At 42.8% G+C, this 230686-nt stretch carries 180 protein-coding genes, 7 tRNA genes, 6 rRNA genes and 7 pseudogenes (2 of these 200 running past the window's edge); 156 read left to right on the top strand and 44 right to left on the bottom strand.

The genetic code is table 11. From position 1 onward, the window contains the following. The 5 genes from BF9343_RS18950 to rodA form a co-directional block, all read left to right on the top strand. Window positions 1–655 carry the 3' portion of a rod shape-determining protein gene (locus tag BF9343_RS18950; RefSeq protein ID WP_005792050.1) on the top strand. The gene continues 368 nt to the left of window position 1, outside the view, so only the last 655 of its 1023 coding nucleotides appear in the window; its start codon lies off the left edge, out of view; it ends in the stop codon at window positions 653–655. 101 nt (window positions 656–756) lie between these two features. After that, window positions 757–1602, top strand: a complete 846-nt coding sequence (gene mreC, locus BF9343_RS18945; RefSeq protein ID WP_005792052.1) for a rod shape-determining protein MreC — start codon at window positions 757–759, stop codon at window positions 1600–1602. Next, window positions 1599–2096 (top strand): rod shape-determining protein MreD, encoded by a 498-nt coding sequence (gene mreD / locus BF9343_RS18940; RefSeq protein ID WP_005804255.1) that lies wholly within the window; start codon window positions 1599–1601, stop codon window positions 2094–2096. The genes mreC and mreD overlap by 4 nt, the downstream gene beginning before the upstream one ends. Before the next feature lie 2 nt (window positions 2097–2098). Continuing rightward, a complete protein-coding gene (gene mrdA / locus BF9343_RS18935) occupies window positions 2099–3955 on the top strand; it encodes a penicillin-binding protein 2 (protein WP_005792058.1) in 1857 nt (618 codons plus the stop codon). Further along, a complete protein-coding gene (gene rodA, locus BF9343_RS18930) occupies window positions 3936–5393 on the top strand; it encodes a rod shape-determining protein RodA (RefSeq protein ID WP_005792061.1) in 1458 nt (485 codons plus the stop codon). Before mrdA ends, rodA begins: the two co-directional genes overlap by 20 nt. Here rodA and BF9343_RS18925 read toward each other — a convergent pair. From BF9343_RS18925 to metF, 4 genes are read right to left on the bottom strand one after another with little or no spacing between them, the layout of a single operon-like run. Next, window positions 5388–5858 (bottom strand): gliding motility lipoprotein GldH, encoded by a 471-nt coding sequence (locus tag BF9343_RS18925; protein WP_005799202.1) that lies wholly within the window; start codon window positions 5856–5858, stop codon window positions 5388–5390. The genes rodA and BF9343_RS18925 overlap by 6 nt on opposite strands. Continuing rightward, window positions 5836–7290: a PSP1 domain-containing protein gene (locus BF9343_RS18920; protein ID WP_005799204.1), complete on the bottom strand. Its 1455-nt coding sequence runs from the start codon at window positions 7288–7290 to the stop codon at window positions 5836–5838. The genes BF9343_RS18925 and BF9343_RS18920 overlap by 23 nt, the downstream gene beginning before the upstream one ends. Window positions 7291–7306: 16 nt before the next feature. After that, window positions 7307–8416, bottom strand: a complete 1110-nt coding sequence (locus BF9343_RS18915; RefSeq protein WP_005799206.1) for a DNA polymerase III subunit — start codon at window positions 8414–8416, stop codon at window positions 7307–7309. A gap of 3 nt (window positions 8417–8419) precedes the next feature. Next, the gene (gene metF, locus BF9343_RS18910) at window positions 8420–9373 is read right to left on the bottom strand and encodes a methylenetetrahydrofolate reductase [NAD(P)H] (protein ID WP_005792069.1); all 954 of its coding nucleotides are present in this window, start codon (window positions 9371–9373) and stop codon (window positions 8420–8422) included. A gap of 2231 nt (window positions 9374–11604) precedes the next feature. Here metF and BF9343_RS18900 point away from each other — a divergent pair. From BF9343_RS18900 to BF9343_RS18855, 11 genes are all read left to right on the top strand, one after another. Continuing rightward, a 16S ribosomal RNA gene (locus tag BF9343_RS18900) occupies window positions 11605–13133 on the top strand. A gap of 154 nt (window positions 13134–13287) precedes the next feature. Beyond that, a tRNA-Ile gene (locus tag BF9343_RS18895) sits at window positions 13288–13364 on the top strand. A 28-nt stretch (window positions 13365–13392) separates the two neighbouring features. Further along, window positions 13393–13466, top strand: a tRNA-Ala gene (locus tag BF9343_RS18890). Window positions 13467–13616: 150 nt separating this feature from the next. Then, a 23S ribosomal RNA gene (locus BF9343_RS18885) occupies window positions 13617–16503 on the top strand. Between the two features lie 90 nt (window positions 16504–16593). After that, window positions 16594–16704 (top strand): 5S ribosomal RNA (gene rrf / locus BF9343_RS18880). Together the 16S, 23S and 5S rRNA genes with 2 tRNA genes alongside form the textbook arrangement of a ribosomal RNA operon. Before the next feature lie 311 nt (window positions 16705–17015). Beyond that, window positions 17016–17591 carry a YceD family protein gene (locus tag BF9343_RS18875; RefSeq protein WP_005791880.1) on the top strand — a complete coding sequence of 192 codons (576 nt, stop codon included), beginning with the start codon at window positions 17016–17018 and terminating at the stop codon, window positions 17589–17591. 13 nt (window positions 17592–17604) lie between these two features. Continuing rightward, window positions 17605–17790 carry a 50S ribosomal protein L32 gene (gene rpmF / locus BF9343_RS23250; protein ID WP_002562387.1) on the top strand — a complete coding sequence of 62 codons (186 nt, stop codon included), beginning with the start codon at window positions 17605–17607 and terminating at the stop codon, window positions 17788–17790. A gap of 97 nt (window positions 17791–17887) precedes the next feature. Continuing rightward, complete coding sequence (locus BF9343_RS18870; RefSeq protein WP_005791878.1) at window positions 17888–18892, top strand: beta-ketoacyl-ACP synthase III; 1005 nt, start codon at window positions 17888–17890, stop codon at window positions 18890–18892. Window positions 18893–18979: 87 nt separating this feature from the next. Then, window positions 18980–19861: a GTPase Era gene (era, locus tag BF9343_RS18865; protein ID WP_005791876.1), complete on the top strand. Its 882-nt coding sequence runs from the start codon at window positions 18980–18982 to the stop codon at window positions 19859–19861. Between the two features lie 52 nt (window positions 19862–19913). Further along, window positions 19914–21227 (top strand): ribosome biogenesis GTPase Der, encoded by a 1314-nt coding sequence (der, locus tag BF9343_RS18860; protein ID WP_005782289.1) that lies wholly within the window; start codon window positions 19914–19916, stop codon window positions 21225–21227. Between the two features lie 176 nt (window positions 21228–21403). Beyond that, a complete protein-coding gene (locus BF9343_RS18855; RefSeq protein ID WP_005791874.1) occupies window positions 21404–22051 on the top strand; it encodes a response regulator in 648 nt (215 codons plus the stop codon). Window positions 22052–22282: 231 nt separating this feature from the next. Here BF9343_RS18855 and BF9343_RS18850 read toward each other — a convergent pair whose 3' ends face one another. Further along, window positions 22283–23053, bottom strand: coding sequence for an ABC transporter ATP-binding protein (locus BF9343_RS18850; protein WP_005791872.1), 771 nt, complete (start codon window positions 23051–23053; stop codon window positions 22283–22285). Then, window positions 23050–23793, bottom strand: a complete 744-nt coding sequence (locus BF9343_RS18845; RefSeq protein ID WP_005791870.1) for an MlaE family ABC transporter permease — start codon at window positions 23791–23793, stop codon at window positions 23050–23052. Before BF9343_RS18845 ends, BF9343_RS18850 begins: the two co-directional genes overlap by 4 nt. Window positions 23794–23868: 75 nt before the next feature. On the opposite strand from BF9343_RS18845, the gene lptB reads away from it, so the two are divergent. Beyond that, the gene (gene lptB, locus BF9343_RS18840) at window positions 23869–24630 is read left to right on the top strand and encodes an LPS export ABC transporter ATP-binding protein (RefSeq protein ID WP_005782293.1); all 762 of its coding nucleotides are present in this window, start codon (window positions 23869–23871) and stop codon (window positions 24628–24630) included. 118 nt (window positions 24631–24748) lie between these two features. Here the strand turns inward: lptB and BF9343_RS18835 are convergent, their stop codons facing one another. After that, window positions 24749–24994 carry an RNA recognition motif domain-containing protein gene (locus BF9343_RS18835; RefSeq protein WP_005791868.1) on the bottom strand — a complete coding sequence of 82 codons (246 nt, stop codon included), beginning with the start codon at window positions 24992–24994 and terminating at the stop codon, window positions 24749–24751. Window positions 24995–26233: 1239 nt separating this feature from the next. Between BF9343_RS18835 and tig the strand changes: the two genes are divergently transcribed. The 11 genes from tig to mutL all read left to right on the top strand — a co-directional run bounded on the left by tig (window position 26234) and on the right by mutL (window position 41458). Beyond that, entirely contained in the window at window positions 26234–27589 is a 1356-nt protein-coding gene (tig, locus tag BF9343_RS18830) for a trigger factor (protein ID WP_005791866.1), read from the top strand. Between the two features lie 137 nt (window positions 27590–27726). After that, window positions 27727–28389 (top strand): ATP-dependent Clp endopeptidase proteolytic subunit ClpP, encoded by a 663-nt coding sequence (clpP, locus tag BF9343_RS18825; protein ID WP_005782306.1) that lies wholly within the window; start codon window positions 27727–27729, stop codon window positions 28387–28389. A gap of 2 nt (window positions 28390–28391) precedes the next feature. Then, window positions 28392–29639 carry an ATP-dependent Clp protease ATP-binding subunit ClpX gene (gene clpX / locus BF9343_RS18820; protein WP_005791864.1) on the top strand — a complete coding sequence of 416 codons (1248 nt, stop codon included), beginning with the start codon at window positions 28392–28394 and terminating at the stop codon, window positions 29637–29639. 170 nt (window positions 29640–29809) lie between these two features. Beyond that, on the top strand, window positions 29810–31990 hold the full coding sequence (gene recQ / locus BF9343_RS18815) for a DNA helicase RecQ (RefSeq protein ID WP_005791861.1): 2181 nt from the start codon (window positions 29810–29812) through the stop codon (window positions 31988–31990). An 86-nt stretch (window positions 31991–32076) separates the two neighbouring features. Further along, the gene (gene guaB, locus BF9343_RS18810; protein ID WP_005791859.1) at window positions 32077–33552 is read left to right on the top strand and encodes an IMP dehydrogenase; all 1476 of its coding nucleotides are present in this window, start codon (window positions 32077–32079) and stop codon (window positions 33550–33552) included. A gap of 144 nt (window positions 33553–33696) precedes the next feature. After that, the gene (locus BF9343_RS18805; protein ID WP_010993643.1) at window positions 33697–35250 is read left to right on the top strand and encodes a peptidylprolyl isomerase; all 1554 of its coding nucleotides are present in this window, start codon (window positions 33697–33699) and stop codon (window positions 35248–35250) included. A 56-nt stretch (window positions 35251–35306) separates the two neighbouring features. Next, window positions 35307–36149 (top strand): peptidylprolyl isomerase, encoded by an 843-nt coding sequence (locus tag BF9343_RS18800; protein WP_005814398.1) that lies wholly within the window; start codon window positions 35307–35309, stop codon window positions 36147–36149. A 9-nt stretch (window positions 36150–36158) separates the two neighbouring features. After that, window positions 36159–37529: a peptidylprolyl isomerase gene (locus BF9343_RS18795; protein ID WP_005799064.1), complete on the top strand. Its 1371-nt coding sequence runs from the start codon at window positions 36159–36161 to the stop codon at window positions 37527–37529. A 12-nt stretch (window positions 37530–37541) separates the two neighbouring features. Further along, window positions 37542–39245, top strand: coding sequence for an OstA-like protein (locus tag BF9343_RS18790; RefSeq protein ID WP_010993642.1), 1704 nt, complete (start codon window positions 37542–37544; stop codon window positions 39243–39245). A 2-nt stretch (window positions 39246–39247) separates the two neighbouring features. Further along, entirely contained in the window at window positions 39248–39544 is a 297-nt protein-coding gene (locus BF9343_RS18785; RefSeq protein ID WP_005791850.1) for a hypothetical protein, read from the top strand. Window positions 39545–39580: 36 nt separating this feature from the next. Then, on the top strand, window positions 39581–41458 hold the full coding sequence (mutL, locus tag BF9343_RS18780) for a DNA mismatch repair endonuclease MutL (RefSeq protein WP_010993641.1): 1878 nt from the start codon (window positions 39581–39583) through the stop codon (window positions 41456–41458). A 1477-nt stretch (window positions 41459–42935) separates the two neighbouring features. Here mutL and BF9343_RS18770 read toward each other — a convergent pair. Beyond that, complete coding sequence (locus tag BF9343_RS18770; protein ID WP_224223201.1) at window positions 42936–43247, bottom strand: ubiquitin-like protein; 312 nt, start codon at window positions 43245–43247, stop codon at window positions 42936–42938. A 187-nt stretch (window positions 43248–43434) separates the two neighbouring features. Here BF9343_RS18770 and BF9343_RS18765 point away from each other — a divergent pair, with 187 nt between their 5' ends. The 6 genes and pseudogenes from BF9343_RS18765 to BF9343_RS18740 all read left to right on the top strand — a co-directional run. Continuing rightward, window positions 43435–43716 (top strand): hypothetical protein, encoded by a 282-nt coding sequence (locus tag BF9343_RS18765; RefSeq protein ID WP_010993638.1) that lies wholly within the window; start codon window positions 43435–43437, stop codon window positions 43714–43716. Window positions 43717–43749: 33 nt separating this feature from the next. Continuing rightward, window positions 43750–44061, top strand: a complete 312-nt coding sequence (locus BF9343_RS18760; RefSeq protein WP_077687954.1) for a S41 family peptidase — start codon at window positions 43750–43752, stop codon at window positions 44059–44061. Between the two features lie 437 nt (window positions 44062–44498). After that, window positions 44499–45445 (top strand): annotated as a pseudogene (locus BF9343_RS18755) (IS30 family transposase). Between the two features lie 153 nt (window positions 45446–45598). Beyond that, a complete protein-coding gene (locus tag BF9343_RS18750; RefSeq protein ID WP_010993634.1) occupies window positions 45599–46822 on the top strand; it encodes a 6-bladed beta-propeller in 1224 nt (407 codons plus the stop codon). A gap of 273 nt (window positions 46823–47095) precedes the next feature. Beyond that, on the top strand, window positions 47096–48319 hold the full coding sequence (locus BF9343_RS18745) for a 6-bladed beta-propeller (RefSeq protein ID WP_041926342.1): 1224 nt from the start codon (window positions 47096–47098) through the stop codon (window positions 48317–48319). Between the two features lie 24 nt (window positions 48320–48343). Further along, window positions 48344–49246 (top strand): annotated as a pseudogene (locus BF9343_RS18740) (6-bladed beta-propeller); the annotation flags it as partial. Between the two features lie 840 nt (window positions 49247–50086). Here the strand turns inward: BF9343_RS18740 and BF9343_RS24225 are convergent. Further along, a pseudogene (locus BF9343_RS24225) lies at window positions 50087–50438 on the bottom strand (DUF3945 domain-containing protein); the annotation flags it as partial. A 284-nt stretch (window positions 50439–50722) separates the two neighbouring features. Between BF9343_RS24225 and BF9343_RS18730 the strand changes: the two are divergent. The 3 genes from BF9343_RS18730 (at window position 50723) to BF9343_RS18720 (ending at window position 52202) form a co-directional block, all read left to right on the top strand. Next, window positions 50723–51358, top strand: coding sequence for a hypothetical protein (locus tag BF9343_RS18730; protein WP_041926272.1), 636 nt, complete (start codon window positions 50723–50725; stop codon window positions 51356–51358). After that, a complete protein-coding gene (locus BF9343_RS18725) occupies window positions 51333–51701 on the top strand; it encodes a hypothetical protein (RefSeq protein ID WP_010993630.1) in 369 nt (122 codons plus the stop codon). Before BF9343_RS18730 ends, BF9343_RS18725 begins: the two co-directional genes overlap by 26 nt. Before the next feature lie 84 nt (window positions 51702–51785). Then, window positions 51786–52202: a hypothetical protein gene (locus tag BF9343_RS18720; protein ID WP_121955736.1), complete on the top strand. Its 417-nt coding sequence runs from the start codon at window positions 51786–51788 to the stop codon at window positions 52200–52202. A gap of 295 nt (window positions 52203–52497) precedes the next feature. Here BF9343_RS18720 and BF9343_RS23230 read toward each other — a convergent pair whose 3' ends face one another. From BF9343_RS23230 to BF9343_RS18685, 7 genes and pseudogenes are all read right to left on the bottom strand, one after another. After that, a complete protein-coding gene (locus tag BF9343_RS23230; protein WP_274540572.1) occupies window positions 52498–52659 on the bottom strand; it encodes a hypothetical protein in 162 nt (53 codons plus the stop codon). A gap of 38 nt (window positions 52660–52697) precedes the next feature. Then, window positions 52698–53120, bottom strand: a pseudogene (gene mobA / locus BF9343_RS24035) (conjugal transfer protein MobA). Window positions 53121–53947: 827 nt separating this feature from the next. After that, complete coding sequence (locus BF9343_RS18705; RefSeq protein WP_010993628.1) at window positions 53948–54187, bottom strand: hypothetical protein; 240 nt, start codon at window positions 54185–54187, stop codon at window positions 53948–53950. Between the two features lie 114 nt (window positions 54188–54301). Further along, window positions 54302–54526, bottom strand: coding sequence for a hypothetical protein (locus tag BF9343_RS18700; protein WP_032594842.1), 225 nt, complete (start codon window positions 54524–54526; stop codon window positions 54302–54304). A 71-nt stretch (window positions 54527–54597) separates the two neighbouring features. Further along, window positions 54598–56502 carry a ParB/RepB/Spo0J family partition protein gene (locus BF9343_RS18695; protein WP_010993627.1) on the bottom strand — a complete coding sequence of 635 codons (1905 nt, stop codon included), beginning with the start codon at window positions 56500–56502 and terminating at the stop codon, window positions 54598–54600. 82 nt (window positions 56503–56584) lie between these two features. Continuing rightward, entirely contained in the window at window positions 56585–57598 is a 1014-nt protein-coding gene (locus tag BF9343_RS18690; RefSeq protein WP_010993626.1) for a hypothetical protein, read from the bottom strand. Between the two features lie 31 nt (window positions 57599–57629). Further along, window positions 57630–57911, bottom strand: coding sequence for a hypothetical protein (locus BF9343_RS18685; RefSeq protein WP_041926270.1), 282 nt, complete (start codon window positions 57909–57911; stop codon window positions 57630–57632). 615 nt (window positions 57912–58526) lie between these two features. Here BF9343_RS18685 and BF9343_RS18680 point away from each other — a divergent pair. From BF9343_RS18680 to BF9343_RS18575, 22 genes and pseudogenes are all read left to right on the top strand, one after another. Then, window positions 58527–61037, top strand: coding sequence for a heavy metal translocating P-type ATPase (locus BF9343_RS18680; RefSeq protein WP_010993624.1), 2511 nt, complete (start codon window positions 58527–58529; stop codon window positions 61035–61037). Between the two features lie 17 nt (window positions 61038–61054). Then, a complete protein-coding gene (dapA, locus tag BF9343_RS18675) occupies window positions 61055–61951 on the top strand; it encodes a 4-hydroxy-tetrahydrodipicolinate synthase (RefSeq protein ID WP_010993623.1) in 897 nt (298 codons plus the stop codon). 5 nt (window positions 61952–61956) lie between these two features. Further along, window positions 61957–62829 carry a pyridoxamine kinase gene (locus tag BF9343_RS18670; protein WP_010993622.1) on the top strand — a complete coding sequence of 291 codons (873 nt, stop codon included), beginning with the start codon at window positions 61957–61959 and terminating at the stop codon, window positions 62827–62829. A gap of 95 nt (window positions 62830–62924) precedes the next feature. Then, window positions 62925–63584: an HAD-IA family hydrolase gene (locus BF9343_RS18665; RefSeq protein ID WP_010993621.1), complete on the top strand. Its 660-nt coding sequence runs from the start codon at window positions 62925–62927 to the stop codon at window positions 63582–63584. Window positions 63585–63614: 30 nt separating this feature from the next. Continuing rightward, the gene (locus tag BF9343_RS18660; protein ID WP_010993620.1) at window positions 63615–64808 is read left to right on the top strand and encodes a pyridoxal phosphate-dependent aminotransferase; all 1194 of its coding nucleotides are present in this window, start codon (window positions 63615–63617) and stop codon (window positions 64806–64808) included. 23 nt (window positions 64809–64831) lie between these two features. Then, a complete protein-coding gene (locus tag BF9343_RS18655; RefSeq protein ID WP_041926269.1) occupies window positions 64832–65965 on the top strand; it encodes an aspartate aminotransferase family protein in 1134 nt (377 codons plus the stop codon). A 12-nt stretch (window positions 65966–65977) separates the two neighbouring features. After that, a complete protein-coding gene (locus tag BF9343_RS18650) occupies window positions 65978–66850 on the top strand; it encodes an alpha/beta hydrolase (protein ID WP_010993618.1) in 873 nt (290 codons plus the stop codon). Window positions 66851–66895: 45 nt separating this feature from the next. Then, window positions 66896–69364 carry a ferrous iron transport protein B gene (feoB, locus tag BF9343_RS18645; RefSeq protein WP_010993617.1) on the top strand — a complete coding sequence of 823 codons (2469 nt, stop codon included), beginning with the start codon at window positions 66896–66898 and terminating at the stop codon, window positions 69362–69364. 29 nt (window positions 69365–69393) lie between these two features. Beyond that, the gene (locus BF9343_RS18640; RefSeq protein WP_010993616.1) at window positions 69394–69957 is read left to right on the top strand and encodes a helix-turn-helix domain-containing protein; all 564 of its coding nucleotides are present in this window, start codon (window positions 69394–69396) and stop codon (window positions 69955–69957) included. Window positions 69958–70238: 281 nt separating this feature from the next. Continuing rightward, window positions 70239–70652, top strand: coding sequence for a TolC family protein (locus BF9343_RS18635; RefSeq protein ID WP_158236941.1), 414 nt, complete (start codon window positions 70239–70241; stop codon window positions 70650–70652). A 54-nt stretch (window positions 70653–70706) separates the two neighbouring features. Continuing rightward, a complete protein-coding gene (locus BF9343_RS18630) occupies window positions 70707–71612 on the top strand; it encodes a TolC family protein (protein ID WP_061430015.1) in 906 nt (301 codons plus the stop codon). A 10-nt stretch (window positions 71613–71622) separates the two neighbouring features. Continuing rightward, on the top strand, window positions 71623–74766 hold the full coding sequence (locus BF9343_RS18625) for an efflux RND transporter permease subunit (protein ID WP_010993613.1): 3144 nt from the start codon (window positions 71623–71625) through the stop codon (window positions 74764–74766). Window positions 74767–74773: 7 nt separating this feature from the next. Next, window positions 74774–75865: an efflux RND transporter periplasmic adaptor subunit gene (locus BF9343_RS18620; RefSeq protein ID WP_010993612.1), complete on the top strand. Its 1092-nt coding sequence runs from the start codon at window positions 74774–74776 to the stop codon at window positions 75863–75865. Between the two features lie 37 nt (window positions 75866–75902). Next, window positions 75903–77189 (top strand): sigma-54-dependent transcriptional regulator, encoded by a 1287-nt coding sequence (locus BF9343_RS18615; RefSeq protein ID WP_010993611.1) that lies wholly within the window; start codon window positions 75903–75905, stop codon window positions 77187–77189. A gap of 191 nt (window positions 77190–77380) precedes the next feature. Continuing rightward, window positions 77381–78013 (top strand): RteC domain-containing protein, encoded by a 633-nt coding sequence (locus BF9343_RS18610; protein ID WP_010993610.1) that lies wholly within the window; start codon window positions 77381–77383, stop codon window positions 78011–78013. Between the two features lie 111 nt (window positions 78014–78124). Next, window positions 78125–79030 (top strand): DUF6047 family protein, encoded by a 906-nt coding sequence (locus tag BF9343_RS18605; RefSeq protein WP_010993609.1) that lies wholly within the window; start codon window positions 78125–78127, stop codon window positions 79028–79030. 7 nt (window positions 79031–79037) lie between these two features. Next, window positions 79038–79217, top strand: a complete 180-nt coding sequence (locus BF9343_RS18600) for a hypothetical protein (RefSeq protein WP_041926338.1) — start codon at window positions 79038–79040, stop codon at window positions 79215–79217. Beyond that, a pseudogene (locus tag BF9343_RS18595) lies at window positions 79218–79934 on the top strand (DUF6047 family protein). A 9-nt stretch (window positions 79935–79943) separates the two neighbouring features. Then, entirely contained in the window at window positions 79944–80264 is a 321-nt protein-coding gene (locus BF9343_RS18590; protein ID WP_010993606.1) for a hypothetical protein, read from the top strand. A gap of 57 nt (window positions 80265–80321) precedes the next feature. Beyond that, window positions 80322–81059: a DUF6047 family protein gene (locus tag BF9343_RS18585; RefSeq protein WP_077687893.1), complete on the top strand. Its 738-nt coding sequence runs from the start codon at window positions 80322–80324 to the stop codon at window positions 81057–81059. Between the two features lie 315 nt (window positions 81060–81374). Continuing rightward, window positions 81375–81539: a helix-turn-helix domain-containing protein gene (locus tag BF9343_RS18580; protein WP_010993603.1), complete on the top strand. Its 165-nt coding sequence runs from the start codon at window positions 81375–81377 to the stop codon at window positions 81537–81539. Window positions 81540–81542: 3 nt separating this feature from the next. After that, on the top strand, window positions 81543–81845 hold the full coding sequence (locus BF9343_RS18575) for a helix-turn-helix domain-containing protein (RefSeq protein ID WP_010993602.1): 303 nt from the start codon (window positions 81543–81545) through the stop codon (window positions 81843–81845). A gap of 64 nt (window positions 81846–81909) precedes the next feature. On the opposite strand, the gene BF9343_RS18570 is transcribed toward BF9343_RS18575, so the two are convergent. After that, complete coding sequence (locus BF9343_RS18570; protein WP_010993601.1) at window positions 81910–83139, bottom strand: site-specific integrase; 1230 nt, start codon at window positions 83137–83139, stop codon at window positions 81910–81912. Window positions 83140–83409: 270 nt separating this feature from the next. On the opposite strand from BF9343_RS18570, the pseudogene BF9343_RS18565 reads away from it, so the two are divergent. The 5 genes and pseudogenes from BF9343_RS18565 to BF9343_RS18540 form a co-directional block, all read left to right on the top strand. Beyond that, a pseudogene (locus BF9343_RS18565) lies at window positions 83410–83754 on the top strand (6-bladed beta-propeller); the annotation flags it as partial. Window positions 83755–84131: 377 nt separating this feature from the next. After that, complete coding sequence (locus BF9343_RS18560; protein ID WP_229729451.1) at window positions 84132–85175, top strand: 6-bladed beta-propeller; 1044 nt, start codon at window positions 84132–84134, stop codon at window positions 85173–85175. A gap of 102 nt (window positions 85176–85277) precedes the next feature. Then, window positions 85278–86486: a 6-bladed beta-propeller gene (locus tag BF9343_RS18555; RefSeq protein WP_010993598.1), complete on the top strand. Its 1209-nt coding sequence runs from the start codon at window positions 85278–85280 to the stop codon at window positions 86484–86486. A gap of 764 nt (window positions 86487–87250) precedes the next feature. Further along, a complete protein-coding gene (locus BF9343_RS18545) occupies window positions 87251–88471 on the top strand; it encodes a 6-bladed beta-propeller (RefSeq protein ID WP_010993597.1) in 1221 nt (406 codons plus the stop codon). 76 nt (window positions 88472–88547) lie between these two features. Further along, window positions 88548–88793: a PDZ domain-containing protein gene (locus tag BF9343_RS18540; protein WP_025814822.1), complete on the top strand. Its 246-nt coding sequence runs from the start codon at window positions 88548–88550 to the stop codon at window positions 88791–88793. Between the two features lie 125 nt (window positions 88794–88918). Here BF9343_RS18540 and BF9343_RS24030 read toward each other — a convergent pair. Further along, window positions 88919–89035, bottom strand: a pseudogene (locus BF9343_RS24030) (IS982 family transposase); the annotation flags it as partial. Window positions 89036–89190: 155 nt separating this feature from the next. Between BF9343_RS24030 and BF9343_RS18535 the strand changes: the two are divergent. The 22 genes from BF9343_RS18535 (at window position 89191) to BF9343_RS18430 (ending at window position 113754) form a co-directional block, all read left to right on the top strand. After that, window positions 89191–90975 carry a coiled-coil domain-containing protein gene (locus BF9343_RS18535; protein ID WP_010993594.1) on the top strand — a complete coding sequence of 595 codons (1785 nt, stop codon included), beginning with the start codon at window positions 89191–89193 and terminating at the stop codon, window positions 90973–90975. A 91-nt stretch (window positions 90976–91066) separates the two neighbouring features. Next, window positions 91067–91543 carry a DUF3244 domain-containing protein gene (locus tag BF9343_RS18530; RefSeq protein WP_005791826.1) on the top strand — a complete coding sequence of 159 codons (477 nt, stop codon included), beginning with the start codon at window positions 91067–91069 and terminating at the stop codon, window positions 91541–91543. Window positions 91544–91557: 14 nt separating this feature from the next. Next, complete coding sequence (locus tag BF9343_RS18525) at window positions 91558–92163, top strand: glycoside hydrolase family protein (protein WP_010993593.1); 606 nt, start codon at window positions 91558–91560, stop codon at window positions 92161–92163. Then, window positions 92160–92927: a galactosyltransferase-related protein gene (locus BF9343_RS18520; RefSeq protein WP_010993592.1), complete on the top strand. Its 768-nt coding sequence runs from the start codon at window positions 92160–92162 to the stop codon at window positions 92925–92927. The genes BF9343_RS18525 and BF9343_RS18520 overlap by 4 nt, the downstream gene beginning before the upstream one ends. A 13-nt stretch (window positions 92928–92940) precedes the next feature. Further along, window positions 92941–93591, top strand: coding sequence for a glycoside hydrolase family protein (locus tag BF9343_RS18515; protein ID WP_010993591.1), 651 nt, complete (start codon window positions 92941–92943; stop codon window positions 93589–93591). Beyond that, window positions 93588–94817: a TIGR04157 family glycosyltransferase gene (locus BF9343_RS18510; RefSeq protein ID WP_010993590.1), complete on the top strand. Its 1230-nt coding sequence runs from the start codon at window positions 93588–93590 to the stop codon at window positions 94815–94817. The genes BF9343_RS18515 and BF9343_RS18510 overlap by 4 nt, the downstream gene beginning before the upstream one ends. A 278-nt stretch (window positions 94818–95095) precedes the next feature. Then, the gene (locus BF9343_RS18505; RefSeq protein WP_010993589.1) at window positions 95096–95389 is read left to right on the top strand and encodes a TIGR04149 family rSAM-modified RiPP; all 294 of its coding nucleotides are present in this window, start codon (window positions 95096–95098) and stop codon (window positions 95387–95389) included. Window positions 95390–95461: 72 nt separating this feature from the next. Then, on the top strand, window positions 95462–96691 hold the full coding sequence (locus BF9343_RS18500; RefSeq protein ID WP_032557545.1) for a tight junction protein ZO-3: 1230 nt from the start codon (window positions 95462–95464) through the stop codon (window positions 96689–96691). Window positions 96692–96834: 143 nt separating this feature from the next. Then, window positions 96835–97146, top strand: a complete 312-nt coding sequence (locus tag BF9343_RS18495; RefSeq protein ID WP_010993587.1) for a TIGR04149 family rSAM-modified RiPP — start codon at window positions 96835–96837, stop codon at window positions 97144–97146. Between the two features lie 122 nt (window positions 97147–97268). Next, a complete protein-coding gene (locus BF9343_RS24025) occupies window positions 97269–98525 on the top strand; it encodes a PDZ domain-containing protein (RefSeq protein ID WP_032557533.1) in 1257 nt (418 codons plus the stop codon). A gap of 30 nt (window positions 98526–98555) precedes the next feature. Next, complete coding sequence (locus BF9343_RS18485) at window positions 98556–99875, top strand: radical SAM/SPASM domain-containing protein (protein ID WP_010993585.1); 1320 nt, start codon at window positions 98556–98558, stop codon at window positions 99873–99875. A 3-nt stretch (window positions 99876–99878) separates the two neighbouring features. Continuing rightward, on the top strand, window positions 99879–101126 hold the full coding sequence (locus tag BF9343_RS18480; RefSeq protein ID WP_010993584.1) for a radical SAM peptide maturase: 1248 nt from the start codon (window positions 99879–99881) through the stop codon (window positions 101124–101126). Between the two features lie 13 nt (window positions 101127–101139). Further along, the gene (locus BF9343_RS18475; protein WP_011203565.1) at window positions 101140–102381 is read left to right on the top strand and encodes a TIGR04150 pseudo-rSAM protein; all 1242 of its coding nucleotides are present in this window, start codon (window positions 101140–101142) and stop codon (window positions 102379–102381) included. A gap of 13 nt (window positions 102382–102394) precedes the next feature. Next, complete coding sequence (locus tag BF9343_RS18470; protein WP_005799099.1) at window positions 102395–103066, top strand: acylneuraminate cytidylyltransferase family protein; 672 nt, start codon at window positions 102395–102397, stop codon at window positions 103064–103066. A gap of 11 nt (window positions 103067–103077) precedes the next feature. Beyond that, window positions 103078–105552 (top strand): glycosyltransferase family protein, encoded by a 2475-nt coding sequence (locus BF9343_RS18465; protein WP_010993582.1) that lies wholly within the window; start codon window positions 103078–103080, stop codon window positions 105550–105552. A gap of 49 nt (window positions 105553–105601) precedes the next feature. After that, the gene (locus BF9343_RS18460; protein WP_010993581.1) at window positions 105602–106492 is read left to right on the top strand and encodes a glycosyltransferase family 10 domain-containing protein; all 891 of its coding nucleotides are present in this window, start codon (window positions 105602–105604) and stop codon (window positions 106490–106492) included. Then, complete coding sequence (locus tag BF9343_RS18455; RefSeq protein WP_005804212.1) at window positions 106489–107484, top strand: glycosyltransferase; 996 nt, start codon at window positions 106489–106491, stop codon at window positions 107482–107484. The genes BF9343_RS18460 and BF9343_RS18455 overlap by 4 nt, the downstream gene beginning before the upstream one ends. Window positions 107485–107551: 67 nt before the next feature. Beyond that, window positions 107552–108217 (top strand): sulfotransferase family 2 domain-containing protein, encoded by a 666-nt coding sequence (locus BF9343_RS18450; protein WP_010993580.1) that lies wholly within the window; start codon window positions 107552–107554, stop codon window positions 108215–108217. Between the two features lie 12 nt (window positions 108218–108229). Then, entirely contained in the window at window positions 108230–108829 is a 600-nt protein-coding gene (locus tag BF9343_RS18445; RefSeq protein WP_010993579.1) for a hypothetical protein, read from the top strand. Between the two features lie 35 nt (window positions 108830–108864). Beyond that, on the top strand, window positions 108865–111075 hold the full coding sequence (locus BF9343_RS18440; RefSeq protein ID WP_005791796.1) for a peptidase domain-containing ABC transporter: 2211 nt from the start codon (window positions 108865–108867) through the stop codon (window positions 111073–111075). Window positions 111076–111077: 2 nt separating this feature from the next. Next, window positions 111078–112397: an HlyD family secretion protein gene (locus BF9343_RS18435; RefSeq protein ID WP_010993578.1), complete on the top strand. Its 1320-nt coding sequence runs from the start codon at window positions 111078–111080 to the stop codon at window positions 112395–112397. A 169-nt stretch (window positions 112398–112566) separates the two neighbouring features. Continuing rightward, entirely contained in the window at window positions 112567–113754 is a 1188-nt protein-coding gene (locus BF9343_RS18430; protein WP_005791792.1) for an OmpA family protein, read from the top strand. A 106-nt stretch (window positions 113755–113860) separates the two neighbouring features. On the opposite strand, the gene trpS is transcribed toward BF9343_RS18430, so the two are convergent. Then, on the bottom strand, window positions 113861–114952 hold the full coding sequence (gene trpS / locus BF9343_RS18425) for a tryptophan--tRNA ligase (protein WP_005791788.1): 1092 nt from the start codon (window positions 114950–114952) through the stop codon (window positions 113861–113863). Between the two features lie 323 nt (window positions 114953–115275). Here trpS and carB point away from each other — a divergent pair, with 323 nt between their 5' ends. From carB to BF9343_RS18370, 11 genes are all read left to right on the top strand, one after another. Further along, complete coding sequence (gene carB / locus BF9343_RS18420) at window positions 115276–118497, top strand: carbamoyl-phosphate synthase (glutamine-hydrolyzing) large subunit (RefSeq protein WP_005799108.1); 3222 nt, start codon at window positions 115276–115278, stop codon at window positions 118495–118497. Between the two features lie 199 nt (window positions 118498–118696). After that, window positions 118697–119125 (top strand): bactofilin family protein, encoded by a 429-nt coding sequence (locus BF9343_RS18415; RefSeq protein WP_005791781.1) that lies wholly within the window; start codon window positions 118697–118699, stop codon window positions 119123–119125. Between the two features lie 215 nt (window positions 119126–119340). Then, complete coding sequence (locus BF9343_RS18410; RefSeq protein ID WP_005799110.1) at window positions 119341–120285, top strand: Tsr15 family tyrosine-type DNA invertase; 945 nt, start codon at window positions 119341–119343, stop codon at window positions 120283–120285. 393 nt (window positions 120286–120678) lie between these two features. Beyond that, window positions 120679–121932: a FimB/Mfa2 family fimbrial subunit gene (locus tag BF9343_RS18405; RefSeq protein ID WP_010993576.1), complete on the top strand. Its 1254-nt coding sequence runs from the start codon at window positions 120679–120681 to the stop codon at window positions 121930–121932. A gap of 109 nt (window positions 121933–122041) precedes the next feature. Continuing rightward, complete coding sequence (locus BF9343_RS18400) at window positions 122042–122953, top strand: FimB/Mfa2 family fimbrial subunit (RefSeq protein WP_005782402.1); 912 nt, start codon at window positions 122042–122044, stop codon at window positions 122951–122953. A gap of 29 nt (window positions 122954–122982) precedes the next feature. Further along, window positions 122983–123579, top strand: a complete 597-nt coding sequence (locus BF9343_RS18395; protein ID WP_005799113.1) for a DUF3575 domain-containing protein — start codon at window positions 122983–122985, stop codon at window positions 123577–123579. A gap of 24 nt (window positions 123580–123603) precedes the next feature. Continuing rightward, window positions 123604–125454: an OmpA family protein gene (locus tag BF9343_RS18390; protein WP_010993575.1), complete on the top strand. Its 1851-nt coding sequence runs from the start codon at window positions 123604–123606 to the stop codon at window positions 125452–125454. Window positions 125455–125477: 23 nt separating this feature from the next. Next, entirely contained in the window at window positions 125478–127940 is a 2463-nt protein-coding gene (locus tag BF9343_RS18385; protein WP_008661733.1) for a Calx-beta domain-containing protein, read from the top strand. After that, window positions 127879–130515 carry a BACON domain-containing protein gene (locus BF9343_RS18380; RefSeq protein WP_041926265.1) on the top strand — a complete coding sequence of 879 codons (2637 nt, stop codon included), beginning with the start codon at window positions 127879–127881 and terminating at the stop codon, window positions 130513–130515. The genes BF9343_RS18385 and BF9343_RS18380 overlap by 62 nt, the downstream gene beginning before the upstream one ends. A 33-nt stretch (window positions 130516–130548) precedes the next feature. Further along, window positions 130549–132207 carry a FimB/Mfa2 family fimbrial subunit gene (locus tag BF9343_RS18375; protein WP_010993573.1) on the top strand — a complete coding sequence of 553 codons (1659 nt, stop codon included), beginning with the start codon at window positions 130549–130551 and terminating at the stop codon, window positions 132205–132207. 14 nt (window positions 132208–132221) lie between these two features. Beyond that, window positions 132222–132605 (top strand): hypothetical protein, encoded by a 384-nt coding sequence (locus BF9343_RS18370; RefSeq protein WP_005791766.1) that lies wholly within the window; start codon window positions 132222–132224, stop codon window positions 132603–132605. Between the two features lie 198 nt (window positions 132606–132803). Here BF9343_RS18370 and BF9343_RS18365 read toward each other — a convergent pair whose 3' ends face one another. Further along, complete coding sequence (locus BF9343_RS18365) at window positions 132804–135023, bottom strand: beta-N-acetylglucosaminidase (protein WP_010993572.1); 2220 nt, start codon at window positions 135021–135023, stop codon at window positions 132804–132806. 121 nt (window positions 135024–135144) lie between these two features. Here BF9343_RS18365 and yaaA point away from each other — a divergent pair, with 121 nt between their 5' ends. From yaaA to BF9343_RS18315, 10 genes are all read left to right on the top strand, one after another. Continuing rightward, window positions 135145–135918 (top strand): peroxide stress protein YaaA, encoded by a 774-nt coding sequence (yaaA, locus tag BF9343_RS18360; RefSeq protein WP_005804200.1) that lies wholly within the window; start codon window positions 135145–135147, stop codon window positions 135916–135918. 6 nt (window positions 135919–135924) lie between these two features. After that, window positions 135925–136476 carry a sugar O-acetyltransferase gene (locus tag BF9343_RS18355; RefSeq protein WP_005791762.1) on the top strand — a complete coding sequence of 184 codons (552 nt, stop codon included), beginning with the start codon at window positions 135925–135927 and terminating at the stop codon, window positions 136474–136476. A 189-nt stretch (window positions 136477–136665) separates the two neighbouring features. Further along, window positions 136666–136740, top strand: a tRNA-Val gene (locus BF9343_RS18350). 29 nt (window positions 136741–136769) lie between these two features. Further along, a tRNA-Val gene (locus tag BF9343_RS18345) sits at window positions 136770–136844 on the top strand. Window positions 136845–136895: 51 nt separating this feature from the next. Next, window positions 136896–136970 (top strand) — tRNA-Val (locus BF9343_RS18340). Window positions 136971–137143: 173 nt separating this feature from the next. Continuing rightward, a complete protein-coding gene (locus BF9343_RS18335; RefSeq protein WP_010993570.1) occupies window positions 137144–139030 on the top strand; it encodes a glycoside hydrolase family 35 protein in 1887 nt (628 codons plus the stop codon). A gap of 221 nt (window positions 139031–139251) precedes the next feature. Then, window positions 139252–140598, top strand: a complete 1347-nt coding sequence (gene purB, locus BF9343_RS18330) for an adenylosuccinate lyase (RefSeq protein WP_005791759.1) — start codon at window positions 139252–139254, stop codon at window positions 140596–140598. 81 nt (window positions 140599–140679) lie between these two features. Continuing rightward, a complete protein-coding gene (locus BF9343_RS18325) occupies window positions 140680–142080 on the top strand; it encodes a pseudouridine synthase (protein WP_010993569.1) in 1401 nt (466 codons plus the stop codon). A gap of 106 nt (window positions 142081–142186) precedes the next feature. Then, window positions 142187–143590 (top strand): asparagine--tRNA ligase, encoded by a 1404-nt coding sequence (gene asnS / locus BF9343_RS18320; protein ID WP_005799125.1) that lies wholly within the window; start codon window positions 142187–142189, stop codon window positions 143588–143590. A gap of 157 nt (window positions 143591–143747) precedes the next feature. After that, on the top strand, window positions 143748–144236 hold the full coding sequence (locus tag BF9343_RS18315) for a DUF4488 domain-containing protein (RefSeq protein WP_005791753.1): 489 nt from the start codon (window positions 143748–143750) through the stop codon (window positions 144234–144236). A 6-nt stretch (window positions 144237–144242) separates the two neighbouring features. On the opposite strand, the gene BF9343_RS23200 is transcribed toward BF9343_RS18315, so the two are convergent. Then, window positions 144243–144551, bottom strand: coding sequence for a hypothetical protein (locus BF9343_RS23200; RefSeq protein ID WP_005791751.1), 309 nt, complete (start codon window positions 144549–144551; stop codon window positions 144243–144245). Window positions 144552–144569: 18 nt separating this feature from the next. Here BF9343_RS23200 and rplM point away from each other — a divergent pair, with 18 nt between their 5' ends. The 4 genes from rplM to tsf all read left to right on the top strand — a co-directional run bounded on the left by rplM (window position 144570) and on the right by tsf (window position 147497). Continuing rightward, entirely contained in the window at window positions 144570–145031 is a 462-nt protein-coding gene (gene rplM, locus BF9343_RS18310; RefSeq protein ID WP_005782434.1) for a 50S ribosomal protein L13, read from the top strand. A gap of 6 nt (window positions 145032–145037) precedes the next feature. Beyond that, a complete protein-coding gene (rpsI, locus tag BF9343_RS18305) occupies window positions 145038–145424 on the top strand; it encodes a 30S ribosomal protein S9 (RefSeq protein WP_005791749.1) in 387 nt (128 codons plus the stop codon). 120 nt (window positions 145425–145544) lie between these two features. Next, window positions 145545–146381, top strand: a complete 837-nt coding sequence (rpsB, locus tag BF9343_RS18300; RefSeq protein WP_005791748.1) for a 30S ribosomal protein S2 — start codon at window positions 145545–145547, stop codon at window positions 146379–146381. Window positions 146382–146504: 123 nt separating this feature from the next. After that, entirely contained in the window at window positions 146505–147497 is a 993-nt protein-coding gene (gene tsf / locus BF9343_RS18295; RefSeq protein WP_005791746.1) for a translation elongation factor Ts, read from the top strand. A 189-nt stretch (window positions 147498–147686) separates the two neighbouring features. On the opposite strand, the gene BF9343_RS18290 is transcribed toward tsf, so the two are convergent. Further along, window positions 147687–148037, bottom strand: a complete 351-nt coding sequence (locus BF9343_RS18290; RefSeq protein WP_010993568.1) for a translation initiation factor — start codon at window positions 148035–148037, stop codon at window positions 147687–147689. A 176-nt stretch (window positions 148038–148213) separates the two neighbouring features. Between BF9343_RS18290 and BF9343_RS18285 the strand changes: the two genes are divergently transcribed. The 4 genes from BF9343_RS18285 to BF9343_RS18270 all read left to right on the top strand — a co-directional run bounded on the left by BF9343_RS18285 (window position 148214) and on the right by BF9343_RS18270 (window position 151051). Beyond that, window positions 148214–148876, top strand: coding sequence for a redox-sensing transcriptional repressor Rex (locus BF9343_RS18285; RefSeq protein ID WP_005791743.1), 663 nt, complete (start codon window positions 148214–148216; stop codon window positions 148874–148876). A 3-nt stretch (window positions 148877–148879) separates the two neighbouring features. Continuing rightward, window positions 148880–149494 (top strand): fumarylacetoacetate hydrolase family protein, encoded by a 615-nt coding sequence (locus BF9343_RS18280; protein ID WP_009293268.1) that lies wholly within the window; start codon window positions 148880–148882, stop codon window positions 149492–149494. 38 nt (window positions 149495–149532) lie between these two features. Continuing rightward, window positions 149533–150012: a 2-C-methyl-D-erythritol 2,4-cyclodiphosphate synthase gene (ispF, locus tag BF9343_RS18275; RefSeq protein ID WP_005782445.1), complete on the top strand. Its 480-nt coding sequence runs from the start codon at window positions 149533–149535 to the stop codon at window positions 150010–150012. Between the two features lie 73 nt (window positions 150013–150085). Then, window positions 150086–151051: a metallophosphoesterase family protein gene (locus BF9343_RS18270; RefSeq protein WP_224223214.1), complete on the top strand. Its 966-nt coding sequence runs from the start codon at window positions 150086–150088 to the stop codon at window positions 151049–151051. On the opposite strand, the gene BF9343_RS18265 is transcribed toward BF9343_RS18270, so the two are convergent. Continuing rightward, entirely contained in the window at window positions 151048–151908 is an 861-nt protein-coding gene (locus BF9343_RS18265) for an exodeoxyribonuclease X C-terminal domain-containing protein (RefSeq protein ID WP_008661716.1), read from the bottom strand. The two genes, BF9343_RS18270 and BF9343_RS18265, sit on opposite strands and share 4 nt — an antisense overlap. 947 nt (window positions 151909–152855) lie before the next feature. Here BF9343_RS18265 and mnmA point away from each other — a divergent pair. The 8 genes from mnmA to BF9343_RS18220 all read left to right on the top strand — a co-directional run bounded on the left by mnmA (window position 152856) and on the right by BF9343_RS18220 (window position 160637). Next, window positions 152856–153944 (top strand): tRNA 2-thiouridine(34) synthase MnmA, encoded by a 1089-nt coding sequence (gene mnmA / locus BF9343_RS18255; protein ID WP_010993565.1) that lies wholly within the window; start codon window positions 152856–152858, stop codon window positions 153942–153944. Window positions 153945–153971: 27 nt separating this feature from the next. Next, window positions 153972–155327 carry a S8 family peptidase gene (locus tag BF9343_RS18250; RefSeq protein WP_010993564.1) on the top strand — a complete coding sequence of 452 codons (1356 nt, stop codon included), beginning with the start codon at window positions 153972–153974 and terminating at the stop codon, window positions 155325–155327. A 3-nt stretch (window positions 155328–155330) separates the two neighbouring features. Next, on the top strand, window positions 155331–156563 hold the full coding sequence (xseA, locus tag BF9343_RS18245) for an exodeoxyribonuclease VII large subunit (RefSeq protein WP_010993563.1): 1233 nt from the start codon (window positions 155331–155333) through the stop codon (window positions 156561–156563). 95 nt (window positions 156564–156658) lie between these two features. After that, a complete protein-coding gene (xseB, locus tag BF9343_RS18240; RefSeq protein ID WP_005791731.1) occupies window positions 156659–156871 on the top strand; it encodes an exodeoxyribonuclease VII small subunit in 213 nt (70 codons plus the stop codon). Between the two features lie 45 nt (window positions 156872–156916). Beyond that, window positions 156917–157936: a branched-chain amino acid aminotransferase gene (locus BF9343_RS18235; protein ID WP_005791729.1), complete on the top strand. Its 1020-nt coding sequence runs from the start codon at window positions 156917–156919 to the stop codon at window positions 157934–157936. A gap of 11 nt (window positions 157937–157947) precedes the next feature. After that, complete coding sequence (locus BF9343_RS18230; protein ID WP_005791727.1) at window positions 157948–158754, top strand: MBL fold metallo-hydrolase; 807 nt, start codon at window positions 157948–157950, stop codon at window positions 158752–158754. Between the two features lie 9 nt (window positions 158755–158763). Next, complete coding sequence (gene trmB / locus BF9343_RS18225) at window positions 158764–159522, top strand: tRNA (guanosine(46)-N7)-methyltransferase TrmB (protein WP_041926264.1); 759 nt, start codon at window positions 158764–158766, stop codon at window positions 159520–159522. Between the two features lie 8 nt (window positions 159523–159530). Then, a complete protein-coding gene (locus BF9343_RS18220) occupies window positions 159531–160637 on the top strand; it encodes an Mrp/NBP35 family ATP-binding protein (protein ID WP_005791723.1) in 1107 nt (368 codons plus the stop codon). 90 nt (window positions 160638–160727) lie between these two features. Here the strand turns inward: BF9343_RS18220 and BF9343_RS18215 are convergent, their stop codons facing one another. The 10 genes from BF9343_RS18215 to BF9343_RS18170 all read right to left on the bottom strand — a co-directional run bounded on the left by BF9343_RS18215 (window position 160728) and on the right by BF9343_RS18170 (window position 173669). Next, window positions 160728–162629 carry a TlpA family protein disulfide reductase gene (locus BF9343_RS18215; protein ID WP_010993561.1) on the bottom strand — a complete coding sequence of 634 codons (1902 nt, stop codon included), beginning with the start codon at window positions 162627–162629 and terminating at the stop codon, window positions 160728–160730. A gap of 42 nt (window positions 162630–162671) precedes the next feature. Further along, entirely contained in the window at window positions 162672–164405 is a 1734-nt protein-coding gene (locus BF9343_RS18210) for a M56 family metallopeptidase (RefSeq protein WP_010993560.1), read from the bottom strand. A 20-nt stretch (window positions 164406–164425) separates the two neighbouring features. Continuing rightward, the gene (locus BF9343_RS18205) at window positions 164426–164791 is read right to left on the bottom strand and encodes a BlaI/MecI/CopY family transcriptional regulator (RefSeq protein ID WP_005791717.1); all 366 of its coding nucleotides are present in this window, start codon (window positions 164789–164791) and stop codon (window positions 164426–164428) included. Window positions 164792–164991: 200 nt separating this feature from the next. After that, window positions 164992–165741 (bottom strand): SGNH/GDSL hydrolase family protein, encoded by a 750-nt coding sequence (locus tag BF9343_RS18200; protein ID WP_010993559.1) that lies wholly within the window; start codon window positions 165739–165741, stop codon window positions 164992–164994. Between the two features lie 20 nt (window positions 165742–165761). Next, on the bottom strand, window positions 165762–166442 hold the full coding sequence (locus tag BF9343_RS18195) for an SGNH/GDSL hydrolase family protein (RefSeq protein WP_032571373.1): 681 nt from the start codon (window positions 166440–166442) through the stop codon (window positions 165762–165764). A gap of 148 nt (window positions 166443–166590) precedes the next feature. After that, window positions 166591–168540 carry a glycoside hydrolase family 97 protein gene (locus BF9343_RS18190; protein WP_005804175.1) on the bottom strand — a complete coding sequence of 650 codons (1950 nt, stop codon included), beginning with the start codon at window positions 168538–168540 and terminating at the stop codon, window positions 166591–166593. A gap of 176 nt (window positions 168541–168716) precedes the next feature. After that, entirely contained in the window at window positions 168717–169967 is a 1251-nt protein-coding gene (locus BF9343_RS18185) for an ABC transporter permease (protein WP_010993557.1), read from the bottom strand. After that, window positions 169967–171148, bottom strand: coding sequence for an ABC transporter permease (locus BF9343_RS18180; RefSeq protein WP_005791708.1), 1182 nt, complete (start codon window positions 171146–171148; stop codon window positions 169967–169969). Before BF9343_RS18180 ends, BF9343_RS18185 begins: the two co-directional genes overlap by 1 nt. Further along, window positions 171145–172137, bottom strand: coding sequence for an HlyD family secretion protein (locus BF9343_RS18175; protein WP_005799152.1), 993 nt, complete (start codon window positions 172135–172137; stop codon window positions 171145–171147). Before BF9343_RS18175 ends, BF9343_RS18180 begins: the two co-directional genes overlap by 4 nt. A gap of 77 nt (window positions 172138–172214) precedes the next feature. Next, complete coding sequence (locus BF9343_RS18170; protein WP_005791704.1) at window positions 172215–173669, bottom strand: TolC family protein; 1455 nt, start codon at window positions 173667–173669, stop codon at window positions 172215–172217. Between the two features lie 581 nt (window positions 173670–174250). Between BF9343_RS18170 and BF9343_RS18165 the strand changes: the two genes are divergently transcribed. The 3 genes from BF9343_RS18165 to BF9343_RS18155 are packed head-to-tail and all read left to right on the top strand — an operon-like array spanning window position 174251 to window position 178334. Further along, window positions 174251–176818, top strand: coding sequence for a TonB-dependent receptor family protein (locus BF9343_RS18165; protein WP_010993556.1), 2568 nt, complete (start codon window positions 174251–174253; stop codon window positions 176816–176818). A 39-nt stretch (window positions 176819–176857) separates the two neighbouring features. Further along, on the top strand, window positions 176858–177412 hold the full coding sequence (locus BF9343_RS18160; RefSeq protein WP_005791699.1) for an RNA polymerase sigma-70 factor: 555 nt from the start codon (window positions 176858–176860) through the stop codon (window positions 177410–177412). Beyond that, on the top strand, window positions 177393–178334 hold the full coding sequence (locus tag BF9343_RS18155; protein WP_008770240.1) for a FecR family protein: 942 nt from the start codon (window positions 177393–177395) through the stop codon (window positions 178332–178334). The genes BF9343_RS18160 and BF9343_RS18155 overlap by 20 nt, the downstream gene beginning before the upstream one ends. A 122-nt stretch (window positions 178335–178456) precedes the next feature. Here BF9343_RS18155 and BF9343_RS18150 read toward each other — a convergent pair whose 3' ends face one another. Further along, on the bottom strand, window positions 178457–179329 hold the full coding sequence (locus tag BF9343_RS18150) for a hypothetical protein (protein WP_005791694.1): 873 nt from the start codon (window positions 179327–179329) through the stop codon (window positions 178457–178459). 186 nt (window positions 179330–179515) lie between these two features. Here BF9343_RS18150 and mdh point away from each other — a divergent pair, with 186 nt between their 5' ends. The 4 genes from mdh (at window position 179516) to BF9343_RS18130 (ending at window position 186636) form a co-directional block, all read left to right on the top strand. Further along, the gene (mdh, locus tag BF9343_RS18145) at window positions 179516–180457 is read left to right on the top strand and encodes a malate dehydrogenase (protein ID WP_005791692.1); all 942 of its coding nucleotides are present in this window, start codon (window positions 179516–179518) and stop codon (window positions 180455–180457) included. Window positions 180458–180563: 106 nt separating this feature from the next. Further along, on the top strand, window positions 180564–183851 hold the full coding sequence (locus tag BF9343_RS18140) for a S41 family peptidase (RefSeq protein ID WP_010993555.1): 3288 nt from the start codon (window positions 180564–180566) through the stop codon (window positions 183849–183851). Window positions 183852–184065: 214 nt separating this feature from the next. Then, window positions 184066–184440: a BlaI/MecI/CopY family transcriptional regulator gene (locus BF9343_RS18135; RefSeq protein ID WP_005791690.1), complete on the top strand. Its 375-nt coding sequence runs from the start codon at window positions 184066–184068 to the stop codon at window positions 184438–184440. Window positions 184441–184443: 3 nt separating this feature from the next. Then, a complete protein-coding gene (locus BF9343_RS18130) occupies window positions 184444–186636 on the top strand; it encodes a M56 family metallopeptidase (protein ID WP_010993554.1) in 2193 nt (730 codons plus the stop codon). A gap of 95 nt (window positions 186637–186731) precedes the next feature. On the opposite strand, the gene BF9343_RS18125 is transcribed toward BF9343_RS18130, so the two are convergent. From BF9343_RS18125 to BF9343_RS18100, 6 genes are all read right to left on the bottom strand, one after another. Next, window positions 186732–188768 (bottom strand): BNR-repeat neuraminidase N-terminal domain-containing protein, encoded by a 2037-nt coding sequence (locus BF9343_RS18125; protein ID WP_005791685.1) that lies wholly within the window; start codon window positions 188766–188768, stop codon window positions 186732–186734. Between the two features lie 7 nt (window positions 188769–188775). Continuing rightward, window positions 188776–189150 carry a DUF5018 domain-containing protein gene (locus BF9343_RS18120; protein WP_005791682.1) on the bottom strand — a complete coding sequence of 125 codons (375 nt, stop codon included), beginning with the start codon at window positions 189148–189150 and terminating at the stop codon, window positions 188776–188778. 37 nt (window positions 189151–189187) lie between these two features. Further along, complete coding sequence (locus tag BF9343_RS18115) at window positions 189188–190807, bottom strand: RagB/SusD family nutrient uptake outer membrane protein (protein ID WP_041926263.1); 1620 nt, start codon at window positions 190805–190807, stop codon at window positions 189188–189190. Between the two features lie 22 nt (window positions 190808–190829). Beyond that, complete coding sequence (locus BF9343_RS18110) at window positions 190830–194270, bottom strand: TonB-dependent receptor (protein ID WP_005791675.1); 3441 nt, start codon at window positions 194268–194270, stop codon at window positions 190830–190832. Window positions 194271–194455: 185 nt separating this feature from the next. Then, window positions 194456–195424, bottom strand: coding sequence for a FecR family protein (locus BF9343_RS18105; protein WP_005791673.1), 969 nt, complete (start codon window positions 195422–195424; stop codon window positions 194456–194458). Between the two features lie 73 nt (window positions 195425–195497). Further along, window positions 195498–196064: an RNA polymerase sigma-70 factor gene (locus BF9343_RS18100; RefSeq protein WP_005799168.1), complete on the bottom strand. Its 567-nt coding sequence runs from the start codon at window positions 196062–196064 to the stop codon at window positions 195498–195500. A 307-nt stretch (window positions 196065–196371) separates the two neighbouring features. Between BF9343_RS18100 and BF9343_RS18095 the strand changes: the two genes are divergently transcribed. The 6 genes from BF9343_RS18095 (at window position 196372) to rrf (BF9343_RS18065) (ending at window position 203180) form a co-directional block, all read left to right on the top strand. Then, a complete protein-coding gene (locus BF9343_RS18095) occupies window positions 196372–196854 on the top strand; it encodes a PH domain-containing protein (RefSeq protein WP_005800054.1) in 483 nt (160 codons plus the stop codon). Window positions 196855–198080: 1226 nt separating this feature from the next. After that, window positions 198081–199609 (top strand): 16S ribosomal RNA (locus BF9343_RS18085). Between the two features lie 154 nt (window positions 199610–199763). Next, window positions 199764–199840: transfer RNA gene (locus tag BF9343_RS18080), tRNA-Ile, on the top strand. Window positions 199841–199868: 28 nt separating this feature from the next. Next, window positions 199869–199942 (top strand) — tRNA-Ala (locus BF9343_RS18075). A gap of 150 nt (window positions 199943–200092) precedes the next feature. Beyond that, window positions 200093–202979: ribosomal RNA gene (locus BF9343_RS18070) — 23S ribosomal RNA — on the top strand. 90 nt (window positions 202980–203069) lie between these two features. Continuing rightward, a 5S ribosomal RNA gene (rrf, locus tag BF9343_RS18065) occupies window positions 203070–203180 on the top strand. 306 nt (window positions 203181–203486) lie between these two features. On the opposite strand, the gene BF9343_RS18060 is transcribed toward rrf (BF9343_RS18065), so the two are convergent. Continuing rightward, a complete protein-coding gene (locus BF9343_RS18060; RefSeq protein WP_005791134.1) occupies window positions 203487–204359 on the bottom strand; it encodes an NAD kinase in 873 nt (290 codons plus the stop codon). 132 nt (window positions 204360–204491) lie between these two features. Here BF9343_RS18060 and BF9343_RS18055 point away from each other — a divergent pair, with 132 nt between their 5' ends. The 20 genes from BF9343_RS18055 to BF9343_RS17960 all read left to right on the top strand — a co-directional run bounded on the left by BF9343_RS18055 (window position 204492) and on the right by BF9343_RS17960 (window position 226176). Continuing rightward, window positions 204492–205205, top strand: a complete 714-nt coding sequence (locus BF9343_RS18055) for a pyridoxine 5'-phosphate synthase (RefSeq protein ID WP_005791132.1) — start codon at window positions 204492–204494, stop codon at window positions 205203–205205. Beyond that, entirely contained in the window at window positions 205205–205927 is a 723-nt protein-coding gene (locus tag BF9343_RS18050) for a MotA/TolQ/ExbB proton channel family protein (protein WP_005791129.1), read from the top strand. The genes BF9343_RS18055 and BF9343_RS18050 overlap by 1 nt, the downstream gene beginning before the upstream one ends. 70 nt (window positions 205928–205997) lie before the next feature. Continuing rightward, entirely contained in the window at window positions 205998–206420 is a 423-nt protein-coding gene (locus tag BF9343_RS18045) for an ExbD/TolR family protein (RefSeq protein ID WP_005791127.1), read from the top strand. After that, entirely contained in the window at window positions 206417–207259 is an 843-nt protein-coding gene (locus BF9343_RS18040; protein ID WP_005791126.1) for a TonB family protein, read from the top strand. Before BF9343_RS18045 ends, BF9343_RS18040 begins: the two co-directional genes overlap by 4 nt. Before the next feature lie 71 nt (window positions 207260–207330). Further along, window positions 207331–207882 (top strand): DJ-1 family glyoxalase III, encoded by a 552-nt coding sequence (locus BF9343_RS18035; RefSeq protein ID WP_005791124.1) that lies wholly within the window; start codon window positions 207331–207333, stop codon window positions 207880–207882. Window positions 207883–207886: 4 nt separating this feature from the next. Further along, a complete protein-coding gene (locus BF9343_RS18030) occupies window positions 207887–208546 on the top strand; it encodes a 2-C-methyl-D-erythritol 4-phosphate cytidylyltransferase (protein ID WP_010993549.1) in 660 nt (219 codons plus the stop codon). After that, a complete protein-coding gene (gene recG / locus BF9343_RS18025) occupies window positions 208546–210642 on the top strand; it encodes an ATP-dependent DNA helicase RecG (RefSeq protein WP_010993548.1) in 2097 nt (698 codons plus the stop codon). The genes BF9343_RS18030 and recG overlap by 1 nt, the downstream gene beginning before the upstream one ends. A 218-nt stretch (window positions 210643–210860) precedes the next feature. Then, window positions 210861–211325 carry a nucleoside-diphosphate kinase gene (ndk, locus tag BF9343_RS18020; RefSeq protein WP_008770040.1) on the top strand — a complete coding sequence of 155 codons (465 nt, stop codon included), beginning with the start codon at window positions 210861–210863 and terminating at the stop codon, window positions 211323–211325. Window positions 211326–211347: 22 nt separating this feature from the next. Beyond that, window positions 211348–212229, top strand: coding sequence for a M23 family metallopeptidase (locus BF9343_RS18015; RefSeq protein WP_008770039.1), 882 nt, complete (start codon window positions 211348–211350; stop codon window positions 212227–212229). A 104-nt stretch (window positions 212230–212333) separates the two neighbouring features. Then, window positions 212334–212876, top strand: coding sequence for a DUF1599 domain-containing protein (locus BF9343_RS18010; RefSeq protein WP_005791117.1), 543 nt, complete (start codon window positions 212334–212336; stop codon window positions 212874–212876). Beyond that, window positions 212866–214197 carry a BT_3928 family protein gene (locus BF9343_RS24020; protein WP_041161418.1) on the top strand — a complete coding sequence of 444 codons (1332 nt, stop codon included), beginning with the start codon at window positions 212866–212868 and terminating at the stop codon, window positions 214195–214197. Before BF9343_RS18010 ends, BF9343_RS24020 begins: the two co-directional genes overlap by 11 nt. A 48-nt stretch (window positions 214198–214245) precedes the next feature. Then, a complete protein-coding gene (gene tpiA, locus BF9343_RS24015; protein WP_005791115.1) occupies window positions 214246–215001 on the top strand; it encodes a triose-phosphate isomerase in 756 nt (251 codons plus the stop codon). Between the two features lie 76 nt (window positions 215002–215077). After that, on the top strand, window positions 215078–215527 hold the full coding sequence (locus tag BF9343_RS17995) for an SPOR domain-containing protein (RefSeq protein ID WP_005791114.1): 450 nt from the start codon (window positions 215078–215080) through the stop codon (window positions 215525–215527). Window positions 215528–215529: 2 nt separating this feature from the next. Continuing rightward, window positions 215530–216114 carry a GTP cyclohydrolase I FolE gene (gene folE, locus BF9343_RS17990; protein WP_005791113.1) on the top strand — a complete coding sequence of 195 codons (585 nt, stop codon included), beginning with the start codon at window positions 215530–215532 and terminating at the stop codon, window positions 216112–216114. Between the two features lie 127 nt (window positions 216115–216241). Then, the gene (locus tag BF9343_RS17985; RefSeq protein WP_005791112.1) at window positions 216242–216820 is read left to right on the top strand and encodes an RNA polymerase sigma-70 factor; all 579 of its coding nucleotides are present in this window, start codon (window positions 216242–216244) and stop codon (window positions 216818–216820) included. Window positions 216821–216895: 75 nt separating this feature from the next. After that, window positions 216896–217828, top strand: coding sequence for a FecR family protein (locus BF9343_RS17980; RefSeq protein ID WP_005798453.1), 933 nt, complete (start codon window positions 216896–216898; stop codon window positions 217826–217828). 165 nt (window positions 217829–217993) lie between these two features. Further along, a complete protein-coding gene (locus BF9343_RS17975) occupies window positions 217994–221371 on the top strand; it encodes a SusC/RagA family TonB-linked outer membrane protein (RefSeq protein WP_041926261.1) in 3378 nt (1125 codons plus the stop codon). Window positions 221372–221384: 13 nt separating this feature from the next. Continuing rightward, window positions 221385–222992 (top strand): RagB/SusD family nutrient uptake outer membrane protein, encoded by a 1608-nt coding sequence (locus BF9343_RS17970; RefSeq protein ID WP_010993545.1) that lies wholly within the window; start codon window positions 221385–221387, stop codon window positions 222990–222992. A gap of 83 nt (window positions 222993–223075) precedes the next feature. Beyond that, window positions 223076–224557: a sulfatase gene (locus BF9343_RS17965; RefSeq protein WP_005802117.1), complete on the top strand. Its 1482-nt coding sequence runs from the start codon at window positions 223076–223078 to the stop codon at window positions 224555–224557. Window positions 224558–224583: 26 nt separating this feature from the next. Beyond that, a complete protein-coding gene (locus tag BF9343_RS17960) occupies window positions 224584–226176 on the top strand; it encodes a sulfatase (protein WP_010993544.1) in 1593 nt (530 codons plus the stop codon). Window positions 226177–226210: 34 nt separating this feature from the next. Here BF9343_RS17960 and dnaG read toward each other — a convergent pair whose 3' ends face one another. The 3 genes from dnaG to BF9343_RS17940 all read right to left on the bottom strand — a co-directional run. Further along, a complete protein-coding gene (gene dnaG, locus BF9343_RS17955; RefSeq protein WP_005802118.1) occupies window positions 226211–228214 on the bottom strand; it encodes a DNA primase in 2004 nt (667 codons plus the stop codon). A 746-nt stretch (window positions 228215–228960) separates the two neighbouring features. Then, a complete protein-coding gene (locus BF9343_RS17945) occupies window positions 228961–229734 on the bottom strand; it encodes a prephenate dehydrogenase (protein WP_005791104.1) in 774 nt (257 codons plus the stop codon). Between the two features lie 15 nt (window positions 229735–229749). After that, window positions 229750–230686, bottom strand: partial view of a bifunctional 3-deoxy-7-phosphoheptulonate synthase/chorismate mutase type II gene (locus BF9343_RS17940; protein ID WP_005791103.1) — the 3' portion only. It continues 125 nt past the right edge of the window; 937 of the gene's 1062 nt are visible here — the last part of the coding sequence; its start codon lies beyond the right edge, outside the window; it ends in the stop codon at window positions 229750–229752.

Raw genomic sequence — 230686 nt, 5'->3', positions numbered from 1 at the left:
CGAACATGCCGGCGGACGTGATGTCTATCTGGTATTTGAACCTATGGCTGCGGCTATCGGTATCGGTATTGATGTAGAAGCACCGGAAGGAAACATGATTGTTGATATAGGTGGTGGTTCTACCGAGATTGCTGTAATTTCATTGGGAGGTATTGTTTCGAACAACTCTATTCGTATAGCGGGAGATGATCTGACTGCCGATATTCAGGAATACATGAGCCGTCAGCATAACGTGAAAGTCAGTGAGCGTATGGCCGAACGTATTAAGATAAATGTGGGTGCTGCTTTGACCGAACTGGGTGAGGATGCTCCTGAAGATTATATCGTTCACGGACCGAACCGTATCACTGCACTTCCGATGGAAGTGCCGGTATGCTACCAGGAAGTGGCACACTGTCTTGAGAAATCAATCTCGAAGATAGAAACAGCTATTCTGAGTGCGTTAGAGAATACACCTCCTGAACTGTATGCCGATATTGTGCATAATGGAATCTATTTGGCCGGTGGTGGAGCGCTGCTTCGTGGCTTGGACAAACGTCTGACTGATAAGATAAATATTCCTTTCCACATTGCAGAAGACCCGTTGCATGCAGTAGCTAAAGGTACAGGGGTTGCATTGAAGAATGTAGACCGTTTCTCATTCTTGATGAGATAAATAATTGACTACGGTTTACGAGCTATAAGTGAGAGGCAGTTGCGTAAGTTGCTGCACGAACTTGTGGCTCGTAGATCGTAGTTTGTAACTTATATGTCTTTATGCGGAATTTACTGAACTTTCTTTTGAAATATAATCACTGGTTCCTCTTCATTCTGTTGGAGGTGATCAGTTTTGTTTTGTTATTTCGCTTTAACCACTACCAACACAGTGTTTATTTCAGTTCGGCCAATGTAGTTGCCGGCAAAGTATATGAAGTATCCGGTGGAATAACTTCTTATTTCCATCTGAAGTCGGTCAATGAGGATTTATTGGATCGCATCATGGAGTTGGAGCAGCAGAACCGCAATCTGGAGAATGCATTAGTAAAACATCTCTCTGACTCAACCGAGCTGAATAGTATCCGAAACTTGTCGGATACAGACTATGAAATCTTCAAAGCCCGGGTTATCAATAACAGTCTCAATCTGGTAGATAACTACATCACTCTGAATCGGGGATCGAAGGATGGCATCCGTCCTGAGATGGGCGTGGTCGACGGTAATGGGGTGGTCGGCATCGTATATGAAACTTCTTCTCACTATTCCCGGGTGATTTCGGTGTTGAACAGCAAATCCAGCATTAGTTGTAAAATTGTGGGTAGTGAGTATTTCGGTTACCTGAAGTGGGAATATGGAGATGCCCGGTATGCTTATTTGAAAGATTTGCCTCGTCATGCCGAATTCAATTTGGGAGATACAGTTGTGACCAGTGGTTATTCCACGGTTTTTCCTGAAGGTATTATGATTGGTACGGTAGATGATATGGCCGATTCGAATGATGGCCTTTCCTATCTGTTGAAGGTAAAACTGGCAACGGATTTTGGTAAGGTGAGTGAGGTGCGTGTGATTGCAAGAACTGGTCAGAGAGAGCAAAAAGAGTTGGAACAAAAGAGTTTGGCGCAATGATTATCAACTATATACATAGAGTAGGATGGTTTGTCGGTCTGATATTACTTCAGGTGCTGATCTTGAATAATGTGCACATAGCCGGTGTGGCTACTCCTTTTCTATACGTTTATTTTATATTAAAATTTAACTCCGGTACTTCCCGAAACGAATTGATGGTATGGGGTTTCTGTATGGGGCTTGCCATCGATATCTTTTCTAATACCCCGGGTATGAATGCGGCGGCGACAGTACTACTGGCTTTTCTACGTCCGTTGTTTCTTCGCTTGTTTACGCCTCGAGATACTTTGGATAGTATCGTACCTTCGCTGAAAAGTATGGGAATTGCTTCTTTCCTTAAATATTTGGTGGTAAGTGTCTTTGTTCACCATTTTATGTTACTGACTCTTGAGTTCTTCTCATTTACCAGCATACCGTTGTTGCTGTTAAGGGTGGTGTCGAGCACCATTTTGACTATAACCTGTATTATGGCTGTTGAAGGAGTGAGGAGATAGGTATGGCAAAAGATTATGTTTTAGAGAAACGGAAATATGTGATCGGCGGAGTAGCATTGGCTATTGTCCTGATTTATCTGCTGCGTCTGTTTTCTCTCCAGATAGCTACTGATGACTATAAAAAAAATGCCGACAGTAATGCTTTCCTGAATAAGATTCAGTACCCGTCACGTGGGGCAATGTACGACCGGAATGATAAACTGTTAGTGTTTAATCAGCCTGCGTATGATATAACAATGGTGCCGAAGGAAGTTGAGAACCTCGATACACTCGACTTGTGCCAGACGCTGAATATCACTCGTGCACAGTTTCTGAAGATAATGAGCGATATGAAAGATCGTCGCAGGAATCCCGGTTATTCACGCTATACCAATCAGGTATTCATGTCTCAACTTTCGGCAGAAGAATGTGGCGTATTTCAGGAGAAGCTATTTAAGTTTCACGGATTCTATATCCAGCGACGTACCATTCGTCAATATAGCTATAACTCCGCTGCCCATGTGCTTGGTGATATTGGTGAAGTATCAATGAAAGACATCGAAAATGATGATTACTACATCCGGGGAGACTATATCGGGAAACAGGGTATTGAAAAATCATATGAATCTTATTTACGGGGTGAAAAGGGCGTTGAGGTATTGTTGAGGGATGCGCATGGACGTATACAGGGACATTATATGGATGGAAAGTATGATAAGCGTCCGATACCCGGAAAGAACCTGAAGCTCGGAATCGATATCGATCTCCAGATGTTGGGAGAACGCTTGTTGAAAAATAAAATCGGGAGTATTGTTGCTATCGAACCGGAGACGGGAGAAATACTTTGCATGGTTTCTTCACCCGATTTTGATCCGAGACTGATGATTGGCCGTCAGCGCGGAAAGAACCATTTGATGCTCCAGAGAGATCCGATGAAACCTTTGTTAAACCGTTCGATTATGGGAGTATATCCTCCGGGATCGACGTTTAAAACGGCACAAGCGCTGACTTTCTTACAAGAAGGGATTATTCAGACCAATACGCCGGCTTTCCCTTGTGCTCATGGGTTCAATTACGGGAGTTTGCATGTGGGATGTCATGCCCATGGTTCGCCGTTGCCGCTAATACCGGCCATTGCGACTTCATGTAACTCTTATTTTTGTTGGGGCTTGTTCCGGATGTTTGGCGATCGCAAGTATGGCTCCTCACAAAATGCCATTACTGTATGGAAAGACCACATGGTGTCTCAGGGTTTTGGCTATAAACTCGGGGTGGATTTACCGGGTGAAAAGCGGGGATTGATTCCTAATGCTCAGTTTTATGACAAGGCCTATCGTGGACGTTGGAATGGGTTGACGGTGATCAGTATCGCAATTGGCCAGGGAGAGATTCTGGCAACTCCTTTGCAGATAGCCAATTTGGGTGCGACAATAGCCAATCGGGGACATTTTATTACTCCACATATTGTGAAGGAAATTCAAGATGAACAACTCGACAGCCTCTATCGAGTTCCCAGAAAAACCTCTATCGACCGGAAACACTATGAAGATGTGGTTACAGGCATGCGTGCTGCGGTCACAGGAGGTACTTGCCGGGTAGCAGGAGCCATTTTACCGGACGTTGAAGTATGTGGCAAAACCGGTACGGCGCAGAACCGAGGACATGACCACTCCGTTTTTATGGGATTTGCTCCCATGAATAACCCAAAGATAGCCATCGCCGTATATGTTGAGAATGGTGGTTTTGGCGCAGTCTACGGAGTACCGATCGGAGCATTGATGATGGAACAATATTTAAAAGGGAAACTCTCTCCGGAGAATGAGATACGTGCAGAAGAATATAGTAATAGAGTGATTATGTATGGAAACGAGGAGCGTTAGTTTATGGAAAACATTGGATTGGGTAACGATCGTCATTTACCTGCTCCTTATAATCGGTGGATGGTTTAGTGTGTGCGGTGCCAGTTATGATTATGGTGATCGTGACTTTCTGGACTTTTCAACACGTGCCGGTAGGCAGTTTGTGTGGATTATCTGTTCCTTTGGGCTTGGTTTTATACTCCTGATGCTTGAAGAACGAATGTACGATATGTTTGCATACCTGATATATATAGGTATGATTCTTCTGTTAATCGTAACCATTTTTATTGCACCCGATACGAAAGGTTCCCGTTCGTGGTTAATATTAGGTCCGGTCAGTCTGCAGCCGGCGGAGTTTGCAAAATTTGCCACAGCTTTGGCTCTGGCAAAGTTTATGAATGCCTATTCATTTAATATCAAGAAGTGGAAGTGCTTTTTACCCTTGGTAGCTTTTATTTTACTTCCGATGTTGCTGATTATTTTGCAGAAAGAAACCGGTTCGGCATTGGTCTATCTTGCCTTCTTCTTGGTGTTATATCGCGAGGGTATGCCTGGAGTAGTTTTGTTTTCGGGAGTATGTGCCGTAGTCTATTTTGTGGTCGGTATTCGTTTCGATCAGGTATTTATAGCCGATACGCCTACGCCTATCGGAGAGTTTGCCGTGTTGTTGATGATACTTTTATTTGCCGGTTCCATGGTTTGGGTGTATAGGAAAAAGTGGGAACCTGTACGGAATATGATAGGCGGTAGTTTGCTTGTGCTGCTGATCGCTTATCTCGTTTCTGAGTATCTCTCTCCATTCAATTTGGTTTGGGTGGAGTGGGGGCTTTGTGTGGTGACCATAGGTTATCTACTTTACTTATCTTTGAGCGAACGGCAACGTGCCTATCTTTTGATCGGATTGTTTGCTTTGGGTTCTATCGGTTTTCTTTATTCAAGTGATTATGTGTTCGACAACATTCTTGAACCTCATCAGCAGATTCGTATAAAAGTGGTGTTGGGGATGGAAGAGGACTTGGCCGGAGCCGGTTACAACGTTAACCAGTCGAAGATTGCGATTGGTTCCGGAGGGTTGACGGGTAAAGGTTTTCTGAATGGTACACAAACCAAGTTGAAATATGTGCCCGAACAAGATACCGATTTCATTTTCTGTACTGTGGGTGAAGAACAGGGGTTTGTTGGTTCGGCAGCCGTTCTTTTGCTTTTCTTGGCATTGATACTCCGTCTTATAGCGACGTCAGAGCGGCAGACTTCTACTTTCGGGCGGGTTTATGGCTATTCGGTTGTGAGCATTTTCCTGTTCCATTTGTTTATTAACATCGGAATGGTACTTGGTCTGACTCCTGTAATCGGTATTCCGTTGCCTTTCTTTAGTTATGGCGGGTCATCTTTATGGGGATTTACGATTCTGCTTTTTATCTTTCTGCGTATCGATGCGGGGCGTAGCAGACGGCTATAAATGTTCTATTTTCAATCCCACATCACTGATCCCGGTTAGTTGTTCATTCTTCATTTCGTGTACTATTTTGAAAGTATAGTTGCCGGGATGTTTAACAAAGCAGTCCTTCAAAGGGAGTGCCGATTGGTAGAGACTTCCCCAGCCGGTTCCTGTCCATTTACCTTCCCGGTCAGTCAGTATAAACTTCAGGGTATCTGTCTTCCATACAGTTGAATCTTCCAGATTATAATGGATGAGGATATTCAGGTTCTGATAAGGGTAGTTACTGCTGTTGCGTACACCAACGGACAGTCGCAGGTTGGCTAGGGAATCTTTTAGAGGCACGTTGAAAAAGAGTGTATCACTCTTCTTCCATCCATCCGGGGGAGTGGATTGGTAAGAGTGATACACAGTATTTTCGTCACATGCAGTCAGAACCCATGTGGTAAGGAGCATGCAAATGCTATTCTTGAGCAGGCTTTTCATTTTCCTGAGCTTTCTCGATACGTTTAGGTTGTTCATTGTTGCGCGGTCCGCGTGGTTCGCGAGGAGGGCGCTGTTCACGGGGTTCGTTTTTACGCGTTTCCCGGTTCTCGTTGCTACGCGGTTCACGAGACTCATTATTTTTACGTGGTTGGTTGTTGTTGCGATTATTGTTTTTCGGACGTTCACCACGTGTACGCTGTTGGTTTTGTACAGGCTGAGAACCGTTGTTCTCCTGTGCATTAATCGGAGTGGGCTGTGAACTCTGTGTTTCGCCATTGGTAGCTTGTTGCGGGCGGTTATTATTCTTCTTTTTCTTTTTCCGGTTTCCGTTTCCGCCTTCGTCCTTTCCATTTCCGTCTTTGGCGTTACGGCGGCGGTCACGGTCGAAACGCGTCAAGCTTTCCTGCTCCAGCAAATCAACAGGCTTTTTAGGTTCCGGTTTGCGTTCGGCTTCCAACAGACTGTCCGGTTTAATACCTCTTTTGTTCAGCCCTATCACTTCGAATGCACGTTTTCCGCTAATGGTCACTAAGTTTGCTGCAAAGTTTTTGTCGGTTGAATACGAAATCTGATTACTGAGGATATCTGCTTTGAAGAAGTAATAGGTTCCGTCTTTGGTTTCCAGTTCGATTTCTCTTGAGGGCAGACGTTTTTGTGCTTCTACATAGCAGTCCACTTCATAGTTCAGGCAACATTTTAACTTGGCACACTGTCCGGCCAACTTTTGAGGATTCAGTGAAATATCCTGATACCTTGCCGCACTGGTTGATACGGATACAAAACTGGTCATCCAGGTGGCACAGCATAACTCACGTCCGCAAGGGCCGATACCTCCGATGCGTCCGGCTTCCTGCCGTGCACCGATTTGCTTCATTTCGATACGTACTCTAAAAGCTTCGGCCAGTACTTTAATCAATTGGCGGAAGTCTACGCGTTCGTCGGCGATATAATAAAAGATAGCTTTATTGCCGTCTCCTTGATATTCTACATCACCAATTTTCATATCCAGATTCAGACTGGCTGCTATCTGCCGTGCACGAATCATTGTGGTATGTTCTTTGGCTTTTGCTTCTTCATATTTCTCCATATCTACAGCTTTTGCTTTGCGGTAGATACGCTTGATTTCGGCATCCTGTTTAAAGTTTGCCTTTTTCATCTGGAGGGGGACTAATCGTCCTGTCAGGGTGACAGTACCAATATCGTGTCCCGGAGTAGCTTCTACAGCTACGATATCGCCTTTCTCCAATTTGATTTTGTTACTGTTACGGTAGTAGCCTTTACGGGTGTTCTTAAATTGAACTTCTACCATATCACTCTCCTCTGCATTGCCTGGTATGTCGGCCAGCCAATCATAGGTATTTAGTTTTTTATCTTGTCGGGAACAGCTTTTACAACAAAGACCTCCGCTCCCATTATGCAGTTTAAATTCCATATACTTTATTTTAGAGTTATTGCTTTAACAGTACGATCATCTTCAGCGAGAAGTCGAAAAATACCATTTTAGCATTTACGTTCTGTTCAATATGTTTTTGAGCTTCACTCAGTTCATCCATGATGCCCATTACATTTCGTTCGTTGACAAAAGGGGCAAACCGTGTAGCGAAGTTCTGTTCTTCTAATGTCATATAAGTCAACTCTTTCCGGTGTAGGTTGTAGATAAAATTCTCCCGGATCATTCGTTGGCAGTATTCCAGAAAATTTTTCTGGCGTTCGCGTCCCATGCCTGCCACTTGTTCACTCCATAATTTCATTTCCCGGATTTTCCGTTGGTAAGAGAGTCGCATCAAACTGACAAACAGTTCGAAAAACAACTGATTCTCTTCATTCAGGTGAATCGTCTCGAGGGCTTTGATAAAGTTTCCGTTGGCTAGGTGGGCGATCGAAATACTGGTTGCCTGCTGGACCCCGTATTTGCTTTGTAAAGCCTCGGCCATACACTCTTCCTCAATTTTACGTAGATTGAAGCGTTGTGTGCGGCTCAATATCGTTTGGAGAATTAAATCGGGAGCCTCCGAAACCAAAAGGAAGATTGTCTTTTCGGGTGGTTCTTCCAGCAGTTTCAATAACTTGTTGGCACAAGCCTGTTGCATCTTTTCCGGCAGCCAGAGGAGTGTAATCTTAAATCCGCCCTCGCTGGATTTAAGGCTGAGCTTTTTCATGATCTCATCACTCTCTTTGGTGTAGATTACGGCCTGTGCATTTTCTGCATTTATTTCGTTCAGCCAATGATTGATGGTAAAATAGGGATTGTTTAACACCAATTTTCTCCATTCTACAATGTAGTCATCGCTTCTCCCGTTTTTTACTACCGGAAAGACGAAATGAACATCCGGGTGAACCAGCTTATTGAATTTCACACATGACGGACAGACTCCGCAAGCATCAGTGTCACTACGATTGGTGCAACTCAGATAGCGTGCATAGGCCAGTGCCAGCGGAAACTTGCCTACCCCTTCGGGCCCACAAAAAAGCTGGGCATGGGGGATGCGTCCTTCGCTGACTTCTTGTATCAGTCGATACTTGGCCTCTTCTTGTCCGATGACGTCTCTGAAAAACATGGCTTAGTAAATTGCTTTGGCTACTTCTTTGATACTGTCCACTGCTCCGATGGAGTAGAAATGGATACTGGGCACACCGGCTGCCATCAACTCTTTGCATTGGCTGATGCACCATTCGATGCCTACCTGACGGGCTTCCTCATCGGTTTGGCACTTCAGTGCTTCCTTGGTCAACTCTTCCGGAAGGTCTACCTTGAACGTTTTAGGCACCATATTCAGTTGTGATATCTTTTTAAAGGGCTTAATACCCGGGATGATAGGGATGTCGATACCTGCCTGATGTACCTTTTCTACGAATTCAAAGTACTTTTTGTTATCGTAAAACAGTTGGGTAACGGCATATTCTGCACCGGCTTCCACTTTCTTCTTCAACCAATAGATATCCATATCGATATTAGGAGCTTCTTCATGCTTTTCCGGATAGCAAGCCACACCGTATGAGAAAGGAGTATTAGTCACTTTCATCTCCGATCCGTCTACAAAAATACCTTTGTTGAAGTTATTGATTTGTTGCTGTAGATCCAAAGCATGATGATGTCCGTCTCCCTCAGGAGTAAACACGGTTTCATGTTTGGCTTTATCGCCACGAAGCACTAATAGATCTGTAATACCCAGGAACTGAAGGTCGAGCAGTACATATTCTGTCTCTTCCTGTGTAAACCCGCTACACAAAATGTGGGGTACTACTGTGATGTTGTATTTATTCTGGATGGCAGCAGCTACAGCTACGGTTCCCGGACGTCTTCTCAGGCGGTTGCGCTGAAAAAGTCCGTTGCCTAAATCCCGATATACATACTCACTGCGATGAGTGGTGATGTTGATATACTTTGGGTCGAACTCACGTAAGGTATCTATGGTTTGGTACAACTTCTCGATGCCCGTACCCTTTAAAGGAGGGAGTATTTCGAAAGAGAAAGCTGTTTTTTCGTTGCTATGTATTAAATCAATTACTCTCATTATTTTTTTATTCGTCTTTGCTATCCTTGCAGAAGCATGCATATTGGGACAAAAATACGAAAAAAAGATGAAACGAAATCGTTGTAGAACCTGAAAAGATTGCCTTTGGTCCCAGTTATGATTCTTTTTCTGTTGTTAACCTGAACTTTTAATGAATAGGAGGCAAAACTTTTATAGAAAGATATTTATTGTAACTTGTTTGGAGATATTTAGCTGGTTTGTATAATGCTTACATACAAGCGGTGGCTATTTCAGCTTGAGTTGTAATGGACGGAATGGAGAAATAAGTTTCTACTTCAAGATGATTCAAACATCATTATCTGTATCGGGCTAAACATTATTTCAGTGGAGGGAACTTTTCTATGTTGTTAATGCTATAATGGGGATGATTGATGCAAAACGATTAGGCATAGGGACAAGGAGTGGGTGAGTGTGGTTTATAGAGTAGGCTAAGGTTGATTCATATAGTCTGGCACTGTCCAGAATTTTGTGTAAATAGAAAACTTCAGGATTCAGGTTTTATACTTGAATCCTGTATAGTCTCTTCTCAAATCTATACATCTCCTTATTCTCTTTCTTTCTTTCTTTCTTTCTTTCTTTGAGCAGCTCTCTATTTCCCTAAAAATACCCCTATAACCTCTTTACACAGCCATCCTTTTATCTTTAAAACCAAGACTCCTTACCTTTTAAGCCAACAACACCCCTTGGCTTTAAACCAACATGCCTTTGGTTTGAAAGGTAGGCTTCTCCTGTTTTTACCCTAAATTTTGCTTATGAAAATACTTTATAATGAAACCTTCCTGATCGCAAATGTTCTTCCGGATTGCACCGGCACTTGCTTTAATTGCACCTATACCTGCTCTGATTGCATCCATACCTGCTCTGATCACAACTATACTTACTTCATTTTACACTACCCAATGTCCTGTGGGTTTTAATAGTAAGCTCCTCCCGCTTCCATTCCCAACCTTGCTTTTAAAATCCCCTGCCCCCATACTTGTCCTAATCGCAACTATCCCTTTCGGTCCGGCACTTATCCCTTTTCCCAGTAAACACTCCCTTGTCTCTCTATTGTATTCATCTTCAATTCTTTTCTTCCTTTCTTTTCTTCTCTTCCTATTACTTGATTTAACACCCTGTTAAATCAAGTCTTTTGTCTCCAAATAACAAGGCTTTTAGAAGCAGAAGCCTTGTTATTTCCGTCCTGGAAATAAATGTTTCCCCAACTGCATTAACAATGTTAACGCAGGATTCCGTTCAATTCCCGTTTGATTCTTGTTTGATCCTTGTCTGATTTCTGTTTGACTTCTGCTCAATTTCCATTCACTCCCCGTCTGATTTTCGTTTAATTTCCGTTCACTCTCCATTTGATTCCGGTCCAATCCTCGCCTGATTCCTACCGACTTTTCAGTTTAACCCTGTTTGACTACCATCTGACTCTTATCTGACTTCCGTTTGATTCCCGTTCAATCCTTGTCACAATCCCGTCGTATTTTCTGTTTACCTCCCGTTAAATTCGCTATTTTCTCCTCAATTTCCTCCCGCAAACACTTCTCCTTCTCCCTTTCTCGGCAAATACCCTTTTCCCTCTCTCCGATAAATTTCCCCTATATAATATAATAATGTGTCCCTTTTCTTCTCTTCCTTCCCTTCCCCCATCATCCTGTATTAAAATCCTCCTCTCCCTCAGCCCTTTACGTTTTTATTCAAAATATTTTCAAAAAAATCCCCTTTTATATTTGTCTCTTATCTCCTAATGCCTTACTTTTGCATCCGCTTTCCAAGAGACGGACAGCATTTAATTTTGACATGTTGCAACGGCGTAGGACCTGCCTTACAGAATAACAAAAATAATTTCCTTTTTATTTGGATCATTATTATAAAAGTCGTTATCTTTGCAGTCCGATTCGCAGAGCGAGGGCCTTTGGCTGTCTTTTCTTTCCCTTTCGCACAGAGAGGCTTGGAAATAAAAGACGGGCATTGAGAAAAAAAACTTCCCAAAACATTTGGCAGTTTAAAATAAACCCCTTACCTTTGCACCCGCTTTTGAAACGAAGCAGAATTTAAAAAGAAGAGTTCTTTGAAACATTGATAAACAATACAAGTAGTACAAGTCAAATTTAGAACCGTCAATACTTATTATATAGGTATGTAAAAATGACCGTCAATAAATTTTCGACATCCTGAACAGAGCTAATATCATCCCTTATGGGATATATAACAATACTTTTACAATGAAGAGTTTGATCCTGGCTCAGGATGAACGCTAGCTACAGGCTTAACACATGCAAGTCGAGGGGCATCAGGAAGAAAGCTTGCTTTCTTTGCTGGCGACCGGCGCACGGGTGAGTAACACGTATCCAACCTGCCCTTTACTCGGGGATAGCCTTTCGAAAGAAAGATTAATACCCGATAGCATAATGATTCCGCATGGTTTCATTATTAAAGGATTCCGGTAAAGGATGGGGATGCGTTCCATTAGGTTGTTGGTGAGGTAACGGCTCACCAAGCCTTCGATGGATAGGGGTTCTGAGAGGAAGGTCCCCCACATTGGAACTGAGACACGGTCCAAACTCCTACGGGAGGCAGCAGTGAGGAATATTGGTCAATGGGCGCTAGCCTGAACCAGCCAAGTAGCGTGAAGGATGAAGGCTCTATGGGTCGTAAACTTCTTTTATATAAGAATAAAGTGCAGTATGTATACTGTTTTGTATGTATTATATGAATAAGGATCGGCTAACTCCGTGCCAGCAGCCGCGGTAATACGGAGGATCCGAGCGTTATCCGGATTTATTGGGTTTAAAGGGAGCGTAGGTGGACTGGTAAGTCAGTTGTGAAAGTTTGCGGCTCAACCGTAAAATTGCAGTTGATACTGTCAGTCTTGAGTACAGTAGAGGTGGGCGGAATTCGTGGTGTAGCGGTGAAATGCTTAGATATCACGAAGAACTCCGATTGCGAAGGCAGCTCACTGGACTGCAACTGACACTGATGCTCGAAAGTGTGGGTATCAAACAGGATTAGATACCCTGGTAGTCCACACAGTAAACGATGAATACTCGCTGTTTGCGATATACAGTAAGCGGCCAAGCGAAAGCATTAAGTATTCCACCTGGGGAGTACGCCGGCAACGGTGAAACTCAAAGGAATTGACGGGGGCCCGCACAAGCGGAGGAACATGTGGTTTAATTCGATGATACGCGAGGAACCTTACCCGGGCTTAAATTGCAGTGGAATGATGTGGAAACATGTCAGTGAGCAATCACCGCTGTGAAGGTGCTGCATGGTTGTCGTCAGCTCGTGCCGTGAGGTGTCGGCTTAAGTGCCATAACGAGCGCAACCCTTATCTTTAGTTACTAACAGGTTATGCTGAGGACTCTAGAGAGACTGCCGTCGTAAGATGTGAGGAAGGTGGGGATGACGTCAAATCAGCACGGCCCTTACGTCCGGGGCTACACACGTGTTACAATGGGGGGTACAGAAGGCAGCTAGCGGGTGACCGTATGCTAATCCCAAAATCCTCTCTCAGTTCGGATCGAAGTCTGCAACCCGACTTCGTGAAGCTGGATTCGCTAGTAATCGCGCATCAGCCACGGCGCGGTGAATACGTTCCCGGGCCTTGTACACACCGCCCGTCAAGCCATGGGAGCCGGGGGTACCTGAAGTACGTAACCGCAAGGATCGTCCTAGGGTAAAACTGGTGACTGGGGCTAAGTCGTAACAAGGTAGCCGTACCGGAAGGTGCGGCTGGAACACCTCCTTTCTGGAGCGATGTTGAAAACGACGTTCATTGGTTCTAAATTGTACTACTGGTACTTGTTTATTTATAGAATATAGATCAACCATCTATAGCAATATAGATAGAGATAAACAAGAGAAAAACAGAAGCCGAGTCTAAAACAGGACACGGTTGAACTAGTCCTATAGCTCAGTTGGTTAGAGCGCTACACTGATAATGTAGAGGTCGGCAGTTCAACTCTGCCTGGGACTACCAACAGATAGATATTTTATCTTGTATGATTGGGGGATTAGCTCAGCTGGCTAGAGCATCTGCCTTGCACGCAGAGGGTCAACGGTTCGAATCCGTTATTCTCCACTCCGATACCGCGACCTAACAGGCTTGCGTGTAATCAAACGATCTTTGACATGATGTACAGAAAAAAGTAAATTTAGTAAGAGCTAAAAGTATATATCGAACCATTTGGTTCAGATCCTTTTTAAGAAAAGGAGATGAATCTGGCGATAAAAGAAAGTAAATAAGGGCGCATGGCGGATGCCTTGGCTCTCGGAGGCGATGAAGGACGTGATAAGCTGCGATAAGCTTCGGGTAGGTGCAAATGACCTTTGATCCGAAGATTTCCGAATGGGACAACCCGGCATTCTGAAGGAATGTCATCCAACTTGGTTGGAGGCTAACGCAGGGAACTGAAACATCTTAGTACCTGCAGGAAAAGAAAATAAATAATGATTCCCCTAGTAGTGGCGAGCGAACGGGGATTAGCCCAAACCACCCATGTTACGGCATGTGTGGGGTTGTAGGACCACGCTCTCGCAAGACAGTTATTGAGAAGAAACGACTGGAAAGTCGTGCCATAGACGGTGATAGCCCGGTATTCTAAGGTAACCGAAGCGTAGTGGTATCCTGAGTAGCGCGGAGCACGAGGAATTCTGCGTGAACCAGCCGGGACCATCCGGTAAGGCTAAATACTCCCGAGAGACCGATAGCGAACCAGTACTGTGAAGGAAAGGTGAAAAGCACTTCGAATAGAAGAGTGAAATAGTCCCTGAAACCATGCGCCTACAAGCGGTCGGAGCAGCTTAAGCTGTGACGGCGTGCCTTTTGCATAATGAACCTACGAGTTACTTTTTCCGGCAAGGTTAAGCATCTTGAGATGTGGATCCGAAGCGAAAGCGAGTCTGAACAGGGCGGATAGTCGGAAGGAGTAGACGCGAAACCAAGTGATCTACCCTTGGGCAGGTTGAAGGTTAGGTAACACTAACTGGAGGACCGAACCGATAAGCGTTGAAAAGCTTCCGGATGACCTGAGGGTGGGGGTGAAAGGCTAATCAAACTTGGAGATAGCTCGTACTCCCCGAAATGCATTTAGGTGCAGCCTTGAGAGTTACTAATGTGAGGTAGAGCGACTGATAAGATGCGAGGGCTTCACCGCCTATCAAGTCTTGATAAACTCCGAATGCGCATTAGTTCTATCTCAGGAGTGAGGGCATGGGTGCTAAGGTCCATGTCCTAAAGGAGAAGAATCCAGACCATCAGCTAAGGTCCCCAAATAAACACTAAGTTGAACTAACGAAGTCAGATTGCTAAGACAGCTAGGATGTTGGCTTGGAAGCAGCCATTCATTTAAAGAGTGCGTAACAGCTCACTAGTCGAGGAGTTTGGCGTGGATAATAATCGGGCATAAGTGTTTTACCGAAGCTATGGGATACGTAAGTATCGGTAGGGGAGCATTCCACTCAGCGTTGAAGGCGAAGCGTGAGCTTTACTGGAGCGTGTGGAAAAGCAAATGTAGGTATAAGTAACGATAAAGGGGGTGAGAAACCCCCTCGCCGCAAGACTAAGGTTTCCTGATCAACGCTAATCGGATCAGGGTTAGTCGGGTCCTAAGGCTCAGCCGAACGGTGAGGCCGATGGCAGAACAGGTTAATATTCCTGTACTACCTATAAGAGTGATGTGGAGACGGAGGAGTGACAACGCCGCGGACTGACGGAATAGTCCGTTAAAGGGTGTAGATGTTGATTATCCCAGGCAAATCCGGGATAAGAGTCGAACCTGACAGTATACCAATTTCCCCGGAAAACGGTAATAGTGCGTGTAAACATACTCCCAAGAAAATCCGCTAAACTTAATCTTATAGGTACCCGTACCGTAAACGGACACACGTAGTCGGGTTGAATATACTCAGGCGCTTGAGTGAATCACGGTTAAGGAACTAGGCAAATTGACCCTGTAACTTCGGGATAAAGGGTCCCTACCCGGTGACGGGAGGGCGCAGAGAATAGGTCCAGGCAACTGTTTAACAAAAACACAGGGCTGTGCAAAATTGAAAGATCACGTATACAGCCTGACACCTGCCCGGTGCTGGAAGGTTAAGAGGAGATGTCATCGCAAGAGAAGCATTGAATTGAAGCCCCAGTAAACGGCGGCCGTAACTATAACGGTCCTAAGGTAGCGAAATTCCTTGTCGGGTAAGTTCCGACCTGCACGAATGGTGTAATGATCTGGACACTGTCTCAACCGTGAGCTCAGTGAAATTGTAGTATCGGTGAAGATGCCGATTACCCGCGATGGGACGAAAAGACCCCGTGAACCTTTACTATAGCTTAACATTGAATTTGGGTAATTGATGTGTAGGATAGGCCGGAGACTTTGAAGCAGGCACGCCAGTGTTTGTGGAGTCGCTGTTGAAATACGGCCCTTTGGTTATTTGAGTTCTAACTCGCTGATGCGAGGACACTGTTTGGTGGGTAGTTTGACTGGGGTGGTCGCCTCCAAAAGCGTAACGGAGGCTTCTAAAGGTGCCCTCACGCCGATTGGTAACCGGCGGTAGAGTGTAATGGCATAAGGGCGCTTGACTGGGAGACTTACAAGTCGATCAGGTAGGAAACTAGAGCATAGTGATCCGGTGTTTCCGTATGGAAGGGACATCGCTCAAAGGATAAAAGGTACTCCGGGGATAACAGGCTGATCCCTCCCAAGAGCTCATATCGACGGAGGGGTTTGGCACCTCGATGTCGGCTCGTCACATCCTGGGGCTGGAGAAGGTCCCAAGGGTTGGGCTGTTCGCCCATTAAAGTGGCACGCGAGCTGGGTTCAGAACGTCGTGAGACAGTTCGGTCTCTATCTATCGTGGGCGTATGAAATTTGCGTGGCTCTGACACTAGTACGAGAGGACCGTGTTGGACTGACCTCTGGTTTACCGGTTGTGCCGCCAGGTGCATTGCCGGGTATCTAAGTCGGGATTGGATAAGTGCTGAAAGCATCTAAGTACGAAGCCAGCCACAAGATTAGATTTCTTTCAGGGTCGTTGTAGACTACAACGTTGATAGGACGCAGGTGTACAGGTGGTAACATCACAGCCGAGCGTTACTAATTGCCCGATGACTTTCTTTTATCCGCCTTCAATGGTTTATATATCCGTTTAGCTTCACTATTTATATAATAGACCGCTGAATTTACTTTTGTACATTATGTCTGCCTTATTCAGGTGACTATAGCATCAGGGTTCCACCTCTTCCCATTCCGAACAGAGAAGTTAAGCCTGATCACGCCGATGGTACTGCGTAACAGTGGGAGAGTAGGTAGTCGCCATTTTTTTCAGATGGTTCATCCCCTTCGGTCGAAAGACCGGAGGGGATGACTTGTTTTATACAGGGGGGAAGGAAAGGGAGCGCCAGGCTGCCCTGTTTCTACTCTGACCCTGGGAGTAGGGAAAGCGGGTTATAAATAAAATACTATTTAAAATACGAATATTTACTGATAATTTGTATGTTATGAGGATTATTATTCGTATCTTTGTCGCCCGAATTATGTCTACTAACTTAAGATTCAGATGAAAATTAGTTAAGTAGTACATAACGTTTGGGCTTTTTTTGTACCTTTGCAACGATTAAAAAAGAGAAGCTTTGGGAAAGTTTGATAAATACAAAATTGATTTGAAAGGAATGCAAGCAGACTCATGCAAATATGAGTTTCTACTTGACAATCTTTTTTTCGCTCATATTGATGGCCCTGAAGTTCAGAAAGGTAAAGTCAATGTAGAGTTGACCGTTAAAAAGACCTCTCGTGCTTTTGAGTTGAGTTTCCGGACTGAAGGTATCGTATGGGTACCATGTGACCGTTGTCTGGATGAAATGGAACAACCGGTTACTTCTTCTGATAAGTTGATGGTAAAATTTGGCCATGAATATGCTGAGGAGGGAGATAACCTGATTGTGATCCCTGAAGAAGAAGGGGAGATCAATGTAGCTTGGTTTATGTATGAGTTTATAGCTTTGGCTATTCCGATGAAGCATGTACATGCCCCGGGCAAGTGTAATAAAGCTGTGACCAGTAAGCTGAATAAACACCTGAGAACAAGTGGTGATGACGATGCTGAAGAATCTTTTGGCGCTGGTGAGGATATCGTTGTGGAAGATGAAGCGGAGGAACAGATTGATCCGCGCTGGAATGAATTAAAAAAAATATTAGATAATAATTAAAGTTTAAAAGAAAATGGCACATCCTAAGAGAAGACAATCAAAAACAAGAACTGCAAAGAGAAGAACTCATGATAAAGCAGTAGCTCCTACATTGGCTATTTGCCCGAACTGCGGTGAATGGCATGTTTACCATACAGTATGCGGCGCTTGCGGATACTATAGAGGTAAGCTGGCAATTGAAAAAGAAGCTGCTGTATAATGCAGTCTGAATAAGCTTATACTTATCAAACAGCCAGAGGGCATTGCTCTCCGGCTGCTTTAAGTATTAGATGTATTGCTAAATTAAAACAGAATTGATGGAAAAAATAAATGCAGTAATCACAGGAGTCGGAGGATATGTACCTGATTATGTCTTGACAAATGACGAGATATCTAAGATGGTGGATACCAATGACGAGTGGATTATGACTCGTATTGGAGTAAAAGAAAGACGAATACTGAACGAAGAAGGATTAGGTACTTCGTACATGGCCCGTAAGGCAGCTAAACAGTTGATGAAAAAAACGGGTTCGAATCCTGATGATATTGATTTGGTTATCGTTGCAACTACTACTCCTGACTATCATTTCCCCTCAACAGCTTCTATTCTTTGTGATAAACTCGGACTAAAAAATGCTTTTGCTTTCGATCTGCAAGCCGCTTGTAGCGGATTCTTGTTTTTGATGGAAACAGCAGCCAATTTTATCCGTTCGGGACGATATAAAAAGATAATCATTGTTGGTGCAGATAAGATGTCATCAATGGTAGATTACACAGAGCGTGCAACATGTCCCATCTTTGGCGATGGAGCGGCAGCCTTTATGGTTGAACCGACTACAGAAGATCTGGGAATTATGGATGCTATCTTGAGAACTGATGGTAAGGGATTGCCTTTCCTCCACATGAAAGCGGGCGGTTCGGTTTGTCCTCCTTCCTATTTCACTGTTGACAATAAGATGCATTACATTCACCAAGAAGGTAGAACAGTATTTAAATATGCTGTTTCAAACATGTCTGATGTGAGTGCAGCTATAGCAGAAAAGAATGGTCTGACGAAAGATAACATCGACTGGATTGTTCCCCATCAAGCCAATATGCGCATCATCGAAGCGGTAGCTCATCGCATGGAAGTTCCGATGGAGAAGGTTCTGGTAGATATTCAGCATTACGGTAACACGAGTGCAGGTACTCTGCCTTTGTGTATCTGGGATTTTGAAGAGAAACTTAAGAAAGGCGATAACATCATTTTCACTGCGTTTGGTGCAGGGTTTACCTGGGGAGCCGTGTATGTGAAATGGGGTTACGACGGGAAAAAAGAATAGTGACGACAGTTGCTAATATAAATCACATAAAACGCATCCTATTTCGATTCGATGCGTTTTTTTGTCTCAATCAATAAATGGAAGACGATGCATAAAGCTGGTTTTGTAAATATAGTAGGAAATCCCAATGTGGGTAAATCGACACTGATGAATGTGTTGGTAGGCGAACGTATCTCGATTGCTACGTTTAAGGCGCAGACTACTCGTCACCGGATTATGGGTATCTATAATACGGATGATATGCAGATTGTTTTTTCGGATACTCCGGGGGTATTGAAACCTAATTATAAGTTACAGGAATCTATGCTGAACTTCTCTACTTCAGCATTGGCTGATGCAGATGTCTTGCTTTATGTGACGGACGTGATTGAAACTCCTGATAAGAATAACGAATTTATTCAGAAAGTACGTCAGCAGTCGGCACCTATTTTATTGTTGATTAATAAAATAGACCTGACTGATCAGGAAAAGCTTGTGAAACTGGTAGAAGAGTGGAAAGAGTTGCTTCCGCAAGCTGAAATTATTCCGATTTCGGCAGCTACGAAGTTTAATGTAGACTATGTGATGAAGCGGATCAAAGACCTCTTGCCTGATTCCCCCCCTTATTTTGATAAGGATCAATGGACTGATAAGCCAGCCCGTTTTTTTGTCAACGAGATAATCCGTGAAAAGATCTTGTTGTATTATGATAAGGAGATTCCCTATTCGGTAGAAGTAGTAGTGGAGGAATTTAAGGAAGATGCAAAGAAGATACATATTCATGCTGTGATTTATGTAGAACGTGATTCTCAGAAAGGCATTATTATTGGAAAACAGGGTAAGGCCCTGAAGAAGGTGGCTACTGAGGCGCGACGCGATCTGGAACGTTTTTTCGGAAAAACTGTTTTCCTGGAAACGTATGTGAAAGTAGACAAAGATTGGCGCAGTTCAGATAAGGAGTTGCGGAATTTTGGCTATCAGTTAGATTAAAAAAAGAAAATTCATACGACTGTGATAGTCGCAAAAATAAAGTGTGTAAACTATGGGAAATTTAGTTGCAATCGTAGGACGACCCAATGTGGGCAAGTCTACCTTATTTAATCGTTTGACGAAGACCCGTCAGGCAATTGTGAACGATGAAGCGGGTACTACCCGTGATAGGCAGTATGGTAAATCCGAATGGTTAGGACGGGAGTTTTCTGTTGTTGATACCGGTGGATGGGTGGTGAACTCTGACGATATATTCGAAGAGGAAATACGCAAGCAGGTATTGATGGCAGTGGACGAGGCGGACGTAATTCTGTTTGTAGTGGATGTGACAAACGGAGTGACAGATTTGGATATGCAGGTAGCCGCTATATTGCGCCGGGCCAAGAGTCCGGTTATTATGGTAGCCAATAAGACTGATAACCATGAGCTACGATACAATGCTCCTGAGTTTTATCGGTTAGGACTGGGCGATCCGTATTGTATTTCTGCGATTAGTGGTAGTGGTACGGGTGATCTGATGGATTTGATTGTTAGTAAATTCAAGAAAGAATCTGATGAGATTCTGGATGAAGATATCCCACGTTTTGCAGTGGTAGGACGTCCCAATGCCGGAAAGTCATCTATCGTGAATGCTTTTATCGGTGAAGAACGTAACATTGTTACGGAAATAGCCGGAACAACCCGTGACTCAATTTATACTCGTTACAATAAGTTCGGTTTCGATTTCTACTTGGTAGATACAGCCGGTATTCGTAAAAAGAATAAAGTGAACGAGGATCTGGAGTATTATTCTGTAGTTCGTTCTATTCGTGCTATCGAGGGAGCTGATGTATGTATTTTGATGGTGGATGCGACCCGTGGTATAGAAAGTCAAGACTTAAATATCTTTTCGTTGATTCAGAAAAACTCGAAAGGGTTGGTGGTAGTTGTCAACAAATGGGATCTTGTAGAAAACAAGACTGATAAAGTCATGAAGACTTTCGAAGAAGCCATTCGTTCACGTTTTGCTCCTTTTGTTGATTTTCCTATAGTATTTGCGTCGGCATTGACAAAGCAGAGAATCCTCAAAGTGCTTGAAGAAGCACGCAAGGTTTATGAGAATCGCATGATTAAAATCCCTACAGCCCGCTTGAATGAAGAGATGCTTCCGTTGATCGAGGCTTATCCGCCTCCTGCAACTAAGGGAAAATACATCAAAATTAAATATGTCACTCAGTTGCCTAATACGCAAGTACCTTCGTTTGTCTTTTTCGCCAATCTGCCGCAGTATGTGAAAGAGCCTTATAGAAGGTTCCTGGAAAACAAGATGCGTGAAAAGTGGGATTTGAGTGGAACTCCCATTAATATTTATATCAGACAGAAGTAAATTTTGTGTCGAATTTAATTGATATATGAATATAAGAGCCGGATGATGAAGAATCCGGCTTTCTTTTTGCCCGTAATAATTGAAATAATTGATTCTTTTTGTTTCTTATGTAATGCTTTTTATTTATATTTGTACAGAGCAAAAAGAAGCAAACCATAAATACAGACAAAGGCTACATGGAAGCGAAGGCAGAAATACTATTAGTTGACGATCATGCACTGGTTCTTGAAGGAATGCGGCGTATGCTGGAGTCGGTCCCTGATGTCAGAGTTGCCGATGCGGTGACTTCGGGGGCAAAAGCTGCCGAGCTGATTGGAGAGCGGGATTATGACATCTATGTGTTGGATGTGAATCTTCCTGATATATCAGGATTCGATCTGGTTGATATGATTCGTGAGATTAACGAGAGTGCGCGTATTATTATTAGTACTATGCATGAGGAAATCTGGATTATCAATCGTTTGATTCGCCAGAAAGTGAATGCTGTGATCCTTAAATCATCCGAAGCGGTAGAGTTTGAAAATGCCGTGAAAAGCGTGCTTGAAGGAAATCCCTATACTTGTCCGCGGTTTCAATCTATTCGTCAAAAGCTAAGTCTCAGTCCTGTACAAATTCACTCGAAAGATATCCCTACAAAGCGAGAGCTCGATGTACTGAAAGCTGTCGCGAGGGGATGTAATACGCACGAAGTGGCTGCCGAATTAAAAATCTCGGAGAATACTGTTGAGACATTTCGTAAGAGGCTGATTCAAAAGTTCTGTGCAAAGAATGCTATTGATATGGTAGTGAAAGCAATGTCAAAAGGATGGATAGAACTCGAATGATTCTATTTATTTTGATTTGTCACGGTTTTCGGTGATGTTTTGCTGCATTTTTTTTGCTATCTTTGAAGTGTAATTGGAATTATTCTCTTTTTAAGTTTTATTGAGAACTTTAGGACAGTCAATATGTCGTGATGATATATGTCGATTCTATTAACTGGTTTTTTTATAACAAAAAGTGGGCTCGTGAATTGTGATGATTCATGAGCCCTTCTATTTCAGTCTGATAGTGGATTATCCTTCGAGGTTTTGTATTTCTACATCCTTAACTTTACGTAGCAGGTCGGAGGCGAAAATGAAGTTATTCAACTGTTCGTTGGTGGATGTGAAAATGTCATCTTTTGTGCCCTCCCATTCTTTGGTTCCCTGATAAATGTAGATAATCTTTTCACCGATTCCCATTACCGAGTTCATGTCGTGGGTGTTGATGATAGTAGTCATGTTGTATTCCCGTGTGATGTCATGAATCAGGTCGTCTATCACTAAAGAAGTTTTAGGGTCGAGTCCGGAGTTCGGTTCATCGCAAAAGAGATACTGCGGGTTCAGTGCAATGGCCCGTGCAATGGCTACACGCTTCTGCATACCTCCACTGATTTCGCCGGGAAATTTATCTTTAGCTTCCGTGAGGTTGACACGGTCGAGGCAGAACATAGCCCGTTTGGTTTGTTCGCGCAAAGTGTCGGTGCCGAACATGTTGAGCGGAAACATAACATTATCCAAAACAGACATGGAGTCGAACAACGCCGCGCTTTGAAAAATCATTCCCATCTCGCGTCGCAGGTGTTTCTTTTCTTTTTTCCCCATGGCCAGGAAGTTGCGTCCGTCATAGAGCACTTCTCCTTTTTCCGGTGTCAGCAATCCGACGATACATTTCATCAGTACAGTCTTTCCCGAACCGCTCTGTCCGATAATCAGGCTGGTTTTTCCATTTTCGAAAGTGGCGTCGATATTATGCAATACCGTTTTGCCTTCGAATGATTTATAGAGTCCTTTTACTTCGATCATCCCATTAAAAGTTTAGTTAATACCAGGTCGGCAAACAAAATCAGTACGCTGCTGGAAACCACCGAATCGGTAGATGCCTTTCCCACTTCTATCGAACCGCCTTCTACGGTATAGCCGAAGAAAGAGGAGACGCTGGCAATGATAAAGGCAAAAAACAGGGATTTGATGATGCCGCACCACACAAACCACTCTACAAACATGTATTGAAGTCCGTACTCAAGGTCGGTAGCCGTCATGATGCCACCGAACCAGCAGGTTGCAAACGCTCCGATGATACCTGCGAAGATACTGAAAGTCACTAAAATAGGAATCATGGTGACCATTGCCGTAATTTTGGGTAATATCAGATAGTTGGCGGAGTTGACTCCCATGATTTCAAGTGCGTCAATCTGTTGCGTCACGCGCATGGTGCCCAGCTCGGAAGCTATGTTCGACCCTACTTTACCGGCCAGGATCAGACACATGATGGAGGAGGAGAATTCAAGCAGAAGAATCTCTCGGGTGACGTATCCCACCGTCCAGCGGGGCATCCATGGGCTTTCGATGTTTAATTTTATCTGGATGGTGATCACCGCTCCGATGAAGAATGAAATCAACAGCACGATGCCGATAGAGTTTACTCCCAGTTGCTCTATCTCTTTGATATATTGCCGGAAGAACATACGCATACGCTCGGGACGTGAAAAAGTCCGCCCCATAAGCATGATGTATCTGCCGACGGTTCTTAATGCTTTAATCATAACTCGTATATTTGTTTGCAAATGTACGTTTTTTCGGCTTATTTTTGCTACATTTGCCGCAAAATAACAAAGGATATGGAAGAAAGCAAGATGGTGCTTCGTACTGAAGACTTGGTGAAAAAGTACGGTAAGCGTACGGTGGTGAGCCATGTTTCCATCAATGTGAAGCAGGGCGAGATTGTTGGTTTGCTCGGGCCGAACGGTGCCGGGAAAACTACTTCGTTCTATATGACCGTAGGATTGATTACTCCGAATGAAGGCCGTATTTTCCTGGATGATCTTGAAATAACAAAATATCCTGTTTACAAACGTGCCCAAACCGGTATCGGATATTTGGCCCAGGAAGCTTCGGTTTTCCGGCAGATGACGGTGGAGGACAACATTGCCTCCGTGCTTGAAATGACTAATAAGCCTCTCGATTATCAGAAAGATAAGCTTGAGAGTCTGATAGCCGAGTTCCGTTTACAGAAAGTGCGTAAGAACAAGGGTACCCAGTTGTCCGGTGGTGAACGTCGCCGTACGGAGATAGCACGTTGCCTGGCCATCGACCCTAAATTTATCATGCTCGATGAACCGTTTGCCGGTGTAGACCCGATTGCCGTAGAAGATATTCAGCAGATTGTCTGGAAATTGAAGGATAAGAATATAGGTATCCTGATAACGGACCATAATGTGCAGGAAACGTTGAGTATTACCGATCGCGCCTATCTGCTGTTCGAAGGAAAGATTCTGTTCCAAGGCACTCCCGAGGAGTTGGCAGAAAATAAAATTGTGCGTGAGAAATACCTGAGTAACAGTTTTGTGTTGCGTCGCAAGGACTTCCAGCTGAAAGATTAGCCAAGCGTTTCCGCTTTCCGTTCTGCCGGAGAATAGTCACCGGACATAGAATACATAAAAAAAACCTTTTACCGGCTCTTTGGGTAAAAGGTTTCTTTTTAATTTCGTTTTTCTGTCGTTACTCTCTTGGTCTGGCTTCTTTAACCACCATGGTACGACCTTCGTATTCAGCTCCGTTCAATTCGGCGATAGCCTTTGCACCGGCTGCATCGTCAGCGATTTCTACGAAACCGAAACCTTTTGATTTGCCTGTTTCGCGATCCATGATTACTTTGCAAGAAGTTACTGTTCCGTAGTCTTCCATAACTTGTTGCAGATCTGCTTCCTTAACACGGTAGCTAAGGTTTCCAACATAAATGTTCATAGTGAAAATGATAAAAAATGAAATAAATGAAATAAAACTCTCCGGAAGATGATTTAATAATAAAAGGATTAAAGAAACAGAGAGTTTACAAAAGCGTCTTTGCGCCGGAAGTAAAAACCTTGTAATTGAAATCGAGAAACTAATCGATCATCTTTCCGCAGCAAAGAAACGCATAAAAACCGGAATTGCAATAACTTTTTCTCTTTTTTTGTATACGAAACCTATGAATTTTAGCGATTTGGAACGTTTTCGGGGTGAAAATAGAAAATATGGATTGTAAAGAAGATACGAACTTCCCGGCTTTATAGATAAGGTATCGGTGTTTGGATGGCATTTTGTCAAAATGATAATTGTTTCTTCTCATATTTGTTTATTTCGGAGGAGTATTTGCCGGGGCCGGAAAAAACACATTCCAGGCGATTCCGGTATTATCTCTTTTCTTTCAGACAGATTGATTTCGAAGCATTCTGATAAGATGAATCCGCTCCATTGATTCATTTTGTGCTTTTTTACGGTAGATGTCTGTTCTTAGGATATTCCGATGGTAAGGTTCTCCGGAAGGCAACCAGAGTGGAAAAGTTTTCCGAAGGCTTCGTTTTCCACAACAATAAGTGCGACCGGACAAAACATTCGGAGAAATTAGAAAAAGACGTAAGCGTTTTCCGAAAATGCTTACGTCTTTCGGGCAGAATGTACCCGTCTTTTTCCTGGGAAGGAGCTTGTCTTTACCCGGAACGCGGGCTTTGTTCCATCAGAAACCTCTCTTTGGGGAGTCAAAGACAGCTTTTTCCTGATCCTTTTCTTCCCGTTGGTTCCAAATCAAGGAAAGGAGAGTCGGTGAAAACGGCGATTTGTCATCTTTTTGTCAGCATAAACCCCGATTATCGTTATCATTGCTTATTTGCGAATCTCTACGGGGCGATCCATTCATATCCCGGCATCTCTCTAATGTACAGATGGATTGAGTTTCATCCGTTTGCCGATCTTTGCTCGGGAGGCTTCTGTGGAATTTTCAATATTCGCATTCTCCTTTTTTGGTTAATAAAAAGTAAAACCGGCTCCTTCGGAAACAGACCAATGGCTTTTCAGGCGTGTGTCTGGCTACTTCCGGCCGAAAATGGCGCTTCTCTGCAAATGAAATAATTCTGCAATGTTTTTTGAAATTTGAAAGATTAGCACTAATTTTGCACCCTCGTTTGAGTATAGAATAAAGTATAAATCAAATAAATAATTGTCAGAATGAACGTTTCATTACAAAACATTGACAAAGTAAGCGCATTGCTTACCGTGAAGCTTGAAAAAGCTGACTACCAGCCTCAGGTAGACAAATCGTTGAAGAACATCCGTCAGAAAGCTCAGGTTCCGGGATTCCGTCCGGGTATGGTTCCCATGAGCTTGGTGAAGAAGATGTATGGTAAGTCAGTTATTGCCGACGAGGTGAATAAATTGCTTTCTGAGAAAGTATACGCATACATCAAGGATAACAACATCAACATCCTTGGCGAACCGATGCCTAACGAAGAAAAGCAGCCGGATATCGATTTCGATACAATGGAAGAATTCGAATTCGTGTTCGATATCGCTTTGGCTCCGGAATTCAAAGCTGAGGTTAGCGACCAGGACAAGGTAGACTACTATACAATCGAGGTAACTGACGAGATGGTGGAAAACCAGATTAAGGCTTATACTCAACGTAACGGTAAATACGAAAAGGTAGATGCTTACGAAGAGAACGATATGCTGAAAGGTCTGTTGGCCGAACTCGATGAAGAAGGTAACACCAAGGAAGGCGGTATTCAGGTAGAAGGTGCTGTAATGATGCCTTCATACATGAAGAACGACGAGCAGAAGGCTATCTTTGCAAATGCAAAGGTAAATGACGTATTGGTGTTCAACCCGAACACTGCATACGAAGGCAATGCCGTTGAAATGGCATCACTGCTGAAAATCGATAAAGAAGCTGCTGCCGAAGTAAAAGGCAACTTCAGCTTCCAGGTGGAAGAGGTTACCCGTTTCGTAAACGGCGAACTGAACCAGGAGATTTTCGACCAGGTATTCGGCAAAGATGTTGTGAAGACTGAAGAAGAATTCCGTGCTAAAGTAAAAGAAAGCATCGCAGCTCAGTTTGTTGCCGACAGCGACTATAAATTCCTGATCGACGTTCGCAAGGTATTGACCGATAAAGTAGGCAAACTGGAATTCCCCGATGCACTGCTGAAGCGTGTCATGTTGGTGAACAACAAAGATAAAGGCGAAGAATTCGTAAACGAAAACTACGATAAGAGCATCGAAGAGCTGACATGGCACCTGATCAAGGAACAGTTGGTGAAAGAAAACGATATCAAGGTAGAGCAAGACGACGTGATCAACATGGCGAAAGAAGCTACAAAAGCTCAGTTTGCCCAATACGGTATGCTGACTATACCCGATGATATCCTCGAGAACTATGCAAAAGAGATGCTGAAAAAGAAAGAAAGCATCGACGGTCTGGTAAACCGCGTAGTAGAAACCAAATTGGCCGCTGCACTGAAAGGCAAGGTTACATTGGAGAACAAAACCGTTTCAATGGAAGAATTCAATAAGATGTTTGAATAAACTCTTCTTTTGAACAGGACATAAAGTCACAGAAACACAGAGTTTTTATAAAATTATAACTCTGTGTTTTTTTGTGTCTCTGTGTTCTTTTTTGTTTCTTTGCAGTTACATTATTAATAATAGAAAGGAACGTAACAATGGATGATTTTAGAAAATACGCAACCAAGCATTTAGGTATGAATGCAATGGTGCTGGACGATGTGATTAAATCGCAAGCCGGGTATTTGAATCCCTATATTTTGGAAGAAAGACAACTGAATGTCACTCAGCTCGACGTGTTCTCACGCCTGATGATGGACCGCATTATCTTCCTCGGTACACAGATTGACGATTATACAGCCAATACGCTGCAGGCACAGTTGCTATATCTTGACTCGGTAGATCCGGGTAAAGATATCTCTATCTATATCAATTCGCCGGGCGGATCGGTATATGCCGGACTGGGTATTTATGATACGATGCAGTTTATTTCGAGCGATGTGGCAACAATTTGTACCGGTATGGCGGCTTCTATGGCTTCTGTGCTGTTGGTGGCCGGTGCCAAAGGCAAACGCTCGGCGCTGCCTCACTCACGTGTGATGATTCATCAGCCGATGGGCGGTGCACAGGGTCAGGCTTCGGATATTGAGATCACGGCTCGCGAGATACAGAAATTAAAGAAAGAACTTTATACCATTATTGCCGATCATTCGGGTACCTCTTTTGATAAGGTTTGGGCCGATTCGGACCGTGACTACTGGATGACTGCCCAGGAAGCAAAAGAATATGGTATGATTGACGAAGTGTTGATTAAGAAATAAACATGGCTGAATCAAAGAATAATAAAAAAAGGTGTAGCTTTTGCGGTCGTTCGGAGAATGAAGTCGGATTCCTGATTACGGGAATGAACGGCTACATCTGCGACAGCTGTGCAACCCAGGCTTATGAGATCACTCAGGAAGCCATGGGAGCCGGCAAACAGAGCGCGGGGGCTACCCGACTCAACTTAAAGGAACTACCCAAACCGGTAGAAATAAAGAATTTCCTCGACCAATATGTGATTGGCCAGGACGATGCCAAACGCTTTCTTGCCGTATCGGTGTATAACCACTATAAACGCCTGTTGCAGAAAGACAGTGGCGATGATGTGGAAATCGAGAAGTCGAACATTATCATGGTGGGCAGCACCGGAACCGGTAAAACACTTTTGGCACGTACCATCGCCAAGCTGCTGCATGTTCCATTTACAATAGTGGATGCAACCGTGCTGACAGAGGCAGGATATGTAGGCGAAGATATCGAAAGCATTCTGACCCGTCTGCTTCAAGTGGCCGATTACAATGTCCCCGAAGCAGAGCAGGGCATTGTCTTTATCGACGAGATAGACAAGATTGCCCGTAAAGGAGACAACCCTTCCATTACCCGCGATGTCAGCGGTGAAGGGGTGCAGCAGGGATTGCTCAAACTGCTTGAAGGTTCTGTGGTCAACGTTCCGCCTCAGGGAGGACGCAAGCACCCCGACCAGAAGATGATTCCCGTAAACACGAAAAACATCCTTTTCATTTGTGGTGGTGCATTCGATGGCATCGAGAAGAAGATCGCCCAGCGTCTCAACACCCATGTCGTAGGATACAATGCTTCCCGCAAGACGGCTACTATCGACAAAAACAACATGATGCAATATATCGCACCGCAAGATTTGAAGTCGTTCGGACTGATTCCGGAGATTATCGGCCGTCTGCCGGTGCTGACTTATCTGAATCCGCTCGACCGGAACGCGCTTCGTGCCATTCTGACCGAACCTAAGAATTCCATTATCAAGCAATATATCAAGTTGTTCGAGATGGACGGCGTCAAGCTGACCTTCCAGCCCGAAGTTTACGAGTATATCGTCGACAAGGCTGTGGAATATAAGCTGGGTGCCCGTGGATTGCGCTCTATTGTAGAGACCATAATGATGGATGTCATGTTCGAGATTCCTTCTGAAGACCAGAAAGAATATGAAGTGACATTGGATTATGCGAAGCATCAACTCGAAAAAGCAAATCTTGCGAGACTGCAAACTGCTTAAAATCAAAAGGTAAGGGCGATGATGGAGGCGGTTACCGTTTTTTCTTGAAAAATATTAGTCTGATTATGCTTGATATTTAAGAAGTTGTTTATAACTTTGTTAGAGCGCTTTCCAAGCAAAGCGAGTGTTTTAAGTTAAACCATGAACTGAATAAAACAACCTAGATTAAGATGGCAGGGAAGATTAATTTGACAGACCAACTGAAAAAGTATTTCGGATTTGATAATTTCAAGGGGAACCAGGAGCCGATCATCCAGAATTTGCTTGATGGTAATGATACCTTTGTGCTGATGCCTACCGGCGGTGGAAAATCTCTGTGCTATCAGTTGCCTTCTTTATTAATGGAAGGTACGGCCATTGTTATTTCTCCGTTGATTGCCCTGATGAAGAATCAGGTCGATGCGATGCGCAACTTCAGTGAAGAAGATGGTGTGGCTCATTTCATTAACTCTTCTTTGAATAAGGGTGCGATTGATCAGGTGCGGTCTGACATTCTTGCCGGAAAAACAAAATTGCTATACGTTGCTCCCGAATCGTTGACGAAGGAAGAAAACGTAGAATTTCTGCGGTCAGTAAAGATCTCGTTCTATGCTGTCGACGAAGCGCATTGTATTTCCGAATGGGGACACGACTTCCGCCCGGAATATCGCAGGATACGTCCGATTATTAATGAAATAGGAAAAGCGCCTCTTATTGCGTTGACCGCAACGGCCACGCCGAAGGTGCAGCACGATATTCAGAAGAACTTGGGAATGGTGGATGCACACGTCTTCAAGTCTTCGTTCAACCGTCCGAATCTGTATTACGAGGTACGTCCTAAAACTCAGAATGTAGATAAGGACATCATAAAGTTCATCAAGAACAATCCGGAAAAGTCGGGCATCATTTATTGCCTGAGCCGGAAGAAGGTAGAAGAGCTTGCTGAGATACTTCAAGCCAACGGGATTAACGCCCGTGCTTACCATGCAGGTATGGATTCGGCAACGCGAACGCAGAATCAGGATGATTTCCTGATGGAAAAGATCGACGTAATTGTAGCTACTATCGCATTTGGAATGGGGATTGATAAACCCGATGTGCGATACGTCATCCACTATGATATACCAAAGAGCCTGGAAGGGTATTACCAGGAAACGGGCCGCGCCGGCAGAGACGGCGGAGAAGGCCAGTGCATTACCTTTTATACAAACAAAGACTTGCAGAAACTCGAGAAGTTTATGCAAGGCAAACCTGTGGCAGAACAAGAAATTGGCAAGCAGCTTCTGTTGGAAACTGCTGCGTATGCTGAATCTTCCGTTTGTCGCCGTAAGACATTACTACATTACTTCGGCGAAGAGTACACGGAAGAAAATTGTGGAAATTGTGACAACTGTTTAAACCCTAAAAAACAAGTGGAGGCTCAAGAATTATTGTGTGCTGTGATCGAAACAATCATAGCGGTAAAAGAAAACTTTAAGGCAGATTATATTATTGATGTCCTGCAGGGACGCGAAACGTCCGAAGTTCAGGCGCACTTACATGAAGATCTGGAAGTGTTCGGGTCAGGAATGGGAGAAGAAGACAAAACCTGGAATGCCGTGATCCGTCAGGCACTGATAGCCGGTTATCTGAGCAAGGATGTCGAAAATTACGGATTACTGAAAGTGACCGATGCCGGAAAGAAATTCCTTAAACATCCTAAGTCGTTCAAGATAACCGAAGACAATGACTTTGAGGAAGTAGAAGAAGAAACACCGGCAAGAGGCGGAGGTTCCTGTGCGGTCGATCCGGTTCTCTATTCCATGCTGAAGGATCTCCGGAAGAAACTATCGAAAAAACTGGAAGTGCCTCCTTATGTGATTTTCCAGGATCCGTCTCTCGAAGCGATGGCTACCATCTATCCGGTGACGCTGGAGGAGCTTCAGAACATTCCCGGTGTAGGCGCCGGAAAAGCCAAACGTTACGGCGAAGAGTTCTGCAAGCTGATAAAGAGGCATTGTGAAGAAAACGAGATTGAACGTCCGGAAGATTTGCGGGTACGCACGGTGGCCAATAAATCGAAGATGAAAGTGGCCATCATTCAAGCCATCGACCGTAAAGTAGCCCTGGATGATATTGCGCTTTCCAAGGGTATTGAGTTCAGCGAATTGCTCGATGAAGTGGAGGCAATCGTTTATTCGGGTACTAAGTTGAATATTGATTACTTCCTGGATGAGATTATGGACGAAGACCACATGCTCGACATCTATGATTATTTCAAGGAGTCGACAACAGATAAGATTGACGATGCGCTCGACGAACTCGGTGACGAATTTACCGAAGAAGAAGTTCGTCTGGTTCGTATCAAGTTTATCTCCGAAATGGCTAATTAAAAAAAGCGAAAAAAATTGCGTGCACTTATGCAGTCTTGAATAAAAACTGTATATTTGCACGCAATAATTTTTAAACGCATAGCCCTATGTCATTTATTGCTGATAAGATTGTAATGGACGGATTGACTTATGATGATGTATTGTTGATCCCCGCTTATTCTGAAGTTTTACCGCGCACTGTCGATCTCTCGACAAAGTTTTCAAGAAACATTGAGTTAAAGATTCCGTTTGTAACTGCTGCCATGGATACGGTTACCGAAGCTAAGATGGCCATTGCCATTGCGCGTGAGGGAGGAATCGGTGTGATTCATAAGAATATGTCCATTAAAGAACAGGCTAAGCAAGTGGCTACCGTGAAACGTGCCGAGAACGGTATGATTTATGATCCTGTCACTATTAAGCAAGGATCTACCGTACGCGATGCCCTCGCATTGATGGCCGAATATAAAATCGGTGGTATTCCGGTAGTGGATGACAATAGATATTTAGTCGGTATTGTAACAAATCGTGACCTTCGTTTCGAGCGTAACATGGATAAGCGTATCGACGAGGTGATGACAAAAGAAAATCTGGTGACTACCAATCAGTCAACCGACCTGGAAGCGGCTTCACAGATTTTGCAGTACCATAAGATTGAGAAATTACCGGTAGTCGACAAAGAAGGAAAGTTGATCGGACTGGTGACTTACAAAGATATTACAAAGGCCAAGGATAAACCCATGGCTTGCAAAGACTCGAAAGGCCGCCTGCGTGTTGCTGCCGGTGTGGGTGTGACGGCTGATACATTCGACCGTATGCAGGCATTGGTAGATGCCGGCGCCGATGCCATCGTGATCGATACGGCCCACGGACATTCAAAGGGAGTGATCGACACGCTGCGCGAAGCTAAAAAACGCTATCCCGACATTGATATCGTAGTTGGTAATATTGCTACGGGGGATGCAGCCAAAGCTTTGGTGGAAGCCGGAGCCGACGGTGTGAAGGTAGGTATCGGTCCGGGTTCCATTTGTACGACACGTGTTGTCGCCGGAGTGGGCGTACCTCAGCTCTCGGCTGTTTATGATGTTGCGAAAGCTTTGAAAGGAACGGGCATTCCTTTGATCGCCGATGGCGGACTCCGTTATTCGGGCGATGTGGTGAAAGCCCTGGCTGCCGGAGGATATAGCGTTATGATTGGTTCATTGGTTGCCGGAACAGAAGAAAGTCCGGGTGAAACGATTATTTTCAATGGCCGTAAGTTTAAGTCATACCGTGGTATGGGCTCGCTCGAAGCAATGGAGAATGGTTCAAAAGACCGTTATTTCCAGAGTGGCGAGATGGACGTAAAGAAACTGGTTCCTGAAGGAATTGCCGCCCGCGTGCCCTATAAAGGAACTTTGTATGAAGTGATTTACCAATTGACCGGTGGTCTGCGTGCCGGTATGGGATATTGTGGTGCTCCCGACATCGAGAAACTGCATGATGCCAAGTTTACCCGCATCACCAATGCCGGGGTTATGGAGAGCCATCCGCACGATGTGACGATTACGAGTGAGTCGCCTAATTACAGCCGTCCGGAGTAATAGATAGTAAAAAGACAAAAGGAATATTGGCAGATATTCTTTGAAAATATCGATTGAGCGGGTTGAACGGATCACCTTTGGAGGTGCTCCGTAACATCCGCTCATTTTTTTTGTTTTGATATGAACATCTGAATGTAGAATGATATGAAGAAGATTCTGGTTGGAACACTGACCTGTTTGTTTGGGGCGATTGCCGGCCATGCCCAGCAAGATCCGGTATTGATGCGGATTAATGGGCAGGATATTACCCGTTCGGAGTTTGAGCGTTTCTGCCACCGGAATAAACCTTCGGGAATAGCCGGGAAGGAGACTCTGAAACGCTGTGCCGATCTTTTTGTCGATATGAAGTTGAAGTTGTCTGCAGCGCAAAAAGCCGGATTGGATACTGTTTCTGATTTTCGTACAGAGATGGAGAATTATCATCGAGCCTTATCCAGGTCCTATCTTACCGATTCTGCTACCGATGAGGCCTACGCAAAGAAACTCTACGATCAGATGAAAACCCGCTCTGCTGCCGGCGAAGTTAAGGTTATGCGTATTTTCCGTTATCTTCCGCAGACTGCCTTACCCCATCATTTGCGGGAGGCACAGATCTTGATGGATTCACTCTATCATGTCTTGGAGACTCATCCCGATATTGACTTTAAGACTCTGGTAAACAAGTACTCGGATGATAAGAAAGAGTTTTGGATGGGTTGGTTGCAGACTTCGCAGGAGTTTGAAGAAGTAGCCTTCTCTTTAAAAGATGGAGAGTATTCAAAGCCGTTTTTTACACCCAAGGGTATACAGATTATCAAGGTGACAGGCAGGCGGGAAATTCCTCCATTCGAACAGATACGCGGAGAATTGATTCATAAACTCTCCCGTCGTCCGGGTACGGATAAAGAAATTGAGTTATGGGTGAACAAGCTGAAGAGTATCTGTCAATATACTCCGGACAAGGCCGGGATGGAAGAGTTGCTTGCCTCGGGCAGGACTTCCCGCACTCTTTTTACGCTGGACGGAAAAAGCTTTACCGGGAAAGACTTTGAACGGTTTGCCGATGCCCATCCCATGGGGATAAAACGACAATTGAATGCCTTTGTAGTGAAATCAATTCTTGATTACGAAAACAATCGCCTTGAACAGAAATATCCTGATTTCCGACTGGCCTTGCAACAGCGCCGTGACGATCTGCTTTTAGCCGCTATAACCCGTCGCGAATCGCGTCAGGTCAGTCTGTCCGATTCTGTTGCGCTGAAAGCCTTTTTTAAGGAACACCGGACCGATTACAATTGGGATTCGCCCCGTTACAGGGGTGCCGTATTGCATGGAACCCATAAAAAGACTCTGAAAAGTGCACGTAAATTCTTGAAGAAACTTCCCGAGGAAGAGTGGAAAGACGCCATCCGCCTGACGTTTAATACTCCTGCTTCGCCAGCCACTATCCGGATAGAACAAGGAACTTTTGCCGAAGGTGACAATGTTTTTGTTGATAAGTTAGTGTTTAAAAAAGGAGATTTCGAACCCTTAAAGTCCTATCCTTTTACTGTTGTTCTAGGTGAGAAAAAGAAAGGGCCGGAGTCCTACCATGAGATCATTCCCCAATTGATCCGGGATTATCAGAATCATCTGGATGCACTTTGGACAGAACGTCTCAGAGCTTCTGCTAAGGTTGAAATTAACCAAGAGGTTTTAAAAACGGTTAATAATCACTGATGCAACGAATTATTGTATTATCTTCGTACCTTAAATTAAGTATAATTCAGTTGACAATGCGAAAAACGGGCCTTCTGCTAATCTCTCTCCTTTTCTGTGCGTCGTGTGCCGACAAGCATGACCACAAAGGACAGACTCCTTTGGTAGAGGTCGATGGAAACTTTTTGTACAAAGAAGACCTTCAGGCCGTGCTCCCTGCCGGTTTGTCAAAAGATGACAGTCTTCTTTTCGCCGAGCACTACGTCCGTAGCTGGGTAGAAGATGTTTTGTTGTTCAATCAGGCGCAAAGCAATATTCCCGATAACGGAGAAATCGATAAGTTGGTCGAGAATTACCGGAAAGCATTGATCATGCATACTTATCAGCAAGAACTAATCAGCCAGAAATTGTCGGGCGAGATCCCCGAACAAGAAATAGCAGACTATTACGAAAAGAACAAAGAACTGTTTAAGCTGGACCGTCCATTGATGAAAGGTCTGTTTATCAAAGTTCCTCTGACCGCTCCCCAACTGGGCAACGTGCGTAAGTGGTACAAGACGGAGACTCAGGATGCCGTTGAGCATTTGGAAAAGTATAGTTTGCAAAACGCAGTGAAGTATGAGTATTTTTATGATAAATGGGTGCGGGTGGCCGATGTGCTGGATATGATCCCGTTGAAAGCGGAATCCCCTGAAGCCTATATGGATAAAAACCGCCATATTGAACTGAAAGATACGGCATTTTACTATTTTCTGAATATCAGTGATTTCCGTGTGGCGGGCGAACAGGAACCTTATGAATTTGCCCAGCCGAAAGTCAAGGATATGCTTGTCAACATCAAGCGGGTTGACTTTATGAAACAAGTGAAAGACGATCTGTACGAGCGTGCAGTAAAAAGAAAGAAGATTATAAATTATTAAATACACAGAATGAAGAAGTTTGTGAACTTTAAGTTTGTTGTTATGTTTGCCCTGGCACTGGTTGCTAACGTGGCATCCTATGCACAGGACAATGTGATTGACGAAGTGGTTTGGGTCATTGGCGACGAAGCTATCCTGAAGTCCGATGTGGAAGAAGCACGACTGGCCGCTTTGTATGAAGGGCGTAAGTTTGATGGTGATCCTTATTGTGTGATTCCCGAAGAGTTGGCCGTACAGAAACTTTATATGCACCAGGCTGTGCTCGACAGTATTGAAGTGCCCGAGGCAGAAGTCATACAGCGTGTCGACTATCAGATCAGTAATTATATTCAGGCTTTGGGTAGCAGAGAAAGAATGGAAGCAGAGTTTAATAAGACCTCTACACAGATTCGTGAAGCCATGCGCGAGAATGCCCGTGACGGATTGATTGTACAAAGGATGCAGCAGAAACTGGTAGGTGATATCAAAGTGACTCCGGCGGAAGTACGCCGTTACTTTAAGGAGCTTCCCCAGGACAGTATTCCTTACGTCCCCACCCAGGTAGAAGTACAGATTATTACGCAGCAGCCTAAAATACCTGTTGCCGAAATTGAAGATGTAAAAAGACGCTTGCGTGAATACACCGACCGTATCAATAAGGGTGAAAGTGATTTCTCTACGCTTGCCCTGCTGTATTCCGAAGATCGCGGCTCTGCTATCAAAGGTGGTGAAACCGGTTTTATGGGTAAAGGGCAGATGGTTCCCGAATACGCCAATGTCGCTTTCAACTTGCAGGATACCAAGAAGATCTCTAAAATCGTAGAGTCTGAGTATGGTTTCCATATCATCCAGTTGATCGAAAAACGTGGCGACCGTATCAACACCCGTCATATCCTGTTGAAGCCCAAAGTGTCGGATAAGGAGTTGGATGAAGCCAATGCGCGTCTCGACTCTATTGCCAACGATATCCGTAGCGATAAGTTTACCTTTGATCAGGCTGCTTCTGCTTTGTCTCAGGACAAAGATACGCGCAACAACCACGGTCTGATGCAGAACCCGCAGAACCAGACCGCTAAATTCGAAATGCAGGATTTGCCGCAGGAGATTGCTAAAGTGGTGGATAAAATGAATATCGGTGAGATTTCCAAAGCTTTCACAATGGTTAATCCTAAAGATGGTAAGGAAGTTTGTGCCATTGTTAAACTGAAGTCACGTATCAACGGGCATAAAGCCACGATCACCGATGACTACCAGAACCTGAAAGAAATCGTGCTCGACAAGCGTCGCGAAGAAGCGTTGCAGAAATGGATCGTTGAAAAACAGAAGCATACATACGTACGTATTAATCCGGCATGGCAGCGTTGCGATTTTAAATATCCGGGGTGGATTAAAAAAGACTGATCCTATTTTGATATGTTTAGATTCAATAAAGAAAATAAATTCCAAGGCAGGCATAGATTTCTCTTAGCGGGTACTCTATGCCTGCTTGCTGTATGTTTTCTGATGGCTCAGGACAAGAAACCTCAGCATGACAAGAAAGCGCAGCCGGAGCAGAAAGTTGAACCGGAAAAGGCACAGGGTAAAAAGAAAACACGTGTCGACTTGCTTCATGCCGATCAGGGACAGGCCGATAAGTTAGCCCGCCCCGATGTTCAGGTGCTGATCGGTTCGGTCAAGTTGCGTCATGACAGCATGTACATGTATTGTGACAGTGCCTTGATTTACGAGAAAACCAATTCTTTCGAAGCATTCAGTAATGTACGTATGGAGCAGGGGGATACCCTTTTCATCTATGGTGATTATCTGTTTTATGACGGCATGACCCAGATAGCGCAGCTTCGTGAGAATGTAAAAATGATCAACCGGAATACTACCCTGTTGACAGATAGTCTGAATTATGACCGTTTGTACAATTTGGGCTATTATTTTGATGGAGGCACCTTGATGGATGAAGAAAACGTGCTGACTTCTGATTGGGGCGAATACAGTCCCGCCACCAAACTATCCGTTTTCAATCACGACGTCAAGCTTGTTAATCCCCGTTTTGTACTGACTTCCGATACCCTGAAGTATAGCACGGATACGAAGATTGCCACCATCCTGGGACCCTCTGATATTGTCAGTGAACAAAATCACATCTACTCCGAACGTGGCATTTACAATACGGTTTCCGGACAAGCCGAGCTGCTGGATCGCTCAGTACTGACCAATGATGGCAAGCGATTGATCGGAGACAGCCTTTTCTATGACCGTAAAGCCGGCTATGGCGAAGCGTTCGATAATGTGCAGATGAATGATACGGTGAATAAGAACATGCTTACCGGCGATTATTGTTATTATGACGAGCTGAAGCAGAATGCCCTCGCCACCAAGCGTGCCGTGGCTGTGGATTATTCGCGTGGCGACAGTCTTTTCATGCATGCCGATACATTACTGATGAATAGCTATAATCTTGACACAGATTCTCTTTTCCGTGAGATGCGTGCTTTCCACAAAGTGCGTATGTACAGCATCGATTTGCAGGGTGTTTGCGATTCTTTGGTTTTCAATACGAAAGATTCCTGCCTTACTATGTATCGCGATCCTATTCTTTGGAACGAAGGGCAACAACTGTTGGGTGAAGAGATTAAGGTCTATATGAATGACAGTACGATTGATTGGGCCCATATCATCAATCAGGCACTTACGGTAGAACAGAAAGACTCCATTCATTTTAATCAGATTTCGGGAAAAGAGATCAAGGCTTACTTTGCCGAAGGTGAAGCTCGCAAGGTAGATGTGATAGGAAATGTCCTGGTAGTTTATTATCCTCAGGAGCAAGATAGTACGATGATTGGCATGAACACATCCGAAACCAGTTTGCTAAATATGTATCTCAAGGATCGGAAAATGGAGAGAATGGTAATGAGTCCAAAGTCGAATGGTACACTTTATCCGATGAATCAGATTCCGCCCGACAAAATGAAACTGCCCACCTTTAGTTGGTTTGATTATGTCCGTCCTTTAAGCAAAGAAGACATTTTCAACTGGAGAGGGAAAAAGGCCGGTGAGGCTTTGCGTAAAACCGAACGTAAAGCTATTAGTGGTCCGAAACGTGAAATAATTAATATGAAATAGCTATGGGAATGTTCAATGTACGAAAGCCGCGTGGATTTAATCATCAATATATCTATGTGGACGAGAGGAAAGAAAAACTGGCAAAAATGGAAGAAGATGCCAAGCGTGATCTGGGAATATTGCCCGAGAAAGAATTTTCTCCCGAAGATATTCGCGGGAAGTTTATCGAAGGTACCACACACCTGAAGCGTCGTAAAGAGAGCGGACGTAAACCCGCCCATTTGGGAGTAATTCTGGCTATCATTGCCCTGCTTATTTTTCTGTGGCATTATTTGCAGACCGGCAGTTGGTCTTTCTAAGTCCTATAAACTAAAACAGTCAAAGCTAAATCTATTATGAGCGATATCATTCATTTATTACCCGATTCGGTTGCCAACCAGATAGCTGCCGGAGAGGTGATACAACGTCCGGCATCTGTCATCAAAGAGTTAGTCGAAAATGCCATCGATGCTGAGGCGCAGAATATTCATGTGTTGGTCACCGATGCAGGTAAAACCTGTATACAGGTGATTGATGACGGTAAGGGAATGTCCGAAACCGATGCACGCCTCTCTTTCGAGCGGCATGCCACTTCAAAGATCCGTGAAGCATCCGATCTGTTTGCCCTTCGCACGATGGGGTTTCGCGGTGAAGCATTGGCTTCCATTGCCGCCGTTGCTCAGGTCGAGCTGAAGACACGTCCCGAATCCGAAGAGCTGGGAACCAAGATTATCATTGCGGGTTCCAAAGTGGAGAGTCAGGAAGCGGTGTCTTGTCCCAAAGGAAGCAATTTTTCTATTAAGAATCTCTTTTTCAATATTCCTGCCCGGCGTAAGTTTCTGAAGGCTAACTCCACCGAGCTCAGTAATATTCTGGCCGAATTTGAACGTATTGCCCTGGTACATCCTGAGGTTGCTTTTTCACTGTATAGCAATGACTCCGAACTGTTCAATCTTCCCGCTTGCCATTTGCGGCAACGTATTCTTTCTGTTTTTGGCAAGAAACTTAACCAACAACTGCTCAGTGTAGAAGTCAACACTACAATGGTGAAAGTTTCGGGTTATGTAGCCAAACCCGAAACAGCCCGTAAGAAAGGCGCCCATCAGTATTTCTTTGTGAACGGGCGCTATATGCGTCATCCTTATTTCCATAAGGCAGTGATGGATGCTTACGAACAGTTGATTCCCGCAGGCGAACAGATTTCTTATTTCATTTACTTTGAAGTCGATCCTGCCAACATCGATGTGAATATCCATCCTACCAAAACAGAGATCAAATTTGAAAACGAGCAGGCTATCTGGCAGATTCTTTCTGCTTCGATCAAGGAGTCATTGGGCAAGTTCAATGCTGTACCTTCTATCGATTTCGATACGGAGGACATGCCCGATATTCCTGCTTTTGAACAGAATCTGCCTCCCGCGCCGCCTAAGGTACATTTCAATTCCGATTTCAACCCGTTCAAGCCCTCCTCTTCTTCCGGTGGAGGCAACTACTCCCGTCCGAAAGTGGACTGGGAAGATTTGTATGGCGGTCTTGAGAAAGCCAGTAAGATGAATCAGCCTTTCTCCGACTCCGATCCTGAATCGGAAGAGTTTGCGGTGATCGAAGAAGAGAGCATTGCTACAGCGGCTCCCGAAACTCTTTATGCCGGTGAGCTGGCCGTGATTGAAAAAGGTACGCAGCATTTGCAGTTCAAAGGGCGCTTCATCCTTACGTCCGTGAAGTCCGGATTGATGTTGATCGATCAGCATCGCGCACATATCCGTGTGCTCTTTGACCGTTATCGTGCCCAGATTCAGCAGAAGCAGGGATTCTCACAAGGTGTTCTTTTCCCGGAAATCCTGCAACTTCCGGCTTCCGAGGCGGCTGTGTTGCAAAGTATCATGGACGATTTATCCGCAGTGGGCTTTGATCTCAGTGATCTTGGTGGCGGCAGCTATGCCATTAACGGAGTACCTTCAGGCATCGACGGGCTGAATCCGGTCGATTTGGTACGTAGCATGCTGCACACCGCTATGGAGAAAGGCAATGATGTCAAAGAAGAAATTCAGGATATCCTTGCGTTGACTCTTGCCCGTGCGGCTGCCATTGTCTATGGGCAGGTGCTGAGCAACGAAGAGATGGTCAGTTTGGTCGATAATCTGTTTGCCTGTCCTTCACCCAACTATACGCCGGACGGACGCGTGGTGCTGACTACCATAAAAGAAGAAGAGATCGATAAGCTTTTCCGGTAATTATCATTCTTCTGTACTTATCAGAATAAGTATTACGTCGACTGCATTCTGTTTCTTTTATATAGATGAGTTTATTCTATTTTTTGTCTTTTTTGTTGTTTTGATGAATTAATAATTCCCGAAAATAAAATGAATTAGGCCAATTAATCTACTATGGATTAGTTGGCTTTTGTATTCCTAATTTATTTCTGCTTAAATAAAAGGGAATGGCAAAACGATGGAAATAGACTTTAAAAGGATAGAGATTAGATATATAGTATATTTTCGGAATAAAGTTAGTTTATACCTTGCTGAGTTCGACTTAATGAGAAAAAATAAAAGATTTTTCAATATGATGAAATTGGGACATTCTCATTTTTTCTTTGCGTTTTTCTCTGTGACGTATAAAATAGATATTATAGTCTCTCTAAGATATTTGGGGTATACATTGGTGTCCCTATTTATCGAATAAGTTATATACGACCATCGTCATTTGCTATAAGATCGTATGTGTTTCTTTGTAGACAATAAATTGCTGTAAGAATTATCAGGAGTAGTTACGTCATTATATTTTGAATAGTGTGGTGCTCTATATCTGCTGTATATTAAACAGATATGACAATGTTGAAGCGTGTCTATCCGGTTTATTGCAAAAAAATTAAGCAGAAGCTTTCATGTATCAATATACTGAAAACAAAATAACTCCAACTATTTTAGAGAAACCTCTTATTTAATGACTTTAAGATAAGTGACCGTATAGCAAGTGTGAACAGGTATTATATCCATTCTATAAAAAAGTAAAAGAGTGAAGTTTTGTGCTAAGGTCAATAAATACAATTTTTTTATTGAATGTTTCCCATTTCAAACTTTTCAATAAAAACACCTCTGAGAGAGAGTGTCTGCCTGTGCAGAAATAGATGGAAAATAAGAACTTTAAAGGTAAATTTTATCAATGCTAACAATGCGGACTGTGAATTTTATACTAGATATGAAATATCTACTTTTTTCTCTGTAAAATGGAGTATTGAAAAACAGAATCTAAGAAAATACCTATGTGTTTACCGAAATAAATATACTTCTAAAGTTCTCTGATTATATTAGGTAAAGGTCAGAATAAAGTATGTTGATAATAAGATTAACTTAGAGTTTTACGAAAAAAACATTTAGCCTATAATATGCCTATTTATCGGTTTGTAAAATGTGAGTTTGTTTCTATAGAAAAGTGATGTAAAAACCGAAAACGAAGTTTTCAGTTAAACACGCTATTGGAAAAATTGTGTCTCATATTAATGATCGACAGAATGTCCTGTTAATACCGTGTCTGTATGATACTATAAATGGGGGTTGTAAAGCAAATAGAAAACCACAAGACGAAATTGTAGTTTTCTATTTATGCGTAATTTAGAACGGTGTCATATATCTTAAAGTTAATTTTTATAGTCTGTAAAAATTAATGTTGTTAATAATGACATGCTTTTTTATATTTTCTTTCTTAGTGTTAACAGTCGACATCTCTTATGCAAATTAATATAGTTGAGTCTTTTTGAACATTATAATCTGCTAAAGTTCGTCCATCTTCCATTTGTTTTCCTCCATATATAAGCCTTATTTTATCAGGTGGAAAACCTTCTTTATCCTGAATTTTTTGTTTTACGTTTTCTACAGTATCAGTAGGTGATACCTCTAATGTTATGGTCCAGCCATATCTGTTTTTTATAAAAACTTGCATTGCATTTACAGTAGATGGCAATGCAAATAACATTATGTTACATAATGTTATAGTCAAAAGTACTTGTTTAATAAATCTCATTTGTTTTTATATTTAAAAATAATATGGGACAAATATAAGTTATCTGTTTTTCTTTATTATTATATATTACAGTAGCCTTGAGATTTATTTAGTAAAATTGTGTTTATTTTACCTTAAGAAGGGTCTGTTGAAAAAGTGTGACAAAACATGTGATGCTAAATATTAATTATGAGATATTTCAATACCAATGACTATCTGTTTGAATGAAAGAGGGACTCCGTTAGCCCAAGGTTTTGAGAATGATATTGATGGGGGACTTCCTTTTTATCCCCAATCTGTGAGTAGTAGCGGAACTTATTGGCTTGCATATGTGAATCCTTCCGATATGAAAGAGATTCTGACAGAAGAATATTTTGCTGCCCACCCTGATATTCAGAACAAAAAAAAGCAAGATAAGCTGAGAGCAATTGTAGCAAATGCTGATGAAGAAGATAATCCCATATTAGTATTACTTAAATTGAGAAAATAATATTGGTGATGAAAAAAACATTTTAAAGGTAGAATCATAGTTTTAGTCAATGAATGGACGCGAAGTTTTTCTGAATATGCAACTATGGTCCTACAGATGAATCCACGAACGGTAACTGTGGGTAATTCCACTTCAGGAGCAGATGGGAATATTTCACTTTTTACATTTCCCGGAGAAGGTAGGACAATCTATTCTGGAATAGGAATCTATTATCTTGATTTTACTCTTACCCAACGAGTAGGGGGGCGTGTAGATTATACCGTGGAACCTAAAATTAATGATATAAAGAAAAAAATAGATACCGCATATGAGGAGGCAATTATCATTACGAAACAAGAAAAGTAGATTTCGTTGTATTGATGACTCGTACATTTATAACGTGGACATATTTATTACTTTTGAGTGATTCTTATGAAAGTGAGAAATAGTTTAGTATTGTGTTTCTATCTTCAATAAATATAGGTGATAGATAGCATCTCTTATATATGGAAATAAAATATTCTTGATAATGCTGATTGGAAAGATTCCTGAATGTAAGCATTATAATTGATTACTAATACTTCTGAAGAACCATTTGCTTTTGTAAGTTCAAGATAGAAGTGCAAAAACGACAGTGTGTCGTAAGCCCTCAACCATGAAAAACACTGCATTGGTTTGCCTCAGCGGCAGGAGACGCAAAGTCTCCTGAGAGCGGAACCGTTAAAGAGAATACAACAAGCAATGTGAACAAACAGAAAGAGGAGACCGAAATCTCCTCATGATTAGTTAACTTTGCATTGCTTATGTACAAACAACTAACCTCAGAACAAAGATACACAATTTCCGTGTTACTTCAAAAGAAGTGTAGGAAAAGCGAGATAGCGAAAGCTATTGGAGTGAGTAATTCCACCATTACACGCGAACTGGAGCGCAATTCCAGTTCACGTGGAGTGTATAAGTGGGACAAGGCGCAGCGTCAGGCAGACAAACGCAGACATAAGGCTCCCGGCAACCGTTCTGTCAAGCCCTATGTCCGTACTATGGCTATAGACTTGCTGAAACATGAACAGTGGTCTCCGGAACAAATATCAGGCTATTTGGCAAGAAACGGTGTCAGAATTTCACATGAGACAATCTACGCCATCATCCGTAAAGACAAGTACATCGAAAGAGGTAGCTTGTATAAGTATTGCCGGCATCAACTGAAGCACCGTCGCAGACCTGTCGGAAAACGTACCATGATACCGGACAGGGCAAGTATACACCAACGGCCTCCTGAGGCTGACGGCAAGCGATTCGGAGACTTTGAGATGGATACCATCGTTGGCGGCAATAATCAAGGAGCCATCCTTACGATAGTGGAACGTAGTACGAACATGCTGTTCATGAAGAAGCTCAAGTTTGGAAAGGATGCTGAAGAACTTGCGAAAGCAGCAATACAACTCTTGTCACCATACAAAGGAAACATCAAGACCGTTACCACGGATAACGGATGTGAGTTTTATGCCCACAAAGCTATTGCCAAAGGGCTTGATTCCACTGTGTATTTTGCTGATCCATACTCTTCATGGCAGAAGGGAGCCATAGAGAATGCCAATGGACTCATAAGACAATATATTCCAAAGTCTTCACCTATAAAAAAATAAATGACACCGATATTGACGCTATTATGAATAAAATCAATAACAGACCAAGAAAAAAATTGGATTTCTCAACACCATTTGAGATGTTTTCCTCTTACTTGTTGTAAATTTGCACTTGCTTGTTGAATTCACGTTTTTGGTAATTTTGTTAATAGTGTTAATAAACATATTCCTAAAAAATGATATTCTACGAATTATTCGTATATTTCGGCATGTTTTTAGGACTGTATGCTTTTGTTTTAAACTAAAATCTATTTCATATGAAGGCAAGACACTTTTTCTACCCGCTTCTCTTTCTTTTTTCGGTTGCAATGTTTGCTTCCTGCTCTTCATATGTACCCAAAGAGGGGGATATAATAGAAGATTCCGCCTTTCGTTCTGTTGATTTGCGTATAATAGAGAAGATAAAAGGGACAGTGATGTCTTTGGGTGATTTAATGGAGACATACGAAATTATTAAGTTGGAGAATAGGGATGAGGCTCTTGTTAAAACTTATCCATTTGGGATCTTTGTGACAGATAATTATATCTTGCTGAATCCAGACGCTATATTTCCTATTAAGTTGTTTACGCGTAAAGGTCAATACGTGGCGGATATTGGTGGTATAGGACAGGGCCCTGGAGAGTACAAAACGATACATTTCTGTATGATAGCTGAAAAACAAAAACGTATTTACTTAGGTCCGGGAAGAGCAAATAAAATACTTACTTATGACCTGAAGGGGAATTATCTGTCAGATGAAGCTATTCATTTCAAGGAAATAGTACATAAGCCTTGTATTTGGATGGACCATGATAAAAAGCATGTAACTGTAGTGGGGTTGCCATTTTCTGAGAATGAGAACTCCAATTTTGAAATTAGTAACAATGTGTGCTGGGTGCAAAATAGGGAGGGTGATATCGTGCATCGGATTTCTGCAAATCATTACGGTTTAATTGGAGATTACAGTAATGGCTTAGTGGCATGTCGGAATGTGGATGCGATTTCTTTTTCTATTTTTGAAGACCCCATGTTGCGTACTCGCCCTGATACTTTGTATCACTATGATGCAGTAAAGAATATAATAACTCCACGCTTTACAATAGATCATGTTGTTTCTGAAAATCAAAGTGCTTGTACTGTTTTATATGAAACTTCAAGGAGTTATTGGGCGCAAGTCACTTTATATCCTAATGATCTTTCCTCAAGTGTTTCTTCTGTTCGTTTACCAGCCTTTAATGTTTGCGTTTCGAAAAAGGATGGCAATGTATGGCGCATTGATCGTTTTACTGATCCTCTTTTAGGTTTATCTTATCTTTTTTTAGCTATGAAGAATGGTTATGTCTGTATCTCTTATGATCCTCTTGAACTGATGGATGCTTTAGATAAAGTTCTTACCCAAACAGATTTGGAGCCTGACGTACGTAAACGGGCCACCGATTTACGAAATAGTCTGCACGAGAATGATAATGACATTCTTATCATTGGGAAATTGAAACAATAACTATAAGTAATCTATAAATTTCGGTTGGATCTCTAAATGCTATCAGGCGAATCACTGAAGGTTCTCAAGTATATGTGATATTGATAGATCGTGCAAAATGTCCACGAGGATGATAATCCAATTATTGCCATTTACAAATTGAAAGACTGAAGAATTTTGAGTGAGATGCTTTTTAACATATCCCTAAAAGAATAACATTCTACGAATAATTCGTATCTTGCGATATGCTTTATGAAAAGTAGTTTTTTACTTTCAGCCAAAATCTATTTTTATATGAAGACAAGATACCTTTTATATCCGCTTCTCTTTCTTTTATCGGTTGCAATGTCTGCTTCCTCATGTTCTTTGTTTATACCCCAAGAGAGGGATATAAAAGAAGGTTCCGCCTTTTACGCTGTCGATTTACTGGAAATAGAGAAATTAAAGGGTGAGGAAATGTTGTTTTCTGATTTGATAGAATCATTGGAAATTATTAAGTTGGATGGTAGAGAAGAGGCATTGGTTGCCACTTATCCTTCTGGTATTGATGTTTCAAGCAATTATATTTTAATAGAGCCGGATGGCGTTTCTGCTTTGAAATTATTTACTCGTAAAGGACGATATGTGGCTGATATAGGTGGAGTTGGTCAAGGCCCCGGAGAGTATAAATATGCTGTGAATAGATTTCTTGATGAAAAGCAGGGACGTGTAGTTATTGCTGAGAATCAAAAAATGTTATTTTTTGATCTTAAAGGCCGATTTTTATCGAAAGAGAGTATTTCATTGCCGGAAACGATAACGAAGAGTTCCATTTGGATAGATTTGGAAAATGAAAAAGCTGTAGTGGTCGTTCTTCCCTTTACTGATATAGGAAATCCAAAAGCACCGATCAGTAAGAATCTATGTTGGGTACAAGATTTTAAGGGGAATATCTTGCAAAAAATATTTGCTGTAAATTATGCAATTGTGCCGGATTATAGCAATGAAGTATTGGCTCCCCGGAATGTTGATGCCTATTCTTTTTCCCTTTGTCAGGTTGTCGGGCGTACACGCCCTGATACTCTATATCACTATAATATTGCTAATAATGTATTGAAACCTTGTTTTACTTTGGATAATGTAATGCAGGAGGATAAATATATTGTAACGTCATTGCATGAGACTCCGGAATATTATTGGAGTAGAGTAACTATTGGACCGGCTAAAATGCCATCAGATGGTTCTCCCGTTCGTATGACTGTATTTAATGTTCGTGTTTCTAAAAAAGATGGTAGTGTGAAGCGTATTGATCGTTTTACAAATGACTTTTTGGGACTTTCTTATCCTTTCTTGACTATGCGCAACGGTTATGTCTGTATCTCTTACGATCCTCTTGAACTGATGGATGCTTTAGATAAAGTTCTTGCCCAAACTGATTTAAAGCCTGAAATACGTAAGCGAGCCACTGGTTTGAGAAATAGTTTGCACGAAAATGATAATGACATTCTTATGATTGGGAAACTTAAATCCAACTATTAGTAATAACCTATAAATTATCGTCCTATGAAGTTAGATTATATCGCATTGTTTTTGGTATTGTTTTTTCTTGCTGCTTGTGGCAGCAAGTCTTCTTCTCCGGATATGGTGGATGATAACGCTTTACCGGTTGAGGAAACCTTTAAAGACATTGATCTTGCTAACAACCTGAAAGATTGCGGCAAGCCTTTACTGCTGAGTGACATCGTGAAAGATGTGGAGTATGTGAAACTGGAAACGCAGGATAATATATTAGTCGGTGATATAAAGCAGCTAAAGCGGACGGAGAAGTTTGTCTTTATTTATTCAAGAAATCAGAGGCATGTCATGATGTTTGATACTTCGGGAAAGTTTATCCGTAAAATCGGTCATGTAGGTCAGGGTCCTGGAGAGATAGCTAATATTCACTGTTTCACAGTCAGTGATAGTTTGGTATTTATTTATCCGTTCAGCCGTAATGGTAGCCTGACAGTCTATGATATGCGGGATAACAGCTTTGTCAAAGAGTTTTCTTTAAAATGGCCTGTCTTTTTTAGTTGGACCATCGATGTAATGGGAGATTGTTTGGTTTATTATCCCGGTACTGTTTATTTGCCTGATAATAGTAAGACATTCATAAGCGCTTGTGTTGCGAATGGAAAAGGGGAGACATTGATGGAGCAAATCCCTTACTTATCTTCTGGTGATAAGGAAATAGTACAATTATCTTCTGATCCTTCTTGGCTCTATCGTGGAAGAAGTAACGTTTATTCGTTTATTAATGATACGATCTACGGCATAACTTGTGATTCTATCTTTCCTCGTTACCATCTTTCTCTTGGAAAATATAAATTGCCTTCCGGAAGATATGATCCTACTCATGATTATGGTTGGGGAGATTTTGTTCTGATGCAAAGTGTTTATGAAACTAAAGAGTTTCTTTTTTTGGAACTTGGTACTTTGTTGTAACTTGTTGTAAATCAAAAGACAACTACATTATTAAAAAATGTAGGTAACGATTTAGTAGCAAAAGTTTTGCTTTCGGTTACACAGCTTTGCATAGTTTCAAATAACTCATATACAAAGGTAGGCAATATTTGGAATATAACAAAATATACAGACATCCATTTTTATACAAATCTGATTATTAACACCTTAAAAAAATAAGGTATAACTTATTTGTTTATTATAGAATAGTCGTGAAGAGTATCTCTGGCTATTTTTGTCTCAATTTGACATTTTCTGTCTTTTTGTGGCGGTTGTTCAACGGTTGAGTAGCCAATGGCTTTATAATATCTCCGTAATGTGCGTCATGAACAATAAAAATAAGGTCATTATACTACATCGGGTGGACGACACCTTCAGGGATTCGAACCCAAACTTCTTTTATAAATCTAATGCTTTGATTTTCAGGACTTAGAGTGTTGGTCTTCTAATGCTTTGCATTAAAAAATCATGATTTATCACATGTTTGATTTACACCATTAATCATGTGCCATCATTGATTTCAGATGTCAAGATACAGTTATATTTTGATTTTACAAATAGAAAACGGATTTTTCACCCCTCCCCTAGATTATGTTTCAGCAGTCATAACGTTAATTTTATACTGTTTTTTTATGTTTTTAATGGTTAGTTTCAGTGTATAAAAATAGCAACAAACATCAGCAAATCAAAAAAATGACATTTAAATTTGCTAAAGCGATATTTTTTATAAAGTCAACATTTACAAGGTGATTTATTAGAATGTATTTATCAGATATTTATTAAGAGAGGCTACAATAAAAAAGTAGAGGTGATTGTATCTTTCAGCAGTTCGCTTATCATATGGTTTTCAAATAGCAGCAGTTTGTCAATGCCAACGGTGTTCAGGTCCTTCTACGATAATTGATATTCGTCGAATTTGTAACGTTGAGCGAGTTTGGCAATGCCCTCTTCATCGTTCAGTTCGCTGTTCTCTACCAATTTTTTACCATCCATGCCGGGATCTTCCACTTTGGGGATTTGCACCACTGCGTTAAGTGTCTTTTCCAACGATACCAACGGTACAAAGAAAAACTGAAACTGTAGGGATTGTCATACTGTTTTTTGAAATTGGAGAAGAAAAGTGCCATTTGTTCGTTCTCTTGTCAAGGACCGCCATTATGTACTCGTCCTTCACCTCTTCTTGTTCTTGCTTCTTTTTTAGCCATACATTGTAGAATAATTGATTTGTACGGGAAAACTTTAGACTGTGGCTGAGAAGATATGGCATAAAAAATGCAGGATATTACGTTTTTATGGCGGTGAGGAATGGTTGGTGGGAGATGGTGGGAAATGGCACAAGTTGGTTTAAGTCATTAATTTAAATTGATATTTTGTTATTTTCTTTTGTGCTTTATTCTTTTTTTATAATTTTGGCTTTGTATCATCATTAAATCAATTTTTATGGCAGAAATAGATAAGAAAGTTAAAATAGTCAATCTTGTAGGGAAAGTAAAACAGGGAAAGAAATCAGAACCTATGAATATAACTAAAGAGTTGTACACTCACATTCTAACAACTCTACCTCAATATTTGTTAGATGTACATAAGTACACGAATGTAGACAAAGAGGAAAAGATTCAATTGATGATTAAAACAAAAGAAAACAATAATAAAATAGAATCATTGTACAAAGGTTCAGAGTTGGATCAATGTATTTGTGGCATTGTAGAAAAAGGCATTACTGGAAAACGCAAAATCATTTTAGATAGCAATGAGAATAAATTAGTAGGTGAAATAAAACCCTCTGAGGCAGTATTGTCCCCAGTATTCTTTTTGCTAATTTTTTCATGGAAATTGAATTCATTATTCATGATTACAGAAAATGATGCATCAGAAAATATTTTTTCTGATATAGTATATGCAATTAGGTCAAGTATTATTGCTCATTTGGGGACCGACAAACTTACAATGAAAAGTGAAATTGTTTTAGGTCATGACAAATTAATTGATTATATAAAAGATGGAGAATATTCTCGAATTAAGATTAAGAGAAAAAGTGTTCCTGCTGACATTGCGGATCAAATATACAAATATTAAGATTGATGAAGATGAAGAATGTACTATTGAGGTAAAAATAACTGCTAAGAAGAAAAATATAGCAGGAGTACTAGTTGATAAAATAAAATCTATAGCTGCAGATGGACATCCATCTTTTAAAACTATAGAAGAATTGGAGCCATTTGGACTAAATGAGGATTCTGAAATTGTAATTGATTCTATTTTAAATGGTAATAAGCGTCCTATTTCTATTTCAAAACTGAAAACGCCCAATATATCCCAATTGATAACAGTTTCAAAAACAGAAGATGGATATGCTGAATTTAATTCTATGAGAGAAGAATCACTTAAACTGTTTAAAGATATTGTAAATTATAAGTAAATGAAATTTATATCAAGTAAGATAAATATTATTAGAATTATAAAAAGTCATATTTCAACTTTGAGAAATTCAAAGAAGTTGAATATGGCTGATTTATGGACTTTCTATATTATCCCTTGTGCTATTTCAGTATTTCTAAGTCTAAAAATTGAAATCACGTCTGGATTAGAAAATTTACTTGGTGTTATTTTATCTATATTTATAGGATTGTTTCTAAATCTACTAATGCTATTGATTTCATATGTTCCGCCAGCAAACATAGATAAAGAAAAGAAAGAACTGCTTCTTGCAACAAAGAAGGAGAGTTTTTATAATGTTTCATACATAATACTTATTTGTATTATAGAATTATTATTACTACTAATCTCTACTTATGCAAAGGAGCTGGGGTGTATTACTAATATTTTATCATCCTTGATTTATTTTCTATCTATCCACATATTCTTTTCTTTGTTAATGATATTGAAAAGAATTTTTGCACTTTATGATAATACAATATAAGATTTGAATAAAAAATCAACTCGGTTATGTGTAAGTTTTCGGATATAACTCTTTTCAAACTACATAAACTATCTTTGTAAGCAATAGAAACAAAGCCAATAAGATAAGAATAGGAGATAACGATTAGGTAACTATATATTGCCTTACAGTGTGAATCCTTGTTAAGTAAGTAGAACGTATTAAAAGATAAGTCCCCTATAAACAATTATAATGTTTATAGGGGACTTTGCTGTAAGGCAGTATATAGTCACCAACGATTAAATATTACCTCCTAAACTAAAGATTAGATATAGAACTACCCTTCTCCTCCAGACAAATGCTTGAACTTCGTATTATTCTCAATCCGAATCAACTTCCTTTTCACCAGTTCAACGATATCCTGCTTGATTTGCCGATAGTTGACCTGTATCTGTTGCTCCGTCATATCGTTACTATCTTCATCGAGGAAGCTACTCATAGAAGGAACTGCCGGAACTGATATTCGGAATCATCAGGTTACTCTTTTTTCGTGAGATAATTCTTTTCGTATCGCTTTGTAAGTTCGATGACCAGCTTGCATACTTCTTCCAGTTTACGGGTTTCTTCGGCAAGCTTGTAGAGAAACGCAAGCGATTTCTTCTCTCCGTAAATGGTGTGGATGGCCTTTACACATTGGTTATAGTTATTTCCTATCCTGCGGAATTGCTGATAGAAAGCGGTAAGCTGGGCGTAATACTCCTGCGCTTCCTTGTCAATCTTCACCACCTTGAACTCTCAACCGAAGATGCGGGCGAAGATAAATTCGGCCTTGTTCTTCATACCCGATTGTTCAAACATCGTGAGGAATTTTTCATTTTCCTCACTGCTCAACCGCACAGAGTGGCGATGCACCCGTGGGTCAGCGAGCACTTTGTGCCCCGCTCCGTTTCTGACAAGCATTCTTTTCTTCATGACATGAATATTTTAAAAGGTTCGACTTGGGAGAACCGCCGTCCCCGAAAGACCTTTCGGGCGAGACTTTGAGGGCCTGAACTTCAAGTGAGGGCCTCAAAGTACACCTCGCTATATGCTGACGCATATAAAAATCCGGCCCGGCCGGATTATAGGTCTAAAGGATTTGTCTTACGTTCTCTTCCGAGAACGGGCTGCGTTCTCCCGGCGACAAAGGTAGATAGTTTTTTCTGTCTGAGCATTATAGCGGTTCCCGCCAACAACCGCCAATAAATGACTTTGGAATTATGAATAGCTCTCTTGAGGTTTATTTGCAGCCGGATAGTCATTCGGCTACTTATTCGGATAGATGAAAAAACAGTTATCCGAATAAATGTCCGGGTAGTTTTCTTTTTGAACAGCTATTCGATTAAGTATGTTTTTAGGCAAGCGTTCATAAGGCTGCCTATCCGCTTATACAGCCATACATATATAATGATGTATAGGCAAACAGATGTTCGGATAGATGAATAGGAGAACGGATTATTAAGCGGATGCTTACATAGGTAACCGGATAGCTAAATAGCTATATAGCTGAATAGACAGATAGCTTTATAGCTAAATAGCTATCAAACAAAACAGATAAGTGGACAGAGACCTGTCTGCCTGATTAAACAGCTAAAGGCTGCTCTTATATGTTATCATTCAACTATTTCTAATCTTATAACTTTCTTGATATTCTATTCAACTACGTAAGAATATTAAAAGTAGGGCAATCCTATAAGGACGGCCCGACTTTTTAATACGGTCACTTGTCAGGTGTGGGGTGTGGCAGGTCAGTCCACCGGTTCTCCGCCATAGCACAGACGGCAGATGTCACTATGGATTTCACGCATGATGTGCTCCTGCATCCGTTTGCTGATGCGGCGGTTCTTGGAACGCATGAACAGTCTGTTTTCTATCAGACTGCAAAACTTCGTGCCTTCCTTGTCCACAATACAGAGTATCTGGTTCTCAAGGAAAAAATCCATGTCTGTGGAGTATTCCACATTCGGGGAGATTCTTATATATTTCATATATTCACGGTTGGGATGATAATTACGGTGGCGGTGTGGGTGGGGTCGTCCGCCCTTTGTTCTTTCAATACGGAAAAAATATGTGCCGGATAATAGTCCCGGCACATAAAATAGTTACTCGCATACGAACAGTTCATCCGCATTCTTTCCCGATAAACGGATAAGCCTGTCTTCGTATTTATCGTATAGCTTGTTAAATTCATCCTGATACTTTGAACGATATGTCCCTCTTTTAGTCATCAGTCGTTCGGGCAATTTCCCGTACTTGTCTATCAGTTCCTTTTCTGCCAAAGAACACGCAAATTGTTTGATGGTATCAATCATTTCTTCTTTCTCCATAATGTTACAATCTTATAAAAATCGGATCGGGTATTGAAAGGTGAAATTTTTCACCTTTCAATACTATACATTCAAGCGGCCTTATCATCATGGGGCAATGCAGGGGAAACTTTTTGTTTTTCATCCTTTTTCGCTGTCGCTTTTTCCGCTTTCTTCATCTCCTTTATCCTCTCTCCCAAACGTTCGTGCCTTTTCTGATATTCTTCCTCGTGGGTGGCTTTGGCAAGTCCGTACTGGTCGGGGAAGTGCATGTTTGCGAAGTCCCTCAAGAGCTTGGATGCGTTATTGTCTCCGTAGCCGCCCTCGCAGAGGGAGTGGATGATGAAATCGCGTTTGATGACCGTCCTTTGTGCGTCCGTCAGTTTGGCTACAATCTTCATCCGCTGTTTCTCGTCCAACGGCATCGGTTGGTCTTTGATGCCGCAAAGCGGATAATGCTTCCTTTGCAGTTTGGTCAGCATGATGAAATAAAGCATTCCGTCCTCGTATTGCGTAAACGGACTTTCGGGATAGTCATTCTCACGGACTATCTTTTTCGTATCGGTAACAATCTTCTCGGTGGAGAGTTGTTTGAAACGCTTGTCCCGCTCCTGCAATGTCTCAATGGTAACGGGGGCGATTTCCTTCCTGTTTATCTCCACATAGCAAAGTTCGGGTTCTGTCTGTCCCACTTTGACGTACGTCTTTATCTTGCCCTCTTCCTTTTTACGGTTGAGTTCTTCCACCTTTCGGGCGTATTCCTCGTTTTTCTGTTCAAAGGTCTGTACCGCTTGTTCATACTCTGTCGGTTCGGAGAACTGCTCCTTTTGCGGTGCTTCGGGTGCTTTGGGAAATTCCCTTGCCGATACGTTGTAATCGAGTTCTTTGATTTCATGCCCTTTCTTGTCCAATTTTTGGAGTGCCGTGTCGTTACGGCTTCCGTAATAAGGTCGGGCGATCACCAGCTTCGGATCGGATTTCAACAGTTTCTCCGTTTCCTTTGCCACATGCGCAGAGTTCTTGGCTTCCAGACATTTGCGGTTGGTACAATGTCCGCACCCGTTATGTTCGGCAAAAAGGTTGTAGTTGGCTGCGTTGTGTGCACACGCCTTGCATTCCGTCTTGTCGAACTTGTATTGCTCAAGGTCGGTTGTGTAATATTTCTCAAAATGTTTCTTGAACAGATTGAGCGTGTAACCGCTCCAATCGTCCCTATTGCCCTGCTTCAGGTGACTCTCGTACACGTCCTTTTGGATATTGGTTTCATAGGTGCTTATTTCCTCGGCCACACTGACGGTGATTGTCCCGTTATCCAGCAGTTCACCGATAGGCGCATACAATTCGTTCAGTTTCAAACGTGTATAGATATACTTCTCGCTCCGTCCGAAGCGGCTGACGAGTGAGTACATGTCGTACCTGCCTTTTTCAAGCAGGCGTTTGAAGGCTCTCGCTTCCTCGGTGGGGCATACCTGCTCACGCTGTAAGTTCTCGCTTAGTGACATGTCCTCCGCTTCATCGTCCGTTATATGGTCGTATATGGTTGCCTTTATCGTCTTTGCTCCTGCAAGCAGTGAGGCACGGTAGCGGCGTTCGCCGTAGATGATTTCGTAACCGCCTGCCGTGCGTGGACGTACGGCAATGGCCTGCAAGACTCCCACTTCCCGAATGCTGTCGGCAAGTTCCTGCAAGGATGTGTCATTGAAGGTCTTGCGGTGGTTGTCCGCACTTGGGTGTACGGCTGTGATGTCAAGGTCTGTCTCAGCCGTTGCCGTTGCAAGCGGTGTCTTGGGCGTGGCTTGCTGCGGTGTTTCTTCCACAATGGTGGGAACGGTTGCCGTTTCGGGTGCTTCCGTCACTCCGGCAGTTGTGGGTATGTCCTGCCCACAGATTAACGTCATTGGCTTGGGGATGATTGCCAAAGCGGTTACCTTTACTGCCGTTTCTTTCTCTGATTTCTGAACTTTGTTGTTCTTCCGTGCATTCTTGTTCGTTTTCATAACTATAAATTTTAATGGGTTGATATTGATTGAATTACTTTCGATAGGTAGGGCGGTTTGTTCCGCCCTGCCTTTTACGTCTCTATACGTTGGCATACGTTGCGAGTGTCTCACGTACTTTCTGTTCCTGCTTCCTGCTGTATATCCATCCTGCACGCCTTTCACCGTTATAGGTAAGGTTCGCACGGAACAGACCGTTCAAGCCTTTCAAAACGTCCTTTATCGGCTTGGTGTCCCCGAATACGGCTATCGCCTTTTCACTGTATTCCACAATTTCAAGATTGAGCGTTGAGAGGTCTGCGGATGTTGTCGGCTGCTGCGCTTCAGTTTCCCCTTGCGGTGCTTTCAGACAAATGTTGGCTTCGTCCCCTGCGGTGTGGGCGTATCGTTCGATGAACTTTTCAAGGTCGTAAATCCGCTCTTTTGAAATCGTCCAACCGCTGTACTTGTTACGCCCCAAATACATGCCGTCCCCCATGCTGTAATTTTCACGGTGTTCGTATTCCTTGTCGTTCTCTGCCAGATAAGCCGTTCCCTCAAAATTGGCGGCATATTTGCGCATTTCGGAAAAGAGGTTTCGTGTATGGGTGGAAAAGCCTAAAATCACGGTTCTTTCTATACGGTAGTCGTAGTAGTCCGTATAGCTGTCACACTCGCTCACCCGTAGTTCACCGATAATGACGGCTTTCGCATCCGATGGGATAAGGGGGCGCAAGCGTTCCGCTCCGATTTTTGCGGTGTGTTTGTTCCTCTGCCGTTCTTCCTCCGCTTTTCTGTCATCCTCCGTTTTCTTCTCCCTCGCTTTGGAAAGCAGGGCGGCTGTTTCCAACGGATCCAAAAACTTGGGGTTCGCATCGTCATAATACATGCCTATCCCGAATTTTTCCGACAAGGGTCGGATAAGGTCGGAAGTATGAAACTCGTGTGTCCGCAAATTGATAAGATGATAGGTTATTCCCCACTGGCTGCGGTTTACTTCATACACTACATAGCTGTCGTAGCTGTAACCTTCCAGCATTACCACTTGATTGACTGAAACGGTCTGTTCGTCTCTGTCATAGCTTCTGTTCGCTCCCAATAAATGTACTTTGTTCATAATGAATTGTTTTAATGATTAATATTTCGGTTCAGAATATCACGCAAAAAAGGATGATGAAAAGGAGAAGAACGGAAAGGAAAAGGATGCGCCATACTGAACGGATGAGGAAAAACACCACCGCCAAAACTACCAACGTGGGCAGAATACCGCCTAACCCCGTCACCACACCACCGACGAAGGCACACACGAAACGCACCGCCACATACACCATGAAACCGACCAGCGACCACTTCACCAAAATTTTTATGCCGGTTGGAGCGGAGCCGAAGCCTCGTTTCAAATCTTGCTGTATTTCTGTTCTCTTTTTCATAACATTGACTTTTTTTTTATGCCTTGTCGGTGGCTTCACCTTGCTCGTTTCAGGGGGCAGATACGGACGGGGAGAAAATGTGCAAGGCTTTTGGTGAAAAATTTTCAATCGCCCGGCTGGACGGATTGAAAAATTTTCGCCAAAACCCGTAGGGCGCGAAGCGGCCTTGCAGATTTTTAGGGGCCCCGGCCGTAGCTTCGCACCCTGAACCATGCAAGGGGAAGTCATGACGGGGTAATAAAAATGAGGAAATTGTTATTTGAGGAAATAAGAGATAAGGAAATATAGCAAGATTCGAGAGGACTGCTTCATAACCAATTATAAATAACAATCATAGTTTATGATAAACTGTTTATGTATTATTTTTCGTGAATAAATACATTTTTTTGTAGATTAAATTGTCACCGACAATTGTATTATTTCCTCCACAGAAAATTCAAAGTAATTATTTCGCCTTACTATAATGTCTATATAAACTTAACTTTGAAGAAATCGGTAATTATACAAAAGCTACAGCATACAATCTTATAAATTTATTCCTAAATTCTGTAACAGCCAAAAGAATAGCCCATCTTATCTTTGTAGCCAAATAAGACATCAAAAATATCACGCTTTATGGAAAATCAGAATTTGACTCAAGAAAACTTTCCTATTATAGGTATGAGTTGTGCTTCTTGTGCCGCACGAATAGATAAGGTACTCAATCGCCAACCGGGTGTCAGCAAAGCTATTGTAAACTATGCGGCCGGTACTGCTACTGTGGTATATACCCCTTCCGTATGTACTCCCAATGCATTGCAACAAGCTGTTCAGGCTGCCGGATATGACCTGTTGATTCAACAGACTCCCAATATGCTTGAAGAGGTCGAAGTAGTGCACGATCAAAAATACCATGCACTCAAATTACGCACGATATGGGCCATCATTCTATCTATACCGATTGTCATTATCGGTATGTTCTTCATGGATATGCCATACGCCAACCTAATTATGTGGATACTTTCTACTCCGGTTGTTTTCTGGTTGGGAAGAGGCTTTTTCACCAATGCATGGAAGCAATTAAAGCATGGCAGTGCCAATATGGATACGTTGGTGGCAAACAGCACTGGAATAGCCTATCTGTTCAGCTTGTTCAACCTGTTTTTTCCAGAGTTCTGGGTGTCAAGGGGTGTTCATCCGCACGTTTACTTCGAGGCAGCAAGTACTATTATTGCCTTCATCCTATTGGGACGACTTCTGGAAGAAAAGGCCAAAGGCAACACTTCATCAGCCATCAAAAAGCTAATGGGATTGCAACCTAAAAACGTAACCATTATCACCTCTACAGGCGAACAAAAGGAAATTCCCATCGAACAAATCCGACCAGGAAATATTCTTTTAGTAAAACCCGGTGAACGTATTGCGGTGGACGGTGTGGTTACAGAGGGTGCATCCTATGTGGATGAGAGTATGCTTAACGGTGAACCGATAGCCATATCCAAGGATAAAGATTCTAAAGTCTTTGCCGGTACCATCAATCAAAAAGGAAGTTTCCGTTTTCGGGCTGAAAAAGTAGGAACCGACACGCTTTTGGCTAAAATCATCCATATGGTACAAGATGCGCAAGGAAGTAAGGCACCCGTGCAACAAATAGTGGATAAGATAGCAGGTATTTTTGTTCCTACTATTATCTCCATTGCCGTATTGTCTTTCGTGGTATGGGTTATGCTGGGGGGAACAAACGGATTCACACACGGCTTACTGGCTTTGGTTACTGTATTAATTATCGCTTGCCCATGCGCCTTGGGCTTGGCGACCCCCACCGCCATTATGGTAGGTATCGGCAAAGGTGCGGAAAGAGGTATTCTGATAAAAGATGCCGAAAGTCTGGAAACAGCCAAGAAAATAGACACCATTGTACTTGATAAGACCGGAACTGTGACTGAAGGTAAGCCAAAGGTCAGCACGGTGGTATGGAATAACTTGTCGGAAAACGCAGAAAGTATCTTTTATAGTTTGGAGAAACTCTCGGAACATCCACTTGCCGAAGCTGTTACCAGCTATTTTAAGGACACTCGCCAAATCGAAATCAAACATTTCGAGAGTATTACCGGAAAGGGTGTGAAAGGAGAATCGGAAGGCAAGACCTATTATGCTGGTAATCGCCAATTACTGGAAGAACATAAGATTGCTATCTCTTCTGTCCTGTTCAACAACTTTACTCATCTGACGGCAGAAGCACAAACCGTTATCTGGTTTGCGGATGACACAAATGCCTTGGCAATCGTTGCTATTACAGACCAAATCAAGAAAACCTCCATACAAGCTGTAACGGAACTGAAAGCTGCCAATATTGAAGTGCATTTATTGACCGGAGATAATGAAACTACCGCCAGGGAGATTGCCCGTAAAGCAGGAATACAGCATTATAAAGCAGGAGTATTGCCGCAAGACAAAGCAGCTTTTGTCCGCCAGTTGCAGAAAAAAGGTAAAAAGGTTGCGATGGTGGGCGATGGCATAAATGATAGCGCAGCTCTTGCACAAGCAGATTTGGGTATCGCCATGGGAAGCGGAAGTGACATAGCCATAGATGTAGCCCAAATGACTGTTATTTCTTCCGACTTGACAAAGATACCAGAAGCTCTTGAATTGTCCAGGCAAACGGTACGAACCATCCGCCAAAACTTGTTTTGGGCATTTATCTACAATCTGCTTGGTGTACCTGTAGCGGCAGGTATCCTTTATCCCATCAACGGCTTTTTATTAAACCCAATGATAGCCGGAGCAGCTATGGCGTTCAGTAGTGTCAGCGTGGTAAGCAACAGCCTACGGCTGAGAAAAAAGAAGATACAAAATGCAGATGTTTCGGTTAATTTATCCGTCACAGAGCAAGATAGAGAACTTGAAGAGAAAGTAGAAACATTATCAGAAAAATTTATGAAAAAAGAATTTAAAGTAGAAGGAATGAGTTGCAATCATTGTCGTATGCGTGTGGAAAAAGCATTGAACAAAATGGAAGGAATACGTGCTACGGTAACTCTTAATCCATCGGTAGCCATCGTTGAATTTACCAATGGCGAGAAAACTTTGGAAGAGCTACAGAACATGGTTACCCAAGAAGCCGGTGATTACGTGTTGAGAGAATAATAAGAATTTTAGAAGATATGACACGAACTCGGTTGACAGGAATGGGAGTAGCATTGATTACCCCATTTAAAGAAGATGGAAGCGTAGATTATGATGCGCTTATCCTTTTGGTAGATTATTTGCTACAGAACGGTACGGACTTTCTGTGTGTATTGGGCACTACGGCCGAAACACTCACATTGACCGAAGAGGAGAAAAAAAGAATAAGACATACGGTTATTGAACGTGTGAACGGACGCATCCCGATTCTTTTAGGCGTAGGTGGAAATAACACGCTTACCGTAGTAGAGACACTGAAAAATGAGGACTTCACCGGTGTAGATGCTATTCTTTCAGTAGTACCTTACTACAACAAGCCCTCCCAAGAAGGAATATACCAACATTTCAAAGCCATTGCCGAATCTACCGAACTGCCTATTGTTTTATACAATGTTCCGGGACGGACAGGTACAAATATGAAAGCGGAAACGACCCTGCGTATTGCACGTGATTTCAAAAATGTGATAGCCGTTAAGGAGTCGTCCGGTGACATTACTCAAGTGGACGATATCATCAAGAACAAGCCTGACGGATTTGATGTGATTTCGGGTGACGACGGCATTACTTTTCCATTGCTTACCTTGGGGGCAACAGGTGTCATTTCTGTAATAGGTAACGCTTTCCCGCGTGAGTTCAGCCGCATGGTACGTTTGGCTCTACATGGCGATTATGCCAATGCCCTTACCATTCACCACCAATTTACCGAACTATTCAAACTATTGTTCGTGGATGGAAATCCGGCAGGTGTCAAAGCTATGCTCAATGCCATGGGGATGATTGAAAACCGGTTACGTCTTCCCTTGGTACCTACACGCATTACGACCATGGAGGCAATGCGTAAAATTTTATCAGAGCTAAACATCAAATCCGTATAAGCCTTATGTATGCAAATAAAGTAAAGAAAGTTGTTGCCGTTCACGACTTGTCCGGATTGGGACGAGTATCCTTAACGGTTGTTATCCCTATTCTTTCCTCAATGGGGTTCCAGGTGTGTCCACTGCCTACGGCGGTGTTGTCCAATCATACCCAGTATCCGGAATTTTCTTTCCTTGATTTGACGGACGAAATGCCTAAAATCATCTCCGAGTGGAAGAAGTTGGAAGTGCAGTTCAATGCCTTCTACACCGGTTATTTGGGTTCTCCGCACCAGATACACATCGTCTCCAATTTCATTGAAGACTTCCGTCAGCCGGACGGTCTGGTCGTTGTAGATCCGGTGTTGGGTGACAATGGGCGACTCTATGCCAACTTTCACGAGTCCATGATTGATGAAATGAAGCATCTCATTACCAAAGCAGATGTCATCACTCCCAATCTGACGGAACTATTTTATCTATTGGGCATCCCTTATCGGGAAACGAACACGGATGAGGAACTGAAATCTTACCTTCGCCAACTGTCCGATTACGGTCCAGAGGTAGTGATTATTACCAGCGTTCCCGTTGCGGGCGACAAGAGCAAAACCTCCGTCTATGCCTACAATCGTAGCGGCAATCGTTACTGGAAAGTGACCTGCCCTTACCTGCCTGCCCATTATCCCGGAACGGGCGATACTTTTACAAGCGTTATCACCGGAGCCTTGCTGCAAGGCGATAGCCTACCCATTGCCTTAGACCGTGCCACTCAATTCATATTGCAAGGTATTCGCGCCACTTTCGGATATGAATATGACAATCGGGAAGGAATACAACTCGAAAAAGTATTGCACAACCTTGATATGCCTATTCAAGTATGTAGTTATGAACTTATTTAGAGGGGAATACAAACAACTGAAATTATACAAATAAATACCCGAATTATGTAACAGGCAAAGAATTAAGAGGTTGTATTTTTGCAAAAAAAATAAAAATGGCACAGAAAAGGTATAAGCACATATTATGGGATTTGGATGGAACGATAATTGATTCTAAGATTGGAGTTTCCGAGTCAATAAGATATTGTTTAAAATATTTCAATATCGAAGTTACTTGTTTGGATGAATTCAAACCAATGATTGGTCCTCCTCTTCAGGATTCTCTTCGGGAAATATACAATTTCTCACCTCAACAGGTTGAAATTGCCTGCAAGCTGTATGACGAATATTATATGAAGAAAGGTATTCATGAATACAAGGTGTTCCAAAATATTGAGAAAGTTTTGTCGCAATTACAAAATGACAACAAGGAATTATATGTGGCAACAACAAAACCGGAATATGCCGCAAAACAACTCTTGGCTGATTGCAAGTTAGATACTTATTTCAAATTTATAGGTGGGGATAACGAAGAATTCACCCGTTCGAACAAGGCAGACGTGATACAATATGTACTATCTGCAAACAACATATCAGCCACTGATAATGTGGTTATGATAGGTGACAGAAAGTATGATATGTTGGCTGCCAAAAAAATAGGTATTGATACTATTGGTGTCCTGTATGGATATGGAGATAGAAACGAGCTATTGACAAATGGCGCCCAATATATAATAGAAGAGCCATACGAGTTGTTGAATTTGCTTAAAGGATAAAACGTAATGTTGAACTAAAAGATAGAACAGATGAATCAAGTTTCCAGTCATGTAACCCGTTTATCCCCTTCAGCTACACTCTTGATGTCCCAAAAGAGTGCAGAGTTGAAGGCTAAAGGAGTAGATGTCATTAATATGAGTGTGGGAGAACCCGACTTTAATACTCCCGGACATATTAAAAAGGCAGCAATCGAAGCCATAGAACAGAACTATTCTTATTATTCGCCCGTAATGGGCTTTTTGTCTTTACGGGAAGCCATTGCGAATAAATTGAATAATGAAAATGGGGTGAACTACTCAGCCTCCCAAATTATATGTTCAAATGGTGCTAAACAATCTGTTTGCAATGCTATATTGGCAGTAGTGAATCCGGGAGATGAGGTGATAATTCCGGCTCCTTATTGGGTAAGCTATCCGGAAATGGTAAAACTGGCTGAAGGTGTACCTGTAGTTGTACCTACTGAAATAGAACAAGATTTTAAAATAACACCTTCACAATTGGAAGCCGTCATTACTTCAAAGACACGTGCAATCATTCTGAGTTCTCCCAACAATCCCACCGGAACTGTTTATTCCCGGCAAGAACTTCAAGAATTAGCAAACGTGTTATCCAAACATGAGCATGTACTCATTTTATCCGATGAAATATACGAACACGTAAATTATGTGGACAAGCATGAAAGTATAGCTCAATTTCCGACTATCAAAGAACGGGTTATCATTATCAATGGAGTATCCAAAGCATATGCTATGACCGGATGGAGAATAGGATTCGTTGCCGGTCCGGAATGGGTTGTAAAAGGATGTTCTAAATTACAAGGACAATATACCAGTGGTCCTTGTTCTATCTCTCAGAAAGCCGCAGAAGCCGCATATAGAGGTTTGCAGAACTGTGTGGAAGAAATGCGTTTAGCATTTGAGCGACGTAGAGATTTGGTAGTGAGACTAGGAAAAGAAATTGCAGGTCTGGAAGTCAATATACCTGAAGGGGCATTCTATTTATTCCCTAAATGCAGCAGTTTTTTTGGTAAGAGATACAAAGACTGGGTAATCAACAATTCCACAGACTTGGTGATGTACTTGCTGGAAGTCGGACACGTGGCAGCTGTCAGTGGAGACGCTTTCGGCGCACCCGGATATTTTCGTATCAGCTATGCGACAAGTGATGAGAACATTGTAGAAGCAATGAAAAGAATCAAGAGTGCTTTGGAACTTCTGGTATAGAATCTGATTTAATGGGACAAACAATGAAACCATTTGATGTATATCCTGTTTTTGACATAAACATTGTCAAAGGAGAAAGATGCTCTGTTTGGGATGACAAAGGAACCAAGTATATGGATCTTTATGGAGGTCATGCCGTTATTTCGGTAGGCCATTCGCATCCTTCCTTTATAGATGCCCTTACCAAACAAGCCGGTAAATTGGCTTTTTATTCAAACTCTGTAAAAAACGAACTACAACAAGAGTTGGCAGAACGCTTGGGGAGAATGTCCCAATACGAGGATTATAAACTTTTTCTGGTAAATTCGGGGGCAGAAGCCAATGAGAACGCATTGAAATTAGCTTCCTTTTATAATAGAAGAACCAGAGTTATAGCTTTTAAAAACGCTTTTCATGGTCGGACTTCATTGACGGTTGAGGCTACCGATAATCCCAAGATTATAGCCCCTATTAATCAGAATGGGCATGTAACCTATCTGCCATTGAATGATACCGAATCATTGGTGCGGGAACTTTCTAAGGGCGATGTGTGTGCCGTCATTATAGAAGGAATACAAGGAATCGGAGGAATCCAATTACCTACATCGCAATTTATGCAGATACTACAACAAGAGTGCAATAAGACCGATACAATCTTAATTCTCGATGAAATACAATCAGGATACGGGCGTAGTGGAAAATTTTTTGCACATCAGTATGATGGTATTCGTCCGGATTTAATCACTGTCGCAAAGGGAATCGCCAATGGCTTCCCTATGGGAGCCGTATTGATTTCTCCCCAATTCACATCCATATATGGTCAATTAGGAACAACCTTCGGAGGGAACCATTTGGCTTGTGCTGCCGCTATTTCCGTATTGGACATTATGGAGAAAGAAGAACTTGTCGTGAATGCCAAACAGGTAGGTGATTTTCTGATTGATGAACTCCGCAAAATGCCATATATAAAAGAAGTACGTGGACGAGGATTGATGATAGGATTGGAATTTGATGTGGCAGTCAGAGAAATTCGTCAAAGACTATTATTTGAGCAGAAAGTTTTTACCGGAGTTGCAGGAAACAATGTAATCCGTATCTTACCGCCTCTTTGCCTAACAATGGACGAAGCTCAGGAGTTTTTATCACGATTGTCTGCAATATTACATATAACCATTTAAAAGATAGAACAAATGAAAAAGATTTTTTTATTTCTTTCTGTTTTGCTTGCAAGTAGCAGGCTATTGTTTGCCCAAAATGAAGGGGTCGTATATGATGAAAGAACATTAAACAGTGAAGTTTTGCGTGGAGAACGGAAATATGGTATTTATTTACCACCTGATTACAATTCGTCAGAAAGAAATTATCCGGTTCTTTATTTACTCCATCCAGCTGGTCCGAAAGGAACTGTTCCCAATCAACAGGGATGGATTAACTATGGCAATTTGAAACATTATATGGACAATGCCATTAAGGAAGGAAAAATTGTTCCTATGATTGTGGTAACACCGGATGCAAATTTCGGGAATAGGCATATTAGTTACTTTAACGACCCTGATAACAATTTCAATTTTGAGGATTTCTTTTTTCAAGAATTCATTCCATATATAGAAAAGACATATCGTTGTCGTACAGAAAAAGGTAGCCGTGCCATTGCCGGTGCATCTATGGGAGGTGGAGCCGCTTTTTTCTATGCTTTGCATCAACCAGAGATGTTTGTTGCCTCTTGTCCGCTAAGTGCTGCCATTAGAGGGTATGAAAAAGATTATATAAAATCCAGATACCCTAATATTACAGAAAAAGAACTGATGGAGTGGTACAAACCGTATAATGTTTACGAGTTATTCAAACAATTGCCAGAAGAAAAAAAGCAAACTGTATCATGGTATATTTCTTGTGGGGATGACGATGCTTTATCACCCAATAATGTGTTACTACATGCAGATTTGAAGAAAATGGAAATTCCTCATGAGTTCAGAATGCAGAATGGAAAACATGATTGGAGATACTGGCGTTCAGTACTGCCTGAAGTTCTCCAGTTTGTATCTACTCATTTTTGTAAATAGATTTAACACGTCCTTTAATAAAACTATCTTGCACTTTTTAAGGATATGCGTTTATCTGAACTAAAAACAGGAGAAAAAGGGATAATAGTCAAAGTTTTGGGACATGGTGGCTTTCGCAAGCGCATCGTGGAAATGGGATTTATCAAAGGAAAGACTATAGCTGTTATTTTAAACGCCCCCTTGAAAGATCCGATAAAATACAGTTTGTTGGGTTATGAAATTTCCCTTCGACGGCAGGAGGCCGAGATGATTGAGGTGGTGAGCGAACAAGAAACGCGCACCACTCAAGATTCTTATTATGGTCCTATAATAGAAGAGACCATGATACCTGAAAACAAGATGGCGACGTTGGCAAAAGGGAAACGGCGTACTATTAATGTGGCATTAATAGGAAACCCTAATTGTGGGAAAACCTCGTTATTTAATTACGCTTCCGGTGCCCATGAACGCATAGGAAATTATAGCGGAGTTACCGTAGATGCCAAAGAAAACGCTTTTGACTTTCAAGGATACCATTTTCGCATAGTGGATCTACCTGGTACTTATTCTTTATCAACTTATACACCGGAAGAAGTATATGTGCGCAAATACATTATCGAAGAAACTCCTGATGTGATTATCAATGTAGTAGATGCATCAAACTTAGAACGCAATTTTTATCTTACGACCCAGCTTATTGATATGAATGTGCGAATGGTTGTCGCCCTAAATATGTTTGATGAACTCAAAGCGAGTGGTAATCAACTAGATTATCTTAAGTTAAGCCGATTGTTAGGCGTACCTATGGTACCTACCGTTTGCCGTACAGGAGAAGGTGTTGATAAATTGTTCCACATTATTATCAGTCTTTACGAAGGTATTGATTTTCTCACGCAGGAAAAGTTGGATGTTCGTACAGAAGTGTTGGAAGATTTAAAAGGATGGCATGAAACATACGTTCCTGACCATGAATTTGGAAGTCATAGCGAGGAAGTACATATTAAATCTCATGCGTATTTCCGTCATATCCATATCAATCATGGACCAGAATTGGAACGTAGCATTGAGGCTGTAAAGAAGTTGATTAGTGACAACAAGCAGATTCGTCACAAATATTCCACTCGTTTCTTAGCCATCAAACTATTGGAGAAAGACAAGGACATAGAATTATTTGTCAAGACGCTGCCTAATGGAAGTGAAATTTTAGCTCTGCGGGATAAAGAAACTCAACGTCTCTATAAGGCAATAAATGAAGATAGCGAACAGGCTATTACTGATGCCAAGTATGGTTTCATTGCCGGAGCATTAAAAGAGACATTTGTAAATAACCAAAAGGAAAAAGAGCAGGTGACTCGCATAATAGATACGATTGTAACCCATCATATTTGGGGGTACCCTATATTCTTCCTTTTCCTCTATATAATGTTTGAGGTTACATTTGTCTTTGGAAATTATCCCATGCAAGGTATCGAATGGTTGGTAGAGCAATTAGGAAATCAAATACGCAACAATATGACCGAAGGACCATTAAAAGCTCTGCTTGTCGATGGCATCATAGGAGGAGTGGGAGGAGTTATCGTGTTTCTACCGAATATTCTGATTTTGTATTTCTTCATATCCATTATGGAAGATTCGGGATATATGGCACGTGCTGCATTTATTATGGATAAGATTATGCACCGTATGGGATTGCATGGTAAATCATTTATTCCTCTTATCATGGGGTTTGGATGCAATGTACCGGCAATCATGTCATCGCGTATCATTGAAGATCGCAAGTGTAGAATTATAACCATGTTAATTAATCCATTGATGTCATGTAGTGCTCGTTTACCCATTTACTTGGTCATGACTCAGGCTTTTTTTCCAAGCCATGCCGGTTTTATATTGCTATGCGTTTACTCCACGGGAATCCTATTAGCTGTTTTCATGGCACGTATTTTTAGTAAATTATTGATGAAAGGCGATGATGCTCCTTTTGTAATGGAACTTCCTCCCTACCGTATGCCCACAGCAAAAAGCATCTTTCGCCATACTTGGGAAAAAGGGAACCACTATTTGCGAAAAATGGGCAGTATTATTATGGTTGCCTCTATTATTATTTGGTTTTTGGGTTATTATCCACATGATAATTACGAAACAGTTGCAGAACAGCAGGAAAATTCCTATATTGGTCAAATCGGAAAAGCTATTGAACCGATGATTGAACCTTTGGGATTCGATTGGAAACTTGGAGTCGGATTGATTTCGGGTATTGGTGCAAAAGAGTTGGTGGTTAGTACCTTAGGAGTTCTTTATACGAATGAAAGTGATATTGAGAACGTGAATCTTTCAAATCGTATTCCTATCACTCCACTCGTCGCTTTGACTTATATGCTGTTTGTGCTGATTTATTTCCCATGTATAGCAACACTGATTGCGATAAAACAAGAATCAGGAAGTTGGAAATGGGCACTGTTTTCCATGGGTTATACTTTAGTTCTGGCATGGGGGCTGGCTTTTACAGTATATCAGTTAGGAAGTTTGATTGTTTAGTATGTAGAAATAGGATAATTGTTAAAAATATGAATAAGATTTATATAAAGAACATGGTGTGTGACCGCTGCATAATGGTGGTAACAAATATTTTATCCCAACTTGAATTGAAGGTTGCCCATATCGCTTTAGGAGAAATAGTTCTTTTATGTCCGCCAACAGAGAAACAAATGCAGGAATTGTTAGATCAATTACAGAAAGTTGGTTTTGAAATTATAGATGACAAACGTTCCCGGATAGTCGAGCAGATAAAGACTTGTATTCGCGAGTTGGTGCATCGCAAAAACGGTATGTTGAAGACTAATTTATCTGATTATTTATGTGAAAACATTCATTTGGATTATTCTTATTTGTCTGGCTTGTTTTCTGAAAATGAAGGTCGGACGATAGAAAAGTATTTCATCTATCAGAAAATAGAAAGAGTCAAAGAGTTGCTTGTCTATGATGATATGCAACTTAGCGAAATAGCTTATATTATGAATTATTCAAGTGTAGCACATTTAAGCAATCAGTTCAAGAAAGTTACAGGATTTACCCCTACTTATTTTAAACAAATGAGTACACAATGTCGTAAACCATTGGATAAACTATAACTATATAAATGAATCTGAAAATGATGTAACAATCAGAGAGTGTTTTTCCTGTTACTTTGCAGTCGAAATATAAAAGGTACTGTTTAATAAGGAAAAAGATTGGATTAGGAACAAGGAATAGTATCTTGTAAAAAGGTGCTATTCCTTTTTTTGTCTGATTATTAAGATTATATATCTATCTCTTGTTATCTATTGCTTGCTTATTTCTTTATCTGCATCCCTAAAATAACCGATAACTTAATATAGTTCATATGATAATAAAAAGAAGGACAATAAAACTAATGGTCTTACTTGTAGGCTTTGTGAATGTAAATAGAATATATGCACAAGAGATAAGCCTTCAACAGGCTTTAAAACAGGGTATGGAGAATTATGAAACAATCCGATCGAAAACCTTACAAGTAGAAGCACAAAAGAAACTGGTTAATCATGCCAAAACAATGCTTTTACCTGATATAAAATTTTCGGCCCAGCAAGTATATGGTACAGCCAACGCATGGCATGGACCACAATATAGCTTTGGTGAGGGGATGACAACCACAAGTATGCCACAAGACAAACAAAATTGGGAGGCTGCTTTCGGTTCACTTTATATGGCAGGTTTTAATTGGACACTTTATTCTTTCGGTCAAACGAAAAACAATATACGGTTCGCTGAGTCCGAATATGAATTACGGCAATCGGAATTGGAATAGGAAAAATTCAAACATCAGATACAGGTGTCAGCTACATATTTCAATCTTCTTGCTATGCAGCAACTTGTAAAAATACAAGAGCGGAACATAGATAGGGCAAAAACGCTTTTCTCCGTTACTCAGGCCCTGACATCTAACAATATCAGACCCAAAGCAGAAGCTGCAATGGCAGAAGCAGAAGTTGCAACTTCGCGTATTACTCTACTGAAGGCGCAGGACAAAGTTTATGAACTGTCAAAAGACTTTGCATTGATAACAGGAATCGAAGATGAGGAATTCTTGCTCGACTCTTCCTATATGTGTATATTTCCAATCGACCGAACATCTGCTGAAGAAGTATCCGATAACCACCCCTCGTTACGCCATGCACAAGATGCAGTTGAAGCAAGTACCTACAAGATGAAAATCTTCCAGTCGGAAGCCCTACCCCGTATTAGCCTTGTCGGAACTATTTCAGGAAGGGGATCTGGGTTCGGATATAATTACACCCAAGTACCGGAGGCTGTCTCTCACTCATACACTCAAGGAGTAGGTATAAACCGAAGCAATTTTCTTATTGGGATAGGACTGAACTGGAACTTTACATCATTGTTCAGGAACCGCTCCAAAGTTGCGTCTCAAAAACAGCTTTCATATTCATTAGAAATAGAACGGAATCTGCTTTCCAGAGAATTGAAAGAACAAACTCATTATGCTGACAAAAAGTTGCAACTTGCATACAGTCAATACAATGAAGCAGTTACCCGAAAAAAGGCAGCACAAATTTCTTACGATCAATATTTAGCCATGTATAGAAATGGTCTGACTTCCATTTCCGATCTTGCCCAAGCCATGTATGCCTTGACTGCGGCGGAGTCCGAGCAGGAAATCATGGCTATCAATATATGGCAGGCTTATCTATTGAAGATTGCAAATAACGGAGATATAGAAGCCTTTATCGCTCAAATCAATAACATATAATAATGTATTTATGAATATAATTCGCGGAGCATTACGCAGACCCATATCGACACTGGTACTGGTATTCGGATTGTTATTCTTCGGAATAAAAGCCGTCCGGGACATTCGTGTAGATATTTTGCCGGATATGAATCTTCCGGTAGTTTATATAGCACACGCCTTCAACGGATATACTCCGGAACAAATGGAAGGCTATTTTACAAAAATGTATACCAACATGATGCTGTTTACCAACGGCATCAAAAATATAGAGACTAAAAATTCGCAAGGTCTTACCTTGATGAAGGTTACATTCTATCCGGATACGGATATGGGACAGGCGATTGCGGAACTGAGTGCCTTATCCAATCGTTCGCAGATATTCCTGCCGCCGGGTACTCCCGATCCTTTTATTATCCGATTCGACGCATCGTCCCAGCCCGTCGGTCAGGTCGTTTTCCGCAGTCCTACGAAAAACAACAATCAATTGCAGGATATTGCGAACTTTACGGCACGTCCTTTTTTGATTTCCGTACCGGGAATAACGACTGCTCCACCGTTCGGGGGAAGTCCCCGTACTATTGAGATTAATGTTGATCCGCAGGCACTTCGTGCTCATAAATTGGCTCCGGAGCAAATTGTGGAAGCTATAAGCCGTAACAATATAACGGCTCCTTCCGGTAATATATTCACGGAAGATAAAAACTATATCACTCCGACCAATAATAATCTGAAAACCGTCCGGGAGTTTGAGGATATTCCACTTGTCAAAGGTAGCGTGGGAACAGTTTTTCTGAGGGATGTGGCAACCATATCCGACGGAGCCGATATTGCAACCGGATATGCGTTGGTCAATGGTAAACGTTCGGTATACATCAATGTTGCCAAATCAGGGAATGCTTCAACTTGGGATGTGGTGAAAAATTTGAAAAAACGCCTACCTGTCATTCAAAACAACCTGCCTGACGATGTTACGGTTTCTTTTGAGTTTGACCAATCCGTTTATGTAATCAATGCCGTTAAAAACCTGCTTACCGAGGGATTTATCGGTGTGATTCTGACAGGACTCATGGTATTGTTGTTTCTACGGGACAGGCGCTCCGCTTTTATAGTCATTCTGACTATCCCTATATCACTGATTTCCGGTGTCCTTTTTCTTCATCTGTTCGGGCAGTCAATCAATATCATGTCATTGTCCGGTTTGGCTTTGGCTGTAGGTATTCTGGTGGATGAAAGTACCGTTACCATCGAAAATATCCATCGCCATCTGGAATTAGGAAAACCCAAAGCTGTTGCCGTATGGGAAGCCTGCCGAGAAATCGCTTTCCCGAAATTCCTTATTTTGCTGTGTGTTTTGGCAGTTTTCGTTCCGGCATTTTTAATGAACGGTATTCCCGGTGCTATGTTTCGTCCTTTGGCAATGGCAATAGGATTTTCAATGATAACTTCATTCATCCTCTCCCAGACATTCGTGCCTGTCATGGCATCGTGGATTATCAGACCAAATCATGCTATATCAACCAACGGACATAATGAAAGCGGGAGTAATAAACTGTTGGAACGACAACTGGAAAGATTGCTGAAACGAAGAAAACAGATTGTATCCACCTATATTGTCGGAGTTGTCGCAATAGTAATATTATTGTTCGGAATAATCGGGACAGATGTATTACCCAAAGGTAATCCCAGTCAGTTCCAAGTAAGGCTCGTTGCTCCACAGGGAACCCGAATTGAGATAACAGAGGACAAAGTCCGGGAGTTCATGGGTGAACTCGAAACATTAATCGGAGAGAAACACATACGCATATCTTCAGCCTTTGTGGGACAACATTCTTCCACATTTGCCGTGAGTCCGGTCTATATATATAATTCCGGACCTCATGAAGCTACCTTGCAAGTTGCCTTGCAAGATTGGCATGGTGATATGGAGCATTTGAAAGAACAACTTCGCTGCCGAATAAATGAGTCTATGCCGGAAATGAGCATTACATTCGAGCCGATGGAATTATCCGAAAAAGTATTGAGTCAAGGAGCCAACACGCCTATTGAAGTGCGATTTTCAGGCATGATGAAAAAACAGAATGAAGCGTATGCACGAAAACTCTTGGGCAAATTGAAGGAGATTGATTACCTGAGAGACCAGAAAATGCCACAGTCGATGAACTATCCTACTTATAATATTGAAGTGGATCGCATACGTGCCTCTCAAATCGGTATGGATATGGCTGATATTTCAGGTTCACTTGTTCCCTCCACTTCATCGTCGCGTTTTACTAATAAGAATTTTTGGATAGGTGGCATGATGAATATGGCATATAACGTGCAGGTACAGATACCGCTTAATAAGATGTCTTCAAAAGAAGAACTGGAGGCATTACCCTTGTCGAGAAAAGCTCCGGGAAAGGTACTCGGTGATGTTGCGAATATAACAGAAGGAACGACTTATGGAGAAACCTACAATGAAGGTTCTATGTCATATACGACTGTTGTTGCCAATATTCACGATGTGGATCTGGGTACAGCATTGAAAGATGTTCGCAATGCCATTGCTTCTTTAGGGGAACTTCCGAAAGGTTTGAATGTCGAAGTGACCGGATTGGCATCTGTTCTGGAAGAAACGCAACGCGGATTGCAGGAAGGATTGCTTATTGCAGTCATTGTCATATTGCTTCTATTGACTGCAAACTTCCAATCTTTTAAAGTGGCATTGGTCGTAATTACCAGTGTCCCTGCCGTTATTATGGGAGCACTTACCTTGTTATGGATAACTGGCTCTACTCTCAACTTACAGTCCTATATGGGTATTATCATGTCTGTCGGAGTCTCCATTTCCAATGCTTTGTTGCTGGTAACGGCGGCTGAAACAATACGCAAAACAAGTGGAAATAGCCTCCAAGCAGCTTTACAAGCAACTTCTTTGCGTTTGCGCCCTATCTTGATGACAAGTATCGCCACTCTTGTCGGTATGCTTCCGATGGCTATCGGTTTTGGGGAAGGTGGAGCACAAACAGCTCCTTTAGGAAGAGCTGTGATAGGAGGTATTCTTGCTTCCACTTTAATCGGATTATTTGTTCTGCCTCTGGCTTTTGCATGGGTACAGGAAAAATCATCGACGCTCTCCGTTTCTCTTGACCCGGAAGATCATAATAGTAAATACTATCAAGAAAAAAAGTAAATTAAATATGAAAAAGAGTAAGTTTTACATTATCTGTGTAGTCTGCCTGTTGATTGCAGGCTTAATAATTTGGATTGGTATGGAAAATCGGAATACAGCTTTTTCCAACACAGTCGTTAAGGTGCAGAAGCCCGAAATACAGAGCTATACATTGAAAAAAAGTAGTCCTGCAATCCCAATCAAATTACCAGGAGAAATTGTCGCAGACAGACAATCCGACATTTATGCCAAAGTGAGTGGTTTTGTTCAATTCTTGAAAGTTGATATAGGTTCTAAAGTAAACAAAGGGGATGTTCTGATCGAATTAGAAGCACCAGAACTCGTTGCCAAAGCATCCGTCCTAAAAGCGCAAATCGCATCGCAAGAATCGGTAGTGTCATTTTCCCGTTCCACATTCAATAGGCTGTTAGCCGCATCGGAAACGCAAGGAGCAATATCGGAGGATGCGATAGACAAGGCACGAACGCAAAAAGAGAGCGATGAATCTCGATTAACGGCTTTGCAGGCCGGTTATAAAGAGGTGCAGAGTTTACTCGATTATTTGGTTATACGTGCCCCATTCTCAGGAGTCATAACCGAACGAAATACAGATATAGGTTCGCTTGCTGTTCCTTCAGGAAAGCCGCTTCTTGTACTGCAAGATAAAAGTAACCTACGAATCAGATTGGCGGTAGCGGAAAAATACACATCTTATATTCATGTAGGAGACACGATTCGTTTTACTTCGCAATCCAAACCGGGTAATACGTTCATAGCGAAAATAGTTCGCCGTTCTAATGCAATAGACAGCCGATTACGTTCGGAAGAGATAGAGGCCGATTTCACCAATGTTCACGAAGCCTTATTGCCGGGAATGGTTGTGGATGCAACGCTTTCTTTGAAAGCGGAATCTGCTTCGTTCTTTGTCCCTGAATCAGCTGTTGTAGATGGAAATACAGGGACATACGTTATGGGAATAATAGATGGTAAAACAAAAAGAATATCTGTTAATAAAGGAAGGAAAAACAAAACATTAGTGGAAATATATGGTAATCTGAGTGAAGGAATAAACATTCTTCAACATATCACTGAAGAAACAAAAGAAGGGATTACCTTTTAGTATTTTATTAATAGCCTATATTGTAGAGATTGCTAAAATGGTATTAATTGTAGAAGATGATCGGACATATGCATATACAACTGCGAATTGGTTGAAAAAACATAGTATAGATGCCCGTTATGTATTGTCTGTAGATAAAGCAAAGTTGTTTTTGTATCATAATGAAGTGGATTTGATACTATCGGATTTTAGACTTAAAGAAAGTAATGGTATAGAATTACTAGAATGGATAAAGGCAGAAGGTTATCAAATTCCATTTCTTATTATGACCGGATATGCAGATATACCGGGAGCCGTAAGTGCTATCAAAAAGGGAGCTGAAGATTATTTGCCAAAGCCGATTCAAACAGAAAAAGCACTTAGTATTATCCAAGAAGTATTAGAGCGGAACAGAAAAGACTCTAAAACAAAACAGGCATTCTATATTGGACAAAGTCCATTGTCTTTAAAACTACAACACTATGTTCGCCTTGTAGCTCCTTCGGATATGACTGTGCTCATAAGAGGTGCATCTGGTACAGGAAAGGAGTGGGTTGCATCGCAAATTCATGCATTAAGCGGACGTGCGAATGCTCCATTCGTTGTTGTGGATTGTGGTACTTTACCAAAGGAACTTGCAGCTTCTGAATTATTTGGTTATGTAAAAGGTGCATTTACGGGAGCGGTGGAAGACAGAGAAGGCATGTTTGCTCGGGCTAATCATGGAACATTGTTTTTGGATGAAATAGGAAATCTGAATATGCACGTACAAATGTTATTATTACGTGCATTACAAGAAAAGCATTTTCGTCCTATAGGTAGTTGGAAAGAGATAGAAGTAGATATACGACTGATAGCTGCTACGAATGAAGATTTGGAGAAAGCCATAATGGAAGGGCGATTCAGAGAAGATTTATTTCATCGCATAAATGAATTTCCACTGCAAGTACCTCTTTTAGCTGAATGTCCGGAAGACATTATCCCATTAGCTGAATTTATGTTGAATATAGCTAATCGTGAATTAAATAAAGAGGTAAAAGGTTTTGACCGAGAAACACAGAAAAAATTCAAATCATATTCATGGCCGGGGAATATACGTGAAATACGGATGGTCGTGAAACGAGCAACTTTATTGGCACAAGACGACTGGATAACGATGGAGGATATAGAACTTCTTCCCAATAAGCACCCCAAAGAATATACATTGAAAGATGAACGAGTAGAGCGGAATAATATTATAAAAGCATTGAATGCTACAGATAATGATCGTACAGCGACAGCACAATTATTGGGAATAAGTCGAAGTACACTTTATCTTAAATTAAAAAAATATCGCCTAATATAAAATTCGTCCGATTTTCGGACGAATTTTATACAATCTACATTCATATTCTGCACAGATGTGTTTTCTTTTTATATATACTTTTAATTATCAATGTTTTATGTTTATCATGATTAATGGTATAGTACTTGCTTATAATATTTTTATGATGATTTGGCTGGGGGTGTGATTTGTAGAACTTAAAATGTGATGCGATGAAAACATTAACGAATGCGCTTCTTTTTACTTTATTCACCTCCTATATGGATGGTATGGTACAGGTGGCAGAAGAATTGCCTGCCGCTTATGATGATTTTGTAACCCTGCTTGCAGGGCTCCCGCAGGATGAGAATCAGATAGTAAAATTGCGACGCTTGAATTATACCAAAATAGAATTGGATTATATGCAAATTGCATCGGAGCAAATGTTGGGAAAAAGGCATGTTTTGTATGATGTATTTATTGGTAAGGCATTATCTCTTCTCAATGCAGAAATAGAAATGGTTAAAGAGCTGCTTAAATATGGAAATATTGTACCGGAACTGAAATCTGAAATAATAAAAGATGAGGAAAATAAATCAGTTGTCATGCTAACTTGGAATGGAACAGACAGTGATTTGATTGAACTGGTGGCTGCGTTGATGGCAGCCGATGCAATAAGTTCGAGAAATGGAGATAAACTAACTGTGATAAGTGTAATTCGAGCTTTTGAGGATATGTTTCATCTAAAAATAAATGCACTATATACCAAACGGGGAAAAGTGTTTGACCGTTGTACGGACACTACTCCTTTTATTGATTCCTTGCGTGTAAGTTATAACCGGATGCTGGAGAAACGGTTAATTTAAAAGTCATGCGCCAACGAACGCCAAAGCCTGACTCGGATTCCCTCTTTATTGTGGGTTGTCCGATGATGTATTTTCTTTGCAAGCATTAAGTTATGCAAAAAGAATCAAGTTATGGGACTATTGAAAGATTGGGCAGACCGTTGGTTACATCACCGGACAGCCGAAACGGGTAACTTGCCCGTTTCGGCAGACAGTGAGAATCAGCGCATGTCTGCTGTGGCAACGGATGAGGGTGTACTTCTCTTCTCGGACAGTGTAAAGGGAATGAAAGCACGTACCACTTACTTACAACATCTGGCAGACAGTTTTTTCAACTTCAGTAAAAAAGTGGAAACACTTAAACTGTATGAAATAGAGATTCCCATGCGGCAGATGGTTGAACTGGCCGATAATTGTATCGACAAACTCTCAAAAGCAGACTTGCGCAGGGATGATATACAATTAAGAAAATCGGTATGCAGCTTCACGCCCGAAAAGATGGCAGGAAAGGAGATGCTGGTAGGTGCCGTCTGCACCGGCAAATATGACTTACGTCCCGACTTCAATAACTTTGACCGTTTGACAAAGGACTTCGGCCTGGGTATCTCACCCCGTAATTATGATGTTGCGGCACTGCTGTATATCTCGGAGAACGGATATGCCGGCCTTATGGAAGCGGACCATTTCCATCCGTTCAGCTATCAGTATGAGTTCAAGGAACTGGCGGAGAAGCTGGGGGACAGTATGAAGGCGAGACGAGAAGCCCCGCTCTCTGCGCACGACTTCGGCTATGCGGCCTTGCAGATGGAAGCCAAAACAATGGCGAGGGACATCCTACAATCGGAGTTCCACATTACAGACGGGGAGTTCAGGCTGGGCGGAAAAGCGAACCGGACATCACAAAGGGCAAAAACTCCGGAAAAGTGTTCGTCTCAACAGTCCAAAGAGCCGGAACCGGAAAAAACGGGGCGTCAGGCTGCGAAGCATGCCTCTTCCGTTGTTCCGCAGAAGAAAGAAAAAAAACAACTGATTATATAATATGCTTATGGAAAAGAGAATGAATACAGACTGTGTGGAAAACGGCAGCCTGTACATGACGCTGGATGCTTTCTATCGTCCCGTATATCTAAGTATGCGGGGACAAGGTGAAGAAGGGTTCGCACGCTATATCAGCAATAATGTAACCTTTCATGCCACTGGCAGGGAGTTTATCCCCGACCATTGAATGTTCCGTTTCGATTTCAGGGACAAGTCCATGATTCCCACTATCCTCGGAACGGACAACAGGGACTATCTGGAACGGCTCACTCCGGTATTGGAACAGGAGAAGATTCATCCTTCGGGGGTGGTGAGACTACGGGATGCGGCATTCTGCGAGGAAAGGGGGGTCAGGCAACTGTCCGTCTCGGCAGCACATACGGCACTGGTAGAGAATGAGGACTACCAACGGCTGGCACACCGTTTCGGAACGGACGGCCATGTGATAAGAAACGGATTGGCTGTATTCCCTACTTGTACGGCAGTGGAATACGGACAAAAGGTATTGCTGTTTGATAAGACAGAAACAGGTGATAAGGAACTGGCCAAATTATTGGACGGAATAACTGAAAAGTTCTTTGAGGGAAAAGGGAAACCGAAGGAACTGGGATTTTATGAAGTAGCACCGTTGGATGCGAGATACCGGGGTACAATGGGTGACTGGCAGGTAGCCTCGCCGGAGATATTAAATTACGGGATTTGTATAAAACGGTTGGATATGGCACCCACATTAAGAAACTTCAACCGGTTGAGAAATCTGCCTTTGGTGAAGGTCCCACTGGCGAAGGAATAGGAACGGATCATGTCACAACTGGTGGCGCGACCTGACAATACCCGTTTCTCCGGTCCGAACATGTCGGTGAAAGTTCCCATGAAAAGGGAAAGGCGTGGAATGAAAATTTAGTTTTGATATATGGAAAAAGAAGAGAACAAGAGTGGCAGTGTGTATGTCACAGTGGACGGACATTTCAATCCGATACACATCAGTATGAAAGGCAAGGGCAAAGAAGGCTTTTTGGATTTCATGCAGGAAGATGTGGAAAAGGCTCTGAGAGGAAAAGAGATACCGACAACAGGCGTTTTATACTATGATGTGCCTGACCTGGCAATGGTCCCTCCTTTGCGGAAGAGAAATAACAGTAACTATTTGAAAACATTGGAAAAAGCAATGGATGGGCAGGGAATCGGATTGCAAAGTTACCTGCGTGTATCGGAAGTGGTGTATTGCCTGTGAAAAGATATAGACCCGTTGTCAAAAGATGAGCATTTTAAACGGATACTGACACCCGGTATGTGGGAGGAAATACAATCCTCACCTAAAATGGTGGAGAAAATGCTGGATAACCTGAAACGCGGGAACCATTATTACTCTGCCGTTGAAACGGATAAGGGTGTACTTCTCTTTGACGACAATACAAATGGAGAATGGCAATTCAACAGTTATATGTATAAATATGTGGAGAACAGTTTCTTTGAACTTGATTTTCCTTTAAAATCTCTGGCTGTTCATGATCTGAGCGGATGGCCTTCCTTAATGGAAGGAAAGGTAAACCTCTGTAAAAATGAGCGGGGAGACTGGGTAGATGAGGAAACAATGAAACGGTGCGCGTATCAGGACAGATCTGTTCTGAAGAATGTAGTGGAAAGTAAGATTTTTGACCTTGCGCCTACATGGGAAAATTACTTCAATCTGACTGAAATAGGGGAAGGATTGGGATTGCCACGAAGTCCGGATAATTATGACCGGATGACCTTGCTTTTCATCCGGGAACAAGGATACCCGGAGGACGGGCTGGTCGATGAATATCCGGATGAGTTCAGCTTTTACGACAAATTTGAAGAGATTGAAAAAAAACTGTTAGGACCGGACAGATTGAATGTACATGACGAAATGCAGGAGAAAGCCAAAAGATTGGCAGGCGATTTGCTGAATGAGCATTTTCCAAATATGCGTCAGAATACGGAAATGAAAGAGGGAAAAATAGAAAATGTTATAGTAGAGCGGAAGAATAAAGGGCTGAGAATATAAGGTAGCAGATGGTAGAGGAAAGGCTTGTCCATAGTGGAAACATAGGGATACAAGCCTTTCTTCATACCGTTTACTTTACCGTTGTGACAATGCACGACAAAATCCGACTTTGATTCCGCACATTTGTTTTTAGCGGAGAGTATGCCTTATTTTGCTGGAGAAAACATTAAAATGTATAAACTAAAAACATCATGTATGGAACTGACTATTATCGAAACGAACGCGTATCTGGAAATGAGGAAACAGTTCAGCCTGCTGGCGGTACAATTGGAAGATTTCCGTAAAAAGGTTGCCCCACCCACACCGGATAAATGATTGGACGCACAAGAGGTATGTCTGGCTCTGAAAATATCGAAGAGATGCCTGCAAAATTACAGGGACAACGGCCTTATTCCTTATTCAAACATAGGCGGGAAATTCTTCTATCGGGAAACGGATATTCAGAAGATATTAAGTGAAGGACTTGTAAAAAGGAAATAGGCTATGGCAGACATTATCACAAAGGATTCGGAAGAGTTCAAGGAATTGACTGGATGGATAAGGAGAGCGGGTAAGGCGGCTGAGGAAGCCATGGCAAGGATACGTCCCACGATTGCGGATGAGCATTACCTGACTGGAGATGACGTATGCGAGAGACTGCACATCTCACGGCGGACACTGCAAACCTTGCGTGATGAGAACATGGTGTCCTATACTACCATCGGTGGAAAGATTCTTTATCCCGAAAGCGGACTGTATGAGGTGTTAAAAAAGAACTACCGGGATTTCCGAAGGTTCAGGAAATAAAGAAAAAGACAAAAGGAATGTCCCTCCGGCCTGCCGGCTGAAGGGGCATTCCTTTTGGTCGGTCTTAGACGGCCAGTTTATAAACATGGCCTATCTTCTCGCAAAGTTTGTCGGTATCTTCGCCCACTTTTGGATTGATAAGCTCGGCATACACCTGCGTGGAAAGGATGGAGTTATGCCCTAATACCTTTTGCAGGGTTTCCAACGGCATCCCTTTGAGAATGGCCAGAACTGCGAATGTATGACGTCCGATATGCGGGGTGACTTCGGTATGGCAATCGCACTTCTTGCCGATGATTCTGAGGCTGAGGAACATCGTGTTGTATTCACCTACGGGGAAAACACAATCGGGGGAATCCTTCTTCTCGTCCACACCTCTGTATTTCTCAATAAGTTCAATAGCTATGGGTAATAACTTCACGACATAGGCCACTCCGGTTTTTATACGGTTGCCCATCAACCATGTGCCTCCGTCGGAATCGGTATGGATGTTATCGTAAGTAATGGCTCTGAGGTCGGCATATGCAAGACCGGTGAAGCACATGAAGAGAAACATGTCCCGCATGGCACGCTGGCGTTTGTATTTCAGATCCACGTGGATGATTCTCTGTAATTCCTCTTCAGTAAGAAAAGATCTTTTCTTGTATTCCGGCTTGCATTCGAAGGATGTGAAAGGATGAACTCTCAACCAACCCTTTTCCTGTGCGATGTACATCAGCCATTTCATGGTATTGACACGGTTGAAAGCGGTGGCATTCGCATTGCCTGCCGTGCCGAGCATCCATGTGTAATAATCCTCAATGAACGACTTTTCAAGCTCGTCAATAGCTATATCCTCAATGTTCTTTTGGGTTTTCATGAAAAGCAAAAGACTTTTGTAGTCGGCAACCAATCCACGGTAGGTGCTTTCCGCCTTTCCTTTGCCTATCTTTTCTTTATACGATTCAATCTGTTCTCTGAAGAGCACCATAAGAGTATGGCATTCCTCTGAGAAACCTGCATAGCGGTTATATACTTTCTTGGCCGTAACAAAACTGTCATGGTCGCAAATGTACTGATAGTGCTTTGTTATCTGCGCCTTGATGTTGTCAAGTTCTTGATTCAGCGTGCGTGCTTCCTCGGACTTGCCTTTCGCACGGTTGGCTTTTACATCCCATAAGGAAAGGGACACTGTTCTTTTACTGCTGAAACCCGCTTGGGTTCCATTGACTGTAATACGGCCCATAATCGGGGCCTTACCATTTTTTACAGACTGGTTCTTTGTGTAGAACAATACTTTGAATGTACTTCGCATAACTCAACTTTTTTTAGTTACAAATTTACTTTCTGTTGAGTTATCTGATATTATGCAAAAACAAGCAATAGACTGAAATACAATATATTACGCTTCTTTTTATAGCAGATTTGGCGGAGTTACGATTTGGTAACCTAACTCCTTTCCAAATCTGCTTTTTTTTGCTTTCCTTTTGCCTCGCTGCTAAAAATATGTTTTATAACCATTTGATTTTTAGCGTAGTTGCATTATCCTTGCACATCTTTTAAAAACACTTGGTTTCAAAGCATAAAATTTTGGTTTGATAAAAAGTTATGGTTCAGCCGATACGATAAAAAAACGGAGAAGATCGACTCTTGGGAGCAAACTCCTTTTAAAGCTCATTATTGGATGATACTCGATGCACCGGGTATAACGAATGATATTGACGGCTCTCAATCGTTCAAAGACTTCGATAATGTAGGCGAAAACTGTTTTCACTTCGCAATCACTCCGGATAATTTGGATCAGGTAAGGCGCAACGTCGCTGAAGCTAAGATTAAGTTCCCTGAGAAGCAGGCCGAACTGCTGAAGCTTCTTGATGAAATGGGAGAGGATGATAATCCGATTATTGCTTTCTATAAATTGAAAGATTGAATTCTCTTTATGGAATCTATAATTTAAAACAAATATCAGTTGAGTAAGTGACTCACCCAATCAACTGTTAAACTAAAAATATTAATTCATTAGAATCTATTTCAGTGTATCTTATATGATCTATATTGAAGGAAACTTTGGCAATGTCTTCTTCTTAAATCTTTATTTAAAATAATGCGTATGAATACAAATATCGTTTTATTATTCTGTGCACTGTTTTTTTAAGCGCGTGCACAAGTAAGCCTTCTTCTTCTGTTACTATAGAAGATGATACCTTACCGGTTGAAGAAACCTTTAAAGACATTGATCTTGCTAACAACCTGAAAGATTGCGGCAAGCCTTTACTGCTGAGTGACATCGTGAAAGGTGTGGAGTATGTGAAGCTGGAAACGCAGGATAGTATATTAGTCGGTGATATAAAGCAGCTAAAGCGGACGGAGAAGTTTGTCTTTATTTATTCAAGAAATCAGAACCATGTCATGATGTTTGATACTTCGGGAAGGTTTATCCGTAAAATCGGTCGTGTAGGTCAGGGCCCCGGAGAGGTAACTAATATTAACTTTTTCACAGTCAGTGACAGTTTGGTATTTATTTATCCGTTCAGCCGTAATGGCAGTCTGACAGTCTATGATATGCGGGATAATATCTTTGTTAAAGAGATTCCTTTAAAATGGCCGAATTTTTATAGTGAGGCCATTGATGTGATGGAGGATTGCTTGATTTATTATCCCGGCACTGTTTCTAATGGAAATGAACGCGTCTTTATAAGTGCTTGTGTTGTGAATGGAAAAGGGGAGACATTGATGGAGCAAATTCCTTACTTGCCTGCTGGAGGTGATAAGTCGGAGATGAATCTTTCCTCTGATGCTTCGTGGATCTATCAAGGGAGGAGTAATGTCTATTCTCAAATCAACGATACGATCTACGGCATTACCTGTGACTCCATTTATCCTCGTTATCATTTATCTCTTGGTAAATATGGTTTGCCTTTGGGAAGATATGACGTTAAGGATCTTGGTCTGAAAGATTTTATAATGATGCAGAGTGTTTGTGAAAATAAAGAGTGTCTGCTCTTTAAATTTTCCTATAATAAAAAGATGTGGTTCAGCCGGTACGATAAAAAGACAGAAAAGATAGATTCCTGGGAACAGACTCCTTTAAAAGGTATCGGTTGGATGGCGATCGAAAGTCCGGGTATAACGAATGATATTGACGGTTCTCAATCGTTCGATGGAATTAGGTATACAGGTGAAAATAGTTTTTATTTTGCAATCACACCGGATAATTTGGATCAGGTAAGGCGCAACGTCGCTGAAGCTAAGGTCAAGTTCCCTGAGAAGCAGGCCGAACTGCTGAAGCTTCTTGATGAAATGGGCGAGGATGATAATCCGATTATTGCTTTCTATAAATTGAAAGATTGAAACGGAATATATTTTAGACGAAAGACCTGGTATAACGGTATGTAACCTGAGATTCTTTGGACGTAATCAGTAAGTATAATAATACTTGTAAAATTTAGGTTTATGGATAAAATCTATTTATGGTTTCTGCTTCTCATTTCATGTAGTTGCTCTCATACTAAAGAAAAGGTTTCTAATGACATGGATTCCTCTTTGTGTATCATAGATGTTACTTGTGAATATCCTGTTGAGAAAGTGAATATACATGATGTTGCCGATGTAGAGTATGTTCCTTTAGAAACGACACGTAATTCACTACTTGCGTCGGATTGTTCCGCTTTTCGGATTTCAGATGATTATATAACTGTCGCAAGTGGTGTTGATAATGGCAATATCTTTTTCTTTAATAGAAAAGGGAGGTACTTGTGGACTTTTAACCGGAGAGGAGGATCTGCTGAAGAGTACAGTTCTATAACCGCATGGGATGCCGATTTTGGCATGCAAGAAATATACATCTATGATTCGTTCCGGAAAAAGATATATATTTATTCTTTTGATGGGCGGTATAAGCGTAGTCATGCTTTGCCTATGAAGGATTGCACATTTATCGATCTGTATAATTATGATAAGGATTATCTGATAGGTTATAATCGGTTTTATGACTTTCGTAAAAAGAAAAAGGTGGATACGCATCCTTACTATCTGATCGATAAACAGAGCGGAGAGATGTCTTCCATCGGGATTGTTGTGGATAAACCTATCAGTGAGAAGGTACATACAGAGATCGTCAAATTTCCCGGAGGGGCTTATAAAGATCAGGTCCTCTTTCTCATAACCGCGCTGATAAAAAATGGCGATGCTTTCTTGATTGCCGACTATGCTTTGGATACTATTTACAGCTATCGTCATCACAAACTGGTTCCTATCGCCGTGCAGACTCCTTCGGTATATGCATCAGATCCACCGGTCATTGTCGCTTGTGAATTATACACCGATTCATATTTGCATTTTAGAATAATTCCGATGTACTATAATCCTTCTGCTCCTATGTCTCCTATGGCGGATGCTCCTGAGCTTGTGTTAAACAGGCATACAGGCAAGATTGCGGAATGGAAAATGTATGATTATAATTATTCCTCCGATATAGAAAGGCCTGTGCCGACTATGATACTTCAGTCTGCTGATAGAGAAAATTATGGTATAAGCATGTTTACAGCGGAAAGGCTTATTGAACAATATCAAGCAGGCGGGTTGAAGGAGGAGCTGAAGGATATTGCATCCCGATTGAGTATAGATGATAATGATATATTAATGATATGTAAATATAAATAAGTAGAATCAATGCAAAGCTAGAGAATATGGTTTGGGCGTTATGATAAAGAAAGGCTAAAATAGGCTTTTGAGAAATAAAGATTTCTCTCTATCGGTGATTGGCATTGATAAAGCCCGTGATTATCCAGTGAAATGTATTGAAATACGTGAAGTAGCTGATGTAGAGTATATACCGCTGGAAGCAGTTAGCTCTTCTTTGTTAATAAATGACATTTGGGGATACTATGTGTTCTACTTGTCAAAATAGTAATTATCTTCCTATATAATATATCAGTGAAACTTCTGGAAAATGAATTGATTTGTTTGATTATTATTCTGTAAGTTAGATGCTTATATCAATTTGCTGTTTACCGGTAAAAGACTTGTTTTAACACACTGTTAAAGCAAGTCTTTTGGTGATAAGGAACAGCTCTTTTAAATGCAAAAGACTTGTTCTTTGCATCCTCCAAAAAAGATATTTTGGAATGACTGTTAACAGTGTTAATTTGAATAAAAGAATTTGATACCTTTTTTGAATTTCACCAACCGGAATTATTCGACTTATTGTTGATTTTTAAAAATATAATTGTATTTTTGAGGATGGGTTCATGGTGTTGATACAATCATAATTTGATATAAATGAAAGTAAGTCATCTATTTGTTGGTATATTTGGGCTTTATGCACAAATCTGTAACAGGTCGGAGTGAAGGTGGAGAAGGAGGAAAAAGCTGTTCATGCAGATTCTATCTGAGAAATATTTTATACATTTTTAAACAGATTTATAATGAAAAACCTATATTTGATTTTAGTGCTTAGTGCGTTGGTGGCCTGTACCGGTAGTTCTCAAAAAGAGAAGCCGGCATGTGTAAATACTCCTGTCGAGCCGTTCACCGGATTGCCTGTTTTTGATTTGCAGGAGCAATACCCCGAGAAAGAAATCATTCTTCAGGATATCGCAGATGTAAGATATGTCGTGTTGGAAACAGGTGACAGCTCATTGGTCGGTATCCGTCCCATCCTTATGACGGACAGCTTTCTTGTTACCGTAAACAAGAAAAGTGATGTTATCTTCTTTGACAAGTCAGGAAAATACCTTCATTCTTTTAACCATACAAGCATGAGCGGGGAAGAATATGGAGATATTGTCAGCGGTTATTGCATCGATGAAAAAGCCCGGGAGATATTCATCTATGACGGGTTACAAAGCAGAATTCAGGTGTATGGTTATGGCGGCGCATACAGGCGCACGCTTAAACTGCCGCAAAACCGCATGTTTGCTTCTTCGATATTTGAGTATGATGAAAATTTCCTGTTTGGCGAAGATTATCGCCTTGTCGACTCTCAGATTGGGAAGTATCCTGTTAATAAAACGCCTTATTACAAGATTTCCAAGAAAGACGGGAAATTAACGTCGATTCCCATCACGGTCAAGGAGAGAATAAGGGATGGACTGTCTTATACAGTAGGAGACGGTGCGTTTGGTTATGTAAGTTTATTAATGTCTCCCGTAGCCCGTTTTGGTTCGGATATTCTGATTGCCGATTATTCATTGGATACGGCGTATGTATATCGTGATGACCATTTGATTCCATTGACTGTCCGCCGGAACCATACAAGCGAAAACAATATTCCGATTTTAGCGACGGTTGATGTGATGACCGGCCGTTATTTGCTTTGGTACACGATAGTAAAGGATATAGATGTGAAGAACAACCGTGTTTCTGATCCGGTATCTTATTTGTATGACAGGTTCACTAATGAATATTGCCGGGTCGATCTGGTAAACAGGGATGTAGTGTCCGCTACCAATATTCCGGCATTCCAAATGCGATTGTCCGCCAATTATCATGTAGTGCCTGAAAACTATGCCATACAATATTATCCGGCCGAGGAGCTCATCGAACTTAACGGGCAAGGAAAGTTGAAAGGAGAGTTGAAAGAGATTGCTTCAAAATTGAATGACGAAGATAATCCGGTGTTGCTTATCGCTAAATTTAAGGAATAATATTTATAGTATAGCCTTTGGTAGAACCACTGAAAAACTAATGCTTTTTCTTAAAAGATTTAATGTTTTCTTTGATATGAAATCACAAAGATTAGGTTTGCAGCCAATAAACAACTACAAACGAGTGGTCAATCCTCGGAAGAAACGATTCCACATGTCATCCCGTATGAATAGCCATGGAAAAATTATTATTACTAAAATTGCCGATTATGAGAGTAATTATATTAAAAAAGCCGGTTTGTTAGAGGGTGATGAAATTGTTGCTATAAATGAAATTCCTATTAAAATGATCACTATAGAAGAGAATACAAAGTTAAATTGACGAGACACATTGGTATACGATATTGTCCGTCAAGGTAAATCTTATAAGATACCGGTGGTTATTGATAAAGAAGAGGTTCAAGGTGATTGAATGAAATAATAATATTAACGTGATTCGATACAATCTTAGAATAATCTAAACTGCCCGTCATTGACAAAGTCCACATCAATGGCGGGTTTCTTATTAAAGAAACAATATGCTGTAATAACCGACAAGGTATTTGCGATAAAATTATTAAATGATCCACCGGATAGATATATACTTTTCCGGAAAAAGAATAGGTCTGTTCTATTCTTTATTTTACTTATTGTTGATATTTAAAAATATAATTGTACTTTTGAGGAATGGGTTCATAGAACTTATTTTATTCTTTATTTTGGATTATATTTGAAGACAGATGAAATCATCTTATATCTGCTGCGTATTGTTATTTGTTTTGTTTTTGGTAAGTTGCACCGATGGGCGTTCTGAGGGGCAAGTAGCCCGTTTGTTACGTCAGGCCGAAATGTGTATGGAGGAATGTCCCGATAGTGCTTTAGTGTATCTTCATCAAATACCGGATCCGGAAAAGTTGACGGGAGAAAACCAAGCTGATTATTGCCTACTGTTGACCCAGGCAATGGATAAGAATGATTTACCGTTGAGTTCGGATTCGTTGATACAAATAGCTGTTGGCTATTATTCAAATAAAGGTGATGCGGAGTGTAAAGCTAAAGCTTTGTTTTATAAGGGTAGGGTGTTTCAGCAACAAGGGAACTTAGAGGGTGCTACACTCCTATATAAAAAAGCGGAATCTATGATTCCGGATTTGACTGATTATTATTTAGTAGGATTGATTTACAGCTATCTGGGACATTTGAATAGGGATGAAGAGCATTATAAGAAGGCATTATTTTATTATGAAAAGGCTTTGCCTTGCTATCGAACCATACAAAATCCAACTTTGACGGCTTCCGGATTACAGGATATGGCTAAGATATCTGTCTATTTAGGAGAGACGCATCGGGCAGACTCTCTTTTTAGTGAGGTTTTGTCTTATGTGCCGGATATTGATGCTGCCTGGCAAGCTAATATTTATCATAATGTGGGTGTCTTTTATATGCTCACCAATCAATTTGGTAGAGCGGAACAAGTAGTGAACACTTCTTTGAAATTACCAAGTACTCCGGAGGACAAACTCCGTTCATATGCTGTATTGGCTACAATCTATACAAAACAAAATCGTGGAGATTTAGTTGATTCTTTATGGCATAAAGCCCTGAATTCAGAGAATATTTATACCCGAAAGGCAGTATATGCCTCCTTGCTGAACGAAGCTGTCAGTAAACAGAATCTTCAAGATATAGAACACTATGTGCCGCTTTATATCCAGTCTGCGGATTCTGTTTATCAACTTTCACAAGCAAAGCGCATCGTAGAGGTTCAGGCTAAATACGATCAGGAGATATTAATTAAGAAAAATAAAATTAGCCGATTGTTATTATATTGCTTTATTCTCTGCTTACTTTTACTTGCGATATCTTTGGCTTACGTTTTTCATGTATACAAACGTTATAAAAGGACGAAGGAGCGCGAACTTATTACTCAGAGAGCAGAGTTGGATGAAGGGAAGCAGATTATAAAAGAGATGAATGATCAGATTGAACGAATCCGTAAAGAGGCATCTACAATGAAAGAGGATTATAATAAAAGTCTGATTGATTTGACTGATGAAAAAAAGAGCATTGAACAGCAATTCGCTCTAATTAAACAAAGAGCTGATGATGTGAGTCAAACTAATAACAAAATGGAACAAGACTTACTTGTTTTACAAGAACAGTTGCGGAAGGTTGATGACGCTCGTTCAGAACTATTGGCAGAATTGGACGTTTACCGTTACTTTGATGCTGAGGGAGTGATTTCGGAGGATTGTTATAAAGCTGTGGTTACTATCTATAAACTTTACAATGCTCCATTAGTTGCTTTCCTGCGTGATCCCCATTTGAAGCTTACCCCTTATGAATCGCTTCTTTGTGTACTCTCTTATGAACATCTTTCCACCCAACAAATGGAACAAAAATTAGGGAAAAGCAAGAATACCCTAAATAAAGCAATTTTCCGAATAAGAGAGAAATTGGACGCAAAAATGGATTTAAAAAAGAATATAAATTCTTTGGGAGATTTTTTGCGGACGAAGTTCTGACTTAAAATATTAATACCTTTTTTTATGTTAATTATACGTCTTCGTGGAAAGATGTATTTCTGCTTTATGGCATATTATATAGGCGATTTATATGTCTTGTCGTGGTCTGGTAACCTCCAAAATAAGTCCTGAACTGTTTGTTTTTATGAAAACAAAAACTTATGTTTGCGATATTAACCAATTTCTAGTGATTATGAAAAGTATGCTATTTACATTATTACTTGTAGTCTTGCCGCTTCAAATGATGGCAAAGACAAACGGAAGCACGAGTCCAGTTGATTTAAAAGGTTTGTTTAATGATAAGCTCCAGAAATCGATCGTTGAAGATATTCCCATTAGAGCTGAAATTTCAGGCTCTGAATACTTGGTTCTTAGTTTTGAAGCTCCTATAATGGATATGACCATTACACTCTATAAAGATGGAGTGATAGTGATACAGAAGTCATTGTCGGTATCTTCTGGAGATACAGAGACTTTTGATCTGACGCTTTGGGGCGTGGGTGAGTATTCCTTAAAGTTTACTACTCCGCGTGGAACTGATGTTTATGGAGATTTCCGGTTGGAATAATAGAGTAGTTCATTATGCACAACTCTTTGGTTAGGGAGTTAGTTCAGGCAGGACGTAGAACGTCCTGCTTAGGACTCACCAACGGAAAAATGGGGATTGTCATTGCTCTTTTTCGCTATGCACGCCTTTCCGGTGAGTTGACATGTGAAGATGTTGGTTGTGAACTCCTTGATGAGATTTATGAACATCTTGATTCGTCTATACCTATTTCTTTTGGTAGTGGTTTATGGGGGATTGGTTGGGGGATTGAATATCTGATTCAAAATAGTTATATGGAAGGTGATGCTGATGAAGTCTTAAAGGATATAGATCAATGTGCTGCACGCTGTATACATGCCTATGGTATGTCGGGACTTTCATTAAATAACGGAATTGTAGGTTTAGGACGATATATTCTAATTAGGATTATTCCAACATTTTTGAAAGGTGATACGGTTTCAAGTGCTTTCCTGAAAGAGTATCTTATTTATTTGATTGATTGGTTGGAGGAAAGATTGGAATATACAAACGAATCTATTGATGATTTACTTGATTTTTTGTTTGACTTATACCCTACAGGTTTTTATCGGACAAAAGTATCAGTTTTAATTGAAAAATGTATGAATAGGTACAATCTATGAGTTATTTGGAGCAAATTACTATTGGAATTCCTGTGAGGATAGACAGTTGGGAGAGGAAGAGAAATCTTTTAGCCTTATTACACTATATATCCTCGTCTGGGATGAGGGTACATGTTTGGGATGCAGGAAGTGAAGAGTGTCAGTTCCCTGATGATATCTGTAGTAAAATTACTTATACTTATGAACGTGATGAAAATTTAGTTTATCACAAAACGAGGTATGTTAACTTATTATTAAGAGAAATTTCTACTCCTATAGTTGCTATTTGGGATGCTGATATTATATTTTCTTTGTCGCAGTTGGAGGCCTCAATACAAGCAATTATAGAACGAAAATATGTGATGAGTATACCATATAATGGAGTGGTAAAAATGCTTTCAAAAAAACAAAGTGAAGCATATATACTTTCTGGACAAAGGTATGATCATTTAGTTTCGCATGATGATATGTATGCTCGTTTGATGTGGCGTCCTTCCTGTGGGGGAGTTTTTGTTGTAGATCGTGAAAAGTATTTGAGATATGGGGGAGATAATGAACGTTTTATCAGTTGGGGACCTGAAGATGCTGAGCGTATTCGAAGGATGGAAATATTGGGAGAATCTGTACATTGGACAAATGGAGGACCATTATACCACTTATGGCATCCTAGGGGAGAGAACTCCAGATATTCTATAGAAAAGTTAGCTTTTATTAATCGAATGGAATTTATAAAAGTTTGTAGCATGGGTCAGAATGAATTACGTGCATATGTTAAATCCTGGTAAAAATATAGTTGAGATGAATGGACAATTATTGAGACAAATAGCTAATTATCAGATACTATATAGTGCCTGTTGTAAGGATTTAGGGCTATTGCGTGGCAAAATAGGCATTTCACTTTTCTTTTTTCATTATGCTCATTTTTGTGGAGATTCGCTTTATAGTGACTATGCAAATGAACTGATTGGGGATGTGTATGATGATATTAGAATAGATACTCCATGGGGGATTCGAAATGGCTTATTAGGAATTGGATGGGGATTAGAGTATTTTATGCAGAAAGGATTTGTTGAATGTGGTTCTAATGATATCTTAACAGAACTTGATAATAAAATAATGGAACGTGACTTACGACGTGTAAAAGACTATTCATTTGATACGGGGATAGAAGGGTTGGCGTGGTATGTGTTAATACGCTTATTGTCATCTGAGAGATATTTGCAGAAACCATTCGATAAGATGTATTTGGATGATTTAAGAGGTGTTTGTGAGAATGTTCCGAATAAAGTCTGCCATCCTGGAATTTCTTTATTGTTAGACTATTTAGTGGGTAAACAAATAGATGATTGGTATCTCGTTGTTCTGGGAAAGATAACGTCACAGAGAACTGGCGGAGAGAAGAAAGAAGCTTTGTTGTGGGTTGAAGGATTAAAATACTTATTGCGATGAGGCATATATATTTGATAAATAGTGATAGTCGTGCGGCACAATATGGTATTGGGACATATATAATTCAAGTTATAAACTGTCTTAGCAGTATTGATTCTTTGCGTTTGACTGTAGTTAGTATGAACTCAGAGGATGGGATACTGACTGAAAAAAAAGATAATAATGTTCGTTATCTAACTTTTCCTAAAGTGTATGATTGGAGGAGTGAGAAAGAAATTCAACGATATTATAGAAGTGTTGCTTTCTTGTTGGCATTGTATGTAGATTCAAGTGAAGATAATGTATTTCATTTTAATTATTTACATCATGAACCATTGGTTGACTTGTTGAAGAAAATATATCCTACCAGCCAATTTGTGTTGACTTTACATTATTTGAACTGGTGCTTCACTTTGAAAGGGAATATAAAGAGGTTACAAACCGTTTTGGATAAAGCTGAGAACGATAGAACTGAGGAAGAAAAATACATATATGACGAATATAAGCAAGAAGTATCTTTTTACAGAAAAGTAGATAGGATAATATGCTTGGCTCAATATACTAAGATGTTGCTGAATGAATTTTATGGAATTGAAGAATGTAAACTAACGTTGATATACAATGGTTTAATTGATCAGGCTATCTTCTTGGATGAAGTGGAGAGAATGCAAAGAAAAAGAGATTTATTTTTTGGAGAAGGAGAGAAATTAATTCTATTTGTAGGGCGTTTGGATGATATAAAAGGGGTTGACTATTTGATAGAAGCTTTCGCAAAGGTGATAAAAAAGAGTTCGAACACTCGTTTGTTAATAGTGGGAGACGGGAATTATAGTAGGTATTTACAGATGTCTGCAGACATTTGGAGTAGGATTACTTTTATAGGGAAAATTAGTAAACAGAAATTATATGAATTTTATCAAATTGCAGATGTTGGAGTGATGCCGTCTTTTCATGAGCAATGCAGTTATGTAGCCATAGAAATGATGATGCATGGATTACCATTAATTATCACTAATACCACAGGATTGAGTGAAATGATTCATCATCAAAATGTAGAGTGCAGATTGATATTAAAGGAAGATCAAAATGAATTAAGGTTATCAGTTGAAGAACTGTCGAAATGTTTATTGAAAATAGTAACGGATGATTGTTGGGCGAGAGAGGTTGGTAAGTTAAATAGGTGTCGATATAAAGATGCTTTTTCATTAGAAAAAATGAGGATGGCATTTGAGTCTTTTTATAGTTAAGAATAAATTGCTGTCTTTGATTTAGTTTTTTGAATACTATTATGTGGTGATCTTGTGACGATTCAAAATAGAAATTAAAAAAGAATGTATATGAGAGAGTTGACTTATGTTTTACGCTTTACTTTTTCCATCACAATCTGGATGTTGGGGAAAAATAATTTGAGTTACTAAGGTATTTGTTTGGCTCTTTTTCTTCGTTCTAACAAATACCTGTAACATTGGAAATCTATGTGATTTTTACGAAGAATATTAAATGTTGATTTTAAAATGATTAAAGTATGAAATTAAGAAAACTAAAACTGAATGAAGCTTCAAAAGCTGAATTGAATGAACGTGAGATGTGTCGTGTTTTGGGAGGTGGTACTCCCGGGTGCTGCCAATGTGGTTGCAATTATGAAGGTAAACCCGGTGGCTCTAGTACTAGTGCTAATGATAGTGCCAATAATGCTCATGGGTATACATCAGATGGTTCTCATCCATGTTGTTCTACTACTGACCCCAAACCGGAATTTCCTGAAATAACACCACCGCCATTTTGGAATCCCCAAGATGCTCTTTGTGGACATTTTTAAATAGGGTAAAATAGAACGGTACTGTTATATGAAATATTTAATAGTACTGTTCTTAATAATTATATGTTTCCAATGAATAAAGGATTGTGTTCTGTATTTTTGTTTTTCATAATTTGTGTGAGTTGTGGTTATCCTCAACAATATACAGAGATTATAAATGGTGGGGGAAAGGTATATTTTTGTATAAATCCAAAAGATAGGCAGATAGTTTTACCTGTACAATTGAATGACAGTATCACGGCTCGCTTAGGATTTGATACTGGAGGACAATTTGTGTTAGACTCGATGTTTTGTGCAACACATTCTAGTATTAAACATCGTTTGTTTTCAGATGCGCAATTACGAAATGGCTCTGGTTGGGCTAACTTTCTTGTCACTTGTTCTATTTATTCTAATGCCCCAATTGTTAGGGTTGGAAAGGTGTCTTTGAAATATGATGTTACTCAAATTATGAATTGGAAATGGTATATGAATAGTTCTTCAGAAGGAATGTTTAATATCCCTCCTAACGATACTATGCATGTGTGGGAGCTGAACTTTGAGCATAATTATATGGAGATTCATTTGGCGCAGAATTATCGAATGCCTGATAATAGTTTGATATTTCCATTAGTTAGAAAAAAAGAATATCCTAATTTACTCTATGTCAGATTACCTATTAAGATGGAATGTGCTAGTAGTGACACATTAATGATAAATCGTATGTTCATGATAGATACGGGAATGGCTTGGGATATCGTCTTAATGCAAGAAGCTAATGAGTTTTCTTTCTTTAATAAACAGGAGGATGTTGTTTGGACTAAATATCTAAATAGATATCATCGCTATTGTCCTGTAGATGCTATTTTAGCTGATACTTTGAGAATGGATTCATTACGAGTTTATACTTTTGATTTTATTAATAGAGCGCCATCTAATTATTTGATTGGGCAGAATTTTCTTAAAAGATTTAATGTTTTCTTTGATATGAAACATCAAAGAATTGGTTTTCAGCCAATACCTAATTTTACTCGTGTTGTTAATCCTTTGCATCAGCGATTTCATATTTTGGTTGAAAAAAATAGATATGGGAGGTGGGTCATTACTAGGGTCGCTGATTCTAAGGACAATTATTATAAAGCTGCTGGGTTAAGAGAAGGCGATGAAATTAAAACTGTGAATGGAAAAAATTATGAAGATTATCTTTATAAAAATCATCGTTTGTTTGAAAAGCAAGATACATTATTATATGAAGTTATTCGTAAAGAGAAGATTCTTAAAATAGTTGTAGCTGTTAATAAAGAAGAAATACAAGGTGATTGAAATATATTGTTGAATATGGCTTGTTTGTTATATATTGGACTATTAAGTTTCTTTCTTTTTTGTTCTAACAAATACCTGTAACATTGGAAATCTATGTGATTTTTACGAAGAACATTAAATATTGATTTTAAAATGATTAAAGTATGAAATTAAGAAAACTGAAACTGAATGAAGCTTCAAAAGCTGAATTGAATGAACGTGAGATGTGTCGTGTTTTGGGAGGTGGTACTATTGGGTGCTGCCAATGTGGTTGCAATTATGAAGGTAAACCCGGTGGTTCTAGTACTAGTGCTAATGATAGTGCCAATAATGCTCATGGGTATACATCAGATGGTTCTCATCCATGTTGTTCTACTACTGACCCCAAACCGGAATTTCCGAAATTTCCGGATTTTCCTGTTATGCCTCAAGATGCTCTTTGTGGGGCGACTCAAGGACACTCGTGTGGTATATGAAAATAATTGATTGGGCGTTTATATTTGTTTGTATGAACAATTGAGCGTAGTCCTTTATTTTGTAATACTGCTGAAATTAACTTTCAGCAGTATTACTCTTGTGGAAAGCTAAATTAAAGAATATGAAGTTAATTATAGGCAATGGGCTGATAAAGTGTATTGTTTTTCTTTTTTTGCAAGCTACTGTTTTAGGTAGTTGTACGAAAATATCCAAAGGGAATAAAAGAGATGCAAGAACTTACTTTACAATTGATTCTTTAGATAGAAAGATAGTGCTTCCCGTGTTATTTAATGATAGCATTGTTTCAAATTTGGCATTTGATAGTGGGGCTTCTTTGGGAGCTTTTATTGTTGACTCTACTTTTTGTTCAGCTCACTCTTCTATCTTATCGAATTTGTCTCCTGACACTATTGCTCCATATGGGTGTGCATGGTCTGTATTACGTATGCCCGCATCTATGTATACAATTGTTCCGACTATAAAAGTAGGGAATTCCAATTTGATATATGATAAAATGTTAGTTTATAATTGGAGAGATTACATGGGAGGTACTCAATCAGATGGTTTGTTTAATATTCCACAAAATGATACTGTTAATATATGGGAGTTTAACTTTGAACATAATTATATGGTTATCCATTCATTTCAAGATTTTATTATGCCTAAGAATTGTATTCTGATTCCTTTTGTAAGAGGAAATGATAAAAGCTCACTTTTTTATGTTAATCTGCCTTTAAATATTAGATGTGCTGATGGAGACACACTGATGCTTACTCATACTTATCTTGTAGATACAGGTATGCCACAAGACATAGCTCTGATGGCTCAAGCTTCTGAATTGTCCTTTTTTTCTAAGAAAAAGAATGCCGTTTGGACGCAGGCACCATCTGGATATTATAGTCATCATAATGTAAATGTTACTTTGTTTAGTGGCATACAACTTGATTCTTTGCGGATTTATATATTTGATCAACCTAATCAAGTACCTTGTGATTATCTTATTGGTCTGAATTTTCTTAAAAGATTTAATGTTTTTTTCGACATGAAATCACAAAGATTAGGTTTGCAGCCAATAAAGAATTACGAACGAGTGGTCAACCCTCGGAAGAAACGATTCCACATGTCATCCCGTATGAATAGCCATGGAAAAATTATTATTACTAAAATTGCCGATTATGAAGGTAATTATGTTAAAGAATCTGGCTTGTTAGAAGGTGATGAAATTATTGCTATAAATGAAATTCCTATTAAAATGATCTCTTTGGAAGAGGATGCGGAGCTAAGCCGGCAAGACACATTGATATACGATATTGTCCGTCAAGGTAAATCTTATAAGATACCGGTGGTTATTGATAAAAAAGAGGTTCAAGGTGATTGAATGAAATAATAATATTAGATAGGTAATGATATGAATGATAAAGCTAGTAGATACAATATTGAAATAGAATACTATAATGGAATCCTGCTCTATAATTCGCTTACTAACAGGATACTACCAATTAGTCTTAAGGATTATTCTATAATTGAGACTTTGATGGAACATTTGCCTACATTTCGACAGAAATTTCCTGAATTGTATTCTGCTTTTCAGAGGTCAGGATTTATTATAAGTCCAGATTTTGATGAGTTGGCGTATTTGAAATTACAAAATAAGCGGTGTATATTTATGAATCGGGATTATCATCTTACAATAAATCCGACTTTAGATTGTAATTTAAAGTGCTGGTATTGTTCTGTTGCATATGCTGGGGCAAAATATGATAGAGAACGAATGAGCGATGAAATAGTTGATAATTTGATTAAGCACATTAATTTATTAGTGACACAAAAAAAAGCAAATTCAATTTTATTGGATTGGTTTGGTGGAGAGCCCCTAATGTATTTTGATGAAGTAATCAAAAAGATATCAGATTCAGTATTCCCAATTTTATTACAGAATAATGTGAAATTTAGGCAACAAATTACTACTAATGCTACTTTATTGAGTGAAGATAGAATTCGATATATGAAGGACATGAACTTTGATTTCTTTCAGATATCTATTGATGGTAATGAGTGCCGCCAGAACCTGATTAAACGTTATTCTGATAAACATGGTACTTATAGAGATGTGGTTGACAATATTAATTTGCTTTCTGAGGTAATTCCAGATGTTTCAATTTGTTTGCGTGTAAATTATGATAAACAAACTTTGAAGAATATAAAAGATATAATAAATGATTTTACGGAAAAAAGTATAAAGTGCATTACTGTAGATTTTCAGAGAGTGTGGCAGATTTCATGTACAGAAGAAATGCGAAAGTTATTAGAGAAGGCAAAAGTTGAATTTGAGAAGGCTGGTTTTCGTTCGCGTTTTTGGGCATATAGGCCATTTAGATATAAGTGTTGTTATGCGGATAGTATCAATCATTATGTTGTCAATTACGATGGTAGAATTTTTAAATGTACAGCACGTGATTATGGGGAAGAACTAACTCTTGGCCATTTGTTAAAATCTGGAGAGATTGATTGGAACGATGGAATATTGAGTAAGATGTTTGTAAAGGCTACATTTGAGAATGAACGTTGTGAAAATTGTCGAGTTTTACCTTTGTGTATGGGACCATGTATACAAAAAAATTACGATGCACTTATAAATTGTAAACAGCTTACTTGTGTATATGATAACGTTGAATACAGTTTGTCTTCTTTTGTGATAGAAATGGCAAAACAAAGAAATTTAATATAATCGATGAAAAAAAAATATATTACAGTTGATGATATTAAGTATCAATTAGCTAACCTGCGTCAGCTGACTTTTGAAGTGACAGATGCTTGTAATCTGTGTTGTAAGTATTGTGCGTATGGTGAATTTTATAATGATTATGATAAGCGTGAAAATAGCACAATTAGTTTGTCCGCTTCTTTGAAATTAATTGATTATTTAGTTGATTTATGGGGTTCAGAATATAATACGTCAGCTAAACGTAACGTATATATCAGTTTCTATGGGGGAGAACCTTTATTAAATATGCCATTTATTGAATCGGTGGTGACGTATATTGAAAAACTGCATTGCCAATATCGCAATTTTACTTTTTCAATGACAACGAATGCTTTGTTGCTTGAACGTCATATGGATTTTTTGGTGGCACATGATTTCAATTTGCTTATCAGTTTGGATGGTGATGAATATGGCACTTCCTATAGAGTGAATAAGGTGGGTGATCCTGCATATCCCAATATTATCAGAAATATAGATGTTTTACGAAATAAATACCCTGAGTTCTTTGAAAGAAAAGTAAATTTTAATGCTGTATTACATAATCGTAATTCGGTTACTTCTATTTATCACTTCTTTAAAACTCGTTACAATAAAGTACCCAGTATTGGAGAGTTGAATAATATGGGGATTCGACCGGATAAGGTAGAACTTTTCCAAAAAACGTATCGTAATTCACAAGAAAGTTTACACCAAGCAGAGAATTATGAAAAAATAGAGCAGGATATGTTTCTAAAATCAGCTACTTATCAGACTCTTACCAATTTTCTCCATCAGTATAGTGGGTTTGTTTTTCGAAGTTATGTTGATTTGCAATATGGTAAACCTAAAAAAACAATTCCTACCGGTACTTGTATCCCTTTTGGTAAAAGAATGTTTGTCACTGTTACTGGTAAGATTTTACCTTGCGAACGCATAGGACAACAATTTGCATTGGGAAAGGTAACGGCAGATAGCGGTGTTGAACTTGATTTAGAAGCAATTGCAGATAAGTATAATACTTATTATGCTAAAATGGAAAATCAATGTAGTAAATGTTACAAAGCAGAATCTTGTATACAATGTATTTTCAATCTTAATAACTTGGATACTTGTCCTGTTTGCTATGGATTTACTAGTAAACAAGCTTTTGAAATCTATAAAGCAAAACAAATAGATTTTCTAAGAAAGCATCCGGAAGAATATTATCGAATTATGGAAAATGTGATGGTTGAATAAAATAGGGTATAATATGTTTCAAGTAGATAAGAATTATTGGCTGGTAATTGCGCCTTATGTATATTGTTGTATAAAGGGTAAGAAGGCTCTATTATATAATACTAAGAATTGGGAGTATTTAGAGGTGGAAAATGAGAATGTAATAGGGCTATTACGACAGTTACATAAAAGAGATAATCTTGGTGCGGTGTTTTGTGAAGGGAAAATGTTGACAGAGCTATGTTACTCAAATTTTATATCTGATTTTGTGTTAAAGGAAATGGGAGGTGTTATAGATGTGGCATCTTTTCCCGATAAACCGATACAAATGATGCCTATTCTTAATTTACAATGTGATGTGGATAAATTACAGCAAATAGAAGATAGGGGTATAGGAGAAGATATTTTGTTTAATTTGTTAGAAATAAATGTTTTTCTTTATAATGTTTGTGATCATCATTGTTTATATTGCAGTAAATATTCACAGCAAAATTTGTGCTGTCGCGTAGCAGAAACAGAGACGTCTCAAGTTCTTGATATCTCTGCTTTGAAGTCTATTATAGCACAAATTCGATATGGAGTGGTAGGTCGGTTGAATTTATTTGGTGGAAATATTTGGAAGTATCCTAATTATAATGATATTCCTTTTTTATTATCAGGTTTTAAAGGTCAAATTCATATTTGGAGTCATTATGCTGATTTTGTGGGTAATAAAATCTTAGATTCAGATTTTTTTTATGATGTGATTGTTCCTTTTCCCATGGAAGAAGAATTACTGCGAAATTGTATCTTTTTATTAGGAGATTTACAAATAAAGATTCATTTTTATGTTACGCAAATAGATGAATATGCTAAGGCGGAGGAGATTGTACATAAATATGCTATTAATGACTATTCAATACATTCGACCTATGTAGGATGTAATTTGGATTATTTTGAAAAATATGTTTATATGGATAAAGGGGATATCCTGCAATCTCAATACTCAATGAGCCAAATTTTTGCTCATCAAAAAATGAATTCACATTTTTTCGGTTCGTTATCAATCTCTGTTAATGGAGACGTATATGCTAATTTGAATAGTTTAGTTTTGGGAAATATCTATAAAGATAGTTTGATTGATATTGTTAACAAAGAAATGCTTGATAATACAGCATGGCGGAAAATACGAAATGATTATCCTTGTTGTGACTGCATTTACCAATGGCTGTGTCCTTCGCCCTCTAATTATGAATTGGCTATTGGAAAACCGAACCTCTGTCATGTGAAACCATAAATGATAATAGCTTATGAATCGTACTTTCTGTTTTGTTCCGGTTCGCAAAGGGAGTAGAGGTATTCCCGGTAAGAACCTGCGTCTGCTGGGGGATAAACCTCTGGTATGTTGGATTATCGATACCATCCTTGCTTCCGGCATAGCGGACGAGGTATGTGTAGCGACCAATTGTGATGAAATGGAGAGTCTGATACGAGGCCGTTACAAAGGAGTTGTACAGATATTCAGGCGCAGTGAGTGGAGTGCAAGGGATGAGGCTTCCAGCCTGGAAGTTGTACAGGAATATCTTAATTATCGTAAGCCGGACCGGAATGATGATTTTATTTTGTTACAGGCTACTTCTCCTTTTACGACTGCACAAGAACTAAGGGGGCTTGTAGAAGAGATGAAAAGGGGGGAGGCGGATTCCTATGTTGCCTGTTGCCGTTTGAAGAAGTTTCGTTGGAGTGATGAGGGGAGACCTTTGGACTATTCATTCGAAACTAAACCTCGCCGACAGGAGTACAAAGGTTTTCTGATAGAGTCGGGAGCTTTCTATGCTTCTACGGTGGGAAGAATACTGGACTCCGGGCAGCTTCTTTCGGGAGTTGTGAAGGTGGTGGAGGTTGGTCCTGCAGGGATGATAGATGTCGATGAAGAAGCGGACTGGAGACTGGCTGAACATTATATTGAAACCGGGCTTTAATAAAAAAAGATATGGATAGACGGGACTATTATGTGGAGTATTATGAGGTGCTGGATAGGGTGCTGTCTGACTACGTGAATCAGTTGCGGGAAAAGAGGGAACATTGGCTGAAAATGGGGGGGCATGATGTGGGCGTGCCTTTGATCAATTTACTATTCTGGCAGTTCACATGGCATAGAGAGGAGTACGACCGGTTACGTAAAGAAGGAAAGAGCTGTGGGGAAGCATTGGGTAGCGTAAAGGAGATACTGGCCGATAAGCAGGTGGAAGAATGGGAGCGACAGGAAGAGGAATACAAAATCTACGACCATGAATGGTATGAGGCACTGGCACCTTATGGCGGGCAGTTGGTGATCTATATTTATAATGCCCGTCAATTGGTTTATCTGACTCCGTTGATTGAACGTCTGGAAGAACCGGTGTTGCTCTTGTCGGAATATGAGATTCCGGATGAAACGGAGTTGCCGGACTTTGTAACGGCCATTACTCTTGAATTTACCAAAACAGTTCCATTGGTTAATCCATTTCTGAAAGAGTGGTTTCCCTTGATTTTTCAATATGCGAATACATTTGATATATTGATGAGGATCTTGCAACCTAAAGGATTGATTTTTCTGGAAGGCTGCCATTACCAGCAGTTATTGCTTGCCACCATAGGGCGTGATTATGGAATACCGACCTTGTGTATCCAGCAGGGATGGCCGTCATTGATGCACACTGCTTTCAGGAGGATGCCTTACCGGTACTATCTGATGTGGGGGGAAGGCTTCCGGACTTTGTGGGAGAAGCATAATCCGTTGCCGGACTTTGTCCCGACGGGTTATATGTATCAGGTGGAACCACGTAATGAAACGAAAAAGGAGTGTGTTACTTTTTTCTTGCAGGGACCTTTTTTTCTGAGTGACAAAAGGTATCTTCAAGAGATGATCCGCCTGATAGGGACGGTTGCCGCGGAATTTCCCGCCCGGCGGTTTCTGGTGCGTGAACATCCTGAGTTCAGGATAGGTGAGGAGGTACGCATGGAATGGGAGCAGATTCCCAATATAGAAATGGTAACGGATGGAAAGCTGGCAGAGGTATTTGCCCGCACACGGGTAGGGGTGGCACACTATTCTTCTTCTTTGATGGAGGGAGTGGCACACGGTGCTGTCCCGTTGGTGTACGATCCGACTGAGGGATCGCGGTATTCTCCGGATGTGGAAGCCGAGGGGTTGGGGATGATAGCGAAAACGAAAGAGGAGTTGACCGGCGGTTTGTCCCGGATATTGGGGAATTATGAAGATTTTAAACAGAGGATAGAGAAGGAACAACCTCTGTGGTTTCAGGCAACAGGAGAAGAAACTCTCCGAAATATGGTAGGGTTTATTAAAGAAAAAATGCCTCCTGTTACGTTGAAGGAGATTTATGTGGTTGATACGGATACGTTGACACGCGAACGGCCCGTCGGGGTATCGGGGTTATTGCGCTGTAAGAATTGTGAGGATTTTTTAGAGATGTGCATTGATTCGTGTATCGATGGATTGGATGAGTTGATAGCTGTCTATCATGATTGTACGGATCGTACGCCGGAGATTCTCAGGCAGAAGGCGGCACAATATCCGGATAAAATCAGGGTCTTTGAGTATCAGCCGTCTGTATATCCGATCGATCTGGATGAGGAGGAGTTGGAGAAGGCAAAGCTGTTGCCGCCGGACTCTATCCATACGCTGGCAGGCTATTGCAACTATGCATTGTCGAAAGCAAGCTATCGGTACGCAGTGAAGATCGATGCCGATCAGGTTTATTTTACGGATCGGCTGAAACATATCTGTGATGCTTACCGTTCTGATAAAAAAGTGCGGTTCAACGTGGCAGAATGTATCTCTTACAACCTGTATCGGGCTTATGTGGACTCTTTCAACCGTATAGAGATGCGACCGTTCAGGTGGCTGGAACGAATTGCGTTGTGGACACATGCGTCGTATGCTTCTTATCTGGAGAAGATGATCATCCGGTATAAAGTGCCTGTCTCGATGTCGGGCATTAACTTGTTCCGGAAAGACCGGGAGTGGATGGTAGGGTTGGGGCAGGAACATCCGGAGCCTGATAGCAAAGAGATACTCCCTCCGTTTAATGGCGTGCGTGATACTTTCTTTTTTGAGGTGTCTGAGGACCGGATATTCAGGTATATGACGGAAACGAAGCTGGATGGCCGTCATCGGGGGGTGGAGGTGATGCGTTGTCCGAATGAAATATTGGATGTCGGCTTTTGTTGGTTTCATTTGCGTGCCCTGATGAAGGAGCATGAAGAGGGCTATCGGCAGTCTTACCGGAAACATCCGGAGAGGTTTATACCTTTAGGGACCTTTGTGAAGCTGTCGTATAGAAATTTACAACAGAGATATAAACCTTTTGTTGCCGTACGTTGGGCGGAACCGGTATTCGCTTATTTCTTCATGACGGGTAAAGGGAGGATTCCGTGGAAAAAGTTGAAAGAGATAGAATGAATAGTGGCAGATAAATGTGTTTCGCAGCTTGATAAAAGATAGATGGTAGATGGATATATTGATTCTTTTTTATAATACGATGTGGGGATTTCCACTCGAGTTCCGAAAGGAAGATTTACCTGGGGGCTGTGTGATAACGACTGATCGAAACCTCATTGCAAAGGCGGATGCCGTGGTTTTCCATTTGCCCGATTTGCCTTCGGTGATGGAGGATGAAATCGATAAGCGGGAAGGACAGCTTTGGGTGGGATGGAGTCTGGAATGTGAAGAGAATTATAGTTGGACGAAGGATCCCGAGTTCAGAGAGAGTTTTGACTTATGGATGGGGTATCATCAGGAGGATGATATTGTGTATCCTTATTATGGACCGGATTATGGGAAGATGCTGGTTACGGCACGGAGGGAAAAGCCTTATAAGAAGAAGGCATGTATGTTTATTTCGAGTGATATGAACCGGAGTCACCGACAAGAGTATCTTAAGGAATTGATGCAGTATACCGACATCGATTCGTATGGGAAACTATACCGTAATTGTGAATTACCTGTTGAGGATCGGGGACGGGATACACTTCTTAGTGTGATCGGGGATTATCAGTTTGTGATAAGTTTTGAGAATGCGATAGGGAAGGATTATGTGACAGAAAAGTTTTTCAATCCTTTGTTGGCCGGTACTGTTCCGGTCTATCTGGGAGCTCCCAATATTCGGGAATTTGCTCCGGGAGAAAATTGTTTTCTGGATATTTGTACTTTCGATTCTCCCGAGGGAGTAGCCGCTTTTATGAATCAATGCTATGATGACGAGGCATTGTATGAACGTTTTTATGCATGGAGGAAACGGCCTTTATTATTGTCGTTTACAAATAAGTTAGAGCAAGTCCGGAGCAATCCGTTAATCAGGCTTTGCCAAAAAATACACGAACTAAAATTGGGAGGGATATGAAAGAGGTAAAAAGACCGGTAGTTTCGGTGGTGGTTCCGGTCTATAATACGGAACCTTTTCTGGCGGAATGTCTGCACTCTTTAGAGAAGCAGACTTTAACGGATATTGAGATCATTTTGGTGAACGACGGATCGACGGATAATTCCGGGAGGTTGCTGCGGGAGTATGCGGGTAAGGATGCTCGTTTCGTTTATGTGGAACAGGAGAATCAAGGGCTCTCTGCTGCACGAAATACCGGAATGGAACATGCTTCCGGGCATTATCTGGCATTTCTGGACAGTGATGACTGGCTGGCAGAGAATGCTTTGCAGGTGTTATGTGCTATTGCAGCGAAGACCCGTACTGATATTGTTTCGGGAAACACACTGGCGGTGCATGCCGATGGACAGGTGCAAAGTTGGGAAAGAAGGGGCAGAGAGTTGTTTGCGACAGGCACCGTAGTGTCCGGTAGTACATATTTTTCAAGAGTGATGGATTGCAGGTGTTATGTCCCCATGGTATACAATTATTTATATAGGAGGGATTTTATTGAACAGAATGGATTTCGCTTTGAACCGGGGTTGGTTCATGAAGATGAATTATGGACTCCTCAGGTGCTGACAACCGCTCAAAAAATAACGGTTGCCGATATTGATTTTTATTATTACCGGCAACGGGAAGGATCGATTATGACGGCGACGGCAGCGGGCAGGCGGATTGCTTCCATTCAATTGATTATTGAGAAGTTACTGGAATATAGCCGTAAGCACTTGTTTGAGAAAAAATATAGAGAGGCAAAGGAAGCACTCTATGTAAGGCTGTTGCAGATATATTCTACTGCCTGTACATTGCATCCGGACGGAACTTATACAACTTTGTACGATAGGGCGGGAGAGATGCTTCGTGTTTGTGAGGAACTCAGGCGGCAAGAGTCTCTTGGTAGATGGTATAGTGAGGAAATCCTCAACAGGATGAAACTGTATTATGACCGGCTCCAAACGATGGAAGGATGAGGGGGGATGGCAGGGAGCTGAACAACTTCATTTTATGTATATTAGACCTTGAAAATCATAGTATGTCATGAAAGATATTGCAATGCTAAACAAACCACCATTAGACTTCTTCGGATGCAACTTTTGTCTTGTAGAGAAGCATCGTATGGCTTTTGTCCTTATTTCGAAATGTGGACTTACTTTTTTGGAAAACATAGCTATTTATGCGTCAGCAGGTATGATTCCTGATACCGAAGATCAGACTCATTTTTATATCGCCCGGGTAAAACCAGAACGTTTTTTGGTACCGGTTTCTGAGATGTCTGGTTATGAAAGGGAGCATAAATCGTATTTGAAGGTAGCGGTTTGGAGGGATCCGGTAGAAAGGCTGGTTTCTGCTTATAAATATTTTATACTTGAACGTACCTTCAATCAATACATGTACATGTGTAATCTGTATCAGGATTGTTCTTTTGAACGCTTTCTTTCGTTCGTTGAGTTTGAATTGGGGAAGGCAAATCCGTTGTGGCAGGATGAACATATACGCAGGCAATCTGATTTTTATACTTCTGCTGATGTGGACTGTATTGTACCTCTCAGCAAGTTGAACCGTTTTTTAGCCGAAAGGGGAGTGGATATGCCGGAAGAAAAGGCAAATGCCACATCTGTCCGGTTTGAACTGAAGGATGAAAAACAGATAGCAAAGATAAAAGAACTATATCGTCTTGATTATGAAATACCTGTTGGTTGTTAAAAAAAGAATAAGATGGATGCATATATAGAACAAATAGCAAAATCGCTTTACTTCTCTTGCAAACAATTTGATATAGGGCTATTTTATGGAAAGATGGGACGTTGCCTTTTCTTTTTTGATTATTCACGTGTCACTGAATTGAGGGCGTTTGAGGAACTGGCCGGAGAATTGCTGGATGAAGTGATGGAGAGTGTCTGCTTAGGGATGCCGGTCGGTCGGTCTTTCGGATGGTGTGGTATAGGTTGGGGGGTGGAATATCTGGTCCGGAAGGGATTTGTGGAAGATGATGATAATGAAGAGCGCAATAAGATTGATGAGAAAGTGATGGAGTATGATGTCAGGCGCTTGGGCGATTACTCTTTAGCTACAGGATTGGAAGGAATTTCATGGTATGTATTGCTTAGACTCTCTTCGGGAGATAAAGGTGTAAGGATAGGGGCAAAAAACTATCTGTCTGATTTGAAAAGTGCTTGTGAGAAAGCTTTAAAAAAAGGGCGGTATGAGGGGATACTTCTGTTACTGGATTTTCTGAATGGGAAAAGGGCAAATTATCCTTTCGGGGAGTTTTTTTCACAAATTCCGGGAGAAGCGCATTATATTCCGGATATGTGATGTATTTTTGTTACGTAGACTAATATTATGAATCAATGAAATTAAATTCTTTTCCTCATTACCTCCAGTTGGATGCTATGGATTGCGGTCCTTCCTGTCTTCGCATGATTGCGAAGTATTATGGTAAGAGCTACTCCCTGCAAACTCTCCGTGCACGCTCTTTTATTACCCGCGAAGGAGTTTCCATGCTGGGCATCAGCGATGCGGCGGAATCGATCGGTTTCCGTACTTCGGGGGTGCGCATCTCTTTGGAGCAACTGAAGAAGGATGTACCGTTGCCTTGCATTCTGCATTGGAACCAGAATCACTTCGTGGTCTGTTATGATATAAAGAAGAAACGTAGCGGCTACCGTTTCTATATCGCCGACCCCGCCCGTCAGTTGATTTCGTACAGTGAGGAGGAGTTTAAGAAATGCTGGTTGTCTACTAAGGTGAATGGAGAGGAGAAAGGGGCTGCACTTGCGCTTGAACCGGGTCCGGAATTCCAAGGGCAGGGCGACGAAGAAGAATCCGGCAGTCGCAGTCTTCGTTTCTTTCTTAAATATTTGTCTCCTTATCGTAAACAACTGATTCAACTGATTCTGGGAATGCTGACAGCGAGCTTGTTGCAGCTTATTTTCCCTTTTCTGACACAGTCATTGGTGGATGTGGGTATTCGCGACGGTAACCTGAACTTTATCACTCTGATCCTGATTTCACAACTGGTGATTTCCGTTTCACAACTTTCGGTCGAGTTTATCCGTAGCTGGATTATGCTTCACATGAATACGCGTATCAATATTTCGTTGATCTCTGACTTCCTGGCGAAGTTGATGAAGCTTCCGCTCCATTATTTCGATACGAAGATGATCGGTGACATTATGCAACGTATAGGCGATCACGGACGTATCGAGAGTTTTCTGACGGGATCGTCCATCAGTACGCTTTTCTCTTTTGTGAACTTCTTTATCTTTGCTTTTGTGCTGGCTTATTACAATCTGGGTATTCTTGCTATCTTTCTGGTGGGCAATTCACTCTATATCTGCTGGATTCTTGTGTTTATGAAGTACCGGCGCGAATTGGATATCCGCCGTTTTGCCCAGGCGGCGGGCGAACAGAGTAGTTTGATACAGTTGGTGACTGCCATGCAGGAGATCAAACTGAACAACTGTGAAAAACAAAAACGCTGGCAGTGGGAACGTATTCAGGTGAAACTTTTCAAGATCAGCGTAAAAGGTCTGGCACTGGGACAGGTACAACAGGTGGGTTCTGTCTTTTTTAATCAGACTACGAATATTGTCATCTCTTTTATTGCTGCTAAATCGGTTGTGGAGGGAAATATGACGTTGGGTATGATGATGTCACTGACGTATATTATCGGTCAGTTAAGCGGTCCGATCGGTTCTTTTATCGGTTTTGCACAGCAGTTGCAGGATGCGAAGATCAGTCTGGAGCGCCTGAACGAGATTCATGGACAGAAGGATGAAGAGCAGGATATTGCCTCTAAGCTGACGGTTCTTCCGGAACGGCGTGATATACGTATCGAGAATCTCTCGTTCAGTTATGACGGTGCGGATCGTGACTATGTGCTGAATGATGTGAACCTGAACATACCCGAACACAAGGTGACGGCGATTGTGGGTGCGAGCGGTAGCGGCAAGACTACGCTGATCAAGCTGATGCTTGGCTTTTATACTCCGAATAAGGGGGATATCAAGATAGGTGAGACCCCTCTGGATGTGGTAAATCCGCACCTTTGGCGTGCGAAGAGCGGTTCGGTGATGCAGGATGGCTTTATTTTTTCTGATACGATTGCAAATAATATTGCCGTGGGGGAGGAACAGGTGGATGTGGAGCGCCTTCGCCATGCGGTGACAGTGGCCAACATTCGTGACTTCATCGATTCTCTTCCTTTGGGGTATAATACGAAGATCGGCATGGAGGGAAACGGCATCAGCCAGGGACAGCGTCAACGCCTGCTGATAGCCCGCGCTGTTTATAAAAATCCTGAGTTCCTGTTTTTCGATGAGGCGACGAATGCATTGGATGCCAACAATGAACGCGAGATTATGGAGCATCTGCACACGTTCTATCGTGGTAAGACGGTTGTGGTAGTGGCACACCGTTTGAGTACGGTTCGTGATGCGGATAAGATCGTGGTGCTGGATAGGGGTGCTGTAGCCGAAGAGGGAACCCACAGGGAACTGACGGAAAAGAAAGGATTGTATTATCAGTTGGTGAAGAATCAGTTGGAATTAGGAAGTTAGATATGGAAAAGGAGCACACACATAAAGAGATCGAGCTTCGTAGCGAAGAGGTGCAGGAAGTGATGAATCGTGTTCCGGCATGGATTCTTCGCAGTGGCATTACGGTGCTGTTTGTCATAGTGGTGGCATTGGTTGCCGGAAGCTATTGGTTTAAATATCCGGATGTGATTGCTGCGGAGGTGACGGTAAGCACACAAGATCCTCCGGCTTACGTAGTGGCCCGAGCAGCCGGAAGACTGGAGAATCTGTATGTACAAAACGGTCAGGAGGTGGAACCCGACACGAATCTGGGGACAATAGAGAATACAGCTTGTGCGTCGGATGTATTCTCCTTGCAAGAGCGGATGCGGAAGTGGAAACAGGAAGGATATACGCCTGAGTCGGGTAAAGGGCTTTTTCTACATTCGGAAACAGATCGCTGGCGGCTGGGAGAGATACAGTCGGCCTATGCGGCGTTTGTGAGTACTCTCTCCGAAATGGTGCGTATGAATGAATTGGGGTATTATGCAAAGAAGTTACAGTCGCAGAGGGAACTTTTGGAGACTCAGAAGAAATATTATGGTCAGGTTCGGAGCCAGTATTTTCTGATAGAGAAAGAGTATGCCCTGGCTCATGCTTCGTATACGCGAGATTCAATTCTCTATCATCGCCAGGCGATGATTATTACGGAGTTTGAACAGTCTGGGAGTCGCTACCTGCAAAGTCTTCAGTCAAGGGAGTCGGCCCGCATGCAGTTAACTCAGGTGGATATGCAGATAGAACAATCGGAAGAGACATTGCTCGATCTGGAGAAACAGGCGTTTGAGGAGAAGCAGACACAGGCCGTGAATCTGAGAAATGCTACGGATCAGTTGCAGAGTCAGCTCACCGCCTGGGAGCAGCGTTATCTGCTTCGAAGTCCGGTTGGGGGAAAGGTTACTTTCCTGAATGTATGGAGTGTGAATCAGTACGTGGAATCGGGGGCTACAGTGTTTGTGGTTGCTCCCGAAGAAGAATCTTTGCCTGTGGGGACGGCGTTGCTGCCTTTGCAGGGGTCGGGTAAAGTGAAAGCCGGACAGCGGGTAAATCTGCGTTTGAACAACTATCCGGATCAGGAGTTCGGCTATGTAAAGGGGAAGGTGAAAAGTGTATCGCCCCTGCCGACGGCGGAAGGCATGTATGTGGTCGATATTGCCTTACCGGACGGACTGACAACCAATTATGGGAAGACCTTGCCGTTGACTCGTGAGATGAAGGGAAGTGCGGAAATTATCACGGATGATCTTCGCCTGCTGGAAAGATTGATTATGCCGTTACGAAAAATTTTCATGGAACAAAAATAGGTCAAACTAGCTTTAGGACCATATATAATAAGGTGTATCCCCCGAACTTTGTAGAAAATGCCTCGGAAATTTCTATTTATCCAAAACCTTTTAGTTTCGTTGGTGTTATTTAAATAGTTTCAATAATAAATAGGAAGATTTGTAATAACCACTTTAACTATTAAGGTATATGAAAAAGATTCTAATGCTGCTGGCCTTAGCCGGCGTTACATCTGTTGCTTCTGCGCAGCAGACTACAATTACGGGATACGAAGTTATCCAGGTACAAGACAAATATCAAGTGATCACTAACCCTTTCTGGGATAATTGGTTTTTCTCTATCGGCGGAGGTGCTGAAGCACTGTTCGGCGATAATGACCATGTCGGGAAATTCAGGGACCGTATCAGTCCGACATTGAATGTGGCTGTCGGTAAATGGTTTACTCCGGGATTGGGGTTGCGATTGCAGTACAGTGGCTTACAGGGACGTGGCTTTGCCGGTTCGGAAACAGCTGATTTTGTGAAGAGTGGTAAACTGGCTAATGGGTATTATAAACAGAAATTCAACTATATGAATCTTCACGGGGACGTGATGTTCAACTTGAATGCACTGTTTGGCGGATACAACTCTCACCGTGTATATGAAATTATCCCTTATTTGGGAGCCGGTTTTACTCATTCATATTCGAAACCTCATCGTGAGGCGTTTGCTATGAACGCAGGTATTATCAACCGTTTCCGCGTTTCGAGTGCGGTAGATATCAATATCGAAATCGGTGGTATGCTGGCCGAAGATAAGTTTGACGGAGAAATTGGCGGAAAACATGGATATGACGGTGTTGCCAGCCTGACTGCCGGTTTGACTTATCGTTTCCCGGCTCGCGGATTTGCCCGTCCGATGCCACAGATTATTTCTGAAATCGAACTGGCTAATATGCGTCGTCAGATGAATGACATGGCTGCTGCTAACCAGTCACTGCAACAGCAGTTGGTTGACGCACAGAATCAGCCGGTGGCAGAAGTTGCCGAACAGGTAGTCGTTACGGATGCTAACATTGCTCCGCGTACCGTATTCTTCACAATCGGATCTTCTGAACTGTCACCACGTGAAGAGATGAACTTGTCTTATCTTGCTGCCAAGATGAAAGAATTCCCGGATACACAATATACCGTATACGGATATGCTGACTCAGCAACCGGTACTCCTGCATTCAATAAGGAGTTGAGCCAGAAACGTGCTCAGGCTGTTGTCAATGCATTGGTTAAGAAATACGGAGTAGATTCCAGCCGCTTGAAGGTTGATGCCGGTGGTGGTGTGGATAAATTCGGTAAACCTATTTACCTAAACCGAGTTGTATTAGTAGAGTCTGTTAAATAAGTTCGGACTTGACTTTCTTTAAAAGAAATCGCCCTGTTATCGATCCGGTAACAGGGCGTTCTTTTTTTATAGATAAGTAATCTGGGCTTACTTATGTATCTAACTTCTATTTGTTGAATCGCTTCACTTGTTCGTTGATCAGTTCGGCATCATCGAAGTAGTTTATCTTCATGGCTTTGCGAACATCCGACAAGGTATCGGCAGCGGCAGCTCTTGCTACTTCACAGCCTTTTCTCAGCATTTCATAGATGGCGGGAATATCTTTTTCGAATTCTTTCCGACGGTTGCGGATAGGCTCCAACTCTTCTTGCATAATGGAGTTGAGGAAACGTTTTACCTTTACATCACCCAAACCGCCACGCTGATAGTGGGCTTTCAACTCGTTCAGATTCGGATAGTCGGGCAGGTAACGTTCGAAGTGTTCGGGACGGCAGAATGCATCCAGGTATGTAAATACGGTGTTACCCTCGATTTTACCCGGATCTTGCACGCGCAGATGATCGGGGTCGGTGAACATGCTCATCACTTTCTTTTGGATTTCATCAGCTTCTTCGGCCAGATAAATGCAGTTGCCTAACGATTTACTCATCTTGGCTTTTCCATCGGTACCGGGCAGGCGCAGGCAGGCTGCATTATCCGGTAAAAGGATCTCCGGTTCTACCAGGGTTTCTCCATAGATATAATTGAAACGGCGGACAATCTCTCTGGCTTGCTCGATCATGGGCTCCTGGTCTTCACCAACCGGTACGGTTGTGGCACGGAAGGCAGTGATGTCGGCAGCCTGACTGATGGGGTAAGTGAAGAAACCTACCGGAATACTGGTTTCAAAGTTACGCATCTGGATTTCTGTTTTCACAGTGGGATTACGTTGCAGGCGCGATACGGTGACGAGATCCATATAATAGAAAGTCAGTTCGCACAGTTCCGGAATCTGGGACTGGATGAAGATGGTTGATTTTTCCGGGTCGAGTCCGCAAGCCAGATAATCGAGAGCTACTTCAATTACGTTCTGACGTACTTTTTCGGGGTTGTCGATATTATCGGTCAGTGCCTGTGCATCGGCAATGAAGATGAAAGTTTTGTCAAACGAGCCGGAGTTTTGCAGTTCGACTCTCCGTTTCAGCGAGCCTACGTAGTGTCCGATGTGGAGCTTTCCGGTAGGACGGTCGCCTGTTAATATGATTTTTTCTTTTCCCATTACTTTTGTTTTTAATCGAAGGGCAAAGATAGTCAGAATCGGCAGAAGTAACAAATAAAACGAATATTCTTACCAGATTCCTTTGTAATTATAGAAATAAGTCGTTACTTTGCACAAACTTTGAAACAACAATGAATCAACAGGAAATCAGAAGTAAGTATTATCTCCATTCGAGTGTATTTCACCCGGAATCGGTCTACTTCTTCTCTTTTCTCCAAAAACGATATTTAGTTCTTTGGTAATGCGTTAGTCCTTTATTGAGGGCAACGCATTTTTTTTATGCGGACACTTAGAAATAACAACTTATAATGACAATAAAAGAAATGGAAAAGGAAATGAAAAAAGTTCTTGTTTTGGGTTCAGGCGCACTCAAAATCGGACAAGCCGGAGAGTTTGATTATTCCGGTTCACAGGCATTGAAGGCCTTGAAAGAAGAAGGTATCAATTCGGTATTGGTTAACCCGAATATCGCAACCATTCAGACTTCCGAGGGAATTGCTGATAAGGTGTATTTCCTGCCCGTGACTACTTATTTCGTAGAAGAGATTATTAAGAAAGAACGCCCCGACGGTATTCTGCTCGCATTCGGTGGACAGACTGCCCTGAATTGTGGTGCGGAACTTTATACAAAGGGGATTCTGGATAAATATGGCGTGAAAGTATTAGGTACTTCGGTTGAGGCTATTATGTATACGGAAGACCGTGACTTGTTTGTGAAGAAACTCGATGAAATCGAGATGAAAACTCCGATCAGCCAGGCGGTGGAGAGCATGGAAGATGCTATCGCTGCTGCGCGACGCATTGGCTATCCGGTGATGGTTCGTTCGGCTTATGCATTGGGAGGACTCGGCAGCGGTATTTGTGCCAATGAAGAAGAGTTCCTGAAACTGGCCGAAAGTTCGTTTGCTTTCTCTAAACAGATTTTGGTAGAAGAGTCGCTGAAGGGCTGGAAAGAGATTGAGTTTGAGGTGATCCGCGATGCGAACGATCACTGCTTTACAGTGGCAAGCATGGAGAATTTTGATCCGCTGGGCATTCATACCGGTGAATCGATCGTAGTAGCTCCGACTTGTTCATTGGACGACAAAGAGTTGAAAATGTTGCAGGAACTGTCAACCAAATGTATCCGTCACCTGGGTATTGTCGGTGAGTGTAACATTCAGTATGCGTTCAATTCGGATACGGATGATTATCGTGTGATCGAGGTGAATGCACGTTTGAGCCGTTCGTCGGCATTGGCTTCGAAGGCTACCGGTTATCCGTTGGCATTCGTGGCTGCAAAAGTGGCATTGGGTTACACACTCGACCAGATCGGTGAGATGGGAACTCCGAATTCCGCTTATGTGGCTCCACAGCTTGATTATTATATTTGCAAGATTCCTCGTTGGGACCTGACCAAGTTTGCCGGTGTATCCCGTGAGATCGGATCGAGCATGAAGTCGGTAGGTGAGATTATGTCAATCGGACGTTCGTTTGAAGAGATTATCCAGAAAGGGCTCCGTATGATCGGACAAGGCATGCATGGGTTTGTCGGTAACGATGACGTACACTTTGAGGATCTGGACAAGGAACTTTCTCACCCGACAGATCTGCGTATCTTCGCATTGGCTCAGGCTATGGAGGAAGGTTATACCATAGAGCGTATTCACGAACTGACAAAGATCGATCCGTGGTTCTTGGGTAAACTTAAAAATATTGTTGACTATAAGGCTAAGCTGTCTGCCTATGATAAAGTAGAGGATATCCCGGCCGATGTGTTGCGTGAGGCTAAAGTTCTGGGCTTCTCCGACTTCCAGATTGCACGATTTGTGCTGAATCCGGTGGGAAATATGGAGAAAGAGAATCTGATGGTACGTGCACGCCGTAAAGAACTGGGTATTCTTCCGGCAGTGAAACGCATTAATACAATCGCTTCCGAACATCCTGAATTGACAAACTATCTGTATATGACTTATGCGGTTCAGGGCTATGATGTGAACTATTATAAGAATGAAAAATCAGTAGTTGTTCTGGGTTCAGGCGCTTATCGTATAGGTAGTTCGGTTGAGTTCGACTGGTGTTCGGTAAATGCTGTGCAGACTGCCCGTAAGCTGGGATATAAATCGATTATGATTAATTATAACCCCGAAACGGTGTCTACTGACTATGATATGTGTGACCGTCTGTACTTTGATGAACTTTCGTTCGAACGTGTACTCGATGTCATTGACCTGGAGCAACCTCGCGGTGTGATTGTATCTGTAGGCGGACAAATTCCGAATAACCTGGCTATGAAACTCTATCGTCAGTCTGTTCCGGTATTGGGTACTTCTCCTATTTCTATCGACCGCGCCGAGAATCGTAATAAGTTCTCTGCAATGCTCGATCAACTGGGGATAGACCAACCGGCATGGCAGGAGCTGACCAGTCTGGAAGATGTGAAGGGATTTGTGGAGAAAGTAGGTTATCCGGTGCTGGTTCGCCCGTCTTATGTGTTGTCGGGTGCTGCAATGAACGTTTGCTATGACGACGAAGAATTGGAGAACTTCTTGAAGATGGCTGCTGAGGTATCCAAAGAGTATCCGGTGGTTGTTTCTCAATTCCTTGAGAATACCAAGGAAATCGAGTTTGATGCAGTAGCTCAGAACGGAGAAGTAGTAGAATATGCCATCTCTGAACATATTGAATTTGCCGGTGTGCACTCCGGTGATGCTACTTTGGTATTCCCTGCACAGAAAATCTATTTTGCAACAGCACGCCGTATTAAGAAAATCAGTCGTCAGATTGCAAAAGAGCTCAATATTTCGGGTCCGTTTAATATTCAGTTCCTGGCTCGTAACAACGAAGTCAAAGTGATTGAATGTAACTTGCGTGCTTCACGTAGTTTCCCGTTTGTTTCGAAGGTGTTGAAACGCAACTTTATCGAAACAGCTACCCGCATTATGCTTGATGCCCCATACAGTCGTCCTGATAAGTCCGCATTTGACATTGATTGGATCGGAGTAAAAGCGTCTCAGTTCTCCTTCTCGCGTCTGCATAAGGCCGATCCGGTTCTGGGCGTAGATATGTCGTCTACCGGTGAAGTGGGTTGTATCGGTGATGATTTTTCGGAAGCATTGCTGAATGCGATGATCGCTACAGGCTTTAAGATTCCAGGAAAGGGAGTTATGTTCTCTTCAGGTGCAATGAAGTCGAAAGTCGATTTGTTGGAGGCAAGCCGCATGTTGTTCAACCAAGGGTATAAGATTTATGCAACAGCCGGTACTGCTGCTTTCCTGAATGCACATGGGGTAGATACTACTCCGGTTTACTGGCCGGATGAGAAACCGGGAGCTGAGAATAATGTGATGAAGATGATTGCCGATCATAAATTTGATTTGATCGTAAACATTCCGAAGAATCATTCGAAGCGTGAATTGACAAATGGTTACCGTATCCGTCGCGGTGCGATAGATCACAATATTCCGTTGATCACTAATGCTCGTCTGGCAAGTGCGTTTATCGAGGCATTCTGCGATCTGAAACTGGAAGATATTCAGATAAAGAGCTGGCAGGAATATAAATAATTCTGTTTGCAACAATTAAATAATAGGAGAGAGGGGAGAAACCGATAAACGGTTTTTCCCCTTTTTTATGATTATATACGATCATTTTCCCGTCTTTTTTTCTGCCTGTCTTATAATTAACTTATATTTGTAATCTACTTAATATTTGGTATCAGAAGAATGTTCGTCCTTTTTTTATTTACATAATTCAGATTTTAATATGTTTGGAAAAAAGAAGAATGAAGATTATTCTGTAAAGACTGTGAAAGTCGGTGTTGATAAACTGACTACAATAGCATTGGGAACAATGGTGAAAGGAACAATCACGGTAGAAGGGGATTTACGTTTAGATGGAATAATAGAGGGAAATGTTTCCTGTAGAGGGAAAGTGGTGATTGGTCCTCAAGGAAGGATCAAAGGAAATGTGACGTGCACCGGTGCTGTGTTACACGGGATGTTACAGGGAGATATTCAGGTGGCAGAAGATTTGATAATGAAATCGGGATGTACAATGAATGGTGATGTTTATACATGTAAACTTGAAATAGAATCGAAAGCCAGGTTTAATGGTACTTGTAATACTACTGAGAAAGATACACTTGTGACAAGTCAGGTTGTGAAGCCTGAGACTGTGGATACTGAGAAATGATTGAAGCGGTGTCTTGAGAAGAGCCGGTTCGGTCTATTCCAATTGTGGTTAAAAGTTTTTCGAAGGCTGCAAAGTTATCTAAAAAAAAGAGATAATCATGCAGTTGGTTTGTTATGGCACTACGCTTTTTGCGATTTGTTGAAATATCAGTCCGATATATGAAATGATAAGCAAAAGCATGCGATAATTTAATTTGTAATCTAAACAGACTTAAAATGAAAAAAGAACTTTTGACTCGATTTATGGAGAAGCGAATAGTCGAACTGAAAAAAGAACAACGCAATGGTACTGCCCATGTATATCAGAGTACTTTGAATCGACTGAAAAATTTTATGAATGGACGTGAAATCACCTTTAGCCAACTGACTCCGGAATGGCTGGCTTTGTTTGAGCAGAAACTATTGGCTGACCAGCTTAAGTGGAATACCATTTCTACTTACATGCGTATGTTGAGATCTGTATATAATCAGGCTTTGGAACGGGGCGTGGCAACTTACGTGCCACGTCTTTTCAATAAAGTACATACCGGTATTGATTGCCCGGTGAAAAGAGCTGTTTCGCCGGAAGTTATATGCAGACTGATGACAGACCGAAAACCGTTGCCTGGAAAATTGGCTTTCAGCCGTGATCTGTTTGTGCTTTTGTTCCTGCTTCGAGGGATGCCGTTTGTGGATCTTGCTTTCTTGCGCAGGTGTGATTTGCAGGGAAATGTGATCACGTATCACCGGCGCAAGACCAGTCGTAAACTGACTGTGGTGGTGGGTAAGGAAGCCATGGAAATTATACAGAAATATATGTATGCAATTCCGGACTCACCTTATCTTTTCCCTATTATACAGAATCCCGGTAAAGATGAATATGGACAATATGCCCGAATGTTACGCCTTCAGAACTATCGGTTGACACAAGTGGCAAACATATTGGGAATCAGAGACCGACTCAGTACTTATACCGCCCGTCATACCTGGGCGACAACGGCCCTCCGGCAGAATTATAATTCAAGCTTGATTTGTGACGCTATGGGACATTCTTCGGTTAAAGTAACCGAAACCTATTTTCAACCCTACAGAGACGATGAGGTAAACCGGATGAATAGCTCTCTTATTACATATATTTTATCGAAGAAGAAAAGGGGGACAGATAAAAAAATAAGAAGCTAATAGCTTGATTGCTAATTGAAAAAATATCCGTTACTTCGTAGGTAACGGGAGATGATATCGGCGGCAAATTTAAATATATTTTTTGAATTACGCATAATAAAACAATTATTTTTGCAATAGATATTAAATAGCTGAACATTTTTAGCGGGTTGTCTTTCGGAAAAGGCAACAAAAGATATTTCCATTTTTCAGGTTGAAAGATGGGAAAGGATTTTATTGTCTTTTTTAAGACCGTAAAGATTCATTTTAGTAAAAACAACTCCTTTAAAGACACTTCTTTATCTCGGAATTTGTGTAATCCCGTTACCTACGAAGTAACGGGCAGGCCAAATGGATCAGAAACTAACATTCTGTCTGAATCAACTATTAAGTAGAAACTAAAGTGAATTGTTTATGAGAAAAAAATCTATGTTTTTATGGTCTTTGCTTGCTGCAATGACTATGAGTGCTTGTTCGGAGCACAATGAACTGCCTTCAGGAGAAGTTCCCGGAGGGAACTCGAAGGCTAACTTTATAGTCAAGTTGAACTTTGAAGGAACAAGTATGGAACAGGGCGGTAAGACGAGAGCCGCACAATCTACTGCAGTACCGGAAACTTCGTGGAGTAATATCCACCAGGTACAGATTTTGCTATATGACGCAAGCAATATCGTGCGGTTTTCCGATGTAGTTACTCCAACAGCTGGGAATACAACCTTTACTTATACAGATGTACCTGCTGGAACTTATACAATGGTAGCCATAGCAAATGCGAAAAGTTCAGCGGATGCTATCAATACCTATTTGGATGGAGGCACGACTCCTGTAGAGTGGGGGATGTGGAACGTACGTCAGAAACAGGTACAGAACATGGTGATGAAGTATAAAACGGGTACATTCCCTGCTTTTTGTTCTGCTGCCTTGGCTGGCAATACAGCCTATACGGAACCGGCCGAAATCTTTATGGGAGCTGTTTCGAATGTGGTTATTTCTTCGGATGCGACTGCAACTCCATCTCCGATTGCTTTGAAGCGTGAAGTTTCTTTGATGCGTGTCCGTCTGAACGTAAAGGATAAAGAAGGAAATACGAATAATGAGAATACTGCCAAAGGAGTTGATTTTACACAAGACGCTTCTATTATGATTTATCGCTTGCCGGACTATCTGAAAGTGATGGCAGGGAATGACGGAGGAGTAAGTGCTACCTCGACTGCTACTAATATATTGTCTATCTCGGATGGTGAAGTCTTTAAAACGGCTGAGCCCGGAGCCGGTTATAATCCAGGAGGAACGATTTTGAACGGAAACTTCACGATGTGGAGAGATGTGGTTGTATTCCCCAATAACGGTGGACGCGTTAATGATTCTGCAACTACCGGTACGGCTGACAGACAGCGTCAGTATTTTATAGTGGTATCAGGACGTGGTAAAGCCGGACATATTTTGGGAGATGGTACTGCACTTCCTAGTGATGCTACTGTTTATTGGTCCGGAGTGGTTAAAGAGAATTTTGTGCCGAACGTGATTCGTGAAGTAAACCTGACTTTACGTACCGGCGGAAGCACGACTGTGCCTGTAACTCCTACGGAATATGGTGGCCTGACAATTACTGTAGGAGCTCCTACACCTTGGGATAGCAATATTGTAAATTCAGATATTATAATGTAAAAACTTTCTTTTACTCCCCTCGGAATTATGGTCCGGGAGCAGAGAATAAGCAGAAATGCTTGCTGCTCCCGAGGACCTCGGAGGTGATTAATGAAATAAACTATAGAACATGAGAAAAAACAGACTTCTCATAGTATTATTTACTGGTGTAGCAGTCTTACTTTCGCTTGCGTCGTGTACATATGATTATTTTGAAGATGAAACGAATTATCAGGTTTTTGTACCCGAAGTTCTGAACAAGACTGTCAGTGATTGTCGAGTGCTGGTCTATAACGATGCCGGAACATTGGTCGGTGCACGTTATGCAACCTCTCCATGGGATAAAGATCCGCGCATGGAGGCGGGCTTGTTTAGTTTTAGGTTAACTCCCGGCGAATATAAAGTATACTGTTATACCAATACGGACAGTCTTACGTTTGTGGACGGGCAACATCTGGATGCTTCTGCTTTTATTCTGAAAAGCAGCTCTACCGGACCGAACAGATATGTACAGCCTTCGGATATATTATTCCAGAAGTTCGTACCCGCAATTGTACATCCGGGCATTTTACAGACCGATACCGCAGCACTGGAACGCTATACCGGACGTATAACGGTTCGGTTTAAGAAATTTCCCGGTGATGTATCGCATATAAAGAAGGTACAATTGCTTGCGGAAGGAGCACCTGTAATGCAATACCTCAAAAATGATACTCTGACCGGCCGATTGACTCCCGAGGACAAAATGTTTCATTTCGGAACATTACCCGTACAGGAGAAAGCCGATGTATTAGAGGTAGATCATCGTTTTATTCCTTCTGTGGAGAATGAACCGATGAGGTTGAATTATACATTTCTCGATGAAAATGGAGCAGTTGTCAACCATCTGCCCGTGGAAGTTACGGAAAGGGAGACAGGACTGCCGTTACGGTTATTGCATGGTAAACGTATAATTATTGAGATCGAATCTTATACCGTTATTAAGATATCGGTTGTAGGATGGAACGAAGATATCGAGAGTGGAGATACGGACATGGAATGATACATATATACATATAAAAGAGAATTAGAATGAAATCAGTTATACGACATATTTTGAGTGTCGCCGTTTTATTTTGCTTAATCAGCGGAGTACAGGCACAAAGTGTCAAAGTGAATATTCCTTTTTGGCTGACCGGTTCGCCTAACGTCGGCTTTGAGTATACATTGACGAGGCAACTCACGGTGAACGGTGAAGTGCTATGGATGCCGTATTTATTCAAGAAACATGAAGAAGTGTTTCGGGCACTCCAGAGCAGTGTTGAATTGCGCTATTATGTGAATCCTCGTAACTTTTATACTAACGACTCATGGGATGGATTTTATATTGGTCCCTATGCTATGTACGGTAATTTTAATATCGGTTTATTAAAGCATAACGATCCGTTGCAGAGCTATCGTCGTAAAGGTTGGGGAGTATCGGGAGGTATCTCGACCGGGTATAAATTTGCTTTCAACTCTCGTTGGGGGCTGGATCTGAATATTGGCCTGGGATATGCGCACCTCCAATACAATAAATATTATTTGGGTGGAGAATATGTGAATTTCCCTTTGGAACGTAAAAAGACGAAGAGGTGGATAGGTCCGACTAAGTTCGGTATAAATCTCACCTATAATATATTCCGATAATGTTACTGATAAAAAGTTGCTGAAATGAGAAAGAAGAAGATACAGATTCTCCTGTCGGCTGCCGCATTCCTTTTTCTGATGGGAGGGACTATGCCTTCCGTTGCGCAGGAGCGGAAGATAGGGCGGGTAGAACGGCGGGCAGACCGTAATTTTATCAGGCAGAAATTTGATAAAGCGATGGCTCAGTATGAAACGGCTATCAGGCGTGAAAAAGATGAGGCCGGTCAGGCTGCGCTTCATCTCAAAACAGCGCGTTTGTATTTCATGGTAAGGGAATATGGTCGCGCCTCGGAGCATTATGATAAAGCAATGAGCTTGCGTCCGGATTTGCTCGGGGTAGATGATGTCTGTGATTATGTGGATGCTCTGCGTTTTCAGGGACAAGCCCGCAAAGCAGAAGCCATTTGCCTGGATAATGCCTATAAAGACATATATAGCCGCTATCAGCGCTATCAGAATACATTGGAGGCACTTGCCATGCGCCATTCGGTTCAGGAAGATCCCGGGTTTTCGGCAAAACGCTTATTACTGAATACATCGAACGCTGAATTTTGGGTTGGTAATTATGGGGAACAACCGTTTTATGCCATTAGTTACAGTAAATTCAATGATCCGGGGAAATTATTCTTCCATCGTACTCACTATTATGCACTTGACGAACCCGGTGAAACCGGTGTTGAGACTCAGAAACCTCCAAGATATTATGGCTATTTCCGGAAAATACCTGCTGACTTACAGAATGGTCCAGTGACCTTTTCGCCGGATATGAAGTCGATGGTAGCTACGGTTATCGAGTATGATAAAGAGAAGACAACCGTAGAGATGGCAAACCGGAAGCTACGTCCTTTCCGTACAAAGTTGTTTTACTCTGTGCTAAAGAACAAGAAGAAACGATTTACGAAGTATGTTCCGGCTTTTCCACAGGAAGAGATGTCTTCGTATGCCCACCCTTACCTGTTTAATGAAGGCAAATCATTGTTGTTTACCTCTGACATGCCCGGAGGATACGGTGGGTTCGACCTGTATGTTGTCCATTGGGATGAAGAGGCTCAGGCATGGGGGACTCCTGTTAATCTGGGACCGGATGTCAACACGGAAGGCGATGAGATCTTTCCTGTAATCTATAAAGGACGTCTTATCTTTTCGTCTAACGGATTGCCGGGATTCGGTGGTTATGATCTGTTCAGTGCTTATTATGATAAAGATGGAGTGATTCCGGGCAGTATCAGCCATTTTCCTTATCCGGTAAATTCCGTCTTCAACGATTATTATATGTGTCCGCTTGACTTGCGAACAGCCTATTTTGTATCCGATCGTGAAATGGCTTCAAGAGACGATATCTATTACCTCCGTACAGTAGAGGATCTGGGAACCCAGCAAGGGATGCCTTTTTACGGGATGAGTGAGGAAAATGCAATTTTAGGTGGCGCTTTGTTGTTGAACGGCACTACGGAAACTGTTTCTCCGGAGTCTGTCACACTGAAGCAGTATGCGCCGGAAGGATTGCTGATGACTCTCTATTTTGATTTCGATTCGGATGAGTTGACCGATGAATCTGTACGGAGACTCGAGCAATTTATCAATGAAATGGGTACTTACCAATTTTCCGAACTTAGGTTTGATGGTTTTGCCGATGAGATAGGTAGTGACAGTTATAACTATTCATTGTCAGAGCGAAGGGCGGAAAGTGTTGCGGAGTTTCTGCGCAATCATGGTTTAAACGTACGTTTCGGCATACAGGCTCATGGAAGGATAAAGCTTTCTCCAGAAGAGGTGAAAGAGGAAATTGAGTATCATCGCTGGCCGGAGGGAGGTATCGATTGGATACAGGTGAACCGTAGGGCAAGGCGTGTCGAAATATATAATAAGAGGTAGAAATATAAAAAAGTAAACGATATATGAAGAAGACAAGAATTCATAGAGTGTGGATACTGTTCCTGCTGGGCATCATGGCCTGTCTGCAAGTGAGAGCCCAATATATGCCGGTGGTTTTCGATAAGAAGTATGGCGATAAGAATCAGATTCAGCTGGTTTGTCCCTTAGCCGGTGACGAAGTGGCCATGGTGGGTAAAGAGGGACAGAAGTATAACCTTACCTGGATAGGCAGAGAGGGAGAAGTGCTCTTTTCATTGCCGCTGGCCGGATTTACCGCTGTTAACGAGTTGACAGAGTTGGAGGATAACCGTATCCTGCTTGTCGGGCAATCTGCTGTGATGAATACAAAAGGCAGAAAAGACAATGTGACACTAAGCGGACGGGCGGTCATATTGGATCGTAGCGGTCATATTGTTACCAATATTTATGCAGGAGGACAAGGGAGTGAACTCATGAAGGGAGCCTTGCTGCGTAGCGGGTCATTGATACTTTCCGGTATGGAGCCGAAAGGAGGAAATAGCCGGCAAGGTATTCTTCTGAAAGTGGATAAATCGGGTAGAGTGATTTATCAGTACAAGAATGCCGGAAGTGGTTATTGTGATCAATTCGAGGTGCTGGGCAATACGACTGAATATATATGTGCGGCTTTCTCCGGAGACAAGGAGAAAGAACAGACAACAGTGGTCCGGTTAGATGATAAAGGGAAGCCTTATTATGTAACTGTTATTCCGGCTAAGCGGTTCATCGTGACAGGTATGAATGCCAATATCAATGACGGTTCGGTGATTGTTACCGGTAATTCATCGACTGATGGAGGCATCATTTATAAAATACGGCCGGAAGGTGATATTGTTTTTGCCAAAACACTGATACCCGCCAACCAGGGATCGGTGATGCTTAATCAGCTTCAGGTGGCTCGCAATGGTAATATATTGGTAGGTGGAAGTGGCAGTAAAGGATACTATGCCTTGTTGAGAAATGACGGAACAGCTTTATATTCCGGTACCTCGAATGGAGGTGTGAGAGGTGTGGGTATGAACCGGACTACGGGTGAATCGGTGGTAACAACTTATGATGTCAATGCACGCAGAGGAACGTTTGTCCGTATATTGCCGACGGGTAAAGCTGAGTTTGACCGCACTATTGATGGTAATTTTGATAAGGTTAAGGTAACTAATAACGGTGAAGTGTTACTGCTGTCTTCGGATGAAGGTCGGGTTTGTATGTATTCTGCTACGGGTGAAAAAGAATTTGACCGTTATGTGACGGACAATAAACCTACTGTTTATCGTCAGGCATTGACTGCATCGTCCGGTGAGTTACTTTTTCTGGGCAGTGGCAGTCGCCTTGTCAAACTGGGACATGGACTCTATGTTTCGGATGTGAAAATAACCAAGCCGGTAAACGGAACGGCTACTGCGGTATTTACTGTCACGCTGACAGGATATGCCACTACAAAGGAAGGGGCTCCTGTTCCTGTAAGTGTAGGATATGCCACTCGTGAAGCATCTGCTACAACAGCTAATAATTTTACTCCGGTAAAGGGAAAACTGTCTTTCACCCCTTCACGCGGGACGGCGGATCGCTATCTGGTGAAACAGGATATCGAGGTTCCGGTAAAAGCGAATGATCTGATCGAAGGCGTGAAAGACTTTGAACTGCTATTGTCGGATGTTCAGCAGAGTTATCTGGTGAAGCCTGTAGGGAAAGCGGTTATCGAAGATCAGCAGGCAGTTGTGAAGTTGGTACGTACCGAGCGTGGAGAAGAGGGATCCAAAGATATTTTATATGAACTGGGATTATTTAAAACCGACGGAACTCCTTTGACCAATGCTACGGGGGCAAATATTATAGTAGATGGTATATATGGAGAAGGCACAGCCGATGCGCTCGATTTCGATATGGGATTGACTCCTAGAGTGATATTTGCCAATGGTTCGCAAAAATCATCCTTTAATGTCAGGACATTGGAGGACACCCGCTATGAACTTCCTAAAACCGTGGTAGTGAATTTTAATAAAGTACATAGCCTGAGTGGTTCTAATGTTGCTTTTGATGGTGAACTGTTGAGTTGCAGTGGAATTGTCGTCGATCAGCCGGCACGTCTGGCCATTGCTTCATTGGGTGACCACAGAGTGAATAATAATGTGGTGTCGGGCTTCTTCACTGTTTCGCTGTTGCGTGCTTCAGACGGAGCTTTATTGACCAATGCCACAGGTAGTGATATCATTGTTAACTGTGTGACATTGCCCGATGCTACGGCAAAAGAAGGAAAAGACTTTGTCTTTACCAACCTGCATGACCTACGTATCAGTGGAGACGGTAACCATAGCTCCGCCAATGTGAATGGAGTGGTATTGTTCAGCACGGATACTTTGGAAAAACAGGTGAAACTGAAAATCAAATCTGTAAACCAACCTACAGGTGCACAGCCGATCAGTGTATCGGATGCAGAACGTACGGCAGAGTTTACGATTCGGAAATAAAATGATTCTTGGGGAGAAGAATGCCTTGCATCTCGAGTGTAAGGTATTCTTGTCCGCTCAGAAGAAAATGGATGAAAAAAGAACTATGACAGGAAAAAGAATATATACAGGGTTGATGGGCTTGCTGCTTTTTCTGGCGTTTGCTTGTACGGATGACAGGGAATCGCCGGGGGAAACCAATGGTAATCCTTCATTGGTTTTCAGGATGACAAGAGCTTCAGCAGACATTATCAATAATACGCAAGTCTATCTGTTTGATGGAGATGGAGCTACTGCCGGACAATTCAGGCAGAAAGTGCCGGATGTGACTTACGCTGCAGACCGCCTCACTATGCCGGTTGCGGCGGGGACATGGGATATTACATTGGTCAGTGCTGACGGAGATGTAAACAGTGGATTGGTACAACCTGTCCGTGGACAGGCACGTTCGTCACTGAAAATGTGGGAAACACGTTCTGCCGGTGGGAGTTTGCCGTCTATGCCTGAGCTGCGTACGGCTTATATTACCGGACAGCAGGTTATTGCCGGTCAGGATAATGTCGCTTCCGAAACAGCATTGCTTTCACGGAACGTTGCATTGGTCAAAGTCGTGATAGCCGATGCCGGAGGACTGGATATTAATGGCACTCACACGATGAAATTGACTAATGTGCCTACGACTCTTAACTGGGAAGGAGGGTTATATCCCAATAAAAACAATCCTACTGTGAGTGCGGAGCCTATGACCGGTACTTTTACTATACATAATAATACTGCAATGGCCGGTCATCAGTACAGTGATACGCTTCGGTTTATTGTGCCGGCTCATAAAGGAACTGATTATCTGAATGCACTTCCGACCGACACAACTACCAGTCATCTTAAACTGAGTGTCGATCTGGCCAGTGAAGGAGGAACACGTTTTGAGAAGACGGATGTGGTAATCCCTCGGGTTCCACGAGTAAACGGAATTTTGTTGGTACGCATTTTCCTTGGTGGAAAGCTCGATGTCTCCACTGAGATATTGAACTGGCAGGATACACAGTTGGAAGCTGATTTGTCACAGACCCAACTTTATACGGATAAAGCTTCGGTGGGGATGGCATTTAAAGATACAATACATGTAAATACCAATGCTCGCGAATATACAGTGGAGAAGGCACCTGAGGCCACGTGGATTACTTCGGTGAAAAAGTTGGATGGGAATGCGGTGGAAATTACTGCTGATCTGGATAGCTATGTGGATAATCATCCGCGTACTTCGTATATTACCATTAAGGCCAATAATGTGACCAAGAAAATACCGGTAACACAAAGACCGGATAGAGGTACGATTAAAGTTAGTGAACATAAACTTATCTTTTGTCCTAAAGTACACGAAAAACGTTCGGTGGAAGTTAAGAGTATTGGAGGTGACTGGATATTCTTAGGTAGTAGTCCCAAAGCGACTTCAGACATACAGAATGGGGTAAAAGGAAATACCACAGTTAACTTTACACGTACTTCGACGATTAAGCCGGATGATTTTGATACTTGTTATGGAGATGGTCAGATTGTTGTGAAGAATAAAACAACGCTTGATACGGATACGATTTCGTTAGTGAACTGCTATATTCATGTGGATGATGGGGTAATAAATGCACTTGCTCCAACAGGTTCAGCGCAGACTGCAGTCACTAATTCACAGGATGTGACTGTATTGGGTGGTAGTAGAAATATTATTTTCGATTCATGGGAGTCTTGGATTCATAGTGATTTGAGATGGAATCCGTTAACACAAGTGCTGACTATGACAACAGACCGTGAACCTTCTGATGAGGCCCGTGACGGATCGTTAACTTTCCATCATGCAGATTGCCCGGATTATCAGGTTACGGTAAAAGTACACCAGGATATTATTGTAACAATTCCTCCTTTTGACTATTTTGTTGTTAAATTTATGTGGGATAGGGCTGATGTGGATATTGCGGTTGAATTCCAAGGTAATAATGTATCTGGTGATGGAAGTAATAATTCTTCTTATGATAAAAAGCCCGTTGGATGGAGCAAGAATCAGACTGTTAATTATAATGGCAAACTGCTGCTACAGTGGGGTGGTGATGCACGTCAAGGACAGGGAGAAACTGCATTTTTTAATGCCCCTGTATTGGAAGGCGATGTAAACTCTCCCCGAAAAATAAAATTGGATGTTTATGCAACATGGTATAGTTCAGGGATAGCACCTGCTCCTATGACTTTTGAGATGACTGCTTATAAAGGAGGAACAATGTCTAAAGGAACTGCTGAAACCGGGGATTATAATAAATATAATTATTATAATGAAGGTGGTGAAAGGTTGTATAATGATACTTATCGGGTACTTATTACTACTACCGGAGGTAATGGAACGTATGATCAAGGGGGGTATACAAAAGTTGCAACAATTGTATATGACCGTATTAAACATTCGGCATCTGTAACAGTACTTGCTGCTGCCCCTGCCAATACTCGCTCGTCTCATTCGGTTAAGGTTCCGTTCCGACCGGAAGAAAAGCCCTTCTGGACTCCTGTAATCGTGAATACTTATTCCGATAATTATCAGGGGGAGAGGAGATAGATTTTAGTGTAAACAATGAAAATGCGCTATAATATGAAAATACAATATATAATAGGTATACTGATTGCTTTTCTGTTTGCCTCGTGCAGTCATGAAGAGGAGGAACAGAAACCCGCTTATGGAAAGATAGATGTTGCTGTTTCGGTAACCCTACCGCAACCGGAGTCAGTAAATACTCTTACTCGTGCCGGTGGTCCGTATACGGATACCGATATTAAGAACGCAGACTTGTTGATATTCGACAAAGACGCAAAGTTTATGGAACGCGTCAAAGTAGAGAATGACAGGTTGGTGATCACCGGAACGGGGATTAATTTCACAGTCCGTTTGGATGCCACTTCAGAACGGCGTATCATTCATCTGGTTGCAAACGGTCGGAGTGCTGATGGCACTTCGGATCGCTTGAACTTTGGTGATATAACTCCCGGTATGACAGAAAATGCGGCTATCTCTTCCTTGCAGACAGCCTCGCTCGAACATGTGGATGAAGGAGAGAGCACATTGTTAAACCATGTAATGCCTTTGGTCATGTGGGGACGTTTTGCATTGAACGGAATCAATATCGTAACGAAAGCAGAGGGTGTGAAACTGTTGCGTTCCACAGCATGTATACAAGTGAAGAAGGGTAATGGAGGTGGGAATACCGGACTGGATGATTTTGTCATCGAGGGAATTACTGTACATCAGGGGGCCTGTCATGGCTTCCTGGCTCCGACCGATTGCACAGGAGAAGTAAATACTCCCGTTGTCACAAATCCGGTTACCGGTGGAATCTATCTGGATTATCGTAAGGGTTGGGTTAATGGTGCGGAACCATCTTTATACATTTATGAGCGCAATTGTTCGGCTTCCGACTATATGGGAGTAGTGATTGCAGCCCGGTATAAGGGGAAAAAGGGCTACTATAAGGTAGTGATGAACGGTAATGACGGAAGTCCTTTGAACATTGTACGCAACCACCGCTATATTGTTACAGTGGTGGGAGTCAATGGTCCGGGATATGAAAGTCCGGATATTGCTGTGGCTTCTGCACCTTCGAATGCTTTGAAAGTGGAGTTGACGGATGAAGACACGGATCTGCCCTGTATTGTGGCCGACGGTCAATACCGTATGGCATCGTCTAATAATGTATTCAGCCTATATGGAAAAACAGGTGTGACTACATCGGCAACTGGTGTGGATATTTGTACCGTATATTCCAGTCGTGGTATTCAGCCGGTTCTGACCCTTCCTGACGATTGTAATTGGTTGACAAACCTGTCTGCCCAGGCTTTGGGAAGTAACAAATATAAAATTACGGGGGATTTTACCTCAGCGGCTAATGATGCCGTAGCTACAACCTTGACTATGACGTGTGATAATCTGTCTCAGCCGGTTCGTGTCAGTTGGAATCCCATCATATCGGATCAGAAAGATACCGATTCGTTTGTCCTCGATTTGGTCGGTTCAACCGATCGTAACTGGACGGTACGGGTGTTGAATCCGACATCTCCCGGCTGGCTCTTTCTACACCCATCCGCCGCATCTCCCGGAGCTCTTCCGGGAGACGGCATGGTGTCGGAGCTCAGTAGCAAATACAGTTCGCATGCTTATTTGCATGTAGCTTTCGGAGCGAGCAGGAGAGGGACTGTACAGATGACTTCCGCCTCCAGCGGGGAAACTGTAGCCCGTAAGATAGTAGTTATTCAATAGAACGTTGCGGTAGTATGACCCTAGAAGAGATATTGCAAATAGAAGCACAGAATGTTGATTGTATTTTTCTGTATCAGGAAGAAGGAGCATGGTATGCTTATGAACATTCTGCTTTTTATTGTTATTCTCTTCTGGGCATACTTGATATCGACTGGTTGCCTTGCCCCGATGGAGTCTCTTCCGGGCAGAAAACAATCAGGGTACGTGTTTCCGAACCGGATAAGTTTTTGTGTACTCCTTTGTTACGTCTGATGCGGAAGCGTAAAACAGAATATGTTGTTTTGTGTAAGATTTCGTGTGGAGGTTTTTATTATTGGCGGGAACAGCAACAAATGAAATTTCGTGTATTACAGGAAAGAGAAAGCTCTTGTACGAAGATAAATGAACATGCTGAATGATTAATCTTATCCTCTGCAGCCTGGAAAGGCGGCTTTTTCACGAGCATATTCTTTATATGCTATCTTTAGTGATATTCATCGGTATAGCCTGTGAAGGCTGTTGATGAATTATTGTTTGTTTTGTTTGTGTGCGCCCCTTCCGTATTTTAGCGAAAATATCGGAAGGGGCTTTTGCACAGATAAGTTTTTAATGAATTTCTATTTGTCCAGAGTAATCATGAAGCGGCGCAGGTAAACTTCTTGTTCCGCATTGCCGACATTACTGAAACGTACAGCTTTCACAGGTGTTTGTTTCAAGTTCAAGGTGATGCGGTTCTTTTCCTGTTTGAAATCGACCTTCTGCCATTCTTTGCCATCAGCCGAAATTTCAAGTTGTCCCCAGGCAGCCACGTCCGGTTTACCGAAATCTATATCCAGATTTTCTCCCGGATAAGCTTGATCCAGTTCGATGGTCAGCGTGCATCCGGCTCCCCATTTAATTACTTCGTTGGCAGGTGATACCAATACACGGTTGGTTTTGATCTGTAACGGCTGATTGCGTAATTGCTCTACGTCACTTACCAGTTTGTGGGGCATATAGTCTGTTGCGGCATCCAATTGTGTACCGTGCTCCTTATTATAGCGTTCGGTGACCGTGGTAAATGTTTGATCTATCAGTGGTTTGATCACTTTAGTTGCTGTTTTTACACCCGGTTGGTAAGGATTCTGGTTATAGGTTTGATCTACCTGGAACATTTGCTGTTGCAGTGCTTTCACATGACGGTATTTCCGGATAAAGAGTGAGTTGTCCCCTTTTTTATAAGCTTTGGCCATAGCCAGAACTTCTTGCCCGGTTTCGCCCAATAATTTAAACTGACGGAGCCAAGGCATCATTTCAACAATGAGGGGACGATTCCCTGTGTTGGTCATCAAAATGTCACCGGACTCTACCATCTTTCCGAAAGTTGCTTCCAAAGCGTTGAAGTCAGCTTCGGTATATGAACCGTTTTTCAGGTAGCTATCGAGAAAACGTTGTGATAACGGCTGCAATTCGACAGATTCGTCCCTACGGTATTTATGTCCGTTCGGTCCCAAGTCGGAGTTATGTGCTGCAAAAAATTCCAATTCGTCTGCGGCACTTGGCAGAATGGTACGGATAGCATCTTTCCATGTCTGTTCACTGTTGTATTTTTCAGGATTCCATGCATAGTCGGCTACACTGTAAATTGCAATTTTGGATGCTTCGGCATGTTCCATGGGATTGGTGACAAAGCCTGACATCTGATCGGCAATCTGCGTGTCGTTGCCATAGACCGGTCCGAGTAAAAGATGGTCGCGTACGTAATCTGATACCGGAAAGTTCCACCAAATATACGCCGGACGTTTGATGCGTGCGTTGATCCAAGCTATGCCGTCTTTGGTTATATCAGAAATGACACGGTCACCCGTCCACATTATTTGGATAGAAGGGTTCAGCTTTTCTCCTAAGGTAGTCAGATAATTTCCCTTGGGATTCGACCAGCTTTTATTGTATTCTGTAGGACACATGACCAAAGGAGTGACATCCGGTTTTACCTTTACGAATTTCTCGTCGATATAGTTCAACAGTTCGGCTTGCTTGTTCGGATTGGTGCCTTCTCCCGAGATATCGTCAAAGAATACAGCGAACGAACGGACTCCCAGATCGTACATTTTTTCGAATTTTGCCAGTAGCAGATCGCGGTCTTCCTGGTTCCATTTGATGTCTTGTCCCGGATGAATAGCCCATACAAAGTCCACTTCGTTCTCATTGGCTACTTTTACCAACTCCTGTAATTGGAGGGCCTCTTTTTCGGGATATGGCAGGCGCCAGTTGGGAGAACTGTGGTATGGATCATCTTTAGGCCCATAGATATAGGTATTCATTTTATTCTCTCCGTAGAACTTCAACTGACGGAGACGGGCTTCGTGGCTCCAGGGGGTTCCGTAAAATCCTTCGACTACACCGCGGAAACGGACTGAAGGGTAGTCTTTGATTTCTACTACAGGAAGTTGATTGTCATTCAGTAACTGTGCTAACGTCTGCAAGGCATAGAAAGTTCCCCTTTCGTCCTGGCCGGCTAAGACAATCTCTTTATCATTGATGGCCAAATAATAGCCTTCTTTGTGATTAGGAATCTGTCGGGCGAATTTGCGGATAGCTTTGTCCCCTTTTTCACCGATATAGATGCGAAACCCGTTTTTATCCGAATGCTTTCCGGCAAGCAGGGTTTTCAGGGCACTGACGGCATGTGTGTTTGCCTCTGTATCTCCAACAATCAGATAGGTGTCCGGTAAGCTCAGGTTTCGGGCTTGTGAAAGGACCTGCTGTGGTTGTGGTTGAATACTTGTGATTTGGGCCGAAGCACTGACGCCCAAAAGGAGCCAGGCTCCCAGTAAGTAGAGTCGTTTAATCTTCATTTTAGGTAAAATGTTAGTTTTTCAGGTTTTAGTGACTGCACAAAAATAAGAAAAAAAGTGCATACTGCCGTTTTTCTATTAATTTTGTTCCTTTGAAACATTGAAATAAGGAAAAATGCCTATGCTGATACTTTTATCTTGTGCCAAAACTATGAGTGACGTTTCGAAGACAAAAACGCCTCTCACTACATTTCCCGGCTTCCGGAAGGAGGCAGCGGAGGTTGCTCTGCAGATGTCACAATTTTCAGTCGAGGAGTTGGAACGGCTGTTAAAGGTGAATCCTAAGATTGCTGTTGAAAATTATAGACGCTATCAGGCTTTTCACTCGGAGGGTACACGGGAATTGCCTGCATTGTTGGCTTATACAGGGATTGTTTTTAAAAGAGTTCACCCCCAGGACTTTTCAGAAGAAGACTTTTGCTATGCCCAGGATCATCTGAGATTGACCTCATTCTGCTATGGGTTGTTGCGTCCTCTCGATATGATTAGGCCTTACCGGCTTGAGGGAGATGTACGGTTGCCTGAACCCGGCAACAGAACGATGTTTGATTATTGGAAGCCAATCCTTACAGACCGGTTTATTGCAGATATCAAGAAAGCCGGTGGGGTGCTTTGTAATCTGGCAAGTGACGAAATGCGGGGACTTTTCGATTGGAAGCGGGTTGAGAAGGAGGTTCGTGTGATAACTCCCGAGTTTCACGTCTGGAAAAACGGAAAATTGGCTACGGTAGTGGTTTATACTAAAATGTCGCGGGGCGAGATGACTCGTTATATTCTGAAGAACCGGATAGAATCTGTTGAACAATTGAAGACATTCGCTTGGGAAGGGTTTGAATTTAACGAACAGCTTTCGGACGAGACAAAATATGTATTTACAAACGGAAAAACAGAATGAATCGAGATGACAGAAATAGAAAAAATGCGTAGCGGTGAATTGGCGGATATGTCGGCACCTGAATTACAGGTGAGATTTGAACATGCCAAGAAGTTATTGGCACGAATGCGGTGCTTGAGTACGTATGACGAAACTTATCGGGGACTACTTGAAGAATTGATACCTGATCTTCCGGCTACTTCCGTTATTTGCCCGCCTTTTCATTGTGATCATGGCGATGGCATCCGTTTGGGTGAGCATGTATTTGTGAATGCCAATTGTACGTTCCTTGACGGAGCATTCATCACCATCGGAAGTCATACATTGATAGGTCCGTGTGTGCAAATCTATACTCCACATCATCCAATGGACTATCTGGAACGCCGTAACCCCAAAGAGTACGCTTATCCGGTAACTATTGGCGAAGACTGTTGGATTGGTGGCGGGGCTGTCATTTGTCCCGGCGTGACGATAGGTGACCGTTGTGTGATCGGAGCCGGCAGTGTGGTGACAAAGGATATACCGGACGATTGTGTGGCGGTAGGTAATCCTGCACGTGTTATTAGGTGTCGGATGTAATCCTGTAAGTCAAGCCTCCATTGTATTTCCGGACATACGTTCGGGGAGACTCTGTATGCTTGTTTTTTATAATTGAAAATCAGTTTGTTATTATACCAGTTGAAAACTTTTTGAAAAAAAATATCGCAAATAATTTGTAGGTCTCAAGAAAAGCCATACCTTTGCATCGCTTTTGAAAAGAAAGTGTAAGGGCGTTTAGCTCAGCTGGTTCAGAGCATCTGCCTTACAAGCAGAGGGTCGGCGGTTCGAATCCGTCAACGCCCACAACCGAACACTTTCAATGAAGAATATATGGGCGTTTAGCTCAGCTGGTTCAGAGCATCTGCCTTACAAGCAGAGGGTCGGCGGTTCGAATCCGTCAACGCCCACATTGAAAAGAGATTCAATTTTGCTATATATTCTTCGAAGAAAGATACATCGGGCGTTTAGCTCAGCTGGTTCAGAGCATCTGCCTTACAAGCAGAGGGTCGGCGGTTCGAATCCGTCAACGCCCACTCTATACGGAATCCTTGCAGAATATTTCTGTAAGGATTTTCTTTTTCTGTACTTTACCCGATACAATGGTGTATTAATTCAAGTTATTTTTTAAAAGAAAACAAAGGGAAATTTGGCGGGAAAGTGATTTATTTCTTTACTTTGCTTCATCAATAAACCTATTAATACTACCATGCGAACAAAATCGTTTTTTTTACTTTTGTTGTTGGCTGTCATGCCATTGTGCGTGTTCTCGCAGTCGAAATCTACGTTTGAAATCAAGAATGGACATTTTTATCGTAACGGAAAGATAACGCCTGTTCTTTCCGGTGAGATGCATTATGCCCGTATCCCTCATCAATATTGGCGTCATCGGTTGCAGATGATGAAAGGTATGGGGTTAAATACAGTGGCTACCTATGTGTTCTGGAATCTTCATGAGCCGGAGCCCGGAAAATGGGATTTTACAGGTGACAAGAATTTGGCTGAATTTATAAAAACCGCAGGTGAAGAGGGGATGATGGTTATTTTGCGTCCCGGTCCTTATGTTTGTGCCGAGTGGGAATTCGGTGGTTATCCTTGGTGGTTGCAAAATGTGAAAGGAATGGAAATCAGGAGAGATAATCCGGAGTTTCTGAAATATACAAAAGCGTATATCGATCGTCTTTATAAAGAGGTCGGTAGTTTGCAGTGTACAAAGGGTGGTCCGATTGTAATGGTGCAGTGTGAGAATGAATTTGGTTCATACGTTGCCCAGCGTAAGGATATACCTTTGGAAGAACATCGCGCTTACAATGCTAAAATCAAGCAGCAGTTGGCTGATGCAGGATTTAATGTACCTCTGTTTACTTCTGATGGCAGTTGGCTTTTTGAGGGTGGGGCTACTCCGGGAGCTTTGCCTACGGCGAATGGCGAAAGTGATATTGAGAATTTGAAAAAAGTGGTTGATCAATATCACGACGGCAAAGGTCCGTATATGGTTGCAGAATTTTATCCGGGTTGGCTGTCGCATTGGGCAGAGCCGTTCCCGCAGATAGGAGCTTCCGGGATTGCTCGTCAAACCGAGAAGTATCTGCAAAATGATGTTTCTTTCAACTTCTATATGGTGCATGGAGGTACAAATTTTGGTTTTACGAGTGGTGCTAATTATGATAAGAAGCGTGATATTCAGCCGGATATGACCAGTTATGATTATGATGCTCCTATTAGCGAGGCAGGCTGGGTAACTCCAAAGTATGATTCGATTCGCAATGTGATCAAGAAATATGTTAAATATACAATTCCTGAAGCTCCGGCTCCTAATCCTGTTATCGAAATACCTTCTATTCAATTGAATAAAGTTGCGGATGTACTTGCTTTTGCAGAAAAACAGAAACCCGTGTCGTCTGATACTCCCTTGACTTTTGAACAATTGAATCAGGGGTATGGATATGTATTGTATACTCGTCATTTCAATCAGCCGATTAGCGGAACACTTGAAATTCCGGGGTTGCGTGACTATGCCGTTGTTTATGTGGATGGTGAACAGGTAGGAGTGCTGAATCGGAATACCAAGACCTACTCCATGGAGATAGAGGTGCCGTTTAATGCTACTCTGCAGATTCTGGTTGAAAATATGGGACGCATTAATTATGGTAGCGAGATCGTACATAATACCAAGGGAATTATTAGCCCGGTTCAGATAGCCGGTAAGGAAATTGTCGGTGGATGGGATATGTATCAGTTGCCGATGGACGAAATGCCCGATTTGACCAAATTGAAAGCTGATACACATAAAAATGTACCGTCTGAAGTGGCTAAGCTGAAAGGCTGTCCGGTGCTTTATGAGGGGACTTTTACGTTAGATAAAGTCGGAGATACATTTATGGATATGGAAAGCTGGGGAAAGGGTATCGTTTTTGTGAACGGTGTTAATATCGGACGTTACTGGAAAGTAGGTCCTCAGCAAACACTCTATGTTCCGGGTGTATGGCTGAAGAAGGGTGAAAATAAGATTGTTATCTTTGAACAATTGAATGAAACCCCTCAAACAGAAGTGAAAACAGTGAAAACACCGGTGTTGATGAAGCTTAAGGGCTGAGTGAAACGATGAACGGTTTTTGAATGATGAATGATCAACGATGAACTATCTTGCAACGATGGTAAAATGCAAGTAGTTCATCGTTGATTGTTTAAAGACTGTTCACCTTTGGCCGTTCATCGTGATTTTAGTCTCTTTTATACAAACTTTCTCTCCCCTTATGCCTTATAACTCAGGAAAAAGAGTTAATTTTGCAGCCTGATAATTATCTAAACGACAATATGAAACTTGATTTACTTACGGCCATCTCTCCGATTGACGGCCGATATAGAGGCAAGGCTGAAGCTTTAGCTGCATATTTTTCTGAATATGCGTTGATTAAATACCGTGTGCAGGTAGAAGTAGAGTATTTTATTACTTTGTGCGAACTGCCGTTGCCGCAACTGAAGGGAATTGATAAGAGTGTGTTCGAGTCATTGCGCAATATCTACCGTAATTTTACGGAAGCCGATGCGCAGCGTATCAAGGATATTGAAAGTGTGACCAACCATGATGTGAAAGCCGTAGAGTATTTCCTGAAAGAAGAGTTTGATAAGTTGGGTGGATTGGAAGAGTACAAAGAGTTTATTCATTTTGGACTGACTTCGCAGGATATTAACAATACATCGATCCCTCTTTCTATCAAGGAAGCATTGGAGCAAGTTTATTATCCGCTGATTGAAGAACTGATTGCGCAGTTGAAGACGTATGCTACTGAATGGGAATCCATTCCGATGCTTGCCAAAACTCACGGTCAGCCGGCATCTCCAACTCGCTTGGGAAAGGAAATTATGGTTTTTGTTTATCGCCTGGAACGTCAGCTGGCTACTTTGAAGGCTTGCCCTGTAACTGCTAAATTCGGCGGTGCAACCGGAAATTATAATGCACACCATGTGGCTTATCCCGAATATGATTGGAAAGCATTCGGAAATCAGTTTGTTGCAGAGAAACTGGGATTGGAACGCGAGGAATATACAACACAGATTTCGAACTACGACAATCTGTCGGCTATCTTCGATGCCATGAAGCGTATCAATACGGTGATGATCGATATGAACCGTGATTTCTGGCAATACATCTCGATGGAATATTTCAAGCAGAAGATAAAAGCCGGAGAGGTGGGATCGAGTGCGATGCCGCATAAAGTAAATCCGATTGATTTTGAGAATGCAGAAGGTAATCTCGGAATTGCCAATGCCATTCTGGAACACCTCGCAGTGAAACTTCCCGTATCACGTTTGCAACGCGACTTGACAGATTCTACTGTGCTGCGTAATGTAGGTACTCCGTTCGGGCATATTGTGATTGCTATTCAAAGTTCGCTGAAAGGATTGCGCAAGTTGTTGCTCAACGAAACGGCTATCTATCGTGATTTGGATAATTGCTGGAGTGTGGTGGCTGAGGCTATCCAGACTATTCTTCGTCGTGAGGCTTACCCGCATCCGTACGAAGCCTTGAAGGCTCTGACTCGTACGAATCAGGCTATCACAGAAACTTCTATCAAGGAGTTTATTGAAGGATTGGATGTGAACGAAGAAATCAAAAAAGAATTAAGAGTAATTACTCCCCATTCGTATACGGGAATTTAAGGGTGATTATTGTTATATATAATATAAGTGTCTAAAATCAGGCCGTGAGGCCAAAAGTTTAATTTTTATTCGAATAAGAAAATGAGCACAGAAAACGAAGAATGGCGCGAAGACTCCAAGAGTGAGAATACGGACGCCGGCCGTGATGGTAACAGAAGTTTTAACAGAGAAGGCGGATACAGTCGTCCTTCATACAATCGTGAAGGTGGCGACCGTCCTTATCGTCCGAGATTTAATAGTAATAGTGAAGATCGTCCTCAGCGTTCTTATGGTGATCGTCCGCAACGTCCTTCATATAATCGTGAAGGTGGCGACCGTCCCTATCGTCCGCGTTTTAACAGCGAGGGTGGTGACCGTCCTCAGCGTTCCTATGGCGACCGTCCGCAACGTCCTTCATATAATCGTGAAGGTGGTGACCGTCCCTATCGTCCGCGTTTTAACAGCGAAGGTGGTGACCGTCCTCAGCGTTCTTATGGCGACCGTCCGCAACGTCCTTCATATAACCGTGAAGGTGGCGACCGTCCCTACCGTCCGCGCTTTAACAGCGAAGGTGGTGATCGTCCTCAGCGTTCCTATGGCGACCGTCCGCAACGTCCTTCATACAATCGTGGAGGCGGTGACCGTCCCTATCGTCCGAGATACAATAACGATAACAGATCGCAGGGATTCTCACGTCCGATACGTCGTACGGGGGATTACGATCCGAATGCTAAATACAGTAAGAAAAAACAGATTGAATACAAAGAACAATTTGTTGATCCGAATGAACCGATCCGTCTGAATAAGTTCCTGGCTAATGCAGGAGTCTGCTCTCGTCGTGAAGCTGATGAATTTATCACGGCAGGTGTAGTTTCTGTCAATGGAGAGGTTGTTACAGAGTTGGGTACAAAGATCAAGCGCGCTGATGTGGTGAAGTTTCACGATGAAACCGTTAGTATTGAGCGTAAGGTGTATGTGTTGCTGAACAAGCCGAAAGATTGTGTAACTACTTCAGATGATCCTCAGGCTCGTCTGACTGTTATGGATCTGGTAAAAGGGGCCTGCGCTGAGCGTATTTATCCGGTAGGACGTCTGGACCGTAACACAACAGGTGTATTGCTGTTGACTAATGATGGTGATTTAGCTTCTAAACTGACACATCCGAAATACCTGAAGAAAAAAATCTATCATGTATATTTGGATAAGAATCTGACTAAGGCAGATATGGACCAGATTGCAGCCGGTATTCAGCTGGAAGATGGTGAAATCCATGCGGATGCCATCAGTTATTCTGACGAGGTGAAACGTGATCAAGTGGGTATCGAAATCCACTCCGGAAAGAATCGTATCGTCCGTCGTATATTTGAATCGTTGGGTTACAAGGTGGTGAAACTTGACCGTGTATTCTTTGCCGGACTGACTAAAAAAGGATTGCGCCGTGGTGAGTGGCGTTATCTTACAGAACAGGAAGTTAACTTCCTCCGGATGGGATCTTTTGAATAATAAAAGAATTTAGAAGATGGCAGTCAGTGGTCAGTAACCGGGCGTTTGTCACTCCCGGTTGCTGACTTCTGGCTACTATATATAATAATGTATATAAAATAGTTGTATGGAAAAGATTAGTAGAACAAAAATTGTCGACCTGATGAAGCGCGAAGATTTTGGCGCTATGGTCAATGTGAAAGGATGGGTTCGCACCCGCAGAGGCAGCAAACAAGTTAACTTTATCGCACTGAATGACGGTTCTACAATAAATAATGTGCAGGTCGTAGTCGATCTGGCGAACTTTGATGAAGAGATGCTGAAGCAAATCACGACCGGTGCTTGTCTGAGCGTGAACGGTGTGTTGACGGAGTCGGTAGGCGCCGGACAGAAGGCTGAAGTGCAGGCTCGTGAAATTGAAGTGCTGGGAACTTGTGACAATACGTATCCACTACAGAAGAAAGGGCACTCTATGGAGTTTTTGCGTGAGATAGCCCATTTGCGTCCGCGTACCAATACTTTTGGAGCAGTATTCCGTATTCGTCACAATATGGCTATTGCTATCCATAAATTCTTCCATGAAAAGGGATTCTTCTATTTTCATACACCTATCATTACAGCGTCTGACTGTGAAGGTGCCGGACAGATGTTTCAGGTGACTACCATGAACCTGTATGATCTGAAAAAAGATGCAAACGGTTCTATCGTGTATGATGATGACTTCTTTGGCAAACAAGCCAGTTTGACTGTTTCGGGACAGTTGGAAGGTGAGTTAGCTGCTACCGCTTTAGGTGCAATCTATACGTTTGGTCCTACTTTCCGTGCCGAAAATTCTAACACTCCGCGTCACTTGGCCGAGTTTTGGATGATTGAACCGGAGGTAGCTTTCAACGAAATTCAGGAGAATATGGATTTGGCTGAAGAGTTCATTAAATATTGTGTGAGATGGGCTTTGGATAACTGCGCAGATGATGTGAAATTCCTGAACGACATGTTCGATAAAGGATTAATTGAACGTTTGGAAGGTGTACTTAAAGAAGACTTCGTCCGTCTGCCATACACGGAAGGTATTAAAATACTGGAAGAAGCTGTTGCCAAAGGACATAAATTCGAATTCCCGGTTTACTGGGGAGTTGATTTGGCTTCTGAACACGAGCGTTATCTGGTGGAAGACCACTTTAAACGTCCGGTGATCCTGACTGACTATCCGAAGGAAATAAAGGCCTTCTATATGAAACAGAATGAGGATGGTAAGACTGTGCGTGCCATGGATGTACTTTTCCCTAAAATCGGAGAGATCATTGGCGGTTCGGAACGTGAGTCTGATTATAACAAATTGATGACGCGTATTGAAGAAATGCATATTCCGATGAAGGATATGTGGTGGTATCTGGATACTCGTAAGTTCGGTACTTGTCCTCACTCCGGATTCGGACTGGGATTTGAACGCTTGTTGCTCTTCGTGACGGGTATGTCTAATATCCGCGATGTAATTCCGTTCCCGCGTACCCCACGTAATGCCGATTTTTAATGAATCATATCTGAATATTCATACAAATGATAAGAAACTCGCATATTCTTTTGATTATGCGAGTTTTTTTATGTCTTTAGATTGCTATTTTTATAAAAGAAATCTTTATATTTGTGACAGACAGATGAATTAAAGTGTTAACTAAAATCGTACAGATATGAAAAAGCTTTATTTCTTTACCATGCTGGCGGCGATGCTGTTTGCGGTAACAAATGTGATGGCACAAAAGGCTAACTTTAAGCCAGCTAATCTGAAAGGAATCTGGCAATTGTGCCACTATGTTTCAGAAAGTCCGGATGCTCCGGGTGTACTTAAACCGAGTAATACTTTCAAAGTACTGAGTGACGATGGAAGAATTGTGAATTTCACGATTCGTCCCGGAGCAGATGCTATTATAACGGGGTATGGTAGCTACGAGCAGTTGTCGGATCATACATACGCTGAAAGCATTGAAAAGAATATTCATTTGCCGATGCTCGACAATCAGGATAATGTTCTTACTTTCGAACTCGTTGATGATAAAGTATTGCATCTTAAATATTTTATAGAGAAGGATCTGAATGGCAATGAACTGAATTGCTGGTATAAAGAGACTTGGAAACGTATTGAGATGCCGGACAAATTCCCGGAAGACATTGTAAGATAATTCAGATTATAAGATCGACTTACGGACTGCAGGTAGCAAGCTGCCGATTATGTATTGTAGCATTGATCGTGTGTGGCTTGTTGCCTGCAGTCTTTTTTTGTCTTGTTGGGCGCTTTTACGGCAGATAGCTTGTGGCTCGTTATCAACCGGATAAATCCAAAAAAAGACAGAAATAGTTTGCCAATTCAAAGAAAAGCCGTACTTTTGCAAGCCGATTATTATCTCAAAAGGATAAGAGATTAATTCATAGCAAGTTAATCTTCCTTTGTCCGGGGAAGGTTGATAAGTGGTGAAGAAAATTTTTAGTAGTAACATTTAAAAAACAAATTAAGAGTGGATACTTTAAGTTACAAGACCATTTCTGCAAACAAGGCAACTGTAACCAAAGAATGGGTTATCGTTGATGCTACAGACCAAACTTTAGGTCGTCTGGGAGCAAAAGTTGCGAAACTGTTGAGAGGAAAGTATAAACCAAACTTTACTCCTCATGTAGACTGCGGTGATAACGTTATTATCATCAATGCAGACAAAGTTAAATTAAGTGGTAACAAATGGAATGACAGAGTTTATTTGTCTTATACTGGCTACCCGGGTGGTCAGAGAGAAATGACTCCTGCTCGTTTGATCGCCAAACCTAACGGTGAAGACAGATTACTGAGAAAAGTAGTGAAGGGCATGCTTCCGAAGAACAGACTGGGAGCTAAGTTGCTGAGCAATATGTATGTTTACGCAGGTAGCGAACACAAACACGATGCTCAGAACCCGAAAGCAATTGATATAAACTCACTTAAATAAGATATAATGGAAGTAGTAAATGCATTAGGCAGACGTAAACGTGCTATTGCACGCGTATTCGTAAGCGAAGGTACAGGAAAGATTACTATTAACAAGAGAGACCTTGCAGAGTACTTTCCATCAACTATTCTTCAGTATGTTGTTAAACAACCATTGAACAAGCTTGGTGTTGCTGAGAAGTATGACATCAAAGTGAACCTGTGCGGTGGTGGTTTTACTGGTCAGTCTCAGGCTTTGCGTTTAGCTATTGCCCGTGCACTGGTTAAGATCAACGCTGAAGATAAGCCGGCACTTCGTTCTGAAGGCTTCATGACACGTGATCCTCGTTCTGTTGAACGTAAGAAACCGGGTCAGCCGAAAGCTCGTAGAAGATTCCAGTTCAGCAAGCGTTAATGGGCTGCCTGACGGAAGATGTTTAGTATCTAAACTACCGGGACTCTTACTATACAGGCTACCCGGCGGTTGGTTTAGAAAAAACAAAAAAGAAAGTAAACGATTTAAAGAAAAAACAAGATGTCAAGAACAAATTTTGATACATTATTGGAAGCCGGTTGCCACTTCGGACACCTTAAAAGAAAGTGGAACCCTGCAATGGCTCCTTATATTTTTATGGAACGCAATGGTATTCATATCATTGACCTCCACAAAACAGTTGCAAAAGTTGATGAAGCCGCAGAGGCTCTGAAACAGATTGCAAAATCAGGCAAGAAAGTCCTTTTTGTTGCTACTAAAAAACAAGCTAAACAGGTAGTGGCTGAAAAAGCTGCATCTGTAAACATGCCTTATGTTATCGAACGTTGGCCGGGTGGTATGTTAACTAACTTCCCTACTATCCGTAAGGCAGTGAAGAAGATGACTACTATCGACAAGTTGACTGCTGATGGTACTTACTCAAACTTGTCAAAGAGAGAAATTCTTCAGATTTCTCGTCAGCGTGCTAAGCTGGACAAGACTTTGGGTTCTATCGCTGACCTGACTCGTCTGCCGTCTGCTTTGTTCGTTATCGATGTAATGAAAGAAAATATCGCTGTTCGCGAAGCTAACCGTTTGGGTATTCCTGTATTTGGTATCGTTGATACTAACTCGGATCCTACAAACATTGACTTCGTAATTCCGGCAAATGATGACGCTACTAAATCAGTAGAAGTTATCCTCGATGCTTGCTGTGCTGCAATGATCGAAGGTCTGGAAGAAAGAAAAGCTGAAAAGATCGATATGGAAGCTGCCGGTGAAGCTCCTGCTAACAAGGGCAAAAAGAAATCAGCTAAGGCTAGACTCGATAAATCTGACGAAGAAGCAATCAACGCAGCTAAAGCTGCTGCTTTCCTGAAAGAAGACGAAGAGGCTTAATATAATAATGTGCCAATTTGCTAATGTGCCGACGCATCTGTAAGGGTGTGGGCATTTTGATTGGCAGATTGGCACATTTTGTTTATTCAAAACGATTATTCATTTTAAAATATAAAAGATATTATGGCTGTAACAATGGCTGATATAACCAAGCTCCGCAAAATGACCGGTGCTGGTATGATGGACTGCAAAAATGCGTTGACTGATGCTGAAGGCGATTTCGACAAAGCAATGAAGATCATCCGCGAAAAAGGACAGGCAGTTGCTGCAAAACGTTCTGACCGTGAGGCTTCTGAAGGTTGTGTTTTGGTAAAAGTAGAAGAAGGTTTCGGTGCTATCATCGCTTTGAAGTGCGAAACTGACTTTGTTGCTCAGAATGCTGACTTCGTGAAACTGACTCAGGATATTCTGGACGCTGCTGTAGCTAACAAGTGCAAGACTCTGGAAGAAGTTTTGGCTCTTCCGATGGGTGATGCTACTGTAGCTCAGGCTGTAACAGACAGAACCGGTATCACTGGTGAAAAGATGGAGTTGGATGGTTACATGGTTTTGGAAGGCGCTACAATTGCTGCTTACAACCATATGAACAGAAACGGTCTTTGCACCATGGTTGCTTTCAACAAGAAAGTTGACGAGCAGCTGGCTAAGCAAGTAGCTATGCAGGTTGCTGCTATGAATCCGATCGCAGTTGATGAAGATGGTGTTTCTGAAGAAGTGAAGCAGAAAGAAATCGAAGTGGCTGTTGAAAAGACTAAAGTAGAACAGGTGCAGAAAGCTGTAGAAGCTGCTTTGAAGAAAGCTAATATCAATCCGGCTCATGTGGACAGTGAAGACCACATGGAAAGCAACATGGCTAAAGGCTGGATTACAGCTGAAGATGTTGCAAAGGCAAAAGAAATCATTGCTACTGTTTCAGCTGAGAAGGCTGCAAATATGCCTGAACAAATGATTCAGAACATTGCTAAAGGACGTTTGGCTAAGTTCTTGAAAGAAGTTTGCTTGCTGAATCAGGAAGACATCATGGATGCCAAGAAGACAGTGAGAGAAGTGTTGAAAGAAGCTGATCCTGAATTGAAGGTTGTTGATTTCAAACGTTTCACTTTGAGAGCTGAATAATCTCAAGGAATCAAGAATATAGAAACGGCCGCACAGAAAGTCTGTAGCGGCCGTTTTTTGTGACTGTCCGTAATGTTACGGTTATCTGTTTACGCAGAATCCGGGACAAGAACTTTTGCGTATGAAGTGAATGGATCCGGAACTTGTTTACATTTTGCCGGACCTGTTTCAAGTGGGATTTGTTTCCCCTTATCCTCCTACTGCTTTTGTTTTCGTATATCCTTCTTTCTTCAGCAGTTCTACTATTTTTTGTTTGAAGTTTCCCTGAACGATAATCTCTCCGTCTTTAGCCGATCCGCCTACTCCACATTTCGTCTTGAGGAGTTTTCCCAAATCTTTCAGGTCGTTCTCGGTGCCGACAAAGCCGGTAATTAGGGTTACGACTTTGCCGCCCCGGTTTTTCCGATCCAATTGCACCCGTAAGTTCTGTTGTGACGGTTCCAGGGTTACTTGCTCTTCGTCATCATCCATCTCATAATTATAATCCGGGTTGGTGGAGTAAACCACGTTCAGCCGGTCTTTCCAATCGCTGTTCTTCATTATTCCAGTCTATTAATTAAGTTCAAAAATAATATATTGTTCCGAACCTTGCAAACTATTAAGTGTCCCCGGGCGTTTTTGTATGTAGAAATTATGTTAAGCTTCTATGACATCCTTATGGCATTTCGGAAAAAATAGTGTAATTTTGTCAATCGCTAATGTAAAAGCAGAATGAAGTGACTATGAACAATCAGATACAGCATAAAGACAGTACAAAGGTTCCGGAGCCTACTTTGCGTCGGCTGCCTTGGTATCTTTCGAATGTAAAGTTGCTGAAGCAGAAAGGTGAACGTTACGTCTCTTCTACCCAGATCTCCAAAGAAATAAACATCGATGCTTCGCAGATTGCGAAAGATTTGTCGTATGTTAATATTTCCGGTCGTACGCGGGTGGGGTATGAAGTGGATGCGCTGATTGCCGTTCTGGAAGATTTTCTTGGCTTTACAAATATGCACAAGGCTTTCCTGTTCGGTGTAGGAAGTCTGGGAGGAGCTTTATTGCGTGATTCCGGACTTAGCCATTTCGGCTTGGAGATTGTAGCTGCTTTTGATGTAAACCCGTCGCTGGTAGGCACTACGCTCAATGGGATTCCCATTTTCCACTCTGACGATTTTCAGAAGAAGATGCAGGAGTACGGTGTGCACATCGGTGTACTGACCGTGCCCATCGAGATTGCCCAATGCATTACAGATACGATGGTGGCCGGTGGTATTAAAGCCGTCTGGAATTTTACTCCTTTCCGTATTCGTGTTCCGGAAGATATCGTGGTGCAGAACACATCACTTTACGCTCACCTCGCTGTTATGTTTAATCGTTTGAATTTTAATGAAATAGAATAGAGCATGAAGATTATAGCTGTTGGAATGAATTATGCCCGGCACAACGAGGAACTGGGACATACGTTGGAGAATAAAGAGCCGGTAATTTTCATGAAACCCGATTCGGCCATCCTTAAAGATGGCAAACCTTTCTTTATTCCCGATTTTTCGAATGAAGTGCATTATGAAACAGAACTGGTAGTGCGCATCAATCGCTTGGGAAAGAATATAGCTTCACGCTTTGCTCATCGTTATTATGATGCGGTGACAGTCGGCATCGACTTCACTGCACGCGATTTACAGCGCAGGTTTCGTGAAGCCGGCAATCCTTGGGAATTATGTAAAGGTTTCGATAGTTCCGCTGCCATTGGCACATTTGTACCGGTAGAGCAACTGGCCGATGTGCAGAATCTTCATTTCCACCTGGATATAGACGGGAAAACGGTACAGCAGGGGCACACTGCCGATATGCTGTTCCGGGTAGACGATATCATTGCTTATGTCAGCCGCTTTGTGACTCTGAAAATCGGTGACCTTCTTTTCACCGGTACGCCTGTAGGGGTCGGTCCGGTCAGTATCGGCCAGCATTTGGAGGGATACCTTGAAACCGAGAAGTTGCTTGATTTCTATATCCGGTAAGTCCGGATACTCCTTTATTCATTTATAAAATAACTCTTATGAAAATAAAAGTAGGTTTTGGTTTCGACGTCCACCAATTGGTCGAAGGACGTGAACTTTGGTTAGGAGGCATTCTTTTGGAACATGAAAAAGGATTGTTGGGACATTCGGATGCCGATGTATTGGTGCATGCTATTTGTGATGCCTTGCTGGGTGCTGCCAACATGCGTGATATCGGTTATCACTTCCCTGACAATGCCGGTGAATATAAGAATATAGACAGCAAGATTTTATTAAAGAAAACAGTGGAGCTGATTGCTACCAAAGGCTATCAGATCGGTAATATCGACGCCACTATCTGTGCGGAGCGCCCTAAACTGAAAGCCCATATCCCTTCGATGCAGCAAGTGCTTGCCGAAGTGATGGGGATCGATGCAGATGATATTTCCATTAAAGCCACTACCACCGAGAAACTTGGTTTTACCGGGCGGGAAGAAGGTATTTCCGCCTATGCAACCGTGCTGATCAATCGCGTGTGATTGAATTCATCTCCTAAACATACATAGTATGAAAAAGATTCTTGGGACCTTATTGGCCGTTTTGTTTTCTTTCATGGCAATAAATGATAGTGCTGCCCAAAATACCGTTTTGCGATTTAATAAAGACGGTAAGTTCAAAATTGTCCAGTTCACCGATGTACATTTCAAGTATGGTAATCCGGCTTCGGATGTAGCTCTTGAACGTATAGGGGAAGTATTGGATGCCGAACATCCCGATCTTGTGATTTTTACCGGTGATGTCGTTTATTCTTCTCCTGCTGATAAAGGTATGCTTCAGGTGCTTGGGCAAGTGGAACGTCGGCACCTTCCGTTCGTTGTTACTTTTGGGAATCATGATAATGAACAGGGAAAGACCCGTGCCGAACTTTATGATTTGATTCGTGGAGTAGCCGGAAATCTGTTGCCCGACCGTGGTGCTTCTCCTTCGCCGGACTATATACTGACAATGAAATCCTCTGCCGACGCTTCAAAGGATGCTGCACTGCTTTATTGTATGGATTCACACTCCTACTCTTCGCTTAAAGATGTAGACGGATATGCGTGGCTGACTTTCGGTCAAGTCTCATGGTATCGTGCTCAAAGTGCCGCCTATACTGCCCGGAATGGTGGCAAACCTTATCCGGCATTAGCTTTCTTCCATATTCCACTTCCGGAGTATAATGAAGCTGCTGCCAACGAGAATGCCATTCTTCGTGGTACCCGTATGGAAAAGGCTTGTGCGCCACAGTTGAATACCGGTATGTTTGCTGCCATGAAAGAGGCAGGAGATGTGATGGGCGTTTTTGTAGGACACGATCATGATAATGATTACGCTGTGATGTGGAAGAATATTCTTTTAGCTTACGGCCGTTTTACCGGTGGGAATACGGAGTACAATCATTTACCCAATGGTGCTCGTGTTATTGTACTTAATGAGGGTACCCGGACGTTTGAGACCTGGATTCGTCAGAAAGGTGGAGTCGTGGATTCTACTTCTTATCCGTCTGACTATGTAAAGGATGACTGGAGAAAGCGTTAATCCGCCGGATGAAACTTCACATGGCTCAAACGTGTATACTTTGAGCCATAACTTTCGTACGTGCGCGCTATCCGTGCTGAGGCGATGTGGACTATCTCGCCGGGGCGGAACTCATGTTCCAGTGCCGGAAGTTGGCAGGATACGGGGCTGGGTGTTTTCGAAGAAATCCTTAGGACCACCAGATTTCCGGACGGATCGGTTAACGTTACTATCTGTCGTACAAAGAACTGAACGGAAGTACCCATGACCCTTGTTTTATACGGATCGTCTTCAAGCCGCACTCTTACCACTTTTAGATTCAGGCCCTCCAACTTTTCACCCTCGTTGCCCAGAAAACGGCCGGCTTCGCGTTTCTGCCGTGCCTTTCGTTGCATGATGTCCAGATGTACAGAGTGATATACTTGCGCTATGGCTACAAAACGCTCCTGCTTGGGGATTTTGGGTGTGTATTTGTAGGCTATCCAGCTCAGGTAGGCCGGATCGACTTTCAGGATTTCGTGCAGATAGTGTCCGCGATATCTTCCGAACGATATGATATCGTCTCCGTTGCTTTGCATCCTCTTCTCGTTGTATTCCACAATCAGCAGGCAACGCCTGGAAAAGAAAAACAGCGTGCTTGCCATCCGCAGTGATTCGTTGATGTCTGCTGAGAGTTCATGAATAAACAGAAGTCTGTTCTTCTCGAGTGTAGGCGAATAGATCCAGACCGAGTAAGTGGGATGTCCCGGTCTTGGCAGAACCACAAAATAGGCTCCTGCCTCTTTGTAAGACATGCGGCCCCGGTTGTATTCATTCAGTTTGGCATACAACAGAGCTTGTTCAGCTTCGGGTATTCCCGGTAATTTGGGGTTTGCCATATCTGAGTCTTCTTATACTTCAAATATACTGATTCTTTTTGAAGAAGGCAAATGCTTTTAGCTATTTTTTTTATTTCTCTTTTCTGCTCTATCCCTTTTGTGGTTGAGTTAAAGGATAGGACTATGTAATAACATTTTGGATATATACTTGTGTGCCCCGGCGGAAATGCCGGGAGGACTTCGGCGACTGCATTCATAGGTTTCCTATTGTTCTTTTGCTACTTGTGGCCGCTTTTCGTGCGCAGAAAGTAATTAAAGTCGGTGTTTGCGTGACAGCCCTTTTTCTCCGGATCGGCAAACCGGATGTAATGGAGCGGGAAAACAGTGCTTTTAAGGACGGAAAGCCGGGGTCGGGAGGGGGAAGAGCCGGGCTTTTGGGAAAATGAACGGTTGTTTCCGGGAAAAAGAAGGAAGCGTTTGCTCCAAAAGACGGTTACATTTTCCGAAAATGCTTATATGTTTTCAAAATATCTCCTAATGTTTTCACTCATATCTCCTGTTGTTCAGGAATCTTACTTCTAAAGTGCCCGATTCCTCTCCGGTTGTTAGTCGCTAAGAGAGCTTTGGGAGGTGATAAAAAGCTCCTCCTTTTACGATTCGCCTTCTCTACTGGTCTCTTTCTGTGTCTTTCCGCTTCTTATTGTATGGTTATTGTCCGATTGGCTGCTAAAAGGACAATCGGCTGATTGCGTGTAGGCCGTTTTTTCTTACGAAGCTTTCCGTCGGCCCGAAAAACCGAAATGTAGGGAGGTTCTGATATCAAATTGACAGAAAGACAAAAGCATCGTTCTACAAGTGTTCTGTTCATGGATATGTAGGAGACATTGCCATGACATGAGGTCTGTTATGCCCCCTGTAGTTTTAAAGTTTGTATACTAACTTGTCCAATTGATTGTATTCTGCCGGGAATCTTGTACATTTGCATTCTTCGTAAAAAGAGAATGAATATGAAAGAATCCAAGAAGCGTGTTCTTGTCGGTATGAGTGGGGGGATAGACAGCACCGCCACCTGCCTGATGCTGCAAGAGCAGGGATATGAGATAGTGGGGGTCACCATGCGTGTCTGGGGTGACGAGCCGCAGGATGCCAGGGAGTTGGCGGCACGTATGGGGATAGAGCATTATGTGGCCGATGAACGCGTTCCTTTTAAAGATACCATTGTCAAAAACTTTATAGACGAGTACCGTCAGGGGCGTACGCCGAACCCTTGTGTGATGTGCAATCCGTTATTTAAGTTCCGGATGTTGATAGAATGGGCTGACAAGCTGGGGTGCGACTGGATAGCCACCGGTCATTACTCCCGGTTGGAAGAGCGGAACGGACATATCTATATCGTTGCCGGTGATGATGACAAGAAAGACCAGTCCTATTTCCTCTGGCGACTGGGACAGGACGTGCTGCGACGTTGCATTTTTCCTTTGGGTAACTATACCAAGCAGACCGTCCGTGACTATCTGCGTGAGAAAGGCTATGAAGCCAAGTCGAAGGAAGGGGAGAGTATGGAGGTATGCTTTATTAAAGGAGACTATCGCGATTTTCTTCGCGAACAGTGTCCGGAGCTGGATGCTGAGGTAGGTCCGGGATGGTTTGTCAGTTCAGAAGGTGTAAAGCTGGGGCAGCACAAAGGCTTCCCTTATTATACCATCGGACAGCGTAAAGGACTGGAGATCGCACTGGGAAAACCGGCCTATGTCTTGAAAATCAATCCGCAGAAGAACACCGTCATGCTGGGTGATGCCGGGCAGTTGAGAGCCGAATACATGGTGGCGGAGCAAGACAACATTGTGGATGAGGATGAATTGTTTGCGTGTCCGGACCTGGCGGTGCGCATCCGTTACAGAAGCCGTCCGATTCCTTGCCGGGTGAAGAGGCTTGAAGACGGGCGTCTGCTGGTTCGTTTCTTGGCGGAGGCGTCGGCGATTGCTCCGGGGCAGTCGGCCGTGTTTTATGAAGGCCGGCGGGTGTTGGGCGGTGCGTTTATCGCTTCGCAACGCGGTATCGGGTTAGTGATTGAACAGAACAAAGACTGGAAATAGAAACAAAAACAAAAATAAAAATACGAGATGAAAAAATTAGCACTTATTGCCTTGGTCTTCGTTGCTTTGGGAGCGTCGGCACAACAGGATACGTTAAAGTATCGCATCAGCCTGAAAGATAAGGCTGCGACCACTTATTCACTGGATCATCCCGAGAAATTCTTGTCGGAAAAAGCCATCGCCCGCCGCCAGCGTCAACAGTTGCCTGTCGACTCTACCGATCTGCCGGTCTGCCGTCGGTATGTGGATGCCATCCGCGACAAGGGAGTGAAGATTGTGGCTATGGGAAAATGGGATAATTTCGTCACCGTGTCATGTAACGACAGTGCCGTGATAGGCGAAATTGCCGCACTGCCTTTTGTGCGTGCTACCGAGAAGGTATGGGTTGCCCCGTCGAAACCTGCAGCGGAAGATAAACGGGACTCCCTGGCGAACAGTCCGCTCAAGAGTGAGAACTACTACGGTCCTGCCCTCCGGCAGATAGAAATCAGTAACGGCGAAAAATTGCATGAGGCCGGATTTAAGGGACAAGGCATGACCATTGCCGTGATCGATGCCGGATATCATAACGTGGACAAGATAGAGGCTATGAAAAACATCCGCATCCTGGGTACGAAAGATTTCGTGGAACCGGGAAGCGATATCTACGCCAAAGGATCGCACGGAATGGCCGTTCTCTCCTGCATGGCGATGAATGATCCTTATGTAATGGTGGGTACGGCTCCCGAAGCCTCTTATTGGTTGCTCCGCAGTGAAGATGAAGCGTCCGAGCATTTGGTGGAGCAGGACTACTGGGCGGCGGCTGTCGAGTTTGCCGATAGTGTCGGAGTAGATGTGGTGAATACTTCATTGGGATATTTCACCTTTGATGATTCTACCAAGAACTATAAGTATCGTGACCTGGACGGACACCATGCACTGATGTCCCGCCAGGCGTCGAAAATGGCGGATAAAGGAATCGTACTGGTGTGCAGTGCCGGTAATTCGGGTGCCTCTTCATGGAAGAAAATCACGACACCGGGGGATGCGGAGAATGTGCTGACGGTAGGTGCTATCGACCGGAGAGGCGTGTTGGCTTCGTTTTCTTCTATCGGCAACACAGCCGATAATCGCGTGAAACCCGATGTCGTTGCCGTGGGGCTGAACTCGGATGTGATGGGGACAAACGGTAATCTGCGTAAAGCGAGTGGAACCTCGTTTGCCTCACCGATCCTGTGCGGCATGGTGGCTTGCCTGTGGCAAGCTTGTCCGCAACTGACTGCAAAGGAAATCATCGAACTGGTGCGTCAATCCGGTGACCGGATCGATTTCCCCGACAATATCTACGGATACGGAGTGCCCGATCTGTGGAAAGCTTATCAATCTGTTTCGAAGAAAAAATAAGATATGCAAGACACGCTTTCTCTTTATGAACTGAATGCCTTGGTCCGGCGGAGTCTGGAGCAGTGCCTGCCCGATGAATACTGGGTACAGGCGGAGTTGAGCGATGTCCGTACAAACAGTACCGGGCATTGCTATCTGGAGTTTGTCCAGAAAGATCCCCGCAGCAATAATCTGATAGCCAAGGCAAGAGGAACGATCTGGGCTAACATCTACCGGCTGCTGAAGCCTTATTTTGAGGAGTCCACCGGACAGTTGTTTACTTCCGGCATAAAGGTGCTGGTCAAGGTGACGGTTGCTTTCCATGAATTGTATGGTTACAGCCTGACCGTGCAGGATATCGACCCTACCTATACATTGGGCGATATGGCACGCCGCCGCCGGGAGATACTCAGGCAGCTTGAAGAAGAAGGGGTGTTGACGCTGAACAAAGAGTTGGAGATGCCGTTATTGCCACAACGCATTGCGGTCATCTCTTCGGCTACGGCAGCCGGTTATGGCGATTTCTGCCATCAGTTGCAGCACAACCCGCGCGGGTTCTACTTCCGTACGGAACTTTTTCCCGCCCTGATGCAGGGCAACCAGGTGGAGGAGTCTGTATTGGCTGCCCTCGATGCAGTGAATGCCCGGGTGGACGAGTTCGATGTGGTGGTTATCATCCGTGGTGGAGGTGCCACTTCCGACTTGTCCGGCTTTGATACTTATCTGCTGGCTGCTGCCTGTGCACAGTTTCCGTTGCCTGTCATAACCGGCATCGGACACGAGCGGGACGATACCGTACTCGATTCTGTAGCCCATACCCGCGTGAAAACTCCGACAGCAGCGGCCGAACTGCTGATCGACCGGATGGAAGAGGCGGCAGACCGGCTCGGGGCGTTGGCCGAAGAACTGCATACCCGTGTTTTCTACCGCCTGGAGCAAGAACGCAGGAGGCTTGCTTTGCTACAGGCACGCATACCGTCACAAGTGATGCGTAAACTGTCGGAATCGCGGATAAAGTTGCAGATGGCGAAAAGCAATCTCTCGCATGCTGCCGAAACTTTATTGGCCCGCCAGCACCACCGGCTGGAACTTTTACAGAACCGCATTGCGGACGCTTCGCCTCAGAAACTGTTGAAACGAGGGTATAGCATCACTCTGAAAGACGGGAAGGCGGTGAAGAGTGCTGCCTGCCTGCAATCGGGAGACGAGCTGATAACCCGCCTTTACGAAGGAGAAGTGAAGTCGAGAGTCGAATAAGTCCATGCCGTTTGAAATGTTTTTCCAAATCATCCGGTAACCTCTCTGCCTGCTCTGCGGAGGAGGGGTTTCCTGTATAATAGTAAAATAGTAATATGCCAGCCAAGAAGAAAGAGACCTATTCACAGGCTATAGAACGCCTGGAAAAGATTGTTCGGCAGATCGACAGTAACGAACTGGAGATTGACGAACTGAGTGAAAAAATAAAAGAAGCCAATGAAATAATAGCTTTCTGTACCGGAAAGCTGACAAAGGCAGATCAGGAAATTGAAAAATTACTGCAAGAAAAGAGGCTATCTGAAGAATAAAGGTTATTTTTGTTGCTCAATCGAAAATAACTAATAACTAACGATATGAAAGAAATAGACTGGGCTAATCTGTCATTCGGTTATATGAAGACAGACTACAATGTGAGAATCAATTTCCGTAATGGCGCATGGGGCGAACTCGAAATAAGTAGTAGCGAGGTGTTGAACCTGCACATGGCTGCCACTTGCCTGCATTATGGTCAGGAAGCCTTCGAGGGTTTGAAAGCTTTCCGTGGTAAAGACGGCAAAGTGCGTATTTTCCGTTTGGAGGAGAATGCTGCGCGTCTGCAGTCCACCTGTCAGGGCATCATGATGGCTGAATTGCCGACGGAACGTTTCAAGGAAGCTATCCTGAAGGTGGTAAAATTGAACGAACGCTTTATTCCTCCTTACGAGAGTGGAGCTTCTCTTTACATTCGCCCGTTGCTTATCGGAACCAGTGCCCAGGTGGGTGTCCATCCGGCAGATGAATATATGTTTGTTGTATTTGTCACACCGGTCGGTCCTTATTTCAAGGGTGGCTTCTCTACCAATCCTTATGTCATTATCCGCGAGTACGACCGTGCTGCGCCTCACGGAACCGGTATCTACAAAGTCGGTGGAAACTATGCAGCCAGTCTGCGCGCCAATAAGAAGGCTCACGACTTGGGTTATTCCTGCGAGTTCTATCTGGACGCAAAAGAGAAAAAATACATTGACGAATGTGGTGCGGCCAACTTCTTTGGTATTAAAGACAATACCTACATCACTCCGAAGTCTACTTCCATCCTTCCTTCCATCACCAATAAGAGCTTGATGCAGTTGGCGGAAGATATGGGCATGAAAGTAGAGCGCCGTCCGGTACCCGAAGAAGAGTTGAGCACTTTCGAAGAAGCGGGAGCTTGTGGTACTGCTGCCGTTATCAGTCCGATCGAACGTATTGACGACCTTGAGAATGGCAAGTCGTATGTGATTTCGAAAGATGGAAAGCCGGGACCGGTTTGTGAGAAGCTTTATAATAAATTGCGTGGCATCCAGTATGGTGACGAACCCGATACTCACGGATGGGTGACTATTGTTGAATAAACGTTCGATAAATGAACTACAAAATAACAACCCTCGCGGAAAACAGTGTTTACGGTAAGGGATTACAGGGAGAGCATGGGCTTTCCCTGCTTGTTGAAGCGGGGGAACACAAAGTGCTGTTCGATACCGGTGCTTCGGATCTGTTTCTCCGGAATGCCCGCCTGTTGGGACTCGATCTGAGCGATGTGGAATATGTGGTGTTATCTCACGGACATCGTGACCATACAGGGGGGCTTTATGCCTTTCTGAAGATGAACAGTGTAGCGAAGGTGGTTTGCAAGCGTGAGGTATTCCGGAAAAAGTTCAAGAACGAGCGTGAGAACGGAATGCTTCATCCCGAAGCATTGGATAAGTCGCGCTTTTGGCTGGTTGACGAAACTACGGAGATTGTGCCGGGCGTATTTGCGTTTCCGGACGTCAAGGTGGTGGACAGGAACGACACTCACTTCGAACACTTCTTTACGGAGATAGAAGGAGAGATGCGTCCCGATACTTTTGAAGATGAACTGGCATTGGTGTTGAAGGGCGAAAAGTCTCTTTCGGTACTGAGTGCCTGTTCACACCGGGGGATTACCAATATCATTCGTGCCGTGCAGAATGCCTTTCCGGGATTGGGACTCAAACTGGTGATGGGAGGCTTTCATATTCACAATGCGGAAGAAGAGAAGTTCAATGTGATTTCGGCCTTTCTGGGTATGAAACTTCCCAAACGTCTGGGAGTCTGTCACTGTACCGGCATTGACAAATATGCGTTGTTCCGTCAGCAATTTAACGACCGGGTGTTTTATAACTATACCGGTTGGGTAGAAACGATTTAATTTTATTGAATGGGAAAAAATAAATTAGAGAAGTTTGCCGATATGGCAAGTTATCCGCATGTCTTTGAGTATCCTTACTCGGCAGTGGACAATGTGCCTTTTGACATGAAGGGAAAATGGCACAAAGAGTTTTTCAAGAACGATAATCCGATTGTACTCGAATTGGGTTGCGGACGTGGCGAATATACCGTCGGACTGGGGCGGATGTTTCCCGATAAGAATTTTATCGCGGTAGATATCAAAGGCGCCCGTATGTGGACGGGAGCTACCGAATCTTTTCAGACCGGCATGAAGAATGTGGCTTTCCTGCGTACCAACATCGAGATCATCGACCGCTTTTTTGCAGAAGGGGAAGTGAGCGAAATCTGGCTGACTTTTTCTGATCCGCAAATGAAGAAAGCTACCAAGCGACTGACTTCTACCTATTTTATGGAACGCTACCGTAAGTTTTTGGTATCCAATGGAATCATTCATCTGAAGACTGACAGCAACTTCATGTTCACTTATACCAAATATATGATTGAGGAGAACGGACTGCCGGTAGAGTTTATCACCGAAGATCTTTATCATTCTGATTTGGTGGACGATATTCTGGGTATCAAGACCTATTATGAACAACAGTGGCTCGATCGCGGTTTAAGCATTAAGTACATCAAATTCCTGTTGCCGCAGGAAGGAGAACTCAGAGAACCGGATATTGAAATTGAACTCGATTCGTACCGGAGCTATAATCGTAGCAAACGGAGCGGATTGCAGACATCTAAATAATACAAACTATGACAATCTATCCTAAATTAATACTCGATGCACTGGCTACAGTGCGTTATCCCGGAACCGGAAAGAATCTTGTGGAGGCCGGTATGGTGGAGGATAACATCCGTATAGAGGGAATGAAGGTTTCATTCTCCCTGATTTTTGAAAAACCGACCGATCCGTTTATGAAGTCGGTGATAAAAGCTGCCGAAACAGCTATTCTTACTCATGTGGGCAAAGAGGTGGAGATAGTTGGAAATATCAGTGTGAAAACAGTACAGGCTGCACGTCCCGAAGTGGGCAAATTGCTGCCCCATGTGAAGAATATCATCGGCATCTCTTCCGGTAAGGGAGGAGTGGGTAAGTCTACCGTATCGGCCAACCTGGCTGTAGCGTTGGCTAAGTTGGGTTATAAAGTCGGTCTACTGGATGCCGACGTTTTCGGTCCTTCCATGCCTAAGATGTTTCAAGTGGAAGATGCCCGCCCCTACGCTGAGAAGATAGACGGACGCGATATGATTATTCCTGTCGAGAAGTATGGCGTGAAACTGCTTTCTATCGGTTTCTTTGTCGATCCCGACCAGGCCACTTTATGGCGCGGGGGTATGGCGAGCAATGCGTTGAAACAGTTGATCGGGGATGCCGCCTGGGGAGATCTCGATTATTTCCTGATCGACCTTCCGCCGGGTACGAGCGATATTCACCTGACGGTAGTCCAGACACTGGCACTGACAGGTGCTGTTGTTGTCAGCACTCCGCAGGCTGTAGCTTTGGCCGATGCCCGCAAGGGGATCAACATGTTCACTAATGATAAAGTGAACGTCCCCATCCTCGGATTGGTGGAGAATATGGCCTGGTTTACTCCGGCCGAACTTCCGGAAAACAAGTATTATCTTTTCGGAAAAGAAGGTGCCAAGAAGTTGGCCGAAGAGATGAACGTTCCGCTGTTGGGACAGATTCCGATTGTTCAGAGTATCTGTGAAGGAGGCGATAAAGGAACTCCGGTTGCTTTGGATGAAAATACGGTTACAGGTCGTGCATTCCTCGCACTGGCTGCCAGCGTGGTACGTCAGGTAGATAAGCGGAATGTAGAAATGGCTCCCACGAAGATTGTGGAGTTACATAAGTAACGATAAGCGCTTTTAAATGATGAACGATCGGTTCCTTGTCTCATAGGCAGGAGCCGATCGTTCTTTGTTTATTGTTTGTTGTCCGGAGGGTTAATCATATACTTTCATCAATTCCTCTTTTATTTGGGCTACACCCGGGAATCCTGTCTTTTGATGTTTGACATTTCCTTCCCGATCGATGATGAGATAGGTGGGTACGCCCCTTATGTCGAATTTATCACCTAAGAAACTCCATTGGGCATCCGTTAAACGGAAATGCTCACCGTGGATATCCGGAATCATGTTCTCCCATGTTTTCAGGGGGGAGGTTTCGCCGGTAATGTAAAGGTAGACGATGTCCTTTCCTTTCAACTCTTCCTTCAGTGGCAACATTGCTTTATTGGCCATGCGGCAGGGGCCGCACCAGGTTGCCCAGAAGTCTACCAGAATCACTTTGCCCCGGTACTTAGAGATGATGGATGAAAACAGCTCTTCATTGCTGACGTCACCAACTTCGTTGATGGTGAACCCTGTCTTCTTTTTATTGGCCTCAAGGGTCTTCAGCAGTTGGTTGTTGGCGTCCCGCACTTCATTCTGACAGGCAGGTGGAAGAGTGGCAAGTATCACTTCCTGTTCGGCAGTCAGCGGGGTGAACTCTTTGATGGACGAATAGAGTTCGCCTGCTTTGTTGATATCGAAGTAGATTCCTTTGTCGGTTCCCCAGGCTTTGGTCAGTTCATCGGTTCGACGGCGTAGATAATACGGAATCAGTTCGGAGAGCTTGGAATTATAGAGTGCTGCCATGGTGTTGATGGAAGCGAGCGGTCTGAAAGCATTCGCATAATAATTTTCAGGCAGTTCTATCTGAGCCGTGTTAAAGTATTCCCTGGCCTCTTCTTTGCTCATTTTGTGCTCCATAGTGTAGGCTTGCTTGATAACCATTTCCGTCAGGGAGATGGCTTGGGCAGCCTCGGCATCCACTTGATTGCCCAACACTGCCTTGAGCGCCTTGCTGATTGGAGCTTTCTCTATGGATGCCAGGAGATTAGCCCGCTTTCCATAGATAAAGTCTTTGTAAGCGCCGGCGTCCATTCCTGCTACATCCTTGAATAATTGGCGGTAATCATTTAGAATGGAGGTTTTTAGGGTGCAGTTCGAATATTCCTGTGACAGGCCGGCTAATGTTCCGCCGAAATAAACGGCTTCGCCATAAGGTTTGTCATCCTTATGAAACTTGGATTGCTGGCGGCAAAGTTCACGGGTATTGATAATGACGCTGCTCTCTTCGCCCGGTACGGCATAGAAAGTTATCATTTTACCAAAAAGGCGGATGGCAGCCGATGTGGTGGTCGGCACTTTCACTCTCGTGACGAATGTACCGTCATTGTTTATTTTTACTTCTTCGCTTTCGTAGGCACCTTTTACCGGATCGAATATAATCGGTACAATTTTGCTGACGAGTCCCGGGCGATAATCCAGAATCCGTCCTTTTATAGTAGCGTCTTTATATTCAATTTTGGGCTCGGGCAATTCATCGTTGATGTCGATTTTATGTACGATGGCTTCTTGAGGTAACAAAAGTTCCGGGAGGGCTTTGCCTTTCAGCTGAATGCCCCATATCTTGAAAGCACCTTGAACGTTGTCTCCTTCTGAAAAATCGATCGAAGTAGCCGAGACCGGGATCGGTGGGAATACCAGGCGGAATTCTCCTTCTCCGGATTCGGGCATCCAGAATTCCGTGTCGGGCTTGATACCGATTCCCGAACGCAGAGTGTAAGTTTCTCCGTTATTGTCCTTCAGGAAACTTTGTCCGGAAATCCTGATCCATTGCTTGGGATGATAGAATGCTTTGATATAAAGCACCGTAGCTGTATCGCTGAGAACAACTTTGTCCACTTGAATAGAGGTACTGGTCCAGGCGATGAATGGGGGTTGCTCTATAACTTTCTCTTTAGCTTTTGTGAGGCTACAGATACACAGCAAAAGAATAGCAATAAATGTGATTTTCTTCATATTGTTTTTATTAAAATGATTTTCAGGTTAGGTGCTTAGGAACTAAGCCAGACGGAAGCGGACCGGAAGTGTGAATCGGGTTGCCACGTTCTTTCCCTTTTGTTTTCCGGGTATCCACTGAGGCATGTTGCTTATCACGCGGACCGCTTCGGCATTCAGTTCCGGCGATACTCCCCGAACTATCTTGGGATCATGTATTTTCCCGTCCTTGTCAATGACTATTTGTATGACAACTTGTCCTTGTATTCCCGCTTCCATTGCGACTGCCGGATATTTTATATTTTTATACATATATTTCAGGCAGGCTTCCATTCCGCCGGGGAATTCCGGTGCTTGTTCAACCACATCGAATATGGTATTCTCCTGATTCTTATTGCTGTCTGTTGACGGAGCGGAATCGGAATCCATCAGTCGGAATCGTATCGGCACTGTGACCCTGGTGGCAACAGCTATTCCTCTTTGTTTCCCGGGTTGCCATTTAGGCATCTCTTTTATCACGCGCATGGCTTCGGCATCCAGCAACGGGTCTACGCTTTTCACTATTTTCAGGTCAGAGAGTGTACCGTCTGCCTGAATTACGAACTGTGCGATGACTTGGCCTTGTGTTCCGTTTTCCTGGGCGATCACCGGATAACGAAGATGGCTGTTGATGAAATGATTCATATTCCTTACGCCACCCGGAAACTCCGGCATTTTCTCCACAACCTCGAATACGATTTGCTCCCGGCTTTCTTCTTGGGCGGGCTGTTCGGCTATGCCGCTCTCTTGAGGTTGTGAAATATGATTGGCTGCCTGGGGAGAGGAAGTGCTTTCCTTAACAGCAACAGTGTTTTCGGGTTCCATCTGTTCTTCTACGGTTTGCATCACTTCCTGTGCAATACTTTTAGTGGTACGTGCCACTGCTTCGATGTTACTTACTATCATCAAAGCAAGAGCCAAGGGGATAAATAGCAGATACTTGGTGCGTCCTATCTCCTTGGTTCTCTTTTTGTTCATCATCGTGATACGGTTCTTCAGCGGCAACACATTGAAGCTGTTGGAAAGGGTGATCGCGCTCTTTTGATGTGCCAGTCCCAACAAATGATATTGATAGGACTTTGAATCATGTCCGGCTTCCAACACCCGATTATCCGCCATGTATTCCAGATTGTTCCGTACTTCCCGCTTCATCAACCACATGAAAGGATTGAACCAGCAGGCAATACACATTAGCTCACTGATAATCACATCTATGGAATGTCTTTGGCGGGCATGTGTTCCTTCGTGAGTCAGGATTTCACTTAATTCGTTCTGCGGGTGTGCCTGCGGATAAATGAAAATCCAGTGAAAAAAAGAAAAAGGACCACTTTCTTTATCCAGCAGATAGACGGGTATTCCTTCTATCTGATCTTTCCGGCAACGAAGACGTAACCGTAGAATACTGGCAAGCTGAGCGAAGAAACGTACTAAAAGTAAAGTGACCCCTGACCAATAGATGATATTTACTGTAGATAAAATGATACTTTGCCAGTCCGCAGCCCTAACCTCGGGAGTTATTTCGATTTCGGGCAATACGATTGTTGCATACAAATCGACCATTGCTACCATCGGTTCGTGCGATCTGATCCATTCCTGAATGTTCAGTACCGGATAGAGCGGAGAAATGACAAGGAAGCAAAGCAAAGCTGTCCTTCGCCATTGGAAGAAGGTGTCTCTGTAGAAAAACAACCGATAGAAGGCGTAGAATAAAGCAATTGCTATATTTATTTTCAGAAAATATGCCAGTTCGGGAGTCATGTTTTTCAGGGTATTAGCGATTATTTTTCTTGTCCTTTCTCAATCATGTCGATGATTTCCTTCAGGTCGTTGGTCGATATCTTTTGATCTTTGGCGAAGAAAGAAACCATCTCTTTGTAAGAGTTTTCAAAGTAGTTCCGTACGACTCCACTCATGAAACTTCGTTTGTATTCGCTTTCTTTAATAGACGGAGTGTACAGATACGTGTTTCCTACACGCTGTGCCTTTACATATTTTTTCCGTTCGAGATTCTTCACGATGGAAGCCACCGTGGTGTAGGGAGGAGTAGGTTGCTCAAACTTGGCAACGATGTCTTTCACATAGCAACTTTCCAGTTCCCAAATGTAGATCATCACTTCTTCTTCTTGCATTGTCAACTTTTCCATGGAGTATATTTAATTACGTTTATATTACAAAGCTACGGAACGGTCGTAACTAAACAAAGTGAAGTGTGTTAAATGATGTAAATGAAGGAATTACTTGAGGGTGGCACCACAGATCCGCACGGTTTAAAAGATAAAGAACTGGTCAGTAACCGGTGTTGTCTGTGCGAATCTGCGGCGCCCCTTTGAGAGGATGTATTTGTTTATATTGCCTTTAGGATAGCCTCTGCCCAGTATTTACCCAAGATACCGGCTCCCTCTTTATTCGGGTGCAGATAAAAAGTACCTGCATTTCCATTCTCCGGCGTGAAATAACTCTGATAATTGTTCCGGAAGAAATCGGAAGCAGCCGTATCTCCCAAAAAGACTTGATTGGGGTTTGCCTGTGAATAGTGGTCTACCAGTTTATGGATCATGGGAGTGTAGCTTTTCAGTCGCTTGAGGCCGGCAGCCAGATACATGGCACTGTTATATGTGTTCGGGCTATACCAGATTGGTTGATGAATCACCACTTTGCATTCCGGATACAAAGAAAGGAGTTCGTCGATAATTGTTTTCATGTTGGTATAGTAGGACACCGGTTCCACCGGAGAACCGAATGGACCGTTACAAGCACTGTCATTCGTGCCCAGCATAATGGAAAAAAGCAGTGTTCCTTTACGTTGACTCAATTCTTGGGCGGCAGATTTTACATTCGGAAATTGTCTTTCTGCGATTGGAAGAAAATTCAAAGTGGTCGCTCCGCTTACTCCACAATTTCGAAAAGCGACCGATTGCTTGGTTGCTTGTTCGATGTATTGACTTGCCTGTACCGGCGGTGCTTCCGTTGCCGGAGTTTTCAATAATGCGCCTTGGGTAATACTGTTGCCTATGTATACGATATTTATGCCTTGCGCATATAGTTTACCTAAGCAAATACATAATAAAAGACAAAAAGAGATAAACGGTTTCATAATTTCCTTTTTAAATATGGTTATCGTAAAGTCTTGTTTATAGCCTGTTGAATGAGATTCTCCATAACGTCATATCCTTCGGAAGTGGGATGCACACCATCTTTGGTATAGGCCGGATTCAAAGCTTTGTTGCTACCGCTCACCATAGAAGAGTAATAGTCGACGAATGGAATTTTATTTGTTTGGGCATAGGCTTTCAGACGTGCATTGAGTGAAGCTATCTTTTGAGGAGCATCTTTAATGGAAGGATTCCAACCGAAAGCGGCAGCCGGTAAAGTGGTGGTCAATATCACTTTTATATGATTGGCTTTTGCCAGTTCCACCATCGAAACAATATTGCCAAAAGTGCGGTCCTCATGATATGCTCCTGTGTTCTCGGCAATATCATTTGTGGCTGCATTGATTACTACCAGTGCAGGAGATAAGTTGATGACATCTTCCCTGAAACGTACCAGGAACTGGTAAGAAGTCTGTCCGCCGATGCCCCGGCCGATGTAACCGTTGGATTTAAAGAAATCAGGATGAGTGTTTACCCATCCTTCTGTGATGGAATTGCCCATAAAGACCACTCTCTTTTCGTTTTTGTCCGGTTTCGGAAGTTCGGCGTTTTGTTGTGCATAACGTTGCAGGTTAGCCCAGTCTTTTTCTTGGGCATTTATTCCTATCAATGATGCTCCGAGGCAGAAGACAGCCATCAGCATCCAGCGGTGTATGATTTGCTTTTTCATTTTTGTAATATGTCATATCACCACAGAGTGACACAGAGTTTCACAGAGAAACTTTTTCATAAATATTCCATTAACAGGAGATGAAGACTCTGTGTGTTCTATGATGAACTTGATTTATATTCTATTTCATTTTAATTGTTCCGGCCCATCCCCCGTTGCGTACCATTTTCAATGTCATGCGGGTTTGATTGTTCACGGTAGACTCCTTTTTCTTGTAATCCATTGCTTGACGGTCAGCGTTAATGCCATCTTCAAATGAGGTTAATGTGAATGATTGTCCTGCCGGAATGAATCCGAGGTCGATCTCGATGTTTTGTGGTTGATTGCCGGTGATACCTCCGATGAACCACTGTTCTCCTTTTCGTTTGGCTACGACGACTGCTTCACCTACTTTGGCATAGAGGACCTTGGTTTCATCCCAGGTGACGGGAACACTTGTGATAAATTCGGTACAGGGAAGTTCTCTGTAATAGTAAACCGGATTGTCGGCTAACATTTGCAGACCACTTTCGAAGATGATGAAAAGAGCCATTTGGAAAGCACGTGTTCCTGAGCCCATGGCATTGGCCCGGGTGGAACGGTTGTCTTCCGGCTGTGCAGAGATCATTGAACCCGGAGTGAAATCCATCGGTCCCACGGCATTACGCATAAAGGGCAGATAAATGCTGTTTTCAGGTTTGCAATTACCACCTTGTTCCATGCCCAATACGCCTTCATAGGAAAGCACATTCGGATATTTGCGTTCAAGTCCGGCTGGTTTAAAAGCACCATGAAAATCTACAAACAGTTTATGCTTGGCGGCTTCTTTGGCTACACGTTCATAATAGTTTACCATCCACTGGTCACTGCGGTCCATGAAGTCGATCTTCACTCCTGCGATGCCCCAATCGGCAAATGTTTTAAAGAGGTCGAAATGATTCTCGACAGTCAGCCATGGCAGCCAAAGTACGATTTTTACGTTGCGGTCCTTTCCGTATTTTATCAGTTCGGTAAGATTGATGGTGGGATTGGGGGTAAACGGATCACGTGTGTTTTTCGCCCATCCTTCGTCCATGATGATATAAGGAATACCGAACTTGGATGCGAAGTCAATGTAGTATTTATAGGAATCCATATTGAAACCCGAACGGAAATCTACCCCATAGAGGCGTGCGTCGTGCCACCATTCCCAACTCACTTGTCCCGGTTTGATCCAACTGTAGTCTTCAAGAACACAAGGAGCAGACAGGTTATACACCATTTCGTTTTCAATCAGTTCTTTGTCTTCTTTCGAAATCACCATCATGCGCCAGGGGAATGAACGTTTGCCGTCCGTCTTGGCAATGTAATCGGCTTCTTCGGTAATCTTGAGGCTACGGTCACCATCTTCTCCGAAGGCTAAAGGTGCTTTGGGAAAAATAGACTGCATTCCGTTCTTACCGGTACTTTTAAGGAACATACAGGGATAATCGGATAAGTCGGCTTCAGATATCAGTATTTTATATGCTTTATCCGTTTCTATCAATACAGGCAGGTAACTCATGCGGTCGGTAGCAGCATACTTTTCGGTATCTACATGAGTATATGGGCATTCGTATGAGGTTTTAAAGCCATCCGGTTGGGAGAGATGAGCTTTATAATTGGTTGGAAAGTTAATTGCGAAGTCTTCCCCCATTACGATGTTATCTCCTTTTTTATCTGTCACAAAACGGTAAGCGATACCATTGTCGAATACGCGGAATTCAACGGCATAATTTCCGCTGAAATTCATTCTCAGGGTATTACAGTGATTTCTTACGATCGCATTCTTGAAAGGTATTTCACGTTTTACACTTTCGTCAATGGTTCCACGTTTGGTGCTCCGTAAGTGGGGATTCGTACCTAACGTCTCATTCTGCAGTTGCAGGTTGAGATAGCAATCTTTTAATAACTGGTCATTATCATAGGACACCGAATAATAAATCCGGTCCTTGATGTCTACCGATACTTTAATGGCTCCGTTGGGAGACATTACGTCAATCACTTTAGCGTACACGCTACTTCCGCTTATTACCGCCAATGCGAGTAATAAGGACATCATTTTTCTTTTCATAACATGTGTTTTATTATTGTATGTGCTCTGTTTACATCTTCTGCATGAAGATATAGACGCTTCGAATGTACTAATTATCTTTGTTTCAAGCAAAAGCTATTCGATATATTTTTATGCAGAACTGTCATAGCAGACATTTCCGGGTAAATCCGGAATAAATATGCACACGTATGTGATTATGAAAAGAATTCTTTCCCTTTATTTTTCATTTCTTTGTATTTGTCTATGACGTGTTTACGGCTCTTGATAATCTGCCAACGGTATACCCAGCAAGTGGTCAGAAAATAGAAGCCGGTCTGTATCCATAACGCTTTGTATTCAAATGGAATCTCACTCAGTGTTGCTCCCATGTTGTTGATTCTCACAAATCCGTTGATACCGAAAGTTGATGGAAATATGTAAGAGAAGTATTTCCAGAATGGAGGTATGGCAGCTCCCGGCCAGGAAATACCTGAGATGAATAATAGAGGCACAGAGGTGAATACGAATATCAGCATGCATGTCTCCCGGTTACGGATAGCGATAGATGCAGTCATGGCAAAAAAGATGCAGGCCATCAGATAGGGGAGTATGAACAGGGCCAGTGTGCCGGGTTGTCCTATCTGGTTGAGGCTGAACATACGGGGGACGGCGCATAGTACATAGACAGATACCAAGGCATATACCATGAAATAACTTAATCCTTTACCCAATACAATGCGCAAAGTACCGTTATAATGGCGGTTAATGGGTACCAAATCTTTAAAGCGGTTGTTCTCGCGTGCCGTGCCGGCCGAAAGTCCGATACCCAATAACAAGGTTTGCTGAATGATCAGGATCAACACAGCGGGTATCAGGAAAGCGGCAAAGCCATTGGTCGGATTGAACATCGCTACGTCTTCATATTCGATAGGGTAGGCAGTGATTTCGTCCTGTCGGTCGGTCGTATTGCCCGAGCGGGCTATTTTGATATTTTCGTTCATATCCAAAGACACGGCAGTATTGGCCAAAAGCATACTTTTATAGTACAGCAGTCCACTCATATCACAGTAGATGCTGACTTGTGTCTGTTTGCCTTGAGCTATGTCCGAACTGAAATCTTTCGGAATGTAAATGATGCCATATGCCAGCCGGTCTTTGAGCATTTGTTTGGCTTCTTCCATATCGGCACAATAAGCCACAATCTGTATATCGGGGGTGGCATCTACTTTACGCAGATATTCGCGGCTGAGTGATGAACGCGAGTCATCTACTACCACGGCAGGCACTTCACGAACCACTTCGTTGGTATAAATAAAACTGTAGATCAGTGGATATACCAATGGAACGAGTACGAAAAAGATCAATACCCCCTGGTCGCGGAATGTAGTACGAAATTCCCGCTTCCAGATATAAAACAGGTCATTGATGCCTTGTGTTATCTTATCTTTTAAACTTATATCTTTCATTAGGGCACGTATTTATAATATATCAAAGCTTCCTTCAACCGATGTACCACGAAGAACGGAAGTAACATGAAAATCAGTAATGCCATATAGTTTGACCAGGAATAAGCCATGCTGTATCCGTTGAGTGCCTGGTCTACATAGATCAGGAAATAGTGGCGCAAGGGGAACAGGTTACTGAGTGCCTGCAATACCGGATTCATGGCCATCACCGGAAAAGAGAAGCCTGAAATGGAGAAAGAAATGACTCCCCATAACGAAGCGAAGCTCAGACCGAGGCGAAGGGTAGGCAGTGTGCCTATCATCAGGATACCGCAACATTGCGATGCCAATACCAGGCAGAGGGTTGCCAACAGCATCGGAAGAATTCCGCTGTTACATGGGAAGTGCAGATATCCATACAGATAGACATTGTAAAATATACCCATGATAAAGAATACCACGGTTTGTGGAAGCAACTTACCGGCCAATGCGATGTAGATGGAGTTGTTGCTCAGTCGCAGCCACTCCCGGGCCGTGCGGTCCTTGATTTCCACACCGATGGAAAATACTGTTACCATGAATATCAACAACATCAATACTCCCGGAACAAGCGTATTGCATAGATAGACCGAATAATTTAACCAAGGATTTTGTATCGGATGTGTATCGATGACAATGGGTTGTAAATATCCCATCGCCTGATCTTCCGTTGCTCCCTTGGCATATAAAACTGAACGGGCGGCAGCTCCTGAGGCAAGTTCGGACATCATCTTCATATCCTTGAACAATAATGAGCCGGCAATCAGGTAGGAGTTGTTGGTATAAAAAGATAATTTGGGTTGGCGTTGACTCTGGGCATCGGCCGACATTCCTTTGGGTATATAAAAAAATCCGTAGATTTTGCCTTCCTGCATAGCTGTACGTGCTTCGTTAACACTGCTATAACGCGCCACGACAGCTGTTTGCCCGAATGCGTCCAGATTGCGGAGAATGTTTCGTGAGCTGGCAGAATTGTCCAGGTCTACAGCGCCAACGGGCATATTGGTCGGTAACCCCGAGTCCATCAGCGTGGTGAAGAAAATATAGCAAAACAGCGGAGCTATCACCATGCAGAAGAGATAGAGCGGGCGAGACACGAGACGGTGGCATTCGCGTTTCATGACTAACCACAGGGCTATATATTTCTTTTCTCTTTCTTTCATTTCTTGATGATGACTGACATTCCAGGACGCAGATTAGTTACTTTTTCAAGCGGAGTCGCTTTTACTTCGAATGTTTTCAAGTCGAACTGGCCGGTGGTCTTGGTTGCTTTCCAGGCAGCGTATGTACCAAGATCTTTCATATAATGCACTTTCAGGCGAATGGTCTGATTGTCCAATGCGGGTACGATAGCATCGAATTCTGATCCCATGGTCAAATTTTTTAGCAGATCCTCACGTACATTGAAAGTCACCCACATATCGTCCATTATGGCGATATTCATAATGGGGGCGCCGGTACCTACCAATTCGCCCACTTTGGGAAATATCTCGGAAACCTCTCCGGCTGCCTGGGCAATCAAATAAGTTTCTTTGAGGTACGACTCCACTTCGGCAACAGCTCCCTTGGCACGGTCCACCAAAGCTGCTGCAGCCATTTTATCTTCACGTTCGGCACCGTTCTTTGCCATCGTGTATTGGGCCTTTGCTGCTTTTTCGGTTGCGATGGCTGCATTACGTTGTGCGGTGACTTCGTCCAGTTTCTGTGCCGGCATAACTCCTTGGTCGAATAAGTTTTTGACACGTTTATATGATTTTTCAGCTATATCGACACCGGCGATTGCTTTCTGCCACATTTCATAAGCCGCTTGAATTTGTTCCTGACGCGCTCCTTTGATGGCTTTTTCGTTCTGTGCCTGTGCAGCCGCTTCGGCGGCGCGAGCCTGTTCCATTTTGGCTATTACGTCGGGAGCCTCCAGGATGGCGAGTGTATCTCCTGCCTGGACTTTTTGTCCCTCTTTTACACGGAACTCCAGGATACGTCCCGGCACTTTGCTTGAGACGCGGTATTCAGTTACCTCAGCTTGTCCCTGAATGATTTCCGGACCTTTGCGGAGCATGAAGAAACCGACAACTGCAACCAGTACAATAACTCCCAGCAGGGTGAGGAATGCAAGCAGCATATTGCTGTTCTGTGATTTTTGTGATGTCATTTTATTTACGGTTTTTACGATTTACAAATTACTATTGAGATTAGCTTTTCAGGAATGTTTGCACTCGGTCGTTGACCTTATTTGAGCGTTCCCAGTGACTTTTGCAAGTAGATTTCTGTCAGTTTTACATCAATCTGTGCATCTATCTTTTCCGATTGGGCCGACAGCCAGGCGGTATGTGCTTCAAGTACATTACTGGGAGCGATCACACCTTCTTCGAATCCGAGAGTTGCATAACGCAGATTTTCATCCGCTTTTTCAAGGTTCTTTTTGGCCATAGCCAGTTTCTTTGCGGCTTCGTTTACTTTGAAAGCCGATTGATTGACTTGCAACTCGATTTTCTCTTTGGCATCTTCCAGTTGGTATTGGGCGATGCGTGCTTCGGCTTTGGCCGCTTTCACTTTGTAAATGCCTTCTCCCCAATGCCAGATAGGCAACTGAACCATAACGCCTACATTCCACATGCCTTTAAACTTGTTTTCAAAACTGTTGAATACAGACGGGTTGGTGACCATGTAATTTCCCATTAATGCTACGGAAGGCAAATGTTCCGAACGGGTCACGTTTATTTTCTGTTGATAGATTTTAGCAGCCAGTTCCAGACTGCGGATCTCGGGGCGGTTGGCATAGGCTGTTTCTATCTCAAAGTTGGTAGTAGCCGGAATCAGCGGAAGATCGTCTACTTGTTCGTCAGCCAGGACAATCGGAGTGCTTAGGTCGATGCCACACAGTTGACACAGCAGCATGCGGGAAAGGCTTAATCCGTCTTCTACCTTTGTCAGTGTCATCTCGGCTTCGTTTACTTTTACCCGAACCGACAGGCCGTCCGCTTTGGTGGCTACTCCTTCGGCAATCATCTTTTCTACATCACTGTCCAGTTTTTGTAATAGCTTCAGGTAACTTTCCGCGAGTTTTTTCTTGTTGACCAAGGAAATAACTTGCCAGTAAGCCTGGTCTGTGCTGAGAATCACTTCCTGCATACCCGAGTTATGTTGCTGACGAGCCAGTTCTTCGGCGTATTTGGTGATTTTATTGTATGCACGTATCTTGCCACCCATATATAGCGGTTGGGTGAGGGTGATGGCTCCTGCATATACATTTCGGGTATCGGTGCGGAATGCGTCTACAATTGCAGTTCCGGCTTCGTTGAGCGCCGGGACAATGGCTCCTCCCAATTGTGAAAGCATGGGGGCCAGTTCCGGATGCAGCTGTCCGATGACTTGGGCGGCTTGTTGCAACGGACCGCTCACACTTGTACCCAAGCCGGATAGAGCCGCTTTCTGGTCATTGTTAAGCAATGAGAATTCCTTTTGGTTACGCATGTAAGCTCCTGTGGCGGAGAAGTTAGGCAGGTAGTTGGTAAAGGCTGCTTTCTTTTGGTAGTGTGCAGCATTTATTTTCTCTCCGCTTATCAGCAACTCTTTATTGTTGGCAATGGCCAATGCACGGCAACTATCTAAGGATAGAATCCCCTGTGATTTCAGGGAAAAGGGAGTTGTTAGGAGAAAAAACAGAAACAGTAATTTTTTCATCGCATCTTATACATTATAAAGGTGATACTTCATTTAAAAGAACAATGCTTGCGAGCTGTTTGTTTATCCGGTTTTGTTCTTGTTATCCTTGTTAGGACAAGAAACAATAATTGCATAAACAACGATGCAAATATAAAGGGTTAATCTTAAAAAGCAAAACGATTTAATTTTTTTTGTTATATAGTGCTGTATTTGAATTCCGGGTGATGTATTCTTGCTTTTCAATTAACATTGTTAACGTCATCTTGAGGTCTCTCCTTTTTCGAATGTAAATAACAAACCTTTTGCATGTAAATGACTTGTTGTCTAGATTTAAAACATAAGCTTTAACACTGTGTTAAAGCAAATCTTCTCCCTACAAGAATTTAGTGCTTTGAATATCTTGTTTTTCATACGTTTAAGTGTTATCATGCCTTTTCTCTATCCAATAAGACTTAGCAGGCTGAAAGCCTGTATACTTGCTTATTTATCAACTACGGATTGATCATGTCTTTCCGGATTATTTTTTTTGTAATATTGCGTACCCGATTGCATACTTTGGTTGTAGTATAATAAACAACTAATTAAAAAATAGAAAAACAATGAATTGGGGAATACACGACAGAAGAGGCTGGATGGCTGTGGTATTATTATTGTGCGCATATCCTTTTTCGGCTCAGAATACCGGTCAAATCACGTTGGAACTTAGAAACAAGCCACTGCCTGCTGTTTTGAAACTGATTGAGAAAGCGGGGGAGAAGCATATCATTTTTTCCTATAACGAGACTGAGACTTACCATGTCACTGCCTCTATCCATCAAAGAAACGAATCGGAAGCACTTTCCATCGTTCTGAAAAGTACCCCGTTCATTTATAAAGAACGAGAAAACTATTTTGTCATTCAGAAAGGGAGCATTGACAAACGCTTGATAACTATTCGAGGAAGTGTGATTGATGAAAACAATGAACCGTTAGTTTGCGCCAATGTGCTATTGCTGGACAAAGCAGACTCTGCTTTTGTGAATGGAGTGGTTACGAATCAGGATGGTTCGTTCCGGATACCGGGTGAAGAAGGGAGAGATTATCTTTTGAAAACGTCCTACATCGGTTATCAGACTAAAATCCAACCTTGCGGTGCAATGAATAAAGTATGTCTGTTTTCCGATACCCAATTAATGAAAGAAGTGGTTATTAGTGTCGATCATCCTTTAATAGTACATAAAGATAATGGCTTATTGGCTAATGTCGTTGGTACTCCTTTAGCTAAAATGGGTTCTGCTGCAGAAATGATATCCCATCTTCCTTTTGTAACGGGAGGGGTAGGGGAATACATGGTTCTGGGACACGGGGTCCCTGTTATCTACATCAATGGCCGTAAGATACGTGATCAGGGGGAATTGGAACGTTTGCGTGCCGATGATATTTTATCGGCGGAAGTGATTACTACACCAGGAGTGGAATATGGTTCGGATGTATCTTCAGTCATTCGTATCCGCACGATCCGTCGGCGAGGACAAGGGATAAGCAGTGGATTTCGAGGTGTTTTTTCTCAGGGACATGACTATAATGCCAGTGAGAATCTATACTTGAATTACCGTACGGGTGGATTGGATTTATTTGTGAAAGGTGACTTGAAACATGGAAATTATTATCAGGAATCAATCTTAAATCAGGAAACTGACGCTTCTTCCCGATGGGAGGTCAAAGGAGGAGCTACCAGTTTTCATAAAGCTGTTTATTTCTCCGGTGAGGTAGGTTTCAACTATGAGTTGGATGACAAGAATTCTTTGGGTGCTCGATATATGCCGGGTGCAAATGTCGGTTCTGTGAATCGGACTAACCTTGGCAATAATTTTGTGTATAAGGATGGTGAAAAGATAGAAGAAATATCTTCTTTGCAGCATGCACATACTTATCCTACCTGGACTCATTCGGTGAATGGATACTATAATGGGGTGTTCGGCCAATGGAATGTGGATTTCAATGCTGATTATTTATTGGGAAAGAATAATTCCACGAATGAAGTTTTCAACAATGATGATAAAGCCGCTCAATCTGAAAATGAAGTCCGGAACTATCTGTATGCTATGCGTATGGTTGTAAAACGATCTTTCAGAAAAGGGACATTGTCGTTTGGTACCGAGGAAACGTTTACGAACAGGCACGACGTATTTGTTCAAAGTGGCTTTTCTGACAACGCCGATGATCATATCAAACAGTCTATTTATTCTGTGTTTGCCGATTATTCGTTGCATTTGGATAAATTCAATGTTGCTGTGGGGCTGCGTTATGAACATCAAAAAACGGATTATTATGAATATGGGGTTCACCAAGATGAACAAAGTCCGGTGTATAATGATATAGTTCCTGTCGCTTTAGTAGGATATGAAGATAAAGGTTGGCATGCATCCCTTTCTTATCGCTTAATAAGGAATAATCCCGACTATCACATGCTTTCAAGCTCAATTACATATTCAAGTAAATATATGTATCGTAGCGGAGATCCCCTACTGGTTCCACAAAAACACCATGTCTTTATATTGGATGCCGGATCAAGATGGGCATTTGTAAATCTCTTTTTTGATAGAACATTGGATTTATATACGAGGTTCCTCAAACCTTATAATGATGAAACCCATCCGGGAGTGTTGTTGTTTACCATGGCCTCCATACCTACTACAGATACTTATGGGATGAATCTTAATGTTTCTCCTAAAATCGGGTGCTGGCAACCGCAATTGAATGGAGGCATGTATTTTTATGATGCCGATGTTCGTTCTTTAGGGATAACCCGGCATTGGAATGAACCTCAGTTTTATTTTGAACTTGATAATAGTTTTACTTTTCCTGATGGTTGGTTTTTGAATGTGAACGGGAATATCTCGACAGCCGCCAAACAAAGCTATTCTTTGATACACAGGGAGGGTACGGTAAATGCCCGCCTGTCGAAATCATTTCTGGAAGATGCTCTGATGATAACACTTACAGCCGATGATATTTTTCATACCCGTTATCATTATATGGATGGATATGGAGTCAGAAGTCATATACTGACCCGTTCATATAATGATAATCAACGTTTTGGTATTCAGATATCTTATAAATTTAATGCAACTAAGAGTAAGTATAAAGGTACCGGTGCGGGACAGAGTGAAAAGCAGCGCCTTTAGTCTGCCTGATAAAAGAATTATCGCTAATTTTGTCGGCTTATGGCAAAATTAACGATATTCCGGTTTCGTGGACATATTTCACGGGAAGAACGCTTCAGGCAATTGTTTGTGGAGATATATCCCCGCCTGTTGCGTTATGCCATTCAGCTAATGAGCGATCGGGAAGAAGCGAAGGATATTGTTGGCGAAGTGATGGAAGAGGCTTGGAAATGTTTTGATAGACTGGAGGCGGAAACGCAGAACGCTTATTTCTATACAGCTACACGTAATACGTGCCTGAATCGGTTAAAGCACCTGCGTGTGGAACAGCAGCATTTGGATACTTTACGTGAGGTGACCCGGATGGATGTGAATACCGGATATCGGCAGCATGAGGCACAGTTGCAGCAAGCGGAAACGATTGCTTGCAGTCTGTCGGAACCGACGCGTACCATTTTGAGACTTTGTTATTGGGAGAAACTGACCTATCGGCAAGTTGCAGAACGGTTGGAAATAAGTCCGGATACGGTGAAAAAACATATTTCGAAAGCTTTACGGATTTTACGTAATGAAATGAACGGAAAGGAGGAAACAAATGGAACAGAGAGAGGATAATAAAAACGATATAGCCTCCCGTAGGCTCAAAAATCTTTTCGGAGAGGCTCTTGGTGACCTGTCTTCTGTTGAAGAGACGGAAACCGCTTGGCAGGCATTTGCCTCTCGCCGACGGCAGGAAAGAGTCCGAACTTTGGTATTCGGCTTTGCAGCAGTTACTTCCGTGGCATTACTTTTGTTTTGGGGCTTTTCTCAGGAAAACTTTCTATCCCAAGAAGTCGAAGTGTTTGCTTCTGTAAATTCGCCTGATAAATTGGTGATGACAGAGGATAAAGGGATCATTGCAGTCAGAACGCCACCCGCTGCCACTATTACTATTCATTTGCCTGACAGTACTGAAGTGCTGTTGAACGCCAATAGCCGCTTGGAATACCCGAAAGCGTTTACCGGTGATCTTCGGCGGGTAATGTTGGAAGGTGCTGCGAGATTTAATGTTCAAAGAGATACTTTACATCCCTTTATTGTAGAAACCGGGAGTTTACAAACGCGTGTATTGGGCACGGTATTTGATGTTGATTCCTATGGATGTGGTACGACTTCTAAAGTTGTGCTGTATGAAGGTTCGGTGCAAGTCAGTGATAAAGCCAATACGAAAGCCTGTAAGATAAAGCCGGGTGAACAGGTTTATCTGGATAGAGTAGGTGATATCTGTATTTCTCAGGCTGATATCTGTATGCAAAAGAGTTGGACAGAAGGTCTGTTTATCTTTGATAATGTCACTCTGAGATATGTTATGCAGGAAATCGGGGCTTGGTATAACACAAATATTGTTTTCCGTTCCCATTCTTTGCTGGAGGAACGGATTTATTTTTCTGCCAGTCGTCACCTTCCTGTCGGGGAAATATTAAATGTTTTGAATGATTTGCAAATTGCGAGATTCATAGTGGAAGGGGATAAAATAGTCGTATCACCACTATCCTGAGTTGTTGAAATGGAAAGCATTCAATGAGATAGAATTAAAGTAATAAAGAGGATGTGCCAGAAACCGGTTATTAAGTGACCGGCTTCTGGCACATCCTCTTTAAAGTATATGTTTTTAAAATTTTAGTCCAATGTGAATTTCTGCGACCCAATCATCGTTCCGTCAGCAAAAATATCTACCCGGTAGGCACCGGCATACAAGAACTCTTCTACATCCCAGAATACGTTGATGGTCTGTTCTTCTCCGTTGTATTCGATATATTTTTTGATGGAGTAGGTCAGCGTACGGTTTTCGTAAGGGAATGTGTTTGACGGGCTCTTGGTAAGCGCATCATTATCCGGCTTGGTGATTCGGATATAAAGTGTACGCTCTCCGGTTTCGGCTGTGATATTCTTTACGATGGTGAAGCCGATGGCCAGTTTCACGATATCCTTTACTTTTTTAGCCTTTTTGCCACGTTTGTTACGAGGTTCAATCCAGATATTAGTTGCGTCCAGTTGGGCGGCTAACGTAACTTTTTGATTGAGGTTTTTCTTTTCTTCAGACAAATTGTTGATCTGTCGTGAAGCGGCATTGTATTTTTGCGTTACTTCGGCTATTACTTGCTTTTGCTGGGCAGTCAGTTTGTTTAGTGAGTCAATCTGATTGATGTAACCGATCATTACTTTTCTTAGTGTTGCCAATTCTTTTTTCAGGCGTCTTATCTCTGTGGCATTGCTGCTCTTTACCGTACGGAGCTCTTCAAGAAGGCGTTGCGTTTTGACCTGTTCCTGGGCCAGCAAGTCTGCCAGAGAGTCGTTCGATACGGTCAGTTTTAATTCGTCATATTGCTGTGCGAAGCGAGTGTATTCATTTTCAAGGTCTTCTTTATCCAGTTGGAATTCCTGAACCAGTTCACGGTTAGTCTGTTTTTCAGAGAATAACAGATAGGTAAGACCGATGAGTGCAAGCACCAGAACAGATACGGCAATGATCAGCAGATTCTTTTTATTCATATTCTATAAGGTTGAATGATAAAACGCTGCAAAAGTAATCATTTCAATACAGAGTAACACAGTCTATTCACTTTTCTTTAACTAAAATTATTATGGAAAAATTTCTTTAATTTCGATTATCGTTGTACTTTTGTCGTCACGAAAACGATACGAACTAATTATCAACTTTATTAAAATATAAGTATTATGTCAAAAGTAACCGTAGTAGGCGCAGGTAACGTAGGTGCTACATGTGCAAATGTACTGGCCTTCAATGAAGTGGCAGACGAAGTAGTAATGCTGGACGTAAAAGAAGGCGTTTCAGAAGGTAAAGCAATGGATATGATGCAGACTGCTCAGTTGTTGGGTTTCGACACAACAATCGTTGGTTGCACAAATGATTATGCTCAAACTGCTAACTCTGACGTGGTTGTGATCACTTCTGGTATTCCTCGTAAACCGGGCATGACTCGTGAAGAACTGATCGGTGTAAATGCTGGTATCGTAAAATCAGTAGCAGAAAATCTTTTGAAATACTCTCCGAACGCAATCATCGTAGTTATCTCTAACCCGATGGATACAATGACTTACTTGGCATTGAAATCACTCGGATTGCCGAAAAACCGTGTAATCGGTATGGGCGGTGCTTTGGATAGCTCACGTTTCAAATATTTCTTGTCTCAGGCTTTAGGTTGCAACGCAAACGAAGTAGAAGGTATGGTGATCGGTGGTCACGGTGATACTACTATGATTCCGTTGGCTCGTCTGGCTACTTACAAAGGACAGCCGGTTAGCACATTGCTGAGCGAAGAAAAACTGAACGAAGTAGTTGCTTCTACTATGGTAGGTGGTGCTACTCTGACTAAGTTGCTGGGTACTTCTGCATGGTATGCACCGGGTGCAGCAGGAGCTTATGTAGTAGAATCTATCATCCACAACCAGAAAAAGATGGTTCCTTGCTCAGTAATGCTTGAAGGCGAATATGGCGAATCTGATCTTTGCATCGGTGTTCCTGTAATTCTGGGTAAAAACGGTATCGAAAAAATCGTTGAACTGGAACTGAATGCTGATGAAAAAGCTAAATTTGCTGCCAGTGCCGCTGCTGTTCACAAAACAAATGCTGCTTTGAAAGAAGTTGGCGCTCTCTAATCTGAATGCCGGATTTTTAATCTGAAAATAGAATATGCAGGCCTCACAACTCTTTTTACAAGGGCTGTGGGGTCTTGCTTTTTTTAATATGCTTAAATAATACAAAATGAAAAAACTCTTCATGAGTGCTGTGGCCCTTCTGTTTGCCGGAGCACTTTGGGCACAAGAGAATCCGTTGTGGATGCGTCATTGTGCTATCTCTCCCGATGGAACTACCATTGCATTCACCTACAAAGGTGACATTTTTACAGTACCCGTATCCGGTGGCAAGGCTACGCAAATCACTACCAATCCAGCTTTTGATACGACACCGATTTGGAGTCCTGATAGTAAGCAGATTGCTTTTGCTTCCGACCGCATGGGAAGTATGGACGTATTTATTGTGTCGAAAGACGGTGGAGAGCCTCGCCGTTTGACAACTTTTTCGGGGGGCGAAACTCCGGTTGCTTTTACTGATGCCGGACATATTTTATTTACTGCCGATATCATGCCTTCTACCGAAGATGCCGGATTCCCTTCAAACGGACAATTTCAGCAGATATATCAGATTCCGGTTTCGGGCGGACGTCCTGTAATGTTCTCGTCCATGCCGATGGAATGTATTTCTATAAATAAAGAAGGAACAATTCTTTATCAGGACAAGAAAGGATACGAAGATTACTGGCGCAAGCATCAGAAGTCACCGATTGCCCGTGATATCTGGATGCTCCGGCCGGGACAGACTCCGCGCTACGAAAAACAGACTACTTTCATTGGTGAAGACCGTGAACCGGTGTGGGCACCGGACGGAAAATCATTCTACTATCTGAGTGAAGAGAATGGAACGTTTAATGTTTACCAGCGTACTCCCGGTTCGGATACATCCAAGCAAGTGACTCACCACAAGCAACATCCGGTGCGCTTTCTCAGTATGGCTTCCAACGGTAACCTTTGTTATGGTTTCGATGGTGAGATCTATACGTTGGCTCCCGGCGGTAAACCGCAGAAAGTTTCTGTAAAGATTCTATCCGATAGAAATGATAAAGACCTGATTCGCCAGATTAAGACCAGTGGGGCTACCGAGATGGCTGTTTCTCCGGATGGTAAGGAAGTTGCTTTTATTCTGAGAGGAGATGTGTATGTCACTTCGGTGGAATATAAGACTACTAAACAGGTTACGAACACACCTTGCCAGGAACGGGGTATTGATTTTGCACCCGATGGGCGCACTCTGGTGTATGCTTCGGAACGTGGCGGACTCTGGCAACTCTATACTTCGACTATCGTACGGAAAGACGAAAAACAGTTCACTTATGCTACGGAATTGAAAGAAGAACGTCTGACTAATTCGGATATCGCTTCATTCAATCCGAAGTATAGTCCGGACGGAAAAGAAATCGCATTTCTTGAAAATCGTACGGCAATCCGCGTCATCAATCTTAAGACTAAGAAGGTACGTACTGTGATGGATGCACAATATCAGTATTCTTATAGTGATGGTGATCAGTGGTTTGAGTGGAGTCCCGATAGTAAATGGATTCTTTCTGAATTTATAGGTATCGGTGGTTGGAATAATAAAGACATTGTGCTTCTGAATGCCGATGGTAAAGGAGAAATGCACAATCTGACCGAGAGTGGATATTCGGATGGAAATGCAAAATGGGTGTTGGGTGGTAAAGCAATGGTGTGGTTCAGTGACCGTGCAGGCTATCGCAGTCATGGTAGTTGGGGCGCTCAGTACGATGCTTACATTATGTTCTTCGATGTAGATGCTTACGACCGTTTCCGCATGAATAAGGAAGATCTTGCTTTGCTTGAAGAGGCAGAGAAAGCTGAAAAGGCCGAGAAAGAAAAAGCAGAAAAGAAAAAGAAAGAGAATAAAAAAGACGATAAGAAAAAAGACGCCAAAGAGAAAAACAAGAAAGATGGGGATGAAGAAAAGAAAGAAGAGGTGAAACCTTTGAAGTTCGATCTCGACAATCGGTTTGACCGTATTGTACGCCTGACCGTCAATTCTTCTTTCATGGGTGATGCTGTATTGACACCGAAAGGTGATAAACTCTATTATCTGGCAGCTTTTGAAAGCGGTTATGATTTGTGGGAACATGATCTGAAAGAGAATTCTACCAAGATTCTGTTGAAAGGTGTTGGAGGCGGTTCGTTATTGCCCGATAAAAAAGGTGAGAACATCTTTATGTGTACCGGTGGGGGTATGAAGAAAATTGAGATAGCCGGTAGTAAAACAACACCGATTGCATTTGAATCTTTCTTTGATTATCAGCCGGGTGGCGAACGTGCTTATATTTTCGATCATGTGTGGCAGCAGGTCGATGATAAGTTCTATGTGAAAGATCTGCAAGGGGTAGATTGGCCTTTGTATAAGAAGAGCTATGAAAAGTTCTTGCCATATATCAATAATAACTACGATTTTGCCGAACTGCTGAGTGAGATGCTTGGTGAGTTGAACGCTTCACATACCGGAGCCCGTTATTCCGGTGCAGGAGGTGCATTGGCAACAGCAGCACTGGGTGTATTTTATGACGATACATATAACGGTGATGGGTTAAAAATAAAAGAAATTATCGAGCAAGGTCCCTTTACATTGAAAAAGACGGATGTGAAGCCGGGTTGCATTATCGAGAAAGTGGACGGTACTCTTATTAAGAAAGGTGAAGACTATTTCCCGTTATTTGAGGGGAAAGTAGGACGCAAGGTGCTGCTCTCTGTCTATGATCCTGCTACAAAGAAGCGTTTTGAAGAGACTGTGAAAGCAATCAGTTATGGCGCGCAGCGTGAATTATTGTATAAACGTTGGGTAGAACGTAATCGCAAGAAAGTAGAAGAATTGTCGGGTGGCCGTTTGGGATATGTGCATATTAAAGGTATGGACAGCCAAAGTTTCCGTAAGATGTATTCTGAATTATTGGGACGCTACCGTAATAAAGAAGCTGTAGTCGTAGATGTCCGTCATAATGGAGGTGGTTGGTTGCACGATGATGTGGTGACGCTTCTGAGTGGAAAAGAATATCAGCGTTTTGTTCCCCGCGGACAGTATATTGGTAGCGATCCGTTCAATAAATGGCTGAAGCCCTCGTGTATGCTGGTTTGTGAAGATAACTATAGTAATGCACATGGTACTCCATATGTTTACAAAACATTAGGTATCGGCAAACTTGTAGGTACTCCGGTGGCCGGAACTATGACAGCTGTGTGGTGGGAACGTCAGATCGATCCGAGTCTTGTATTTGGCATTCCGCAGGTAGGTTGTATGGATATGCAGGGTAATTATCTGGAAAACCATACACTTGAACCGGATGTGTTGATCTATAACGAGCCTGCCGCTTCGTTGAAGGGTGAAGATGCACAATTGAAAGCTGCAGTAGATTGTTTATTGAAAGAACTGCCAAAGAAATAATGATTTAACTATATTGTATATTTGAACTGAGAGGTCGTCTTATTTAAAGGCGGCCTCTTCTTATATGTGAATGTTTTATTAAATATGACTTTTATATGTGAAATACTATAAATATAGTTCTATATCTATATTTATAGTTATATATTTGTGTCATTCCATTCAGGTTGTATCCCAAATACTTGATGAATAGAAGTATAATCTAAAATTACTTGGTATGAATGAACAGAAAGAATTGACAAAAGCAGAACTCCAGATCATGCAGGTGCTTTGGCAGAAAGAAAATGCTTTTGTGAATGAAATCTTGCAGGAGCTGGAAGAACCACGTCCGGCGTATAATACAGTTTCTACCGTGTTGCGTGTGTTGCAAAACAAAGGTTTTGTAGCTTATCGTAGTTTCGGAAAGAATTATCAATATTATCCGTTGGTTTCAAAAGAGAGTTATACCAATCGTTTTATGAATCGGGTTGTGGACAACTTTTTTAGCGGTTCGGTGAAAGCAATGGTTTCGTTCTTTACCAAAAAAGAGAAAATGTCGGTGCAGGAAATCGACGAACTGATTGAAATGCTGAAGGAAAACAAAAAAGAATAAGGTATGATCGATTTTGATTATAGCGAATGGGCTATTCTTCGTTTCATAGGAGCTTCATTTGTGTTATGGCTGTGTTATTACTTGTTGTTCGATCGTAAAGCACCCTTCAACCAATGCCGGAATTATTTGCTGTTTTCGGTGTTGTTGGCCGGGGCAGTATCGGTGTTACGTATTCCGGTTTACCCGGTAGAGGTGGTGAAACCGGTAAAAATGGAACAAATAGTGGTGGCGCAGGAAGCGCAAACGGATAAAGTTTCTTTGATGCAAATAGATAATAATGGGATACAACCGGATACGCTTGCAACAGCAATGCTGACGGATGTGAATGAAGCTGTCACGCATCAGACGGAAGAAGAAATAGTCGAAGAACCTTTTTATGTTTCGTGGAATTATTGGCAAATAGCCTGGATCGTATACGGTTCGGGAGTATTTATCCTTTTGGTGCATTTATTGGTCGAAATGGTGCGGATCTGGCGTTTAAAGCGTTGGGGAACTTGTACTACGGATGCCGATGGGATTTGCATCGTACGTAACAATGAGGTCGTTTCGCCGTTCTCGTTCTACCGGATGATTTTTATCAACCGGAAATTAGAAGGCGAAGTGTTGCGTGTAGTTCTGCTTCATGAAAAGGCGCATATTCGTAATCATCACTATCGGGACACTTTATTTATTGAAGGTTTGTCTATTTTATGTTGGTTTAATCCGTTTGTCTGGCTGGTAAAACGTGAACTGCGAGCCCTCCATGAATTTCAGGTGGATCGTTGTTTGCTTTCCGGCGAGATTGAATTATTTGAATATCAAAGCATCTTATTCGAAGAGTTGATGGGATACAGCCCGAAGGTTGCAAATGGTTTTCATAATTCATTAATTAAAAAACGATTTATCATGATGAAACATCAATATAAAGAACGTTTGGCAGGGGTACGCAAGATAGCGTTGCTTCCTTTATGTATAGGTGTACTGGCTTTATTCTCTTTTACGGAAAATCCGGTGCTGGTCGAACCCGTATTGCCAATGGTATCTGTGACGATAAAGGCAGAAACTCCGAAAGTCGTATTACCCGAAGTAACAGTAGACAGTGCCGGTAATGAGAAAAACTTTTTATTGCTGGATACTCCAAAGATAGTTCACTATGTACAATCAAGGGATGCTCACATCGTTCAATCCGGGGCCGGACAGCCGCTTGCGCAAGTCTCAATTTTTGTACCGAAGGTTCTGGATACACTTTCGGCAGAGAGCTCGGATGGAACTTTTTCACAGGAGCAAAACATAAATCATACTGTGGATATCGATTTACGGGCTGATCAGGTTGTATTGTCTCGTGCTCCACGTAAAAATAATGCATATGTGCGGTTCATTGAACGGTCTAAAGAAGATACTCGTGTTACTTTGGCTATTCCAATACATTTTGACAGGCATTGGTTGCAATTTGAAAAGGGGTTGTCCATCGTTGACGAAGATTCGAAGGATGTTTACCGTATTCGTTCGGTTACCCGTGGGATTGAGTTAAACCGGGTTTATTGGGTTGTGGGGCAAGAAGGGCAAATGTTGGAATTTACTCTTGTATTTCCTCCCCTTGACCGGAAAGTAAAGACAGTAAGTATCCGGGATTGTTTTCCGGAAGAGAAAGGATTGACGCCGCCCAATGGAGGCGCATGGACGTTGGATAATCTGAAAGTTGATAATTTTCAGCCGACAGCTGTCCGTCAAGCCGAATATGACAGAGAGGGACGACCTCTACGTTCTGATAAATTGGAAGAAGTGACTCTTAATGCGAATCAGCTGTCTGTTTCTTCTCGTCACAATGGTGGAAGAACGCAGATTCAGAAGATTGAAACTTTGCCTGATAAGACGTTGGTTGTTTTGAGTGTACCTATTCATTATGATCGTAATTGGTTAGTCATCAATAAAGGATTGTGTATAGTAGATTGCAAGACTGGTGATGAATATCCGGTTCTGGAAGAAGCACATGGCATTGAAATGAATAAATTGCTGTGGGTGGAAGGTTGTCAGGGGAGCTCTGTTTTACTGACACTTGTGTTTCCAAAACTTCCCAAGAGGGTAAAAACGATTGATTTCTATAACAAGTATCCGGATGCGGGAATTATTTCGCCGACTAACGGAAGCAGTTGGAACTGGTGGAAAATCAAGATAAAAGATTATCAGAAAGAACCCTATAAACGCGTGATTTTGTAGCATGGTGTTCTTATGCTGATAGATTAGGCACGGATGATGCGGATTTCACAAGATTATAAATATCTGTTTTTCGGCTACATCCGTGCCTGTTATTTTTATTCCACTTCGAATACGGTCAGTACTGCTGCATGGTCTGATGCCCATACATAGTCTATTTCAGGAGCAGTACGTACGATCTTGGAAGATAATACTTTGAGTCCTCCTTTATAATAAATGAAGTCAATGCGGGACATTTGCATTTGCCCGTAAATGGCTGCAACTGTACCTCCCTGATAAGCAACTTCGTCGGGATTCTTCTCGCGGAAGCTGTCCTTGAAGCCATTCTCCAGCATATAACGAGAGGCCGGGAAAGCTACCGGACCATATCCGTGGTGTAATGGTTTAGCCCGTTCGGTCCAGTCAAGATGGCTGCACGAGTTAAAATCTCCGGTGACAATGACTGGCATGTCCGTTTCAAGGTTCGGGGCTATATCCTTGGTATAGATGTTTCGGATATCGGGTAATGCCAATATGGAATCTTCTGCAACCCATACAGAGGGGTCGAGACCTTTTTCAGCATAGCCGCTAGTATATTCCGGGCGGTAAGCATAGCGCAACCAGCAGTCAACAAACATTATCCGCTTACCATTCGGTAAGGTGATTTTGGCAGGATTCGATTTGAAAGGTTCTCTCCAGGCGATTGCTTCCAATGGGAAACGGCTATACATGGCCAGGTTATCTTTGAGAGAATGTGTCTTGAGGTGGTATCCTAGCGAATCTGCCAGCATTTGTTGGATGCCATAAGCTTCTTGCATCATGATAACGTCTGCACGACTGCTTCGAATCAGATCGAGTACTCGTTGTTGGCCTTCGTTACCCAGATGGATACCTCCGTGCCAGATGTTCCATTGGAGTACTTTTACTATATTGGATTGTGTTTGGTTGTTGCAAGTCACTTGTTTACGTACTTCTTCGGCAGATGTTTCGGGAATAATTTTTTTCCCGTTCAACTTGAAGAAAGGTACTGAGGCATATAAGGTATGTCCGGGAGTTGCTTTGGAGCGGACATCGAATGTGAGAAGAAAATAGTTGATGCCCGGTTGCAGCAGAATCTCTTCTCCGTGAGTGGGACGGAGTGTCAATGACTGTTCGGGAGTATGTCCGTTGCCGAACAGCTCTTTGCGCTGTGTGGAACGTGCTTCACTACCGGTAGAATAGATATGGATTTGCTCAATGTCTGCAAGGTCGGTAGTTCCGGTGAAGTCAAGTTTCAGTTCCGTTAGTTTCAGTGGGTTTTTGGAACCTTGTACGGCAATCCTCAGTTTTAGCGCCTGGTCGTTTTTACTTCCCTGATCAGCATCCCATTCACTTTGGATAATCACGGCATTGAACAACTGTTGGTTTCCGTCAAACTCTTTAAAAGCAGGGTTGTCGTTGGGGACTGCATGTGCCAGTGGAGCTTTTTCGTTGTATTTGTTACGTCCGTTACGGATGTGATAAGCCTGATGTCCTTTACCTACCCAATTGACAGATGTTTCATCTTTCAGGTCATCGAAGTTATAATATCCCCACAAAGATTTAAATGCCGGGTGAGTGGCTTCTACCGGACGGTTCATCCAACGACGGATGGTTTGCTCCGGAAGTGCGCTGCGCCAGACACGTACTTCGTCGATTAATCCCCCGAAAGTATAATATACGTCATGCACTCCGATGGCTCCGGGAAGAATAGCTGTCGCCGTGTCAGCTTTGTCTACTTGTTTACCGTCAAGATAGAGGATGGTTTGCTTTCCGTCACAGGTCAGTGCCACGTGATGCCATTGGTCATCCAGTGTTTGGGGTGATGAGAGATTGGCACGGCTAGAGTGAATCTTGCCTTCTTTCACAACCAAAGGCAGATAATCCACCCAGTTCAGTTCACTATATTCTCCTCCTCCGATGATCACTTCGAGACTATCCCATTGGCAATCATCCCCTTTAATCCAGGATTCCAGTGTCCACGAAGGTTCCAATATTCCCATACCTGTCCGTACGTTATTATCTTTCCCGTCGAGGTGGAGGGCGAGGTTAGACTTTCCGCCTTTTAAGGCGGAAAGTGCACCCTGCATCTGCAGAGAGGAGCAGATGCAGAGGATAAGTATTATTACATATTTCATTATGCGGTTACTTGGTTTTGAAAATTACGGTCCATGGTTTCGAACGTTTGCCACTGGCCGAGGTTACAGTAAATTCTTTGTTCAGCCCGCTCCAGTCCTGATAACCTCCGAGTGCGGGAGACAAGGTAGCTCCGGAAGAGAGGGTGCAGGTGGCAAAGACATTGGACAGATCGGTACCTTCATCTACCGTAATGGTAACGACTCCTTCATCCGAAAGAATAACAGGAGTACCGACTTCTTCTTTATCCTGATTATAAACTTTAAATGTCAATATCTCCGTTTTATCATAATTCGGTACGTCCGGTATGTCGGGTTGTTCACATGAAACAAAGAGGCAGCCGGCAATGAAGCAGCAAATCAGTATAGAAATTATCTTATTCATAATTATGCTATATTTAAAAGTGTGATGAAATCAATCGTTAATATCCCAGATTTTGTTTTAGAACGCTGGAGCGGACAATCTCGTCATGAGGTACCGGTGTCAGGTATAACCGGTCATTCCAGGTACGAATGTCCGTCTTGGTAACTTTAAATTCTGTAGGAGAAACAAAACGTACTCCGTGCAGGGTGGTCTGTGTCTCGGGGCCGATCTTCCAGCGACGGACGTCGTAGAAGCGTTGTTCTTCGAAGGCAAATTCGATACGGCGTTCTTTTCGGATCAATTCACGTAATTTTTCCGGATCCGATTCGGTGAGGTCCGGTAATCCCACTCGTTGACGAATCATATTGACTGCTTTCCGTGCGCCTTCCACATCGCCTGTTTCAAGGCGCGCTTCTGCATCATTCAGATAAATCTCTGCATAACGGAGTATGATCCAGTTAGTACTGAAGTCCGGGCTGCCGGCACCTGCGTACGGATAGTTATAGTTGTCATAATCAATCCATTTCCAGACATTATATCCGGTAAGCGAACCGTCTCCCTTGTCAGGAGTATCCATCAGATAGCGGTCTACTGTCACGGCACCTTTATCTGCATTAAAGAAAATTTGCGAACCGTGGAACACGATGTTTGCATAGAATCGTGGTTCCCGTCCCTCGTAAATACCGCAAGTGTTTATATCGAATACCTGATCGGCAGGAGCTTGAGAGTATTGTGTAGCGGGAGTACCGTCTGCCATTTCAAATGCGTCAATCAGTTCCTGAGTAGGACCGAGTCCACCCCATCCGCGATCACCGTATTTATCGTTGATATACGTCACCATGTTACACACCATCATGTTGTTGTATACGTCCGGGCTTTTGTATTGTACATCGAAAATAATTTCCTTGTTATCTTTATTGGTAGTCCACCAGATAGAGCGATATTTCTCCGGGGTGGTTCCATCTACCAGTTCATATCCCAATTTATATACTTCGGCACAACTTTTGATAACGTCTTCATATCGTTTGTCATACAACTCTACTCTTGATTTCAGTGCATAAGCGGCACCTTTGGTAGCCCGGCCTTTTTCTCTCGAACCATACGAGGCAGGCAACATTTCTGTTGCTTTTTTGAGGTCTTCCAGAATGAAGTCATAGCATTCTTTCTCAGATGAACGGGGGATTTCCCAGTTATCTTCCATGGTGAGCACTTTATCCAACAAGATCACTCCGCCATAGCGCTTTACCATTTCGAAATAGAACATGGCGCGCAAGAAATGAACTTCTCCTGTTAGCCTTGACTTCTCACTTTCTTCGATGGTCGATGTACCGATTCGTTCGAAGAAACGGTTGCATTTACGTACTTTTACGTAATAATCTTCCCATACGTCGTCATCTTGCGGATCGGAAGCACTGACCATGTCATAGTTGAACTTAAACCAGCTTGCACGGTATTTATCACGCTGTGCCGAGACGGAATTGTCGCTGCGGTTTTCTTGTAGTTGCAGTCCGTCTACGGAGATTTCGCTATATAGATCGTTTACGTAATATTTCACCAGTGTTTCGTCCGACCAGAAGGAGTCGTCCGCTATTTCGTCCAGTGGAGCTTTGTTCAGTACATCGCACGAACAGAAGAGCAATACAAATAAGCAAAACAGGGCTGTATTTATCTTTTTCATAATCACGTTTCAATTTTTAAGTTTAGAATGTAATGTTAGCACCAAACACAAAGGTTTTCATTTGAGGATAAGCGCTTCCGTCGGTGGAACGCAATTCTGGGTCGAAGTACTTGATCTGCGACCAGGTCAGCAGGTTGGAGCCGCTGAAGTAGAGGCGCAGTCCCTGAATTTCCGATACCTTGGATAACAGTAACTTCTTGAAGTCATAACCTATTTCTACATTTTTCAGACGGAGGTATGAACCGTTACGCATCCAGAAAGAAGAGAACAATTGGTTATTGGCATTGCCTCCATAGTACAAGCGTGGAAATTCAGCTTTCGGATTTTCGGGCGTCCACGTGTTGCCGATGTGATGTTCGAGCAGGGCTCCTCCGCGTCCTTCGATGTATGGGAAGGCCAGGTAACCATTGTAATAAAAGTCTGCCAGTGCTGCTCCCTGGAAGAAGAAGGTTATGTCAAAACCTTTCCATTCGGCATTCAGATTGAGTCCGTATACCAATTCCGGATAGTTGCTGCGTCCGATAGCTATTTCATCTTCCGCATCGATGATACCGTCGCCGTTCTGGTCTTTGTATTTGATATCACCCGCCTTTGCTTTGCCGAATTGCGGTTGAGGCCAGTTGTTGGCTTCTTCGTCCGACTGGAATAATCCCAATGCTTCATAACCGAAATATTGGCTCATAGAGTGTCCCGTGCTGCGCTGTCTCGGATTGTTTTTCTCACCGGCCGGCTCCAGCAGGTCAATGACTTTGTTTCTAGCCCAAGTCAGATTGCCTGCAATAGAATAGTTGAAGTCGCGCAGGTGATTGCGATGTGTGATATTCAGGTCGATACCTCTGTTGTCTACTTTACCTACATTGGCTGCCGGCAATTTATATCCCAGGATGGCCGGCATATCCGTACGTTCGCGCAGGATGTCGTTTGTCTTTTTATAGAACCAGTCTGCTTCCAGATTAAGTTTTCCGTTAAAGAACGAAGCATCTATACCGATATTGAACATTTCAGAAGTTTCCCAAGTGATATTGGGGTTCGGGAAACGGGTTTCAGTGTATCCCGGGGCTATTTCCGGATTCTGACCGCCAAATACGGCATCACCGCCGGTACCATAAGCGGACATATACTGGAATTGACCGATGTTGTCTGTTCCGGCGCGTCCCCATGAAGTTCTTAACTTCAGGTTGCTGAGTACTCCGGAGAAAGGTTCCATGAAAGGTTCTGCCGATATGCGCCAAGCTGCCGATACAGATGGGAAGAAACCATAACGCTTGCTTTTCGGGAATTTTTCCGAACCATCGAGACGACCGTTAGCCTCCAGCATATATTTCTCTTTGTAATTGTAAGTCAGACGGAAGACCGAACCTACTTTACCGGTTTCGGAGGCACTGCCGCTGTTGTCTTTGTCTTTGTCCGGTCCGGCAAACAATTGCTGGATAGAATAGATACGATATTTTGTGCGTGAAGCCCAGAAGTTTTCGTCTGCCCCTTCCGAACGTGAGAACACGAATAATGCTCCCAATTGGTGATCTTGTGCAATGGTCTTGTTGTAAGCTGCCTGGAACTCGAATGTCATGGCTTGACTGGTTGAGTATGTCTGTTTTAGTTCGGCACCTTCACGGTTAGGTGAATGTCCGTCATATTCTCCTGTAATTTTGTTCCATACATAGAAGTCTACCGGAGTAGTCCATCTTTTGATGCTATTGAATATTTTATCGTAGGAGAAAATACCTTTCAGGTTCAAGCCCTCGAGTCCCGGAACATTGAAGTCCAGCATGAAGCGTGTGTTCAATACACTTTTACGGTCTTTCACCCAACCACCTTCGGTAGCCAGTCCGATAGGATTCACACCCAGTGACACTTTACCCAGGTTGCCGTCAGGAAAGCGTCCCGGGTCGGTCTGCGGGTTACGGTGCATATTGTTGAATACATCCGAAGTACTGCCTGCAATGCTGTTCCGGTCTTCCTGACGATAAGCCATGTCTGCCGATAAATTCAGATATTTGTCTACAATGTTGGCGTCTATATTAACACGTGCATTGTATCGGTTGAAGCCGGATGTTGATTTATTGGTGCGTGTGTCGCCATAGAGAGCATCCTGCTTCACGTAGCCGAATCCTGCAAAATATTTCACCTTATCCGAACCGCCGCTTGCTGTCAGACTGTGCATTTGCTGCCAGGCACGCGGAAGCAATACTTCTTTGTTCCAGTCCGTATTGGGATAACCGTAAGGGTCGGAACCATCTCTGAACTTCTGCAACTCTTCTTCAGTATAAATGCCATACATACCCGGATCTTCGCCCAAGTCCATTTCTTTGTTGCGCCATGCATCGTTCATAAAGCGGGCATGGTCATAAGAACTGGCTATTTCGGGCATACGGGTAGGGGTACCAAATCCTATTTTGAAGTTATAGTCTACCTGTGCTTTACCGCTTTTACCACGTTTAGTGGTGATCAGGATTACGCCATTGGCTCCTCGTGCACCATAAGGAGCTACTGCAGAAGCATCCTTCAGTACAGTCATACTTTCTATTTCGCTGGGGTCGAGTTGCGACATGCTACGTCCGATGATGCCGTCCACTACGATCAGGGGAGAAGAGGAAGTAGGCGAACTGGATCCGCGGATGATGATGGTCGGATCGTCATATCCGGCCTCGCCACCAGTCTGCTGAATCAATACGCCGCTGACGCGTCCGCCGAGTGAAGAAGCCAGGTTGGCGGTTGGCACATTTTTGAGTGAAGATACTTTTAGTGTAGAAGCCGAAGCGGTTACAGTTTGCTTTTTCTGAGAACCGTAGCCTACAACTACCACTTCATCCAGGGTTTTAGTATCTTCTTTCATCTGAATGTTGAAAGATGCTTTTCCATTCACAGGTATTTCCTGAGTCAGATATCCGATATACGAAATTACTAATACAGCCTTTTCCGGCACTTCCAATGTGAAGTTTCCTTCTATGTCCGTGATATCTCCTGTTCCCGGCTGCCCTTTTAGTGAGATATTGGCTCCGATAATCGGCTCACCGACCTGATCGATTACTACACCCTTAATTTTAATTTTTCGTTCCTGCTGGGTGACCATGGTCTCAGGGGCTTTCTCTTTGTCTACGTAAAGAGAAATGTAGTTATTAGAGAATTTATACGTCAACTTTTTGTTTCTGAGCGCCGTTGTCAGGATTTCCTTTACCGTAGCACTGGTGTTTTTTACCTCTATTTTCTGAGAAAGGTCAATTTCTGCATCACGATACATGAACAGATAATTAGTCTGTTTTTCGATTTCGCGCATCAATTCGCCGAAAGTCAGGCTACTCTTAGAAAGAGTCACACGGACCTCTTGCGATTTTACGTTACCAGCCTGAAGCTGAAAGAGAAAAACGAATATAAAGAACACGGACAGTTTCATAATTCGTATAATATGTGTTAATTCAAGTTGTTGATGGACATACCATTTCTGCAACAAGTTTTTTTTCATAACTTTGTCGTACGTTTAAAGATTAATACTATAGGTCTGTTTCGAGATGGATAAAGATAGTATTGACTCTTTTGGGGTGAGTGTTGGTAGCGCTCACCCTTTTTTGTCGCACTATCTATTTTGTTTGGATGGGGGATATTTTAAGTCATAGCGCTGATCTGTTTTAAAAGGTTAGACATGGGTATTTAGTAAATCTCATAATGTTCATCATCTGTTTTTTTGAATTTAAAAGGATATACTCCCTGCAAGGCTATCAGGATATTATCCACATCTTCGCTTTGTCGGATTTTGCCTGAGATTCGTTCGTCCAGTTTCACGTCTCCGGTAAAATTGAATTGCACATTGTACCATAGGGTCAGATAGCTCAGGATTTCTCCGAAAGGCTTTGAGCGAAAGCTGAAAATACCACTCTTCAGGTATTCTTCATTGTCGAAGTTGGAAGTAGACACTACCATGCGGTTGTTTACTAACGATACTTTTTCGTGTGGGTTCAGATAGACTTTCTCGTTTTTATTATTTTTGTTATAGACCAATACGCGCCCTTCTACGAGGCAGGTTTCAAACTTACTCTCTTTTCCTGCATAGGCGAATACGTTGAACCGGGTACCTAATACCTGTATATTGAACAACTGTGTCTTCACGATAAAAGGTTTCTTGGCATTCTTGGTAACTTCGAAATATCCTTCACCGTTCAATTCTACCATACGGTTTTTCCGGTTGAATTCATTGGGGATTTTGATTTTGCTCTGTGGGCTTAACCATACGGAAGTACCATCCGGAAGGGTCATGTTCACTCGTTGCCCTTTGGGAACATTGATCTCCGTATATTGTTTTTTTTGCTCTTTTTGTGTATACCAGTTAGCGATAAACCAAGTAGTGGAAATAAGCAAAACAATCATAGCCGCATATTTAAAGAACCCTATACGGAATCGATGTACAGAACGGCGTTTCAGACGTTTATCGAACTCTGCTATACCCCTTACAGTCTTTTGAGGGTCTCCTTCCTGTGCCATCAGTCCGGAGACAGCCCATACTGCCTTCATGCGTGCGAATTCTTTTTTAGCTTCCGGATTATCTCGGAGTTTATTCAGAAATTCTGTTTTTTCGGTGGCAGACAGGGTGCCTGCGAAATATTTTTCTAATTCATCATTCATGGTTCCTTGAGTGGTTTTATAGTAAAGACAATCGAGAATGCATTTACCACCAAAGGAAATACAAAAAAAAGTATTAAATGATAAAAACCAGTAAAGGAAGATATTCTTTGAGTTCTGATCTGAGTTTGCGAAGTGCGATAGATATCTGATTTTCAACGGTGTTTACGGATATATCCAGGCGTTCGGCTATTTCTTTATATTTTAATCCTTCTATGCGACTGAGCAAAAAGATTTCTCTGCAACGTTCGGGCAGCTTTTGCATCGTTCGGCTCAACAGGTTTTCTACTTCCGAAATAGAGGAAACAGCTTCGTCAAATTGTTCCAAAGCATATAGGTTCAATTGAGACTCCAGTTCTTCGTCTGCTTTGAGCGAACAGGTTTTGGCCTGGATATACGACTGATGTTTCAGAAAGTTCAGACATCTGTTTTTGATAAGAGTAAAAAGAAAGGCATCCAGATGGTCTATATCTTCCAATAACTCCAGATGTTCCCATAGGTAAAGGAAGGTATCTTGCACTATGTTTTCTGCATCCTCTTCCGCAATAACATAGGTTTGCGAGAAACGGAGCATTCTCACATAATATATAGAATATATGTCTGAAAAACTTTTTTGTGTTTTCAGTAGATGATTAGATTGCATTCTGCTTATCGAACTTGTTTCTTTTATCTATAGTATAAGATACGTTTAAAATGCAAATATAACTAAATTGTTTGCAATGTGAGAGAGTAGTTTTAATTTTTATTTTGTTTATTGTGGAGCATCTTTTTTGAAGTTCGTTTAAGTTCTATTGTTTATAGCACTTAACACATAGAGGATTATGAAAACTAGGCGAAACACATCTTTCAGGATTAGTAATAATTGAGTGGGAGAGTTTATAATTCGGTCCGGTTCAAAAAATACTTTAGATTGAAGAACCGATATTTGATTTTTTTTTATCTTTGTACTTATGGAAAAATATTATAGCACAAACTGTCCGATTAATACGACCACAATTATTAAGACCATAATTGTTGCGATGCTTTTCATTATCGCAGCTATTATAGTATTTGCCAGTGGAGGATATTGGTTAGGAATTAGCATAATATTACTGCTGTTAGTTATCATGGTTGTAACCTATTTTTGTATTCCTCGGAAAATTATTGTGACCGATACGGATATTGTGCTTTATAATCATGGATTTAAAAGAAAAATTCCCAAGTGCGATATATTGAAAGCAAGAAGCGTCACTGCAAAGGATAGAAATGGTCTGTGGCGTAAGTTTGCAGTTGAAGGTGTTTGGGGGTATTGTGGTATTTATGCTTCAAAAATACACAAGAACCTTTATATCTATGCTTCTCAAAATAAGAACTGGATTTTGATTGAAACTGAAAGAAAGAATTATATTGTATCACCGGAAAATCTGGATATAATAGATGTGATTAATAAATAAATGGTACTATTTACAATTTAGTGGCTACTGGAGCACTTTTAAGATTAGTTTTTAAGCAATGTCCTGTGGGTTTTAATAGTAAGCTCCTCCCGCTTCCATTCCCAACCTTGCTTTTTAAAATTCCCTGCCCCCATACTTGCTTTAATCACAACTATCCCTTTCCATCCGCCACTTATCCCTTTTCCCAGAAAATACCCCCTTTTTTCTCTATTTTCTTCATTCTCAATCCTTTTTCTCCTTTTGTTTTTCCTCTTCCTATAACTTGATTTAACCCTCTGTTAAATCAAGCCTTTTGTTTTTAAATAACAAGTCTTTTCGAAGCCAAAGCTTTGTTCTTTCCGCCCCTGAAATAAATGTCTTCCCAACCGCATTAACAATGTTAACGCGGTCTTCCGTTCAATTTTTGTTTGATTCCTGTCTGATTCCCGTTCACTCTCCGTTCACCCCCATTCAATTCCCGTTCAATCCTTGTCACAATCCCGTCGTATTTTCTGTTTACCCCCTGTTAAAATCTCTATTTTCTCCTCAATTTCCTCCCCGAAACACTTCTCCTTCTCCCTTTTTCGGTAAATCCCCTTTTCCCTCTCCCCGATAAATTTCCCCTATATAATATAATAATGTGTCCCTTTTCTTCCCCGACCTTTCCCTTTTCCATAATCAATTATCAGAACCGTCCTCTCCCTCAGCCCTTTACGTTTTTATTCAAAATATTTTCAAAAAAATCCCCTTTTATATTTGTCTCTTATCTCCTAATGCCTTACTTTTGCATCCGCTTTCCAAGAGACGGACAGCATTTAATTTTGACATGTTGCAACGGCGTAGGACGTGCCTTACAGAATAACAAAAATAATTTTCTTTTTATTTGGATCATTATTATAAAAGTCGTTATCTTTGCAGTCCGATTCGCAGAGCGAGGGCCTTTGGCTGTCTTTTCTTTCCCTTTCGCACAGAGAGGCTTGGAAATAAAAGGCGGGCATTGAAAAAAAAACTTCCCAAAACATTTGGCAGTTTAAAATAAACCCCTTACCTTTGCACCCGCTTTTGAAACGAAGCAGAATTTAAAAAGAAGAGTTCTTTGAAACATTGATAAACAATACAAGTAGTACAAGTCAAATTTAGAACCGTCAATACTTATTATATAGGTATATAAAAATGACCGTCAATAAATTTTCGACATCCTGAACAGAGCTAATATCATCCCTTATGGGATATATAACAATACTTTTACAATGAAGAGTTTGATCCTGGCTCAGGATGAACGCTAGCTACAGGCTTAACACATGCAAGTCGAGGGGCATCAGGAAGAAAGCTTGCTTTCTTTGCTGGCGACCGGCGCACGGGTGAGTAACACGTATCCAACCTGCCCTTTACTCGGGGATAGCCTTTCGAAAGAAAGATTAATACCCGATAGCATAATGATTCCGCATGGTTTCATTATTAAAGGATTCCGGTAAAGGATGGGGATGCGTTCCATTAGGTTGTTGGTGAGGTAACGGCTCACCAAGCCTTCGATGGATAGGGGTTCTGAGAGGAAGGTCCCCCACATTGGAACTGAGACACGGTCCAAACTCCTACGGGAGGCAGCAGTGAGGAATATTGGTCAATGGGCGCTAGCCTGAACCAGCCAAGTAGCGTGAAGGATGAAGGCTCTATGGGTCGTAAACTTCTTTTATATAAGAATAAAGTGCAGTATGTATACTGTTTTGTATGTATTATATGAATAAGGATCGGCTAACTCCGTGCCAGCAGCCGCGGTAATACGGAGGATCCGAGCGTTATCCGGATTTATTGGGTTTAAAGGGAGCGTAGGTGGACTGGTAAGTCAGTTGTGAAAGTTTGCGGCTCAACCGTAAAATTGCAGTTGATACTGTCAGTCTTGAGTACAGTAGAGGTGGGCGGAATTCGTGGTGTAGCGGTGAAATGCTTAGATATCACGAAGAACTCCGATTGCGAAGGCAGCTCACTGGACTGCAACTGACACTGATGCTCGAAAGTGTGGGTATCAAACAGGATTAGATACCCTGGTAGTCCACACAGTAAACGATGAATACTCGCTGTTTGCGATATACAGTAAGCGGCCAAGCGAAAGCATTAAGTATTCCACCTGGGGAGTACGCCGGCAACGGTGAAACTCAAAGGAATTGACGGGGGCCCGCACAAGCGGAGGAACATGTGGTTTAATTCGATGATACGCGAGGAACCTTACCCGGGCTTAAATTGCAGTGGAATGATGTGGAAACATGTCAGTGAGCAATCACCGCTGTGAAGGTGCTGCATGGTTGTCGTCAGCTCGTGCCGTGAGGTGTCGGCTTAAGTGCCATAACGAGCGCAACCCTTATCTTTAGTTACTAACAGGTTATGCTGAGGACTCTAGAGAGACTGCCGTCGTAAGATGTGAGGAAGGTGGGGATGACGTCAAATCAGCACGGCCCTTACGTCCGGGGCTACACACGTGTTACAATGGGGGGTACAGAAGGCAGCTAGCGGGTGACCGTATGCTAATCCCAAAATCCTCTCTCAGTTCGGATCGAAGTCTGCAACCCGACTTCGTGAAGCTGGATTCGCTAGTAATCGCGCATCAGCCACGGCGCGGTGAATACGTTCCCGGGCCTTGTACACACCGCCCGTCAAGCCATGGGAGCCGGGGGTACCTGAAGTACGTAACCGCAAGGATCGTCCTAGGGTAAAACTGGTGACTGGGGCTAAGTCGTAACAAGGTAGCCGTACCGGAAGGTGCGGCTGGAACACCTCCTTTCTGGAGCGATGTTGAAAACGACGTTCATTGGTTCTAAATTGTACTACTGGTACTTGTTTATTTATAGAATATAGATCAACCATCTATAGCAATATAGATAGAGATAAACAAGAGAAAAACAGAAGCCGAGTCTAAAACAGGACACGGTTGAACTAGTCCTATAGCTCAGTTGGTTAGAGCGCTACACTGATAATGTAGAGGTCGGCAGTTCAACTCTGCCTGGGACTACCAACAGATAGATATTTTATCTTGTATGATTGGGGGATTAGCTCAGCTGGCTAGAGCATCTGCCTTGCACGCAGAGGGTCAACGGTTCGAATCCGTTATTCTCCACTCCGATACCGCGACCTAACAGGCTTGCGTGTAATCAAACGATCTTTGACATGATGTACAGAAAAAAGTAAATTTAGTAAGAGCTAAAAGTATATATCGAACCATTTGGTTCAGATCCTTTTTAAGAAAAGGAGATGAATCTGGCGATAAAAGAAAGTAAATAAGGGCGCATGGCGGATGCCTTGGCTCTCGGAGGCGATGAAGGACGTGATAAGCTGCGATAAGCTTCGGGTAGGTGCAAATGACCTTTGATCCGAAGATTTCCGAATGGGACAACCCGGCATTCTGAAGGAATGTCATCCAACTTGGTTGGAGGCTAACGCAGGGAACTGAAACATCTTAGTACCTGCAGGAAAAGAAAATAAATAATGATTCCCCTAGTAGTGGCGAGCGAACGGGGATTAGCCCAAACCACCCATGTTACGGCATGTGTGGGGTTGTAGGACCACGCTCTCGCAAGACAGTTATTGAGAAGAAACGACTGGAAAGTCGTGCCATAGACGGTGATAGCCCGGTATTCTAAGGTAACCGAAGCGTAGTGGTATCCTGAGTAGCGCGGAGCACGAGGAATTCTGCGTGAACCAGCCGGGACCATCCGGTAAGGCTAAATACTCCCGAGAGACCGATAGCGAACCAGTACTGTGAAGGAAAGGTGAAAAGCACTTCGAATAGAAGAGTGAAATAGTCCCTGAAACCATGCGCCTACAAGCGGTCGGAGCAGCTTAAGCTGTGACGGCGTGCCTTTTGCATAATGAACCTACGAGTTACTTTTTCCGGCAAGGTTAAGCATCTTGAGATGTGGATCCGAAGCGAAAGCGAGTCTGAACAGGGCGGATAGTCGGAAGGAGTAGACGCGAAACCAAGTGATCTACCCTTGGGCAGGTTGAAGGTTAGGTAACACTAACTGGAGGACCGAACCGATAAGCGTTGAAAAGCTTCCGGATGACCTGAGGGTGGGGGTGAAAGGCTAATCAAACTTGGAGATAGCTCGTACTCCCCGAAATGCATTTAGGTGCAGCCTTGAGAGTTACTAATGTGAGGTAGAGCGACTGATAAGATGCGAGGGCTTCACCGCCTATCAAGTCTTGATAAACTCCGAATGCGCATTAGTTCTATCTCAGGAGTGAGGGCATGGGTGCTAAGGTCCATGTCCTAAAGGAGAAGAATCCAGACCATCAGCTAAGGTCCCCAAATAAACACTAAGTTGAACTAACGAAGTCAGATTGCTAAGACAGCTAGGATGTTGGCTTGGAAGCAGCCATTCATTTAAAGAGTGCGTAACAGCTCACTAGTCGAGGAGTTTGGCGTGGATAATAATCGGGCATAAGTGTTTTACCGAAGCTATGGGATACGTAAGTATCGGTAGGGGAGCATTCCACTCAGCGTTGAAGGCGAAGCGTGAGCTTTACTGGAGCGTGTGGAAAAGCAAATGTAGGTATAAGTAACGATAAAGGGGGTGAGAAACCCCCTCGCCGCAAGACTAAGGTTTCCTGATCAACGCTAATCGGATCAGGGTTAGTCGGGTCCTAAGGCTCAGCCGAACGGTGAGGCCGATGGCAGAACAGGTTAATATTCCTGTACTACCTATAAGAGTGATGTGGAGACGGAGGAGTGACAACGCCGCGGACTGACGGAATAGTCCGTTAAAGGGTGTAGATGTTGATTATCCCAGGCAAATCCGGGATAAGAGTCGAACCTGACAGTATACCAATTTCCCCGGAAAACGGTAATAGTGCGTGTAAACATACTCCCAAGAAAATCCGCTAAACTTAATCTTATAGGTACCCGTACCGTAAACGGACACACGTAGTCGGGTTGAATATACTCAGGCGCTTGAGTGAATCACGGTTAAGGAACTAGGCAAATTGACCCTGTAACTTCGGGATAAAGGGTCCCTACCCGGTGACGGGAGGGCGCAGAGAATAGGTCCAGGCAACTGTTTAACAAAAACACAGGGCTGTGCAAAATTGAAAGATCACGTATACAGCCTGACACCTGCCCGGTGCTGGAAGGTTAAGAGGAGATGTCATCGCAAGAGAAGCATTGAATTGAAGCCCCAGTAAACGGCGGCCGTAACTATAACGGTCCTAAGGTAGCGAAATTCCTTGTCGGGTAAGTTCCGACCTGCACGAATGGTGTAATGATCTGGACACTGTCTCAACCGTGAGCTCAGTGAAATTGTAGTATCGGTGAAGATGCCGATTACCCGCGATGGGACGAAAAGACCCCGTGAACCTTTACTATAGCTTAACATTGAATTTGGGTAATTGATGTGTAGGATAGGCCGGAGACTTTGAAGCAGGCACGCCAGTGTTTGTGGAGTCGCTGTTGAAATACGGCCCTTTGGTTATTTGAGTTCTAACTCGCTGATGCGAGGACACTGTTTGGTGGGTAGTTTGACTGGGGTGGTCGCCTCCAAAAGCGTAACGGAGGCTTCTAAAGGTGCCCTCACGCCGATTGGTAACCGGCGGTAGAGTGTAATGGCATAAGGGCGCTTGACTGGGAGACTTACAAGTCGATCAGGTAGGAAACTAGAGCATAGTGATCCGGTGTTTCCGTATGGAAGGGACATCGCTCAAAGGATAAAAGGTACTCCGGGGATAACAGGCTGATCCCTCCCAAGAGCTCATATCGACGGAGGGGTTTGGCACCTCGATGTCGGCTCGTCACATCCTGGGGCTGGAGAAGGTCCCAAGGGTTGGGCTGTTCGCCCATTAAAGTGGCACGCGAGCTGGGTTCAGAACGTCGTGAGACAGTTCGGTCTCTATCTATCGTGGGCGTATGAAATTTGCGTGGCTCTGACACTAGTACGAGAGGACCGTGTTGGACTGACCTCTGGTTTACCGGTTGTGCCGCCAGGTGCATTGCCGGGTATCTAAGTCGGGATTGGATAAGTGCTGAAAGCATCTAAGTACGAAGCCAGCCACAAGATTAGATTTCTTTCAGGGTCGTTGTAGACTACAACGTTGATAGGACGCAGGTGTACAGGTGGTAACATCACAGCCGAGCGTTACTAATTGCCCGATGACTTTCTTTTATCCGCCTTCAATGGTTTATATATCCGTTTAGCTTCACTATTTATATAATAGACCGCTGAATTTACTTTTGTACATTATGTCTGCCTTATTCAGGTGACTATAGCATCAGGGTTCCACCTCTTCCCATTCCGAACAGAGAAGTTAAGCCTGATCACGCCGATGGTACTGCGTAACAGTGGGAGAGTAGGTAGTCGCCATTTTTTTCAGATGGTTCATCCCCTTCGGTCGAAAGACCGGAGGGGATGACTTGTTTTATACAGGGGGGAAGGAAAGGGAGCGCCAGGCTGCCCTCCGGATAACACTTTCTTAATGGAGATGGCTATGGGAAATCCGATAGCCTTTTCTTGTCCTATATAACGGTTATTGGAAGAGGTGGGTATCTCCGCATCCCTTGGGGGCACGGAGCCTTGCAAAAGAGGCGATTCAAGCGAATGAATGGGTTTTATATAGGAAAAAATGTGTCGTAAGAGTAGAGGGATATAAGGAAGGTGCTTTTGTGAGCTGTTTTACACTCTACTGTCAGCCCCCCACATCATTTTGGTACGCAAGGTATCGAAAAAGATGTGGTTAAAGCGTTTCACCACCTTAATGCTATAGTCTGCTCTACGGATAGTGAGACGAGTAGTCTCTTTACAGGTTTCACTGCTACCGTCTATTGCTACCAGAAAGTTATGACTACGGCTTTCTACATCTAAAGTAATTTCCCAGTCATCACAGATTACTATAGGCCTTACATTTAAACTGTGTGGGGCGACAGGAGTGATTGCAATCGTTTTGGAGTGTGGAACGATAATAGGGCCACCTACGCTTAATGAATAGGCAGTAGAACCTGTTGGAGTAGCAATAATCAAACCGTCTGCTTGATAAGTAGTGAGATGTGCCCCGTTGATTGCTGTACGGATACTGATCATTGATGAACTGTCTCGTTTCAGAATGGCTATTTCATTGAGAGCATAAGGCGAATTTTGTAAATGTTTATCGTCACAAAGTAACTGGAGTACACTTCGTTCCTCAACAGTATAATGGTTCTGATAAACCTCTTCAATCGTTTCTTCCATTTCTTCCGGAGATACATCTGCCAGAAACCCTAATCGTCCGGTATTGATGCCTAAAATAGGGATTCCTTTATTGCCTACACGGCGTGCTGCCTTCAGAAAAGTGCCGTCACCGCCAATGCTGATCACCATGTCGGCATCAAAATTGTTTTCATCGAACAAATCATCTGCCTTAACGTTCAGTTTTAAATCGGACTTCAGAAAACGATGAAACTCCCTGCATACGCAGATTTCAGCTCCATGTTTCTCGAGTAATTTGAACAGGGTGGCAGCATGTGAGGACTTCTTAGCTTGGTATGTATTTCCGAAAATGGCAAATTTCATGTTGATAAAAGTTTCTAGTATGTCGCAAATTTGGGATTTTTTTTCGGTATTGCTGTTATCTTATCGCTAATATTTGTACTTTTGCGCAAAACATATGGGTAAAAGCTCCGTATTATATTAAGACATAGAACTATGACTAAATTAAGTGTGAACATAAACAAAGTGGCTACCCTTCGGAATGCCCGTGGGGGAAATGTTCCGAACGTGGTTAAGGTGGCGTTGGATTGTGAGAGTTTCGGTGCTGACGGAATAACGGTTCACCCCCGTCCGGATGAACGCCATATCCGTCGTTCGGATGTGTATGATTTGCGTCCGTTGCTTCGGACCGAATTTAATATTGAAGGATATCCTTCTCCTGAGTTTATTGACTTGGTGTTGAAGGTGAAACCTCATCAGGTGACTTTGGTTCCGGATGATCCTTCTCAGATAACTTCTAATTCGGGATGGGATACCAAGGTTAACTTTGATTTCCTGACAGAAGTATTGGATGAATTTAACGGGGCAGGTATCCGTACATCCGTATTTGTGGCACCCGATGCGGAAATGATTGAATATGCTGCGAAAGCAGGTGCCGATCGGGTAGAATTATATACCGAGCCCTATGCTACTGCCTATCCGAAAGATCCGGCTGCGGCTGTTGCTCCTTTTGTTGAAGCGGCAAAAGCGGCACGTAGATTGGGGATCGGTCTGAATGCCGGTCATGACTTGAGTTTATTGAATCTGAATTATTTTTATAAAAACATACCTTGGTTGGACGAAGTCTCTATCGGTCATGCTTTGATAAGCGATGCACTGTATCTGGGACTGGAACGTACCATCCAAGAATATAAAAACTGTCTTCGCTAATGAATGCAATGCTACTATTAGCCCAAGTGGCTACCAATCTGGCTGACTCCGTTGCATCGGCCAATCCTGTATTGACTCCTGTATCTGCACCGGCAGAAATGAATATGCTTGATATGGCTATCAAGGGTGGATGGATTATGATTGTACTGGCCGTACTGTCTGTTGTCTGTTTCTACATTCTGTTCGAACGTAACTATATGATTCGGAAAGCCGGTAAAGAAGATCCGATGTTTATGGAGAAGATTAAAGATTATATCCATAGTGGGGAGATAAAATCGGCCATTAATTACTGTCGTACGATAAATACTCCTTCAGCCCGCATGATTGAGAAAGGTATCAGCCGTTTGGGACGTCCGGTAAATGATGTGCAGGTTGCTATTGAAAATGTGGGAAATATAGAGGTGGCCAAGTTAGAGAAAGGACTGACGGTAATGGCTACCATTTCCGGTGGTGCACCGATGCTTGGCTTCCTGGGTACGGTAACCGGTATGGTGCGGGCATTTTACGAAATGGCGAATGCCGGAAGCGGTAACATAGACATAACATTGCTTTCAGGAGGTATTTATGAAGCCATGATTACTACTGTGGGTGGTTTGATTGTGGGTATTATTGCTATGTTTGCTTACAACTACCTGGTGATGTTGGTAGACCGAGTGGTCAATAAGATGGAATCCAGAACTATGGAGTTTATGGATTTGCTTAATGAACCTGCACAAAAATAAAGTGCTGAGATAAAATAAAGTGCGTAGCCAATTAGCACATTGACAGATTGGCATCTTGAAGAATTATTTTATGGCATTAAAGCGTCGAGCAAAAATATCACCCAACTTTAGTATGGCATCTATGACGGATGTCATATTCCTGTTGCTTATCTTTTTTATGATAACCTCAACTGTTGTGTCGCCCAATGCGATTAAAGTGCTGTTGCCACAGGGGAAACAGCAAACTTCGGCCAAGCCGTTGACAAGGGTTATTATTGATAAGGACCTGAACTATTATGCAGCGTTTGGTAATGAAAAAGAGCATGCTTTGGGGTTGGAAGAGTTAACTCCATTCCTCCAAAGTTGTGCGGATAAAGAACCTGAGATGTATGTTGCTCTCTATGCAGATGAAACTGTGCCTTATCGCGAAATCGTTAAAGTGCTGAACATCGCTAATGAGAATCATTTTAAAATGGTGTTGGCTACACGCCCGCCGGAAACAAAGAAGAAATGAACATAAAAAGAAAGAGTGAATATATAGGGGCGTTGGGTGCATTGTTGGTGCATGTGGCTATTATTGCTCTTTTGATTCTCGTAAGTTTTGCTATCCCGCATCCGGACGAAGAAGCCGGGGGAGTACCTGTTATGATGGGAGATGTGGATGCTGCTTATGGAAACTATGATCCTTCTACCATGGTGGACGTGGAGGTTTTACCGGAAGAAGTGCCGGCTCCGCAGCCCGAACCGGAAGTGGAGACTGAACAGGAAATGATTACTCAGACCGAAGAAGAAACGGTTGTGGTAAAGCCTAAGGCCGAACCTAAGAAGGAAAAACCGAAAGTGGCAAAGAAACCTGAGAAAACTCCCGAAGAAAAAGCTGCCGAAGCTAAAAAGCTTGCCGAGGAAAAGGCGGAACGTGAACGTAAGGCTGCAGCGGAAGCTGCCAGTAAACGAGTGGCCGGTGCTTTTGGTAAAGGTTCGCAAATGGGGGGAAGTAAAGGTACGGCTACTTCAGGAGAAGGAGTTGAAGGAAGTAAAGACGGTAATTCTTTGACCGGAGCAAAATCCGGAGTCGGAGGGTATGGAACATTTAATCTTGGAGGACGTTCTATAGGAGAAGGTGGTTTGCCTCGTCCGGTATACAATGTTCAGGAAGAGGGACGTGTCGTTGTTTCTATCACGGTAAACCCTGCCGGTCATGTGATTGCTACGAGCATCAACCGATTGACAAATACGGTAAATTCGACTTTACGTAAGGCAGCTGAAGATGCGGCTAAGAAGGCTCGTTTTAATGCTGTGGACGGAGTAAACAACCAGACGGGAACAATTACTTATTATTTTAATTTGAAATAATTAATGCTTAGGGTGCCGCACCCTTAAAAGGCCGGTCGCTTTAAGTTTGTAACATCTAAATGATATAGATTATGGGAACTGTTTATGCATTTTTCGCAGATGGATTTGAAGAAATTGAAGCGCTTACTACAATTGATACATTGAGACGCGCAGGTTTAGATGTCGAAATAGTATCTGTTACTCCGGACGAGATTGTAGTCGGAGCGCATGACGTATCTGTGCTTTGCGATAAGAATTTTGAAAATTGTGACTTCTTTGATGCTGAGCTGCTGTTTTTACCCGGAGGTATGCCGGGAGCTGCCACTTTGGACAAACATGAAGGGTTGCGTAAATTAATTCTTAGTTTTGCAGAGAAAAACAAGCCTATTGCAGCCATTTGTGCTGCTCCGATGGTACTTGGGAAACTGGGACTCCTGAAAGGACGCAGAGTTACTTGTTACCCCAGTTTCGAACAATATCTGGATGGGGCGGACTGCACTAACGAACCGGTTGTAAGAGATGGTAATATTATTACCGGGATGGGACCGGGAGCTGCCATGGAGTTTGCATTGACTATTGTGGATACATTGTTGGGCAAAGAAAAAGTGAACGAACTGGTAGAGGCTATGTGCGTAAGACGTTAAGCTTATGTGTCGGACTGCTTTGATTGTAGCCGGAGGGAAGGGACTCCGTATGGGGAGCGAACTTCCCAAACAGTTTCTTCCCATCGGTGGTAAACCTGTATTGATGCGTACGCTGGAAGCTTTTCACCGTTTCGATGAAAAAATGCAGATTATTCTTGTATTACCTCGGGAGCAACAGGACTTTTGGCGTGAACTTTGTGAAGAGCATGGCTTTGACATTAAACATCTGATTGCCGATGGAGGTGAAACACGTTTCCATTCGGTCAAGAATGGATTGGCTCTTGTGAACGGTATCGGTGTAGTGGGAATACATGATGGTGTCCGTCCTTTCGTTTCACAGGAAGTGATTGCCCGCTGCTTCCTGGAAGCAGTAGTCCGAAAAGCCGTCATACCCGTCATTGATGTGGTAGAAACTGTGCGTCATCTCACCGAATCGGGCAGTGAAACCGTAAGCCGTAATGACTATAAATTAGTGCAGACTCCCCAGGTGTTCGATGCAGATCTGCTGAAGAGAGCTTATGAACAGGAATTTACTCCCTTTTTTACAGATGATGCTTCGGTGGTGGAAGCCATGGGTGTTCCTGTCTACCTGGTGGAGGGGAATCGTGAAAATATAAAAATAACTACTCCTTTTGATTTGAAAGTAGCTTCAGCCTTGTTGTAATGTTCGATTTAACTACACGAGACATAAAGTACTTATCCGGTGTCGGCCCGCAGAAAGCTGCGGTTTTGAATAAAGAGCTGGAGATTTATTCATTGCATGACCTGCTCTATTATTTCCCTTATAAATATGTAGACCGGAGTCGCATCTATTACATTCATGAAATAGATGGAAATATGCCGTATATACAATTGAAAGGGAAGATATTAGGATTCGAAACATTTGGTGAAGGACGTCAGAGGAGGCTGTTGGCGCATTTTTCGGATGGTACGGGAGTGGTTGACCTAGTATGGTTTCAAGGTATAAAGTATGTTACCAATAAATATAAACTTCATGAAGAATACATTGTTTTCGGTAAGCCAACGGTGTTTAACGGAAGAATCAATGTAGCCCATCCCGATATAGATAGTCCCGCCGATCTGAAATTGTCGTCAATGGGACTTCAGCCCTATTATAATACGACGGAGAAGATGAAGCGCAGCTTTCTTAACTCCCATGCGATTGAAAAAATGATGGCAACCGTTATCGGACAGATTCAGGAGCCTTTGTCCGAAACACTTTCACCTAAACTGATTGCCGATCATCATTTGATGTCTTTGACGGATGCATTGCGGAATATTCATTTTCCTTCTAATCCGGAATTGTTGCGAAAAGCACAATATCGTCTTAAGTTTGAAGAACTCTTCTACGTACAACTCAATATTCTGCGGTATGCCAAAGACAGGCAACGCAAATATCGCGGCTATGTTTTTGAAACGGTAGGAGAGATTTTTAATACGTTCTATTCAAAGAATCTCCCTTTCGAATTGACAGGCGCTCAAAAGAGAGTTTTAAGGGAGATCAGACAAGACGTAGGGTGTGGAAAGCAAATGAACCGGCTATTGCAGGGAGATGTTGGAAGTGGAAAAACATTGGTGGCATTGATGAGCATGTTGATGGCACTGGATAATGGATTTCAGGCTTGCATGATGGCGCCTACCGAAATTTTGGCTAACCAACATTACGATACCATCAGAGAACTGTTGTTTGGGATGGATGTAAGGGTGGAGTTGCTGACAGGCTCGGTAAAAGGCAAGAAACGGGAAGCTATTCTTGCGGGACTCCTGACCGGAGATGTACACATCTTGATAGGTACCCATGCCGTGATTGAAGATACTGTAAATTTTGCTTCGCTGGGATTGGCTGTCATCGACGAACAACACCGCTTTGGAGTGGCACAACGTGCCCGCCTGTGGAGTAAAAGTGTTCAGCCACCTCATGTGTTGGTTATGACTGCTACTCCGATCCCACGTACATTGGCTATGACACTTTATGGTGATCTGGATGTTTCGGTTATAGACGAATTACCTCCCGGCCGTAAGCCGATTGCTACGATTCACCAGTTTGATAACCGTAGAGAAAGTTTGTATCGTTCGGTACGGAAACAGATAGAGGAAGGCCGCCAGGTTTATATTGTTTATCCACTGATTAAAGAGAGTGAAAAGATTGATCTAAAGAATCTTGAAGAAGGATATCTGCATATCTGTGAAGAGTTCCCCGACTGTAAGGTCTGCAAAGTGCATGGCAAGATGAAGCCTGCTGAGAAGGATGCACAGATGCAACTTTTTATTTCGGGTGATGCGCAGATCATGGTAGCCACCACAGTAATTGAAGTCGGTGTGAATGTGCCCAATGCTTCGGTGATGATTATCGAGAATGCCGAACGTTTCGGACTATCCCAGTTACATCAGCTACGTGGGCGAGTGGGGCGTGGAGCTGATCAGTCTTATTGTATTTTAGTTACTACGTATAAACTTACCGAAGAGACCCGGAAGCGGCTTGAAATTATGGTGCGCACCAATGACGGATTTGAAATAGCCGAGGCAGATCTTAAACTACGCGGTCCCGGGGACTTGGAGGGTACGCAACAAAGTGGCATTGCTTTCGACCTGAAGATCGCGGACATAGCCCGTGACGGACAGCTTTTGCAATATGTGCGCACTATTGCTGAAGAAATAACAGATGCCGATCTTGGCGGAGTATTACCGGAGAATGCGATTTTGTGGCAACAGTTGAGAGCATTGCGCAAGACGAATGTTAACTGGGCTGCTATTAGTTGAAAAACGGTTAAACATGTAGCTTTTTTACATAAACATGTTGCATAACATATTTTCTCTTATTCCCTTTATTTACGGTTGTTTGGAGAAATATTTCTTTAATTCCATGCCTTACTCTTATAAAAAATAGTTAAGAACATGCCTTCTGTTTCGTCTGGAAATGCTATCTTTGGGGGAATTTTTAAATAAATGAGCACTTTAACCTTTTGAAACTGTACGTTATGATGGAAAAAACATTAGTCATTCTGAAACCTTGTACCCTTCAGCGGGGGCTGGTTGGCGAGATCACTCGTCGTTTTGAGCGTAAAGGATTGCGTTTGGCAGGAATGAAGATGGTGCAGTTGACTGATGAAGTGTTAAGTGAGCATTATTCACACCTTAGTTCGAAACCATTCTTTCAGCGAGTGAAAGATTCCATGATGACGGCTCCCGTTATCGTTTGTTGTTTTGAAGGTGTGGATGCTATTCAAGCCGTTCGTGCATTGGCGGGACCAACCAACGGACGTCTGGCAGCGCCGGGGACCATTCGCGGAGATTACAGTATGAGTTTTCAAGAAAACATTGTTCATACCTCTGATTCGCCTGAAACCGCAGCTGTCGAATTAAATAGATTCTTTAAACCGGAAGAAATATTCGATTACAAGCAGGCTACTTTTGATTACCTGTATGCGAATGACGAATATTGATTGAATTGAATTAACAAGACGAATGAATTTCAATTGCATTAAAACAGTAATGATTGCCGCTGCGGCTATGGTCAGCCTGAATTCTTTTTCTCAGGATTTGATTGCCCGTCAGGCACCGATTGACAGAAAATTAAAAAGTGTAGATTCATTAGCATTGCAGAAACAGATCCGTGCAGAACAATCTGAATATCCTGCGTTGAGTCTATATCCTAATTGGAACAACCAGTACGTACATGCTTACGGAAAGGATGCTATTATTCCCGATTCTTATACGATCGATCTGACCGGCTTCCATATGCCTACTCCGAGTACCCGTATTACATCTCCTTTCGGTCCCCGTTGGAGAAGAATGCACAACGGACTTGATATCAAAGTGAATATTGGCGATACCATTGTTGCAGCTTTTGACGGAAAGGTACGTATTGTGAAATACGAGCGTAGAGGATATGGTAAATATGTCGTTATTCGTCATGACAATGGTCTGGAAACTGTATATGGCCACTTATCTAAACAGTTGGTAGAGGAAAATCAGTTAGTGAAAGCCGGGGAGCCGATCGCTTTGGGTGGAAACACCGGTCGTTCGACAGGATCTCACCTCCATTTTGAAACACGTTTCCTGGGTATTGCCATCAATCCGGCATTGATGTTTGACTTCCCGAAACAGGATATTGTTGCAGATACATATACGTTCAGAAAAACAAGAGGTTACGAACGTAACAGAGCCGGTTCTCACGATACTAATATAGCATCGGACGGTGAAATCAGATATTACAAGGTGAAGAAAGGCGACAGTTTGTCCCGAATTGCTAAATTGCGTGGCGTTTCCGTCAGCACACTTTGTAAGTTGAATCGTATTACTACAAAGACCACACTTCGTCCGGGTCAAGTATTGCGCTGTTCATAATAGTTATACTACATAGTCGGAAGAGGGCACTTTAATATAATTTAGAGTGCCCTCTTTTCTTTTTACTTTAATTATTGTTACCTTTGCACACTATTTGTAAGGAAATGAAAGATACCAAGCAACAATTTGAACATGTCATTGCTTTATGCCGTGACCTATTCTCTAAAAAACTGCATGATTACGGTCCTGCATGGCGTATTTTGCGTCCTGCTTCCGTGACCGACCAAATATTTATCAAGGCCAATCGTATTCGCAGCATTGAAGTAAAGGGGGTGACTCTTGTCGATGAGGGAATCCGTTCCGAGTTTATCGCTATTGTCAACTATGGTATTGTCGGGTTGATACAGTTGGAACTGGGATATGCAGAGTCTGCTGATATTACAGTGGAAGAGGCATTGGCTCTTTATGACAAGCATGCGAAGGAAGCATTGGAATTGATGCTTGCCAAGAATCACGATTACGATGAAGCATGGCGGAGTATGCGCATCAGCTCATATACCGATTTGATATTGATGAAGATTTACCGTACCAAGCAGATTGAGAGTCTTGCCGGTCAGACATTGGTCTCGGAAGGCATTGATGCCAATTATATGGATATGATTAACTATTCTGTTTTCGGATTGATTAAGATAGAATTTGAAGGATAGAGAACTACATATTATTCAGAAAGTATGGACTAACCTGTGCCGCTTTGCGCTGGCAGGGGTGTTTATCTTTTCAGGATTTGCGAAGGCGGTCGATCCATTGGGTTCGGAGTATAAAATACAAGACTACCTTGATGCTTTCGGTATGGGGACATGGTTCCCGGCTTTTTTTCCATTGCTGGCAGGTATTGTTTTATCAGCCATTGAATTTTCGGTAGGTATCTTTTTGTTTTTTGGCATCCGGAAAACGACTGCTACATGGTTGGCTTTGTTGCTGATGATTTTTATGACACCGCTGACCCTGTATCTGGCTTTAGCTAATCCGGTGTCTGACTGCGGCTGTTTTGGTGATGCATGGGTCTTGACCAACTGGCAAACGTTCTGGAAGAACATTATTTTGTTGATAGCTGCAATTTCCGTTTTTAGGTGGAAGCATCAGATGATTCGCTTTATCAGTGCCAAAATGGAATGGCTCGTATCTCTATATACTTTTCTATATGTGTTTGCGCTTTCGTTTTATTGTTTGGGAAACTTGCCGATATTAGATTTCCGTCCTTATAAAATAGGAAAAAACATTCCGGAAAGTATGGGTGTTCCGGAAGGAGCAAAGCCTACGGTGTACGAGAGTGTGTTTGTACTGGAAAAAAATGGCGAGAAGAAAGAATTTTCTTTGGAGAATTATCCGGATAGTACCTGGAAATTCATTGAAGCACGGACCATTGTAAAAGAAAAGGGCTATGAACCTTCTATCCACGATTTCTCGATGACCAATCTTGAAACGGGTGAAGATATTACAGAGGAGGTATTGTCTGATAAAAACTATACGTTCTTATTGGTGGCTCATCGCATAGAAGAGGCCGATGACAGTAATATCGACCTGATCAATGAGATTTACGACTATGCGGTGGAACACGGATATGGCTTTTACTGCCTGACTTCTTCGTTGGATGATCAGATAGAACAATGGAAAGATAAAACAGGTGCGGAATACCCTTTCTGCCTGATGGATGATATTACGTTGAAAACAATGATACGTTCCAACCCCGGACTGATGTTGATTAAAGAAGGTACTATCCTTAATAAATGGAGTGATAGTGAGCTGCCCGACGAATATGCTTTGACTGACAAACTGGAGAATCTGGAATTGGGAAAACAGAAAGAAGAAAGTGATGTGCATACGATTGGGTATGTGCTCCTTTGGTTTGCTATTCCTTTATTGATGGTTCTCGGTGTCGATATATTGGTGGTGAAGCGTTTGGAAAAGAGGCGGAAAAGAGCTGCTGAAAAAGCTGTCGAAAATTCAAAATCCTCTTCTGAGGCGTAGATGAATAATAGAATTGAAAATTTATTAACCCTTTTAATAAAAAACAAAATGAGAAAGAACATTGTTGCAGGAAACTGGAAAATGAACAAAACCCTTCAGGAGGGTATTGCTCTTGCAAAAGAACTGAATGAAGCTTTGGCTAACGAAAAGCCTAACTGTGATGTCATTATCTGTACTCCGTTTATTCACCTTGCTTCTGTTACTCCTTTGGTAGATGCAGCTAAGATCGGTGTAGGTGCTGAGAACTGTGCTGACAAAGAATCCGGAGCTTATACAGGTGAAGTATCGGCTGCTATGGTAGCTTCTACCGGTGCTAAATACGTTATTCTGGGTCACTCGGAACGTCGTGCTTACTATGGTGAAACGGTTGAGATCCTGAAGGACAAAGTGAAACTGGCTTTGGCAAATGGTCTGACTCCGATTTTCTGTATCGGTGAGGTTCTGGAAGAACGCGAGGCTAACAAACAGAACGAGGTTGTTGCTGCTCAGTTGGCATCTGTATTCGATCTTTCGGCGGAAGATTTCTCTAAGATCGTTCTGGCTTACGAACCGGTTTGGGCTATCGGTACCGGTAAAACAGCTTCTCCTGCTCAGGCTCAGGAAATCCATGCGTTCATCCGTTCGGCTGTTGCTGAGAAATACGGAAAAGAAATCGCTGACAACACTTCAATCCTTTATGGTGGTAGCTGCAAACCTTCTAATGCTAAAGAACTGTTTGCTAATCCTGATGTTGACGGTGGTCTGATCGGTGGTGCTGCCCTGAAAGTTGCTGACTTCAAAGGTATCATTGACGCATTCAATTAATTAAAATTGGGGGTTAAAAGCCGGAGAATAGTAATTTGCCGGTTTTTAATACCCCAATTCTCAATCTTATAAATTTATGAAGAAACTGGGTTTACTTTTGTTCTTGTTTGTTTGTGCTGCGGTTGTCCGGGCTCAAAGCAATATCGTGAAAAGTCTGGAACGTAATGTACCGGGGCAAGGGAAAGTAACTATTCATCAGGATTCCCGCATCGAAGCTTTGCTGGGAACTGCCCGCACCGGCACAGGAGAGCAGACTGTTATAAAGTCGTCCGGTTATCGGGTGCAGGCTTATGCCGGTAATAATACCCGCCAGGCCAAGAATGAAGCCCATCAGGTAGGTACCCGTGTCAAGGAGTACTTTCCCGAACTTTCGGTTTATACTTCTTTCAATCCTCCCCGGTGGTTGTGTAGAGTCGGTGATTTTCGCAGCATCGAAGAAGCTGATGCCATGATGCGTAAGCTGAAAGCAACCGGTGTGTTTAAAGAAGTCTCTATTGTTAAAGATCAAATTAATATTCCTCTGTAATCATGTTAGAAAAAGAAGAAATCATTTCTCCGGCTTTGGAAGATTTAAAGAATCACTATCGCAGTATAATTACTTTGTTGGGCGAAGATGCTGAACGGGAAGGATTATTAAAAACTCCCGAACGTGTAGCTAAAGCCATGTTGACCTTGACCAAAGGCTACCACATGGACCCGCATGAAGTTCTTCGTTCTGCCAAGTTTCAGGAAGAGTACAGTCAGATGGTGATTGTGAAGGATATAGATTTCTTCTCACTTTGCGAACACCACATGTTGCCTTTCTATGGCAAAGCTCATGTAGCTTATATACCTAACGGATATATCACCGGATTAAGTAAAATAGCCCGTGTGGTCGATATTTTCTCTCATCGGCTGCAAGTGCAGGAACGGATGACGCTGCAAATTAAAGAGTGTATTCAGGAAACGTTGAATCCGCTGGGCGTAATGGTCGTGGTGGAAGCCAAGCATATGTGTATGCAGATGCGCGGAGTGGAAAAACAGAATTCCGTAACTACTACTTCCGACTTTACAGGAGCTTTTAATCAGGCTAAGACCCGTGAAGAGTTTATGAACCTGATCCGCCAGAGATGATAAACTCGGAGTTTTGATATTATACAGAATAATAACTATTTATTTCAATTACTTATATTTTAGTTTGGTTATATAGTTATAGTTATCTATTTTTGCCGCAGTAAGTAATACTTCGTAGCAAAATTCTATGTCAGCTACTATCAATGATTTAGCTTCATTTAATAAGTTCTTTACCGAGAATCAACATCGGTTTATCCGATTTGCATGGACTTACACCCGTGACGAAGTTGTGGCGGAAGATATTGTTATGGAGTCTCTGATGGCTTATTGGGAGAATCGGGATCATATGACTCCGGAAATCAATCCGGCTGCCTATGTACTTACTGTCGTAAAAAATAAATGTCTCAATTATCTGCGCCATTTACAGTTGGTTAATGACGTTTCTGACCGTGTCGCCTCACATTCTGAGTGGGAGTTGTCCAATCGTATTGCCACACTGGATGCCTGTGAACCCAATGCATTGTTTGCCAGTGAAGTGCAGGATATTATCGATCGTGTTATTTCCCGTTTATCTGCTACTACCGCCCGAATTTTTCTTTTAAGCCGTTACGACAACAAGTCCCATAAAGAAATTGCTGAAATTATGGGAATGACCGTGAAGGGAGTCGAGTTTCATATCTCTAAGGCTACCAAAGAGTTGCGTGTTGCTTTAAAAGATTATCTTGTCCTTTTTCCTTTCTTATGTGACTTTCTGTCCCGAAATTAAAAATAAAAAAAACTTTTTTACTAGGGGGATTAATTGTTGGCGTGTTATTATAATGAATGCAATTAAGACCGACTTATGAAAATAGAAAAAGAAATATTATATCGATATTTTAATGGAGACGCTACTCCGGAAGAAGAGCATAAAATCCGGCAATATCTTGAAGCTTCGGATGAAAACTGGAAAGAGTATTTGCGTGAGCGAAAGTTTTTCGATACCATTATATTGAAAGAACAGGTTGTGTCTGAGGAGAAACAGATGAAGCGCAGGCAGCTGATTCGGAAGATAAGTCTTGAATGCCTGAAGGTGGCCGCCGTTTTGTTGATTGCTTTTGGAACGGCATTTTTCTGGAACAATCAGTCCGAGAAGCCCGCAACTAAAAGTGTGGTAAATACTTTGAAGGGACAAATGGCCAATATAACCTTGCCCGACGGAAGCCGGGTGTGGCTTAACTCGAATACGAGAATTGAGTATTCGCAGCATTTTGATGATAAAAGGGAAGTGCAGATTGACGGAGAGGCTTATTTCGAAGTCGTACGGAATACCGGAAGACCTTTTATTGTTTATACTCCGGATGACGAACAGGTAGAGGTACTGGGTACTAAATTTTATGTAGAAGCATACTCAGGTACAAAGAAGTTTGAGACTGCACTGATAGAAGGCAGTGTTCGTGTCAGGGCAGCTAACTCCCAGTTCATATTGCAACCCTCTTATAAGGCAGTGCTGAAAGGAGGCAAGATGAGTGTAGAGAAGATCACTGATTTTGATATTTATCGTTGGCGTGAGGGACTGATCTGCTTTAAAAACAGACATTTTTCTGAAATACTGGAAGAGCTCAAAAAGTATTATGGAGTCCATATCCGGTTTGACGCAGCTAAAATAAATAACCCGGTGCTGACTGTTAAGTTCCGCTTGTCTGACGGCATTGAATATGCGTTGCGGGTTTTGCAGAAAGATGTGAAATTTAAATATGTGCGGAATGATGAAGAAAACACATTCGTTATAAAATAATTTGTTTAACCCTTAAAAACATACATGCAGCCTATGGAAAACACTTATTAAATCTAACCTGAAATAAAAAAGCCGGCAGGTACTGCAATACCTGCCAGCTAAAAGGAGAAACATTCTTCTTTTCCCTAAAAAGAAAAATATTAATCGAATTTATAAAGCAAAGATATGAAAAATACTCGTTGCACGGATTTTTGTGTACCTAAAAATTCGTCTATCAAACAATTATTAAAAACTATGAGAGTCACTATATTCTTACTTTTCTTTTGTGTGTTCAGCACAATCGCAGGTACTGTCAATTCTCAAAATGCCAAGGTATCGATACATAAAACTAATGTCCCTTTGGAAGAAATACTTAATGAGATCGAACATCAGACAGATTATTTATTTATGTATTCGAATAACATTGATGTGAAAGAACGTACTTCTATCCGCGTTTCGGAGAAACCGGTCTCGGAAGTTTTAAAGAAGTTGCTTGGAAACAAGATTGCTTATGAGATGGAAGGCATGCACATCATTCTATCAGATAAGAGAGAGAATCAAACTGCAATTGCCCAGCAGGCGAATAAGATCCAGGTGAAAGGTAATGTTACAGATATGGCCGGTGAACCTGTCATTGGCGCCAGTATATTGGAGAAGGGAACTACCAATGGTATCGTAACCGATTTCAACGGTGATTTCTCCCTGAATGTAAATCCCGGTGCCGTGCTGGTGGTTTCGTATATCGGTTACTCTGCACAAGAAGTAAAAGTCATCCCCGGGAAGGTGTTGAAAATAAAGATAAAAGAAGATGCGGAGTTGTTGGATGAAGTTGTTGTAGTGGGTTATGGAACTCAGAAGAAAGTGAATCTGACAGGTGCTGTGGAGACTGTCGATGCGGATGTCATCGAGAACCGTCCGATACGCAGCGCGACCGATGCCCTGCAAGGCACCGTATCCGGATTGACGGTAACTTCGGGTACAGGCAAGCCCGGAGAGTTTGCCTCTTTTAAGATACGAGGCAACACTTCTGTGAACAGTGCCGGCGCATTGGTGATCATTGATGGAATGCCGGGAGATATCAATACGGTAAACCCACAGGATATTGAAACAATCTCGGTTTTGAAGGATGCCGCTTCTGCCGCTATCTATGGTGCAAGGGCTGCGGAAGGAGTCGTGCTTGTCACTACTAAGAAAGGAACTTCGGAGAAAGTGAAAGTAGAGTATACCGGAAACTTCTCTTTCAATACTCCTACACGTCTGCCCGAAAGCAATACAGGACTGGATCATGCATTATTATCCAATGTCGCGTTTACCAATGCCGGACTGGCCGTTCCTTTTTCTCAAAAGGCAATCGATGCCATTAAAGATCCGAATACGATTGCCATCCCCAACGGTAAGGAGTGGACATACACTTCGGATATGGACTGGATTGACCTGATGATGGACCATAGTTTCCAGCAAACTCATAATTTAACCATTTCGAAAGCTTCTGATCGTTTGAAATACCTTTTCTCTATCGGTTGGCTCGATCAGAACGGAATGTTCTCTGAGTATGGGCCGGACAATTATGACCGGATTAATCTCCGTTCCAATATCAGTGTCGAGTTGATCAAGGACAAACTGTCACTGGACAGTCGCATCAGCTATTCACGTGGAGTGAATCTTTATCATGCTGCCGAGGGTTCCTGGTCGATTCCTTATATCACCTTTATACAAGCGGGTCCCAATATGCCTGTTTATGATCCCAACGGAAATTATTCGCGGCATCGTATGCAATTGAATCCGATACAGGCTCTGAAGGAAGGTGGCGAAGGGCGTACTCGCAATCAACGTATCGAGGGAGTATTTACTTTAGAGTATAAACCGGTGAAAGGTCTTTCTCTCCGGGCCGTAGGAGGCGCCAATATTTTGGATGGACAGAAGAAAGAATGGCGCAGAGCTTACGGAAAATATGGAGTGGATGGTTTGATTTCAACAGCTTTTGGCCAGAAAAGCCCGAACTCGGTTACGCAGAACAACTCCCATCGACAATATCTGACCGGACAGTTGATTGCCGAATACAAAGGGGTATTTGGAAAACATGATATCAATGTCCTCGGCGGATGGTCGGCCGAAGAAAACCTGTATGAAGATCTTCAGGGAAAGCGTACCAATATTGTCGGCAATGAACTGCCTGCACTGAATCTGGGAGATACCGACGGATGGTCGAACGCCGCTGATGAAAATGAATGGGCGTTGCTCTCCGGATTTATGCGTGCAAGCTATGCTTTTGCTGCCAAATATCTGGTAGAAGTGAATTTCCGTGCGGATGCTTCTTCCCGTTTCTCAAAGAAAAACAGGTGGGGAGTGTTCCCTTCGGCATCTGTCGGATGGAGAATCACAGAAGAGAAGTTTATGCAAAATCAGCACATCTTTGATAATCTGAAATTGCGTGCTTCGTGGGGACAATTGGGTAACCAGAATGGATTGGGGCTATACGACCACATTGCCAGCTATAACATCAATGGATATTATCCTTTTAAGTCGGAATTGGGACAATGGGCGGTTATCTCGAAATTGCCTTCAGAGTCCAGAACCTGGGAAACTGTAGAGGTGAAAAATATTGCTGTCGACATGGCATTCCTCAGAAACCGTTTGACTGTAACGGGTGAATATTTTATTAAGAAGAACAAAGATATGTTGGTCAGCATCGAGATACCCAGTATAATAGGTATCGATGTGCCCACAGGAAACTACGGAGAACTTAAAGTAAAAGGCTGGGAAGTTACGGTCGGATGGCAGGATAAGATTAAGGATTTCTCTTACGGAGCCCGTTTTAATTTGTCGGATCAGAAAGATAAGCTGGTGGATTATGGTGTAGAATACAATGGTTTTGTGGCCGGTGTCAATCAGAAAGTGCAGGGGTATTCCCTGGGGTCTATCTTTGGATACCGTACGGACGGGTATTTTACTTCTGAAGAAGAGGTGAAGAATTCGGCTGCCTTCAATAAGGCCATTACAGGTGTGGGAGATATTAAATACATCGATAAAGACGGCGACGGAAAGATTTCGGCTCCCAATGATCTGGAATATCTGGGAACTACGACTCCCCGTTATACATTCGGGTTGAATCTGACTGCCGCATGGAAAGGATTCGATCTGGGAGTGTTATTGCAGGGGGTAGGCAAAAGAAATTTTTATCTGTCGAGCGAAGTGATGAACCCGTACTACGCTACCTGGAATAACTTCTCGTATAAAATGCATAATGACTATTGGACTCCGGAGAATCCCAATGCCGCATTCCCCCGCTATTACGCCGGTGCCAATCATAATTACCAGATATCGGATCATTGGCTGCAGAATGCCGCTTATGTTCGTTTGAAGAATCTGCAATTGGGCTATACGATAAGTCCGAAGCTTACTAAGTCATGGGGGATTCAGCGTTTGAGAGTCTACTTTAGCGGTGATAATCTTTGTGAGTATAGTAAACTGAACGATAATTTCGATCCGGAACTGTCTGATATTAACGGATATGTATATCCTATTATGAGAAACTTTTCTTTTGGAATCAATGTGACACTTTAATTCTTGGAGTAAGATGAAAAATATATATCTTTTTTTGTTAAGCGTAGTAATTCTTTGCAGCTGTAACGATTTCTTGGATCGTGAACCTAAAACAAATTTGTCTCCCGGCAGCTTCTGGAAGTCGGAAGAAGATTTAAGATTGGCAGCGAACGTGTTTTACCAGAATATGAACCGTTCTTATACGCTGGATAATCAGAGTGCCGACGGTTTTGCCAATGTAGGAAACCTGGTAAGTTCCGGAACACACGCTCCAGGCAATACTGATGGGATATGGACCACAGCCTATAAACAGGTACGACATGCTAATAATTTTCTGGAGAATTATGAGAAAGCTGAGGTGAGTGAGGCCACAAAGAACCGTTATGCAGGTGAAGCCCGTTTTTTCAGGGCATATTTCTATTTCAATCTGGTGAAGCGGTTTGGAGATGTTCCATACGTATTGCGTACACTCGATATGGACTCGGAAGAGCTGATGGGACCGCGTGTACCCAAAGAGCAAGTGATTGCAGGCATCATAGAAGACCTGGAGTTTGCCGAAACACATATTCCACTGAAAAGTAAGTTGCCTACAGATGTAGGACGTTTGACTAAAGGAGCCGCTCAAGCCATGCTTGCCCGTGTGGCGCTTTATATCGGTACCTGGAATAAGTTTCATGGTAGCGGAGAGTATAAGAGCTATCTTCAAATAGCTAAAGAAGCCAGCAAGCGACTGATTGACTCTAAAGAATATTCGCTGTACGCCGATTACCGTAATCTGTTTTTGCTTCCGGGCGAAGATTCGAATGAACATATTCTGTCATTTCGTTATTCTGCCGAAGCCGATACGTACAATCCCCGTATCCGTGCTACAATAGCCGACTTGTCTCATAGTCCGACGAAGGTATTGGCTGATGCTTTTCTTTGCAAAGACGGACTTCCTCTTGAGAAGTCGGCCTACCGGGTGGAATATCTTCCTGCGGGAAAAGAGTTCGAGAATCGTGATCCTCGCATGGCATTGACTATCTGGAAACCCGGCGATCCTTTTTTAGGCAAACCGTTTGTGCCTAATCTCACGAGCCAGACACGTACCGGATATATGTTTAAGAAGTATGGCGACGAGGAGTCTTACTCTAACATGAAGTCGCGGATTGATGAGATTCTGATTCGTTATGCAGAAGTATTGCTGACCTTTGCCGAAGCCAGTTTCGAACTGGACGACCGGATTTCCGATGAAGACTTGAACCTCTCTGTCAATGCACTCCGTAATCGTTTCGAGGGAGATCCTAACCGGCTGCCGGATCTGACCAATGCTTTTGTAGCAGAACACGGGTTAAGCATGCGTGATGAGATTCGCCGTGAGCGCAGAGTGGAGCTTGCCGCCGAATCGTTCCGTTATGACGATATCATTCGTTGGAAAACGGCAGAAACGGAGTTGCCTGCCGCTATCTTGGGTGCCAAGTTCGATCCGGAACTCTATCCGTCCACAGTTCCCGGTAAAGATGTCATTCTGGATAAGAACGGTTTCATATTGGTACAGAATGCCGAAAGCCGTACGTTTGATAGTTCGAAAGATTATCTTTTCCCTTTGCCGCTGCGCGAAGTTTCGCTGAATCCGAATTTGAAGCAGAATCCTAATTGGTAATTAGTTTCTGGTAAAGTGATTGTTTGGAGAGGAGCGTTCGTCAAGCGCTCCTCTTTTGAATGGTCTTATAAAAAAATGGAAACATGAAAAGACTGATTTTACCAATTGCATGTGGCATTTGCACTGTTACCTCTGATGCACAGACCGACAAACAACCGCATCCCAATGTGATCTTCATTTATGCAGACGATTTGGGATATAAGGATTTGAGTTGTACCGGAAGCCGTTTCTATGAAACTCCTCATATCGACAAGCTGGCAAGAGAAGGAGTTTGTTTTACTCAATCCTATGCCGCATGTCCGGTTTCGTCGCCGTCCCGGGCTGCTCTGTTGACCGGTAAATACCCTGCCCGGATCAACCTGACCGACTATATTCCCGGAGACCGGGCGTACGGTCCTCATAAGAATCAGCGGTTGGCTTCTTTGCCGTTCAATCTCCATCTGTCGAAAGACGAAATAACGATGGCCGAGGCCTTCAGGCAGAACGGATATTCTACCTTTATGGCAGGCAAGTGGCATCTGGCCGAGTCTGCCGAATACTATCCTGAGCAGAATGGGTTTGATATTAATATCGGAGGAAATAATACGGGGCATCCCTCCAAAGGATATTTTTCGCCTTATGGTAATCCACAACTGAAAGACGGTCCCGAAGGAGAGTATCTGACGGATCGCCTGACTGATGAAGTGATCCGTTATATCTCGGAGCCTAAGGAAAAGCCGTTCTTTGTCTATCTGTCCTATTATACGGTTCATCTGCCCTTACAGGCAAAAGCGGAAAAGATAGCCAAATACCGGAGAAAGTTGAGCCGGGCGGTTCCTGCGGATTCATCTTTTGTGAAAAAAGGAGAGACGTATCATAAACTTGTGCAGGACATTCCGGCTTATGCCGCGATGGTCGAGAGCCTGGACGAAAACATAGGACGCCTGTTAGATACCCTGCATCGGTCGGGACTCGATGAACGCACCATTGTTGTGTTTACGTCCGATAATGGGGGAATGGCCACCAGCAATACTACTCGTAATATCCCGACCTCCAATCTGCCTTTGCGTGCCGGAAAAGGATATTTGTACGAAGGAGGCATCAAAGTGCCTGCCATCATCCGGTGGAGTGGACACCTGAAAGGAAGACAGGTTTCGGATACTCCGATCATCGGTACGGATTATTATCCGACTTTGCTCGATCTTTGCGGATTGCCTCTACTGCCCGGACAACACGTGGACGGAGTTTCCATGAAACCCGTCTTACAGGGCGGACGGCTGTCCAGACCTTCCTTATTCTGGCATTATCCTCATTATAGCGGTGGACTGGGTGGTCGGCCTTCTGCGGCTATACGTGAGGGGGATTATAAGCTTATTGAGTTTTTTGAAGACCATCACGTCGAGTTGTACAATGTGATTCAGGACGAATCCGAAGAGAAAGACCTGTCACAAATATACCCTGAGATAGCAGATGGACTAAGGAAGAAACTATATTTGTGGTATAAGGAGGTCGGTGCCCGAATGCCTGTTGATAATCCCCACTATGTTTCTCCTGTGAAGGATTCCGACTCTTTTGAAAATAAATAATCGTTTGTACTTAAAATATAACAGATATGAAATTCGTTACCTTATCATTGTTAGCCACTGCGTTGACTGTTGGCGGAAATGCCGCCGAGCAGGCACGTTCCTCCAAGCAGCCCAATATCTTATTTATTCTGGCTGATGACTTTGGCTGGAGAGATCTGGCATGTACGGGCAGCCGTTATTATGAATCGCCCAATATCGATGGAATCGCCCGTAATGGCGTGAGGTTTACCCAAGGATATGCAGCCTGTCAGGTGTCCAGTCCTTCCCGTGCCAGCATTATGACAGGCAAGTTTACCGCCCGCCACGGAATAACCAATTGGATCGGTGAAGGAAGTGGAGAAGAGTGGCGCAAGATGGGAAGACATTCCAAGCTTCTTCCGGCCCAATACGTATGGCAATTGCCCAAAGAAGATATTACTCTGCCCGAAGCATTGAAAGCCCACGGTTATAAAACGTTTATGGCCGGCAAATGGCATTTGGGAGGTGAGGGTTCTTATCCCGAAGATCATGGTTTCGATATCAATATAGGCGGGCATGAAGCGGGAGGTCCTTATCCCGGCGGCTATTTTGCTCCCTATGGCAATCCGAAAATGAAAGAAGGACCGGATGGTGAGAATTTATCCATGCGTCTGGCACACGAGACAGCGTCGTTTATCGAAACCCATACCCGCCGGAATAAAAAGCAGCCTTTCTTTGCTTTTCTCTCTTTCTATGCTGTGCATGCGCCGATTGAGACCACTGAAGCCAAGTGGAGGCATTTCCGGAATAAAGCAGATTCGATGGGGATCGCTCCGATGGGGTTCGAAGTAGATCGTACATTGCCTGTACGTTTGCAGCAGGATAATCCCATATATGCCGGACTGATACAGCAGATGGACGATGCCGTGGGAGTGGTGCTTGCCAAACTGCATGAGTTGGGTTTGGATGAAAATACGATTATTGTGTTCACCAGTGATAATGGCGGAGTGTCTTCGGGCGATGCATACGCTACCTCTAACTACCCTCTTCGCGGCGGAAAAGGGCGGCAGTGGGAAGGTGGAATACGCGTACCGTTATTTATCGATTTTCCGGGTAATACTTTAAAGGGAGATTCGTGCGTGGTGCCTGTCACCGGTGCCGATTTGTATCCTACTTTTCTCGATATGGCAGGCATCCCATTAATGCCCGGCCAACATCAGGACGGTGTAAGCCTGCTTCCTCTGTTACAGGGCAAGAGCATCCCCGAGCGTGCTTTATACTGGCATTATCCTCATTATGGCAATCAGGGTGGCGAACCTTCTTCCATCATACGGCAAGGCGACTGGAAGCTGATTCATTATTACGAAGACGGCAGGGATGAACTTTATAATCTGCGGATAGACGAAACCGAGTCGGAACCACTGAATGTGCAATATCCCGAAAAGGTGGAGTTCTTGAGTAAGAAGCTGTCTGTATGGCTGACTGAGGTAGGGGCCAGATATCCTGAACTCGATCCTCAATACAATCCGGTAGCGGAGGCTCTCTATAAGAAAAAGACTCGCGAAAGAATGATGAAAACCTTGGAAGCTACCCGCAAGAAGCAGTTAGGCAAAGATTTCAAGCCTAATGCAGACTGGTGGGGGAGCGAAACGAAAGATTAAGGACGGGAAATTATGAAAGAGCGGAATCGGATGGTCAGCGCAGCACCACCCGGTCGCCCAGTCGTTTGGCCATCAGATTCTGTATCTCCTTCATCTCCTTGTACCGTTGCATGACAGCGTCGCACTGGGCGTTGTCATTCGCAATCGAAGGATCTTGCAGGGCATACATGATGTGCTTCAGCTCTTCTGCGACAATGGCGTTCTTGAAGTTAATCATCAGCATCGGGACCATCTCGTACAGCCGTTCTTCATCCGTCACCAACTTCTGTGTTTTGGAGTGATACTTGCTCAGTTGATACCGGTCACTCGCCAGTTCGGTGGCTATCGTACTGATTTTCGGATCGGGGTGCGCCACGAAGAAGCGTTCGGAAGCGAACTCCTGATCGTGGATATGTTCGGAGGCCTCCGAGAGGATACGGCGGTGGAGGGGATTATGGAAAGCCAGTTCGTCCTCCTTCAGGTCATTGATGACATACTCGACAACGGTGACCGGGACTTCGTTGCCTTCTTCATCCGTTAAGTTACACATCACCTTCTCTCCATAGCGCACAATCATCTGAATAATCAGGCGCTCGTATTTATAAAACTCTTGTCCCTCTTTACCTTCCTGTGGGATGAACGATTGGTAGGTGTCTGCCTCCATTTCTTCGGGAGGGAAAGGAGGAGGCATTTCGCCCGGTTGCGGCGTCGGGGCATTATTGGAGGCTATGGGTTTATTCCCCTTCTCGGCCTGAAGTTCCCTGCGCTTGGCCACTTCGGATACCAGTAACTTATCTTCTATCCGCAGCAACTGCCCGCACTCCTTGATGTACACATCCCGGACGATGGCTTCGGGAATCACCGCAATGCTGCGTACGATGTCGTTGATCAGCTCGGCACGTTTCATCGGGTCCTTGCCGGCATCCTCCATCAGCAGTTGTGCCTTGAAGCGTATAAAGTCCGTCTCGTGTTCCTGTATGAAGTTCTGAAACTCCGTAGCGTTGTGCTTCCGTGCAAAAGAGTCCGGGTCGTCTCCGTCGGGTAAGAGGCATACTTTGATATTCATTCCCTCTTCGAGCAGCATGTCGATCCCCCGGATAGAAGCTTTGATGCCCGCCATATCACCGTCATAAAGCACCGTGATGTTGTTGGTGAAACGGTGGATCAACCGGATCTGCCCCGGTGTAAGAGAAGTACCGGACGAGGCCACCACATTCTCTACTCCCGACTGGTGCATCGATATAACGTCCGTATATCCTTCCACAAGGAAGCAGCGGTCCTGCTTTACGATGGCCTGCTTGGCAAAGTAGATGCCGTATAGTTCGTTGCTTTTATGATAGATTTCCGATTCGGGAGAGTTGACGTACTTGGCAAGTTTCTTGTTCTCCGTGCTGAGCACACGTCCGCCGAAGGCAACCACTTTGCCCGAAAGCGTGTGAACGGGAAACATGACACGTCCCCAAAAGCGGTCGCGCAACTTATGGTCGTCCGTTTCATAACAGAGTCCGGTCTTTACCAGGAACTCTTGTTTGAACCCTTTGCGCAATGCCTCCTGTGCCAGTGCATCGCGCCCCTCGGTGCTGAAACCCAACTGGAACTTATCAATAATATCGTCACGGAAACCCCGTTGGCGGAAATAAGCCAGTCCGATGCTGCGTCCGTCTATATGGTTTTTCAGGATATTCTGAAAGTAGTCGCGGGCGAAGTTGTTGACAATGAACATACTTTCGCGGTTGCTTTGCACCTCTTTCTCTTCATTGGTCAGCTCCCGTTCCTTGATTTCTATGTTATACTTCTTGGCCAGGTAGCGGAGTGCCTCGGGATAGGACATCTGTTCGTGTTCCATGATGAAGTGCACCGCGTTGCCGCCCTTGCCGCAACTGAAACACTTGCAAAGTCCCTTGGAGGGAGACACGCTGAACGAGGGAGTTTTCTCGTTATGGAAAGGGCAAAGTCCCACGTAGTTCACACCGCGTTTGCGCAGCGTGACGAAGTCCGAAACCACTTCTACGATTTGTGCGGCATCGAGTATACGGTCTATGGTTGCCTGATCTATCATTGTTTTATCTCCTTGCGGATGCAAATGTACGTGATATTTCTTGGATAATCAAATGACTTTTCAGTGGATTCGACAGGACCTGCCGATATATCTGCCGCTTACTTAATGATCTCTGTACGCGCTGTTTCGCATTAAAAAGTTACTAAATAGGGGGTTAGTCTGACGAGTGCCCGATCTTTTTCTTGCCAACCGGAGGAAGAAAGTGCAAAATGGCGGCCTTTTGGGGTCGGAGAGCCGGGCTTTGGGGTAGAAAGAGCTTGTGTTCAGGGTAAAAAGAGCTTGTGTTTTTGGGAAAAGACGTAAGCATTCTCCCCGAAAGACGTAAGCATTTCCCGAAAATGATTACTTCTTTTTCAAATATCTCTATATGTTTTCCATGATTACATATATTGTTCTGTTTAAGGACGGATTTTTCTCCGTATTTCTTTCCGGTTGCTTGGCTGATACGGAGCTTTCTTTTCTGCCAGAAAGATACTCCCGTTGCTTCCGGGTGGATGATATGATACAGAAAGAACCCTTTACTGCTCAATATGCTTCTTATATCGATAAATGCGATCAATCGGATCGGAGGAAAAATGAATTAGAGCCGTTTTTTCCTTCTTGCCTTTCCCTTGGGGCTAAAGAATGAAAACTGGGCGCTTCTTATTATCATTTTGACATTTTGCTTATCCCGCGAATTAGAAAAGAAAGGAGAGGGGATGTCTGTGATGAATGATGACATCCCCTCATACTTATGATAAAGATTATCATTTAATTTTCTCTCGTATCTTCGTCAGGTACTTTTTCATTCCCTCCGCATCTTTGTTGGTGATGATCTCAAGCAGTTGTTTCAGCTCTGTGCGGATGTTCTCCACTTGTGACGGTGTGCGCGGATTGAACAGGATTTCCTGCAATAAGTAGTCATCTTCGCTCAGCAGCCCTTTGGCAATGGCCATGTGCTTTTTGAATGTGGTTCCCGGAGCTTCCTGGTGCTTCATGACAGCTGCAAAAACAAATGTCGAAACAAACGGGATGGACAGGGAGTAAGCCACTGTTTCATCATGCTCGTCGAAAGTATATTCGAAGATGTTCAGGTTCAGGCTATTGTATAAGTCTTTAAAGAATACTTTCCCCAAATGATCACTCTCACTGATGATGATGGCGCTTTCGCTGCTCAGATTGCTCAGGCTGGCAAAAGTAGGGCCAAACATCGGGTGAGTGGAGACATAACGGAATCCGCTTTCTTCGTAGAACTTCTTCAATCCGGTTTTTACCGAAGCAATATCACTCAGGATACAGTCTTTGGGCAAAACCGGCAGAATTTTGCGGAAAGCGTCCAGCGTGTATTTCACTGTGGCAGCATTGATCACCAGTTCCGGTTCGAACTCCTTGATCTCCTCCAGAGTGGTGAAGCGGTAGGTGTTGTATACAAACCGAAGCTGATGCGGGTTGACGTCGAACACGGCCGTCTCGTGCTGGAAACTTAGTATGTCAGTAAAGAAGGAGCCCATCTTGCCGGCTCCCAAAATTAGAATTCGCATAATATGAATGATTTGCTATTTATTGATAATCTCCATCTGTTGACGAACCGATTCTTCGTGGATGGCTTCGAAGATCACTTTCACAAACTCTGCACTCATGCCGCACTGTTCGCCCTGAGCACCTCGTTTTTCAAGAATCTCGTTATAACGTCCGGTCTGAAGCACTGTGATATCGTGTTCCTTTTTGTAAGTACCGATTTCGCGTGCTACGCGCATACGTTTTGCCAATTCCTGTATGATGTTGTCATCACATTCGTCAATCTGCTTGCGCAATACGTTCAGATTCTCCGTTGTCTGCGTTTCTTTACGGATGACAAGCAGGTTGAGGATATAGTCCAGTACGTCCGGAGTCACTTGCTGTGAAGCGTCGCTCCATGCACAGTCCGGGTTGCAATGGCTTTCTACAATCAATCCGTCAAAGTTCAGGTCCATAGCCTGCTGGCAGAGAGGAGCTACCAGTTCGCGCTTTCCGCCGATGTGGCTCGGATCGCAGAAGATAGGTAGTTCGGGTATGCGGCGGCGCAATTCGATAGGAATGTGCCATTGAGGCAAGTTGCGGTATAACTTCTTGTCGTAGCTGCTGAATCCGCGGTGGATGGCTCCCAGACGTTTCAGTCCGGCGTTGTTGATGCGTTCCAAAGCACCGATCCATAATTCCAGGTCCGGGTTTACCGGGTTTTTAACCAGTACAGGAATGTCTACTCCCTTCAGTGCATCGGCTATTTCCTGTACGGCAAAAGGATTGGCAGTGGTACGTGCTCCTACCCAGAGTACGTCGATACCCGCTTTCAGGCATTCGTACACATGTTTGGCGGTGGCTACCTCGGTAGATACGTACATGCCGGTTTCTTTTTTCACCTCTTTCAGCCAGGCCAGTCCGTCCACACCGATTCCTTCGAAACCTCCCGGTTTGGTGCGCGGTTTCCAGATTCCCGCACGGAAGATTTTTACT

The sequence above is a fragment of the Bacteroides fragilis NCTC 9343 genome, assembly GCF_000025985.1.
In the GTDB taxonomy this organism is placed as follows: domain Bacteria; phylum Bacteroidota; class Bacteroidia; order Bacteroidales; family Bacteroidaceae; genus Bacteroides; species Bacteroides fragilis.
Note: the sequence above shows the minus strand (reverse complement) of the source record. Positions and strands in the feature narration are given on the sequence as shown.

What these genes read in the sequence shown, in the direction of transcription:
- BF9343_RS18370 (WP_005791766.1), top strand. Translation starts at nt 132,222, where the DNA reads ATGACCCTAGAAGAGATATTGCAAATAGAAGCACAGAATGTTGATTGT.
- BF9343_RS18520 (WP_010993592.1), top strand. Translation starts at nt 92,160, where the DNA reads ATGAGTTATTTGGAGCAAATTACTATTGGAATTCCTGTGAGGATAGAC.
- era (WP_005791876.1), top strand. Translation starts at nt 18,980, where the DNA reads ATGCATAAAGCTGGTTTTGTAAATATAGTAGGAAATCCCAATGTGGGT.
- BF9343_RS18680 (WP_010993624.1), top strand. Translation starts at nt 58,527, where the DNA reads ATGGAAAATCAGAATTTGACTCAAGAAAACTTTCCTATTATAGGTATG.
- BF9343_RS18055 (WP_005791132.1), top strand. Translation starts at nt 204,492, where the DNA reads ATGACTAAATTAAGTGTGAACATAAACAAAGTGGCTACCCTTCGGAAT.
- BF9343_RS18445 (WP_010993579.1), top strand. Translation starts at nt 108,230, where the DNA reads ATGGATGCATATATAGAACAAATAGCAAAATCGCTTTACTTCTCTTGC.
- BF9343_RS17970 (WP_010993545.1), top strand. Translation starts at nt 221,385, where the DNA reads ATGAAAAATATATATCTTTTTTTGTTAAGCGTAGTAATTCTTTGCAGC.
- BF9343_RS18835 (WP_005791868.1), bottom strand. Translation starts at nt 24,994, where the DNA reads ATGAACATTTATGTTGGAAACCTTAGCTACCGTGTTAAGGAAGCAGAT.
- rpsB (WP_005791748.1), top strand. Translation starts at nt 145,545, where the DNA reads ATGTCAAGAACAAATTTTGATACATTATTGGAAGCCGGTTGCCACTTC.
- BF9343_RS18215 (WP_010993561.1), bottom strand. Translation starts at nt 162,629, where the DNA reads ATGAAGAAAATCACATTTATTGCTATTCTTTTGCTGTGTATCTGTAGC.
- rodA (WP_005792061.1), top strand. Translation starts at nt 3,936, where the DNA reads ATGGAAACGAGGAGCGTTAGTTTATGGAAAACATTGGATTGGGTAACG.
- BF9343_RS23200 (WP_005791751.1), bottom strand. Translation starts at nt 144,551, where the DNA reads ATGTTACTACTAAAAATTTTCTTCACCACTTATCAACCTTCCCCGGAC.
- BF9343_RS18325 (WP_010993569.1), top strand. Translation starts at nt 140,680, where the DNA reads ATGAGCACAGAAAACGAAGAATGGCGCGAAGACTCCAAGAGTGAGAAT.
- BF9343_RS18850 (WP_005791872.1), bottom strand. Translation starts at nt 23,053, where the DNA reads ATGATCGAAGTAAAAGGACTCTATAAATCATTCGAAGGCAAAACGGTA.
- mrdA (WP_005792058.1), top strand. Translation starts at nt 2,099, where the DNA reads ATGGCAAAAGATTATGTTTTAGAGAAACGGAAATATGTGATCGGCGGA.
- BF9343_RS17960 (WP_010993544.1), top strand. Translation starts at nt 224,584, where the DNA reads ATGAAATTCGTTACCTTATCATTGTTAGCCACTGCGTTGACTGTTGGC.
- BF9343_RS18855 (WP_005791874.1), top strand. Translation starts at nt 21,404, where the DNA reads ATGGAAGCGAAGGCAGAAATACTATTAGTTGACGATCATGCACTGGTT.
- BF9343_RS18150 (WP_005791694.1), bottom strand. Translation starts at nt 179,329, where the DNA reads ATGAATAAAAAGAATCTGCTGATCATTGCCGTATCTGTTCTGGTGCTT.
- rpsI (WP_005791749.1), top strand. Translation starts at nt 145,038, where the DNA reads ATGGAAGTAGTAAATGCATTAGGCAGACGTAAACGTGCTATTGCACGC.
- BF9343_RS18170 (WP_005791704.1), bottom strand. Translation starts at nt 173,669, where the DNA reads ATGAAAAAATTACTGTTTCTGTTTTTTCTCCTAACAACTCCCTTTTCC.
- BF9343_RS17995 (WP_005791114.1), top strand. Translation starts at nt 215,078, where the DNA reads ATGAAGAAACTGGGTTTACTTTTGTTCTTGTTTGTTTGTGCTGCGGTT.
- BF9343_RS18430 (WP_005791792.1), top strand. Translation starts at nt 112,567, where the DNA reads ATGAAAAAGATTCTAATGCTGCTGGCCTTAGCCGGCGTTACATCTGTT.
- mutL (WP_010993641.1), top strand. Translation starts at nt 39,581, where the DNA reads ATGAGCGATATCATTCATTTATTACCCGATTCGGTTGCCAACCAGATA.
- BF9343_RS18650 (WP_010993618.1), top strand. Translation starts at nt 65,978, where the DNA reads ATGAAAAAGATTTTTTTATTTCTTTCTGTTTTGCTTGCAAGTAGCAGG.
- BF9343_RS18500 (WP_032557545.1), top strand. Translation starts at nt 95,462, where the DNA reads ATGAATAAAGGATTGTGTTCTGTATTTTTGTTTTTCATAATTTGTGTG.
- BF9343_RS17975 (WP_041926261.1), top strand. Translation starts at nt 217,994, where the DNA reads ATGAAAAATACTCGTTGCACGGATTTTTGTGTACCTAAAAATTCGTCT.
- BF9343_RS18135 (WP_005791690.1), top strand. Translation starts at nt 184,066, where the DNA reads ATGAATGAACAGAAAGAATTGACAAAAGCAGAACTCCAGATCATGCAG.
- BF9343_RS18750 (WP_010993634.1), top strand. Translation starts at nt 45,599, where the DNA reads ATGAAGGCAAGACACTTTTTCTACCCGCTTCTCTTTCTTTTTTCGGTT.
- BF9343_RS18625 (WP_010993613.1), top strand. Translation starts at nt 71,623, where the DNA reads ATGAATATAATTCGCGGAGCATTACGCAGACCCATATCGACACTGGTA.
- BF9343_RS18235 (WP_005791729.1), top strand. Translation starts at nt 156,917, where the DNA reads ATGAAAGAAATAGACTGGGCTAATCTGTCATTCGGTTATATGAAGACA.
- BF9343_RS18335 (WP_010993570.1), top strand. Translation starts at nt 137,144, where the DNA reads ATGCGAACAAAATCGTTTTTTTTACTTTTGTTGTTGGCTGTCATGCCA.
- BF9343_RS18475 (WP_011203565.1), top strand. Translation starts at nt 101,140, where the DNA reads ATGTTTCAAGTAGATAAGAATTATTGGCTGGTAATTGCGCCTTATGTA.
- BF9343_RS18140 (WP_010993555.1), top strand. Translation starts at nt 180,564, where the DNA reads ATGAAAAAACTCTTCATGAGTGCTGTGGCCCTTCTGTTTGCCGGAGCA.
- BF9343_RS18515 (WP_010993591.1), top strand. Translation starts at nt 92,941, where the DNA reads ATGAATGGACAATTATTGAGACAAATAGCTAATTATCAGATACTATAT.
- BF9343_RS18200 (WP_010993559.1), bottom strand. Translation starts at nt 165,741, where the DNA reads ATGAAACCGTTTATCTCTTTTTGTCTTTTATTATGTATTTGCTTAGGT.
- BF9343_RS18920 (WP_005799204.1), bottom strand. Translation starts at nt 7,290, where the DNA reads ATGGAATTTAAACTGCATAATGGGAGCGGAGGTCTTTGTTGTAAAAGC.
- BF9343_RS18730 (WP_041926272.1), top strand. Translation starts at nt 50,723, where the DNA reads ATGGCAGAAATAGATAAGAAAGTTAAAATAGTCAATCTTGTAGGGAAA.
- BF9343_RS18040 (WP_005791126.1), top strand. Translation starts at nt 206,417, where the DNA reads ATGAACATAAAAAGAAAGAGTGAATATATAGGGGCGTTGGGTGCATTG.
- BF9343_RS18050 (WP_005791129.1), top strand. Translation starts at nt 205,205, where the DNA reads ATGAATGCAATGCTACTATTAGCCCAAGTGGCTACCAATCTGGCTGAC.
- BF9343_RS18440 (WP_005791796.1), top strand. Translation starts at nt 108,865, where the DNA reads ATGAAATTAAATTCTTTTCCTCATTACCTCCAGTTGGATGCTATGGAT.
- BF9343_RS18800 (WP_005814398.1), top strand. Translation starts at nt 35,307, where the DNA reads ATGCGAAAAACGGGCCTTCTGCTAATCTCTCTCCTTTTCTGTGCGTCG.
- BF9343_RS18450 (WP_010993580.1), top strand. Translation starts at nt 107,552, where the DNA reads ATGAAAGATATTGCAATGCTAAACAAACCACCATTAGACTTCTTCGGA.
- BF9343_RS18615 (WP_010993611.1), top strand. Translation starts at nt 75,903, where the DNA reads ATGGTATTAATTGTAGAAGATGATCGGACATATGCATATACAACTGCG.
- BF9343_RS18110 (WP_005791675.1), bottom strand. Translation starts at nt 194,270, where the DNA reads ATGAAAAAAAACTTGTTGCAGAAATGGTATGTCCATCAACAACTTGAA.
- BF9343_RS18805 (WP_010993643.1), top strand. Translation starts at nt 33,697, where the DNA reads ATGAAGAAGATTCTGGTTGGAACACTGACCTGTTTGTTTGGGGCGATT.
- BF9343_RS18545 (WP_010993597.1), top strand. Translation starts at nt 87,251, where the DNA reads ATGAAAAACCTATATTTGATTTTAGTGCTTAGTGCGTTGGTGGCCTGT.
- asnS (WP_005799125.1), top strand. Translation starts at nt 142,187, where the DNA reads ATGGAAAAGATTAGTAGAACAAAAATTGTCGACCTGATGAAGCGCGAA.
- BF9343_RS18155 (WP_008770240.1), top strand. Translation starts at nt 177,393, where the DNA reads ATGGAACAGAGAGAGGATAATAAAAACGATATAGCCTCCCGTAGGCTC.
- BF9343_RS18190 (WP_005804175.1), bottom strand. Translation starts at nt 168,540, where the DNA reads ATGAAAAGAAAAATGATGTCCTTATTACTCGCATTGGCGGTAATAAGC.
- BF9343_RS18870 (WP_005791878.1), top strand. Translation starts at nt 17,888, where the DNA reads ATGGAAAAAATAAATGCAGTAATCACAGGAGTCGGAGGATATGTACCT.
- BF9343_RS18465 (WP_010993582.1), top strand. Translation starts at nt 103,078, where the DNA reads ATGGATAGACGGGACTATTATGTGGAGTATTATGAGGTGCTGGATAGG.
- BF9343_RS18385 (WP_008661733.1), top strand. Translation starts at nt 125,478, where the DNA reads ATGAAGAAGACAAGAATTCATAGAGTGTGGATACTGTTCCTGCTGGGC.
- BF9343_RS18290 (WP_010993568.1), bottom strand. Translation starts at nt 148,037, where the DNA reads ATGAAGAACAGCGATTGGAAAGACCGGCTGAACGTGGTTTACTCCACC.
- BF9343_RS18120 (WP_005791682.1), bottom strand. Translation starts at nt 189,150, where the DNA reads ATGAATAAGATAATTTCTATACTGATTTGCTGCTTCATTGCCGGCTGC.
- folE (WP_005791113.1), top strand. Translation starts at nt 215,530, where the DNA reads ATGTTAGAAAAAGAAGAAATCATTTCTCCGGCTTTGGAAGATTTAAAG.
- mnmA (WP_010993565.1), top strand. Translation starts at nt 152,856, where the DNA reads ATGAAAGAATCCAAGAAGCGTGTTCTTGTCGGTATGAGTGGGGGGATA.
- ndk (WP_008770040.1), top strand. Translation starts at nt 210,861, where the DNA reads ATGATGGAAAAAACATTAGTCATTCTGAAACCTTGTACCCTTCAGCGG.
- BF9343_RS18785 (WP_005791850.1), top strand. Translation starts at nt 39,248, where the DNA reads ATGGGAATGTTCAATGTACGAAAGCCGCGTGGATTTAATCATCAATAT.
- BF9343_RS18600 (WP_041926338.1), top strand. Translation starts at nt 79,038, where the DNA reads ATGGAAAAGAGAATGAATACAGACTGTGTGGAAAACGGCAGCCTGTAC.
- BF9343_RS18925 (WP_005799202.1), bottom strand. Translation starts at nt 5,858, where the DNA reads ATGAAAAGCCTGCTCAAGAATAGCATTTGCATGCTCCTTACCACATGG.
- BF9343_RS18060 (WP_005791134.1), bottom strand. Translation starts at nt 204,359, where the DNA reads ATGAAATTTGCCATTTTCGGAAATACATACCAAGCTAAGAAGTCCTCA.
- carB (WP_005799108.1), top strand. Translation starts at nt 115,276, where the DNA reads ATGGAAAAGGAAATGAAAAAAGTTCTTGTTTTGGGTTCAGGCGCACTC.
- BF9343_RS18095 (WP_005800054.1), top strand. Translation starts at nt 196,372, where the DNA reads ATGGAAAAATATTATAGCACAAACTGTCCGATTAATACGACCACAATT.
- BF9343_RS18015 (WP_008770039.1), top strand. Translation starts at nt 211,348, where the DNA reads ATGAATTTCAATTGCATTAAAACAGTAATGATTGCCGCTGCGGCTATG.
- BF9343_RS18570 (WP_010993601.1), bottom strand. Translation starts at nt 83,139, where the DNA reads ATGCGAAGTACATTCAAAGTATTGTTCTACACAAAGAACCAGTCTGTA.
- tig (WP_005791866.1), top strand. Translation starts at nt 26,234, where the DNA reads ATGAACGTTTCATTACAAAACATTGACAAAGTAAGCGCATTGCTTACC.
- BF9343_RS18185 (WP_010993557.1), bottom strand. Translation starts at nt 169,967, where the DNA reads ATGAAAGATATAAGTTTAAAAGATAAGATAACACAAGGCATCAATGAC.
- lptB (WP_005782293.1), top strand. Translation starts at nt 23,869, where the DNA reads ATGGAAGAAAGCAAGATGGTGCTTCGTACTGAAGACTTGGTGAAAAAG.
- BF9343_RS18845 (WP_005791870.1), bottom strand. Translation starts at nt 23,793, where the DNA reads ATGATTAAAGCATTAAGAACCGTCGGCAGATACATCATGCTTATGGGG.
- BF9343_RS17945 (WP_005791104.1), bottom strand. Translation starts at nt 229,734, where the DNA reads ATGCGAATTCTAATTTTGGGAGCCGGCAAGATGGGCTCCTTCTTTACT.
- BF9343_RS18505 (WP_010993589.1), top strand. Translation starts at nt 95,096, where the DNA reads ATGAAATTAAGAAAACTAAAACTGAATGAAGCTTCAAAAGCTGAATTG.
- rpmF (WP_002562387.1), top strand. Translation starts at nt 17,605, where the DNA reads ATGGCACATCCTAAGAGAAGACAATCAAAAACAAGAACTGCAAAGAGA.
- tpiA (WP_005791115.1), top strand. Translation starts at nt 214,246, where the DNA reads ATGAGAAAGAACATTGTTGCAGGAAACTGGAAAATGAACAAAACCCTT.
- feoB (WP_010993617.1), top strand. Translation starts at nt 66,896, where the DNA reads ATGCGTTTATCTGAACTAAAAACAGGAGAAAAAGGGATAATAGTCAAA.
- dapA (WP_010993623.1), top strand. Translation starts at nt 61,055, where the DNA reads ATGACACGAACTCGGTTGACAGGAATGGGAGTAGCATTGATTACCCCA.
- BF9343_RS18620 (WP_010993612.1), top strand. Translation starts at nt 74,774, where the DNA reads ATGAAAAAGAGTAAGTTTTACATTATCTGTGTAGTCTGCCTGTTGATT.
- der (WP_005782289.1), top strand. Translation starts at nt 19,914, where the DNA reads ATGGGAAATTTAGTTGCAATCGTAGGACGACCCAATGTGGGCAAGTCT.
- BF9343_RS18685 (WP_041926270.1), bottom strand. Translation starts at nt 57,911, where the DNA reads ATGAAAAAGAGAACAGAAATACAGCAAGATTTGAAACGAGGCTTCGGC.
- BF9343_RS18270 (WP_224223214.1), top strand. Translation starts at nt 150,086, where the DNA reads ATGGCAATAAATGATAGTGCTGCCCAAAATACCGTTTTGCGATTTAAT.
- BF9343_RS18165 (WP_010993556.1), top strand. Translation starts at nt 174,251, where the DNA reads ATGAATTGGGGAATACACGACAGAAGAGGCTGGATGGCTGTGGTATTA.
- recQ (WP_005791861.1), top strand. Translation starts at nt 29,810, where the DNA reads ATGGCAGGGAAGATTAATTTGACAGACCAACTGAAAAAGTATTTCGGA.
- BF9343_RS18210 (WP_010993560.1), bottom strand. Translation starts at nt 164,405, where the DNA reads ATGACTCCCGAACTGGCATATTTTCTGAAAATAAATATAGCAATTGCT.
- BF9343_RS18635 (WP_158236941.1), top strand. Translation starts at nt 70,239, where the DNA reads ATGGTCTTACTTGTAGGCTTTGTGAATGTAAATAGAATATATGCACAA.
- BF9343_RS18460 (WP_010993581.1), top strand. Translation starts at nt 105,602, where the DNA reads ATGGATATATTGATTCTTTTTTATAATACGATGTGGGGATTTCCACTC.
- BF9343_RS18355 (WP_005791762.1), top strand. Translation starts at nt 135,925, where the DNA reads ATGACAGAAATAGAAAAAATGCGTAGCGGTGAATTGGCGGATATGTCG.
- BF9343_RS18700 (WP_032594842.1), bottom strand. Translation starts at nt 54,526, where the DNA reads ATGGAGAAAGAAGAAATGATTGATACCATCAAACAATTTGCGTGTTCT.
- mreC (WP_005792052.1), top strand. Translation starts at nt 757, where the DNA reads ATGCGGAATTTACTGAACTTTCTTTTGAAATATAATCACTGGTTCCTC.
- purB (WP_005791759.1), top strand. Translation starts at nt 139,252, where the DNA reads ATGAAACTTGATTTACTTACGGCCATCTCTCCGATTGACGGCCGATAT.
- mreD (WP_005804255.1), top strand. Translation starts at nt 1,599, where the DNA reads ATGATTATCAACTATATACATAGAGTAGGATGGTTTGTCGGTCTGATA.
- trmB (WP_041926264.1), top strand. Translation starts at nt 158,764, where the DNA reads ATGGGAAAAAATAAATTAGAGAAGTTTGCCGATATGGCAAGTTATCCG.
- yaaA (WP_005804200.1), top strand. Translation starts at nt 135,145, where the DNA reads ATGCTGATACTTTTATCTTGTGCCAAAACTATGAGTGACGTTTCGAAG.
- BF9343_RS18455 (WP_005804212.1), top strand. Translation starts at nt 106,489, where the DNA reads ATGAAAGAGGTAAAAAGACCGGTAGTTTCGGTGGTGGTTCCGGTCTAT.
- BF9343_RS18525 (WP_010993593.1), top strand. Translation starts at nt 91,558, where the DNA reads ATGCACAACTCTTTGGTTAGGGAGTTAGTTCAGGCAGGACGTAGAACG.
- clpP (WP_005782306.1), top strand. Translation starts at nt 27,727, where the DNA reads ATGGATGATTTTAGAAAATACGCAACCAAGCATTTAGGTATGAATGCA.
- BF9343_RS17965 (WP_005802117.1), top strand. Translation starts at nt 223,076, where the DNA reads ATGAAAAGACTGATTTTACCAATTGCATGTGGCATTTGCACTGTTACC.
- BF9343_RS18130 (WP_010993554.1), top strand. Translation starts at nt 184,444, where the DNA reads ATGATCGATTTTGATTATAGCGAATGGGCTATTCTTCGTTTCATAGGA.
- BF9343_RS18575 (WP_010993602.1), top strand. Translation starts at nt 81,543, where the DNA reads ATGGCAGACATTATCACAAAGGATTCGGAAGAGTTCAAGGAATTGACT.
- ispF (WP_005782445.1), top strand. Translation starts at nt 149,533, where the DNA reads ATGAAAATAAAAGTAGGTTTTGGTTTCGACGTCCACCAATTGGTCGAA.
- BF9343_RS18915 (WP_005799206.1), bottom strand. Translation starts at nt 8,416, where the DNA reads ATGTTTTTCAGAGACGTCATCGGACAAGAAGAGGCCAAGTATCGACTG.
- BF9343_RS18115 (WP_041926263.1), bottom strand. Translation starts at nt 190,807, where the DNA reads ATGAAAAAGATAAATACAGCCCTGTTTTGCTTATTTGTATTGCTCTTC.
- BF9343_RS18790 (WP_010993642.1), top strand. Translation starts at nt 37,542, where the DNA reads ATGTTTAGATTCAATAAAGAAAATAAATTCCAAGGCAGGCATAGATTT.
- BF9343_RS18765 (WP_010993638.1), top strand. Translation starts at nt 43,435, where the DNA reads ATGACTATCTGTTTGAATGAAAGAGGGACTCCGTTAGCCCAAGGTTTT.
- BF9343_RS18405 (WP_010993576.1), top strand. Translation starts at nt 120,679, where the DNA reads ATGAGAAAAAAATCTATGTTTTTATGGTCTTTGCTTGCTGCAATGACT.
- BF9343_RS18705 (WP_010993628.1), bottom strand. Translation starts at nt 54,187, where the DNA reads ATGAAATATATAAGAATCTCCCCGAATGTGGAATACTCCACAGACATG.
- BF9343_RS18590 (WP_010993606.1), top strand. Translation starts at nt 79,944, where the DNA reads ATGGAAAAAGAAGAGAACAAGAGTGGCAGTGTGTATGTCACAGTGGAC.
- BF9343_RS18745 (WP_041926342.1), top strand. Translation starts at nt 47,096, where the DNA reads ATGAAGACAAGATACCTTTTATATCCGCTTCTCTTTCTTTTATCGGTT.
- BF9343_RS18205 (WP_005791717.1), bottom strand. Translation starts at nt 164,791, where the DNA reads ATGGAAAAGTTGACAATGCAAGAAGAAGAAGTGATGATCTACATTTGG.
- BF9343_RS18315 (WP_005791753.1), top strand. Translation starts at nt 143,748, where the DNA reads ATGAAAAAGCTTTATTTCTTTACCATGCTGGCGGCGATGCTGTTTGCG.
- recG (WP_010993548.1), top strand. Translation starts at nt 208,546, where the DNA reads ATGTTCGATTTAACTACACGAGACATAAAGTACTTATCCGGTGTCGGC.
- BF9343_RS18415 (WP_005791781.1), top strand. Translation starts at nt 118,697, where the DNA reads ATGTTTGGAAAAAAGAAGAATGAAGATTATTCTGTAAAGACTGTGAAA.
- clpX (WP_005791864.1), top strand. Translation starts at nt 28,392, where the DNA reads ATGGCTGAATCAAAGAATAATAAAAAAAGGTGTAGCTTTTGCGGTCGT.
- BF9343_RS18265 (WP_008661716.1), bottom strand. Translation starts at nt 151,908, where the DNA reads ATGGCAAACCCCAAATTACCGGGAATACCCGAAGCTGAACAAGCTCTG.
- BF9343_RS18375 (WP_010993573.1), top strand. Translation starts at nt 130,549, where the DNA reads ATGAAAATACAATATATAATAGGTATACTGATTGCTTTTCTGTTTGCC.
- BF9343_RS18495 (WP_010993587.1), top strand. Translation starts at nt 96,835, where the DNA reads ATGAAATTAAGAAAACTGAAACTGAATGAAGCTTCAAAAGCTGAATTG.
- BF9343_RS18795 (WP_005799064.1), top strand. Translation starts at nt 36,159, where the DNA reads ATGAAGAAGTTTGTGAACTTTAAGTTTGTTGTTATGTTTGCCCTGGCA.
- BF9343_RS18540 (WP_025814822.1), top strand. Translation starts at nt 88,548, where the DNA reads ATGAAATCACAAAGATTAGGTTTGCAGCCAATAAACAACTACAAACGA.
- BF9343_RS18100 (WP_005799168.1), bottom strand. Translation starts at nt 196,064, where the DNA reads ATGCAATCTAATCATCTACTGAAAACACAAAAAAGTTTTTCAGACATA.
- BF9343_RS18655 (WP_041926269.1), top strand. Translation starts at nt 64,832, where the DNA reads ATGAAACCATTTGATGTATATCCTGTTTTTGACATAAACATTGTCAAA.
- mdh (WP_005791692.1), top strand. Translation starts at nt 179,516, where the DNA reads ATGTCAAAAGTAACCGTAGTAGGCGCAGGTAACGTAGGTGCTACATGT.
- BF9343_RS18365 (WP_010993572.1), bottom strand. Translation starts at nt 135,023, where the DNA reads ATGAAGATTAAACGACTCTACTTACTGGGAGCCTGGCTCCTTTTGGGC.
- BF9343_RS18435 (WP_010993578.1), top strand. Translation starts at nt 111,078, where the DNA reads ATGGAAAAGGAGCACACACATAAAGAGATCGAGCTTCGTAGCGAAGAG.
- BF9343_RS23230 (WP_274540572.1), bottom strand. Translation starts at nt 52,659, where the DNA reads ATGAGTAGCTTCCTCGATGAAGATAGTAACGATATGACGGAGCAACAG.
- BF9343_RS18470 (WP_005799099.1), top strand. Translation starts at nt 102,395, where the DNA reads ATGAATCGTACTTTCTGTTTTGTTCCGGTTCGCAAAGGGAGTAGAGGT.
- metF (WP_005792069.1), bottom strand. Translation starts at nt 9,373, where the DNA reads ATGAGAGTAATTGATTTAATACATAGCAACGAAAAAACAGCTTTCTCT.
- BF9343_RS18695 (WP_010993627.1), bottom strand. Translation starts at nt 56,502, where the DNA reads ATGAAAACGAACAAGAATGCACGGAAGAACAACAAAGTTCAGAAATCA.
- xseB (WP_005791731.1), top strand. Translation starts at nt 156,659, where the DNA reads ATGCCAGCCAAGAAGAAAGAGACCTATTCACAGGCTATAGAACGCCTG.
- tsf (WP_005791746.1), top strand. Translation starts at nt 146,505, where the DNA reads ATGGCTGTAACAATGGCTGATATAACCAAGCTCCGCAAAATGACCGGT.
- BF9343_RS18610 (WP_010993610.1), top strand. Translation starts at nt 77,381, where the DNA reads ATGAAAACATTAACGAATGCGCTTCTTTTTACTTTATTCACCTCCTAT.
- BF9343_RS18390 (WP_010993575.1), top strand. Translation starts at nt 123,604, where the DNA reads ATGAGAAAGAAGAAGATACAGATTCTCCTGTCGGCTGCCGCATTCCTT.
- BF9343_RS18230 (WP_005791727.1), top strand. Translation starts at nt 157,948, where the DNA reads ATGAACTACAAAATAACAACCCTCGCGGAAAACAGTGTTTACGGTAAG.
- BF9343_RS18510 (WP_010993590.1), top strand. Translation starts at nt 93,588, where the DNA reads ATGAGGCATATATATTTGATAAATAGTGATAGTCGTGCGGCACAATAT.
- BF9343_RS18035 (WP_005791124.1), top strand. Translation starts at nt 207,331, where the DNA reads ATGGGAACTGTTTATGCATTTTTCGCAGATGGATTTGAAGAAATTGAA.
- BF9343_RS18175 (WP_005799152.1), bottom strand. Translation starts at nt 172,137, where the DNA reads ATGACATCACAAAAATCACAGAACAGCAATATGCTGCTTGCATTCCTC.
- dnaG (WP_005802118.1), bottom strand. Translation starts at nt 228,214, where the DNA reads ATGATAGATCAGGCAACCATAGACCGTATACTCGATGCCGCACAAATC.
- BF9343_RS18585 (WP_077687893.1), top strand. Translation starts at nt 80,322, where the DNA reads ATGTGGGAGGAAATACAATCCTCACCTAAAATGGTGGAGAAAATGCTG.
- BF9343_RS18395 (WP_005799113.1), top strand. Translation starts at nt 122,983, where the DNA reads ATGAAATCAGTTATACGACATATTTTGAGTGTCGCCGTTTTATTTTGC.
- BF9343_RS18630 (WP_061430015.1), top strand. Translation starts at nt 70,707, where the DNA reads ATGCAGCAACTTGTAAAAATACAAGAGCGGAACATAGATAGGGCAAAA.
- guaB (WP_005791859.1), top strand. Translation starts at nt 32,077, where the DNA reads ATGTCATTTATTGCTGATAAGATTGTAATGGACGGATTGACTTATGAT.
- trpS (WP_005791788.1), bottom strand. Translation starts at nt 114,952, where the DNA reads ATGGGAAAAGAAAAAATCATATTAACAGGCGACCGTCCTACCGGAAAG.
- xseA (WP_010993563.1), top strand. Translation starts at nt 155,331, where the DNA reads ATGCAAGACACGCTTTCTCTTTATGAACTGAATGCCTTGGTCCGGCGG.
- BF9343_RS18770 (WP_224223201.1), bottom strand. Translation starts at nt 43,247, where the DNA reads ATGAGATTTATTAAACAAGTACTTTTGACTATAACATTATGTAACATA.
- BF9343_RS18125 (WP_005791685.1), bottom strand. Translation starts at nt 188,768, where the DNA reads ATGAAATATGTAATAATACTTATCCTCTGCATCTGCTCCTCTCTGCAG.
- BF9343_RS18250 (WP_010993564.1), top strand. Translation starts at nt 153,972, where the DNA reads ATGAAAAAATTAGCACTTATTGCCTTGGTCTTCGTTGCTTTGGGAGCG.
- BF9343_RS18670 (WP_010993622.1), top strand. Translation starts at nt 61,957, where the DNA reads ATGTATGCAAATAAAGTAAAGAAAGTTGTTGCCGTTCACGACTTGTCC.
- BF9343_RS18555 (WP_010993598.1), top strand. Translation starts at nt 85,278, where the DNA reads ATGGATAAAATCTATTTATGGTTTCTGCTTCTCATTTCATGTAGTTGC.
- BF9343_RS18030 (WP_010993549.1), top strand. Translation starts at nt 207,887, where the DNA reads ATGTGTCGGACTGCTTTGATTGTAGCCGGAGGGAAGGGACTCCGTATG.
- BF9343_RS18220 (WP_005791723.1), top strand. Translation starts at nt 159,531, where the DNA reads ATGACAATCTATCCTAAATTAATACTCGATGCACTGGCTACAGTGCGT.
- BF9343_RS18535 (WP_010993594.1), top strand. Translation starts at nt 89,191, where the DNA reads ATGAAATCATCTTATATCTGCTGCGTATTGTTATTTGTTTTGTTTTTG.
- BF9343_RS18160 (WP_005791699.1), top strand. Translation starts at nt 176,858, where the DNA reads ATGGCAAAATTAACGATATTCCGGTTTCGTGGACATATTTCACGGGAA.
- BF9343_RS18640 (WP_010993616.1), top strand. Translation starts at nt 69,394, where the DNA reads ATGAATAAGATTTATATAAAGAACATGGTGTGTGACCGCTGCATAATG.
- BF9343_RS18720 (WP_121955736.1), top strand. Translation starts at nt 51,786, where the DNA reads ATGGCTGATTTATGGACTTTCTATATTATCCCTTGTGCTATTTCAGTA.
- BF9343_RS18605 (WP_010993609.1), top strand. Translation starts at nt 78,125, where the DNA reads ATGGGACTATTGAAAGATTGGGCAGACCGTTGGTTACATCACCGGACA.
- BF9343_RS18195 (WP_032571373.1), bottom strand. Translation starts at nt 166,442, where the DNA reads ATGCTGATGGCTGTCTTCTGCCTCGGAGCATCATTGATAGGAATAAAT.
- BF9343_RS18280 (WP_009293268.1), top strand. Translation starts at nt 148,880, where the DNA reads ATGAAGATTATAGCTGTTGGAATGAATTATGCCCGGCACAACGAGGAA.
- BF9343_RS18400 (WP_005782402.1), top strand. Translation starts at nt 122,042, where the DNA reads ATGAGAAAAAACAGACTTCTCATAGTATTATTTACTGGTGTAGCAGTC.
- BF9343_RS18660 (WP_010993620.1), top strand. Translation starts at nt 63,615, where the DNA reads ATGAATCAAGTTTCCAGTCATGTAACCCGTTTATCCCCTTCAGCTACA.
- BF9343_RS18665 (WP_010993621.1), top strand. Translation starts at nt 62,925, where the DNA reads ATGGCACAGAAAAGGTATAAGCACATATTATGGGATTTGGATGGAACG.
- BF9343_RS18480 (WP_010993584.1), top strand. Translation starts at nt 99,879, where the DNA reads ATGAAAAAAAAATATATTACAGTTGATGATATTAAGTATCAATTAGCT.
- BF9343_RS18690 (WP_010993626.1), bottom strand. Translation starts at nt 57,598, where the DNA reads ATGAACAAAGTACATTTATTGGGAGCGAACAGAAGCTATGACAGAGAC.
- BF9343_RS18530 (WP_005791826.1), top strand. Translation starts at nt 91,067, where the DNA reads ATGTCTTGTCGTGGTCTGGTAACCTCCAAAATAAGTCCTGAACTGTTT.
- BF9343_RS24025 (WP_032557533.1), top strand. Translation starts at nt 97,269, where the DNA reads ATGAAGTTAATTATAGGCAATGGGCTGATAAAGTGTATTGTTTTTCTT.
- BF9343_RS18410 (WP_005799110.1), top strand. Translation starts at nt 119,341, where the DNA reads ATGAAAAAAGAACTTTTGACTCGATTTATGGAGAAGCGAATAGTCGAA.
- BF9343_RS18180 (WP_005791708.1), bottom strand. Translation starts at nt 171,148, where the DNA reads ATGAAAGAAAGAGAAAAGAAATATATAGCCCTGTGGTTAGTCATGAAA.
- BF9343_RS17985 (WP_005791112.1), top strand. Translation starts at nt 216,242, where the DNA reads ATGTCAGCTACTATCAATGATTTAGCTTCATTTAATAAGTTCTTTACC.
- BF9343_RS18010 (WP_005791117.1), top strand. Translation starts at nt 212,334, where the DNA reads ATGAAAGATACCAAGCAACAATTTGAACATGTCATTGCTTTATGCCGT.
- BF9343_RS17980 (WP_005798453.1), top strand. Translation starts at nt 216,896, where the DNA reads ATGAAAATAGAAAAAGAAATATTATATCGATATTTTAATGGAGACGCT.
- BF9343_RS18045 (WP_005791127.1), top strand. Translation starts at nt 205,998, where the DNA reads ATGGCATTAAAGCGTCGAGCAAAAATATCACCCAACTTTAGTATGGCA.
- BF9343_RS18485 (WP_010993585.1), top strand. Translation starts at nt 98,556, where the DNA reads ATGAATGATAAAGCTAGTAGATACAATATTGAAATAGAATACTATAAT.
- BF9343_RS18105 (WP_005791673.1), bottom strand. Translation starts at nt 195,424, where the DNA reads ATGAATGATGAATTAGAAAAATATTTCGCAGGCACCCTGTCTGCCACC.